Raw genomic sequence first — 224,014 nt, 5'->3', positions numbered from 1 at the left:
CGCAACGTGCGGCCCAACGTCGACGAGCTGCTCGACCGCGGCGCCCATGCCGGTGAGCTGGCCGGCCGGGTGATCGCCGGCTCCCGGGACGCGGCCCTGGCCGCTGCCGAGAACATCACCCGCGGCGACGGCGCTGACCAGGCTGCCGACGCGCTGCGGGCGCTACGGTCGGCCTCAGGTGCCTTGGACCCGGCCGAGCTGCCCATCGCCGGGTATGACGAATTGGCCGTCCCGGACGCCGTCGCTGCGATCAAGGAGCTCACCGAGCCGGGTGATATCCGCACGATCGTGGCCTGGGAGGAGGCCCACAAGAACCGGCAGCGGGTCGTGTCGGCTGCTCAGACCAGGCTTGCGGCGATCGCCCAAGAAGTCGTCGGGATCGGCTGATCGCAGCGACATGGCGAATGTCGACGTGTCGGTCTCGTCGGGCCTGACACCACAGCAAGCGTGGAAGCTGGCCTCGGATCTGCGGCGGTTCGACGAATGGCTGACCATCTTCGGCGGCTGGCGCGGGCAGCCGCCGGACGATATCGGTGCCGGCACTCGGGTGTCCTCGCTGATCAAGGTGAAGGGGTTCCGCAACACCATCGACTGGCAGGTCACCGATTACGAAGAGCCGCAACAGATCCGGCTCTCAGGCCGTGGTCGCGGCGGAGTGCGGATCGGTTTGACGATGACGGTGACCGCGGACGACCCTGGTTCGACGTTCCGGGTACTGGCCGACCTCTCCGGTGGCCTGCTCAGCGGGCCCGTCGGAGCACTGGTGGCCGCGGTACTCAAATCCGACGTGCGCCGATCGGTGCAGAATCTGGCTGCACTGCAGTAGGTTTCACGCCCACTGGTCCCACGGCACGCTCCAGTCACCGTTCTGCCAGAGCTGCAGCGGTTTCCCGCCGGTGTGGCGCACCTCCACCACGTCACCGGGCACGGAGAAGTTGTAGAACCATTGGGCGTTGTCGTGGTTGAGGTTCAGGCAGCCGTGGCTGGTGTCGGTCTTGCCCTGCGCCCACACCGTGGCGTCGAGTTCGTGCAGATACACCCCGTCGGTGCTGATGCGCACCGCGTAGGGAATGGACTCCTTATAGCCGAGGTGGGAGTTGATCGGCAGGCCGTAGGTGGAGGAGTCCATGATCACGGGGTTGCTCTTGTCCATCACCGTGTAGACGCCCGGCTGGGTCCAGAAGCTCAACGTTGTGTTGCCCACGGTTTCGGTGCCGCCGCGGCCCATCGAGGTCGGCATCGTCCGCACCAGGGTGCCGCCGTCGTACACGCTGACCTGCTTGGTGGTGTCATCGGCGATCGACACGTGGGACGCGCCGATGGAAAAGGTCACCGGGGCGTCCTGGCCGACGGTGACGACCGTGCCCGGGGCGTAGTACTGCGGCGGACGCCAGTGGGCTGTCTGATCGTTGACCCAGTGCCAGGCGCCGGCCACCGGCGGTTCGGTGGTCACCGAAAGTTGTTGTTCCGCCGCGCCGCGATCGGCCACGGGCGCGGCGAAATGCGCGACCACGACCATGCCGATGCCGTAAGTCCCGCCGTTCTGTACCGGTGCACCCGAGGTGGAGGTCAGCGAAACGGGCGGCACAAGCGGGTCATCGGCATGTGAGAGTCCCGCCGGTGCGCCGGCCACACCGGCCATCACCGTGGCCGCCACCGCGAGCAGCATCGCACCCCGCCGCACAATCGTCATTGGGCTTACTCCGTTTCACTGCGCCGAGGTTGTCGACCCCGGATCCTAGCCATCGTTGCTGTGACCGCCGCGGTGACGGTGCCGCCGAGATGTGGTGTGCTCGTCTGGTGGCGGGGGATATCTGGACGGTCGTACACGATGAGCGTGCGGCGCTGGCGCACGATCTTGGGGCACTGCGGCGCGAACAGTGGGATGCCGATTCGCTGTGTGCGGGGTGGGCTGTGCGCGATGTGGTGGCTCATCTGGCCGCGACGGCGATGCTGTCCAAATGCCGCTTCGTCGGCGAAATCGTGCTGGGTGGGTTCAGTCCCGACCGGATCGTGCGCCGCCAGGTCGCCGTCGGGCGCACGCGTGGCCCCGAGCAGCTGCTCGCTCAGTTCGCTGCGGCCGTGAGATCCACTGCTTCGCCGCCACTTCCGGTGATCTCCCGGATCGTCGAAATCGTGGTGCACGCCGAGGACATCCGGCGACCACTGGGGTTGGGACACGCCTACCGACGCGACCACATCGGAGCGGCCGTCGCCTACCTGGCCGCACATCGGTTCTCCGGTGGCAGGCGGCGGCTGGCCGGGCTGAGCTTGGTCGGCACCGATGCCGGCTTCACCGTCGGTGACGGGCTCACGGTCGAAGGCCCGGCGGTGTCGTTGCTGCTGGCCGCCAGCGGCCGCAGGGTCGCACTGGGCGAGTTGAACGGCCCCGGCGTGGCGGTGCTGGCCGCACGGTGACCCGTGGTCAGCCGGCCGGTTGGGCGGTGCCGCTGCGTCGCAGATCAGCCGGCGCCAGCACGAGATCGGTAGCGGCCGAACGGAGCTGAGTCTGCAGCAGATGGGCGATCCCGAGCCGCTGCAGCCACGGCACCAGGGTCAGCTTGACGTTGCGCCGCCACAGCGCCGCGCCGGTCCGGGAGACGACGGTCGAATCCGTGCGCAGTGCCAGACTTTGATTCTTCTCGACGTACCCGCGTAAGCGGTTTTCGTAGGCGGCGAATGCGTCCTGTGGGTCGGTGTGGCGAACCAGTTCGCCGGCAAGGATGTAGGCGCCGGCGATCGCGATGCTGGTGCCTTGGCCCGACAGCAGTGCCGGGGCGTAGGCGGCGTCGCCCACCAATCCGATCCTTCCCGAACTCCAGCGCGGCATGCGCACCTGGCTGACGGTGTCGAAATAGACGTCTTCGGCGTCCGGGAGGGTCGCGATGATCTCCTCGGTGCGCCAGCGGTCACCGCGAAACGTCTCTCGCAGGGTGGCGAGCACAGCTCGTTCGTCATGGCGGTCCACCGAGCCGGGATCGGGATGGACGAAGACCAGGAATGCCCGGGCGGGGCCGTCCTGGTGCCGCTCGACCATGACCGTTCTGCCAGGGTGTGAGTACATGAAACCGCTTCGCGGCGGGAACAAGTCCGCCGGCATGTCCCAGATGGCGGCGTAGGGGCCGAGGTGGCGTACGAACTGCGATTCGTCGCCGAACGTGAGGTCGCGGACGTTGGAGTGGATGCCGTCGGCGCCGATCACCACATCGAAAGTCTGGGCTTGTCGATGGGCGAAGGTGACCTCGACGCCGGTGTCGGTTTGGGTCAGGGCGGTGATCGTGTCGCCGAAGACGTAGTCGACGCGCCCGGCACTGGCCCGGTAGAGGATTTCGCTGAGCGCGCCGCGGGTGAGTTCGACATCGCCGCTGCCGGAGTCGGCCAGCAGTCCACCGTAGTCGAGGGTGCACAGCCGGCGCCCGCGTGGAGAGAGTACGGTCATCGGCTCATGGAGGTAGCGCTGTGCGCTGATCTCGTCATGTAGTTCCATCCGGTGCACGACTTCTGTTGCAGCGCCGCGGATGTCGATCGGATAGCCGCTGGTGCGCAGTCGCTCGGCACGCTCGACGACGGTGACATCCCAACCGGCCTCGGTAAGCCATAACGCGAGTGCCGGCCCGGCAATGCTGGCTCCGGAGATCAGGGCGCTGGCCTTCGACATCGAACCTCCAAACACATTCGGGGCAGGGCAGTTTCAAACGATAAGCGACATCAGTGTCGCTTATGTGGACCGACAGTAGTGCCGTGGGATAAGATACGCAAGTGTCCTCTAAGGAATCGTCCGTCCAACGACGCCGTGGCGCAGCACTGGAGTCCGCCATCCTCGACGCGGGTTGGGAGCAGCTCATCGAGGCCGGTTACGAGAGGTTCACCATCGAATCGGTCGCAGAACGAGCGGCCACCGCTCGGTCCGTGCTGTACCGGCGTTGGCCGTCGCGCCGGGATCTGCTGCAGGCGGTAATCCGCCGGAGGGGAGAGGTCGACGGGATCTCGACTCCCGACACCGGAAGCCTGCGAGCCGACATGCTGGCGTTACTCACCGAGCTGAGTGAGCGCCGGTCGCGCGTCTTCGGGCTGATCGCCGCCCGGCTCGGCGCCTATTACGACGGCGCGGAAGGATCGCCCAAGGAACTGCGCGCATGGTTCGTCTCCGAGGGGCCGTCCATCATGGATACCGTCATCGAACGAGCCGTGGAGCGTGGCGAACTAGCTGCGGTGCCGCCGGCCAGGATTGTGACGCTGCCGGTCGACCTCGTGCGGCACGAGATGTTCATGACCATGGCCGCCGTTCCGGCGCAGACCATCACCGAGATCGTCGACGACGTATTCCTGCCGCTGGCAACGAACTTCGGTCGCGACCAGCGGTAAGGTGGTGGCATGCGGTTTCGGGCTTACCTGTTCGATGTCCAGGGCACGTTGTTGGATTTCTTCGAACCGGTGACGGGTGCCGTCTCGAATTACCTTGACAATCAGCAGATTACGACGGTCGATCCCGGTGACTTCACCCGGTCATGGCGCGAGGACTATTTTCGGCGGCTGCGGAGCATTTCGCAGAGTGTCGATGATTGGCGCCGGGTGCAAGAACTGTACGCGGCCGGTTTCGCCGACGTCTGCGTCCGTTACGGCCTGGATCGGCCCACCGCGGCCGATACTCAGCTGGCCGCGGCGAGCTGGCAGCGGCTGCAACCGTGGCCCGACGTCCGGGCCGGATTGGCGCGACTGCGCAGTCAGGCGATCATCGCAACTCTGTCGAATACCGATATGAGCACCATGATCGCGCTGTTCAAGCGCCTCGCCATCGATATGGACGCCGTCTTCACCGCCGAGATGGTCGGCGCTTTCAAGCCCCATCCGAGAACATATCTGCGTGCGCTGCAGTATCTGGGCGTTGCGCCGCACGAGGCGGCAATGGTGGCCGCTCATCCGTATGACGTCGAAGCGGCGGGGGCACTGGGAATGGGCACCGTGTTCCTGCACCGCCCGTTCGAGTACGGTGACCCCGGGCTGGCCCACGACATGTCGCCCGCGCAGGTCGATCAATACGTCGGATCGGTCGCCGATATCCAATGACGCCAACACGTTTGCGTTGGCGGGGAACCCGGGTACCCGACTGGCCGGGATGCAGCCGGCAGATATGTTCGGCTGTCCCGCCGGACCGCCCAACACGCGCGGTCGGAATCAGACATCATCGATCGGCATCGAGGAGATTCCATGATGCGCAAGACTGCGTCCACGACCCTGCTGGTGGCGGCATGTGCCGCGGGGGCGGGCATCGCACTTGCCCCCGTCGCGTCGGCAGATCCCAACCCCTGCCAGAACGCCGGCACCGCGACCGTATGCCAGGCGCCCGGTAGCGCCAGTGAATCGGCCACCCCGCCCGTGCCAGGCAATGGCGCCCAGAACGGCCCCTACGGGCCGAACGGCGGCACGCCCCCCGTGGGCGGCAACAGCTAGCGACACCAGTGGCCCCGGACGGGATACCCGTCCGGGGCCACTTCGTGTAGTGCCGGTGACTACAGCCGGTGACTACAACCTGCTCGCGGCGAACTCCGCGGCCTGACTGACCAACCCGTCGGCGCCGTACGCGCCGTGCGCCCCGGTGGGGGGCCCGGGTGGCGCACCGTTGCATATGGTGTCGCCCGGTGCGCACAGGTCGATCGTCTTGGGCACGTAGAGCGGGCCGATCGTGATGAGCGGTGCACCGGCGTCGCCCAAGAATTGGTTCGAGGGCTTGCCGAACAGCACCACCGCGGCGACGTGGTCCGCGATCTCCGGGGGCATGGGTGCCGGCACAAATGCCGCCGGTACGCCGTCGGGAATCTCGGCCGAGGTGCTGAACGCCGCCACCGCCGCCCCTTGGGAGAAACCGCCGATCACCATCTTGGTGGCCGGGCAGTCGGCGGCCACGGCCTGGATATGGTTGGTGGCGTCCCTGATCCCGTCGACGACGGTGAGGGCGAACTGGAACCCATCGTTGAAATCGGCGCTGGCCTGATAGTTCACCGCATAGTCGGCCACCGATTTCCCACTCGCCTTCGCGCGCAGTGCGTCAATGAAAGCCTGCCCGATGCCGCCGGGGCCGGGTGGTTCCCCGGTGCCGCGGGCGAAGACCACCTCGGCGTCCGGGCAGGGGGCGGCGACGGCGGCCGGTGCCGCGATCGCGGCCCCTGCCAACACCGCCGCCGTCGCGGCCAGCACGATTCCCAACCGGCGCGTGGCGCTTCGCGCGGGAGACCCCGCAGCGTGCGCACCGGGCTCGTCGCGCATCGAAACCTCCATTGCTCTCGGTTACTCGATCAAGGCTTGGCGCACCCCATACGGGTTATCCACCCGTTCCCACGCACACCGGGCCCGCGCACGCCCCGGCACCGCCAGGACCGGCGCCGGCGCTCGCACCCGGCACCCCTGCGGTGGCACCACCAGGGCCCGCTCCAGCGCCGGCACCGGGCACCTCCGCCGTGGCGCCGCCGGGCCCGGCCCCGGCGCCGGGAGCGCCCGTTTCGGCCGGAGCGGGCGCCATGGTCGTCGTCTCCACGGTCGTCGTCTCTGTGGTGGTCGGCGTCGACTCCGTCGTAGAGGTCGTGGTGGTGGAATTGCCGCTACCACTGTCGGAACCGCATGCGGTCAGTCCACCGACCAGAACGGCACCCACCACGGCGGCGGTGACGGGTACTCCACGGATGATCCGAACAATCGACATGTGAGGCTCGTTTCTCTTCATTCGGCTGCCCACAGCTGAGCCGCTGCTTCGCAGATCGGACTCCGCGGTGTTACCCGGTTTTGAGTGTCGCTAAGCATCCTGGTTTGCTGGACTTGCTCAAAAGTCCCATGGGGCGGGTACGCAGCGGAAGGCGTCGCCTGCGGTGGCTACATGGCAGACGGACGGAAAGGGCAGGTGGGTGGCCACCAGGGCCTCGCCGGTCGCTGCCAGCTCCCGCAGCAACGCGATACGAACACGCGCCGCTTCCTCGGGATCGTGTTCGAAGCCGTTGTGCCACTCGGGGTTGTCGAACCCGGGTGCGAACACCGCATCCCCCGCGAAGGTCAACTGGTCCCCACCGGATGCCAGCCGGACGATGCTGTGGCCCGGGGTGTGTCCGCCGGTACGCGAGAGCAGCACACCCGGGGCGACTTCGTAGTCCTTCTCGAACGTCTGCAGGTGGCCGTGATACTCATCCAAGAATCGCGCGGCGATGGATCGGAGGGCAGCGGGTACCGGTGCCGGCATGGTGGTGTGCGAGAAATCGGGTGCAGTCCAGAACTCCGCTTCCCGGGTCGCGACATGGATTCGCAGGTCGGGACGGAGCCGGTCTTTCAGCCCCTCGGTCAGCAGACCACCCACATGGTCCATGTGCAGGTGGGTCAGCACCACATCGGTCACCGATCCCGGGTCGATCCCGGCGGCTTCCAGACGCTGGACCGTTTGACCGGCGCGCGGGAAGTCCGGGAACTCCACGCCCAGGCCCGCGTCGACCAGTATCGTCCTGCCGCCGGTACGTACCACCACCACGTTCAGTGGCCAGTCGATGACGTCGGGCGGCAGGAAATTGTCGCCGAGCCAGCCCGCCAGATCGGCGGGTGCGGCATTGGTGGCCAGCGTCGACGCGGTGATGGGGAGGACGCCGTCGCTGATCACCGTGACGTCGATATCGCCGACCTTGACGGCGTACCGGGACGGAACCGGCTCGTCCAGCCCGGCGGGCCGGGTGATGTTGTCCAGGGTCATGTTTCTACTCCTGCGTGCGCTCACGGAAGACTCGTCGATTGACGGGTCCTCCGCCAGATCGCCCGCCGTCGCCGTGATTCATCCCTCGACGACCCCGCGGGCACCCAGCTGGTCCGCTGGGCACTAGGACCGGCGGTGCGCCAGGAGGTGAACGCCGGGGAAGCGGTGGACGTCGTCGGGACGGTTGACCAGGCGCCAGTCTTCGTCGAATCCTGCTGAGCAAAGCACTCGACTCAGCTCATCGGCATGCCAGCGCCAGGCCGGCGCCACCGCATGGTCGAAAGGCGTTGCCGGGCCTGGCGTATCGGAGGACTGTACGGCGATCAGGACCGGTGTGTCGGGACGTAGCCGGGTCGCCCACGATCGCAGGACCGCATCGACGCGGTCGGGCGGAAGGTGAATAAGGCTGAAGCGGGCGATGATTGCGGCGATGGGATCGTCGATGTGGGTGAGTGCGGCGTCGTCGTCGATGAACCGCAGATGCGGGTGAGCGCTGCGCGCCAAGGTGAGCATGGCGGCACTGGGGTCGCATCCGAGGACGTCGAGTCCGCGACGGGCGAGGTCATGGGTGACATGGCCCAGGCCGCAGCCCACGTCGACAACGGTGCCGGGCAGCCGGATGACGTCCACGAAGGCTTCGACAGCGTGTCGTTCGAACGGGGTCTGGTAGGGCTCGGGGAACATGGCGGCGTACTGGTCGGCAAGCGCGTCGTATCCCGGTTGCGGCATGGGACACTATGGCAGGACGCTCACCTTGCCCGTCAACTAGCGTGAGATCCGTGGGCGATGGGGAACGCCGTGACGGTCTGCTCGACGTCGGCGACGGCAATCGTATCTTCTGGGAAGCCGTCGGGTGTCCGGGCGGACGCACCGTGTTGATCGTGCACGGCGGCCCGGGTGGTGGCCGCTCACGTAACGCGCCGAAGGCATTCGACCACAACGTTTTCCAGGTCGTCTCATTCGACCAGCGCGGGTGCGGTGACAGCCTGCCGAGTGCCGCGGATCCGGCAACACCGATGGGTTTCAATACCACCGAGCACCTACTCTCCGATATGGAGAAGCTACGACAGCACCTCGGGGTACAGCGGTGGCTGCTCTACGGCGGTTCATGGGCCTGCACGCTGATGCTGGCCTACGCGCAGCGGTATCCGGACCGCGTGGCGGGCATCATCGCCGTAGGGGTCACCTTGACGCGCGCCGATGACATCGACTGGCTGTACCACGGGCTGCGGCGGCTGCTGCCCGAGTAGTGGGAACGATTCCGCGCTGCCGTCCCGGAGCACTTGCGTGACGGCAACCTCGTCGAGGGCTACCGCCAACTGATGGAGCATCCCGACGTGGACGTGCGATTACCTGCGGCCCGCGCGTGGTGCCGCTGGGAGGACGCCGCCATCGCCCATGAGGTGCGGGGAAACCCGGGGCAGTACGGCGCCAAACCGGACGTCGCGAAGCTGGCCTTCGTGCGGATCTGCACGCATTATTTCGCTCACCACGGTTGGCTCGACGACGGGCAGTTGTTGCGCGATGCCGACAGACTTGCCGGCATTCCCGGTGTGCTCATCCACGGTCGATTGGACCTGTCGGCGCCGCTGTTGTCCGCCTGGGAACTCGCCCGTGCATGGCCGCAAGCCGAGCTCACGGTGATCGACGATTCCGGACACACGGGTACGCCAGCGATGGCAGCTGCTGTCCGGTGGGCGATTTCGCGATTCACCGATGGTGACCTGGCGTCCAGGTGAGGGAGGCACCGTTCTCGGGTCATGCGAGGATGACCGACATGGGTGATCGGTTACCCCGGTATCGGGTGCTGACGGGGCCGGACGACGCGGCGTTCTGTGTTCGCGTCAGCGAGGCGTTGGATCTGGGTTACCTGCTGCACGGTGGTCCCGCGGTGACGTTCGGCGATGGTCGCATGCTGGTGGCTCAGGCGGTGCTGTGGCCCGGTCCGGACCAGCCGCCGATGGCGCCGGTCGCCTGACATCGGTACCGGCAGATGACCCACATTCTCACTGCCGCTGGTGTCGCTCTGGCCGTCGCGCTGCTTCTGACGCCCGTGCTGATCGGGGTGTTTGTCCGCTTGGGTGTGGGCCAGCAGATCCGCGACGACGCCCCGCAGACCCATCAACGCAAGAGTGGCACACCCACGGTGGGCGGGATCGGCATCCTCGCCGCTATCTGGGCAAGTTATCTGAGTACGAACCTGATCGGTCTCGGTTTCGGAATGTCAGGCCCGTCGGCGTCCGGTCTGCTGGTCCTCGGGCTGGCCACCGCGCTCGGCGCGGTTGGATTCGGCGACGACTACGTCAAATTGCGCCGCGGCCGAAATCTGGGTTTGAACAAGAGGGCCAAGTCCGCGGGTCAGGTTGTGGCGGGAGCCCTGTTCGGTGTGCTCGCGTTGCACTTCCACAACTCCGACGGCCTCACCCCGGGCAGCACTCAGTTGTCCCATGTCCGCGAAATAGCCCAGTGGACAATGGGACCCGCCGCCTTTGTGCTCTTCTCCGTGTTCGTCGTCGCGGCGTGGTCGAACGCGGTCAACCTCACCGACGGCCTGGATGGTCTGGCTGCCGGTGCGATGGCGATGGTGAGTGCGACGTACGTGCTGATCACCTTCTGGCAGTTCCGAAACGCGTGCGCGGTCACCGCGGCGGCCGGCTGTTATCACGTCCGCGACCCGCGCGACTTGGCCATCATCGCCGCGGCGACCGCCGGCGCCTGCATCGGGTTCCTGTGGTGGAACGCCGCCCCGGCCAGGATCATCATGGGGGACACCGGTTCGCTCGCGCTGGGCGGAATCATCGCCGGGCTGTCGGTGACCAGTCGTACCGAGACTCTGGCCATCATCGTGGGTGCACTGTTCGTGGCCGAGGTGACCTCGGTCGTCATCCAGGTTGCAGCCTTCCGTACCACCGGACGTCGGGTCTTTCGCTTGACCCCGCTGCATCACCACTTCGAGCTGATGGGATGGCCGGAGACCACCCTGACCATCCGGCTCTGGCTGGTGACCGCGATCGCCTGCGGTCTCGGTATCGCGCTTTTCTACGGTGAATGGTGGGCCGCCGTCGGCGCCTGAGCGCCCCTGTTGGGCCACCAAGAATCCGCCAAGCCACCCGGCGCACGGTATCGGGGATCGGTACACCAGCGCCGCACCGCGGCGTCGTCGAAAGGGCGCCCATGAGTAGATCCTTTGCCGCCGCGGCCGCGGCCGCGACACTCCTGTCCGGCGGTCTCACCGCTGCGGCCGTCGGGCTGACGGCCAGTCCCGCCTACGCCGTCCCGCAGTGTTCACCGTCGAACGCGAACGTCCCACCGTGTATGCCGCCCGAGGGGCTGCCCGCGTGTAACGCCGACGGCGATTGCGGTCAGCTGTGGTGCCCCGGTTCGGGCATGAACGCCATCCCGGGCTGGGACATGAATGTCTGCCATACCTTCCATTTCGATCCGGCCGCCCCGCTGACCAAACCGGTCATGCTCAACGGCAACCCGCCCGGGCCGCCGCCGCCCCCGCCGCCGCCGTGCATCCTGTTCATCAACTGCCTGCCCGGGTTGACACACCCCTGATCACCGGCTGGTTGGGGCGGCCAGCGCCGCCAGGTAGCCACGCAGCGCGGTTTTGGCCTCCCGCAATAGGGCCGCGTCCCCCTCGGGATCGGCCCGGAAGGCCTCCTGTAGCAGGGTGTCGGCGATGAGGTGAGCAGCCCGGCAGACGTCGGGCAGGTGCGCACCGTCGATGACCAGCCGTTGGGCGAGCACCAGTTCCCTCAACATCGCCGCCATCCGTTTCTTGTGCTCGCGGTCGGCGGAGCGGGTGGCTTCGGTCAGGTGCCGGCCGAACCACAGCGCCCGAAACCCCGTCTCGGACCGGTACACCTGGGCGAACCCATCTACCAGAGCACCGACCGGATCTGCCCAGCGTTGCTCGGTGGCGGCCGCGACGAACGATGCCATGGTCACCTCGATGCGCGCCAGGTACGACGTCGCCAGCGCCTCGATGATCGCGTCCCGGTCGGGCAGGTACTGGTAGACCGCGCCCACCGACATCCCGGCCTCGGCGGCTACCCGCGTGGTTGTCAGCGCCTCCGGTCCTTCCATGGCCAACAGCTGATCCGCGGTGGTCAACACATGCGCCAAGCGTTCTCGGCTGCGGACCTGGCGCGGGATCCGTCGCAGCATCGCCTCGGGAATCTGCAAACCGTGCATCGTCACCTCGCCGCCATAAACGTGAATCTGATTCAGATTAGTACTACGCTGCCGATGTGGCCGCCGCGCAACTCGCAGTCGAACGCGCGGACATTGCGGTGGCATGCCATCAGCTGGCCACATCCGGTCTGGTGATCGGCAGTGCCGGCAATATCAGCGTGCGCGCCGGTGATCGGGTGGCGATCACCGCCTCCGGTGCCCGGCTGGCCGATATCACCGTCGAGCAGGTGATCGTTGTCGACCTCGACGGTTCCGTCGTCGATGGGGAACTGGTGCCCACCTCGGAACTGCAACTGCACCTTGACATCTACCGGCACCACCCGCAGACCGGCGCGGTGGTACACACCCACGCTCCGAAGTCCACCGCGGTGGCCTGCGTGCTCGACGAACTGCCGGTGCTGCACTACCAGCAACTCTTGCTCGGCGGCGCCACCAAGGTCGCACCGTTTCATCCGTTCGGTTCCCGCGAGCTTGCCGACGCCGTCTCGACCGCCCTCGCCGGACGAAACGCCGCGCTGATGGCCAACCACGGCGCGGTCACCCACGGTCCCACCCTGACGCAGGCCGTCGAACACACATTGCTGCTGGAGTGGGCCTGCGCGGTCTATCTCGACGCGCGTGCGCTCGGCACGCCGCGAATCCTTTCTGCAGACCAGCAATCCGCCGTCATCGACAGCGCCATACGACTGCACTACGGGCGGCCCCGATCCCTATCCGAGGAGCCATGATGAAGGTCGTCACGATGGGCGCGCACATCCTCGACGTGCTGGTGCGCCCCGTCGATGCCATCCCCGACGGACAGCAGACCGCGCTGGTGGAGGATATTCGCGTGACGGCGGCAGGCACCGCCGCCGGCACCGCGCTCACCCTGGCCAAGCTGGGCGCCACCGTGCGTACCGCGGGCGCGATCGGCACCGACGCCACCGGCGAGCTGCTGCTGACACTGCTCGGGCGCGCCGGCATCGACACCACCCTCGTCGTCCGCAAGCCCGATCTGCCCACCTCGATGTCGGTGCTGCCGATCGGGCGTAACGGTGAGCGACCGAGCCTGCACCTGCTCGGCGCCAATCCCGGCTACACCCTCGACGATGTCGAATGGGATGCTGTTGCCGATACCGATCACCTGCACTTGGGCGGCCCCGAGTTGATCGGCGCCGAGAGCGCCGCGCGAATCCTGGCGCACGCCAAGGGCAACGGCGCCACCACCTCCATCGACCTGATCGCGCCGGGTGCCCTTGGCGCCCTCGATGCGATCGCTGCGGCGCTGCCACACTGCGACTATCTCTTACCGAACGCCGAGCAGGTCATCGGCTTCACTGGCGGCGCCGACCTGGCCGAGGGCTGCCGCATTCTCCTCGACGCCGGTGTCGGCATGGTTGCCGCCACCGACGGCGCCGACGGGGCGGTGCTGTTCGACGGGCACACCAGCTGCCACATCCCGGCGCACGACGTGCCGGTCGTCGACACCACCGGCTGTGGTGACGCGTTCTCGGCGGGCTTCCTCTACGGCATCGGTGCGGGCCGGCCGCCGCTGGCGGCCGCGCGGCTGGGCAGCGCCGTGGCTGCGCTGGTGGCCCAGGGACTCGGCAGCGACCACGGTGATTTCACCCTGGACACGGCCGACGAGTTCGCCGCCGCTACGCCGACTCGACCGAGCGGATCATGACGCACGAAAACCGTTGCGCAGCAGTGCCGGCGGGCGTTGTCTGGCACGCGCCAGGGAGCGGCAACGCGACGTCTGTTTAACGCCGCCGGCTCCTGTCGAAACCGACCATAGTCGCCGGCACTCGTCATAGTGCCCCCTGTGCGACGTATTGACTCCAGGTGAGACCTGTGTCACTCTCTCTGTGCTTAATCGATTAAACAGGCGAGGTGCACATGGCGGTCAGGATGCAGGACGTCGCCGCACGGGCCGGCGTCACTGCGGCCACCGTGTCGCTGGCGCTGTCAGGCAGCACCCGCATCTCCGCCGCCACCCGGGAACGGGTCACCCGCATCGCCGAGGAGATGGGTTATCGGCCGCATGTCGGGGCCCAGGCGCTGCGCACCGACTCGACGCGCAGCATCGGGCTGATCGTCAGCGATGTCGCCAACCCGTTCTTCGCCGATCTGGCCGGCGAGATTCAGCGTGCCGCCGCACGTCACCGCTACTCGTTGGTGCTGTGCAACAGCGACGAGGATCCCGATCGTCAGGACGACTATCTGTCCGCGTTGCTCGCCGGTCGGCGGGTGGACGGGGTCATCGTCGTCCCCACTGCCGCCATGACACCCGGTCTTCGCCAGGCCGGAGCCACGCGCGCCCGGATCGTCCTGCTGGACCGGCCGGTGGCCCTGAACTCCCGCGACGCGGCGACCAAGCATCTGGCCCAGTCTCCGATCGTGCGCAGCGATGCGCGCGAAGCTCTCGACGAGGTCGCCGAGCTCCTGACCGGCCTCGGTCATCGGCGGATCGGGATCATCGCCCCTCCGCTGCAGACGCAAGTGGGCCAGGAAAGACGAGATCTCCTGATGGACGCCCTGGTGCGCAGGGGAGTGCCGCGCCGGTCGATCACCGTGGCCGAAGGCGACTTCCGGCAGGACAGCGGTGCCACGGCGACTGCACAATTGCTGGCCCGGAGACAGCCGCCGACCGCGATCTTCGCCGCCGACGGGTTGATGGCGGTCGGGGCTCTCAAGGGATTGCGGTCGGCGGGATTGCAGGTGCCCCGCGACGTGTCCCTGATCGGATTCGACGATGCCCCCTGGTTCGACCTCTTCGATCCCCCCTTGACGGCCATCGCTCAGCCCATCGTCGCGCTGGCGTGCGCCGCCGTCGACGCGATGCTGGCGCTGTTGGCGGGGGAGCCGGCGGTGGGCTCCCAGCCGGCGTGCCAGCTGGTGCGCCGCGGCTCCTGTGGTCCCGCATCCACCGGCGGAGCCGCCTGACCCCGTCTGTACAGAACCTCATCCGGCACCGGGTCTCCACCGGGGAGACCCGACGTTGAAAGGAAGCACAATGATCAATCCCTTCGGTGTGGCGCAACGTCGCGCCACCCTGGCCGCCGTGCTGTGCGGCGCCCTGGCGATCACCACTGTCGGTTGCAATCGCACGCCGAGCGAAAGCAATTCGAGCAGTGGCGCGCGTATCGCGATCGTCACGCGGGACTTCACCAACCCGTACTGGGCGGCGCTGCGCGACGGTGCCATCGCCGAGGGTAAGAAGCAGGGCGTGGAAGTCACCGTGCAGGCGGGCAGCTCCGAGACCGACTCGGCCGGTGAGAACACCAAGATCTCGACGATGGCCGCCCAGGACTTCAACTGCTTCGGAGTCGTCCCGGTCAACGCCACCAACGTCATCACACCGCTGGTACCGGTCGCCAAGAAGGGCATTCCGATCCTCAACCTGGACACGCAGATCGATGCGGAGGCATCCAAGGCAGCCGGGGTGTCGTACGCCTCGTTCATCGGTTCGGACAATCTCGCAGCCGGTAAGCAGGCCGGGGAGGCATTGATGGCCGATATGGGCGGACACGGTGACGTCGCGGTGCTGCAAGGGATTGCGGGGGAGCAGAACGGCATCAACCGTCTGAAGGGCTTCACCGAGGCCACCCAGGGCAAGCTGCAGATCGTTGCGACCCAACCAGCCGACTACGACCAGAACCTCGCGCTCACCGTCACCCAGGATCTGCTGCGCGCGCACCCGAGCATCACCGGCATCTTCGCCGCGAACGACACGATGGGGCTGGGCGCCGCCCAGGCGGTCAAGAACGCCGGCAAGTCCGGGCAGATCTCCATCATCTCCGTCGACGGCATCACCGCGGCGCTGCAAGCGGTCAAGGACGGCACGCTGTCCGGAACGATCAGCCAATATCCTTACGCAGAAGGACAATTGGCGGTACAGGCCTGCGTCAACCTGGTCGCCAAGAAGCCGGTTCCCGAACGCGTCGTCGCGCCGATCCAACTGATCGACAAGTCCAATGTGGACAAGGCGATGGCCGCTTTCCCGCAGCCGTTCCAGCCCTTCGACAATCCGATCACCGGCGGGAAGTGATGACCGCTGACACCCTGGCGCCGCCGCAGGCGGTGCGGCGGCGCAAACTCACGGTCGCGGGCGCGGCACGCTATGCCGCGCCCATCGGCCTGGCCGTCGTCTTCGTCGTATTCTTCATCGCCACACCCAACTTCTTGACCGTCGCCAATCTCACCGATTTGCTGGTCTCGGCGTCGATCCTGATGGTGCTGGCCATGGGCCAGCAGATGGTCATCGCCGTGGCCGGCATCGATTTGTCGGTCGGGTCGAACCTGCCGTGGACCGCCGCCATCCTCGGATTCGCCAGCACCCACGGTGTCAACCTCGGGCTGTCGATACTCCTGGCACTCGTGGCCGGAGTGGTGGTCGGTTTTCTCAACGGGGTGCTCGTGGCGCGGCTCAACATGACCGATTTCATCGTCACGCTGGGCACGCTGTCGGTGGTCAGCGGTGCGACGCTGCTGCTCACCGGGGGCAACACCGTGGCCGTGTCGTCACCGGTGCTGCAGAGCTTCGCGCTCGACGGCATCGGGCCGCTGCGGTGGTTCTGGCTGGTGGCCATCATGGTGGCCATCCTCACGGCGTTCCTGTTGTTCCAAACCAAGACCGGCACCCACCTGCTGGCCACCGGTGGCAACCGAGAGGCCGCCCGCGGCACGGGTATTCACGTCACGCGCACCCGGATGCTGGCCTACGTGCTGTCCGGGCTGGCCTGCGGTGTGGCCGGGGTGCTGCTGGTGGCCCGCACCGGCGGCGCGGACCCCAGCCTGCAGACCGATCTGCTGCTGTCGTCCATCGCCGCGGTGGTCCTGGGCGGCTCCAGCCTGTTCGGTGGCCGCGCGTCGGTGCTCGGTTCGGCGGTCGGGGCGATCCTGCTCACGAGCCTCATCAACGGGTTCACGCTCATCGGCATCTCGCAGAACTACCAGCCGGTGGCGGTCGGTGCGGTCGTCCTCGGCGCGGCGTTCATCTCCAGATTCCAGAAATGAGGACCTCTGTCATGAATGACGTCACCAAACGGCGTGGCGACGGACCGGCGTTGGTCGAGATCCGTGGACTGACAAAATCATTCGATGCCGTCCGCGCCCTGCAGGGCATCGACCTGACCATCACGCAGGGCACCGTCACGGCGCTGCTGGGCGACAACGGCGCCGGAAAGTCGACCCTGGTCCGGTGCCTGACCGGCGTGCACACCCCGGACGAGGGCGAGATCCGCTTCCGTGGCGAGCCCATCACGCTCGGGTCACCCGATGACGCGCGTCATCTCGGCATCGAGACGGTGTTCCAAGATCTGGGGTTGATCGAGGATCTCCAGGTGTGGCAGAACCTGTTCCTGAACCGGGAACTCACCCGTGGCGTGGTGCCACTGCGGGTGCTGGACAAGAAGCAGATGATCGCCAAGAGCGCGACCATCCTGGCCGATCTCGACGTCAACGTTCCCGACGTGCGGGCCACGGTGCGGCACATGTCGGGCGGACAACGGCAGAGCGTGGCCATCGCCAGGGCCGCCAACTGGGGCACGACACTTGTCATCATGGACGAGCCGACCGCGGCCCTCGGCGTACGCGAGACCGCGGCGGTCGAGAAGCTGATCGGGCGGCTGCGCTCGAACGGTGTCACCGTGCTGCTGGTCAGTCACGACATGGATCAGGTGATGCGCGTGGCTGATTCGGCGTGGATCCTGCGGCGGGGCCGCACCGCGGCGCACCGCGCCATGTCCGAGACCACCGGTGGGGAACTGGTCGGGCTCATCACGGGTGCCATCGCCGGCGATGCCGATGCCTGAGGCGGCGCCGATCGTCGTGGCGGGCTCGGTCAACGTCGACCATGTCGTCACCGCAACCCGATTTCCGGCACCGGGGGAGACCGTAACCGGCACGGCGATCGCGTCCGGGGTCGGCGGCAAGGGAGCCAACCAGGCCGTCGCCGCGGCCCTGGCCGGTGCATCGGTGGCGATGGTTGCGACCATCGGCGATGACAGGGACGGCGTCGACGCGAAGAAACACCTGACCGAGCACGGCGTGAATACGGCATACGTCGCGGTGGCACCGTCGACACCCACCGGTACGGCGTGGATCACCGTCGCCGAGGGTGACAACACCATCATCGTGGTGCCCGGGGCCAACGCGAGCTGGGCCGTCAACGCGCTGCCGGACCTCATCGGCGCAGCAGATATCGTGTTGTGTCAATTGGAAATTCCCCTCGAAGCGGTGGTCGCCGTCGCCGAGCGGACCTCTGGCAGGTTCGTCCTCAACGCCGCACCGGCGGCGGCGTTACCGGATCGGCTGTTGGCCCGCTGCGATGTGCTCGTGGTCAACGAGCACGAATTGGCCGTCGTGGCAGACATTTCGGTGGCCGTCGACGACGACGGCATCGTGGCCGCCCACGAGCTGCTGCGCGGACGCGGCGTCGGGGCGGTCGTGACGACGCGCGGCGCGGCGGGAGCCGTGGTCACCGACGCCGAAGGGCACACGACCTTCTTGCCGGCCCTGCCGTCGACGGTCGTCGATACCACCGGCGCCGGTGATGCGTTCGTCGGGGTCACCGTCGCCCGGCTGAGTCTGGGCGAGCCATTGGTCACCGCATGCCGATGGGGCATCGTGGCCGGCGCGCTGGCCGTGCGAGCGCTCGGCGCCCAAGAATCCTATGCCGACCTATCTACACTGAGCCGTGTCAGCCAGGAGTACCGATCATGAAGCGTACCGGCATCATCCACGCCGAGCTGGCCCGGCGGCTTGCCGGGCTGCGGCACACCGACACGTTCGTCATCTGCGATGCGGGGCTGCCGCTCGCGCCGGCGACCCCGTGTATCGATCTGGGCTACCGGTACGGGCAGGCCTCGTTCACCGACGTGACGACGGCGGTACTTTCCGAGGTGGTGGTCGAACACAGCTGGGTATCGCGGGACGTGCTCACCGTCAGCCCGCACGTGCACCGGCATCTGCAGGACCTGGGTCTGGCACCCGACCCGATCGAGCACGAGTTGTTCAAGGCGCAGGTGCTCGATGTGACGTTCGCGGTGCGCACCGGTGAGGACACCTTCTATGCCAACGTGTTGTGCCGGGCGGGTGTCGCCTTCGGGTGACCGTCTCGGTACATCGTCATGACGACTCGACCGATTCATCGCGATCGGCGATCACTGAGTTCGGAAATCACCCCTTTTTCGAGACGCGCCCGGGCTGCAAGGTGGAGCGAGTCACCGTCATGCAACGAAAGGCCACGATGTCCGTCTTCGGCACGCGCTACCACACCGCAAAGATCGACGGGCTCGACGTCTTCTACCGTGAAGCCGGCGACAGGTCCAAGCCCACACTACTTCTGTTGCACGGGTTTCCGTCGAGCTCGCACATGTTCCGGAACTTGATCACCTCACTCTCGGACAGCTTCCACCTGGTCGCACCCGACCACATCGGGTTCGGGCAGTCCTCGATGCCGTCGGTCAACCAATTCACCTACAGCTTCGATCGATTGACCGAGATCACCGAGAAGCTCATCACGCACCTGGGCCTGGACACGTTCGCGATCTACATCCACGACTACGGTGCACCGATCGGGTTGCGGATCGCCAGCACCCGCCCCGAACGGATCACCGCCATCATCACCCAGAGCGGCAATGCCTACATGGAGGGCTTCACCCCGTTCTGGGACATCTTGTTCGCCCACGCCAAGGACCGGGCCGCCAACGAAGACGCCGTCCGTGACTACTTCACCGCCGAGAAGACCCACTGGCAGTACACCCACGGTGTGCCCGCCGACCGCTTGGACCGCATCGCCCCCGAGACGTGGCTGCTCGACCAGGCCGGATTGGACCGCAAGGGCAACGATGCCATCCAACTCCAGTTGTTCTGGGACTACCAGTTCAACCTGGACGGCTACCCCAAGTTTCAGGAGTACTTCCGCACCCATCAGCCGCCGCTGCTGGTGACGTGGGGAAGGAACGACGAGATCTTCGGCGCCGCGGGCGCCGAGGCCTTCAAGCGTGACCTGCCCAATGGTGAGTTCCACCTGCTCGATGCGGGCCATTTCGCCCTGGAGACCCATGGCGAGGAAATCAGCGGCTACATTCGCGACTTCATGGGAAGGTTGTGATCCGTAACGTGAGTGGCCTGCAGCCACGCCAAGGAGTGGGTCATGAGCAAGCACTACCCGGCCATCGCGTTCACCGACGACGTCCAGCATGCTCAAAGTGAACACGGCAGCGACACCTTCTACCGGCGCAAGGCGGTCGCCGGCGGCGTGTCCGCCGGGTCGGATCCCCTGACCGATCACGAGCAGGAATTCCTGCGCGAGCGAGACAGCTTCTACCTGGCCACGGTCAGTCAAACCGGCTGGCCGTACGTGCAATTCCGCGGCGGCCCGAAAGGATTCGTGCGCGTCCTGGACGAGCACACGATCGCGTGGGCGGATTTCAGGGGCAACCTGCAGTACATCAGCACAGGCAATCTGAGCGGTGACGGCAGGGTGGCCGTCATCGCCGTGGACTATGCGCGGCGCACGCGTCTGAAGCTTTTCGGCCACGCGCACATCACCTCGGCGGAGGCCAACCCCGAGTTGGCCCGCTCGTTGGCCGATCCGGCCTACGACGCGGTCGTCGAACGCTCCGTTGTGGTGTCCGTCGACGCATTCGACTGGAACTGCCCGCAACACATCACCCCGCGCTTCAGCGTCGCCGAGCTCGAGCCCGCCCTCGCCGGGCTGCAGGACCGGATCGAAACGCTGGAAGCCGAGAACGCCGAGCTGCGTCGCCGCCTCACCGGTGCGCACTGAGCGGAGCCGACCGCTCATGGCCACCTGGCCTCCTTTCAACACGATTGTGCGGTTTCATCCGCGACGCGCGCGGCGAGGCGTATGAAATTGCACAATCGGGGAAGCACAAGCGAGGGGGTGCAGGTGGCCACACTGGTGTCGGTGAACGTCGGTATGCCCAAAGACGTTCCATGGAACGGACGCACCGTGCACACCGGGGCGTGGAAGGAGCCGGTCAGCGGTCCGCGCATGCTGCGTCGGCTCAACATCGACGGTGATGGCCAGGGCGACACGGCCGGCCACGGTGGTGAGAATCGCGCCGTTCTGGTGTACCAGGTGGCCTCATATCAGCATTGGGCGCGCGAGTTCGGACGAGACGATCTGGCCCCGGGCGTGCTCGGTGAGAATCTGACCGTGGACGGCATGTCCGACGATGAGGTGTGCATCGGTGATCGTTACCGCATCGGCGATGCCGTCGTCGAAGTCACCCAGCCCCGGGTGACGTGTTACCGCGCCGGTCTGCGTATCGGTGAGCCGAGGATGGCCGCGTTACTCGTGGCGCATCACCGCACCGGCTTCTATTGCCGGGTGCTCACCGAAGGCGAGATCGAGGCGGGACAGGAGATCGTCAAGGTCGGTGACGGGCCCGAAGGCGTCACCGTTGCCGCCATGGATGCGTTGTTGTACCTGCCGGGACATTCCCCTGACGATGTGCGGCGGGCCCTTCGGATCCCAGCGTTGAGCCCCGGTTGGCAGCAGTCCCTGCAGAGCCTGCTCGACCAGGCGACCGGGACGACGGAGGTGCTCGGCAACAGCGGGTTGACCGGAGTGCCGGTGCGTGCACCCGAGTGGCCTGGGTTCCGGCCGTTGCGCGTCGCCGCAACCCATGCCGAGAGCCGGCAGGTGCGTTCGCTGCTGTTGGTGGATCCCGACGGCACACCGCTACCCGAGTGGGCGGCGGGCCAATCCATCACGTTACGGCTGCCGGCCGGGGCGCACCGGACACCGCTGGTGCGCAACTACTCGCTGTCCAACGGCCCAGGGACGAGCGGTTACCGCATCGCCGTCAAGCGGGAATCCGCCGGCACGGTGAGCACCTACGTCCACGAGCATCTCGATGTGGGTGATGTCGTCGACGTCGCGGCCCCACGCGGCTCCTTCTGCCTGACGGCCGGTGCCGAACCGATCCTGCTGCTGTCTGCCGGCGTCGGGGTGACGCCGGTTCTCGCTATGCTGCATCGGCTTCGGGACACCGAGCCGACCCGGACCGTGTGGTGGCTGCACGGCGCCCGCAACGGCGATGAACATCCCTTTGCAGCGGAGACCAGAGCACTGCTCGATCAGCTGCCGAACAGTCGGGCACGGGTGTTCTACAGCCGCCCGCTGGCCACGGACCGCATCGGCATCGACTTCGACCAGCAAGGTCATCTCGACCCGGACGCCATGTCGGCGCTGCACCTGCCCCGCGATGCGTCGGCATTCATCTGTGGAACCGCGACCTTCATGGAACGGTTGGGCGCCGCGCTGAAGACCTACGGGCTGGACCCGGCGAAGATTCACGCCGAGACGTTCGGCGCCCGTTCGGCGATCACACCCGGTATCGCGGGAGACGGGGAGGTCAGGCCACCGCACCTACCCGACGGCCCGGCCGGGCCGGGACCGACCATCGCGTTCGCCAGAAGCGGCTTGTCCGCGCCGTGGGATCCTTCTTACGCCAGCATCCTGGAATTCGCCGAAGCGTGCGACGTACCGACCCGCTGGTCGTGCCGTACCGGGGTGTGCCACACGTGCGAGACGGGGCTGCTCGCCGGACAGGTCAGCTACGACCTGGACCCGCTGGAGCCGCCCGCGCCGGGAAATGTGTTGCTATGCATCGCGAAACCCGCCGAACCGATCGTGGTGGACCTCTGACCGTCCGAAAGGGCAAACCGGCTGCGGCAGAGGGGCGTCCGGGCACCCACCGCCAATCGTATGATCGGCCGGTGGAGTTTCGTCAGTTGGAGGCCTTCGTCGCCGTGGGGACCGAATTGCATTTCGGGCGCGCGGCGGAGAAGTTGCACATCGGCCAACCAACGCTCAGCGACTTGGTACGACGGCTGGAACGCGAGCTCGGCGCGACGCTGCTGACCAGAACCACACGACGGGTGGCGCTGACCCAAGCCGGCACCGAACTGCTGGGCCGCGCCAAGTTCATCATCGACTCGGTGGAGGGAGCAACCGCCGCGGTACGGCGGATCGCCGAGGGTGGCGCCGGACGTGTCCGGATCGGCATCACACCGCCGGTCGCACCCATCTTGGCGCCGCATCTCGCGGCGGCCTTCAAAGCGCTGGCTCCCGACGTCGACGTGACGGTTCGCCGGATGTGGTTACCGGACCTGGAACGGACCGTCGCCGATATCGATGGTGAACTGGACCTGGCGATCACCTGTGCAAAGGTTCCGGACCCGCCGGGGATCATCAGCGAAATCTTCTGCGCGGAACCACTGTTCGTGTCGTTGCGTCCCGACCATCGACTGGCCGCCCGACATCGGATCGACCTGACCGAGTTGGCGGGCGAAACCCTGGGGCTGCACAGTGCGGCACTGTTCCCGGCGTGGGCGTTGGCGCTACGCCAGGTGTTGGAGGCCGCTGGCGTGGCACCGCCGACGGCGGAGCTCGCCGACACCGACCTGTCCGCTTGCCGCTGGGCGGCCCAACACGAAGTCGACTGGATCCTCACGACGAAATCTGTTGCCGGAAACCATATGTCGACCCCGATGATTCCCGTCTCGCCGGAGCTGTACGTGCCCTACACCTTGCAGTGGTGTCCGATCCGGGCGGCGAGCGCGGCGGTGGGCCGCTTCGTCGACCTGGCCTTGTCGGTCGACGTGCCGCCGGGTTGGGTCACCCAACCGGACCATCTCCGCCACCACACGGCCTGATCATCCTCGCAGGATATCGGCGACGGAGGCGGTTCTGACGTGAGCAGCCGCGACCGCCGCCAGCTCCTCGTCGGCGGTCACCAACGCGTCGGCCTGCAGTTGGGTCAGCGCGACGTACTGGGCTTGGTGGACGTCGGGCCAGTTCAATTCTGTTGCCAGGCGCCATGCGTGGTCTTCCAGTGATCGGTCACCGAGAAACCGGATACCGAGTCGACGCACTCCCTCGAGCAGCCGACGGCCGGCCGCTTCGTCGATCTCTTGGCGGCGAACCGAGTCGTACACCAGGGCCAGTACCTGCGAGCGCAGCAGCGTCGGTGCGGTCAGGTTGCGTGTGGGCGCAATGGTCACGTCGTCAGCGGCAAGGGTGATGGCTACCGGTGCGTCGATGACGAAAGTGTTCAAGCGCTCTGCCGTCGGTTCACCGGTGTCCTGGTGGCCCACCGTCAGCCGTACTCGCACGTGATCGCCGTCGTCGACGCCTTCCGGGCGGCGTAGCGCGATCTTCAGCGGTACCAGATACCCGCCGTCCTTCGGGATCAGCGATGTGGTCACCTCGGTCTCTCCGATGCGCACGTGCGCCGGGATCACTCCCCAGCCGTAGGTCAGCTCGCCGTGATGGGCGTGCAAGAAATCATCGACATGGGCTGGGGTGGCGACGAAGAAGTACGGTGCGGGGCCACGCCACTGGAAGACCTCGGCCTCGAACTCCCACTCCACGGGTACACCCTAGGAAAAGATGTGGTCTGCGGGGAATCTTTCCGAGTGTGATCACAAGCGCGCTCAGAAAGCCTCCGGCTCGAGTTCCATGATGTCGGTGTTGACGGACTCGATCACCGAACGCACCGAGGCCAGCAACGGCAGCATGTTCTCGGCGAAGAACGTGGCGACCGCGACCTTGCCGGTGTAGAAGGGCCGGTCCCGTTCCGCGGGGCCCTTTTCGAGTGCCTGTAGTGCCTTGTCCGCCGACACCAACAACCGCCAGCCGATCAGCAGGTCCCCGACCGCCATCAGGAAGCGCACCGAGCTCAGGCCCACCTTGTACAGCTGCTCGGGGTTGTCCTGGGCCGCCATGAGATAGCCGGTCAGTGCGGCGGCCATGGCTTGCACATCGGCCATTGCCGCTGCCAGACGGTCGATCTGCGCAGCCAGTCGGGCGTCGGCCGTGTCGATCGTCGCCGAGATCTGCTGGGAGACGTGCGCCAGGGCCGACCCCTGGTCCTTGATGATCTTCCGGAAGAAGAAGTCCAGGGACTGGATGGCCGTCGTGCCCTCGTAGAGGGCGTCGATACGGGCGTCCCGGACGTACTGTTCGATCGGGTAGTCCTGCAGAAACCCGGAGCCGCCGAGCGTTTGCAGCGATTCGGAGAGCATCTCGTACGCCCGCTCGGAGCCCACCCCCTTGACGATGGGCAGCAACAGGTCCTCGACGCGGTGCGCCAGATCAGGGTCGGCTCCCGAAACCAGCTGCGCCACATCGGGATCCTGGTACGCGGCGGTGTAGAGGTACAGCGAGCGCAATCCCTCGGCGTAGGCCTTCTGCGTCATCAGGCTGCGCCGGACATCAGGATGTTCGATGATGGCGACCCGCGGTGCGGTCTTGTCGGCCATCTGGGTCAGGTCGGGTCCCTGGATACGCTCCTTGGCGTAGGCGAGCGCGTTGAGATATCCGGTCGACAGGGTTCCGGCCGCCTTCACCCCGACCGTCATCCGGGCGTTCTCGATGACCTTGAACATCTGGGCGATGCCGTTGTGCACGTCGCCGACCAGGTAGCCGACCGCGGGGGTGCCGTGCAGGCCGAAGCTGACCTCACATGTGGGTGAGGACTTGATCCCCATCTTGTGTTCCACGCCCGTCACGAACACACCGTTGCGCTCGCCCAGCTCGAGGGTGTCGGAGTCGAACAAGAAGTTGGGCACGAAGAACAGGCTCAAGCCCTTGGTGCCGGGTCCGGCGCCCTCCGGCCGCGCCAGGACCAGGTGGAACACGTTCTCGGCGGTCTCACCGACATCGCCGCCGGAGATGAACCGTTTGACGCCCTCGATATGCCACGTGCCGTCGTCCTGCGCGATCGCCTTGGTCCGGCCGGCCCCCACATCGGACCCGGCATCGGCTTCGGTCAGCACCATCGTCGCCGACCAACCCTTGTCCATCGCCGCGCGCGCCCAGTGCCGTTGCTCGTCGGTACCCACCTCGGCCAGCGTGTGCGCCATCGCCGGGCCCAGACCGTAGAAGAACATCGCCGACGGGTTGGCGCAGATGACCATCTCTTGGATCGCCCAGACCAGTGCCGCCGGTGCCGGAGTGCCCCCGGCGCGCTCGTCGAGCCCCACTCGCCACCACTGGGCGTCCTTCACGATCTGCACCGTCTTGGCCAGCGGGTCGGGGACGGTGATGCGGTGCTCGTCGGGCAGGAACACCGGGGGATGGCGATCGCCATCGACGAAGGAGTCGGCGATGACGTCTTCGGCCAGGCGCGCGACCTCGTCCAGCATCGCGCGCGTGGTGTCGACGTCGAGATCGCCATAACCGCCGGCGTCCAGGGCCTCGGCGATGGGCAGCAACTCGAACAGGTTGAAGGTCACGTCGCGAAGATTGGCGATGTAGTGGCTCACCCGCGACACGATTCGCTGCGCCGACGGGGGTACGCAACCGTAGGTCGGTCAACCTACGGTTACGGAACCGGAGGATTCCTGGTCGCCCGTTCTATGACTTTCGTCACTGCTGCCCTGCGCGACGCCATCGGCGATAAGCTCGCACCGCCGAGTGGCACCAACCAGGACAGAGAGTGGGTGCGCCATGTACACAGCGATCGCGCGGAGTGTTCGACGGTCTGCCGTGGCCGCCGCACTCGCCACCGGTTTGGCGGTCGTCGGCCTGCCGGCCGCCGTCGCCTACGCCGATGACCTGACCTGCTCCAACGGGGAAGTGGCGTTCGACGGAACGTGCGTGCCACCGACCGACAACACCTCGGCTGCGCTGGGCATCCCGCAGGGCACTATGGGTGACGTCGTTTCCTCGCTGAACAACCCCAGTCTGTTCGATCCGCCATATCAGTTGACCGAAGCAGAAGTCGCGTCGCCGGGGTACAACGCCGGAGCAGGCCATGCCGGTGGCGGTGGAGGCCACGGGCGCTGAGCCTGCCCGCCGGCGCGGTCCGATCGATGCCGGCAAGCCCATTCGCTCAGTCCCGCAAAGCATCCTCGATACGTTGCACCTTCGCCGTCAGCTGTCCACGGTGACCGGGCCGGATATCTGCCTTGAGTACCAGGCTCACCCTGGGCGCGACCGCGACCACGGCCTCCACGGCCTGCTTGACCACCGCCATCACCTCGTCCCACTCACCCTCGATGTTGGTGAACATGGCATTGGTTTCATTGGGCAGGCCCGATGCCCGGACCACCCTGACCGCTTCGGCGACGGCTGCGCCGACACTGCCGTCCTCGTCCCCGCCTGACGGGCTGACACTGAATGCCACCAGCATGGCGGCTACTGCTTGCTGAACGCGGTCGGGCGCACCACCAAGATCACCCGATCGGCCTTGTCGGCGGGTGGTTCGGTCAGCGGCCCGTCGTAGCGATCGTTGAGCTGTAGATAGAACGCCCCCGTCGGGTCGGGGACAATCTCCTCCACGACGCCACGGACCTCCAAGAAGCGGTACGGGTTGTCGGGATCGATCACCGACATCGCCACCGCGGGATTGGCGGTCACGTTGCGGTACTTCTGCCGCTTGGTGGTGTGCGTGAAGCGCAGCACCTCGCCATCCCAGGCGAACCACATCGCATTCACCTGCGGCGTGCCGTCGGGACGCACGGTGGCGAGATGCCCGTACAACGGGCGAACGAGCAGCGATTCATAACCCTCGGGGACGGTGGGCATGGTGATCCTCTCGGTGCGGTCGGTGCCATCTGTACGCATTTCTACCGCGCGTGTGCCCCAACGCGCATCGGCGCACCGTATCGGCAGCCGGACCTCGGGTCGCTCCGACGTCCGGCCGCGATACGTCACCACGCCACGCGCCGAGAACGACCGGATGGTCATTCAAAGCGCGTAAACGCAAGGGGCTGAACGCTTTGCGCGAATCGTTCAACGCCAGATCTGGTGTATCTTCGCCGTCATGGGGGTCACCACGGCCGAACTGAGTCCCGTCGAACGGACGGCGCTGCTCACCGTGTACGCCAGGGCGCTCGACAGTCGCTGGCAGCAACCGATCCTGGGGGACGCGCTCGCCGACGACGTGGTGGGCAAGATCGACTACGACTTTGCCGGTCTCGGCGTGCAGGCCGGCGTGGTCTGCCAAACGGCGCTGCGCGCCAAGATGCTCGACGACCGGATACGCCGATTCGTGCAACGACACCCAGGCGCCGTCGTCGTCGATCTGGGGGGGCCTCGACAGCCGTTTCTACCGGGTCGGCCCCCCGGAATCGGTGGACTGGTACAACGTGGACCTGCCGGCCATCCTTGCGGTGCGCGGCGAAGTTCTACCGGCCCATCCACACGTGCATTCGGTGCCCGTTTCCCTGGCCGACGAACGGTGGACACAAGGCATCCCGGGCGATCGCCCGACGATGCTGGTCGCTGACGGGCTGTTCGCATTCTTACCCGAACAGACGATCGTCAGGCCTTCCGTACCGGCGAACTGGCATTCAACGACTATGGCGGCATCGGTTGGGTCAGCCGTGTCGCGATGAAGATGGCCCCGCAGAAGATGTTCTCGGATGTCGGAAACCAGTGGGGTTATGCCGGTTTCAAAGATGCGCGTCATCCGCAGACCTGGAATCCGCGGATGACGTTGGTCGAGGAGGCGAGTCTGGCGCACCAGCCGGAAGTCGCCCTCTTTCCAGGGTGGATACGCAGCGCGACGAAGTTGATGGGGCGGACCAGGACGGGGGCGCGCAAGGCGCGGATTTTGCGCTACGCGTTCTGACCGGGTTGCACGTTGACAGACGTCTGTGGTCTGGGAAGGTAACCGCAGCCCTGGGCGTAATCGCGGAGCAGGCCACGCAATGCTCGGCGGCCGCGGTGGATTCGCGACATCACCGTGCCCAGGGGCATCCCGGTCATCTGGGCAATGGTCTTGTAGGGCAAGCCTTCTACGTCGGCAAGGTAGACAACGGTACGCTGTGCCTCGTCGATGTGGCGCAGTGCAGCCGTGACCTGATCGTGCGGTAGATGATCGAGCGCGTCGATCTCGGCTGATGCGCAGACCGCTGAGCCGCACGGCCAGTCGTGTGCCAGCTGATCGTCGCTGATGCGGCCGGTCAGGCTTTCCGTCGGACGGCAGAGGCGGGCACGGTGATTGCTGATCCACGTGTTGGTCTGGATGCGATAGAGCCAGGCGCGGACATTGCTGTCGGGACGCAGCCGTTCGAACCCGGCATAGGCCCGCAAGAGCGTCTCCTGGGTGAGGTCCTCGGCGTCGGCGTCATTGCGGGTCAGCTGGCGTGCTTTTCGAAGCAGGGCGTAGGCGTAAGGCAGTACCTCCCGTGCGAAGCGTTCCGTAGGGTTTGCCGCGGAGCCGTTCTCGGTGGTGATGGAGGGTGCAGCAGCCACTGGGTTCATGGGCATCGTCATTCCTTGTCCGGCTGCGGCATCGAAGCGCCGGCTCGATGCGGGTTGATTGATCGGTTATGGACGCCGGGAGTGCGTGCTCACCGTCGGCGCGTCACATGAGTGTCTCAAACGTAGGATGAATTCGGGGCGCTCCGTCGTGTGGTCTTGATTACCTTCACACCCCCATGAGCAGGTCGAACACGTTGTGCAACAGCACAATTGACCGAGAATGAACCGACTGAGCTGCCGGATGGCATGTGGCGGCCCCAGGCAAGGGGGCGATGACCGACCGACTATCGGTGCTGGAGCGACGGGCTAACCCGGTCAGCGGATGCCGCGCCCAACTGGGGCGTCGGCCGGGACCCGGGGGACTGGATGGCGCGCGGACGCGACCTATCCCTGCCGTTGCCGGGCGCGTTCGCGCAAGAGGTACTTCTGCGTCTTGCCGGTGGATGTCTTTGGTAGGTCACCGAAAATGACGTGCTTGGGCGCTTTGAAACGCGCGATGGTGGAACGCACGTGATCGATGATGTCATCGGCCGTCGCCGCACAGCCGGGCTTGAGTGCGACGTGGGCGGCCGGCACCTCGCCCCACTGAGCATCCGGCACGCCGATGACCGCAACGTCGAGGACGGCGGGGTGCTCCATGATCGCTTGCTCGACCTCCACCGAGGCGATGTTCTCTCCACCCGAGATGATCACGTCTTTGCTGCGATCGCGTAGTTCGATGTATCCGTCGGGATGGCGCACACCCAGGTCACCGGTTCTGAACCAGCCGTCTGGTGCCGCCGATTCGGTGGCTTCGGGGTCGTGCAAGTACCCGAGCATCACGTTGTTTCCGCGCAATGCGATCTCGCCAATGCTGATGCCGTCCGCCGGCACGTCGGTGCCGTCGTCGTCGAGAACGCGAATATCGCAGGAGATCATGTTCGCGACGCCCTGCCGGGCTTTCATCTTTGCGCGTGCGTCGACATCGAGCCCATCCCATTCGGGGCGCCAGTCACAGATAGCGGCAGGCCCATAGGTTTCCGTCAACCCGTAGAGATGTGTGATGTCGAAGCCGAGTGCCGTCATGCGTCGCAGGATCGCCGGCGAGGGCGGTGCGCCGCCGGTGGCAACCCGAACCGGCACGCCCTCGATGGTGTCGGCCTCGTCCGCGTACGCCAGCATGGACAGCAACGTCGGAGCGCCGTTGAGGTGAGTGACACCCCGCTCGCGGATCAATCGCCAGATCTCGGAGGCGTCGACCTTGCGCAAGCACACATGGGTGCCGGCCGCGGCTGTGACGGCCCATGGGAAGCACCATCCGTTGCAGTGAAACATCGGGAGTGTCCAGAGAAAGACCGAGGAGGGGGACAATCCGGTGTGACCGACCATGGCCAACGCCTGCAGATACGCGCCGCGATGGGAGTACATGACGCCCTTGGGTTTTCCCGTAGTCCCCGATGTGTAGTTGACGGACAGCAGCTCCATCTCGTCTCTCGGTGTGCGCCGTACCGGCGAGGCTGCTGTCAGCATCTGCTCGTAGTCACCGTGCTGGTCATCGTCGGCGCACACCAGGATGGGTGGAGTGCTCATCTGGGCGTGCACGCGTTCGATGACCTCTGCGTGAACCGGGTCGTAGACGAGTACGGATGTCTGAGAATGGTCGAGCATGTAGGCGATCTCGGTTGCCGAGAGCCGGGTGTTGAGTGCGATGAGTGGGGAACCGGACCATGGCACGCCGAAATGGGATTCCAGCAGAACATGTGAGTTCGGTGCCAACACTGCGACGGGCCGGCCCGCCGACAGCTTCGCCAGTGCCCCGGCGAGCTGTGCGGACCGTTGGTGGAGCTCGGCGTACGTCCATTGGTGTTCGCCGTCGACCACGGCGAGCCGGTCTCCATGACAGCTGGCCGCCCGGTCGAGGTATGCGGTGGGTGTCAACGGTTCGTAACTCATCGACGGAGGTTGCAGTAAGGGGCCACTGGTGTTCATCGCGGCGTCGCTCCTCGGGATCGATGGTGTCGGCACCGACCGGTGCAGGACCGGCTGGAGTGCAGCCGAGTGAACACCGTCGCACGTCTTCAGTCAACGGACGTCGGCGATCTCGTGCAATCTGCCCCCACCGCCGAGTGGCGGGCGTTCGTCGGTGGGCAGATCGATCAGCTTCTGGTTCGGTCGATGAGGTCGTCGAGCAGCGGGGTGATCCGGTAATCGACCAGTTTGCGCATCACCAGTGACGTGGTGGTCTGCTCGACGCCGTCGATGTCCAGGATCTGTCCGGCAATCCGGTAGAGATCATCGGCTTCCCGCGCCACCACATGGACCATCAAGTCGGTCACGCCGGCCAACCCGTGCACTTCGATCACCTCGGGGACCTGCTCGAGGGACGCGGCGATGCTGGCCAGTTTGCGCTGAGTCACCCGGGTCAGGATGAACGCGGTGAGCGGGTATCCGAGGGCGGCGGGATCGATCCGGCGTTCGAGCGACCGCAATACGCCTTGGCTTTCCAGCTTGCTCAGCCGGGCTTGCACGGTATTGCGGGACAGTCTGGTGACGTCGGCGAGGGCGATCACGGTGGCCCGCGGATCGTCGTTGAGCGCCTTGATGATCCTGGCATCGATCGCGTCGACACGCGCTTTGTTTGTCACAATGCCCATCCCGACGACACTCGAGTGCCGGCCGATGAGCAGATTGCATATCCGTCCCGGTGCTTATTGCGCATACGTGGCGCCGATGGTCCACTCAAGATGACTTTTTGCACGAGCGAACCGTACCTCGGCTGACGATTCGTCACCATGATGTCGGGTCCCTTATCCAGGGTTCCGGGACGAGCAGGTTCGCAGACTCACGACCTGAGTCCAGTGCAGCGACACCGTTTCCGCCCCTCGCTCACCGACAAGGATGCTCGATGCCCGGCCACGTCGCAGTGCACAACACCGCCCACCATGTCGACACAACCGCGACGCCGCTTCCCGAGATCGAACAGCGGGTGCTCTGGTTGTCGACCGCGATCATTCACCACGCCAACAGGATTCGACCCAACACCAGCGGCATGAAGGTGGGCGGGCACCAGGCGTCCAGCGCCTCCATGGTGTCGATCATGACGTCGCTGTGGTTCGAACAGCTGCAGCCCGGCGACCGGGTGTCGGTCAAACCGCACGCCTCGCCGGTTCTGCACGCGATCAACTACCTCATCGGTGAACTCGACGCCTCCTATCTGCCCAGGCTGCGCGAGTTCGGCGGTCTACAGTCCTACCCCAGCCGCACCAAAGATCCCGATCCGGTCGACTACTCGACCGGATCGGTGGGAATCGGTGCCACCGCGCCGATCTGGGGTGCGATCGCGCGCCGCTACGTCGACACCCAGATCGGTGCGGTCGGCAGGGGCAGGCAATACTCGCTGGTCGGCGACGCGGAGTTGGACGAAGGTGCGGTGTGGGAGGCGATCCTGGACCCGTCGGTCGCCGACTTGGGCGAGATCGTCTGGATCATCGACCTCAACCGGCAGTCGCTGGACCGGGTGGTGCCCAATATCGCCGCCGGACGGTTGGAAGCCATGTTCACCGCCGCGGGCTGGCAGGTCATCACGGTCAAGTTCGGCGCCCTGCTGGAATCACTGTTCGCCCGTCCGGGTGGTGCCGCGTTGCGCAACAGGATTCTGGACATGCCCAATCCGGAGTATCAGCGACTGTTGCGTTGCGGCGCAGACGAACTCCGTCAGCGCCTGCCGGGGTCGGGTACCGAGGCGCCGGCCATCACCGCTCTGGTGGCTGAGCTGGAGGATGCCGACTTGCTCCAGGCGATCCGTAACCTCGGTGGTCACGATCTTTCCGCGTTGCGCGCGGCGTACGGGCAGATCGACGACACGCGCCCGACGGCGATCATCGCCTACACGATCAAGGGCCGAGGGCTCCCGACTCAGGGCCATCCGCAGAACCACTCCTCGTTGCTCACCGCCGAACAGTACGAACAGCTGGCCACCGAACTCGGCGTCGATGTCGACGATCCCTGGCCACGTTTCGATCCCGACACCCCGGCGGGCCGGCTCTGCGTGCAGACGGGGTTGCGCCTCAAACGTGAACCGATACAGATGATGACCCCACCGCCGATACCCGGCGACCTGGGCCGCACTCCTTCGGGTACCGCGACCACTCAAGCCGCATTGGGGCGCGCACTGCTCGATTTGAGTCGGCAGGCGCCGGAGGCCGCCAAACGGGTGGTGACCGTCAGCCCCGATGTGAGCTCCACGACGAATCTGGCCGGTTGGCTGAACAAGGTCGGTGTCTGGTCTCCGAGCGAACGGCGTAACTGGTTCGACGACGATCCCGAAACCATCATGCACTGGCGCGAACGGCCGAGCGGTCAGCACATGGAACTGGGCATCGCCGAGACCAATTTGGTGGGGCTGATGGGGGAGCTCGGCGCCACCTGGAGCCGGTGGGGACAACCGTTGCTGCCCATCGGCGTGCTGTACGACCCGTTCGTCGAGCGTGCGTTGGAACCGTGGTCGTACGGGATTTATGCGGGCGGCCAGTCGATCCTGGTCGGCACCCCGTCCGGGGTGACGTTGGCCGCAGAAGGCGGCGCCCACCAGTCCATCAAGACGCCCTCCATCGGCTTGGAACAGCCCGGCTGCGTCAGCTACGAACCGGCGTTCGCCATCGACGTCGAATGGACGCTGCTGTCGTGCATAGGCCGCCTCGGCCGTCCCGACGGCACGTCGGCCTATATCCGCTTGTCGACCCGACCGGTGGATCAGTCACTGGCCGCGGTCCCGGAGGACGCGGCGGGGCGGGAACGCCGCCGCCGCCACGTCCTGGCTGGGGGATACGTGCTGCGCAGGGCCGCCCATCCGGCGCTGACGCTGGTCGGGATGGGCGCGTTGATGACCGAGACCCTGGCGGCTGCCGACCGGCTCGCCCAGCAGGGTGTCGGGGCCGACGTTGTCTGCGTCACCAGTCCCGGCTTGTTGTTCGAGGCGTTGCAGGCGCGACAGGGACGCGGTGACGGACCGACATGGATTCTTGATCAGCTGTTCCCGGCGGGCCGGGCCGCGCCGATGCTGACCGTGCTCGACGGCCACCCGCACACCCTGGCGTTTCTTCCCGCGGTCAACGGCGTCGCGGGAATTCAGCTGGGCGTGCGCAGATTCGGTCAGGTCGGCTCGTTGGAGGACGTGTATCGGTATCACGGCATCGACACCGACAGCATCGTCGGTGCGGCGCTCGATCTGGTGGGGACGGTGTGACATGAGCACAGCCGACAGTGAGATTGTGGTGCGGTTGCCCGGGCTGGGCGAAGGTGTCACGGAGGCGACCATCACCCGATGGCTCAAGGCCGTGGGTGATCCCGTAGAACCGGACGAGGCACTGCTCGAAGTGGCCACCGACAAGGTCGACACCGAGATTCCGGCTCCCGCAGCCGGGATCCTCATGCAGATCGTCGAATCCGAGGATGCCGTCGTGGCGGTGGGTGCCGTCGTCGCGAGGCTCGGTATCGCGGCGTCTGCAGACGAGACGCCGGAGGTGCCGGAGGTGCCGGTGCCGGTGCCGCCGCGACCGGTACCCGATTCCGCCTCGGCGCCGGCGCAAGCGGCAAGCCCCACACCTGAATGTCCGGCACAATCCGACGTTGGTGCCGGGGTCGACAGGGTGGAGAAGCTCCCGCGCATTCGCCGCACGATCGCGCGCCGGATGGTCGAATCTCTGCAGACCGCAGCACAACTGACCACGGTCGTCGAAGCCGACCTCACGCTGGTCGCGATTCGGCGCGCGGAGATGAAACAGCAGTTTCACGAGCGGACCGGTGCTCGGCTGTCCTATCTGCCCTTCATCGCCGCGGCCGCGGTCGATGCGCTGGCCGAGCACCCCGTCATCAACGCCACGGTGAACGCCGATTGTTCTGAGGTGACCTACCACGGTTCAGTGCATCTGGGCATGGCGGTGGACAGCCCGAAGGGCCTCATGGTGCCGGTCATCCGTGACGCGCAGCACCGGGGCGTCGTCCAGATGGCTACGGCCATCGCATCGGCGGCCGCCGCCGTGCGCGACGGATCGATCGCACCGGACGATCTGAGCGGTGGCACCTTCACCATCACCAATACGGGGAGTCGAGGGGCATTGTTCGACACTCCGATCATCAACCAGCCGCAATCCGCCATTCTGGGCGTCGGTGCTGTGACCGATCGGCTTGTGCCTGAACGGGACTCCGATGGTGCCCTGCTCATCCGTATCCGGCCCATGGCGTACCTGTCCCTGACCTATGACCACCGGCTGATCGACGGAGCCGACGCCGCGCGTTACCTGACCTCGGTCCGGACGCGATTGGAGTCGGAATCCACCACCGCCGCCCATCGCTGAAGGAGAACCCATGACCCGACCATCGTTCAACCTGTTCACTCTGCCGGCGGAACACCAGGAACTGCGTGCGGCAATCCGTGGGCTCGCCGAGAAGGAGATTGCGCCGCACGCAGCCGATGTCGACGCGAACTCGCGGTTTCCGCGGGAGGCGTTGGCGGCGCTGACTTCCGCACGTTTCAATGCGGTCCATGTCCCCGAAGAGTACGGCGGTCAGGGTGCCGATTCCGTGGCGACCTGCATCGTGATCGAAGAGGTGGCCCGGGTCGACGCAGCGGCGTCGCTGATCCCGGCCGTCAACAAGCTGGGCACCATGGGGTTGATCTTGCGCGGTTCGGAGGAACTGAAGAAGCGGGTACTCCCCGATCTCGTCGACGGGCGGCTGGCCTCGTACGCACTCTCCGAACGTGAGGCCGGAAGTGATGCGGCCGGGATGCGGACCCGCGCCAGGGCCGACGGTGACGACTGGATCCTCGACGGCACCAAGGCATGGATCACCAACGGGGGAGAATCGACGTGGTACACGGTGATGGCCGTGACCGACCCCGATAAGGGCGCTAATGGCATCTCTGCGTTCGCGGTCCATACTGAGGACGAGGGCTTCACCGTCGGTGCGAAAGAGCGCAAGCTCGGCATCAAGGGTTCACCGACCGTCGAGTTGTACTTCGAACACTGCCGCATTCCGGGGGACCGGATCATCGGAGAGCCGGGGGCCGGCTTCAAGATGGCGCTGGCGACTTTGGACCACACCCGTCCGACCATCGGAGCGCAGGCGGTCGGTATCGCTCAGGGTGCCTTGGATGCGGCGATCGAATACACCCAGGGCCGCAGACAGTTCGGGCGGCCCATCAGTGATTTTCAAGGCGTTCAGTTCATGCTCGCTGACATGGCGATGAAAGTTGAGGCAGCCCGCTTGATGGTGTACAACGCCGCGGCCCGCGCCGAGCGAGGTGAGCCCGGCCTCGGATTCATCTCGGCGGCATCGAAGTGCTTTGCTTCTGACATCGCGATGGAGGTCACCACCGATGCCGTCCAACTTTTCGGCGGAGCCGGCTACACCGTCGATTTTCCGGTCGAGCGAATGATGCGCGACGCCAAGATCACTCAGATCTACGAGGGTACGAACCAGATCCAGCGGGTGGTGATGAGCCGCGCCCTCCTCAATTAGTGGGTATCACTCGGGGGAGGAGATGATGCCGTCAGCGCGTGATAGGCGGCGGTGGACATGGTGGCGATGATCGTCTGCTGGTCGAGCCCCTTGTGCAGGGTTGCGGCTGCGTTGAGCATCGAGAAGACGGTCTGGGTCAGTAGCCGCACCGCTGGGTCCGACAAATCGGGGCGCAGCACCGACACGACCGAGATCCATTCTTCGGCATACAGATTCATCGCTCGACGGATTCGTCGTCGATCCGCCTCGGGGAAAGCGTATTCGTTCTTGAGAAAGATCAGCGGGGTCGGAGGTCCTTCCACGACGCTGCGGATATGGAACTCCACCATGGCCGTCAGCGCGGCGTGCGGATCATCCTGTTCTTCGGCAACCTTGCGGGCGAACTCGTGCAGCGTTCCGATGGGATTCTCCACGACGGCGATCAACAGGGCCTGCTTGTTCTGGAAGTGACGATAGAGACCTGGTGCCGAGATGCCCGCCTCCGCGCACACCATCCCGACGGTGACCGAATCATAGGGATGTTCCAGGAAGAGTTCGGCTGCGACCTTCAAGAGGAGCTCTCGCCGAGAACCTCTGGCGGATGGTCGGCCTTCAGTCATGCTCGTCACGATAACCCGCTCGCCCGCGCCGTTCGGTGGTGCGCGGGGTCGGCATCACTCGAACGGGCGTCATCGAAGTGTTCAGTTACCGGATATTAACATCGATGCGCGGAGGATCGTGGAATGAACGCGATCACGTGGCCAGCAGCCATCCGTTGACACCGCCCATGCAACGCGATTACGTTAATCGATATTCACTTCGTGGTGGTGCTGATGGTTCTCGGTGAATCGACTTCCGGCCATCGGTAGCCCTGTTCTTTCGGTGCCGACGCCATTGCGCGCGAGGCGCGCTATGCCGGGCCGAACCGGAAGCGGTAGCTCACCCGCCCTCAGGAAAAGATGCCGTGTGTGACGGGTGCCTGATCCAGAATGTGTTGGCTGATCAAGGGATTCAGCATGCCCAGCGATCCCCGTTTCAGGTCACCCAGACAGGTGACCACGTCGAGGAAGCGCTGCTGCTCGCGCCTGTCGATGACCCCTTCGGCAAGTTCAACGAACTTTGCGACGTAGTCGTTGCGCCGGAAAGGGTGCCTGCCCTGCGGGTGTGCGTCAGGCACGGCGAGCTCATCGGTGATCACCGCACCCGACTTCATCGTGATCGTCGCGCGTGCGCCTGCACCGGCCGGATTCTCGACGAGAGTGATCTGTCGGCGAAGCTCCACCGTGTCAGGCCGCTGTGCTCGCTCCGGTGAATAGGACTGGTCGTGATGCACGGCACCGTCCTGCAGCGCGACGGCGAACAGGTAGGCCACCGAGTGAGCGAGTACGTCCCGGGAGGCCAAGGGATCAGCCAGGCATGTATCCGTAGGGGCGGCCGTCACATCGGCGTCCCGTCCGGTATGCAGGACGACGGACTCGACAGCCGCGAATTGGCCGATCCGGTCGCGCATCTTCAAGGCCAGATCGATCCAAACCTGACCGTGGTAAGCGGCGGCATGCTCACGGGGGCAGCTGTCGAGAATGGCCGTCTTCGCTTCACCCGGCTCGGGTAGTCCGGCCCCACAGTCGTATTCGGTCAGCAGCGGGTCGTAGGCACCGTCGTCGTCGTATCCCCGGGGCGGGTCCGGATGGCGTTCGCCACGAATGGCGCGGTCGATGGCTTCGATCGCAATCTTGCCGGCGTAGGAAGCGGCGTAGCCTTTGCAGCCGGCGGCCGTCAGCTGCACCGTGCGGGTAAGGGCGGTGTAGATCGTCGCGGGGGACAGCCTGAGCATGGTGCCCAAGCCCGCCGTCACCGCTGCGCTCAGCGGATCGGGATGACCGGCCACCCGCTGGTGCGGATGAGTCCGCTGAGCCAGCGTGAGGTGCACCTCGTAGGTGGTCGCGATGCCGTTGATCAGATCGGCACCGCGTAGCCCCGCCTGCTGGGCGACGGCGGTCAGCGCCGGAATGGCGGCACCGGGCCACGCGTCGGCGGCGGCCGGAAACACGTCGTGCAGATCGAGGGCGTGGACCGCGACACCATTGGCGAGGGCGGCCCATTCGGCGGAGTAGGCGCCGTCGATACCGAAGATCGCGGCACCCGGCGTCCTCCGGTGCGCAAGGGCCTGGGCACGTGCCAGCGCGACAGGGTGCCGGCCTGCCGCGGCGGCGGCAACCGCCGCGTTGTCGATGATGCGGTTGATCACCATCGCCCTGACCTCGGCCGAAACCGCGGCAGGATCGGCGGCGACTTCGGCGATCTGCCAGGCTGGTCGGTTCGCGCGGGGCAGGTACTCCGCGGGCAATCGGACCTTACCCGCGGTGGTCATCGGTGAACATCGTTCGGAAGCGGCTGTCGTGGAAGATCAGCGGCGAAACGGTCTCATCCTCGGCGGCACTGATGACCTCCATGAGCACCACATCGTGATCGCCCGCGACGATCGACGTGCTGATCCGGCAGTCCAGCCAGGCCGCCGCATCGGCCAGGAAGACTGCAGAGGTATCGCCGGCGAACCACGTCAGCCCGGCGAATCGATCGGTGTTCTTGGCCGCCAACTGACGGGACAGTTGCGCGTGTCCCTCGGCGAGCACCGAGATCCCGACATGCTCTTCTCGTGCGAGCTGGGGCCAGGTCGTCGATGTGTGCTGGACGCAGATCGATACCAAGGCGGGTTCCATGGACACCGGGGTGAACGAGGTGGCCACGATACCCACCGGTTCACCATCCCGCAGGGCGCAGATGGCGGCCACGCCGGTCGGATAGCGGCCGTACAGCCTGCGAAGTCGCGACGTGTCGTGAGCGGCGTCACCGGACCTGATTTCGGTGAAAGCGTTCATGTTTCCTCTTCATCAGTGGACGTGAGGCGGTGTGCAGCAGGCGATCCGCTCGAAGGACGGACACGTGCTATCCGGCCGCGGACGAAGTCGGCGATCAACCCGGTGACCGCGTTCAGGCAGGCGTGGCCGATCTCGGGCACGGCTCCGATCGGATTGCCGAGGATGCCGTTGGGGGAGAGAGCTTTGAGACCTACGTCGAGCATGTGGGCGACAAACGCATCGTCGGTACTGACCTGGTATCCGGGGACCAGTCGATCGATGCGTACGCGTTCGGGATGTAACGCGAGCATGATCGAGGTTTCGGCGATATCGGCATGCCCACCAACACTGTCGCCGTACCCGGATGGCTGTGCCGCGGCACGCCACGCGTCGAGGATCGCCTGAGAACCGGTGAAGACGATCACCGTCAGCGGAGCCAGTTTGGCAGCGAGCCGGGCTTCGAATTCGCGCATCACCGGATAGTTCCCGATGTGCCCGGAGAACAGCACCAGGGTGGTGAAACCCGAGTCTGCCAAGTTTGCGCCGTAGTCGGCACAGATGGCTTCCAACGTCGAGGCGCGCAGCGACAGCGTCCCCGGGAAGCCGAGATGATGTGGCGAGTAGCCGACCCGTACCGTCGGCAATACCAGTGCATCCCCGAGCTCGCGGGCCACGCGGATCGCGAGCGCATCGGCATGATCTGCGTCCATCGACAACGGTAGGTGTGGACCGTGCTGCTCCACGGCGGCCAGGGGAAGGATCGCAGTGCGTGCTCCCTTTTCGATCGCGGCCGCCACCTCGCTGCTGGTCAGCCGCTCGATGCGCACTTCCCGGCCCGGGCCACCCGCGGACGCCGACTCACCCATTGTTTCGCCCCGTCAGGCGAGCCTGGCTCGAAATCCGATCCTGTTCGTGCGCGGCGTACATCTCGTCGACGAGGTCGGCGAACGAGGCGAGAACAACGCCGCGCCTGATGGTCGATTTCAACGTGAGCTCGCCGAGTTCGGCCGACAGGGCGCGCGGCAGCACGCGGAAGTCCTTGAGCTGCAACGGCCGGGCCAGTTCTGCGTTCACCTCTTGAAGCCATGCGTTCAGGGCTGACCGCTGCTCCGGCGCCGGCATCGACCTGGCCTCGTCGCTGATGCTGAGCAGGACCGTCAGGTACTTGCGGCCTTCACCCACCACGATCGCCTCATCGACCAAGGGACTGGCCTTCAGTCGCACCTCGATGGGTTGTGGGCTGACGGATTTTCCGCCGCTGGTCTTGAGCACATCCTTGATGCGGCCGATGATCGCCACCTCGCCGTCGGGACGGAACTCGACCAGATCCCCGGTGCCGTACCAACCGTCCCCCAGAGTCGATTCGGTGGCCGCCGGGTCCTGCCAGTAGCCGGTGAACAGGCAGGGGCCCTTGACCTGGAACTCGCCGTCGTCGCCGATCCGGACGGACCAGCGTGGATCGGGCAGCGATTTGCCGATGGTGCCCGGCGGGTAGAAGGACTTTTCCCACTGCACGAGCACCGGACCGCAGGTTTCGGTGGTTCCGTACATCTCGCGGAGGTCGACACCCCACATCTGCCACAACGCGGCGACTTCGGGTGTCATGGCTCCCGACGAGGTCCAGCTGACGGCAATTCGGTCCATACCGTACGTCGCGCGCAGCGGCCTGAACACCCTTCGCACACAGCGTCGGTAAAGCGCATCCAAACACCGGGGCAGCGGTTTTGCGGCCCAGCGCCGGGCACAGACGGCGCGCGCAACCGTCATGGCCGCAACATAGCGCGCGCGGAACAGCGGCCCCGACTCCTGGAGATGTTCCAGCAGTTCACCGGCGAGTTTCTCGTACATGCGAGGCGGCCAGACGATCGCGGTGGGCCGAACGGCGGTGAGCACCGCCAGGCGGTCTTCCATGGTGCAGTAGGTGACGACGAGCTTCGTCATGATCGGCACGAAGACGTTCACCAGCGCCGGCGCCACGTGTGAGAGCCCCAGGAACGCAACGGCGTCGTGCTGTACCCGGCCGATGTCCGGATAGGCCATCGCGAATGCCAACACCGAGTACTGCAGCGAACGGTGGGTGTGGATCACGCCCTTGGGGTCTCCGGTGGATCCCGACGTCCAGAACAGGACCGCGGGATGATCGATGTCACCGCCGGCGACGAGAACGCCGAACAAACCCGGTTCGGCGGCCGCGCGTGCCCAGCCCAGCTTCTGCAGCGCTTGCCAATCCGTTGCTTGCACGGTGGCCGGAAGTCCATTCGGGATCGATTCGATTCCGACCACGATGCGCAGATGCGGTGCATCCCGGGCCACCTCGGCAACCTTGCGCAGATCCGTCTCGGCCTCGGCGAAGATCGCCGTGGCCTCGCTGATCTGGAGGACCCGTGCCAGTTCGGGAACCGAACTGGTCGGGTAGACGCCCACGAGCACCGCGTCGAGGCTGTTGATGGCCAGCGCGGCGATGACCCATTCGCGTCGGGTGGCGGAGATGATCGCGACGCGGTCACCGGCCCGGACGCCGAGTTCGTAGAGACCGAGGGCAGTTTGTCGGACCTCGGTGAGGTACTCGCCCCACGTCGTTGGATGCGCGACACCGTGCTGCCATGAGGCAAACGCGACGGTATCGGGTTCGTGCGCAGCGCGATCGACCAGTAGCTGCCCGAATGTCCGGGGCGACGCCTCGAAGTTGTGCACACTGTGCAGGACAGGGATTGTGCCGGCGCTGTTGTCGTTCGGCGTGGCTGTCCGGAAAGCTCTCTCTGCGACCATGGTCTGCCTTCGTCCTTGGAGCTCGTTGGTGTTAGCGGTCTGTCGATCGACGGCTCGTGGACACCTTGTCCCGATTCCACCCGGCGCGTAGTCCTGCCGCGACCGGATCCTCGAAGTAGGTGTTCGCGGCAGTGATCGTGTTCGCCAACGACCGGTCGTCCCTGGCGTCGTCGGGGTCGTTGACGCTGCGCTTCAGTGCGCTGTAGAGGACCGGAGCCTTGGCGCCGGCGGCACGTGCCGCCTCGATGGCCGAAGCGAGCAGGGTGTCGGGCTCCGCGAGACGTTCCACCAATCCGATCCTGACGGCCTCCTCGGCCGAGAACAACTCCCCGGACAACACCATCGACCGGACGGCACGAGCGCCGATGATGCGCTGGGCTCGCTGGATGCCCTTGTCGGCGGGCAACAGCCCGTGGTTGATCTCCGGGAATCCGAATTTCGCGTTCGGGGTCGCCAAGACGGTATCGGCGAAAAGCGCGAGCTCCATGCCGCCCCCCACACAATGCCCGTTGATGGCCGCGACGAGTGGCCGGGGGAACCGATCCAGCGCAACGAGCAGGGCGTGGAAGTTGCGCATCCTTCCCTCGATCTCCGCCGGCCCCGTGCCCTCCAGCTCCTTGATGTCACCGCCGGCGGTGAAGAAGCGGGTACCTGCACCGGTGAGGACCACCGGTGCAGGTACGGCTTGGGAAGCCAACTCCGTGAAGAACGTGCATAGACTGGCGACCAGGCTGTGGTTCAACGCATTTGCGGGCGGTCGGTCCATGGTGACGACCAGCACCCCGGAGTGGTCGGCCCAGGTCAATCCGGGCAGCGCGGCGATGGCGATCTCGGTCATGTCTTGCTTACTGTCTCCCGTGACGGTGCAGCATCAACACCGTGTGCCGAGGGGAAGCGCGTCGGCCGCTTCTCGCGGAAGGCCTGCCGCGCCTCGAGATAATCGGCGCCGGCGAAATTCAGGGTTTCCAACGCGGCGGAGAGCTCCTGCTGCGGAAGCGCGTTGGTCAGCCAGCCGGTGTTCAGCGACCGCTTGGTCCACTGGATGGCGCGTTGCGATCCCAGCGCGAGATCGTCGGCGATCGCCAATGCCCGTTCGAGCACCTTCTCTCGGGGCTCCACCAGACTGACCAGTCCGATGCGTTCGGCCTCGATTCCCGTCATGCGTGCCGAGGTCAGCTGGTAGTACTTGGCCTTCGCCATGCCGACCAGCAGCGGCCAGATGAGCGATGAGTGGTCTCCCGCGACCACGCCGACGCGGGTGTGTCCGTCCATGAGTACAGCGTCCTCCGCCGCGATGCTGATGTCGGCCAGCAGCCCCAGCGACAGCCCCCAACCGACGGCCGGTCCGTTGATGGCCGAGATGACCGGCTTGTCCATGTTCAGCGTTATCATGATGCGCCTGCGCTCGGTCTCCATGAGCGCGATCGCGTCTTCCAGCGATGGATCGGGTTGCGCGACATCCATACCCGTACAAAAGCCGCGGCCGGCACCGGTGAAGACGGCCACCCGGGTCTGCGGGTCGCGGTCGATGTCGAGCAGCAGATCACCCATCATCTCGAACATCGGCATGGTCAGTGCGTTCAGGTGCTCTGGCCTGTTGAGGGTGACCAAGAGCACGCCGTTGGGCTTACGCTCGATGAGGAACTCCTCTGGATAGCGCGCGAAGATGTCGTTGCCGTTGCGGGTGCTCATCACGCCTCACCCGCGCCGACGCCAGTGACTGCTGGTTGCTTCTGCTTCATGTTGTCCTCAAAGGCTTCTCGTTCGGCATAGTGCGCGGGACGGGCGGCGCGAATGTCGGCCAGGATGGCCTCCGGAGTGCGTGCGACACCACGCGGATTCTTGAACTTCGGGATGACGTACTTCCCGAAGAGTTCGACTGATTTCATGAGTTCCTTGTGTGGCAAGCCGTCGATCCGCATCACCAGTGAATCGACGCCCAGATCGGCGAACCGCTGCACCTGGGCGATGCAGTCGTCAGGATCGCCGACGATGAATCCGGACGAGTCTTCGAACATGTACCGCTCGTCGTCGAAGTCCAGATGTTTCACCGCACCCATGTACTGGTAGTCGCTGGACAGCTTCGACAGTCGCTCGTAGGCGTCGGTGGACAGGCCAACCGTTTCCTTGAGGCCGCGCGCCCACGTGCGGGCCTCTTCGCGGGTTTCGGCGCAGTGCATGCCACCGCCGATCGCCACCAGGCGCTCGGCCTGCAGCGGATAGGTGTGGGTGGCCGAGGCCAGTGCATCGTCGTAAAGGCGGATCATGTTCTCGACGAAGTCGAACCCCAGGTAGAAGCCACCCACGATGGCACCGATGCCGAGTTCGGCGGCCGCTTTGACGGATTCGGGGCTGCCGGTCGCCATGTGGATCGGCGGGTAGGGCGTCTGGATACTTCGGGGCACCAGGCCGCGGGGCGGGATCTTGTAGTGCTCGCCGACGAAGGAGAACACGTCATTGTGCAGCGCGCGACGGATGACTTCGATCCCTTCGAGCTGCTGTGACTTGTTCTCCGAGGGGGATACCTCGAAAGCGCGTAACGAGAGCGTGGTGTTGCCCCGTCCGACGCCGAGTTCGACGCGGCCATGAGAGAGCACATCCTCGGTGGCCAGCCGTTCGGCCACGCGGATGGCGTGATTGATCCGGGTGGGGAGCAGGGTGACCAGGTGGACGAAGCGGATTCTGCTGGTCAGGGCCATCAGGTAGGGGTAGAGGACCTCGGGTGCGGAGGTGGTGGCGGTACCGATGGCCAGATGCTGCTCCGAGGTGCCGAACGCATCGAATCCCACCTCTTCGGCGAGGAGTACTTCGTCGATGAGCTCGCGATAGCGGTGCTCATACGAGGCGCCGGGGGCCGTCTCGCCCTCACTCATGAATATGAATCTCATGCTCTCTCCCTCTCCGTCGATGTGAATGAGCATTAACGTATGGGGATGGGGCTGTGCTGTCAAGAGGGCGCCGCGGACGGCAGTGAAATCAATTGTAGTGCAAGCAATTCAGCGCAACCGCTGCCTGGTATGACGCCGGCTGTCGGTGCGTCAAAATTGTTAACGGAAGTGGTGGCATCAGATGCCGAGTATGGTGGGCACCTATGGCATCGTCGGCGACGGCAAGAGTGGCGTCAGAGGGAACGGCCACCCGGAAGGGTGCATCGCAGACCCGCGGCTCGCGCCGGAAACTACTCCTCGATGCCGCGGCCGATCTGTTCCTGCACCACCCGTACGATTCGGTGACAGTCGGCATGGTGGCCACCACGGCAGGGATCTCCGGTCCGGGTCTTTACCGGCACTTCCAGAACAAGCAGACGCTGCTGATGGCGGTGGTCCAGGAGGGGCTACACCAGCTTCACCAGTTCGCTCGGGCCACTGTCGACGCCGAACCTGATGCCCGTCTCGCACTGGCGGCCATGGTCGAATTCCACGTCAGATCCGTGATCGCCGATCCGCCAAGGACTCTCATCTTCCTGAAGAACGAACACGCACTTCCCGAATCCGATCGACGACGGATTCGTCGCGAGATGAATCAGTATGCCCAGGAATGGGTTTCGGTCGTACTCCAACTCCGTCCCGATCTGTCCGAACCGCAGGCCCGCTTGTTGACACAGGCGGTGTTCTCGATGCTCAATTCAGTGGTTACCCTCAACAAGGGACTGGACCAAGACGAGATCGTCGCGACGATGTCTACTGCGGCGTTGCAAGCGTTGACCTGCCTCAGGCGCACAGGAGCCGCTGGCTGAGGTCCGACGAAGTGGAAAGCCGGCCTCTACCCACCGTAGGAGATATCGTGAGTGTTCTTGATTTGTTTCGGCTCGACGGCAAGGTCGTCATCGTCACCGGTGCGTCATCGGGTCTCGGGGTAGCCTTTGCACAGGCGTTCGCCGAAGCGGGGGCGGATGTCGCAATCGGTGCGCGTCGTACCGAAATGTTGGCGCAGACTGCAGAACTGGTGACCGCGGCCGGCCGCAGGGTGTTGCCCGTGCGTACCGACGTCGCCGACCCCGCTTCCTGCCAGAACCTGGTCGACGCAACTGTGGCCGAGTTCGGCAAAGTCGACGTGTTGATCAACAACGCCGGTGTGGGCACCGCGGTGCCGGCCACCCGTGAGACTCCCGACGAGTTCCGCCGGGTGGTCGACGTCAACCTGAACGGGTCTTACTGGATGGCGCAGGCGTGTGGTCGGATAATGCAGCCTGGTTCATCGGTGATCAACATCGCCAGCGTTCTCGGTATCACCACGGCAGGCCTGCCGCAGGCGGCCTATGCCGCCTCCAAGGCGGCTGTGATCGGCTTGACCCGAGACCTGGCTCAGCAGTGGGGATCCCGCAAGGGAATCCGGGTCAATTCATTGGCTCCGGGCTTCTTTCGATCGGAGATGACCGACGCCTACAAGCCTGGCTATCTCGACGCGCAGATGGCACGGGTTATCCTCGGCCGCACCGGCGAGCCGGTCGAGCTTGCCGCAACCGCGGTTTGGCTGGCCTCGGCTGCCGGTGCCTATTTTACTGGCCAGACGCTTGCGGTTGACGGCGGCCTGACCATAACCTGACCGAAAGCGCCTACTTTGCAGCAATTTTCGCGGGTCTGACAGCGAGCACGAGAGCCAGGGCGGCAACGGCGATCACGCCGGAGATTCCCCAGGAAACGGCGAATCCGCTCCACGGTGGTGGCGCCCCCGCATCGGCTGCGTCCACTGTGAGGGCAGCGCCGGACACCTGCGCGCCGACCGTTCCTGCTACCGCCTGGATCGCGAAGTTGAGGCCGTTGAACTCGGTCACCTTGTTCGCCGGCACACTGGACACCACGAGGTTCAATGATTGAGTCATGGACACCGTCAAACCGAAGGTGCAGAACAGCGTTGCCACGAAGACGATCACGATGCTGCCGCGTTGACCGGTAGTCAGCATCAGGACCGCGCCACTCAGAATGGAGATCGGCCCGATCGACGATGTCAGCCGGGAACCGATCACCCTGTCCAGTACCGAGATGAGCGGCGCCGTAAGCCCGATCAGGGTAGTGATCACAAGGATGACCGAGGTGACGGTCGCTGACTCACCCAGACCGTAGCCCGTGGAGGACGGCAGCTGCGTCTGAATGGGAACGTTGATGAGTGTCGAGTTGATGCAGTATCCCGCGAGGAACATCAGGCCTGACGCGGCGACGACGGCGAAACTGCGCATGAGCCGCAGGTCGATCAGCGGGTCGGCAACGGTGAGTTCGATGCGCGCGAAGAGTACGAGCGCCGTGAGTCCAGCTGCGAACAGCAGCAGCGATTCTGGTGACAGCCAGCCCCATCCGGGCGCAAATGTGAATGCCAGCAGGATGCATCCCAGCCCGATGGCGAGCAGAGCGCTGCCGGCGACGTCGATTCTCGGTCCGTCTGCCGTGCTGGTCAAGGACCGAGGAACGAAGGACCACACGGCTGCCATGCAGGCGACCAGTGCGATCACCGGGACCCAAAATAACCACCGGTAGGAGAGGTGGTCGGCGATGGGGCCCGCAATCATGGTTCCGGCCGCGGTGCTGCCGTAGATCGCCCCGACCAGTATGCCGTTCGCAGATATTGTGCGTGCTTCGCTCTGTGTGTCCCTGATGATGCCAATGGCCAGCGGCACGCTGCTCAGGCCGACACCTTGCAACAGTTGGCCGACGATCAGCATCTCGATGGACACCGATAATGCCGACATCAACGTCCCGATCGTCACGATGGCAAGCACGCCGAGGAGGGTCCGGCGTTTGTCCCACACTTCGCCCAGCCGGCTCACTATGGGCGTCGCGATGGTGCCGGTGAGTAGTACGCCGGTGAGGACCCAAGAGATCGTCGAGCCGGGCACGTGGAACTGTTCCTGCAAGATCGGTAGTGCCGGGGGCGTGACCGACTCGTTCAGGCCCTTGAATGCGGCGACGCAGGCGATCACCGAGGCAAGAATCGCACCTGCGCGTGCGCGTCGGTCGGTCGATGCCACCCTGCAGACACCGGAATCGCTTAGGGACATAGAGCTGTTCCTTCCTCAGTGCTGTACGAAGTGCTCTGCGAACAACCCGGGTCGAGCGATGCCGAAATCACCCGGTGCGACAAGGGGTCTGGCCCCGCGCGCGACTCCTTGCCGGGGCCCTCATCCAAGTGTGATTTGGCATTAACTTATGACCGCGGTGTGATGTTGTCAACAGTCCGTTGCCGACGGCAGAGACTGCTCAACACTTGCTATTTAACCCAGCTCGGAAGTCGAACCTGTTTCGAAAGCGTGAATCAGCATTAACTTTGTGACTGGCGCGGAACGGCTCGATCATCCGCCTGTCGCCACACCGTGCACGTCGCATCGATGACGGGGTTGACGCCCACCGAGTCCACCGGTTAGCGTGAGCGGGCATGCGATAACGCGTGCGGTGATGACAACCTCACAGGTCAGCGAAGAGATTCGTTGGCCTGTTTTCGTTTCTCTTCGGTGTCGGAATAGTCGATGAAGAGAGCGAGACCATGTCTGAGAAAACAGCCACAACGCAGTCGGCACTGACGGTGTTCATGCTGGTGAAGACCAACCCGGAGTGGTTGGCGCTGCCGGTGGAGCAGCGTTTCGCCGAGATGCTCACATATCTGCAGCCGGCACTCGACCGGCACCCGTCTGTTCAGCTTCGCTGGTATGACACCGAGTTCTACAGCGCGCGGGTGACCGATACGTGGATGTGGGAGACGTCCGATACTCACGACTACGAGCTCCTGGTGGAGGAACTCCGTGAAACACCGCTGTGGGACCGCTATTTCAGTATTGTCGAGATCCTGCCCGGCGTGCTCAACGCCTATGCCGACAATTACGGGAGAGACGCAATCGGGGACAGGTCGGCACGGTGATCACGACGACGCGGTAGCCGCTCTCAGCCGTTGTCCCGCCAGCTGAGCACCTGCTTGAGGGAGGTGAGGTCGTAACCGTTGTCCGCGGTCAGCTCGGTCTGGAACAGGGTGACTCCGGCCTCGCGGAAAGCGTCGGCGCTGTCCGCGTTCTCCCACAGGGTCGAACGTTCGATGTCGGCGCCGTCGCGGCCGAATGTCGTTGCCAGCTCGTCGACGCGATCACTGGACCTGCGGAAGGCATCGAGTTCCTGGAACGCGTGCCAGATGTCGGCGTGCCGGGCGACGGCCGGCAATGAGCGCTTCGGACCGGTGCCGCCGATGAGGATGGGCAGCTTGCGCACGGGCGGTGGGTTCAGTGCGGCGAGCCGGTTCTCGATACGGATCAAGCTGTCGTCGAAAAGGTCGAAACGCGAGGCAAAACTGCCGAAGTCGTAACCATAAGTGGTGTAATCCTTTTCGTACCACCCTGCTCCGAGGCCGAGAATGAGCCGGCCTCCGCTGATGTGGTCGACGGTGCGCGCCATGTCGGCGAGTAGATCAGGGTTGCGGTAGCCGACGCCGGTGACGAGCAGCCCGATCTCGGCGTGTGAGGTGATCTCACCCCACGACGCGAGTGCGGTCCAGCCCTCGAAGTTGGCCACATCGGGCTGCTCGTCGGACAGGATCGGCTTACCGTCGACGATGGCCTCCAGCGCCGGGCGGTGGAAGTGGTCGTATCCGAAGATCACGTCGACACCCAGGTCATCGGCGGCCAGGACGGCGTCGCGCCAGGTGCGGTAGTCGGGCGCACCGCCGGGTTGGATCTGCACGGCGACGCGGACGGGACGAGTCATGGGTGCTCCTGAGTCGGGGGAGGGCGACTCTTCGCGCAAGTTCGCCGGGCGCAGTTTTATTCCGGCCCGCGCTGGAATTGCTCGGTATCGGCCTTATCCCAGGATTGCCCGCGCTGCCCGCTCCGCCACGAGCATGACGGGGGCGTTGGTATTACCGGACGTGATGGTGGGCATCGCCGACGCGTCGACCACACGTAGACCGGCGACGCGATATACGCGGCAGTCGGTATCGAGCACCGTGGCAGGCGAGCTCGGAACGCCCTGAGTGTCAAAAGCACCCATGGCGCAGGTTCCCACCGGGTGGAATATCGTGGTGCCGAGTTCGCTGGCTGCCTGCTGAAGGTCGTCGTCGCTCACCAGTCGGGGGCCGGGGAGCAGCTCTTGGGGGCAGTACCGGGCCAGGGGAGCGGCCGCCATGATCTGCCGGGTCATCCGGAGACCCTGCACGGCGACGCGACGATCGGTGTCAGTGGACAGGTAATTGCAGGAGATTTTCGGGTAGATCAGCGGGTCTGCAGCGGCTATCCGTACGTGTCCGCGTGAGGTGGGGCGCAGATTGCACACCGAAGGCGTGATTGCGGCGAAAGGGTGCAGCGGGTCGCCGAACTTGGGCAGGGACAACGGCTGCACATGCCACTCCAGATCGGGACTCGCGAGTGTGGGATCACTCCTGGCGAAGGCTCCCAAGGTCGAGGGTGGCATGGTCAGTGGTCCGGAGCGGAGCATCGCGTATTGGAGCCCCATGCCACCACGGGTTATCCAGTTTCGATACAGCGTGTTGACGGTTCTGGCACCACGAATCCGGAACACCGTGCGCAGCTGTAGATGGTCCTGGAGGTTGTGACCGACTCCGGGTAGATCGACGGCAACCTGAACCTGATGTTGGGCGAGCAGTTCGGCCGGGCCGAGCCCCGAGACCTGCATGAGGTGTGGCGACCCGATCGCCCCGGCGCTGAGGATCACTTCGTGGCGGGCGCGAACGTCGAGCAGCCGGCCGTCCTTGAGCAGCCGTACACCGGTGGCCCGATGCGCCGCGGTGGTCCACGCACCGTGCCGCTGATGCCCCGGGACCTGGTCGTCGAGCAGCAGATGCAGCGCCTGGGCTCGGGTGTAGACGGTCAGGTTGGGTCGGTGGGCGATGGGGTGGAGGAAGGCGTCGGCCATCGACCAGCGCCGGCCACGCCGCTGGTTGACATGAAAATACGCGGAGCCGGAGTTGTCGCCCCTGTTGAACTCGTCGATCGGGGAAATGCCCACCTGTGCGGCGGCGGCCTGCCAGGCATCCAGGATCTTCCAGCGCACCCGCGGCCGCTCGACCCGGATCTCGCCACCGATCCCGTGCCACGGGTCGGCACCGCCGAAGTAGTCCTCCAGCTCCTTGTAGATGGCCAGTGTCTCGCCGGGCGCGTCCGATCCGCCCCACCGCCAGCGGTCGTCGCCGGTGGCCTTCGCCCACAGGTCGTAGTCGGAGGCCTGCCCGCGCATGTGGATCATCGCGTTGATCGAGGAGCAGCCGCCGATCACCTTGCCTCGCGCGTAGATGATGCTGCGGCCGGCCAGACCGGGGTCAGGCTCGGTCGTAAAGCACCAGTCGGTGCGGGGGTTGGCGATGGTGTAGAGATAGCCGACGGGCACCTTGATCCAGAACCAGTCGTCCTTGCCGCCGGCCTCGACCAGCAGGACGCGGTGAGCAGGGTTGGCGCTGAGCCGATTGGCGAGCAGGCAGCCCGCACTGCCTGCACCGATGATGACGAAATCGAATTCGGGGACAGGGCTCATCTCTGCGAACCGTTCTCCTGACCTTGGCTGCCGCATCTGCGTGCCGGTGGCCTTACAGCCATCAACCAGCCTTGAGCGGCACAATCGGCTCACCAGAGTACTTCCAGATCGGATCACGACACTATGGGACGCTCCCAGCTCATTCTCATCGACGGCGCCACCGCAGCAACGCTGGCTCAGGTCCTGCCTTTGCTCCTGCTGACACTCACCGTCGAGATGAGGCGAACGCAGGTACACCGACGTATATCGCGCTTGAAACTCGGCGCGTTCTTCCTGACCTTCGCCGCCGTCGAGACACTGCTCGTCTTATCGATCGACGGGGAGATCTACCCATTCCAATGGTTCGATCTTGTCTCGGCACTGACCATCTTCGGCCTGTTGTCGATGCTGTTCGCACTGTCGCTTCGCGACACCCGCAGGCACCACGACGACGGGATCGCAGGGCACGACGGTAGCGACGAGCTGTGACCCGTCCTCGGCTGGCGGGCAGTGGTATCCGAGCCGCCTTCTCGGGCGCTGTCCCTCAATTGCCCTGAACTACAGAGGATTCGGGGTTTCAAGCTGGTTGCCGGCTGCCTCGGCGTGTCACAACCTGGCCATCCCGTTGACCGGGCCGTGCCCGCGGCCCAGCGGATAGGCGGCACGGATGCAGTCGGTGACCCAGAGCTTCCCGAAGCGGACCGCTTCCGGAACGGAATAGCCGTGTGCCAGTGCGGCGGTGATCGCTGCGGCAAGGTTGTCGCCGGCGCCGTGATCGTGCGGGGTGTCGACGCGGGTGGCGGTGAACTCATGGAACTCGGATCCGTCGAAGAGCAGATCGCGACTGGTGCGTGACGCTCGCAGGTGGCCACCCTTGACGAGCACCCACCGCGGTCCCAACGCGTGTAGCGCCCGGGCCGCGGCGCGTTGGCTTTCGTCGTCGACGACGTCGATGCCGACAAGCAGGCGTACTTCGTCCAGGTTGGGTGTCACCAGCGTGGCCAAGGAGATCAGGTCGTCGCGGATGGCGTCGAGCGCACTGGGGTGCAGGAGTGGCTCACCGACGTTGGACGCGCAGACCGGATCGACGACCAACGGCACCGCTGTGTCGAGCCCTTCGGATCTCCAGGTCGTGACGATGGTCCCGATGATCTCGCTGGACGGCAGCATGCCCGTCTTGGCTGCCTCGATACCGATATCGGAGGCCACCGCGCTGATCTGCCCGGCGACGATATCGACGGGAATCTCGTGGAACTTCTTGACACCCAACGTGTTCTGCACCGTGACGGCTGTCACCGCCGCGCAACCATGCACGCCCAGCATCGCGAAGGCGCGCAGGTCGGCCTGCAGACCTGCGCTGCCGCCGGAATCGGACCCGGCGATCGTCATGACCCGGTGCGGTGTGTGTCCCGGTGGCGGCAGCGGAAGGGCGTGGGCGTCGGCCATGGCTCAGTGTATCGAGGGTTGTTCGATACCCGAGTGAGGTTGTTGCGTCATTCCGTGGCGGCCCACGAGCACAGCAACGACAGCGCCTCGGCGCTCGGGGAACCGGCATCGGCGTGGTAGACCACCAATTCCTGACCCGGGCTTGAGCGCACGTCGAAGGTCTGCATGGTCAGGGTCATCACTCCGACCTCGGGGTGACGAAATGTCTTTTGCTGTAGTGCTTTCCGTCGAGCATCGTGGCGATTCCACAACTGAGCGAAGGCCGGGCTGGCCGCCAGCAACTCGTCGCGTACCGTGCGAAGCCGGACGTCGTTGGGTGCCAGGCCGAAACCATGACGGAAACCGGCCACCGCGTCCTCGGCGACAACCGACCAGTTGCAGTAGAAGGTGTGCGCGTCGGGTTCGGTGAAGATCACGTGCATCAGGTTCTTGGAGTGCGTCCACTGCAGGAACATGGCATCGGCGATCCGGTTGCTGGCGAGGACGTCAAAGGCTCGGTTGTAGACGAAGGCGGGATTGAGCGGCCACATGTCGAGCAGGTCGAGTAGCGCTGGGTCGACGCGAGCGCTGACGTTGCCACGCTCCTGAGGGCTCAGACCCGCCAGTCGAAACAGATGTTCGCGAGCGTCGTCGGCGAGCTGCAGGACAACGGACAACGCGTCGACGACCTGGGGTGAGGGGTGACGTTCCCGGCCCTGCTCGAGCCGCATGTAGTAGTCGACGCTCATCCCGGCCAGTAGCGCCACTTCTTCTCGGCGCAGTCCACTGACCCGGCGCACGCCTGCGCTCGGAAGTCCGACATCGGCGGGGGACACCTCGGCGCGGCGCGCTCGCAAGTACTCGCCGAGACCGTCGCCGCCCATGTCGACAGTCTAAGCGCCGCGTCGTCAGCGAAAGGTGGGTGCATTGCAGCCACCCTGTTCTCGCCGTGCCTGACTAGCGTCGGTATGCGAACGACGAAGTGCGAGGAAGGATCACACTCAATGGTCAGTTACCGGCTTGTCGGACGGTCGGGGCTTCGCGTACACCCGCTATCGCTGGGGACGATGACCTTCGGTACGCGATGGGGGTGGGGTGCCGATCGCGACACCGCCACACAAATATTCGACGCCTACGTCGAGCGCGGCGGCAATCTGATCGACACCGCGGTCAACTACACCGATGGTGAATCCGAGCGCCTGGTCGGTGAACTCATCGCCCCTCGGCGCGATCAGCTCGTCCTGTCGACGAAGTACACCATGTCGCGCCGCCCCGATGACGCCAACTCCGGGGGAAACCACCGGCTGAACATGATCCGATCCGTCGAGACGAGTCTGCGCCAGTTGGACACCGATCGCATCGATCTGTTGTACGTGCACGCCTGGGACTTCACCACCTCGCCTGAGGAGATCATGCGCGGTCTCGACGACTTGGTCCGCACCGGCAAGGTGGTGTACGTCGGCATCTCCGACGCGCCGGCGTGGCGCATAGCTCAAATGCAGACCCTTGCCGATTTGCGCGGGTGGTCGCCGCTGATCGCGCTGCAGATCGAATACAGCCTCGTACAACGCACCGTCGAGCATGAATTGATCCCGATGGCAGCCGAACTGGGCCTGGGCGTGATGCCGTGGTCACCGCTCGGCGGGGGCGTGTTGACCGGCAAGTACACCGCGGAGCACCTCGAGCACCAAGCCACCGACTCGGCAGCGGGAACCCGGCCCGGCGTCATCGCCTCCAGCGGCAATATGACTCGACGCGCGCTGGAGATCGCCGATGTCGTCGGATCGATCGCTGCCGAGATCGACGCGACGCCGGCGCAGGTCGCATTGGCGTGGGTGTTGCAGCAGTCGGCCGTCACGTCACCGATCATCGGAGCGCGCACGGTGTCCCAAGCCGTGCAGAATCTCGATGCGCTCGACGTCACGCTCGGAGATGATCAGTTGGCTCGTCTCGACAAGGTCAGTGACCCCGGCGCGATCTTCCCCGGCAAGTTCCTGGCCAGACCCATGACGCGGAAATTGATCTTCGGTGAGACCACGATCGACTTCAGCCGCCCCGCTGCGCGTACCCCGCTCTAGTCACTCCGGGAACGGGTGCGCTGCACCCAATGTGTCCGCACATACGCCGATTATCTTCGACAACACAGTGATCAGCTCGGGAAAGGAACGACCATGCAGCGCAGCACTCTCGGTGGTCTCGACGTGTCAGCTCAGGGACTGGGCTGCATGGGAATGAGTGAGTATTACGGTGCCGCCGACTGGGACACCAGCATCGCCACCATCGGCCATGCCATCGACATCGGGATCACCTTGCTCGACACCGCCGACCAGTACGGTTCGGGCCACAACGAAGTGTTGGTGGGCCGCGGTATCGTCGGCCGCCGCGACGATGTCCAGATTGCCACGAAGTTCGGCATCGACCGCAGCGGCGGTGACGAGAACAGGGTCTATCGCGGTGATCCGCCGTACGTGAAGCGGTCCTGCGACGCCTCGCTGTTACGGCTGGGCGTCGACCACATCGACCTCTACTACCTGCACCGGCCCCCGCAGAACACCGAGATCGAGGAGACCGTCGGTGCGATGGCCGAACTGGTGCAGGCCGGCAAGGTCCGCTACTTGGGTCTGAGCGAGGTCAGTGCCGAGTTGTTGCGCCGGGCCCACGCGGTGCACCCGATCGCCGCCGTGCAGAGCGAGTATTCCTTGTGGACACGCGATGTCGAGCAGGTGACCCCGGTGATGGCCGAGCTGGGCATCGGGCTGGTGCCCTATGCGCCGCTGGGCCGGGGCTTCCTCACCGGGGCTGTGCAGACGACACAGTTGGATCCGAACGACTTTCGTGCGCGTAACCCGCGCTTCACCGGTGACGCGCGCCAGCAGAATCAGGTCATCGCCGACACCGTCCGCACGGTTGCCGAGCGGCTCGGCATGCTGCCGGCCGAGGTCGCCCTGGCCTGGGTATATGCGCAGGCGCAGCGGCTGGGCGTTTCGGTGGTGCCCATCCCTGGCACCCGGCACGCCAATCGGGTGGACGAGAATGCCGCCGCAGTGGATGTCGAGCTGGACGAGGACGCTTTGACTCAGCTGCAACCCCTCAGCGACAGGGTGGTGGGCGGCCGTTACGCCGACCATGGTGTGCGCTGAGACAACTTGGGCGCTCCGGCAGTGGGAAGCTCTTCGGGATCAAGACAATTCGGGCGCCGGCAGCGGTAGGTCGCTCGCCCCTTGCGGACGTAGTCCGTCGAAGATGATTGCCAGGTAGCGCCGCCACAGGTCGGGCGGCGGATCGGGCAGGCCGTCCATCACGTGCACGGGTGCGCACATCAGCAGGAAGACGTCGGTTCCGGTGACGTCGGACCGGATTGCCCCGGCGGCGCGGGCGTTGGCCACGAGCGTCTCCACCCCCGCATGCACCTCATCGCGGATCGCTATCACCCTGGCGTCGCCGGCGCTGTACGTCTGCAGATAGGTCAAATCATGCTGGCGTCGTTGGTCGGCGGCGATGGTGAGAAATTCCAGCAGGGCCGCACCGGGGTCGGGGGCATCTGCCAACCTGTGCACCGCGTCGGTGAGCGTGACCAGATGCTCGCAGACCAGGGAGGCGATCAGATCATCCTTGGAGGCGAAGTGCCGAAACACCGTGCCCTTGGCGACCCCGGCGCGGCGGGCGATGTCGGCAATCGACGCCTCGACGCCACGCTCGGCGAACACTTCCTCGGCGGCGGCCAGGAGTGATTCGCGGTTGCGCGCAGCATCGGCGCGTAGAGCACGAGCGGAGGGCGTCACCCCGGCATGGTACCAAGTTGACCGCTTGGTCATCTTCTGTCTAACCTGATCAACATGACCGATCGGTCATCTTTGGGTAGGCCTCGAAAATACTGCGGAGGACAGATGAAACTGGCAGGCGCCACAGCGTTGGTCACCGGCTCCAATCGCGGGATCGGCACGTCATTCGCCACCGGACTCCTGCGTCGTGGGGCCAAGGTGTATGCCACCGCACGGCGGCCCGAGCTCGTCGACATCCCGGGGGCCGAGGTGCTGCGCCTGGACATCCTTGACCCGGACTCGGTACGGGCTGCCGCCCAGATCGCCGGAGACGTCGACATTCTGATCAACAATGCGGCCGACACCGCAGGGGGCAACCTGGTGACCGGTGACATGGAGGCGATCAGGCGGGTGATGGAGTCGAATTACTTCGGCACCCTCAACGTCATCCGGGCCTTCGCGCCGGTTCTGGCACGCAACGGCGGCGGTGCGATCCTCAATGTGCTGTCGGCGGTCGCCTGGCTCGCGGTCGACGGCAATACCGCCTACGCGGCGGCCAAGTCGGCCGAGTGGGGGCTCACCAACGGCGTGCGCATCGAATTGGCCGGCCAGGGAACACAAGTCGTCGGTCTCATGCCCGGACTCATCGGCACCCAGACCCTGTACGACTTCGCCCAAGCGGCCGGAATCGAGTTCCCCGACGGCGCGGTCACCGAACCGGCCGCACTGGTCGAGCTGGCCCTCGACGGGCTGGAAGCCGGCGAGATCGAGATCGCCGATGCGATCGGACTTCAAGCCAAAGCCACACTGGCGGGGCCGCCGCAGGCCTTCTCGCTCTGAACGCGCGTCCCTCCCCGTTGCGGCGACCACCTCACGGAATCCGCCCGTCGTGTCCGTTCGGCATGCACTGGCTCCATAGCCTGACCTAAGGTGCTTGAAGGGCGAGCCCACGCCCAGGCAATCGGCAGAAAACGTCCAGGCGCATCTCACCGGCAGGATCGTTGGGGGCGGCTGAGGGCGAACGCAGAGGTGACCGCATGGCAGCCGTCAAACGCCACCACACCGCGCGGCGTGCCCTCGACCATGTCGCGTTGCCCCTGCGTGGCCGGTCCGACGAACTTGCGGTGGTCGACGAAGTTATCACGCAGGTGAAGAACGGGGGCGGTTCCTTCCTGATGCTGGAGGGGCCACCGGGGATCGGTAAGTCTCGCATCCTCTCGGAGATAGCGGTGAAGGCGTCCTCCGCCGAGGTTCGACCCCTTCTCGGCAAGGCGTTCGAAGATCAGCAGGCAGCGCCGTTCGCGCTGCTGTTTGCCACCTTTCTCGGAGCCGAACCGCCGATCGGCGACGTCGAGGCAATGCGAAGGCTCAGCGCCGATCCCGACCGCCACTACTGGCTCGTCAACGATATGCAGTCGGCCGTCGCAGCTGCGGCGGCGGAAACACCGCTGTTGGTGCTCGTCGACGACGTTCAGTGGGCTGATGCTGCCACCTTGATGGCCTTCCGCGCCCTCATGGCCGACCTGGCGTTCGCGCCCATCGCGTGGGTCCTGACCGCCAGGTCAGGAGAGAGGGCTCCGATGGTCCGAGACGCCACCGAGGCGATGCTGACGGGATGGGGGGCGGCTGCGCGGCGGCTTCGACTGGACGCTCTTGGTGCCGACGCTGCCGCGGGCATCGTGCGGGACATCCTGAATGCCGATCTCGACGAAAATCTGTTGGCGCTGACCGCTATGGCGCGGGGCAATCCCTTTCTGTTGTCGGAGTTGACGCAGGGCCTCGAGGAAGAGGGTCGCATTCGCGTGGACCACGGCGTGGCATCAACGGAGGGAAAACGCGTGCCCCGGCGGCTCTCCGACACCATGGAACAGCGACTTGATCGGCTCTCACCGGCCACGCGCCAGCTTGTTCACGTGGCGTCGATACTGCCGGATCACTTCTCGGCGAGCCTGTTGGCCCGGATGGTCAAGCGGCATCCCTCCAGTCTCATCGATTTCGTCGGCGAGGCGGTGCAGGCGGATCTTCTCGACGAGGTGGGGGATCGCTTGCGCTTCAAGCATGACCTGGTGCGTCATGCCGCTCGTGACGCGGTTCCCGTCGCGGTACGCCGTGTGCTCGAACGTGAGTCGGTCGACGTCCTGCTGGACGCCGGTGCCACGGCCGAAGAGGTCGCGCCGCAGCTCGCGCGTAGTGCCGACATAGGTGACGACAAAGCGGTCGCCACGCTGCTGACGGCGGTGGAGTCCTTGTCCCGGACTGATCCGTCACGGGCGGCGGACATGAGTTGCCAGGCGATGAAACTGTTGCGGCCCGGCGAGCCGCAACGGACTGATGTTGTCGCACAATCGATCTGGTTGTTGAACCGTGCGCAGCGTTACGCCGAGGCGTGGGAGCTCTTCCAAGAGTCCTTGGCGGCAGAGCTACCCGAGGAGGGTGAGGCTCGGATTCGCCTGAGCATGTCGAAGCTCTCGGATCGCGTGGCGGGAGAGCGTGCCGAAGAGAATGTGCGGTCCCTGGCTCTGACAGGAGTCACGCCGGAGACGCGCGCGCACCATCTCTGTTGGCTGGCCTACAACGTGATGATGGACGGTCAGACCGACCGCGCGAGGATCGCGGCCGCCGACGCCAAGGACGCGCCGTCGGCAGACACCAGTGTGCAGGTACTGGCCGGTCTGGCGCTGGCCAACGTCGAGTGTGCCGAAGGTTGCGGAACGCGAAGCCTGGCAGCCCTGGCTGAGGTGCGGCGTCGGATTCGAGCCGACGATATCGGCGCTGCTCTCACCCACCTGGCGAACTTCCATCACGCGAACGTCGCTCTGACGCTCGGTCGGTTCGACGAGGCGACGACGGCGATCTTCCGCGGAATTGACGCGGCTCGACGGGGTTATGACGGTGTGATTGCGCAGAACTTCATGCATCTGGCCGCGGTCCACGCGGCAGCCGAAGGAAAGCTCAACGAAGCCCGCACCATCGTGGAGTCGCTGCCAGGCGGTGCCCGATTCATGAACAACGGGGTGTCGGGCCTCATACAGGTGGTCCTGTTGGCCGAGTTGGCGGCCCGCACCGACGATCGAAACCTGGCCAGGATGACAGGTATCGCCGCTGACTACCTGATGGACCGCGGCCCGGCACGTCGCCGGGCGGCCTGCGGGGCGAAGGCGTTGATCGCGTGGTACCACGGTGACGCGGCACGTGCGGCAGATGCGCTCGAACAAGGCGGCGGACTTCTCGGGACACCGCTGCTTGCAATGGATCTCGACCGTATCGTTCTCGCAGCCCGGATCGTCGCAGGCGCGGACGAGAGACCACTGCACGAACTCGTGACGTCGGCGATCGACGCGTTGGAACGCGACCGTGCGGGGACACCGCTGTTCGCCGCGGTAGGACTGCACGCCCGAGGGTTGCTCGGCGGCGACACGGCCGGCCTCGGTGCCGCAGTGGCCGCCTACTCGCGATGTCAGCGGCCGCTGCTGTTCGCGGCCGCGTCCGAAGATCTCGGCGTGGTGCTCGCCGCCAACGGTGACACCGAACGGGCCCTGGTTCATCTGTCCGAGGCCTTCGACACGTTCAGCCGCGGGCAGAGCACGGCGGATGCTCGCCGTGTCGGGCGCGTCCTGGCGGATCTAGGTGTGCATCGTCGGATCGTCCGCGTGCGGCAGAGCGCGGGATGGGCAAGCCTGACCAGGATGGAGTGGCGTGTCGTGGAGCTCGTCGCGGACGGCGCCACCAACCGCGAGGTTGCCGAGTATCTGTCGCTGTCACCGCATACCGTGAACACCCATCTGCGTAATGTCTTCGCCAAGTTGAGCGTGCGCTCGCGCGAACAACTGGGCAGGATCTTCCGGGAGACGGCGGCCACGGGTCGAGATGGCGCGGATACCGCGCGGATCCGGTGACGCAGGTTGCAGGCGAGCTAAAGATTCGAGGTCTCGCGCCATAGGTCAATTCCGCCTTCCTGCGCATACTGATCGATATCGGTCAGTTCATCGGACGTGAACTCCAAGTGATCGAGGGACTCCAGCGAGTCGTCGAGTTGTTCGACTGTGCGCGCGCCGATCAGCGCAGAGGTGACGCCCGGGTCACGTAGCACCCAGGCGATGGCCATCTGTGCCAGTGATTGGTTGCGGCGTTTCGCAATCTTCGCCAACGCTCGTACCCGCCGAATATTGGCCTCGGACAGAACATCTGAGCTGAAGGTGCTCCGTTCGGAAGTGCGAGTCGTCGATGGTGCCCCGTCGGCGTATCTGTCGGTGAGCAATCCCTGGGCAAGTGCGGAGAATCCGATACAACCCACCCCCAGGTCACCGAGGGTATCGAGCAAGCCATTTTCGATGTGCCGGTTGAACATTGAGTACGAGGGCTGATGAATGAGCAGGCGCACCCCCTCGGCTTCGAGCAATTCGGCGGCGCGACGCGTACGTTCCGGGCTGAATGACGAGACGCCGACGTAGAGCGCCTTGCCTTGGCGGGCGATGTCGGCCATTGCGGCCATCGTCTCCTCCATCGGGTCGTCAGGCCAGGGGCGGTGTGCGTAGAAGATGTCGACGTAGTCGAGTCCGAGGCGGCGCAGGGATTGATCGATCGAGGCCATGAGGTGCTTGCGGGAGGCGCCGACCCCGTACGGTCCAGGCCACATCTCGTATCCGGCCTTCGAGGAGATGATCAACTCGTCGCGGTGCGCCCGGAAGTCCGCCCGGATGATCGTGCCGAGGTTGACCTCTGCGCTGCCGTTCGGCGGTCCGTACATGTTGGCACAGTCGAAATGGGTCACCCCACGATCGAATGCGTGTCGGAGTACGGCGCGCCCGTCCTCGAATGCGTCGACTCCGCCAAAGTTCTGCCACAGACCCAACGAGATCAGGGGGAGGCGCAGCCCGCTGTTCCCGCACCGGCGGAACCGGGTCTGGTCGTATCGATGTGGATCGGGACAGTAATGCATGATGGTGCCCTACCTGTCGACGGGCAGCGGGGCATCCAGGGATACCAGACCGCCGGCGCGGAGCTCATGCCAGAAATCGTCCGGCACATCGGTGGTCAGCGCCGCGTGGTCCTCCATGATGCGCTGCGGTCTGCTGGCACCTGGGATCACCGCGGCGACTGCGGGGTGGGCCATCGAGAATTGCAATGCGGCGGCCTTGATCGGGATGTCGAATGTGGCCGTGAGTTTTCGGATCTCGTCGACTCTCGCCACGATGTCAGCTGGGGCGCGCTGGTACTCGAAATGGTCACCGCCGGCGAGGATGCCTGAGCTGTAGGGGCCGCCGACCACGATGTCGACGCCTGCCTCTTGTGCCGCGGGCATCACCCGCTGAAGGGCGTGCTCATGATCGAGGAGCGTGTAGCGCCCGGCCAGCAGGCTCGCGTCGGGTTTCGCCTCGGATAGACCGAGCGCCAGTTCGATCGGCTCGGTGCGGTTGACACCGAGTCCCCACGCCTTGATGACGCCCTCGTCTCGCAATTCGGACAGGACGCGGAAGGCGCCCGTGCGAGCCGCTTCGAAGGCAGCCAACCACGAGTCACCATGAAAATCCTGGGCGACGTCGTGAACCCACACGAAGTCGAGTCGGTCGACGCCCAGCCTGGTCAGGCTGTCGGAGACCGATTTCAGGGTGCCGTCTCGCGAGTAATCGTAGACCCATGCGTTTGGCCGGCCGTGCGCGAAAATGCCGCCCTCGTCGTCGCGTGATGTGCCGGCGTCCGGCACGTCGAGAATGATCCGGCCGACCTTGGTGCTCAGGACGTAGTCGTCACGGCGCCGGTGGGCAAGTTCGCGTCCAAGGCGGATTTCGGCCAGTCCCGCACCGTAGAAAGGGGCGGTGTCGAAGTAGCGGGTCCCGGCCTGCCACGCCGCATCTACCGTCGCCGATGCCTCGTCGTCGGGGATGTCTCGGAACATGTTGCCCAGCGGTGCCGTGCCGAACCCGAGCGGCCCGTTCCTCAGATGATCTCGCACACTCATGGGCCGACCCACACTGTCTTGGCGGTCATGAACTCCTTCATGCCCACGTCGGACAACTCACGGCCGTAACCGCTGCGCTTGATGCCGCCGAAGGGAATCTCGGGATAGCTGGCCGTGTGGCCGTTGATGAACGCCATCCCTGACTGGATGTCACGGATGAACGACGTGCGCTCGGACTCATCCTCGCTCCACAGATTCGAGCCGAGACCGTAGGGATGTTCGTTGGCGAGATCCACTGCCTCGGTGAGTGAGGAAACCGGAAACACCTGCGCGACCGGACCGAACACCTCCTCCCCGAACATTCGCATCGTGCGGGTCACATCGGTGATCACGGTCGGCGGATAGAACCAACCTGGACGCTCGAGGCGTTTCCCACCCGTGAGCACGGTGGCGCCCTTGTCGACGGCATCGCACACGTAGGCCTCCACGTCGGCGCGACCCGCTTCTGTTGCCAGCGGCCCGATATCGGTTCCCTGCTGCCTGGGATCACCCACGACCAACGCCGCCATCTTCGCCACGAACGAGGAGAGGAAGACGTCATAGATGTCGGTGTGGACGAAGAAACGTTTGGCATTCACGCAGGATTGCCCGTTGTTCAGCGTCCGCGCTCGGACTGCGACGTCGGCGGCCCGCTCGATGTCGGCCGACGGCATCACGATGAACGGATCGGATCCGCCCAGTTCGAGTACCACCCGCTTGATTTCGTCGCCCGCGATGGCGGCCACCGACCGCCCGGCGGGTTCGCTGCCGGTCAGCGTGGCGGCTTTGACGCGCTCGTCGCGAAGCACCTGCTCCACTCGGCCCGAGGAGATGAGGAGCGTCTGGAACACGTCATCGGGGAAGCCTGCCTCGCGGAAGAGCTGTTCCATGTAGAGGGCGGTTTGCGGCACGTTGGAGGCGTGCTTGAGCACTCCGACGTTGCCCGCGGTGAGGGCGGGTGCGGCGAATCGCATCGCCTGCCACAGCGGGAAATTCCACGGCATGACCGCCAGCACCACACCGAGCGGCTGATAGGTGACATACGTTCGCTTGGCGCCGACCGCACTGGCGGCGCCGCTGACGTCAGACAGGTACTGCGCACCGCGCTCGGCATAAAAGCGCAATGCGGCAACACATTTGTCGACTTCCCCGCTGGCCGATCGCAGTGTCTTGCCGACTTCGAGGGTGATCAGTTCGCTGACGGTGCCGGCATCGCGCTCCAGTACGTCGGCTGCGGCGCTCAACCAGCCGGCGCGCTGGTCCATCGTCGTCCGACGGTAGGAGCAGGCCGCTGCGGCTGCTCGTGCGAGCTTGTCTTCGAGTTCGTGGGGCGAGAGTTCATCGAACGTCTTGAGTACCTCGCCGGTGGTGGGATTGGTCGTCGCAATGGCCATGGTCGGGCTCCTGGCTCAGTCGAACACGACGACCGCGCGACCGACGATGTCGCCACGGCCCAGTGCTTGCAGGGTGTCGTTGACGTCGTCGAGTTTCACGGTGTTGATGTGATGCTTGATCTGCCGATCACTCGCGAGCGCCAGGACTTCCTGCAAGTCATTGTGGTTGGCCCAGAACGATCCGAAGTACGACTTCTCGCCGCTGACGAACGGAAATATCGGGAGCTGGAGAGTATCGCCCATCAGGCCGACCTGTGCCAGTGCGCCTTCTGGGCCCAGGATGGCAGCGGCCAGACTCAGCGAATCGGGCGACCCGGCGCAGTCGAGAACGGCGTCCACGGTGCGCCGTCCGGTGGTGCGTTCGAGTGTGTTCTGGACATCGTCGACTGAGAGGTTTCGGACGTTGACCGTGTGATGGGCACCGTATTCGCTGGCAAGGTTCAGCTTCTCATCACTGCGCGCGAACGCCACCACCGTGGCGCCGGCACCGAGGAGCCGAGCGTATTGGACGGCGTACCCGCCGAGGCCGCCTATTCCGGTGACGACAACGGTGCGTCCGGCTCCTAGTTTTCCGGCATCACGCAGCTTCTTCATACCGCGGTAGGGCGTGGCACCGGCGTCGGTGAGCGGGGCGAGATACTGCGGTTGTTGGTCGGGCTGGCCGGCCATACGCAGGACGTGGTCATATGGGGCAACCATGTACTCGGCGAAACCTCCGTTGGGGCCGAATCCGACGAGTTGTCCGTTGCTGCAGAGCTGTTGGTTGCCCTCGTTGCACTGCCGGCAGACTCCGTCGCCCCAGTTCGGGTCGACGATCACCAGATCGTGTTCGGACAGGCCCGCTGATTGTGGGACATCGGCGCCGATATCGGTGATGGTGCCCGCCACCTCGTGGCCGGGGATGAAGGGGAAGTCGATGGGCAGGCCCGCGCGGAAGTAACCGTCCACCAGCTGGTAGTCACTGCGGCACATGCCGGTGGCGGCAACCTTGATCAGGACTTGGTTACGCCCGACCTCGGGCACATCGACCTCCTCGATCTCCAGCGGCTGGTGGTAACCGTGCATGCGCGCGGCTCGCATCTTCATGTTGTGCTCCCATCGATGTGCTGATTGATGTGTCGTCGAGGTCCGGCCGGCAGGCTGCTCGGGCGGCACCACCGGCACCAGCGGAGAGCCACCATGATGCGGCCGACCCGCAGCATCCAGGCATGACGCTGTCCTTGCGGGATCTGTCAGTCAGTTCCAAACCTGACAGCCATCACGGCGAACTTCCATCGCATGGCGCGCGATATTTAGCGGACTCTCACTCGGTTCCCCCCGCCACGCGCGCCTGGTGCTGGTCGTGAGCGGGCGGGCTCGACGTGGACGTCGGGAAGTTCGGCCCCGTGCTTTGAGGACCTGTGTCCCTAGTTCTTCGTGGGGCATCGGGGCGATGATCGCAGCATGACGACAGCTGACACCGATCTCACGCTTATCGAATCCGCCATGCCGGTGTTCGACGCCATGATCGCAGAGCACGTGGCGGTCGCTGCAGACCCTTCGAGCACGTTCCGCGCCGCGCGGGCGCTGGACCTGCTCACCGTGCGTACGCCGTTGTTGGCGGCCTCGATGTGGGTGCGCGGTTTGCCCGCCCGCTTGTCGGGTAAGACGGCGCCGCGGCTGCCCCGGCTCGTGATCGGCCAAGGAGTTGGGCTGCCTGGCTGGTTGGAGTTGGGAGAGGCGGAGGGCCGCGAGATCGCATTCGGCGCGGTGGGAAGCTTCTGGCGACCGGTCATCGAATGGCGTGACGTGGCGCCGGAGGATTTCAGCGCGTTCGCCGAACCCGGTTGGGGAAAGATCGCCGCCAATTTCTCGGTGCTGCGGTACGGGCAGCACAGCACTCTGCTGAGCTACCAATGTCGTACCGTGACGACGGATCCCGACTCGAGACGCAAATTCCTTCGCTACTGGTGGCTGATTCGCCCGTTCGTCGCCCACATCATGCGGGCGACGGTGAACAAGATCAAGGCCGACGCCGAGGCGGCACAAGTGGACGGAGAGCGGTTATGCGCGTTCTCGTTGCATACGGTTCCAAGCGTGGCGGCACCTCCGGGTTGGCCGACATGATCGGTGCCGCGTTGACAAAGGCGGGATGTGAAGCCGTGGTCACCTCAGCCGGTGACAACCCAGACGTAGCCGATGTCGACGCGGTGATCGTCGTCGGCGCCCTCTACGCCAACAGGTGGCACCCCGACGCTCGCCGCTTCGTTCGGCGGAATTCTGCAGCGCTGCACAAGTTCCCAGTGTGGCTCGTCAGTACTGGGCCCCTGGACGACTCGGCCGAACGTCACGTCATTCCGCCCACCAGGCAGGTAGCCAAGCTGGCCGCTCGGGTCGATGCCCGTGGCCATGTCACGTTCGGCGGTCGCCTCGCCCGGGACGCCAAAGGCTTCCCGGCCAGCGCGATGGCCAAGAAGGTCGCCGGTGATTGGCGGAGCCAGGCGCATGTCCAGCGCTGGGTCGAATCCGTGGTAAGCCAGCTCAACTCGGCGAAAGCGGGACACTAACCCGGCCCACGCGTGCGACCATCCGCCGATGACAATCGGCGGTACAACGATTCATGAGGTGAGGTCGATGACGATCTTGCCGATCGGCCCCCGGTCGAGGTGATCGAGTGCGGCTGGAAAGTCGGACATGGGGTAGCGGGTGTCGATCGCAGGTTTCATCTCTGCCCGATCGATTGCGGTGACGAGGCGTTCGAGCGAGCGGCGGTGACCGGGCGTACGCATCGTCGCCGCCTGGTCCACATCGGCACCGCCGGCTGGCGAAATCGACGCCGTCAGTGGCCGGGGTTGCTGTAAATCGAGAACCCGTACGTTGTCAGGGGCGCAAGGGCAGGGGAGACGCCCCAGCCGTTCTGGCTTGTCTGTTCTGATGCCTGGGTGGCGATGACGAGGAGTTCCCCGCGGTCGGCGGCAAATGCGTACCACTGGAAGTTGTTTCGCAAAAGGTCCTGCTGCATGGGTGTTTCGGAGGGGTATCGGGCAATGAGCAGGTGTGGGTCGCCGGATGCGCGGGTTCTGGCCCGGCACTGCGCGCTGAAGGTAGCGTACCGCAATAGCAGTCCGTGGGCGGTGAACAGATAGAGGTGCCCGAAGCCCTGAAAGCTCCCGCCGCCGAGACTGATTGATCGCAGCTGTGGTTCGCATACTCTCGAGATCCACTGGGCGGGCGTGCCCGATACGGCATCTACGTTCTCGAAGTTCGGATCCGTCCGAGGGCCCAGCATCGTCGGGGTTCCGGAGATGAGTTGGCGCGGGATCGCGACGGTGGTCACAAGCGGGGCCAGCAGAAGGCAGCACAACCAGATCAGTGCGGTCTTCGGCCGTGTTGCTGCCATGTCGAGATTATCGCTGCGGCAGCGCGCATTGAACAGGATCGATTTGCTCTTTCGGTGCGGGTCGGGAGAGCCGGCGGGTTATTCCTCGATGGCGGAGAGCAGAGCTATGACCTTCTCGAGTGCGGGATGGGCGGGTTCACGCCAGATCAATTCGACGGTGGCCAGCAGGGGAGGGGTCGGCGGGCACGTTCAGTGTCGACGCTCTGGTGAAGTCGGCATCGATCGACGACTACGACGCGTTGCTGCTTCCCGGCGGCACGGTGAACCCCGACCAGCTGCGAATGGATTCTTCAGCGGTGGGCTTCGTCCGTGATTTCATGAACGCCGGTAAGCCGGTCGCCTCCATCTGCCACGGTCCTTGGACCCTGGTCGAAGCGGGCGTCGCGAGCGGCCGGACGCTCACGTCCTACCCGAGCATCCGCACCGATCTACGCAATGCCGGTGCCAATGTCGTCGACGAGGAGGTGGCGCGAGACGGGAACCTGGTCACCAGCCGCTCGCCGGATGACCTCCCGGCGTTCTGTGCGGCGATCGTGGAGTTGTTCAGTCGCGCCGTACAGTCCGCCCGGGTCGGAGGCGACTCGTGAGCAATCCGATAAGCACAGTGACGCAGGTGGGTCTCAACGCCGCGGGCCAGTTGGCCCGCCAAGTGCAACGCAGGCTCGGTGGCGGAGCCCCACAAGCCGGGGACCCCGAGCCGCGCTCGCGGTGGCGCAGCGTGACGATCAACAAGACGGCGGAGGAGGTCATGCCGGGCGGTCGGGTGCCCGAGCCGCTCGCGCGGCTCGGCGACCGCATCGAGGTGCAGCTCCGCACGGCTGCTGGCGGTAAGGGCACCGAACTCGCCGCGCGGCTGCGCCAGCCGGAGCCGGGCGGGCTCGGCGCGGTCGCGAGCCGGGTGTCGGGCGATGACCCGCGCCAGCAGCTGCGAGCGGCCCTGCGCAAGGCGAAAGAACTGATCGAAGTGGGGGAGATTTTGCGGGTCGACCCCGCACCGCACGGTACCCGTAGCGCCACCCCGACCGGCAAGCTGGTCGAGCTGGCGACCCGTCGCTCAGGTGGGGAGGGAGTGCTGTGAAGGCCCTCTGTTGGACAGGAGTCAACGAGACCTCGGTGGAGACCGTCGACGACCCGAAAATTCTCAACGACGGCGACATCATCGTCAAGGTCAAATTGTCGACGACCTGCGGATCTGACCTGCACCTGCTCGGCGGCTACATCCCGACGATGCGGTCCGGCGACGTACTCGGCCATGAGTTGATGGGCGAAGTGGTCGACGTCGGCTCGGCTGTCCACAACCACCGGGTGGGTGATCGGGTTGTGGTCTGCTCGTTCATTGCCAGCGGACAGTGCTGGTACTGCCAGAACAAGCTGTTCTCGTTGTGCGACAACGGGAATCCCAACCCCGCGTTGACCGAAGGCATGTGGGGATCGGCGATCGGCGGATGTTTCGCCTATAGCCACGCGCTGGGTGGATACGCCGGTAGCCATGCCGAGTACATTCGCGTGCCCTACGCCGACCACGGCGCATTCCCTGTGCCGGAGGGGGTTTCGGACATGGCGACACTGTTCGTCTCCGACGCTGCCCCCACGGGATGGACCGGTGCCGACGGAGCCGGCATCACCCCGGGCGACATCGTCGCCGTGTGGGGTGCCGGCGGTGTCGGTCAAATGGCTGCCCGGGGTGCGATGCTCATGGGCGCCGAACAAGTCATCGTCATCGACCGGTTGCCCGAACGTCTTGCCCAGGTTCGCCAGCACGTCGGCGCCGAGACGTTGGACTACTCCCAAGACAGCGTCGTGGCCGAGCTGAAGGAGCGCACCGGCGGCCGGGGCCCGGACGTGGCGATCGAGGCCGTCGGCATGGAGGCGCACGGTACCGGGCCGGCGTACCTCTACGATCAGGTCAAGCAGCAGTTGCGACTGCAGAACGACCGTCCCACCGCACTCCGAGAGGCCGCCTATGCCTGCCGCAAGGGCGGCAGCCTGTTCGTCCTGGGTGTGTTCGGCGGGGTCGTCGACAAGTTCCCACTCGGCGCGATCATGAACAAGTCGATAACCCTGCGCGGGGCACAGCAGCATGGTCAGCGCTACATCCCCAGGATCCTGCAACATATCGCCGACGGGGAACTGAACACCGAACATCTCGCCACCCACGTCATGCCGTTGGATCAGGGCCCCCAGGGTTATCGGATGTTCAAGGAGAAGTCGGACGGCTGCGTGCGTGCCGTCTTCGATCTCGCGGGGGTTTCCTCCGGCGGTGAGAACCGTGTTCGGTAACCGCGGCGCCTGGACCAAGCTCGTCGTCGAGCCCGCAATGGCCGGCTGATCGGGCCGGGAACCAACCTAAGGAGGAGTCATGGTACGAGTTGGACTGTTGGTTCGAGTACACGCAAAACCGGGCAAAGAGGCAGACGTTGCACAGTTTCTGACAGACGCGCAGGCGATCGTCGAGCAGGAGCCCGACACGCGGGCCTGGTTCGCCATCCAATTCGACGCGTCCACGTTCGGCATCTTCGACGTGTTCCCCGACGACGCCGGGCGGCAAGCACACCTGGCCGGTGGCGTGGGCACCGCACTCGGGCAGCGTGCCGAGGAACTGTTCACCGCGTCACCTGCCGTCGAGAACGTCGAGGTTCTCGCATCCAAGCTTCCGGCATAACCCCCGGGACGCGCGCTGGAAAGCTCGGTGGAAGAGGGGAAGTCGGTCACGCTGGCGATCGATCGGGCGGCGGATTTCTTCTGTCGCACGGCCGCATCGAACTTGGCCCCTCAGTGATCGCTTAGGGCTGTACCGACGAAAGTCGATATCTGCTGCCTGGCTTCTTTCGATTCCGGTGCAGGCAACAGGATGAAACCGTGGAATCCGGCTGGGACTTCGACGAGCGTGACGTCGACGCCGGCAGCGCGCATGCGGGCCGTGGCACCACGGGAGTCGTCGAGTAGGCAGTCGTGGGTTCCGACGGCGATCAACGTACGAGGAAAGTCGGCGAATGAGCCGTAAAGCGGCGATAATTGGGGCGACGTGAGGTCATGATCACCGGCATAGGCGGCTGCACTACGTGACAGACCGTTGCGCGACAGCATATCCCGGTGTTCATTCCGCACGAAGCTGTCGGAACTGTTGGTGAGGTCGGCCCAGGGGACCATCGTCACCAGACCTTTCGGCGCGTCACCGCCCAGATCGAGCACACGTCGTACCAGAGACATGGCCAGTCCACCCCCTGCCGACTCCCCGACGATGACCGTCGGTCGGTGACGCGCCACCAACACCCGTCGGGCATCAAGCGGTGAGGCCGGCCGGCGTCCATGAAAGCCAAGCGGGGGAGCCGACCACTAACCCTGCTTCCATCTCTGTGATGACGCGGGGTGCCGCAAGCGGCACCGTTGTCGGACGGCTATGGGCGACCGCTGCCCGATGGGGGAGCAGCGGTGATCGTCGAGAGCTGCTGATCGTCAGAGTCTGCGACAGGACCATCGACCAGATCCAGCTCGTACTTCACCTCGTAGATGTATTTTCCGCCGACGAAGTCGGTCCGCTCCGATCCCTCGATCGTCCAGCCGGCTCGCGCATAGAAGCGTCGTGCCCGGCCGTTCGTCGCCAGAACCCACAGATAGGCGGTGCCATAGCCGGCCTGACGCAGCGCTCGGCAGGCAGCCGTCAGCAGTGTCCTTCCCACGCCCTGATCCCAGTGCGCGGGATCGACGTATAAGGACCACACCTCGCCGGCCTCGGGGTGGTTCCGGTCGCGGGATCGGCCGAGGGTGACATGCCCGCAGACCGCGTCCTGATTGATGGCGACGAGCGTGTACGGCCCGTTGGTGGTGTCCATGCGCTCGAAGTTGTATCTGCTGGCGCGTTCCTCCGCGCGGAGGGCGTCCAGGTACCCCTGTGCGATGAGGCCCGCGAACCCCACTTGCCAGGAACGAACATGGGTTTGTGCGACGGCCAGCGCATCACCCGGTACCGCATCTCGCACAGTGAACATGCGTTCAGTATGGGTTCATGTTCGTTCGAAGGCGACTTTTCGTGCTGGACAACCCAGGTGCGGTAGTGCCGGCCAGCCCACCGCATCGCAACGCAATTCGCTGGGGGAGGGGCTAGCGGCGATTCGGGCGTGCCGGGGGGCCCACTTGTTACCCCCATGCGCGTCGCCGCCGGGACGATACTGGCCGCCAACAGGCATACCGACAAAAGGCGAGAGAACATGACCACAGCACGCGATGTCGACGTCCACCACGGTCGGGCCTGGGTCGACCCGGAGAAAGCGGTTCGTATCGGCTATACGGTTGTCGCTCCGCCTGAACCCACCAAGACCGTCGTGCTTCTGCACGGCGCGCCGCAAACACGCTACGAGTGGCGCAAGGTCATGATGCCGCTAGCCGCCGCCGGTTATCGGGTAATCATGCCCGACTATCGCGGAGCCGGTGCGTCCGACAAACCCCGTGACGGGTACGACAAGTGGACCATGGCCGGTGATATCCACCGTCTTGTGCGCGAGACGCTAGGCGTGGCGGAGCCGATTTCGCTTGTCGGCCATGACCTCGGGTCGACACTGGCCCTGGGTTTCGCGCTGCGGTACCGCGATGAGGTCGTCAGCGCCACGTTCATGGAAGCACCGCTGCCAGGCACGGCCTATTACGAATGGCGGGTGGCACAGAAGTCGGCATGGCAGTTCTCCTTTCATGCCAATCCGGACATCGCGGTGTATCTCACGCACGGACGGGAACGGTGGTACATCAATCGCTTCTTCGACGAACTGACCCACCAACCGGATGCGATCTCCAATGCGGACCTTGATGTCTACGCCCGCGCGTACGAAGCGCCTGGAGCCATGCGCGCCATGTGTGAGATCTACCGGGAACTCGACCGCGACGCCGAGGACAATCGGACCGCGCTGCAACGGCACGGCAAGCTCACTGTCCCGGTGTTGGCTTCGGGCGGTGCGTCCGGACCCCTGGCTCGCAACTTCCGGCCGATGTGTGAGGAGGTTGCGGAGTCGGTGACCGAGCATCTTGTCCCAGACTGTGGGCATTGGGTAGCTGAGGAACAGCCGGCGTACTTCACCGCGACGTTCTGTGAATTCGATGCCGCGGCTCGCGCCGAGAACAGATAGCACTGTCGGTGCACCTGATCGCGGGCGGTGGGTCGGTCTATTCCCGGTCTGAGGGGGTGTATCACCACCCCCGCACGCCCACCGGATCGCGCCTAACGTGGTCGCAGTTGCGCCAGTCGGCCGCAACGAGGGGTCGAGAACCGCAATGGAAACGCAGTCAAATGGAGGTAACGACGATGGTCGACGCGAAGCCGCAGACGATCAGTATTGCTGGGAAGACGGTGTCGCGGTTGGGTTTCGGTTCCATGAGATTCACCGGCCGCGGAATCTGGGGCGAGCCCCAGGACCGGGACGAATGTATCGCCGTGGCCCGTCGGGCGGTCGACCTCGGCGTGCAGTTCATCGACACAGCAGACTCGTACGGCCCGCATGTGGCCGAGCAGATCTTGTATGAGGCGCTGCACCCATACCCCGATGACGTGGTCATCGCGACGAAGGCGGGCCTGACCCGTAACGGCCCCGATGTCGTCGACACCGATTCGGGACCGAAACGGCTCGGCCCGGCTGCATGGCCACCGGTCGGACGCCCCGAATACCTGCGCCAGCAAGTACTGATGAGCATGCGCCGCTTGGGGGTCGATCAGATCGATCTGTTGCAGTTGCACCGGGTGGATCCGAAAGTGCCGTTGGCAGAACAGATCGGTGAGCTCAAGGCGCTCCAGGATGAGGGCAAGATCCGCGAGATCGGCATGTCGCAATGCACGGTGGCGCAGCTCGAGGAGGCACGGCAGATCGCCGAAATCGTCAGTGTGCAAAGCCGGTTCAATGTGATCGACCGGAGCGCCAACGACATCCTTGAGGTGTGTGAACGCGATGGGCTCGCGTTCATTCCATGGGCGCCGGTGGCGCAAGGCGGTCTTGCTGCCGCGCACCAAGCCCTCGCCGACATCGCACAGGCACACCAGTGCACGGTGGGTCAGGTGGCGATCGCCTGGTTGTTGCACGTTTCACCGGCGATGCTGCCCATCCCCGGCACATCGCGCCGCACGCATCTGGAAGAGAACATGGCCGCGGCTGACGTGCAGTTGACACCGGAACAGATCGACGAGCTGAGTTCGGCTACCTCGTCGGGGTAGCTGTCGTCAGCGGTTCCAGCAATGCGACGGCGTCGGGTGACGACCCGTTCTCGAGTGGGCAGTAGACGAACAGCCGTTGGTCGGGCGCATCGGCCACCTCGAGTGCTTCGAAGTGTAGGTGCAGTTCGCCGACATGCGGATGATGGAACAGTTTGTCCTCACTGGTGCGTGGACGTACATCGTGGGTCGCCCACAGTCCGGCGAATACGGAACTGCGAGCGGAGATCTCATCGACCACCTCGGCGACGCGGTCGTCAGTCGGGAACCGGGTCAGTCCTGCGCGGAGGTTGCCCACGACCTGGGTGGCGACCTGGTGCCAATCGGCGTAGAAGTCTCTGGCGGCAGCGTCGAGAAACACCATGCGTGCCAGGTTGTCAGTGTCATGGAAACCGCTGTACATCGCACGACCGGCCGCGTTGATGGCCAGGATGTTGAGGCCAATATCGACGACGATTGCCGGTACTCGCAGGCCGGAATCAAGGAGAAGTCGGACGCCCGCCGAGGCTGAGGTCGCGCGAGCTGGCGTCGCGAGGGGGGCCGGATGAACAAGTGAGATGAGGTAAGCGGTCGCGTGCTCGTCGAGTTGCAGCGCACGTGCCAGCGCGCGAAGCACCTGTAGCGACGGACGGTGCTCCCGACCCTGTTCGAGCCGTCGGTAGTAGTCGGTGCTCAATCCGGCAAGGAGGGCCAGCTCTTCTCGGCGAAGGCCCTGCACTCGCCGCCCTTCGCCGGGTATGAGGCCGACGTCCTGTGGTGTCACCGCTTCACGCCTCGCTCGCAAGAACGAGCGCAGCTCAGCCGACCGATCCGTCATAGCCCCATCCTTGACGGACTCCCTGCGACTGGCAAGGCCACACGCTGCTCAGCGGGAAACCAGGGCGCATCAGGTGAGCGATCGTTTCCTCGCCGACGGCGACCGATTGCTGCACGGCACCGTAGCCATAAGGTCTTCACAGTCGAGACTGGTGGACCTCAGGGGACCGCCGGGAAGCATGCCTCATCTTCAGGCTTCTGAGACAACGATGGCTGCCGCCGGGCAACCGTGCGCGGCGGCCTGGATGGCATCGACGTCGTCGGGCTCCACCGACCGCTCGGTGCGCTCTGCGCGCCCGCCTGAGAATTGGAAATGATTCGGCGCCAGGACTATGCACAAACCCGCGCCGATACATCCGCGGGATACTTCCGCGTGCCACATTTGGTTGGATAACACGAGACTCCCATTCGTTCGATGAGGGCAGAACGGTAGACGTCACGGAAGGCACGAGGTCTGCGGATCGTCCCGGCGCCAATCAGGTGCCCATCCGGTATGTGGCCCGACGCAGGCTGAGCCCTAGGTGGCGGGTGGCGCCGGCCAGGTGACGCCGACACTCTTCATTCCTTGCATCACATCCATATCCGGGTTGGATAGCAGCACGTCCCGGAATCTCGGGCTTCCAACGACTACCGACTTGAACGACCGCAGGAACGCGTCGATCTCCTCTGCCTCCCGCTGGGGGATGGCAAACTCCTCGAACGCCGGGGTGACGATGTCGTTGAACAGGGCATCCCAATACTCCTCGGTGATGCCCATGCCGCGGTGGGAGGTGGCCATATCTGGGCCGTGGTAGGTGTGAGGACCGCCCCAGTGCATACCCAGGAACTCAACGAAACCGCTGATCTCCTGCTGGACTTCGGCCTCGGTCTTGTGATTCCAGATATGACCGATGGTGGGGTTCAGCATCGCGCGAGTCACCAATGTCCGCGCCAGGAATTGGACCGTTTCGAGTCCTCCCAGCCGGTCATAAAGGCTTGCTTGCTCAGTTTGTTGCTCGGTCATGACTCTCCTTGCTGTATCGGCGATCTGTGGACACATAATGACATATACGACAGCAGTGTGCCGTGGATTGGCTCAGTTCATTGACCGAATGCTCTGCGCGACATGGCCGGTCGATGGCTCGCGCTGTCGAACAGGGGCAATCGGGCCCGTACTATCGTGGCCGCAGGGAAATCCATAGCCATTCCTCATATCTCCCGGATGTGCTTGCCGCACTGCGTGCTCGGTGAAGTACCTGGCCCTGCAGGAGTCACGACGGCGGTCATGAGGCCTCGATGTCGGCGCAATTGGGTGTGGTGGGTACTCCGTTGAAGCGATCGGCGATCCACGCCATGCTTCGCTCACCGTCGACAAACGGGGGGAGCAGCGTGTTGATATCGAGCTTGTTGAATAGCGGTGGTTGTTCGTTGGTCCACAGGGTCACATCGCTGCCTTTGTGGCAGTAGTCCAGCGCCGTTTGGCGTGCGGACTGGTACGGGGCGAAGGGGTCCCAGCGGTTGTGGGTGATATAAACGGGCCCTGCAGGTTTGAGGTTACCGATTCGCTGCTGGGCCAAAATGCTCTTGAACGGATCCGTCGAGGCCATCTCGGTGAGGTCGCTCTTGAAGTACGGCTGCAGATGACGGAAGGCGTAGTCGACGGCGCCCTGAAGAAGGCACGTGTGCCCACTCCAGTCGAGCATCTGCACCCCTCGTGGGGTCAGTGAATCCCAGATGGGCTGTTCTGTCTCGGGGTAGGAGGCCATGATGCCACGCAGAACGTAGCCCAACGCCACGGCCAGAAAATTGCCGTCGATGCCGGGAATGGCTGCAGCGATGTCGGTGATCGGTCCGCCCGCATATGTGCCGACGACACGTAGCTCCGGCCCGTAGGTTGGGGCGAGTTCGGCGGCTGCGAGGGCTGCGGAGCCTCCTGAGGCCCATCCCCAGAACGCCACTGGTCCGCTGCTGTCCAGGGATGTACCGGGCAGCTTCTTGGCAGCTCGGGCGGCGTCGATCAGTGCGGTGCCTGACGCGACGCGGTTCATGAATTGCGGTGACTGCGGTCCGTGAATGCCCATACCCACACCGTCGGTGACAACAATGGCGTAGCCACGGGCCAGCAGAGTGGCGATGAAGCCCTCTTCATAGTTGAGCATCAGGTCGAATCCTTGGGAAAAATGGATTCCCTGGTTGAACATCCTCGAGGGCGCACATTGTTCACCCATCCCGTAGGGGCCGGTGGCGTACGCCAGCAGGGGACGGGGCCCGTTGCCGGGCCATGGCACGTCGGGCTCTATGTAGGTGCCGGTCACCGCGACCGGATTTCCACGAGCGTCGGTGCTGCGGTACATGATTCGTGTTCCGGTGCCCACAAATGAACCCAGCTGGCCGGACGGTTCGAGGACCAATCGAGAGGGCTCAGTGCGGATCAAGTCTCCTGGGCCACCTGCAGGCAGCGGGTCTGGCGGTGTGTAGAACGCTTCGTACAACTGGTCGTCAGCACGGACCGTCGCTGGAGTTATCAATGCGGATGTGACGGCCAGCATCGAGGTGACCGCGATGAGCACAACAACTTTCGCGCATGATCCGTTACTCTTGCACTGGCCGACGAAGCTCGGTCGCGGAATTCGGTCACGAATCCGCCTTCGGCGGGGAAGCGGCGTGTGTCCGGGGTGATCCATTGGTGACCTTCCTATGTGGTGGCGCGGCTGTAGGCGGGGCGTGGGGCTGACGCGGAGAAGTCGGGACACGGCCTGATAGGCGGCGTCCACCGAAATGAAAGTGGCGGCGCGACGAGAACACCGAGCATCCTGAGGGGGAGCGTCGACCCTGAGGGTCGTGCTTACGCTCGCACCATCGATGAGTTCCTCACCAGCGGTGAGGAATTAGTAAAGGCAGCCTTTGTCGATAGCGATAGGTTCGAGAATTGCCTTGTGATGGTCGCGGTTTGGCGGAGTTGCCAGTGCTTGTGCCGTGCGGGCGTCGATATCCTTGCGATCGAGCACGCTCCCGTCGGCCATGAGGCGTTCGAGAGCGGCAAGCCAGTGCTCGTAATACGACCATTGCGGTGCCGCAAGGTCACTCGCCGAACCCTCCCACATTGCAATGGATTCGATCAGTGCTTGCTGAAATGCGGTCCATTCGTAGGATCCGGCCTGGTGAAGGGCTACCGCCAGGGCAAATGCCCTTATCTCCCAGGGCTGTTCGAATGCCTTATCGCCGGTTCGTCCGCCTGGGAGGTCACAGACGAGGGCGTCGACGGCGACGCGGTGGTCCTCGGCGGCATCGTTCGCGGTCTTGCTCATCGAGCAGCTTTCGCTGGGCCGACACCGATCATCGAGTCCCGAGTGACGAGCTCGGCGAGCTGGTCCTCGCTCCACCCTTCGGTGCCGGCCGGACGCTGCGGCAGAACCCAGTAGCGCATTTCGGAGCTGGAGTCCCAAACCTGGATCTCTGTGGTCGCTGGGATGATGTAGCCGAAGTCTTCGGTGAGGACCGACCGTGGATCGCGCACGATGCGAGCGCGGTATTGGGGTTCTTTGTACCAATTCGGTGGTAGCCCCAAGACGGGCCATGGGTAGCACGAACAAAGGGTGCACACGATGACGTGGTGGGTTTTCTCGGTGTCTTCGAGAACGACCATGTCTTCACCCTGCAGGCCACCGATCTCCAGCTCGCGGCAGGCGCTGGTCGCATCCCGCAACAACCGAGTTCGGAATTCGGGGTCGGACCAGGCTTTCGCGACGACCTTCGCCCCGAGCTGCGGGCCGACTTCGTTCTCGTAGATGTCGACGATGCGGTCAACCATCGACGTGCTGATGACCCCCTTTTCGATCAGCAGCGACTCCAGCGCTTTGACACGCGCGGCAATCTCCGCCTGCGATGGCTTTTCGCCACTCATGCGCTGGCTCCTTCTCCGGCGGTAGTCGCCGGTTCGATATACGGTTCCCACACGTCGAAGCAGACCAAGGCATTCGGGTCACCGTAGTCGGCCCCCCACAGTTCCTTGCTCGAAAAGGCGATGGTGTAGACGTGTTCGGGTTCTTCGCCGAGACCGTTGCCCGCTGTGTCGGGGTAGATGAATGCACCGTGGTGGGCGATGATCTCACCGCTCCGGCCACGTACGTAGCGTGCTCGTCGAGTGTGTCCGAATGGGCTGCTCTCGATCACGTATGCCTGGTCACCGACCGAGAATCGTGGTGCCCTGTCGATCTTCCGGGCTGCACTCGCACCCATGGGGACGACAATGTCGACGAAGTCGACCAGTTCTCGAGGCTGCGGGTGCTCGGGTAGGGGAGCGTCTGGATTCTCCAGGTAGTACTGGGTCCGCCGGTCCAACTCTGTCGGATCCACCGCGCCTGCCGCGATTGCGTGGTTCTCGATCGAGTGCAGCCAGTGCTCGTAGTAGGGCGCCACCAAGTAAGTCGCCGGGTCCATCTTCTCAATCCCGTGTCTGAATGAGTCGACGCCGAAGTATCCAGCCCTGAAGCAGGCTGGAAACATCGTGAAGACGTGCTTCTCCCAGTCGGCGCGGAACAGCGGTTCGTCGTCGACCACGTTGACCGCACCCAGGCCGTCGGTTCCCCCTAGGTCGAAAACCCCATTCATCGGTGATCTCCTCAACTCGTCGGTATCAGGCGGGCAGTATGGCGTCTGATGCGTTCACGGCGTGCGGTGCGGGAAATCCGCCGCGGAGCATCTCGAAGGCGTGTCCCGCGCGGAGCACCGTTGCGTCGTCGAAGTGTCGCCCGACGATCATCATCCCCACCGGTAGTCCGTCATGCTGTCCCGCCGGAATCGACAGGGCGGGATGGCCGGTCACGTTGAACGGCGCCGTGTTAGCCAGCATGCCGAGCGCTTTGGCCAGGTAGGTGGGGCGATCGACGCCGGTTTCGGGCAGGGCGGTGGCGACGTAGGGAACGGTGGGCATTACGAGTACGTCGAAGTGTTCGAGTGCGGTGTCGTAGGCCGCCATGGCTTTGGGTACCAGGTTGCGGGCCTTGCCGTAGCTCGAGCCGCCCAGGGCGGTGACACCGTGGTGACCGCAGAGCGCCACGAGCTTCACCGACTCGGAGAGCTCATCGGCGTGCGTGACTCGGTGTTGAGCGAAGTACGCCATTTGTTCGGGATCGTAGAGACCGCTTGCGTTGAGTCCGTATCCGCTGCCGTCGAGCATCTGATAGGCACCACCATCGGTCGCGATGACGTTCCATACGTGGAACGCATTGAGGTGCCACGGGATACTGACCGACTCGACGGTCGCGCCGAGGTCAGCGAACTGCGTCGCTGCTGCTCTGACGATATCGTCGACCTCAACCTGGGATGCGGCATGGCCGAACCCTTCGGACAGCACGCCGATCCTGAGTCCGGCCACGCCGGCGCCGAGTCCGCTTACGTAGTCGTCGACCGTCAGCGTGTCGGGCTGCCTCGGATCGGCTCCGTCGCGCCCGGCGATCACCGACAACATGTGCGCTGCGTCCACCACGGTGCGGGTGATCGGACCGACGTGGTCAAGAGTCCGTTCGATAGGGAACGCTCCGGTGTATGGCACGAGTCCGAAGGTCGGTTTGTGGCCGACCACTCCGCAGAACGCCGCCGGGATTCGAACGGACCCACCCTGATCTCCTCCGAGGGCCAAGTCGACGTCCCCATTGGCAACCAGGGCCGCGCTGCCACTCGAGGATCCGCCGGCCTCTCGGTCATGGCGCCACGGGTTGCGTACCGGTCCGGTGGCCGACGTGAAGCTTGAGCCGGAAAAGCACAAGTCCTCACACACAGCTTTACCGGCCACCACCACACCCGCATCGAGCAGCCGAGACACCACGGTCGCATCACGGCTCGGCGTAAAGCCCTCCAGTGATCGCGAACCGTTCATCATCGGCACGCCCGCCACGGCGATGTTGTCCTTGACGGCCAAGCTCCGAGCGACGAGTGGGCCCGCCGATGTAGTGGTACCAGAGTTGATTCGCGTCGTGACATACCATGCGCCCAAGGGGTTTTCATACGCTTCGGGGAACTGATAACCGCGGTCGGCGCAATCCGCGGACCCGGTGCCATGCAATTCGTCGACGACGTCGTAGGAGGCGAGTGCGCCGTCGATGAGTTCGGCGAATTCTTTTCGGTCGGCTGCGTCCAGATGCAGGCCGAAATGTGCCGCGGCAAGAGCGATTGCGTCGTCATCGGGCCTATCGACCGGCATAGCCCACTTCTCCATTCGTCGTCCGGGGACATGGCAGTCCCACGCCTGCTCGAGATTCGGTTCGTATTCAGTTGGATCGTCGCCGGGAAGCCCGTCGCGCCGTCACCGCATTCACGGTGGAGCTTCCCGGCGACGATCGGTCAGGGGTCGGTGGACTGTCCGGATCCGGCAACTTGGACCGGAGTGGACGGATGTGTCACACCAACAATCGTCATGCCTGTACTGATGTCGCCATCCCGAGACGGCTTGAGTCTGGTGTTGCCCAAGCAACGGCGTGGTCAGTCATCGTTCTCGCCCTCACTGTCCGACTCTTCCGCGATCGTCTCGGATTCGCTACGCAGAGTTAAGTACGCCGTGGCCTTTATGTCAATCGGTAGCGACATATTGCCGCAATTTGCTTTCCGCTCGATCGGTGCACGTGAGGAGAGTGCAGCGCGGGTCGGGCGCTAGGCAGGTCGCCGGCTAGTGCGTCATTGTCCTTGTGCTAACGCCAGATGATCTGTAGGACAACAAAAGTCACCACAGATCAGTCACCGCGGACGTGGCCGCCCGCCGCGCCACTCGGTCAGCAGGATCGGACGGCGGACCGGAACCCGCCCGCATCGCTGCGATTCGGCATGCTCAAGCAGCTTCAGGTGGACGGCCTTCTTGTCATGGTCGGCGGCCTCCGCGACGGCCCGCGCATAGGCGATGATCGCTTCGTAGGTGGTTTCGGTAAGGGAGCTCAACGGCGGTGCATGCCCCGTGACCGCGGCTCGATATCTCGCCTCGACCTCACAGTGAGTGTCGAGGAGTCCTTCGAAGTAGCCGAATGCCGACCACACGCCGTCGACATCGGCGGCGCCGATCAACTGCTGGGTGGCCTCGTCGAGAACGAGGGCCAGGGTGCGGGTGCTGGAGCGCAAACCGTAATGGGCGCATTGGCGCTCGAAGGCCACTTCGTCACTGCCGACCAGCGAGGACAGGATCAGCTCGGCGCGTGAACGGTCGATGGCCTCCAGCGCTGCGGAGAAGTCGGTGGTGCCCATCGGACGGTAGGCCTCACCGACGACCGTGCCGCCGCACTCGCCTATCACCCGCCGGGCGGCCCAATGTGCGCCGTAGGACCACGAGTATTGATGGCCGACGAGGAACCAGCGCCGGGCGTTGGTCTCCTTCATGAGAGCGGGCACTGCTGCCTGCAGTTGTTCGGAGGGGCGCTCGCCGAGCCGGACGACGCCCGCACTCGCAAAGCCGCCTTCGTTCAGCACGGTGTGAATCAGGACGATGTTGGTGCGCCGAAGCGCTGATGCCACGGCGTTGAAGGTTGCTGACGTGACGCAGGCGAAGATCGCGCGGCAGCCGCTACGCATCAAGCGCAACGCAGCTGTCGTGCCCGCCATCGAATCCGATGCATCGTCGCCGACGAGAAGTTCCGCCGTCATCCCGACGATGCCCCCGTCGGCGTTGATCTCCTCAATTGCCAACGCCGCCATGGTTTCCGTCGCCTGAGCAAATACCGCCGCCGGGCCTGACTTGCTCACCAGCAACCCGACCCGATGACTATCAGGGTGCAGCGACTGTGGCGGTCCGTACCCGCGGATGTTCGCCAGCCACGCCACACCGTCTTGCTCCAGGCTCGATTCGAGGGCCAGCCGAGTGCCGGTCCCATCGGCGAAGAAACGTACCGTCAACCGACCGCGCCACGGCTGATGATGGACGATCACGACTGATCGCCCGGGCTTGATCGCAACGATATGGCCGAGCAGTGCGATAGGCACCGTCGCCGAGCCGGATACGCCGTCCATCGGCAGCGAGACCGCTATCGCCGAACCCGGGATGAAACGGTCACACTGAATGTCCAACAGCTGTCCAGCAGTGAACTTTGCATAGGCGACGGGAACTGGCTCAGGTGTCACGATCTGAGCGGTTACAGACAGAACCGGCACGCCCACACCGCCTCGGTCAGTTCTACGGCAGTCGGGGACTAGCCATGCTTACGCGTTCGGGAAACCGCGTCGGCATCGGGGTCGGTGATTTCGACACGCGATGCCGACTCCACACCCGCGGTCAACGCACGATCGAGAACGTCACGCAAGAACATCAGCGCGTCATTGGCCGGGCCAACAGGATCGATGGCAAACAGGCGGCTTCGGCCCTCGCGACGCTCTACGATCATGCCCGACAGCTTCAGCGCCTTGAGGTGCGCAGACACCGTGGTCCGGCCCACCGAGTGGATCTGATCACTGATGAACCCGGCGCTGCACTCGCCGTGTGAGGCAAGCGTGTCAAGGATTTGTCGCCTGACCTGGTCGGCCAACGCGGCGAAGACCAGCTCTTCGTTCCGCTGCGTAGACATCTCTTGGTTTGCACCGCCCCACAAATCACCAGCACAGACATGCGTCGAACCTCATCAACATATCGAATACGGCCGGGAATGGAAAGCGCGCGGTCATAACGATCCATGGCACTGACGTTCCGCAGCCGGGCCCGCTACTGCGCGAACGCAACCTCCGGACTATGGAGAAGCGATGTGACCACACCTGGCAATCACCCCAGTTCTCATGAGGTTCGTCTTGACACGCGCCAGCAGGCGCGCACACTTATGAAGGCGGTGACCTCGGCCTCAGCTCGACCGTCAGCAATCCGGAGGTAATGGCTTGCCATACTGGTCCACCACAGACCTCAGCGTGCAGGATCAGGCTGCGTACTGGGGTGATGTCGTGTGTGAGGCGTTTACACCGTTGTCTCCCAAACGCGGTCAGACGCAACTCAATCACAGCAGTTTCGGCGAGGGTTTCCCAGGCTGGGTGAGATCGGCACCACTGGCCGAGACGAACTGCGCCGAGATCGCGTCGTGCACGCAGCTGTTGACTCACGGCCCACGTGAGGTACGTCGGTCGCCCTCCGAGGCAGTGTTCGTCAACCTGCAACTGGACGGGACATGTTACGGCGAGCAAGACGACCGCCGGTGCATCGTGCCCGCCGGCAGCTTCGCCGTGTTCGACACGACGCGGCCGTATCGACTCGAATTCATTGAGCCGGTGGCCCAAAGCAGTTGGCGTGTACTGTCGTTTCGTATCCCTCGGGATCGCTGGCAGGCCAGCGTCGGCGACCTCGACTTCACCGCGACCACCATCGACACGGACGGCGGAGCTGGTGGCGTCGCCTCGGCGATGATGGCGTCGCTGTGGCAGAATCTGCAGACCCTGGACCAGGGCGCGGCGGCGAGGCTCGAGAGTTCGTTCACCGATGTCCTTGCTGCCGTGACCGCTGTCCATAGTCGCGCCGCTCTGGAGTCCGAATACGAACACCGTGACGCCGCGCTGAGAGTGTTGGTGCGCAGGCATATTCGGATGATGATCCCGCTGGGACGGGTCACTGCCGCCGACGCCGCTCGCGCGGTGTCGATCTCGGTCCGCTCGTTGCACCGACTGTTCGAGGCAGAGTCGAGCAGCTTCGCCACGTGCGTGCGTGAGGAGCGTTTGCGCGGCGTGATGCTTGAACTCGTCACGTCGCCCAATTCGTTGCCGCTCAACAAGATCGCGGCCCGATGGGGCTTCTATGACAACTCGCATCTCACCCGGGTCTTTCAGCGCCATCTCGGCTGCACGCCGACCGAATACCGTGCCTCCGGCGGGCGGGTCGGCCAGCTTTGTCACCCCTCAGCGACCCATGTACTCGACAGCATCGGGTCGTAGTCGTCGCGCCTCATGAGCGCGTGCAGTTGGCGACGGCGCACTCCCATGTTTCCGCCGTCATACAGGGGAAAACAGAGCACGTCCTGCATGATCCCGGCGATCGGGGTTTCGTCGCCGTAGGAGTTCACTCCGACGACACGCATGGCGTCGTACACGACCTGCACGGCCAGTTCAGAGGCGAAGATCTTCACCATGTGTCCGATTTCCTCGTCTCCACCACAGGTGTGGTCGTATAGATGGCATCCCTTCCAGGTCAGGTAGCGGGCAGCTTCGATTCGCGTCTTGATGTCGACGAGCATGTACCCGGCATTCTGGTGCTCGATGATCGGGACCGACCCGGAACGCTTGTCGGCCTTGGCAAAAGCGAGTGCGTAGTCAAATGCGGCTCGCATCCGGCCGACGCACGCGGCGCCGATGATCGATGATGTCCAATTGAACGTTCTGCGCACGATCTCGATACCGTCGCCCGGCTGCCCGATGAGATGATCGGCGGGCACCCGTACGTCGTTGAAGGTGATGCGTGGTGAGATGGTCGCGCGGTGACCGACTGTGTCGATATACGACTCGACGACGACTCCGGGACTATCGCCTGGTACGACGATCACAGCCATCGATTCCGCCGGACTCAGGCTCGGATCGGTACGGCACAGCACACTGATGAGCGCAGCACCTTCCCCGTCCCAGCCCGAGCCGTTCGTGGTGAAGTGCTTGCGGCCGTTGATCACCCACTCATCACCTTCGCGCCGCGCGAACGTTTGCACACCACCGAGCGGATCGGCGCTGTCGAAGTTGGCTCCGCCGGCCACTTCGGTGAATGCCCACGCAGCCAGCAGTGCCTCGCTGCCCGCGAACCGGGGCAGAAACTTGACCTTCTGCTCATCTGTGCCGAAGTGGATGATCGGTTGTAGGCCCAGGCCGGTTCCCAACAACGCGGTCGGCACGTTGATGTCGACCCGCGTCAGTTCCTCTGCCGCCAATGCAAAATCGAGGGAAGACATCGCGGTACCGCCACAGTGAACGGGTAGCAGCGCCTTGACGAAGCCCGCATCGGCCATCTCCTGATAGAACGGTCGGATCGCGGCAAACCTCGCTTCGGGTGTATGCAGGCCGGCAATCGCTTTGTCGACGAGGCTGAGCCTTTCGTCGGCGAAGGTGCGCGCGGCCGACCGCAATGCGAGCTGGTCCTGACTCATGGTGAAGTCGATGGTCATGAACACTTCCTCCTGATACACGGGAACTGCCGGGATTCGATGAGAGTCCCGCTACAGGAAGTACGATGCGTCGGCATTGTTGCAAAAGAGGACTTTTCCCTTGTACGGACGCGCCGGGTTCGTTGTACGACTGTGCCGCGATTCAGTCGACCACCACCGATCGGTGCGGATCGACTCTGCAAAGTTGGGACCGGTAGGCGCTTCGACGGTATTCACTTGACACCATGAAGAACATCATCACCGGCGCGATCGCGACCTGCTTCGCCGCGGCAAGCCTCGGCCTGGCGGCACAGGCCAACGCTGATCTCACTCCTGGCGACTACAACCATCACAGCATCATGGCCAACGGGATCGTCACCGATAACCTGTTGCGGGTGACCAGTTGCGGTCCCGGCTGCATCTCGATCTTCAACCTCACGTCGAATGCCGATCAGGGTCAGGCATACATCCAGGGCGACCACTACGTGCTCGACCAGTTCGTTCCCGGTGGCGCATTCTGCCCCGACGGGCGACCGGTCGACGTGATAGCCCGCTCCACCTTCAACCTCGACGGTACGAACGGGCTCTATACGCTCAACGGCCCCAATCCCTGCGGAACCAGCGGCCCGGTGGGTGAGACGCGGTTCACGCTCACTCCCGCGTGAGCATCGCATTCAGCTGACCTACTGTCGCGTCGCCTAGGAATCGGCGAACGCGATCAGGAGGCCGACGCCGAGGGCGAGTGCCGCGGTCAACGAACCCAGGGCAGTGACAGCGACCGGCGATGCCGCATCCGCGGACACGAAACGGCGGTTGATGACCAACACACCCAGCGCCGAAATCGCTGCGGCGGCGGCGACGAAAAGTCTTCCTGCGAGCGGCAATTCGCCGTGTCGCAGGAGAACCAGGGCGCCGATCGCAAGGAATCCCACCGAGGTTCGTTCCCAGGCAAGTTGAGTGCGTTCGGGTTGCAGGCCCGGATCGCTGCCGCTCGTCACCATCGCGGATCACCCGGTTTGGGGCGGTGCGGCGATCAACAGGACCAGGAGCAGTGCTGCGACAAGCACCATCGCTGCCACCAGAACCGCCGGCAGGCGACTGGGCGGCAACGCAGCACCGCGGCGCATGATCTCTTGGACGTGCCGCCACCGTCGGACCGCCGCGACAGCCAAGGCGGCGCCGCCGGCGACGAGCAATATGGCGAGCAGGTGGCGGACACCATGCACCCCAAACCGGGGGACCAGCTGCACGAGGGCCACGCCACCGGCGATCAGCGCCAAGGAGGTGCGTATCCAGGCCAGAAAGGTCCGTTCATTGGCCAGGGTGAACCGATAGTCGGGTTCTCGATCGACCGAGCCAACACGGACACCATCCTGGCCGTCGTCAGCAGACATGATCAGAGCGCAGCCGCGGTGGCCGGTTGGGCCACCATCGAAGGGTGCAGGAGGCCCGCCTCGTTGAGTTTGGTGTGCTCGGATTGGCTGCGTCCGGCGTCGTGGACTCGACGATGGCGCCACCGTCACTTTTTTCTGTCACACCAACTTCTTCTCTCGATCAACTCGGCCCACCGGCAATGATGCACCTGTGAGCCTGTGTCGACCTGGAAAACGCCCTCATCCAAACGGTTGTGGATCCGAAGCTGCCGACACGGCGCTGGTTGGCCAGTGTCGTATTCACGCCAATGTCGCCCCCGGCTCCACCTCGTAACGTTCGGCTCGATGGGGTAGTGGATCTTTGGGTACTGCTGATTGTTCGAGATCTATTCTTGGTCTGCGGAGGTGTGTTCCGTTCTACTGCAACGGCTCGGGCGTGAAGGTGGCGTCGATACCGCCCACCGTCATCGTCACTTGACCTTCCAAGACCATGACCTGCGCCGCGACGCGTCGATCGACAGTCTGCGCCAGCCGCTGCACCGGTGCGTGCGGTATCTGTACCACGGACAGATTTGGCAGCTTGGAGACTTTGGGGCCCACGGTGCTCCACCAGGTGGCCACGCTGGCGGCGAATGGGAACAGCAGCACCTGCTCGGCCCGACTGACCGCTTTGCCCAAGGCTCGTTCATCGGGCTGGCCGACGATGATCCACTCCAGGATGCGATCCGTGTAGTCCGCGAGCCGCAGGTCCGGCACACCAGGGGTGGACAGACCCGCGCCGAACGTCAACTCGCCGTCGACTTCACCGAGTCGGTGTGCGCGTAATCCAAACGCCAACAACCGCACCACCATCCGCTCATCGGTCTCGCTGGGATGACGGGCCACCGTCAGGGTGTGATCGGCGTAGTAACCGTGATCGACATCGGAGACGCCGAGCTCGACTTTGAACACCGTTGCAGAAAGGGCCACGTCTAAGTGTCCACCCGCGGTGCGGTTCCTTGACACTTGGTCCGCTCGAGCGGCCTTTGTCGACTCAGCCGCCGATCGGGCTGGCCGCGGCCGCCTGCCAGGTATCTTGGCGGCGGCGGGGGATTGGCGACCACCAGGGCGCGGACCGATTTGACTCACAGGAGGCTCACAGTGACTCTGGCTCAGGGTCTTTCGCTTGCCCTGTTGGTTGTGGTCCTCGTCCTGGCCATCTGGCGAAGAATGAATATCGGCGTCCTTGCCCTGGCGGCGGCGCTGCCTGTGCTGGTGATCTCGGGGCTGCCCGTCAAGACGATGTACACCGCATTTCCCGGTGACATCTTCGTGCTCATCGCCGGGGTATCGCTGTTGTTCGCACATCTGGAGCGAAGTGGTGCGCTCGCCTGGTTTGTCGAGCAGGTGTACCGCAGAATTGGGAACCGCCGGGCGATCCTGCCGTGGGCCGGCTTCCTCATTGCCGGCGCCCTGTCGACTGCGGGCGCCTTCTCGACGGCGGTCATCGCCTTCCTTGTGCCGATGGTCGCGCACGTCAGCCTCCGCTACCGCGGCACCTTCCTGATGTCAGAACTGGCCGTGATCATCGCGGCCAACTGCGCAGGTCTGTCCCCGCTGAACCCGACCGGTGCGGTGATCCGGGCGGCAGCCACCAAGCTCAACGTGACGTTTCCCGGCTGGGGTCTGTGGGCGGTGTCCATTGGTGTCGCAGCCGCGGTGGTCGCGGTGCTCCAGACACTTGAGGCTCTCGCTCGGCGGCGGGGCGTCAACTATGAAGTCGCGCCTGCCCCCGCCGCCACAGCCGAGGAGCAGTCGCGTCCTCACGTCGCCTACATGGCCTGCTCCGCGATCGGCCTGGTTGCCTTCCTGCTGCTGGTCGTGGTGGCCAAAACCGACGTTGGGGTGACGGCGATGTTCATGGCCGCAGTGCAGCAGATTGCCTTTCGGCCCGACGAACGCGCATTGCTGGCCCGGATTCCGTGGAACTCCATTCTGCTCTTGTGTGGGCTGCTGACGTATCTGGGGTTGACCCAGGCGATCGGGACCATGGACTCGATCGCTCACATCCTGCGACACCTCGGCACCGGTGCCCTGCTGATTTTGGTCATCGCGTACCTGACAGCCTTGTTGTGCAATATCGAGAGCTCGACCATCGGAGTGCTCGGCTTGATCACGCCCATCGCGTTCGGCGCCTTCGGTCACACCGATATCGTGTTCTGGGTCACCGCCGCCGTCTGCGTGCCCGCGGCCCTGATGGTGATGAACCCCATCCACGTCGCCGGTACCCTGATCATCGGCACCAGCGCGGTCGAACACCAAGACGCCCTGTTCCGCCGCCTCCTCGCCCTCGCCGGATCGCTGGCCTTGATCATCCCGGGTCTGCTTGCGCTGATACCGATCGCGGTGGCTTGACGAGCGCGCGGTCGGCGTCGTTGCGCTCAGTCAGCCCGCGCCGTCGAACCGGGCTTCGATGCCGACGGTCTTCCGTCGCGCCGAGGTGAGAAATCACGCTTCCCATGATTTTTCCGACTCAGAACGCGACATCTCTCCACAGGCCGCGTGTTGCCTGCTCTGGATCCGCGACCACGCTCGACGTCGCGTCGAAGCGCTTGGTCGTGCGGGCGGCAACGTCATAGGCCGCCCAGCCGGGATCGCCGGTGGTGGCGAACGCGGCCCAGGCGCCGTGCATGGCTTCGGCGAGCGAGGCGGGAGGATTGGTGCCGACGAAATCCTTCGCCTGGTCCGATGACAACGTGTCGAAGCTGAACGGCACGTCGACGAAATGCGCGGCACCGAGCCGGCCGCCGAAGGCCGGTGATCGCCAGGAAAAGTTGTAATGCCACGTCTGCCGATTGCTGCTGCGGAGCTCGGCGATCCTGAGCGCCGGCATTCGGAAGGTGTAATCAGATTGCAGCGCGGCGAAGAGATCACCGAGGGTGTCATTGGCCGGGTCGGCCCGGTAGATGTCGAGCGTATCCGCCGGAAGCATCAGGTCCTCGATGAATTGGTCGATCGCTTGCTGCGAAATGCGATCGATGGCACCGCCCGGGACCAGGTAGATGCGAGCTTCTTGGTCTGTGCTGCCGACGATGACCGGCACATCGGGTTTGGGTCCGCGCGCGAGCATGTCGATCGGTGCAGCATCGAGTACGTCGCCATCGATCACCGGCAGGAAGGCGGTGCCACCGAGTGACAGCTTTCCCCACGTGGCACGGTCCTTGATGACGGTCGCCAGATTGGTGCCCGCGTCGATCAGCCTGTCAAGAGGAACACCGGCGATCCCGTCGACAGTTGGCGCGACACCAAGCCCGTTGGCGAAAACGGCGGCCAGCCGGGTCGCATCGGCGCTGGTCATTGCCTGCATGGGTGGACTTTGCATGATGACGCGGGTGAACAGCCCCTCGGTCTTGGGGGAGGCGAGCAGGATCGCGGCGCTCTCCGCACCGGCTGACTGGCCGAACAGCGTGACATTGGTTGCATCACCGCCGAAGGCCGCGATGTTGTCGCGCACCCATTCGAGTGCCGCGATCTGGTCGAGGAGGCCACGGTTGGCCGGTACCCCTTCGATCGCCATGAAGCCGTCGACACCGACGCGATAATTCATCGTCACCACCACGATGCCGTTGGCGGCGAAATGCGTGCCGTCATAGGCCGACTCGCTGGCGTCGCCGCGGACGAAAGCACCACCAGGGATCCACACCATGACGGGCAGTGCGTTGTCGCTCAGATTCGGCGTCCAGATGTTGAGCGTCAGATCGTCGGGACCACCAAACAGCACCGGTTGTGGGTCACGACTGGGTTGCGGCGGCGGCGGTCCGGAAGTGGTGGCATCGCGGATACCCCTCCACTGGGCAACCGGTCGTGGGGCTTGGAAGCGATTGGCCGCCGTGAACGGATTGGCGGCGTAGGGAACACGTTTGAACGATGCCACGCCGTTGGTGTACCTACCGCGCACGCGGCCAGATCGCAGCGCAACGACGGGTTGGTCGTCGGCCTTTGCGGGGGTGGGGCGAAGGGGCACGGCGATCACCGAGGCGATGGTGGCGGCAAGCACGGCACGGCGAGATGGAAGGAAGGACATCGCGGTCTTCGAGTCTGCGGCTGGGGAGCCATTGGCCTGGGGTCAGTTCGTTCGATCCGCAAAACCAGCAGGTAGTTCGCTGGGTGCGGCGGCGATGGCCGTCTCGTTGTCGGGGCCTACGTTCTCGATGAAGGTGATGACGGCGAACTCGGGCACGACATAAATCGGGTAGGTCGGTCCGGCGTCCCGGTAAGCGCGCATCTGGTCAAGGTGATCGTTCTGGAAGAGAACGGTTTTCGAGCCGTCCAGTTCGATCCAATGCGGGAAGAAGATGGTGCCGTGCAGGCGGCGTGCGGCGGGCATGATGTTCAGTGCGACGCTGGTGCCCGTGGGCTCATTCCACGACAGCTTGTAGTTGTCCTCGGACAACTGGACGAGATCGACAGTCTGGTCCTTGACCCACCGTCCGCCCACCATGCCGGTGTGAATTCGGTAGTCGATGGTGGTCGCGTTCTTGACGTACAACTCGTACTGCCAGCTGTTGGCATAGGTGTAGATGAAGCGACGACCGATGATGTCAGCCAGGTCTTGCGGCGGAATGGGGCTTGAGTGCGTGGGGGAGATGCTCATGCCATCCACTATTGTCATAAAATAGTTTTGTGACAATAGTATGTAATGCTTCTCTCATGACGACCGTCGCCGCGGAGACCTTGAGTCAGCTGATCGGTCCGTTACGCCGCGCACTGCTCCGTGCCACCCTGCGGTTCGATGGATTGCCGGACATACCCGACGCTCAGGTGGAACTGTTGCGGGCGATGTCGGCGAAGCCGGCCGCCACGCCTGGGAAGCTTGCCGAGGAGCTGGGACTGGCCCGCTCCACCGTCAGCAATCTCATCAAAGCACTGACCGCGGCGGGCCTGGCCACCCGCACGCTCAGTCAAACCGACGCCCGCAATATCGAAGTCGAACCCACTGCACAGGCACGCAACCTGCTGAAGCGCTACGACCGAGCCAGCTCGGATATCCTCGACCGCGCCCTGCAGAGTCTGGGCGCCGAGGACCGGCGCCGCATCGACGCCGCGATGCCGGCCCTGGGCAGGTTGCGTCGGGCGCTGGAGGATTCCCCACTCCACTGACTGCTGAGTTGAGATGAGACCTGTGTTGTAACGGGCATGTGCGTCAGGCATATCGCCACTCTTGTGGCACCATCACCAGACCGATTGTCAGGCCAGCGGCTTGAATGCCTCCGCCAGGGCCCGATAGGCGTCCAGCCGCTCGGGTCCGCGAGGCATCCCGAAGTCGGGAACGATAACTTCGTCGACGCCCTCGTCGCGCCAGATCGCCACGGCCTCGGCGATGCGTGCTGCCGGCCCGTAGACCACCGGTTGCGGCGACGACTCCGCTATGGCCTTCGCCTTGGCCTCGGATTCGGGGGAGTCAGTGACCATCACCAGGGCCTGCGTGGAGCGCCACACCGTGGCAGGATCGCGGCCCTCTTTCTCGCACGCCGCGTCCAGGGCCGCCGATCGCTCGCCGAACCCGCCCGGTGCCGACCACTGATTCCATTCTTGGGCGTACCGTGCGATCAGGCGCAACATCCGTGAGCCTGTCCCGCCCACCAGCAGTGGCAGCGGCGACTGCACCGGCTTCGGCTCGCACAGCGCGTCGCTCAGGTGGTAGTACTGCCCGTCGAACGTCGTCGTCTCGTTCGTCAGCAGCCCTGAGATCACGGCGAGCCCCTCGGCGAAGCGGTCGACCCGCTCCTTGGGCGCACCCAACTCCAACCCGTACTGCTCGTGCTCGGTGTCCTGCCAGCCAGCCCCGAGCCCGAGTGTGAACCGCCCCTTGCTGATCCGGTCCACCGTCACCGCGAGGTTGGCGACCACTGCCGGGTGCCTGAACGTCATCGACAGCACCAGGTTGGCCAGCCGAATGTTCGACGTGACGGAGGCCAGTGCGGCCATCACGGCGGTGGCCTCCAACCAGTCGCTCGTCTGCCCTGGTTTGTCGCCCGGGGACATGAAGTGATCAGCAACGTAGAGCGAATGCCAGAACCCGTCGTCGGCGAACGTCGCCAGTTCGAGCACTTCGTCCCACGGCTGAGTTGTCGACGGCCACACGGAGAATCGCACACCGCCAGTCTAGGGACCGACGCCAGAGGTGGCAGAGGGCGCCCGGAACGCACCGCAATGACGCAACGTGCGTCTGGACTCCCGCGCCTGAGGTCGGGAATCGAGCCGGGGAACACGGGGTTGGTCAGATCATGTCGAAGATGACCCGCACGGAACGCGAGACCTACCTGGCCGATCTGCACGTTGGCGTCATCGGCGTCGAACGCCCTGGTCGAGCACCGCTGACCGTACCGATCTGGTACGCCTACGAGCCCGGCGGCGAGGTTCTCGTCTCCAGCTTGGCGGGGTCGCTCAAAGCTCGCCTCATCACCGCTGCGGGGCGCTTCTCCATCACTGCTCAGGACGAGGCCTATCCGTACCGCTACGTCACTGCCGAGGGGTCTGTGACCTCGATCGAGACGGCCGACGACGCCATGATGAGCGCGATCGCCGTTCGCTACCTCGGCGAGGAGGGAGGCCGAGCTTTCGTGGAGTCGTTCGCCAGGGACAATCCTGGCGCTGAATCGCTTTTGTTCCGGATGCGACCCGAACACTGGCTCAGCGTCGACTACTCCAAAGAGACCTGAGCCGGTGTGCGCGAAGCCCAAAAGCCAATAACCGCACCACCATCCGCTCATCGGTCTTACTGGGATGACGTGCCGCGGTCAGCGCGTGATCGGCGTAATAGCCGTGATCGACATCGGAGACGCCAAGTTCGACTTTGAACACTGGCGTGCTCCGGTGAGGAATTCATCCCTGCTGCAGCAGGTTGGTGCCGGTGTGAAGAATATCGGCTTCCTGTCGTTCGGGCACTGGTCGGATGGTCCGCACTCGCGGGTGCGGACCGCGACCGATGCCCTGCTGCAGTCGGTCGAACTCGCCGTCGCAGCGGAGGAGATCGGTGCTGACGGCGCCTACTTTCGCGTGCACCACTTCGCCCAGCAGCTCGGCTCGCCTTTCCCGTTGCTGTCCGCGGCAGCTGCCCGCACCCACCGCATCGAGCTCGGAACCGGCATCATCGACATGCGCTACGAGAACCCGCTCTACATGGCAGAAACCGCGGGTGCGGCGGACCTGATCTCGGGTGGCCGGCTGCAGCTGGGCATCAGCCGCGGATCGCCCGAGCAGGTGATTGCGGGATACCGATACTTCGGTTACGCGCCCAGCGCGGACGATCCCGACGGCGGGGCGATGGCACGCGAACACACCCGGCTGTTTCTGGATGTGCTGAAGGGGGAGGGCTTCGCGCAACCCAACCCGCGTCCGATGTTTCCCAACCCGCCCGGTTTGTTGAGGATCGAGCCGCATTCGCCGGGACTGCGCGAGAGAATCTGGTGGGGCGCGGGCAGCCGCGCCACAGCCGAGTGGGCGGCGCAGCAAGGCATGAACCTGATGAGTTCCACGTTGTTGGCCGAAGACACGGGCGTGCCTTTCCATCGACTGCAGGCCGAGCAGATCCAGCGCTTCCGCGACACCTGGACGGCCGCTGGTCACGAGCGCGCACCGCGAGTCTCGGTGAGCCGCAGCATCTTCCCGATCGTCAGCGACCTGGACAGGCAGCTGTTCTGGCACAACCGAAACAGCACCGACCAGGTCGGCTTTCTCGACAGCGGAACAGCTCGCTTCGGCAAGACCTATGCGGGGGAGCCTGACAAGCTCGTTGCGGAACTTGCGGAGGACGAAGCCATCGCCGGAGCCGACACCCTGCTGCTGACAGTCCCCAACCAGCTCGGTGTCGAGTACAACGCCCATGTGATCGAGAGCCTGCTGACGGATGTCGCGCCGGAGTTGGGTTGGCGGTGAGTGTGCTCAAGCCCCGCGCGCCGAGCTCTCGCAGGACGGCGCCGTCGAGGTCGCCTACGGTTGGGGGACCGACGACGGCGACATCGTCGCGCCGCGGCTGACCGTCGCGGAGAACTGATCGGGCGGACACCATGTGGCACCTGCGGCGGGACGATTTGGACACCCTTGCCGCCGGCGCTGCGCTGCTGGGTTCGGGCGGCGGCGGCCAGCCGTACTGGTTCCGGGCGTTGGCGACCCATGCCTTCGGTGAGCGCGACGAACTGCCGGTACACGACATCGACGACCTGCCTGCCGAAGCACTGGCCATCGCCACAGGCCTGGTCGGATCGCTGCTGTCATTCCACGAACGCTCACCTGAGGGCGCCGAGTTCACCCGGGCCGTCGACCGGGTCCGCCGCGAATTCCCGGATATACCAGCGTGTGTCACCAACTACGAGAGCGCGGGCGCCAACATCTTCGCCGCCCTGGTGGTCGCGGCGGCCGGCACCTTGCCGCTGGTCGACTGCGACGGCATGGGCCGTGCGCTGTCCTGGCTGGACCAGACGACCTATGACGTCGACGGCGTGTCCATCGCGCCGTTCGTGTGCACCGACAGCTACGGGCGCACCGTCCTCTACGAAGACGTCCACGGACGTACCGCCGAAGAGTTCATCCGCGCCGCAGCGGTGTCGATGGGCGGGTGGTGCGCGTTCGCGGGCTACCCGGCGACACTCGGACGGCTGCGCACCGCCGGCATCCCCGGCACCCTGCGCCGGGCACTGGCACTGGGCCGCACGGCCGCGGACGCCGAATCGCGCGTCGTCGTCGACGCCCTGATCGAGCAGCACGGCGCCCGCCGCGTCGCCACCGGTCGGGTTGCCGACGCCCGCTGGCGCCGGATCAGTGACGGCGGTATCGGCTCGGTGGTGATCCGGGGTTCCGGCGATGCCGCGGTGGTACGCGTGGAGGCGCGCAATGAGTTCCTGATCGTCGTGGTCGACGGCGAAATCGTCGCCAGCGCACCGGAGATCATCTGTCTGATGCGTACCAGGGACGGCCGTCCGCTGCAGGCCGAGACCGTGCTGGCCACCGGGACCGAGGTCGATGTCGTGGCGCTGCCCGCCCCGCCGCGCTGGCGGGAACCGCGGTTCCACCACAAGGTGACGCCGGCCGCCTTCGGGGTGATCGGTGTCTGACATCGCGACCGTGCGGGACGTGCTCGCCCTGGCCGACCTCGCCGGTGCCGAGGTACTGGGCGGGGCAGCCGGATTGGACCGGCCCGCGCACGATGCCCACATCGTCGCCCCACGCGCCGAGCGCACGGTGCCCGAGCACAGCGTCGCGTTCCTCACCTCCGCCGACAGCCTCGCCACCGAGCTGTCGCTGCCCGGCTTCGCCGAACGCCAGACGGCCGCCGTCATCGTCGACCACGACGTCCTGGTCTCCACCCGCTGGCTGGCCGACCGGTTCGGCTTACCGCTGGTGCGACTGCCGGCCGACCGCTGGGAAACCGCCCTGGCCGTTCGCGTCCACCTGCGCCGGCCGCTGGCCGAGCGGGGCCTCCAGTGTGCGGACGCAGCGGCGCGGTTGGCGCTGGCCGACACCCCGTCGAGTGTGGCGACGACATTGGCCGGCGTGCTCGGTCATCCGGTCAGCGTGCTGGGACCGTCGGGCGTCGTACTCGCTGGGCCGGGCGGTGAACCGAACGGCACCATCATCGCATCCACACCGCCGGGTCGCGAGGGCGGTTCGCGGCTCACCTGTGCGGTACACGCACCGAGTGGCCTGTCCGACAGCCACGTCGAGACCATCCGTGCGGTCGCAGGTCTCGGCCTGCTGCGGTTGTCGGCCTGGGCGGCCCGGTCGTCGTTGTCGGCGGCCTGGGACCAGGCGAGCCAGGGCGCGCTGCTCACCCACCTGCTCACCACCGGGGCCCTCGACGGCCCCCGCGCCGAGCAGGCGGTCGCACTGGGGTGGCAGCTGGAAGGGTTCCACACCGCGGTCATGGTGCGACCCGAGGACGCCAGGGTCGATCGCTCTCTGGTCTTGACCGCACTGCAGAACGCGCTCGTCGCCGCCGGTCTGACGGTGCCTGCGGTGCCGCTGGCCGAGGGCTGGGTCTGGTGGACCAGCACCCCGGCTCGGCCCACTGACGCGCAGCAGGCATTGCGGGCCAACGAGGTTCGCCAGATCGTCGCCGACCTGGCCGAGCACGACATCGCGGCGGGTGTGGCCGGCGCGGACTACGGCGTCGCCGGGCTGGTGCGCGCCATCGACGATGCGGCACGGCTATGCCGGATCGCCGGGCACGCCCCCGGGCGGCGTCCGGTCGAGACTGCCAGCGACGCGAACCCGCGCCAGTACCTGCTGACCGCGGTCACCGATGAACAGGCCCGGCACCGCGCGCAGTTGCTGCTGGAGCCGCTGCGGTCGGCGGCCGACGATGCCCTGCTCGACACGCTCAACGTGTACCTGTTGTCGGAATGCTCCACGGCGGCGGCGGCGCGACGGCTGGGTGTGCACCGCAACTCGGTGCTCAAGCGGCTCGACCGCATCCGGTCGCTGCTCGGCGTCGACCTCGACGACGACGACACCCGGCTGGCCCTGCGCATCGCCTGCCGGGCCTTGTGATTCGCCGCAACACCGACGTCACCGCCGGTAACGCACCACGTCCGACCCGCACTCAGAAGTGCACGCCAGGTGTGCACTGTGCCCACTGACGGCACCGCTGCGGCGTCGTAGCCTCAGCCGTCATGACCACCGAAAACGTCTCGGTCGTCGCACCCGTGTCGGAGCACGGTGACGACTATGCGCTCACCCGCGTGCCCGCCGAGGCGCGCCATCACTGGTTCAGCGTGTGCATCCAGCGCTTCGGGCAGCTGTCTTGCCTGTCGCAATTCATGCTCGGCGCCGCGCTCGGGTTCGGGATGACCTTCACCAACGCGATCCTGGCCGTGGTGCTCGGCGCGGTCATCCTCGAAGTCGTCGGCGTCTTCACCGGCATCATCGGGCAGCGCGAAGGCTTGTCGACATCGGTCATCGCCCGCTGGACGGGTTTCGGCCGGTGGGGGTCGGGGCTCATCGGTATTGTCATCGCGCTCAGCCTCACCGGCTGGTTCGGCGTGCAGACCGCGGTCTCGGCTGAAAGCCTCAAGACCATCATCCCGGTGGGACCGATCTGGCTGTGGTCGCTGTTGTTCGGGCTGGCGGTCACCGCCATCGTGGTCTACGGATTCAACTCGATGGCGTGGGTGGCGTACGTGACCGTGCCGGCGTTCATCCTGCTGGCCGGCTATCTGGTGATCGCGAAGCTCACCGAATACGACCTCCATTCGCTGATCTCGGGTCCGCCGGCAGGGCCGGTACTGTCGCTGGGCGCCGGTGCGACCCTGGTGGCCGGCGGCTTCATCGTCGGCATGGTCACCACCCCGGACATGACGCGGTTCAACCGCAGCGCCCGCGACGTGGTGAAGCAGACCCTGCTGGGTGTGACCCTGGGCGAGCTGGTCATGTGCCTGGCCGGGGTGCTGCTCGCACATGCGCTGCGCACCGACAGCGTGGTGGACATCGTCACCAGTAGTTCGGGTTTCGTCGGCACGCTGATCATCGTGTCCGGCACGCTCAAGATCAACGACTGGAATCTCTACTCGTCGACTCTCGGGATCGTCAACGCCCTGCAGACCTCCTTCGGCGTGGTGGTGAACCGTCGCATCGTCACGATCATCGTCGGGATCGCCGGATCCGTGCTCGCAGCGCTCGGTATCCTCGACCACTTCATCGACTTCCTCACCGTGCTCGGCGTGGTCATCCCGCCGATCGCCGGCATCATGGCCACCGAGTACTTCCTGGTGCGGACGTGGCGCGCCGAACTCGACCGCAGTGCCGCCGGCCTGCCCGCGCAGGAGCCGACCCTGATCATCGGGACGCTGGTGGTGTGGTTGGTTGCCGCCGCCGTGGGTTATTACGTCACCTGGGGTATCTCGTCGCTCAACTCGCTGGTCGTCGCGATGGTGGGCTACTTCCTGTTCGCCAAAGTCGGTCTGCTGAAACCCCTTTCGATTCAGCCGTCGCGATTCGGGGCCGCCGCGTGATCATCGGCATCGACGTCGGCGGCACCAACACCGACGCTGTCCTGCTCGACGACGGCGTCGTGATCGCCGGAACGAAGACCCCGACCACCGCCGATGTCACCTCGGGTATCACTGCCGCCGTAGGCCGGTTGCGGGAGCTCTCCGGTGCGGATGTCGGCACCGCCACCGCGGTGATGATCGGCACCACCCACTTCGTCAACGCGCTCGTCGAGGGTCAGCGGCTGAGTCCGACTGCGGTCATCCGGCTGGGGTTGCCAGCCGGCTCCGGTCTGCCGCCGCTGGTGGGCTGGCCGGCCCGGATGGTCGGGGCGATCGCCGGTCAGGCCTACATGGTGCACGGCGGCCATGAATTCGACGGCCGGGTGATCAGCGACCTGCGACCGAACGAACTGCTCGACGCGGTCGACAAAGCGTTGTCCAACGGCGCGCAGAGCATCGCGATTTCGTCGATCTACTCGCCGGTCAACGCGGAGTTCGAATTGCTCGCCGAGGATCTGATCGCTCAGAAACATCCCGGCGTGCCGGTCACCCTGTCCCATCAGATCGGCCGGCTGGGGCTGCTCGAACGGGAGAACGCCGCGGTAATCAACGCCGCGCTGCGCGGGCTGGCGCGCGACATCAGTGCGGCGTTGACGAAGGCCATGCGCGACCTGGGCATCGATGCACCACTGTTCGTCTCGCAGAACGACGGCACGGTCATGGACCTGGACTTCACCCGCCGCTATCCGGTGAACACGTTCGCCTCGGGGCCGACCAACTCGATGCGCGGTGCGGCGTTCCTGTCCGGACTCGCCGAATGCGTCGTCGTCGATGTCGGCGGCACCACCACCGACGTCGGGGTACTGCAAAACGGCTATCCGCGGGAAGCCGCCCTCGAGGTCGAGGTCGAGGGCATCCGCACGAATTTCCGGATGCCGGACGTACTTTCGGTCGGGCTGGGCGGCGGGTCGCGGGTACGCGAGGGCGGTCACGGTGGCCCTGACGGCATCACGGTGGGCCCCGATTCGGTCGGCTACCGCATCGGCTCCGAGGCGGTGGTGTTCGGCGGTTCGACGTTGACGGCCACCGACATCGTGGTCGCCGCCGGATTGGCCGACGTCGGTGACGCGACGCTGGTGGCCGGTATCGGTGACGCACAGATCGGGGCGGCACTGGCCGCCGTGCGGCGGATCCTGACCGACACCGTCGACCGGATGCGGACCTCCGCCGACCCGGTCGACGTGGTGGCTGTCGGCGGCGGCTCGATTCTCGTTCCGGCGCAACTGGATTGCGCACGCAGCGTGCACCGGCCGGAGAACTTCGCGGTCGCCAACGCCATCGGCGCGGCCATCGCGCAGGTCGGCGGCGAGGTCGACCGGATCTTCAGCGTGCCTGCCGGCCGACGCGAGGCGGTGCTCGACACCGCCAAACAGGAGGCAGTCGACCGGGCAATGGCGGCGGGCGCGGCCCCGACGTCCATTCAGATCGTGGAGGTGGACGAGGTGCCGTTGGCCTACTTGCCGGGCAACGCGGTGCGGATCCGAGTCAAGGCTGTCGGGGATCTGCCGATGGGAGCTCAGGCGTGAGCCGCAAGCTGACGCCGGAGATGTTGGCGGACATGGCGGCCGGCGCGGCGATCATGGCGACCGGCGGCGGGGGAGACCCCCTGGTGGGCCGGTTGTTGGTGCAGCAGGCCCTCGACGAGGGACTGACAGTCGAGATCGTCGACCCGGACGAGTTGGACGATGACGACTTCGTCATCTCGACCGCGATGATGGGCGCCCCCAGCGTGGTCGTCGAGAAGCTGTCGAACGGCAGCGAGGCGGTGACGTCGTTGCGGACGCTGGAGGCGCATCTCGGCCGGACCGCCGACGCGACGGTGCCGATGGAGTGCGGCGGGCTGAACTCGATGATCCCGCTGCTGGTGGCCGCCCGGGCCGGTATTCCAGTGGTCGACGCCGACGGGATGGGCCGGGCGTTCCCCGAACTGCAGATGGAGACGTTCGGCGTCTACGGCATCGCCGGGTCACCGCTGGTGATCGCCGACGAGAAAGGCGACACGGTCCTCGTCGACACCGGCGACGACAACGTCCGGATGGAGCGCTTGGCGCGGGTGGTCACCGTCGAGATGGGCGGCGCCTCGTTCATCGCCGAGTACCCGATGAGCGGTGCCGACCTCAAGCACACGGGCATCCCGCGCACGCTGTCGCTGGCAGCGCAGATCGGCCGCGCGATCCGAGAGGCACGGGCAGCGCACGCCGACCCGTTCGCGGCGCTGGTCGCCGCGGTCCGCGACTCGATCTACGGCTACGCGACGTCGCTGCTGGAAGGCAAGATCGTCGATGTCGAGCGGTCGGTGGTCGGGGGCTTCACCCAGGGCCGGGTCACGTTGGCCCCGTTCGACGGGGGTGAACTGCTCACCATCGACTTCCGCAACGAGAACGTCGTGGCGCGCCGCGGCGAGCGCGTCGTCGCGGTCGTCCCCGATCTGATCACGGTGCTCGACCTGGAGACCTGCACGGCGATCACCAGCGAAGCACTGCGATTCGGTCAGCGGGTACGCGTCGTCGGCATCGCCACCCCGCAGATCATGCGCACGCCGGAGGCGCTGGCGGTGTGGGGGCCGCACGCATTCGGCATTGACCACCCGTGGGTACCGCTGGAGGAGTTGACCGCCGACCAGACGCCACGCGACAGCCAGCTCATTTCGCTACCCGCGCCACCGTCGCAGTAAGCCTCGAGCGTTTTGTCTCACGCGTGGTGTGGCCGAGTGAGCAGTGCATCAGACGCTGTAGGTCAACATGATCATGCCGAGTAGAAGCGTCCAGCAGCCCACGATGAGCACCAGGGCCGTGGCAATTGGCCGCAGAGAACGGCTGCCACGCATGCCCACTAGCTGATAACGATGGGTGAGAACGGCTGCAGCAAGGCCGATCACCAGCACCGCCGGCACCGATATGTACCAAGTCTGCCAACACCACACCGGCGCCCAAAACGCGAGTAGCAGTGCGACCACACCGACTACTTCCGACACCGAAGACATTTCATCGGCGGTGATGACCGCGAAAACCGCGGTAAACACCAGCGTCATGGCACCGGCGGCACCCACAAGACACAACAGAACACGGACGATCGAGGGGCGACCTGACAACACGCGACCATGCACATTTCCGGAAGGCTCGGCCGTCACGCCGGGGCAAGCCCTAGCGTGCCCGATCGATACGAATGTGTCGATCCTCCCAGATGGCGCGAGGCACCGTGGATGACGCCGACCGTGCTGCGCGGCGGAGTAATGGGTGCGTGCCGGCCGCTCACCGAGCGCCCGGCGGCGGGAGTTGACCGTCGGTGCAGTCGGGCCCGACTGGATGCTCGATATGCGCCCGCGGCGCGTCGTAACCAACGATGAGGGAGTTCGGCGGCCGCCACGGTGTCGCCCCGCGACGGCGGCGACGAATGTAGTTGACGGTCACGACAACTAGGCTCAATCCGAGAAACAACAGCAACGCGGTCTTACCGATCAGAACCCAATCGATGGAGGACATCATTTGAGCGTAAGGCCTGCGCACAGGGCAAGGACGCACCAATTTGCGTGACCTCATCCGCGGTGACAGTCAGCGCGGCGGACTCCCGGGAGTTACGCCTCGACTCTCCGCAGAGGGGCTGTCACAACTAAGCGGTGGATGCCAACAGCAGATCAACCAAACCCGATGCGGCAGAGCGGCCTAATCCGCAGTGGTGCGCCGGCAGGCACGGATTCCCGCCCGGCGGGAAAACCAGGATAACGCGCCGAGGATCGGCAGGCACCACACGACCGCCAACCACACCGCTGACCGCCTCGGATGCCGCTTGACGATCATCGCCGTGGCGGTTCCGGCCAGGAGCAGCCACATCACCATCGCCGGAATGCTGAGCACGAAAAACGCCAACCCAGAGCCGTCACACCCCAGTGCCGCGGGGTAACGAGCGCACTCGCTGAGCCCAGACTCCACCGGAAACGGCACTGACACGACCACGCACACCATCGTCGCACCCGAGGCCGATCACACCGAGAGGGGCAACGGTGAACTCTTGGTACGCCGCTTTGGCGTCTCACCGGTGATACGCTAGCTAAGTGGATGCAGTCACGGTGCGAGAATTGCGCAACAGTGGAGGAGACGTTCTACGTCGTGTCGAGCATGGCGAGCGCATCGTCATTACTCGGGACGGGACACCTGTTGCCGAGCTACGACCGTTGCCTCGTTCGAGCGCAGGACCTGCAGAACTGATTCGTCGCCGCAAGAATCTCCCGCCGGTGGACCCGGATGCCCTTCGGCGCGATATCGACAATCTCATCGACCCGTCGCTGTGACGCAAACCCACAGCCGGGGGATGTTGGATACCTCGACGGTGATCCTTTTGGGACAGCTGTCTGACCCAGCCGAGCTTCCCGACGAATCGGTGATCAGCGCGATCACGCTGGCTGAGCTGTCCGTAGGTCCACACGTCGCCAACGACGATGCTGAGCGCGGTGCTCGGCAGCAGCACCTGCAGCAGGCCGAGGCGGATTTCGACGTCCTACCTTTCGATGGAGATTGCGCCCGGGCGTTTGGAGCCGTAGCGGCGGCACTGCGCGCGGCGGGTCGCAAGCCGGCCGCGCGCGCCTACGACGCGCTTATTGCGGCCAGTGCAATCGCACACGGAGTGCCGCTGTACACGTGCAACCCCGCCGACTTCACGGGGATCCCGCGACTGGAACTACGGTCAGTTACTCACCCGCATCAACGATAAAGAGGGAGGAACCCTCGAAAGTGTTGAGCAGCAACGGTTTATGAAGTAGTCAACCTGACATAATGTGGCTTATCGGTACAAATCTGCCGAGATCCGCACGAGGGTGAAACGGCCTGAGCGCGGTGCGGGCGGCGCCTTGCCGAGTGAGTGGCGCCGTTCTGCCCATACTGCCTATCTGGTCCGCCAGTTTCCACGTGCGTCGTGCTGCGCCCGGTTGCATGGAGCGTTCCGAATGGCTAGGTCGCCTGACGGACCTTGTAACGAGCCCCGGTGTAACCGCAGCCCTTTGCTCGACGTCCGACTCCTTTGCTCGACGTCCCAGCTGGCGACCTAAATACGTCACTGTGACGAATATTGTTGATCTGCAAGGTTATTGGTACTCGCACAGCGACAAACTTCGGTCCCGCTGGCGTCGACCGTCGACCGTCGACCGCCGGTCGGCTCGGCCCTGATGGCGCGAAGGTAATCGCGCACAGGATGGCGAGCTCACCACTTCCCGCGTTTGGTGCCCTCTGTCTTCGGCGTCGCAAAACGTCACTGTGACGAATTTCGATTCGCCGATGGCGCCCACGAAACCGGGCTCCACTTCTCTTCGTCGGGCCGATCTATTCTGAACGCTGCAACCTCACCGCTTGCACACCAGATCGACATGCATGGTCGTGTACTGCAGCACTTGTCCAGGCCCCACGAGGGTCCAACTGCCGGTCGGTGACAGCGGTTGCGGGCCCGTCACGGAGCGGCCCTGCCGGACTGCGCTGACCGAGCAATCGTCGATCGATCCGCTGCCCACGCGACTCACGATCACCCGATACCCCTCGCTCTCCAGTTGACGGATGGTGTCTTGTGCAGAGATCTCTGAAGACGGTGCGGCAGAGGCTGTTCCACTGACGGACAGCCCCAAGCCAAGCCCCGCGACGATCATGCCCGTACACACCAAAACGTTTCTCACAGAACAGGTCTCCTTTGCCGTTTGGTTCATCACCATTAACCCTATGGTCAGAATCAGCGAAATCGCCGAGACTCATAGAGAATCCACACCACCGGACTGGAGTGCCGGCTCACTCGGCGTGGCCGAACGCCGTGTCAGAATGTCCGCAAAGATCGAATACTTTTCTGTTCAAATAACTTTCGGTACTGCACCTGACATTGGCGCCGGCCCTGCATGCCTTAAACGCCTCGGAATGTCTCCCCAGGTGGCGGCCGGTTCGGTCGCGTCAGGAGTTGCCATGGCTGGTAGTCGTGACCTCACGGCGGATCCGCGCCCCGACGCTGCTCCTACCGACCGGGCCGCTGCAGGTCAGCGCCACGAAATGCGACTTCATCGGAAGGCAGAGACTGTGCCACACTGACGGGATGATGTCCCCCGATGGGCGCACTGACGCCTCGCTGCCGGCAACGGCCAACGAGGATGCCGCCGAGGCGGCCGACCTGGTGGTCGCCGCGGCAGTCGGCTTGGAGCAGATCAGCGCCACCGAACTTGGCCGGATGCTGCTGTCGGTCAACCGCAGCGTGGCCGACGAGGACGAGCTGCTGAGCCTGCTGCAGACCCTCGCTCAGATCGCGCAGGAGGCGATTGCGGGAGCCGACAGTACCGGTGTCACCATCGACCTGGGCGGACGCACCTACACGGCCGTGCACACCGACCAGCGCACCCTTCGGGTGGACACCGAGCAATACAACAGTGGTGAGGGCCCGTGCCTGGAAGCCTCGCGGACCCGGCAGATCATGCTGGTCGACGCCGAGGAGGCAGCGGCCACCTGGCCGCAATTCGCCGCCGCTGCCCGCGCCGAAGGCATCCGTAGCTTCCTCGCCGCGCCGTTGGTGACCACGGATCAGACCCTCGGATCGCTCAACCTCTACGGCCGATCCCGCTCGGCGTTCGACAGCTTCGATGCCGAGGTCTTGAGCCTGCTCACCGAATCGGTGTCCCGCGCCATCGGCGACTTCGCGCGGTACCGGTCGGCGCATGACGTGGCCACCGGGCTGCACCGGGCGCTGGAGACGCGGGCCCCGATCGAACAGGCCAAGGGCATGCTGATGGCCATCCACGGCATCAGCGCCGACGAGGCCTTCGATCGCCTTCGCCGCGAGAGCCAGGACACGAACGTCCCGCTGCGCGCGGTAGCAGTCGACCTGGTCGAGCGGCTCACATCGATCTCCGACAACGAAGCGGTCTGAGACCGGCCCGAAGCTGGGCTGACGACGTCGGCTGCACCCGGCACGGACGATCGCGGCCGCGTCACCGGATGCCAAGAATCCGTCAAGCGGGCCACGGCACCCTCGGGGCGAGCACACACATCGCACCGAGGAGCAGACCATGGACCGTACAGCGCGGTTGGGTATCCAGCTGAGTACTGCCGTCGCTGCGGTGATGGTGGTCGCCGGATGCTCGTCGTCGACGACATCGCCCATGGCTCGGCCGTTGGCCTCGGTTTCCTCGACCAGCATGTCGGCCCCGGCCCCGCCGGTCGCCCCGCCGGTCGCCGCGCAGGAGGCCGCCGGCGAGGTTCCCTGGAACACGGTCGGAGCCGGCTGGACGCTGGCCACCTGGAGCCCCGTCACCGCCCACCGCCCCGGTGAACAGCGTGAGCCCGGCGAGGCGGATCCCGAAACCGCGACAACCACGCTCTTTCTGGTCAACCCCGCAGGTATCCGCTACCGGATCACCACCTTGGCGGGGGCCGACGCCCGGCTCCGATTGACGGACTGGTCCGGTGCCGGCGGTACGGCACTGCTCACCTCCACCGAGTATCCCGGGCCGTCGAAGATCATCGCCGTCGACCTGCACACCGGCACCCAGACCGTCATCCCGGCCCAGGGCGATCCCAGCTTCACCCGGCCCACCGGGCAGGCACTGCTGGTCTCCACGCCGTTCATGGGAGCCACGCCGGGGACACTGACCCGCATCGCCCTGGACGGCACCGTGCAGCAGAACTACCCGACCGCCGATCTCGGCGGTGTCGGCCAGTTCAGTGGCCGCTACCTCGCCACCCCCGACGGGACACGACTCGTGCTCGCGACCGCCAACCTGGGCAATGACCTCGTTCCCCGCAGCGACGACAGCCTGGTCGTCGTCGGTAACGACGGCACGATCCTCCGGACGGTCCCGACACCGATGGCCAACGCCGACTGCGCGCCGGTGCGCTGGTGGGCAGCCGAGGTGGTGCTGGCCCGTTGCTCGGCCGAGCACGGCGCCGCCACCCAGTTGTGGCGGGTCCCCATCGACGGTGGAACCCCAACCCCGCTCACCGCCCTCAACTCCGGTCAAGGCGATGACCCCGGTTTCGGCGGGGACCTCGGCGACGGCAGCGCCTGGGAACTGCCCAGCGGAATGTTCCTACAATCCACCGGCGCCTGCGGCACCGCGTTCCTGTCTCGCCTGACAGCCGACGGCCACACTACCCGGGTGCACGTTCCCGGCATGTCCGACAGCGTCTTCGTGGTCGGGGCGACCGGCGACAAGCTGGTGTTGCAGGGCCACCTGGGGTGCGGCGGTGGGACGGCGCTGGTGAGCTACGACCCGGCCGTCAATTCCTCGACCGTACTGCTCGGCCCGTCGGTCAACGGCGGTAGCGTCACCGAGGCCCTCCCCTACCCGGGACAGTCCTGAAACACGCTGCCGGGAAAGCCATCCCGATCACCGTCGCCACCCGCATCGACAGCTGTCGGCTGCAGGCACACCCGGTGACGCCCCGTCCCTAACCTGGGGCGGGCCGCTGCTCCCCCGCCGAGCGGCGGGTGGCCAGCACCGAACCGACCAGGATGAGGGCCAGGCCGGCCACGTTGAACACCGTGAGGGGTTCGGCGAGGACGACCACGCCGGCCACCAGGGCCACCGCCGGATTCACATAGGTGAACACCAGGGCGCGCGTCGGGCCGACCTCACGGATCAAGGCGAAGAACACGATGAAGGCCAGCGCCGTGCAGACCACGGCGAGCAGGACGGTCGCCACGAGCACCCGCGTGCTCGGCATCTCGGTCGGCCACCGCAACGCCGCCGGCACGGCGTACACCAGTGCGGCCACGGCGAGACAGCTCGCGGTCAACGGCAGCGCAGGGACATCGGTGAGGTGCCGCGCGGCGATCAACGGGGCGATCGCATAACAGGTAGCCACCAGCAGAACCTGGGCGACGGGCCAGGCTGCCCCGCCGGACAGACCAGGCCCCGCCAGCACCGCCACGCCGACGATGCCGATCACCAGCCCGGCCAGTCGGTCGGCACCGAGACGGTGTGTACTTCCGGTGATCCGGTCCAGCACCGTGGCGATGATCGGTGACGCGGCGATGAGCAGGCCCGTCGTGGAACTGCTGAGGTGGTGTTCGGCGTTGGACAGCAGCAGCCACGCCGCGATGATCTCGAAGAAGGCGAAGGCCAGCAACGGTTTCCAGTGCGCGATGACGCTCGCGATGTTGGCCCGCGACACCGCAAGCGGCAGCAGCACCGCGGCGCCGATCAACGTGCGGGCCAGCACCAGCACGGGCACCGACAGCCCCTCCAGCGCGATCTTGATCAGAAGATACGGGATGCCCCAGATCACGCTCATCGCCGCGAACAGCAGCCAGCCGCGTGCGCTCACCCGCGGCCCGAAAAGCGAAACGTTGCAACGGTCACCAGATCACTAAATCACGCCCGTCATGCCGGTTGGCTCGGTGTTGGTGGCGCCGTGGCGGTCGCGGGGGTGCCGGGTAGCGCGACGCAGCGCCCGGGCCCGGCACGGGCCGAGTAACCTGCCTGCATGGCCGAGCCGCCCCCGTTCAGCCCGACGGTCGGGCTCCTCACCATCAGCCGCGTGTGGGATGCGGCGTTGACCGAGGCGCTCAAACCGCTCGGATTGACGATCCGCAAATACGGCCTACTGGGGCACATCCGCCGAGCGCCCGGAATCTCGTTCAGCGAGCTGGCCCGTCGGTCACGCATCACAGTCCAGAGCGCGCACGCTGCGGTCGCGGCCTTGGTCGAGGCTGGGTTGGTGGACGACGGGACGGCGCACGCCGGAGCGGCGTCCACCCTGCGGGCGACAGCTGAGGCCGAGTCGCTCTTGGCAAAGGTCGCAGACGTGGTCGGCCGGCTCGACGAGGAGTTCGCCGAGCAGCACCCGGAGCTGACCGGGGCGTTGCGCGCCACGCTTGCGCGGATGGTGACCCCGCCGGAATAGCCTCGCGCCCAACCTTCAGCTAAGCTGAAGGTTGTGAAATCCCTGTTGTTGTCGGTGCACGTGTTGGCCGGCATCCTGTTCGTGGGGCCAATAGCCGTATCCACCAGTCTTTTTCCCCGCTTCGCGCCGGTGGCGGGTGGGGGCGGCAACGCCGCTGTCGCCGCCATGCTGTACCGCATCACCCGGGTCTACGGGACCTTCGCGCTGATCGTGCCACTGGTCGGCGTACTACTCGCGATGGTGCAGGGCCGGGCCACCGAAATATGGATCATCGTCGCGATGGTGATGACGGCAGCGGCCGGCGGCTTGCTGGCACTGCAGATCACGCCTCGGCAACGGGAAGCACTGGACGCGCCGCCCGCCGCTACCGCACTGCGGCGGCTCGGGATGCTGTCCGGCATGTTCAACCTGCTGTGGGCGATCGTCGTCATCCTCATGGTGGTGCGGCCGGGAGCGCACATCGGATGAGCGTGTTGCTGCGCAGCCTCGGGATGCTCTCCATCCTCGAATTCGTCAGTGTGGTGGCCCTTTTGGTCAACCTCGGTACGGTGCACGACCGCGCTGTGGCGGCCGTCCTGGGGCCTGCGCACGGGACGCTCTATCTCGCGGTGGCGGTCACCGCGCTGCTGGGCCGCGGACTGGCCATGCGAACCCGCATCGGTGCGCTGATACCCGTGCTCAGTGGCCCGCTCACCATGGTGAACGTGCGGTGGGAGGCGGCAGGACGATGAGCCTTCGCCATTTCCTGAAGCGGCCGCCCGCGATCAGCGCATCGGAGGCGGTCCGGTTGGTGGCCGAGGGGGCGCTCGTGGTCGACGTCCGCCGCGATTTCGAATGGAATCGGGTCCACATTCCAGATGCCGTGCACATTCCCTTGGAAGTGCTGCCGCACCGCCTCCTCGGGTTACCAGAGGATCGGTTGCTCATCGCCTTCTGTACCGGCGGTATGCGCTCAGCGGGAGCAGCGAACCTGTTGGTGGAGAACGGCTTCGACGCCGTGAATATGAGCGGCGGCTTGATCCACTGGCGGGCGGCAGGCGGCGCGCTCACATCAGGACGGGTGTGAGGTAACCCACCGCCGCCGGGCGCCGGTCCAGGTTTGGCGCCGTCCGCACGAGGTACCAGGGGTGCTCGCCCGCCGGACATTCGGAGAAGGCGATTCCCGGCACAACACGTGCACACCCCTCGATCAGGAGCGTTCTGCCTTGCGATCTACCCACACCCCTGATGCCGTGGTCATCGGAACCGGAAGCAACGGCGTCACCGCCGCCGCCGTCCTGGTGGCCGCCGGTTGGGACGTCACCATGCTGGAAGCCGACGGCCGCGCCGCCGCGGTGACCGCCTCGGCGCGCCGGCCCAGTTCGCGACGGTCGGTGCCCGCCGCGCCGCATAAGCTGCGGTGCTGACCCACGCGTTTGACCGTCCCCCGACCGGGTAAGCACACCGCATGTCAGCCCGATCGTCTTCGCTGTGGACCACTGACCGTATCGAGGCCACGACACCGGCACAGACCGTGGCAAGCGCACCCGAGGCTGTGGACGTGGTGGTGGTCGGCGCAGGGCTGACCGGACTGACCACGGCCGTCTTGCTGGCCCGGGCAGGTAAGCGCGTGACCGTCGTCGAAGCCCGCCACATCGGTGCCGGTGCCACCGACAACACCACCGGGAAAACGACCCTGCTGCAGGGCAGCAAGCTCGCCAGGATCGCGGCCAAGCACTCAACCTCGGTGCTTCAGGCGTATGTGACGGGCAACCGGGAAGGCCGGGACTGGCTGTTGCGGCACTGCGCCGACCACGGCCTGACCGCGCAGCGCGAGGACGACCACGCGTATGCCCAGACCGGCGGGGGCTTGCGCATGGCGCGTGCAGTCCTGGACGCCTGCCACAGCGCCGGCTTGGACGCACAGTGGATCGACTCCGCCGACGTTCCGTTCCCCCTCGCCGGTGGTGTCCGACTGCGCGACCAGGCCCAGATCGACCCTATCCCCTTCCTGGACAGCCTGGTGGTGGAGCTCGAGACCCACGGCGGGACGGTGCTGCAGGGGGTGCGGACCACTGCGGTATCCGGCACCGGACCGTTGCGAGTGGATCTGCGGCTCACCCATGCCAGCGACGACACACGGGACGGGCAGTTCTCCGTCAAGGCCGACCGGTGCGTACTGGCCACCGGAACCCCCATTCTGGACCGGGGCGGTTTCTTCGCGCGCCTCAAAGCGCAGCGGTCCTACTGCATGGCTTTCGACGTACCCGGGGACATCACCCGCTCGATGTACATCTCGGTGGATTCACCGACCCGCTCCGTGCGGTATGCCCCGAGCGCCGAAGGCGACAAGCTGATCGTCGGCGGGGCCGGCCATCCGGTGGGTCGCGGTGGCGACGAGGCCGCCGCCCTCGACGAACTGGCCCGTTGGGCGGGGGTGCACTACCCCGGCGCGGTACAGACCCACCGCTGGTCGGCTCAGGACTACCACCCGTCCGCCGAACTCCCCTACGTCGGTCCGCTGCTACCGAGAACCGACCGGATCTTCGTCGCGACCGGATTCGACAAATGGGGTATGACCAACGGGGTGGCGGCGGCACTGGCCCTGTCCGCGCGCATGCTCGGCGGCCGGATGGACTGGGCGCAAGCCTTCGACAGTTGGAGCAGCCACGACCTGGCCGGGATCACCACCGCGGTCAAAGACAACGTGGAAGTCGGGATCAATCTGGCGAAAGGCTGGTTGGCTCCGGCTGTTTCGCGCTCGGCGGCACCACCCGACGGAGGTGGTGTCGTGAGCGGGCCACTCTGGAAGCCGCAGGCAAACTGTGTGGTCGACGGAACCCGGCACGCCGTGTCGGCCGTGTGCCCGCATCTGGGCGGCATCGTCAGCTGGAACAACGTCGACCGCGCGTGGGAGTGTCCCCTGCACGGCTCGCGGTTTGCGCCCGACGGATCACTCTTGGAAGGCCCTGCCACCAAAGGACTTTCACCCATCGACCAGGCGTCGAACGGCGCGGAAGGAGACACGGATGCGAGCGGTGAGCTGGCAAGGAAAACGGGACGTCCGGGTGGAGACCTTTCCTGACCCGGAGATCGAAGCGCCCACGGATGCGATCATCGAAGTCAGCTCCACCAACATCTGTGGTTCGGATCTGCACCTGTACGAGGTCCTCGGGGCTTTCATGCGCCCTGGCGACATCCTCGGTCACGAACCGATGGGCATTGTGCGTGAGGTGGGGGCCGAGGTGACCAACCTCGCGGTCGGCGACCGGGTGGTGATACCTTTCCAAATCTCCTGTGGCAGTTGCTTCATGTGTGATCGTCAGCTGTACACCCAGTGCGAAACCACCCAGGTGCGCGAACACGGCACCGGTGCCGCCCTGTTCGGTTATTCCGAACTCTACGGGTCGGTGCCCGGCGGCCAAGCCGAGTACCTGCGCGTGCCCCACGCAGATTTCACCCATGTCAAGGTGCCCGAAGGTCCGCCGGACAGTCGCTTCGTCTACCTGTCCGACGTGCTCCCGACCGCTTGGCAGGCGGTTGCCTACGCCGACATTCCCGACGGCGGAACCGTTGCCGTGCTGGGGCTCGGGCCGATCGGTGACATGTCGGCCCGGATCGCGACGCGGCTGGGCTACCGGGTGATCGGCGTCGACCTGGTTGCGGAGCGGCTGGCACGGGCGGCGGCGCGGGGCGTGGAGGTGATCGACGCCGGCGCGGCGGACGCGCCGATCGGCGAGGTCATCCGGGCCAGAACTGATGGGCGGGGGGCCGATTCGGTGATCGACGCGGTGGGCATGGAGGCTCATGGCTCGCCGATCGCAAAAGCCCTGCAGCAGATGACTGCACTGCTTCCCGATGCCGTGGCGAAACCCCTCATGCAGAAGGCCGGGATTGATCGGTTGGACGCGCTGTACACCGCCATCGACGCGGTACGCCGGGGCGGCACGATCTCCATCATCGGGGTCTACGGCGGCGCCGCCGATCCCCTCCCGCTATTGACCTTGTTCGACAAGCAGATTCAGTTGCGGATGGGGCAGGCGAACGTGAAGCGCTGGGTACCCGACATCATGCCGTTACTGGTCGACGACGACCCGTTGGGCGTCGACGATTTCGCCACGCATGTGCTCCCGCTGGAGAAGGCGCCATGGGCTTATGACGCGCTGCAGAAGAAGGCGGACGGCGCGGTGAAGGTCATCTTGCGGCCGTGACGCGTTGATATGAGGTCGCTTAGAGAACGCGGCCGGTTGCCGCAATCTGCGGCATCGTGGAAGTCATGATCGAGATGCTGACCGCGGGAGCGGCGAAATTCGTTGTCGGAGTGGGAACCATCCTTGGAGCGGACACACTGCCCCTGAACGACCCGAGCGCGCCACACGGGCCGGCCGTGGTATCGGATGCCGGGCCGGGTGGTGCGGTGGTGTTGCCACCGCATGTGCCGGCCGACCTGCAGCCGCAACCCGTGGCCGGCAGCCCGAACCAACACATCCCCACCATCGTGATCCCACGCGATCAGAGCGTGGGCGGCGCCAATCCGCATATTCCGTACGGGACCAATCCTCTTGTCCCGTACGGAACCTGGACTCCCTGAGCGTTACAGGCCCATGTTCTTCGCGATGATCATCTTCATCACCTCGCTGGTACCTCCGTAGATGCGGCTCACGCGGTTGTCGGCGTAGAGCCGAGCGATGGGGTACTCGTTGATGTACCCGTACCCGCCGTGTAGCTGAAGGCAGCGGTCGATGACCCGGGAGGCGACGTCGGTGCAGAACAGCTTGGCCGACGCGGCGTCGGCCGGGGTCAGCTCGTCGAGGTCGTGCGCCTCCATGGCCCGGTCGACGACGGCCTCCATGGCGTCGACGTCGGCCTGGCACGCCGCGAGCTCGAACTTGGTGTTCTGGAAGGACGCGACCGGCTTGCCGAACACCGTGCGGTCGCGGGTGTACTGCGCGGCGAACCGCACTGCGGCCTTGGCTTGTGCATAGGCGCCCACGGCGATACCGAGGCGTTCGCGCGGCAGGTTCTGCCCGAGGTAGGAGAATCCCATGTTGACCTCGCCGAGCACGTCCTCGGCGGGCACGACGACATCGGTGAAGTTCAGTTCGGCGGTGTCGGAGACCCGCAGGCCCAGCTTGTCGAGCTTGCGCCCCACCTGATATCCGGCGGACTTGGTGTCCACCACCAGCAGGGTGATACCGAACCGCCGATCGTCCTCGCGTGCCGGCGCGGTGCGAGCGCACACGATGACCCGGTCGGCGTGCACGCCGCCGGTGATGAATGTCTTGGACCCGTTCAGCACGTAATGCGTACCGTCGCCGGAAGGCTTCGCGGTGGTGCGCATTCCGGCCAGATCCGAGCCGGTTCCTGGCTCGGTCATCGCGATCGCGAACATCGTCTCGCCACTGAGCATGCCCGGGTACCAGCGCTGCTTCTGTTCTTCGGTGGCCAGCGCCTTCAGGTACGGCAGGCACAGGCCGATGTGCACGCTGGAGCCACCGAAGGACACGCCGGCGCGGGCGCACTCCTCGGTGATGATGGCCTGGAACTTGTACGAGTCCAGGCCGGCGCCACCGTACTCGGTGGGGATCTCGATCCCGAAGATGCCCAGCTCGCCGAGTTTGTAGTAGAAGTCGCGCGGTGCGATGCCTTCTTCGAACCATTTGTCGTACACCGGGACGACCTCGGATTCGATGAACGCCCGGATCATCGACCGGAAATCGTCGTGCTCTTCGGTGAAAACGGTCCTGCGCATCGGTGTCTCCTCTGACCTGGCGCCCAATAGCGAACAGTGTTAGCTTATGGTCACAGTTTAAGCTAACGGCGTTAGCCGAAGCAAGGTCGCCGGGAGGTGAGGCGTGTCATGGGACGGCCCCGCATACCCCTGCTCAGCCGCGAGCGCATCCGGGAAGCGGCACTGGAGATGATCGACCGGGATGGTCTGGACGGGCTGTCCATGCGCAAGCTGGCGAGCGTGTTGGGGGTGCAGGCCGCGTCGCTCTACAAGCACTACCCCACCAAGGACGACGTTCTCGACGATGTCGCCAGCCGGGTGGTCAGCGACGTCGAAACCGCCGCTTTCGACGACGGCGCGGATTGGCCCGCCGGGTTGGCCGGCTGGGCCCGCTCCTACCGCGCCGCCCTGGCTGCCCATCCCAACCTGGTGCCCTATCTGGCGGGTGGCATCGGCCGGCGCGATGCCAGCTTGCGGATCGCCGACGCCGTGCACGGTGGGCTGGTGGGTGCGGGCTGGCCGCCCAGGGAGGCCACGCTGATCGGCGCGGCCACCCGATCGCTGGTGTTGGGGTCCACGGTCGGGTCGTTCTCCCAAGGCTTTGCCGACGACGTCCAGGTCTACCGCGACCGCTATCCGCACATGCACCAGGCGCATCTGTTGCGCGGTAAGGCCGACGAAATCGATACGGCCAGCTTCGAACTGGCCCTCACCGCGTTCATCGACGGACTGAAGATGCGGTTCGAGGCGATCGGTGTACGCCGGCAGCGGCGCCGGAGCACAGTCCAACCGGCATCGGCACATTCCGCTCCGATCGGCTGAGGACATCCGGTCAGCGTGCTCGGCGAGGCGGTTTCCGGCTGTTCACGGGGCACCTGAACCGCAGGTGGGAGGTGTTATCAGCGGTATCGCGCGGCGCCGGTCAGGTCGAGTCGCTAAGCTGGCGCCTTCCCCTGCAGGGGTAGCCCGTGAGGAGAGGATCGCCGATGGCTGACACCGCCGCACCCAAGCCCGGGCACATCCGGCTGACGTCGCACAGCGGTGGTTCCGGTGCCCTGCCGATCCGGTGGGGCACCCGAACTGCCGCCGAACGCGGACCCGTGGTCGGCACCACCGGCACCCGCTCCCACCGCAACGTCATCGGCACCCACAGCGGCTCCTACAGCGTGTACCGCGCACTGGCGGTGGCCGCGGGCGCCTTGTCGCGGTCCCACCGGGCCGACCTGACCAACACCTCCCCCACCGACTCCATCGGCCCGTACGAACAGTGGGGCGACGCCGACAAGATCGTCAGCCTCGACCCCTGGGGCGCGGCCGTCGCCGACGTCTTCGACGCCGAATTGGCCGCCGGATACGACATCCGCCCCACCATCGCCGTCACCAAGGCGCACGTGATCCTGCCCGAAATCGCCGACGCCATCGCCAAGGGCAGGCTGCACCCGGACGGTCGGTACCTGCTGGACAGCGGCGCCGCGGTGGTGACCAAGGCGGCGCTGGAACCGGTGTGGTACCTGCCCGGCGTGGCAGCCCGATTCGGGTGCAGTGAGACCGAACTGCGGCGCGTGCTGTTCGAGGAAACCGGTGGGATGTACCCGGAACTTGTCACCCGCGGCGACCTGGAAGTGTTCCTGCCGCCCATCGGCGGGCAGACCCTGTACATCTTCGGTGCCGCACGGGATCTGGCCGACCCATCCGTCGAGCTGACCGCGCGGGTCCACGACGAGTGCAACGGCTCGGATGTGTTCGGGTCCGACATCTGCACGTGCCGGCCGTATCTCACCCATGCCATCGAGGAGTGCATTCAGGGTGCCCAGCGTGGTGGCGTCGGACTGGTCGCCTACTCGCGCAAGGAGGGCCGGGCACTTGGCGAGGTCACGAAATTCCTGGTGTACAACGCCCGTAAGCGTCAGGAGGGCGGTGACACCGCCGACCAGTACTTCGCCAGGACCGAATGCGTGGCCGGCGTGCAGGACATGCGCTTCCAGGAACTGATGCCGGATGTGCTGCACTGGTTGGGCATCCGCAAAATCCATCGCCTGGTGTCGATGAGCAACATGAAGTACGACGCCATCACCGGATCGGGCATCGAGGTCGGCGAGCGGGTCAACATCCCCGACGAACTGGTGCCCGCCGACGCCCGGGTGGAGATCGACGCCAAGATGGCCGCCGGCTACTTCACCCCCGGTGACATCCCCGACGCCGACGAACTGCGCAAGATCAAGGGTCGGGGGCTCGACGGGTGACCGACCCGATCGCCGAACTGCGCACCACCGCCGCCATTCGCGAGCGTGCCCGGTTTCTGCTGGCCCGGGCCCGCGCCGGCGAATCGGACTGGTTCACCGTCGACGATGACGCGTTACCGGCTACCGCAGCCGACGTCGCGACGGTCACCCGCAGCCGCTATCCCGACCTGAAGGTTCCCTTCCACAGCCGATGGCGCCATTTCGAAGCCGGCGGGGTGACCCGCGGGGCCGACCTCGACGCGGCCGCGATGATCGACCTGGCGGTGGTCAGCGTGCTGCTCGACGCCGGCGCCGGTCCACGGTGGCGCTACGACGAGCACGCCACCGGGCTGTCGCTCACCCGCTCCGAGGGGTTGGGTGTGGCCAGTTGGCACGCCTTCACCGACGGCTTGTTCTCCAGCCACCCCGACCAGCCGTTGCGCGCCGACGCCGATGGTTTGCGCGCCGTGACACCTGAGGCGCTCGCCGCTGCCTTCCAGGTTTCCGACGACAACCAACTGGTGGGGCTCGACGGCCGCACTCGGCTGCTGCGCCGACTCGGTGCGGCACTGGCCGCCAACCCCGCGGTGTACGGTCCGGACGGGCGCCCCGGAGCGATGTTCGATTCACTTGTCGGACCCGACAATGCGGTGTCCGCCCATGCCATCCTGTCGGTGTTGCTCTCGACATTGTCGGAAGTCTGGCCGTCCGGTAACGCGCTCGGGGACCAGCCGCTCGGCGACGTATGGCGCCACCCTGCGGTGCCGGGCCCAGGCGCGAGCGCGGGCTGGATGCCGTTCCACAAGCTGTCCCAGTGGCTGACCTACTCGCTGTTGGAGCCGTTCGGCTGGGCAGGTGTCCGGGTGACCGGCATCGACGAGCTGACCGGCCTGCCGGAGTACCGCAACGGCGGCCTGCTGATCGACACGGGCGTACTGCGCTTGCGGGATATGGCTGTCACCCAACGTGATTGGTCGGTCGGTGACGAGTTGGTGGTGGAGTGGCGAGCGCTCACCGTCGCGTTGCTGGACGAACTCGCGCCGCTGGTCCGCGCCGAACTGGGTGCCGATGTACCACTGGCATGCGTCCTGGAGGGCGGCACCTGGCAAGCCGGCCGCGCCACCGCACGCCGGCTGCGCGGCGGTCTCCCCCCTTTGACCATCATCAGTGACGGGACGGTGTTCTAGACACATGACGGACGTACACGTGATCGATCACCCACTGGTCCAGCACAAGCTGACCCTGTTGCGCAGAAAAGACGCTTCCACCACCAGTTTCCGCACTCTGCTGCACGAGATCGCGACCCTGATGACCTACGAGGTGCTGCGGGACATCCCCACCCAGGAAGTGCAGGTGCAGACCCCGCTGGAGGTGACGACCGGTCGCGTCATCGACGGCAAGAAGTTGGTTTTCGTGTCCATCCTGCGCGCCGGCAGCGGCATTCTCGACGGCATGCTCGATGTCGTACCGGGCGCCCGCGTGGGCCATATCGGCCTCTACCGCGACCCGAAAACCCATATCGCCGTGGAGTACTACTTCAAGATGCCCGGTGACCTGAACGAACGCGACATTGTGGTGGTGGATCCGATGTTGGCCACCGGGAACTCGGCCATCGCCGCGGTCGACCGGCTCAAGGAGTACTCCCCCCGGTCGATCAAATTCGTCTGCCTGTTGACCTGCCCCGAGGGGGTGACGGCGTTGCACGATGCCCATCCCGACGTGCCGATCTTCACCGCGGCCGTCGATCGTGCCCTCGACGAGCACGGCTATATCGTGCCGGGCGCCGGCGATGTCGGTGACCGCATCTTCGGCACCAAGTGACGTTCTGCTGAGGGCAGCCCCAAGCCGGCTGACTCGCACCGTCGCCGAATAGAGGTTCGGGTCGCGCCGGCGTCTGCGCTCACCATGAGCGCAAACCTGGTCCACCGCATCCCGGCCTGCCAGGCTCGATGTCCATGATCGAACTCACCGACGTCACCAAGGCCTACGGCCACGGTGCACAGCGCACGGTGGTGCTGGATCGGGTCAACTTCCGGGTGCAAGCCGGCGAGATTCTCGCCGTGGTGGGGCCCAGCGGAGCCGGCAAAAGCACCCTGGCGCAATGTATCAACCTGCTCACCCCACCCACCTCGGGCTCGGTGGTGGTCAACGGTGAAGACCTCACCACGCTCTCGGCGCGCAAACTGCGGGTCGCCCGCCGGCGGATCGGCACCGTGTTCCAGTCCGCAGGACTGCTGGAGCGGCGCACCGCCGCCGAAAACGTCGCGCTGCCAATGGAATACCTCGGGGTGACGGCCGCCGAAACCAGTAAGCGCGTCGCCGAACTCCTCGACCGGGTGGGGCTGTCCCAGCGTGCGCAGCACTACCCGTTCCAGCTGTCCGGCGGGCAACGCCAGCGCGTCGGTATCGCTCGGGCGCTGGCGCTACGGCCCTCGGTACTGCTCTCCGACGAGGCCACCGCCGGACTCGATCCCACCACCACCGCCTCGGTGGTGGAGCTGCTGCGCGAACTGCGCGACGACCTGGACCTGTCGATCGTGTTCATCACCCACGAAATGGACACCGTCCTCAAGATCGCCGACTCGGTGGCCCGCCTTGACCACGGCAGCATTGCCGAATCCGGTCGCCTCGTCGACCTGCTCACCGATCCACAATCGGCGCTGGGTTCCGAGCTGCGCCCGCAACGTATTGACGCCACACCCGCTGCGGGACAACAGGTCTGGAATGTCATCTACGACGCACCCGACGTTCCTGCCGATTGGATCGGACGGGCGTCGGCCGAGCTGGGTGCGCCGGTCGCCGTGCTCGGCGCCTCGGTGCAGGTGGTCGCCGGCGTGACGATCGGCGGGGCGACACTGGGCATTCCGGCCGATGTCGGGGCCCGGGTGCCGGGCGTGCTGGCCGGATTCGGGCTGTCGGCCAACACCAACGCGGCGATCGAGCCCGAGCTGGAAGTGGTGGCATGACCGAATCCGTATTGGCCAACGCCAAAGTCTCGTTCGACGAGCTGCCCGGTCTGCTCTTCCCGGCCTTGCTGGACACCCTGATCATGGTCGGCATCGTGATGACCATCGTGGTGCTGGTGGGTGTCCCGCTGGGTGCCCTGATCCACAACCTCGCCCCGGGCGGCCTGTTCGAGAACCCGGCCCTGCACACCAGCCTGAGCTGGGTGATCAGCATCGGGCGGTCGCTGCCGTTCCTCATCCTGATGGCGGCGATCATGCCGTTCACCCGGTTCATCACCGGCACCAACATCGGCATCGCCGCCGCGGTGGTGCCGATGTCGCTGGCCGGTATCGCGTTCTTCACCAGAATCGTGGAGAACTCGCTTCGTTCGGTGCCGCCGGCCGTGGTCCAGGTGGCCCGGGCCTCCGGTGGTTCCCGGCTACAGATCATCCGCACCGCGCAGCTCAGCGAGGCGGTGCCGTCGATCATCGGCGGCCTCACGATCAACACCATCGCGATGATCGAATACTCCGCCATCGCCGGAACCATCGGCGCCGGCGGAATCGGTTATGTGGCAGTCACCTACGGCTACCAACGCTTCGACCAGGGCGTGATGCTGGCCACCATCGTCATCCTCGTCATCACCGTCGCGCTGGTGCAGCTCGTCGGCGACGCGCTGGTCCGCTTCACCACTCCCCACCGCCGGGGCCACCGTGCCCTGGCCTTGCACCGAAAGGTCCCCGCATGACCACCACACCCACCTCCACCGCCCCCGATCAGGACGACCACGGCTTCGAACTCAAACGCAACGCCAAGTGGGCCTGGATCGCCGTCGCTCTGGCCGTCGTCATCGTCGGGGCGGTGGTGGTGCGGTACGCCTTTTTCGACGAGACCAAGTCGGCCAACGAGATTCCCGGCGCGACCCTCGTCGTCGCCACCAACGAGGGCAACGCCGCCGAACAGGCGCTGATCGAGTACATCGGCAAGGAGGTGGCACCCCGGCACGGGATCAAGGTCGCGTTCCGCGGATTGTCCGACAGCAACACCATCAACCGGGCGGTCAACGACGGCGAGGTGGCCGGCACCGTCTATCAGCACAAGCTGTGGCTGGGCCAGGTGCTGGAAGCCAACCCGGACTTCCGCGAGACCGCCGCAACGCCGGTGTTCCGCTGGGGCTTCGGGATCTGGTCGGACAAGTACACCGATGTGACGCAGCTGCCCGACGGCGCCAACGTCTCGCTGTACTCCGACCCGGCCAACGAGGCGCAGGGCTTGTGGCTGTTGGAACGCGCCGGGCTGATCACCTTGAAGCCGGGGGTCGACAAATGGCAGGCGACCCAGAAGGACATCGACACCAACCCCAAGCATCTGAAGTTCACCCTGCTCGACTTCGCCGCGCAGTCCCGCTCGCCGCCCGACCTGGACGCCGCCGTCGGCTACACCGAGTACTACCTGGCCGCCAAGGTGCCCCTCAAGCAGCAGATCTTCGCTCCCCCGGCTCCCGACGAGTTCGCCGGCCAGCTCACCATCGGTACCAAATGGGCCGACACGGACAACGTCAAGAAGCTGGTGGAGACCTTCAAAGACCCTGCCGTGCAACAGTTCCTGGCCACCGATCCACGCGTCAAGGACATCCTGTTGCCGCTGTAGGGGCGCCGAACCACCCCGCCAACCGATCCGCCAGGCCCGGCTGGTCGTCGCCGGTCCAGACGATGTGCCCGTCCGGGCGCAGCAAGACGGCGGCGACATCCAGCTCGGGACAGTCGGCGGTGACGTGGTCGACGCGGTCGGCCCAGCCCGTCACCGACAGCGCGCCGGTCTGGTCCAGCAGCAGTCCGCGTCCGCGGTGCATGAGGCCGTAAAGCCGTCCCGGCCCCACCGGCATATCGCGCAGCCGCCGACCCCACCGCCGGTCACCGACGTCGTAGCGGACGCCGATGGCAGTGATCTTCTCCACCAGGTAGCGGTTCACGTCGTCGAAATCCATCAGTTCGGTAACCAGCCGCCGCACCGCTTGCGGGCCGGCGGCGGTGGACATCAACTCCATCTGGGCACGTGAATTGTTCAGCACGTCGGCGGCCACCGGGTGCCGCTCGTCGTGATAGCTGTCCAGCAGGTGCTCCGGTGCCCAGCCCCTGATGTGCGCGGCCAGCTTCCACCCCAGGTTGAACGCGTCCTGAAGGCCGAGATTGAGTCCCTGTCCGCCGGCGGGTGGATGGATGTGCGCCGCATCGCCGGCCAGGAACACCCGCCCGACACGGTAGCGCTCGGCCTGTCGGGTGGCGTCCCCGAACCGTGACAACCAGCGCGTCGAGTGCGCCCCGAAGTCAGTACCGGCGACCGCCCGCAGTTGCCGACGGAACTCGTCGAGCGTGGGTGGCACGCCGCGGTCATCGGTCAGCCCGGCCGCCGGCACCACCACCCGATACACCCCATCGGTTCCGGCCAACAGTCCGGCCCCGAACCGCTTCTGCGTCGTCCTGATTCGCTCCACCGTGGCAGTGATGTCCTCGGGGTCGGCCGCCAGCTTCATCTCACCAAGCAGCGTTTCGGCGCTGGCCGGCTCGCCGGGGAACGCGATGCCGGCCAGGGTGCGCACCGTGCTGCGTCCGCCGTCGCAGCCGACCAGGAAGGCGGCGCGCTGGTTCGTGCCATCGGCCAGGTGCGCGGTCACCCCGTCGGAGTCCTGCGCCAGATCCACTAGTTCGACGCCCCGGTGCGGCGGTGCACCGAGCTGTTCTGCCCGTTCGGTCAGCAGCCGTTCGATGACCGGCTGCGGAATACCCAGGGTGTATGCATGCGCGGTGTCCAACCCGCTGGGCGCCGGTTTGTCGATGGCGGCAAAGAAACCGCCGACCGGGAACGTCCGGCCCTGCTCGAGGAAGCGCTCCAGCAGGCCGCGCTGGTCCATGATCTCGGTGCTGCGCACATGCAACCCCAGTGCCCGCACCACCGGCGTCGGTTCGGCCGCCTTGTCCAGCAGAAGCACCCGCACACCGTGCAGACGCAGTTCGGCGGCCAGCATCAACCCGGTGGGCCCCGAACCGCTGATGAGAACGTCAAACATGCAATCCCCCAATCCAATCGGCCTGTCGAACAGGCATGGAGGGACGATTGTGCGCCATCACCGGGGGCTTGCGGCAAGCCCCCGGGTCGGCTATATCTTGAAAGGGGCAGGGGGAATCGGTTTCCGGAAGTACACCCTGCGATAGCCGTACTCCGATCGGCGGTCAGTCTCCTGGTAGCCCTGCCGTGGGTAGTACGCGAGATTCTCCGACATGGCCTCATTGGTGTAGAGCCGCACCTCGGGCAGCCCGAGATCACCGGCTTGTGACTCCGCCCGGCGCAGCAGCCGCGCGCCGTAGCCACGGCCCTGCGCCGTGGGAAGAACGGCGACGGTATCGATCAGTACATGGTCCTCGTGGTATTCGAGCACCAACACCGCTTGCGGTGCGTCGCCGTCCACGATCACCCATACCCGTGAATCATCGAGTGCCGCAGTGAAATCGGCGTCCATGGGAGCGGGTCGGCGCCCGATCCGGTCGACGTACTTGTCGAACGCGGCCGCCACCACGCGGTGTACCGCGCCGTGATCGGCGCCGGTGGCCGGACGCAGCGGTGCAGCTTCCATCCGGCCACTTTACGTGGCTACCGTCCCCGCGTCGGTTGCGAGGCCACCGACGCCGACGACGACGGTCGTGTCGACGGACGCTCGATGATCGTCGAATTCCGTCCGCCGACACGGTAACTGGCCCCTCGATGATCCTCGGGCAGCCGGTCACCCTGACCGTTGAGCTTGTTCCTTAGCGTGCCGGGGGCGTACTCCTGTTGGTAGGCGCCGCGCTCGGTCAAGACCGGCACCGCATGCTCCACGAAATCGGCAAACGACCCCGGCGTGATCGCATACGCCAAGTTGAATCCGTCCACATCGGTCTCCTCGACCCATTCCTGCAACGTGTCGGCCACGCGGGCACCGGAGCCGACGATCCGCGGTCCTATCCCACCGATCTTGCCCCATTCGGCGATATCGCGGACGGCCCATTCACCGCCGTCCGGGTCGGCGGACTGGAAGGCCTTGACCGCCGAGAGGATGGCATTGGAGTCCACATTGCCCACCGGTTCGTCCAGCCCGTAGCGCGACAGGTCCACTCCCATCCAGCCGGACATGAAGGTCAGGGCACCCTCGGGGTCGCCGTAGGACAGGTACTCCGCGTGCTTGGCGTGCGCCTCTTCGTCGGTCGCGGCGGTGATCACGGTGGACAGGTTGAAGATCTTGGCCGAGTACGGATCACGCCCGGCCAACTCGAGCTCGGACCTGATGGTCGAAACAGTTTCACGCAGAATGGCTTTGGTAGGAGCTGCGGTGAAGATGGCTTCGGCGTTCTCGGCAGCGAACCGCACGCCCCGCGGTGAGGAGCCGGCCTGGTAGATGACCGGGGTGCGCTGCGGCGACGGCTCGCCCAGGTGCACTCCCGGGACGCTGAAGTGCGTGCCCTCGTGTCCGATGTGGTGCACCTTGTCGGGATCGGTGAACACCCCCCGGTCCCGGTCGCGGATCACCGCGCCGTCCTCCCAAGAACCCTCCCACAGCTTGTAGAGCACCTCCAGGTACTCGTCGGCATGGTCGTAGCGGGCGTCGTGGGCGGGTTGATCGGTCTGGCCCATGTTGCGGGCGGCGGCGGGCAGGTAACCGGTGACCACATTCCATCCGATCCGTCCGCCGGTCAGGTGATCCAGCGTCGAGATGCGCCGGGCGAACGGGTAGGGGTGTTCGAAACCCGTGCCGGTGGTGATACCGAAGCCCAGATGTTGGGTAACCAGCGCCATCGCCGAGACCAGCAGTAGCGGGTCGCCCACCGGGATCTGCGCGGCCTGCCGGATGGCGGCCTCATCGCTGGCGCCGTACACGTCGTAGGTGCCCAGCACATCGGCGATGAACAGGCCGTCGAACCTGCCGCGCTCCAACAGTTTCGCCAATTCGGTCCAGTACTGCAGATCCTTATAGCGCCAGGACTGGTCGTCCGGATGCCGCCACAGGCCGGGCGACTGGTGGGCGACACAGTTCATGTCGAAGGCGTTGAATCGAATTACGCGGGTCACGCCGGTAGCCTTCCCGCGATCCGGTGCGGGGTCACCGGTTGCATTCAGCGTGCGTTAATCGCGCGGTACCCCATCCCCTACGCTGTGCACATGGCACGCGGCACACACGCCATCGGCTGGTTCACCCTGACGGCGGTGTTCGCGGTGTCGGCATGCGCCACACCCACCGTCGTCAACACCGGCGAACCGCACACTCCCGTCCCCACCGCCGGGACACAACCGGGGTTGCCGCCCTATGCCACCAACGCCCATCTGGCCAACGCCGACGAGTTCTACGCGACCTCCGGTGACCAACGGGCGTACTACTTCTCCACCCCCAGCGGCCGGTGGCGCTGCGCGATCATCCCGCACGCGCAGGCCGGCTGCCAGGCGGCGGGTTCCACCGCGTTGTCGATCACCGGGGCGCCGACGGCGGTTCCGGCCACCGACGGCACCCAGGCGAAACCGACCGCGCTGGTGATCGACCGCGCCGATGATGCGCAATTCGTTGCGCTGGAGGGCAATCCGTTCAGCCTGCAACCCGGACCGGCGGCCACACTGCCGTTCGGCACGGTGCTGGCCGTCGCCGGGTTCCGGTGCAATGTGCAGGAGACATCCGGCGTGTCGTGTGGCAGCGAGTCCAGCGGCAAGGGCTTCACCTTCTCCGCCGACGGTTACCAGCCGGCCTACACCGACGTCCCGCAGGCCTGAGGACCGCATCGTCGCGCGCGGCGGGCCCAACCGACGCAGGTGTCCGTGCCACGATGAGCGGCGTGAGTGAGATCCTGCCTTTCCGTATCGCGGTGCCCGACGACGACCTCGCCGATCTTCGGCGGCGGCTTGCAGCCACCCGTTGGCCGGAGGCCGAATGCGTGAGCGACTGGAGTCAGGGCGTCCCATTGGCCTATACCCGGGAACTGGCCCGGTACTGGGCGCAAGACTACGACTGGCGTGCGCGCGAGACCGCACTCAACGGCTTCACGCAGTTCATCACCGAGATAGACGGTCTCGATATCCACTTCATCCACCAGCGCTCACCACACCCCGGCGCACTGCCGTTGCTCATGACGCACGGCTGGCCCGGGTCGGTGGTCGAATTCCACAAGGTGATCGGCCCACTGACCGATCCCACCGCGCACGGCGGCCGCCCCGAGGACGCCTTCCACGTGGTGTGCCCGTCACTGCCGGGCTACGGCTTCTCCGGTAAGCCGACCTCGACCGGCTGGGGCGTGCCGAAGATCGCCGAAACCTGGGACACGCTGATGCGCCGGCTGGGCTACGACCGCTACGGCGCGCAAGGCGGGGACTGGGGTGCGGCAGTGACCACGCAGATCGGGCGCAACATCGACAACGGGTGCATGGCCATCCACATCAACATGCCGATCGGGCGTCCGCCCGCGGCCAGCCTGGAATCGCCCACCGACGAGGACCTTGCCGCGTTCGCCGCGCTCAAGGAGCACCGCAGATGGGGCACCGGCTACTCCAAGCAACAGTCCACCCGTCCGCAGACGCTGGGCTACGGCCTGGTCGATTCACCGGTGGCCCAACTGGCGTGGATCATCGAGAAATTTTGGGCGTGGTCCGACTGCGACGGCCATCCCGAGAACGTCCTGACGCGTGACGAACTGCTCGACAACGTGATGCTCTACTGGATCACCGGCAGCGGCGCCTCGTCGGCGCGGCTGTACTGGGAGAGCTTCACCAGTTTCGGGGCAGGCGCGCGTGTCGAACGGCCCACCGGGATCGCGGCTTTCCCGAAGGAGATCACGCGCGCCCCACGCAGTTGGTGCGAGGACGGCTACAACATCACCCAGTGGACCACTATGCCGCGCGGTGGTCACTTCGCCGCGTTCGAACAGCCCGACCTGTTCGTCGCCGATGTCAGGAGCTTTTTCGCGACCGTCCGCTGACGACCGACCGATACCCGCCGTAGAGCAGCGCCGCGACAGCGAAATTCACGAAGTAGGCGATATCGGCACCGTGCCAGGCGAGGGCGATCGATCCCTGCAGCAGCGTGGTGTTCATGAACGGGACGGCCGCCGCATAGGAGACGACGAACACCACCAGCGCGGCCAGCGCGTCGCCGCGGCCGGTCGGCTCGGCGGTGACGTCGACCGCGGCGGTGGTGCGGCCCCTCGTGCGCAGCAGCCAGTCGATGACGACGATGGCCACGAACGCCGGGATCCAGTAACTGACCAGCAGCAGCACATTCTGGAATCGGGTGGCGGTATCGCCACCGTGCAGCCACAGGATGAGCGCGAATGCGACGCCGGTCACCAGCGCGGCCGAATACGGCCGGCGCATCCGCACCCCCATGGTCTGCAGGGCCAGCGACCCGCTGTAGTCGTTCATCACCCCTGATCCGATCGAGGCCAGCGCGATGATCAGCAATGCCAGCGCACCGAGGATCCCGCCGCCCATCACGTCGCGGACGCCGGCGGCGGTCTGGTCACCGATCACCCCGGCCGCCGCGATACCGATGGCCTGGACGAAGACGTAGGCGAGCACCACACCGGCGAAGGTGTAGCCGAACACCTTCGGTTGCGATGACTGCACGGGCAGGTAGCGGCTGAAGTCCGCGGCGTAGCTTGCCCACGAGATGGACAGGCTGAGTGCGATGGTCACCTCGAGGACGAAGGCGCCGACCAGATCGGGGCCGGTGGCCGTTGCCGCCGTCGCCACGTCGTGGCCGGCCACCAACTTGACGGCGAACACCACGAACGTCACCAACAGCACCACGGTGAGGACGGCCTGCAGACGGTGGATCAGTTCGTAGCCGAAGAATCCGACGGCGCCCTGGACGGCCAGCACGATCAGTACCGCGGCCCAGAACGGGATGCCCAGCAGTACGGACAACGCTTCGCCACCGAACAGCCCGACCAGGGCGTCCCAGGCGATCGACGAGAGCCATTGCAGGGCGGCGGGTAGGGCAACGCCGGGACCGAAGGCCAGCCGCGACGCCGGGAGCTGCGCGGTGCCGGTGCGTGGCCCCCAGGTCGAGAGGTAGCCGACCACCAACCCGCCGAGTACGGTGCCGATGATCATCGCGATCAAGCCGAGCCAGAAGCCCAGCCCGAGGGTGATGGCCAGGGTTCCGGTGAACACTCCGGTCATGTTGACCTGCGGTGCGAACCACACGGTGAACAACCGCGCCGGGGTGCCGTAGCGCCGGTCGGCCGGCACCGGGGCGATCCCGTGGGTCTCCACCGACAGATCGCCGGCGCCGTTGGGCGTGCGGCCGGTGAACGGTTCGGCATCGAGTCCCCGGAACGTGCCTGCGGTGCCACTTGTCATGCGACTATTCGATCACGGTCCAGACAGCGGCCTCGCGACTCACCACCGATGACGGAGTTTGAGCCCATCGGCGCGGCGGATTCTGCCGATATTTCGCGCCTTACCTATGGATTCCATTGTAGAAATGTAAATTCGTTGCGGAATCGCTTGCGAAGACCCCGGCGATGGGCCAAGGTTGGTGTCGCACCGACCACGACGCTGAGGGAGGACGGGCCCTGACCGGCACAGATATCACCGCCGCTGGAAACGCGACGGGCGAGGACGGAGCCGCCGTGACGAAGGCGGCCCCGGTCATCGAGATCGACCACGTGACGAAACGCTTCGACGACTATGTCGCGGTGGCCGACGCCGACTTCACCATCGGTTCCGGGGAGTTCTTCTCCATGCTGGGCCCGTCGGGCTGCGGTAAGACCACGACGTTGCGCATGATCGCGGGATTCGAGACACCCACCTCCGGGGCGATCCGCCTCGAAGGCGTCGACGTGTCCAAGGTCCCGCCGCACAAACGCAACGTGAACACCGTCTTCCAGCACTACGCGCTGTTCCCACACATGACGGTCTGGGACAACGTGGCCTACGGACCGCGCAGTCGCAAGAAGTCGGAGCGCAAGGACGCCGCCGAGATCAAGCGTTCGGTCGACGAGATCCTGGAGATCGTCCGGCTCACCGATTTCGCCAAGCGCAAGCCCGCTCAGCTGTCCGGCGGCCAGCAGCAACGCGTGGCGCTGGCCCGCGCCCTGGTCAACTACCCCAGCGCACTGCTGCTGGACGAACCGTTGGGCGCGCTCGACCTCAAGCTGCGTCATGCCATGCAGTTCGAACTCAAACGCATCCAGCGCGAGGTCGGTATCACCTTCATCTACGTGACCCACGACCAAGAGGAAGCACTGACGATGAGTGACCGCATTGCGGTCATGAACGCCGGCAACGTCGAGCAGATCGGCTCCCCCACCGAGATCTACGACCGGCCCTCGACGGTGTTCGTCGCCGGCTTCATCGGGCAGGCCAACCTCTGGGCCGGCCGCCAGACCGGGCGTGCCAACCGTGATTTCGTCGAGATCGAGGTGCTCGGGTCGACGCTGAAGTCGCGCCCCGGTGACACCACCATCGAGCCGGGCGGCCAGGCCACCCTGATGATCCGGCCCGAACGGGTCCGGGTGTCCACCGAAGCGCCCACCGGCGACGTCGTCTCGGTGCTCACCACGGTGCGCGATATGACCTTCCAGGGACCGGTGGTGCGGCTGGCCGTGGTGGCCCCCGACGAATCCGTGGTCGTCGCTCACGTCGGTCCCGAGCAGAATCTGCCGCTGCTGCGGCCGGGTGACCAGGTGTACGTCAGCTGGACGCCGGATTCCTCCCTGGTGTTGCCCGCCGCCGACATCCCGACCACCGAGGACCTCGAGGAGATGCTCGACGACTCCTAACCGGTCACGAGTGCTCCTGTCCCCCTAGTTGAATCAGATTTCACGAAAGGTCCCGCATGTCCAACGAGATCGACCCTCGCCTGTTCTCGCGTTTGGCCGCCAACCGGACCAGCCGGCGGCGCTTCATCGGTGGCGGTGCGGCGGCCGCCGCGGCGGCGATCCTGGGTCCGTCCTTCCTGGCGGCCTGCGGTTCGAACGGCGGCGGCAGCTCGGCGCCGAGCAGCACCACCCAGGACAGTGGTCCGGCCACGGGCACGCTGCGTATCTCCAACTGGCCGTTGTACATGGCCGACGGCTTCGTCGCCGCCTTCCAGAAAGCGACCGGTCTCACGGTCGACTACAAGGAGGATTTCAACGACAACGAGCAGTGGTTCGCCAAGGTCAAGGAGCCGCTGTCGCGTAAGCAGGACATCGGTGCCGACCTGGTGGTGCCCACCCAGTTCATGGCGCTGCGGCTCAAGGGTCTGAACTGGCTCAACGAGATCAGCGAGGCCGGCGTCCCCAACCGCAAGAACCTGCGTCCCGATCTGCTCAACGCCTCGGTCGATCCCGGCCGCAAGTACACCGCGCCGTACATGACCGGCATGGTCGGGCTGGCGTACAACAAGGCCGCCACCAAGCGCGACATCACCAAGATCGACGATCTGTGGGATCCCGCGTTCAAGGGCCGGGTCAGCCTGTTCTCCGACGTGCAGGACGCCCTCGGCATGATCATGCAGTCACAGGGCAACTCGCCGGAGAATCCGACCACCGAGACGGTGACCAAGGCCGTGGACCTGGTACGCGAACAGAAGGAGAAGGGCCAGATCCGGCGCTTCACCGGCAACGACTACTCCGACGATCTCGCGGCCGGCAATATCGCTGTCGCGCAGGCCTATTCGGGTGACGTGGTGCAGCTGCAGGCCGACAACCCCGACCTCAAGTTCGTGGTGCCGGAGTCCGGTGGTGACTGGTTCATCGACACCCAGGTGATCCCGTACACCACCCAGAACCAGAAGGCCGCCGAGGCCTGGATCAACTACGTGTACGACCGTGCGAACTACGCCAAGCTGGTTGCGTTCACGCAGTACGTGCCGGTGCTCTCGGATATGACCGACGAACTGAACAAGATCGATCCCAAGCTCAGCGCCAACCCCTTGATCAACCCGCCGGCCGACGTGCAGGCGCGGCTCAAGAGCTGGGCGGCGCTGACCGACGAGCAGACGCAGGAATACAACAACCTGTACGCCGCGGTCACCGGCGGCTGATCGGATGGTCTTGCAGAGGAGAGCAGCATAGATGGCTGGTGTTGCTACCAGTAGCAGGCAGCGCAGCAAGATCGCCCCGTACCTGATGATCTTGCCCGGGCTGGCCTATCTCGCGGTGTTCTTTGTGGTGCCGCTGTTTTCGCTGGCGCGGACATCGCTGTCCAGTTCGGGTGGGTCGGTGTATCTACCGACACTGACCTTCGACTGGAACTTCGGCAACTTCGGCAAGGCGTTCGAGCTGTATCAGGATCAGATCCTGCGCTCGTTCGGCTATGCCGCCGTCGCGACGGTGGTCTGTCTGCTGCTGGCGTTCCCGTTGGCGTATGTGATCGCTTTCAAGGCAGGCAGATTCAAGAATCTGATCCTCGGACTGGTGATCCTGCCGTTCTTCGTGACCTTCCTGATCCGGACCCTGGCCTGGAAGACCATCCTGGCCGACGACGGCTGGGTGGTCTCGTTTCTCAACACGATCGGCCTGTTACCCAGTGAGGGACGACTGCTCTCGACCAGCTGGGCGGTGATCGGCGGTCTGATCTACAACTGGATCATCTTCATGATCCTGCCGTTGTACGTCAGCCTGGAGAAGATCGATCCGCGGCTGCTGGAAGCATCCCGCGACCTGTACTCGACGGGAACCCGCAGCTTCGGCAAGGTCATCCTGCCGTTGTCGCTGCCCGGAGTGCTGGCCGGCAGCATGCTCGTGTTCATCCCGGCCGTCGGTGATTTCATCAACGCCGACTACCTGGGCAGCACCCAGACCACGATGATCGGCAACGTCATCCAGAAGCAGTTCCTGGTGGTCAAGGACTACCCCGTCGCCGCCGCGCTGAGCCTCGGACTGATGGTGTTGATCCTCATCGGGGTGCTGCTCTACACCCGGGCGCTGGGAACGGAGGACCTGGTATGACGGCCACCCTCGAGCCGTCGGTGGCCAAACCCGTTCGGGCCCGCCCGAAGTGGGGCGATCTGGCGCTGCGCATCGTCGCGGGGCTGGTGCTGTTGTACCTGTTCCTGCCGATTTTCGTGATCGTGCTGTTCTCGTTCAACCACCCGGCGGGCAAGTTCAACTACAGCTGGCAGGGGTTCACCCTGGACAACTGGCTGCACCCGTTCAAATACCCCGCCCTGGTGGACGCGCTCAAGCTCAGCCTCAACGTGGCGTTCGTGTCGACGCTGATCGCTCTGGTCCTCGGCACGCTGATTGCGATCGCCCTGGTACGCCAGCGATTCCGCGGCAGCAAGACGGTGGACACCTTCATGGTGCTGCCGCTCACCGCCCCCGAGGTGGTGATGGGTGCCTCGCTGCTGACCCTCTTCCTGGACCTGCACTGGGCGGCGGGCTACACCACCATCGTGATCGCGCACGTGGCGTTCGAGGTCAGTTTCATCGCCATGACGGTCCGGGCCCGGGTCCGCGGTTTCGACTGGACCCTGGAAGACGCGTCGATGGATTTGGGCGCCAACCCCACGCGGACCTTCTTCAAGGTGACGCTGCCGCTGATCGTCCCCGGCATCATCGCGGCGGGCATGCTGTCGTTCGCGCTGTCGCTCGACGACTTCATCATCACCTACTTCGTCAGCGGCTCCACCGTGACCTACCCGCTGTACGTCAACGCCGCCGTGAAAGCGGCGGTTCCCCCTCAGATCAACGTGCTGGCGACCGCCATTCTGCTGATCAGCCTCATCCTGCTCGGGATCGGAACGCTCTACCGGCGCAAGCGGATCGACGCCTGACTTTCCTTCCGCGAGCGTGCGCGTTTGTACACTGACACGCCGTCACATGTGTCCAAATGGGGACGCTCGCGGCAGCAGTCAGCTCAACGTCGCCGTTACCGAGACAGCACCCGTGGCATCCCGGGTCGCCACGGCGTGCGCGGGACGGTCGGCCCCGTCGAGCCCGAGGAACACCAACGGCGCGCCCTCGTCGGTGAAATTGCGCCACCAGTTCTTCTTGTCCGGCAGGGCGACCGCGATGGTGATGGTGTCACCGGAGCGTCGATAACCGACCGGCAGCTCGAAGGTCTGGCCGGACTTGCGTCCCTGATAGCGGATGACGACGGTGCCGCGGCGCAACAGGCTGCCGATCAGCGGGGCGTGCATCAATGCGACGAAACCGGTGTTGATCGCGCGGACGAATGACGAAGCGAAGAAACCCTGAGCCATTCCACCGAGGGTATCGGGGCGGTACGCGGTCGGCGAGCGGCCCCGTTTGCACGGCGGAGACGGCGTGTCGCTGTGCAAACACGGCCGCTCGCCTGACAAACCGCCACGTCAGGTCAGGGCTTCGGCGGGGACAGGCGGTGTCGACCGCGCACCGGTGCGGGCGGCGCCGACTCCGGCCGTGACGACGGCGACGATACCCAGCACGGCGGGCGGCGCCGGCACCTGGCGCAGGATGAGCAGGCCCATCAACATGGCGAAAGCCGGCTCCAGGCTCATCAGCGTGCCGAACGACGCCGCGGTGAGCCGGCGCAGCGCGAGCAACTCCAGGGCGAACGGGATGACCGGGAGCAGGATGGCCAACCCGAGACCGATCAGCAGGATCTGCGGGGTGACCCGGCCGAATGTTGCGGGACCGGCCACCGCGGTCGCCACCAGACCTGCCACCGGCATCGACACGGCCAGGCCGGTGATCCCGGCAACCGCGTCCCCCACCCGTTGGGTCAACAGGATGTACAGCCCCCAGCACACCGCCGAACCCAGCGCATACAGCACGCCCACCGGGTCGACCGAACCGGTCCACGGCTCGGTCAGCAGTACTACTCCGACAACCGCCAGTCCTGGCCACAGCAGCCGGCGCCGGCCCGAGCCCTTGGCCACCGCGACGCCGAGCGGTCCGAGAAATTCCAGAGCACTGGCGATGCCCAACGGGATGCGGGCCACGGCCATCATGAACAGCAGCGTGATGCCGGCGGTCACCACGCCGAGCACGACACAGGTGCCGAACGCCGATCGGCTGAACGCCGAAGGCCGAGGCCGCACCAGGATCAGCATCAACACCCCGGCCCATGACAGACGCAACCATGCGGTGCCCTCGGCGCCGAGATCGTCGATGAGCCCCACGGCTATCGCGGCACCGAGCTGCACCGAGCACATAGCGGCGATGGCCATCAGGGCGCCGTCACGCGCGGTCGAGGTGGTCATTCCTGCATTGAACGGCAGCCGGAATGTTCATGTCCACGTGATATTCCCGGACATATCGTTCGGCGAATCTGAACGATGGGGTTATGCGTAGATTGACGCCATGACCACTGGTGATTTCGGACCGCAGCCATGGCGGCCGCCCACGCCCAAACCGGCCGTGGCCGGTAATCTCGGCAGGCGCTTCTTCGCGCGCGTCATCGACGGTGTCATCGTCAACCTGGCCAGCGTCTCGGCCGTCGTGGCGCTGCACGGATTATCGAATATCCTTGTCACAGGTCTATTTTCGGGTCTGCTGACGTTCGTGTACTTCGTCGCCTTCGAGGTGTCGGTCGGCTGGACGCCCGGAAAGAAGGTCTTGGGACTCGAGGTCCGTGGGCCGCACGGGCGCCCGCATCCCGACCTGAAACAGTCGGCGATCCGCAATTCGTTCACCCTGCTGGCGATGATCCCGTACCTCGGCTGGCTGCTGGCCGTCACCGCCTACATCTTCATCGCGCTGTCGATCAAGAACAGTCCGTGGCGCCAAGGCGCGCACGACGACCTGGCCGGGGGCACGCAGGTCGTCAAAACCTGATACCGGCTCCGTCGGTCACCCGGACCTGGGTGACCGACGGAACCGGGCATCATCAGCCGGCCATGAATTCGCTGTACGCCGAAGCCAATTCGGGCGAGAGCACCTGGGTGTTGCACGCACGCTGCTTGTCGCCGATCGGCGCCAGAATGCCGCGCAGGTCGAAGTACTCCTGCGGGTTGGCGTTGAAGTAGGACCGGATGTTCGCCGCAGCCACGTCACGGGGTTGCGTGTAGATGGCCGAGACGGCCTGGTTGGCGCCCGGGTGGGCGTTGAGGTAGCCCTGCGCCGCACCCGTGGTCTGCTGCACCGTGGCGTCCAGCGCCTGTCGGCTGCAGTCCGCCGGTGCGGCCGAGGCCGTCGGAGCCAGGGTGGCGGCACCCGCGCTGAGCAGGCCACCGGCAACCAGCGCCACGATGGTCATTCGAGTATTCGACATGGATTTCATGATCAGTGGGATTCCTTCGAGTCGTTCAGATGTGGTTACCCGACCCGGATTCCACCGTACGGGACCATCGAAACCGGGCGCGCACCCGCGAACTCGCCTGTCTGCCATGGATTCCGGTGTTACTGCCGGCGGGCGTGAGATGGCTCGCACTTTCGCCGATACTGCTGAGGGGTCCCACAGGCGGGAGCCGGATTCCTGAACCCCCCTCAAGGTTTGCCCGGTTTCCTTAAGTGATCGTGATGTACGGCGTGATCCAATCGTTATCCGGGTACCCCGCCCTGGTGAGTGATTGCGCCCTCCTGGTGGTCGACATGTTCAACGACTATCGGCACGAAGACGCCGACGCGCTGGCCGCGAATGTCGCGCCCATCGTGGAACCGCTGGCGGCCCTGGTCGACAACGCCCGCGATCGCGAGGATGTGGATCTGGTGTACGTCAACGACAACCGCGGCGATTTCACCGCGAGCACAGACGACCTGGTGCGCGATGCGGCGGACGGCCTGCGCCCGGAACTGGTGAAACCGCTGATTCCGGCGCCCGACGCGTTGTTCCTGACCAAGGTCCGACACAGCGTCTTCTACGCCACGCCCCTGGATTACCTGCTGCAACGACTCGGCACCACAACCGTCATCCTCACCGGACAGGTCACCGAGCAGTGCATCCTGTACAGCGCCCTGGATGCCTACGTACGGCACTTCGACATCGTGATACCGGCCGAGGCGGTGGCCCATATCGACGAGGACTTGGGCCGTGCGGCGCTGACCATGATGGAACGCAATATGCGGGCCACCGTCACCGATTGTGCGAACTGCCTACCGAATTGAGATCAAGCTGAGGTTTACCCCACGCTCGCAAGGGTATTCCAGCCGGACGTCGAGGTGGGAGAAGGTTCACAGGTGGCGTCAGTGCAGAGCGGGATCCGGATACATACGTCCAGGAGTCCGCAATCGGTCGCGCTCGGCGCATGGTGCCGCGTCTTCGTCAAGAATGCCGTGCGACTCTGGGCGCTGCAGCCCGACCTTGGCTGGCCTATGGCTTCCATCGACCGGATCGCAGGTCTGGTTCCACAGTCGATATCAGCTGTGACGCAACGGATTATGCTGCCGAACTGCCGGGCTGAGCTGATCGGTCCCGGTGCCGACACTCGACGTGCCATCCTCTATCTGCACGGCGGGGCGTTCCTGACGTGCGGGCTGAACACCCACCGCGCACTGGTGGCCCGGCTGGCCAAGGCCGCCGATGCCGAGGTGCTCAACGTCGCCTACCGGATGTTGCCGTCGCACGGGTTGGCATCGGCGGTCGACGACGCGCTGGACGGCCTGGACTGGCTGCGTCGCCGCGGCTACCGGCCCGAGGAGATCGTCATCGCCGGTGACTCTGCGGGTGGCTACCTGGCACTTGCCACCACACTGGAGCTGATCCGCCGTGGCGAGGCCCGACCTGCCGGGGTGGCCGCCATCTCGCCGTTGACCGACCTGGACCCCGAACGCAAGCTGGCGCGCCGTGGTGCCGCCAGTTGCGCCATGTTCCCGCTGCGGGCGCTGTCGATGTTCGCCAGGGCAGTGCGCCGCGGCGGAATGACGCTGCCCGCCGAGGACGGCAGGGAGGTGCTCTCCCCCGCCGATGCAGATCTGACGGACATGCCACCGGTGGCCATCCACGCGAGCACGAGCGAAATCCTCCTGCCCGATGCGGAATTGATGTTCCGTAGGCTCGTGGACGCGGGCACGCCATGCGATCTGCACTTGTGGCACGGGCAGATTCACGATTTTCCCCTCGCCGCCGATGTCCTACCGGAAGGCCGGCGCGCCCTTGCTCATCTCGGCGAGTTCGCCAAGATGGTGACGCAGCCTCAACGGGTGCGGTCGGGGAATGGGTCGTTGGCGAAGTCGATCTGCGCGCCCGGATTGGCGACGGCGGTCACCATGCCGGTACCCACCGGGCCGGCACTGTCGAAGAGGGTCGACGTCCCCACCGAAATACCGTCGGCGGTCCAGTGCGAGTCGGCCTGAACGGCCACCCACTCATCGCGGGGTAACCGCGACAGCGCCACGGTCAGGTCACCGTTGATGTACCCGACGCCCGCCGTGCCAAGGTTGGTGACCAGGCTGGTGCCCTCAGCGACCATGGCGGCACGGACGAACGGTGAATTGTGGTCGCCCTCGACGACGTCGATGGTCCGGTTGACGAAACGCTTGCGTGAGGTGTTCTGGTGATCGGCGATGGCGCTCGTCCAGCCGACCTCATCGCTGCCCATGTCGACGCCCCCGTCGTCGTCCCGGGCTGCCGGGCCGGCAAAGCTCGCCGACGGTACCCATTCCCGCCCGCGCGGCGGCTCGGAGAGTCGGTACTGGACCATGACCGCGCGGACAATCGGCACGCCGTCCTGAATCAGCTCGCATTCGGCATTACGGACCCGGCGACCGTCGCGGAGCAGGGCAAGTTTGACGGTGGTCGGCACGCCCCGTGCGGCCTTGAACAGGTCCACCGTCAGCCTGGCCGGGAGGAACTCGGGGCGGCCGAACTCCTGCTCCAGCGTGCGCGCCACCAGACCGACAAGGGCCGGCCCGTTGAGGTGGTCGGCACCCCAATGGCTTTGCGCGTACTCGGTGGGCACGAAGGTGCCCTGCTCGATCTGGCTGAAGTGAAATGGACGTGCCATCGGCGCATCGTCGCACAGGCCTGATTGCGCGGTCGCTCAACCCCTGCCGATCCGGCGCCGCACAATGGGCGGATGGATCCCCGCCGGCTGCAGCTGTTGCTCACGTTGTCACGGCTCGGTTCGATGCGCGCGGTCGCCGACGCGCACCACCTCACCACCTCGACGGTCTCGCAGCAGCTGGCCGCGCTGGCCAAGGAGACCGGTGCCACGCTCATCGAACCCGACGGCCGGCGGGTCCGGCTCACCCCGGCCGGCCGGCGCCTGGCCGATCACGCCGTGACGATCCTGGCCGCCCTGGACGCGGCCCGGCTGGATCTCGATCCGCACGCCGAACCCGCGGGCACCTTGCGGGTCGGCGGCTTTGCGACCGGGATCCGGGTCTCGCTGCTACCGATCGTGCCCGAGCTGACCGCCCGTTATCCCGGGATCGACGTGGTGATCAGTGAGTACGAGCCGATCGAGGCGTTCCGTCTGCTCACCGATGACGATCTGGACCTGGCGCTCACCTACGACTACAACCTCGCACCGGCTGCCCCGAGCCCGGTACTGGAGACGGTGCCGCTGTGGTCCATCCCGTGGGGGCTGGGCGTGCCCGAGCACACCGGACACCCCGATGTGCCGGTGGATATCACCGCCTACGCCGACCGCGCGTGGATCGTGAACTCGCGCAACACCGCCGACGAGGTGGCGCTGCGCGCACTGGGCGCCTTGGCCGGGTTCACCCCGCGCATCGCCCACCAGATCGACAGTCTGGACTTGGTGGAGGACCTGATCATCGGCGGCTACGGTGTCGGGCTGCTGCCGGTGGGCCGTCCCACCATGCCCGGGGTCACGGTCATGCAGTTGGCCGACCCCAGCGTGGTGCTGACCACGTACGCGGTCACCCGGCGCGGACGGGCCGACTGGCCGCCACTGCGTGCCGTGCTGGATCGACTACGCCCACCCCCGGGCCCGTTGCCGGCGCGTGACTGGCCGCGGCCGGCGCCGGACCCGAAATCCGCGTGACATCGAGCGTATTCTCAGGATATGTACAGCGTGTTGCGCTGGGCGGCCGCCGGCCTGCTCGCCGGCGGGGTGATCGCCCCGCTCGCCGGCCCGGTCCTGGTGTCCGGGCCTGCCGCGGTGCTGGCAACATGCCCCAATCAGGGGGTGCTGGTCGGCAAGCAGCAGGTCGGCGCCTACACCACCAACTGCGATCTGGTGGTCACCCCGCCGCCGGCGATCGGGGCCGCCCCCAGCGCCGGCGCCATCATCGCCTGCCGTGGTTTGCCAGGGTGCCTCGCCGACTTCGTGAACAACCCGGGCTGGGTGAAGGTGCCGCAGGTCGACACCCGTCCCCGGCAGAGCCCCTAGATTCACCCAGCGCTAGACGAAGATATCCAGGATCAGCACGACCGCAAGGCCGCTCACCGACAGCACCGTCTCCATGACGGACCAGGTCTTGATGGTCTGACCGACGGTAAGACGGAAGTACTGGTTGACCAACCAGAATCCGGCGTCGTTGACGTGCGAGAAGAACAGCGATCCCGCGCCGACGGCCAACACCACCAGTGACACCTGGCCGCTGCTCATACCCTCGACCAGGCCCAGGATCAACGACGACGCGGTGATGGTGGCCACCGTGGCCGAACCCGTCGCCAACCGGATCAGCACGGCCAGCACCCAGGCCAGCACCAGCACCGAGATGTGCACGCCCTCGGCCCACCGGGCCAGCATGGTGCCGATGCCGCTGTCGACCAGGACCTGTTTGAAGCCGCCGCCCGCGGCGACGATCAGGATGATGCCCGCCACCGGGGGCAGGCTCGATTCGATGCAATCGGTGATCGCCGACCGACTCATCCCGGCGCCCTTCCCGAGGGTGAAGATCCCGACGACGACGGCGAGCAGCAGCGCGATCAGCGGGGTGCCCAGTGCGTCGAGAATCTGGCGCAGCCAATGCTTTTCGTCATCGATAAAGATGTCGGCGAGCGCCTTGCCGAGCATCAGGGCGACCGGCAGCAGCACCGAGAACAGCGTGATGCCGAACGACGGATGCCGTTGCTCGTCCCGGTCGGCCCGCGGGTCGGCGTCGAAGGTGTCGGGTGCGCCCACGACCACCCACTTGCCGGCCAGCCGGCCGAACAACGGACCTGCCACGATGATCGTCGGGATGGCCACCAACACCCCCAGCCCCAGGGTGATGCCCAGGTCGGCATTGAGCAGGCCGACCGCGGTCAGCGGACCGGGATGTGGCGGCACGAAACCGTGCATGGCCGACAAGCCGGCCAGGGCCGGGATGCCGATGGTGATCAGCGACTGCTGCGATCGCCGGGATACCAGGTAGATGACCGGCATCAGCAGGACCAAACCGATCTCGAAGAACATCGGCAGACCGATGATCGCGCCCACCAATGCCATGGCCCACGGCAGCATGCGCGGTGAGGCGGCACCCACGATGGTGTCGACGATCTCGTCGGCGCCGCCGGAATCGGCGAGCAGTTTGGCGAACATCGCGCCGAGCGCGATGAGGATGCCCACGCTGGCCGCCGTCGATCCGAAACCGTCGGTGAACGATTTGAGCACCTTGGTGAGGTTCTCGCCGGCCACCAATCCCACGGTCAGCCCACCGAAGATGAGCGCCAGGAACGGGTGCAGCTTGACCAGGGTGATCAGCACGACGATGACACCGATGCCGACCAGGAAGGCCAGGATCAGCTGCGGTGCTGCGGCGACCGGCTCGACGAGCTTGGGAGCGTCGGCCAGCAAGGTGACGGTGTCGATCATCGGGGCTCGCCTCCGGTGAGTGAGATGTAGGTGTCGACGATGGAATCGATGCTGCGGCCGACGTCGATGACGACACCTGCCTCGTCCTGCTCGAGTGGTTCCAGGGTGTCGAACTGGGACGCCAGCAGTGAGGCCGGCATGAAATGTCCCGGCCGGCTGGCCTGACGCGCACCGATGACCTCGGGCGTGCCGCTCAGGTGCAGGAACTCGGTGCCGGCGCAGTGCTCACGCAGCTGATCGCGGTAGCGGCGTTTGAGCGCCGAGCAGCTCATCACCCCGCCGTCGCCGCAGTGCTCCCCCAGCCACTGGCCGATGGCTTCCAACCAGGGACGACGATCGGCGTCATCGAGGGGATGGCCCGCCTTCATCTTCTCGATGTTGGCTGCGGGGTGAAAGTCATCCGCGTCGGCGAACGGGACCCGCAGCCGCTGCGCGAGTGCCGCGCCGACGGTCGATTTGCCCGATCCCGAGACGCCCATGACGACGATGGGTGACGCCATTCCTACCTGCCCTTGCTGTGGTTGACCTCACACAGCTTGCCTCAAAGATCTGACTATTGCAAGAAGATCACGGATAGATCTGCTTTAAGTCTCATTCGACGGAGGTATGACACGATGTAACCGTGGGTGCCCTTCCAAACGTCAGCGCGCTGCACGACAACGTGCTGACCGCGCTGGGTGCCGCCGTGGTGTCGGGTAAGTACCCCCCCGGCGCGGTGATCACACTCGAAGGGGTGAGCGCCGAGCACGGCGTGTCGCGCAGCGTTGCCCGCGAAGCGATCCGCGTGCTCGAATCGATGGGGTTGGTGGCTTCTCGCCGCCGGGTGGGCATCACCATCCAGCCCGCCGCGAACTGGAACGTCTTCGATCCCATGGTGATTCGCTGGCGACTCGAATCCGGGGACCGGGCCGCCCAACTGGTCTCGCTGTCGGAGTTGCGCCGCGGGTTCGAGCCGGCGGCCGCGGCGCTGGCAGCGCGGCGGGCCAACCCGCATCAGTGCCGGATCATGGCAGCCGCGGTGTCCGACATGGTGGTCCACGGCCGCTCCGGGGACCTGGTGTCATATCTACAGGCGGACAAGATCTTTCACCAAACCCTGCTGGAAGCCAGCGGCAATGAGATGTTCCGCGCCCTCAACGCCGTCGTCGCCGAGGTGCTCACCGGGCGGACACACCACGGCATGATGCCGGAGCTGCCCAACCCGGCGGCCATCGAACTGCACGACGAGGTGGCCCGCGCCGTTCGGTTGCGCGACGAGGCGGCCGCAGAAAGCGCGATGCGGGCGATCATCGACGAGGCGGCCCACGCGGTCGCCGAGGACGCCTGACGCCGAATCAGTCCTCGGCCGTCTCCGGGGCGGGACGAAGCTGACCGTGGCGGATCAGGTTGGTGGTGGCCATGTCCCAGCGCAGCGTCTGTGCCGGGCTGTACAGCGGTCCGGGGATGTGCCGTTCGACGTGCCGGCGTAACACGCTCGCCCCGATACGCAGCAGCACCGGATTGAGCACCGACCACACCGGATCGAGATCGCTCCTGGTCATCCCGCGAGCGGCGAACGTCTCACCCTGCATCGCGCTGATCTTGACCAGCCCGTCGAAGATGGTGGCACCGGTCGGCCCCTCCTCGGTGAGCACCCGGGCCACGTAGTCCACCACGTCCGGATGCTCGATGAACAACCGTGCCGTCCCGCCGCGAAAGGGCATCGGATCGTCCTGCGGCACCGACTCGGGCTCCTCGAGTAACAGGCCGAACACCTCAAGCACATGCTCGTCGATGGCCGCGATCAGTCGGGCCTTGCTGCCGAAGTAGTGCTGGATGAGCCCCACGCTCACCTCGGCGGTGTCGGCGATGGTGCGCAGCGACGTACCCGCTACGCCCCGCGCGGCGAAGCAGGCCATCGCTGTGTCGCGGATCCGCTCCAGCATCGTCGAATCGGCCTGCGGGGACGAACCGGATCCCGCCGCGTCGTGCATGGTCGAAACCCTACCGGGGCGGCCGACCGCTACCGCGGATTCGGTGATGCTTGACTGACACGATGACCCGACCGATTTCTGTCGCCCGGCGGTTGTTCGACCGGTTGGAACCCGTCCACGCGGTCACCTACTTCGCGCCGGAGTCGCGCGCCGCGCTGTCCGGCCTGGGCTATCCCGGGTTCTGGATGGGCTACTTCGCCGCCCGTTCCGCTCCCTTGGGTCAGGTGGCCCCCGAGGTGGTCACCGCGCTGTTCTACAACTTCTCGCCGCGCCAGGTGCACAATGCGCTACCCGCGGCGTGGGATATCGCCTCACCGACCGCCGCACTGGCCGCCCGCGCCGAGGCGGCGGTGGCGACGCTGCGCCGCTACGGCATCACCGACGACGCGCCCGTGCGCACCGCGGCCGGCCTGTTGCAGATCGCCGCCCGTTACGCCCCGGCCGACGGGCGCGCCTTGTTCGCCGCCAACGCCGCGCTGCCCTGGCCGGAAGAGCCGATGGCCAAACTCTGGCACGCCACCACCCTGCTGCGTGAGCACCGCGGGGACGGACACAACGCGGTGTTGGCCGCGCACGGCATCAGTGGCAGAGAATGCAATGTCCTGCACGTCGCGGCCGGCCGGGTCCCGCGCGAAATGATCGGCCGCGCCAGGGATTACGACGATGACAGCTGGCAGGAGCAGGTGGACCGGCTGGCCGCCCGGGGGCTGCTCGACAGGGCGGGGGCGCTGACGGCGGCCGGAACCGAACTCAAGGCGCGGATCGAGGAGCGTACCGACCGGCTGGCCCTGTCGGCATTCGACGTCCTCGACGATGAGCAGTTGGCCACCCTGTTCTCGGTGCTGACGCCGCTGACCCGGCTGGTGGTGGCCGGCGGCGACCTGCCTGCCGCCACCCCGATGGGTCTGCGCCGCGACGAATTGGACGACGACGCGCTCTAACGTGGGGCATACATGCTCTAACGTGGGGCGTACATGATGAGCCCGACCCCGGCCAGGCAGATCAGCGCCCCGGTGACGTCCCAGCGGTCCGGCCGGAATCCGTCGGCCAGCATTCCCCATACCAGCGAGCCGGCCACGAATACGCCACCGTAGGCGGCCAGCACCCGGCCGAAATGTGCGTCGGGCTGAAAGGACGCGACGAAACCGTAAGCGCCGAGCGCCATCACCCCGAAACCGGCCCACCACCAACCGCGGTGTTCCCGCACGCCCTGCCACACCAGCCAGGCGCCGCCGATCTCGAGTACCGCGGCGAGCACGAACAGGGCGATGGACTTCACGGCGAGCATCAGCTCAGTTTGCCCGGTCAGAGGTTGCGGTTCCACTCCACCCAGCCGGTCCCCGCGCGCCCGTCGGCGGTGGTGACCGTCGTCCAGGCGCGGGGAAACTGGCTGACCCTGCCGTCGGAGGCGACCAGCAACACCGGCGCGTGGCCCCGCACGTGAACCTGCACCTCGAGGTCTCCCGGTGCCAATGTCAGCGTCGTGGTCAGCGGTAAACCGTTGTCGGCGAACGTCTTATCCGCGCGCACCGACTGCAGCTCGACGAGTTCACCGGCATGTTGCCGATAGCCGATGCCGACCGGGGGCACACCGGGAATGCGGATGTCGACGCCGTGCAGATGGGTGCCGTCTTCGAGGTGCAGGGCGCTCCAGACCCAGTCCATGCTCCACCAATCCCGCACCCCCCAGGAGTGGTCCCGTTGCCCCGGACCGTCGGTCAGCCGGTATTGCGTGCCGCCCACGGTCACCGTTCCGCTGACCGTGCAGGGAATCTCGTACCGCGGGGTGATCCGGTACTGATAGGGCGTTCCGGCCGTACTGAACTCGAGTGCCAAGGTGAGCTCGGCGGGCCGGCCCGCCGAGCCGCGCAGCAGATTGGCGGGGTCGTCGAAGGACTCGGCTCGCCCCTGGATGTCCACCCGGAAGAGGCGGAGCGGATCGGTGGGGATCAGCTTCAGCTCGAACCCGGTGGTGCCGACATGGCCGGGGTCGGCCGGCAGGGCGACCTCGAAATCGTTGATGGCCACCGTCGGTATATCCGGTCCGCATACCAGTGCGTTGACCCATGCGGTGCGTTGGTGGGGCATCAGGCCCAGCCGCACCCACCCGCCGATGCCTTGGGATGCGTCGACGAAGTCGAAGTACCAGCTTTCGCTCCACAGCGGTTCATCCGTCGGCTGGTGCGGCAGCTCATCCCCGGGGTTGGGTGTAAGCGGTTGCGGTGCAGCACTGTCCGGCAGCGTTGCCAGCGCGTCGGTGTCCAGCACATGCTCACAGTGCCGGTGCAGCATCGTCATGAACATCTCGTCGCCCCGGTCGGTTCGTTCCACCAGCATCGAGGAGACGATCGCCATCATCACCCCGAAGAAGCTCTGCCTGCGCACGCCATCACGCACCTCGTCGAGGCCGAGCACACCGGGGCCGAGTGCGCCGTGGTAGGTCGCCAGCAGATCGTCGTAGTGCGCGCGCCGTACCTCCGGCGCCAGGGCGCAGCCGAGGAAATAGGCAACATCGGTCAACGCCGGGCCCCAGGTCACCGTCTGCCAGTCCACCACTGTCAGCGGTCGCTGCGCTCCTGCTGCGCCGAAAAGCAGGTTGTCCAACCGGTAGTCGCCGTGCACCAGGCCCTTCGTCGCCGAGGATTCCTGGTCGAGGTAGCCGTCAAAGGCCGCCACCAGCTGCTCGCACACCTGTCGGTGCCGCGGGTCGATGCGCTCGCCGTACCGTTCGGTGAAACCGGCGTACAGCCCGGCGAGCAGCGTCTGGTTCAGCGGAGCGTCGCGGTTCAACCAGCCGGCACCGGCCAGGTCTGGATCACCGACCAGGGGGCCGTGCACCAGCCCGAGCTGGTGCAGGGCCAGCGCCGCCTGCTCGGCGGTGGCACCACGGATCTCGTCGCCCACGGTGGCCGGCGCGGCGTCACCGAGCAACAGGTCGAAGGCCCCGGAGTCGGCGTCGTAGGCGTGGTGGAAACACGGCGCGAACGGGCTGGCCGGTCCCCCGCCCAACTTCGGCGCGATCTCGGCGTAGAACCGAACCTCGCGCTCGTAGAGGCCCATCGCCAATCCGGTGGCGCGGCTGTTCGGGTCGGCGGCCGCGACTTTCAGCACCACCGAGGCCGGCCCGCCGGATTCTTCGGCGTACCGCAGCCGCAGCCGGTAGCACTCGCTCATCTGGCCGGTGCCGATCCGCTCGGCATCGTGGCCGACGATCCGGCCGGCGCCCACCACGTCGGTGAGCCAGGCGTCGGTCAGATCGGTGGGGCGTTCGATGATGCGACTGTGCACGCATCAGAACCTAGCAGTGGCGCCGGTCACATGTGACAGGTGTCAAGTCAACCGGCGGCCAGGGTGAAACCCGCCCATGCTCGCCGCCGTTCGGCGGCCGGATCGTATTCGAGGTGGGTGTTGCGATCGAACACCAGCACGGCCCGCATGTGCTCGTCGTACCGGGGCCAGCCTTCGCCGGGGTTACCGGTACGGCTGAAGCTGCCCCAGCGCAGCTGAACCTCACGGGTCACCCGGCGGGCCGATGCGCCGTCGGCTGCCGCGGTGAGCAGTCCGCCCAATCGGGTGCCGTACACGCCGAACACCGCGAGCAGCTCCGTGGCGTGGGTGGCACCCAACCCCGACCAGTTCAGGATTCGCGGTGCGTAGTCGTAGCGGTAGACGTAGGTCGGCCGATGTCGGCTGTGCGCCTCCGCGATCTCCCAGCCGGCGGTACCGAAGGCGAAGTCGCCGCCCAGCCGGATACACGCGGCCCGGCCCGGATAATCCGGATACGCGGCGATGACCCGGTCGCGCGTTTCGGTGCCGGTGGTCGCCAACAGCATCTCGATGCTCTGCTCGGTGGTCGGCAACAGCTGCATGAATCGGGTGAACAGCCGACCCTCGTCGGCATTGCTGCCCACGATGAGCGGGATCGGGTGCGCCCGGCCGGCACGCATGGCCCGCACCGGGTCCTCGGGCAGCAGCTCGGTGCCTGAGGTCGGCCCGACCGGGAAGGCGCCCGGTAGCTCCTTGCCGGACCGGGCGATCAGGGTCTCCAGTGCTGTCAGCAACTCGGCGGGCCGAGCCGCCATCACGGTGGCCGCACCGTCTTCCCGTGCGGCGCCCAGCAAGCCGGCGAACTGCTCGGCGAACATGGCCGCTTGCTCCGGGCTGCGCACCATGCCGCTGGCCGCGCTCTGCGAAATGGCTTGTGCGAAAAGCCCTTCAGCCTCGGGCACCGCCATCAGGGTGGCCACCGCGTGGGCGCCGGCGCTCTCCCCGAAGATCGTCACGTTGTCCGGGTCGCCACCGAAGACCGCGATGTTCTCCCGTACCCACCTCAGCGCCAGGATCAAGTCACGCAGGTACAGGTTGTCCTCGATCGGATACTCGGCAGTGGACAGCGCCGACAGGTCCAGACACCCCAGCGCACCCAGCCGGTAATTCACCGAGACATACACACAACCGCGGCGGGCCAGCGCGACACCGTCGTAGAGCGGGGTGGCCGAGCTGCCCATGATGTAACCGCCGCCGTGGATGTAGAACATCACCGGCAGCCGGTCCCCCGAGGGCTCGCCGCCGGGGTGTTCGGGGGCGACCACGTTGAGCGTCAAACAGTCCTCGCTCATCGGCTGGTATTTGCCGATGCCGAGCATGGTGTACCGGCGCTGCTGCGGGGCACAATTGCCGAGCCCGTGGCAATACCGCACCCCCCGCCAGGGCTCCGCCGGCTGCGGTGAGCGGTACCGCAGTGCCCCGACCGGCGCTTTCGCGTACGGAATGGCGCGCCAGCGGTGCACGCCGTCCCGAGTGAAACCCTCGATCGTCCCGGTGCTGATCTTCGCGCGGACGGTGTGTTCGTGCATGGCCCGACGGTAGCGAACGACTACCCTGGCCGCATGCGGATGGCAGTGCTGGTGATGGCGTCCGCGCTGGTCGCGGGATGCTCGCAGGATATGAAGGGGGCCGCGGTATCGGCCCCACCGCCGCTGACGGCCACGACTCCTGGCAGTTCTCGGCCGGCGCCGACCAGTGCCCCGGCGTCACCGTCGGCGGTGCCGCACGCCCCGGCCGCCGGTGCACCCATCGCCGAGGTGACCAAGTGGGTGGATGCGGGCACGGCGGTGCCGGCCGCGAAATTCGGCTCCACGACGCGTGACGGTGTCAGCACCGACGTACACGGTGTCGCCTTCACCACCGAGACGGTCAGCTGTATCAGCAGCGCCCAGTACAACGACGGTGCGCTGGCTTGCCTGGTCAAACTGACCAACCCGCCACCGAAACCCCTAGACGCCTACACGATGTGGAAGGGCAACTGGGTCGACTTCGACGGAACCAGCGTGAATATCGGCTCGCTGCATGGTGATCCGGGGCCGTTCGGCAACGGCAGTGGGCCCCAGTTGGGTGGCGGGGAGGCCGTCAAGTTCGGCGACTTCGGCTGCCGCGCCGACGGTGACTCGGTGGTCTGTGTGAACTATGCCCACCACACCGCGGCCAGGATGCGCCCCGCCGGTGTCGATGGGTTCGGCTGCCTGTCCCCGGCGCAGGCCCCGCCGGATATCGGGATCAGGCTGTCCTGCTGACCTCGCCGAGATCGACGTAATGCCGGATCGCTCTCGGGCGGATTCATACGGTCAAGGCAACATTTCCTGGTTTTGGAGGTTGCTGTGCCGAGAGGGATCCCTGCGTCGCGGGCATTGAAGCGGGAGCTTCTTGATCGGGTGTGTCGGGGGCAGTCGGTGACGGCTGCTGAAATAGCGATGGGCGTGTCGCACGGGTTGGGTCATCAGTGGTGGCATAAGGCTGGTGGGATGACGCTTACGACGGGTCGGCGCGGCGGTGTCGCCGATGTGATCGAGCAGGATCGGCCGGGTGGGCCTGGGCATCGGATCAGCCTGGCTGAGCGTGTAGAGATCATGCGTGGGCTCGACGATGAGTTGAGCTATGCCGAGATCGGGCGCCGGATCGGGCGCGACCGGTCGGTCGTGTGGAAAGAGATCCGCCGTAACCGAGGTGATGACGGGGACTATCACGCGTTGATGGCTCATGCTCGATCTGAGGATAAAGCCAAGCGGCCCAAGGCATTCAGGCTCGATGATCCGAAGCTGTGCGCGGCGGTCGAAGCGTGGATGGACGACGGGTGGAGCCCGCGGTTGATTGCGCAGGTGTTGGCCCAAGATTATCCCGCTGACAAGCTGATGCAGGTGAGCCACGAAACGATCTACCAGAGTCTGTACGTCCAGACCCGTGGCAGTCTTCGTGCCGATCTGCACAAGAGTCTGTCGACCAAACGGGCGGCCCGAAAAACGCGTGGCCAGGTCAGTGGTCCCCGCGGGGTCTACGCCAGCGGCGAGGAATTCCGCATCAGCGATCGACCCGCCGAGGCTGCTGACCGGGCAGTACCTGGACACTGGGAAGGCGATCTGATCATGGGGGCCGGCAATACCAGCGCGATCGGCACCTTGGTCGAGCGCAGCACCCGGTTCACGATCTTGCTGCATCTGCCGGTCGATCACACTGCTGAGGCCGTTGCCGCCGCGATGATCGCGGCGATGGGCGAGCTACCCGAGCATCTACGCCGTTCGATCACTTGGGACCGTGGCTCTGAGATGGCTCAATGGCGTCACATCCACCTGCAGCTCAAGGCGCCGGTCTACTTCTGCAATCCGCATTCGCCCTGGCAGCGCGGCACCAATGAGAACACCAACCGACTCTTGCGGCATTGGTTCGAAAAGGGCACCGACCTAGCCGGTTACACCAGAGCTGACCTCAAACGTGTTCAAGACAAACTCAATACACGGCCCAGGCCCACCCTGGACCTCGATACCCCAGCCCAACGTCTTGCCGCCCTCATTAGCCAAACAGCCTGAATGTTTCCCCAACCACTTGACATTGCCTCGCACAAACTCGCCCAAACGTACATATGGGCGGTGTCAGCGCCAGCCGTCGGCGGCCTTGGCGGCCTCGACCAGTACGTCGCACAACGCGCGGAGTTCGGAGCCCTGTGCTCCCTCGGCGACGGCGGTGGCGATGTCCTCGGCCGCACAGCGAACCTGGTACACCCGATCGGCCAGGTCGGCGGCCTCCTCGGCGGTCAGCACCACCGCGTCGGGCGCCACCGAGGTGCCCTTGACCTGTGCGCGTTGTTCGTAGGCGCGCTGCCGGCAGGACTGCCGGCAGTATTGCCGCCGCCGCCCCATCCCGGCCTCGGCAACTTCGCGGCCACACCAGCGGCAGGGCTGCGGGCGGGTCCGGCGGCGCGGCGGGGAGGGCACGGCTGCGGTCACGAAACACGACTGTAGACCTGCGCAGGCGGCGTGCCCGGTAGCGGCGCGGGGCAGGCGGTATCCTGGTTGGTCGAGTCGGGAACTTCGCGGGCCGTATCCGCGTTGAAGCTCCGGACGAAATTCAGCCGGTAAGAGGAGTGTGGACGATGGCCGACCGTGTCCTGCGAGGCAGTCGCCTCGGAGCAGTGAGCTACGAGACCGATCGTAACCACGACCTGGCGCCCCGTCAGGTTGCGCGTTACCGCACCGAGAACGGCGAGGAATTCGACGTTCCGTTCGCCGACGACGCCGAGATCCCCGGCACCTGGCTGTGCCGTAACGGCTTGGAGGGCACCCTCATCGAGGGTGACGTGCCGGAGCCCAAGAAGGTGAAGCCGCCCCGGACGCACTGGGACATGCTGTTGGAGCGCCGCTCGGTCGAGGAACTCGACGAACTGCTCAAGGAGCGCCTGGAGATCATCAAGACTCGCCGCCGCGGGTCCTGAGCGAAGGCGTGACGTGCCCGTCCCGGATCGGGGCGGGCACGATCTCCCCGTCGATCAGCGCGTGATGCCGCGGGCCCGGTCCAGCCGGCCCCGGATGCCCCATTCGGCGACTTTCGACATTGCTTCGCGGATGTTCGATCCGCTCATCTTGGATACGCCCAGTTCGCGTTCGGTAAAGGTGATGGGCACCTCCACGACGGTGAACCCGGCGTTGATCGCGCGCCAGGTCAGGTCGATCTGGAAGCAGTACCCCTTCGAATCCACCGCGCTGAGGTCGATCTTCTCCAACACCTCGCGGCGGTAAGCCCGATAGCCGGCGGTGATGTCGTTGATGTCCACCCCGAGCAGCACCCGTGAATAGGTATTGGCGGTCCGGGACAGCGCCAGCCGGCGCCACGGCCAGTTACGCACCGTCCCGCCCGGCACGTACCGCGAACCGATCGCCAGGTCGGCGCCGGCGTCGACCGCCTCGAGCAGGCGGCTGAGCTCCTCGGGGGCGTGGCTGCCGTCGGCGTCCATCTCGACCAGGACCGAGTACTCCCGGGCCAGACCCCAGGCGAACCCGGCGAGGTACGCCGCACCGAGTCCGTCCTTGCTGATCCGGTGCATCACGTGCACCCGGTCGGGATCGGCGAGCGCCAGCTCGTCGGCGAGCTGGCCGGTGCCATCCGGGCTTCCGTCGTCGACTACCAGCACATGGACGTCGGGCCGGGCGGCGTGTACGCGGCGCACGATCAGTGGGAGGTTCTCCCGCTCGTTGTACGTCGGGATGATCACCAGCGTGCGCCGGCTCGGCGACGCCGGATTACCCGGTCGGTCCGCTCCTGTCTCAGGAGTGGTCATGTGCTTCCCTTGTCCTCACTGCCCGCATCGGGCTTTTCTGCACTGCCCGCATCGGGCTGTTCTGCACTGCCCGCGTCGGGCTTTTCTGCACTGCCCGGGTCGGGCTCGTCTGTACTGCCCGGGTCGGGCCCGTCTGTACTGCCCGCGTCGGGCTGCACATCCGAGTCGGCGGAGACGGCCGTCCGGCGCCTTCGCACAAATCTGCTCTCGTGCCGTCGCACGAAGAAGCCCCTATTGTGCAGCATGGCCGCGATCACAGCGGCAACGCCGATCACGATGAGTCCGATCTGGATGGCCGGGCCCCAGACGGTAGCGACGGTCAGACCGGATTTCAGCCGCACGGCGGTATCCAGATAGGCCGGCTCGAAGAACTTGGTCCGGGCCAGCTCACGACCGTCCGGCGCGATCACGGCGCTGATCCCGGTGGTTCCGGCCACCACGACGTAGCGATCGTGCTCGACGGCGCGCAGCCGGGCGAAGGCCAGTTGCTGGGCGCTCATCGCCTCGTCGAACGTGGCGTTGTTGGTCGGCACGGTCAGCAGTTGCGCGCCGTTGAGGACGGCTTCGCGCGCGGCGCGGTCGAAGATCACCTCCCAACAGGTGGTGACGCCGATCGGAACGCCGGCTGCCTGCACCACCCCGTCCCCGGTGCCGGGCACGAAGAACCCGGCACGGTCGGCGTAGGACGAGATATGCCGGAAGAAACTGCGCCAGGGCAGGTACTCGCCGAACGGTTGGACGATCTTCTTGTCATGCCGTTGACCGGGGCCGGTCACGTCATCCCAGACCATCACGGTATTGGTCGCCGCCGGATTCTCGGGGGTGTAGCCGGGGGCGCGCAGGACGGTGCCCACCAGGATCGGTGCATGTACCGCGCGCGCGGCCTGGGCGATTTCTGCGCCGGCGTCGGCGTTGATCAGCGGGTCGATATCCGAGGAGTTCTCCGGCCAGATCACCACCATGGGTTGCGGTGCGCGGCCGGCCTGGACATCGGCGGCCAGCCGCAGTGTCTCGGAGACGTGGTTGTCGAGCACCGCGCGGCGCTGCGCGTTGAAATCCAGCCCCAACCGCGGCACATTGCCCTGCACCGCCGCGACGGTGACCGAGGGCTGCGCGCCCGCGCCGACCCCGGCCTGGCGGACGGCCGGCCACACCAGCGCGGTGCCCAGCAGAACGACGCAGATGCACACCCCGGGTAACACGACCTCCGGTCGCGCGGCGTCGGTGGTGGCCGCTTGATCAGGGTGACTGTGTCGCCACCACATCACGATCTCCAGGCCGATGGCGGTCAGGCTGAAGCCGACCAGCGCCACGGCGACCGAGACCAGCGGTGCGCCGCCGACGTGGGCCAGTGGCAGCAGCGGGCCCCCGGCTTGGCTGAAACCGACGACGCCCCAGGGGAAACCGCCGAACGGCACCACCGATTTGAGCCACTCGGCCAGCGCCCACTCGGCGGCGAACCACACCGGCCAACCGGGCAGTCCCCGGACCAGGACGGCCAGTAGCCCGAACAGCGCAGGGAAGAGTGCCTGCAGCAATGCCAAGGCCAGCCAGGGCACGGTGCCGACCAGGCTGCCGATCCACGGCAGCAGCGGCACGTAGAAGGCCAACCCGAACACCAAGCCATAGCCGAAACCACCGGCCCGAGTGGTCTGCGCGCGGGTCAGCACCCAACCCAGTGCCGCCAGCGACAGGAAAGCGCAGTACCACCAGCCCCACGGCGGGAAGCTCACGCACATCAACGCGCCGGCGAGCACCGACACCACCAGGCGTGCCAGCCGCGGCAGCAGCGCCCGACGGAGCCGGCCGCCGAGCCGGGCCAACCGACCGGGCCCGGCCGGCTCCGGCTCGAGGCTGGCTTCGGGCACGATGTCCGTTTCCGGCGCGGTGTCCGTCTCGGGTGCGGTATCGGTGTCGGGTTCGGCGTCAGCCATACAGCACCACGCCGCGGTGGACGGTGCGCAGGCAGCGCGGCGACCGGTCCGGGGACAGCCGCGGCAGCGCAGGCACCCGGGACCGTGGATCGGTGGACCAGCGCTGCACGGCCTCGGTCGCCGGAGCGCTGACCTCGAGATCACCGGCGTCCCAGATCGCGTAAGAGGCCGGCGCACCGGGAACCAAGGTGCCGGTCACCCCGTCGCGGGCCCCTGCCGCCCGCCACGCACCCCGCGTGGCGGCGGCGAACGCCGCGCGGGCCGACACCGCGCTGCCCGGGGTGTGATGTTCCGACGCGGCCCGCACGGATTGCCACGGGTCCAACCCGGTGACCGGGCTGTCGGATCCGAAGGCGAGCGGCACGCCTTGGGATGCTAACAGCGCAAAGGGGTTGAGTTTGCCGGCTCGGTCAACCCCGAGACGCTGCGCATACATACCCGCCGGCCCGCCCCACAGGTCGTCGAAGTTGGGTTGCATGCTCGCGATGACGCCCCAGCTGCCGAGCCGCTCGGCCTGGCCGGGATCGACCATCTCCAGGTGTTCCAGCCGGTGCCCGCAGCGCGCCACCGCCGGGCCGCCGAATCGGTCGGCCGCCACTTGCAGCGCGTCGGTGACCGTCGCGACGGCGGCGTCCCCGATGACGTGGAACCCGGCGGTGATCCCGGCCTCGGTACAGGCCAGCAGGTGCGCTGTCACCGCGTCGGCGTCCAGATAGCTGTTACCGCAGGTGTGCGGGGCGTCGGCATAGGGCTCGTGCAGCCAGGCGGTCCGCGAGCCGAGCGCGCCGTCGACGAACAGGTCACCGGCCAGCCCGCGGGCGCCGGTGCGCTCGACGAGATCGCGGGCCTCCGCTACCGACCGCACGGCCTGCCCCCAGTACCCGACGACCTCGACACCGTGGTCCAGGGCGCGCAGCGCCTGCCAGTCATCCAGCCCGCCGATGTCGGGCCCGGCGCATTCGTGCACCGCGACGATCCCGAGGGCGGCCGCGGCGTCTAACGCGGCACGTTGCGCGGCGCGGCGCTGTGTGGGTGTCAGCAGGTCGCGGGCGGCCGCCCGGACGGCGTGGTGGGCATCGGCGGTCAGCGGCCGCTGCGGATGGAATCCGGCGACGGCCGCCAGGTCACCGACGGTGCCGCGCAGCCCCGTCGAGGCGACCGCGGAGTGCACGTCGACCCGGCTCAGGTAGGCAGGCCGCTGCCCCAGGGCGGTGTCGAGGTCGTCCGTGGTCGGCGGCTCCGGCTCGGGCCAGCCGGTCTCGTCCCAGCCGTGGCCCCAGACGATGCCGTCCGGCTGCGTCGCGGCGTAGTCGGCGACCAGCTGCAGGCAGTGCTCGCGCGAGCGCGCCGCGCGCAGGTCCAGACCGGCCAGGGCCAGCCCGGTGGCGGTGACGTGGACGTGGCTGTCGACGAACGCCGGTGCGACGAAGGCCCCGCCCAGATCGGCCGTGTCGGCGTCTGGGAATTCGCTACGGGCGGCGTCGTCGGAGCCGAGCCACACCACCAGTCCGTCGCGCACGGCCATGGCCGTCGCCTCGGGGGCGGCCGGGCTGTACACCCGCCCGTTGAGCAGAAGTGTGGTCACGAGGGACAAACAGTAGTCGGCGCTCAGTCCTGCCGGGGCGGCAGCGGCGCCGGGATGACCACCTCGTCCACCACGTCGATGACCTCACCGTCGACGTAGTCACCGCGCGGGCCGGTGGTGGTCGTGGTGCTGCTGAACACCATGACCGGAACGGCGCGATTGAGCTGCCGGTTGACCAAACGGGTGGCCAGCGGCCGAGCCGCCACGCGGGTCGGCGGGAGCAGCAGCAGCGCACCGACGAGGGTGCTGGCCAGACCCGGTATGACGACCAGGACCGTACCGAGGGCGACGAGCAGGCTGTCGGTGGCCAGCGACGGATCGCCGGCGCGGCTGGTCATGGCGCCACGCAGCCGGGCCAGCTGGCGGGTCAACTGGGCGCCGGCCAGCGCCAGGCCGATGCCGAACGCGGCCACCAGCGCCAAGACCGTCCAGCCGAACCCGATGGTGGAGATCAGGCCCACGACGACCGCCAGTTCGACGAGGACGTAGACGAGGAACAGTCGTGATGCCATACCGGGTCAACGACTGGGGCGGCGATCGGGTTCCTGGGTTCCTAGGGGGCCTCGTGCGCGGAGTCGAGGGGCCGGACCTCGATGGCGGCGTGCACCTTGTCCACCCCGCCGCGCAGGATCGCCTGCGGGATCCACCACCAGGCGTGCCACCAATAGCGCCTGGTCACCAAGTCGAACACCCGCCTGGTCTCGGACTTCGGCAGGTTGCGCGCGATGGCTTCGACGGGTTCGCCCTTGACCTTGCCGAGCGCCCCGCACTTCTGGATGGTCACGCGCGGGGTGTTGTTGATCCGCCTGGTCTTCCAGGAGCCGTCGTCGGTGCTGATCAGCAGTGTGCCCTCGTGCGGTACACCCCACACCGGCGTGGGCTTGGGCCTACCGTCCTTCGTGAAGGTGGTCAGCAGCAGGTACTTCTCGCGATAGATGTCGTCGAAAGTCGGAGCCATCGGGCCCTCCACCCTTATGCGGATCGGTACGGATGCGGATCGGTACGGGTCAGAAGATCACGGTTTCGTTGTCGTGGCGCAGGATGCGGTCCTGACAGTGCCACAGCACCGCCCGCGACAGCACCGCCCGTTCGACATCCGCGCCGAGGCGGACCAGGTCTTCGACGGTGTGGGTGTGGTCCACCCGCACCACGTCCTGCTCGATGATCGGGCCCTCGTCGAGGTCGGCGGTCACGTAATGGGCGGTCGCTCCGACCAGTTTGACGCCGCGTTCCCTAGCGCGCCGGTAGGTGTTGGCGCCGACGAACGCCGGAAGGAACGAGTGGTGGATGTTGATCAGCGGGCAGCCGATGGCGTCCAGGAACTCCGGGGTGACGATCTGCATGTAGCGCGCCAGCACCACCAGGTCGACGTTGCCCTTGAGCAGTTCCAGTTGCCGTTGTTCGGCCTCGGCCCGGGTGTCGCGGGTGGCCGGGATGTAGACGAACGGCACGTTGAAGGCGCGCACGTGCTCGGCCAGTTCGGGGTGGTTGGCGATCACCATCACCACGGTCATGTCGAGTTCGCCGCGGCGGTTGCGCCACAGCAGGTCGAGCAGGCAATGGTCGGCCGTCGAGGCCATGATGGCCACCCGCTTGGGCTTGGCCGCCTCGGTGAACCGGTAGTCGATGTCGAATTCGGCTGCCAGCGCCCCGAATTCGCGTTCCAGCTGCGGCGCCGCCGCGGTCAGTCCGGTCAGGTGAAAGACGGTGCGCTGCAGGAACGTTCCGCCCTCGGGCTGGGTGGAATGCTGGTCCAGCGAAATGATGTTGGCGCCCGCCCGGGTCAGGAACGTCGACACCGCCGCGACGATGCCCGACCGGTCCGGACAGGTCAGCAACAGCCGGCCGATATCGGCCTGCCGGGCCGGGGCGGGTTCAGCCGGCTGCACGGAGCTCCAAGCCGACGTTGTTCTTCATGCCGCCGCGCAGCTTGGAGAACAGGTTGAAGGTTTTGCCCAGCAGCCCGTAGCGCGCGCCGATGGCGTCGTACACCCGGCCCACCTCGGACTGGTCCAGGATGGCGGCGGTGGCCGCCACGGGCTCACTCTTGGGATTGCCTCGGCGATCGCACACCGCCACGGTGACCCGCGGGGTGTTGCGAATCCGCTTGACCTTCCAGGACTTTGCCTGGGTGATGACCAGCAGCCGGTCCCCGTCCGGGGCGGCCCAGATGGCGGTCGGCTTGGGCCTGCCGTCCTTGGTGAATGTGGTCAGCAGGATGTACTCGGCCTTGGCGACATCGGCGAACGTGAGAGCCATGATGTGAATCTAGCCTTCCAGATCGCCTTCGGTTTCCAGCAGTACCTGCCGCAGGCCGTCCAGGGTCTCGGCGTCGGGCTGGGACCACATTCCCCGCCCGGCGGCTTCGAGCAGCCGCTCGGCCATCCCGTGCAGAGCCCACGGATTGGACTCCGTCATGAACTTGCGGTTCTCCGGATCGAGCACGTAGGAGGCCGAGAGTTGTTCGTACATCCAGTCGGACATGACGTGCGCGGTGGCGTCATAACCGAACAGGTAGTCGACGGTGGCCGCCATCTCGAAGGCGCCCTTGTAGCCGTGCCTGCGCATGGCGTTGATCCAGCGCGGGTTGACCACGCGGGCCCGGAACACCCGGGTGGTCTCCTCACTCAAGGTGCGGGTGCGCACCGCGTCGGGGCGGGTGTTGTCGCCGATGTAGGCGGCCGGGTCCGCGCCCGTGAGGGCACGGACGGTGGCGATCATGCCGCCGTGGTACTGGAAGTAGTCGTCCGAGTCGGCGATGTCGTGCTCGCGGGTGTCGGTGTTCTTGGCTGCCACCGCGATCCGCCGATACGCGGTGTTCATGTCCTCGGCCGCCGGCGCTCCGTCCAGGTCGCGACCGTACGCGAATCCGCCCCAGGCCGTGTACACCTGGGCCAGGTCGTTGTCGTCACGCCAGTTGCGGCTGTCGATCAGCTGCAGCAGGCCCGCGCCGTAGGTGCCCGGTTTGGAGCCGAAAATCCTTGTGGTGGCGCGCCGTTCGTCGCGGTGTTCGGCGAGGTCGGCTTGGCTGTGCGCCCGCACGTAGTTGTCCTCGGGGGCCTCGTCCAGGCCGGCGACCAGCCGGACCGCGTCGTCGAGCATGGTGACCACGTGCGGGAAGGCGTCCCGGAAGAACCCGGAGATGCGCACGGTCACGTCGATTCGGGGCCGGCCCAGCTCGGCAAGCGAGATCGGTTCCAGGCTCACCACCCGGCGCGATGCGTCATCCCACACCGGCCGAACGCCGAGCAGCGCAAGCACTTCGGCGATATCGTCACCGGAGGTCCGCATGGCGGAGGTGCCCCACACCGACAGCCCGACCGACGCCGGCCAGCGGCCATAGTCGGTGCGGTAGCGCTCCAGCAGTGAATCGGCCATGGCGACACCGGTTTCCCAGGCCAGCCGGGACGGCACGGCCTTGGGATCCACCGAGTAGAAGTTGCGCCCGGTGGGCAGCACATTGACCAAGCCGCGCAACGGCGAGCCCGACGGACCGGCCGCGATGTAGTGCCCGTCCAGCGCCCGCAGCACCGCGTCGATCTCGCCGTCGGTGCCGCGCAGCCGCGGTACCACCTCGTCGGCGGCGAACCGCAGGATATCCGCGACGACCGGGTCGTCGGTCAGCCCGTCGACGGCGGCGCTGTTCCACCCACTGTCCTGCAGACCGGCGACCAGCTCGCGGGCCGTGGCCTCGACCGCGTCCACGCGGGACAACGCCTCGCTGCCGTCCTCGGCCAGCCCCAGCGCCTGGCGCAGGCCCGGAACGGTCTGCTCGCCCCCGAACAGCTGCCGGGCCCGCAGGACGGCCAGCACCAGATCGAGTTCGGCCTCGCCGGTGGGCGCCTGGCCGAGGATGTGCAGGCCGTCGCGGATCTGCACATCCTTGATCTCGCACAGCCAGCCGTCGACGTGCAGCAGCATGTCGTCGAAGGAGTCCTCGTCCGGGCGATCCTCCAGGCCCAGATCGTGGTCCATCTTCGCGGCGCGCATCAGCGTCCAGATCTGCTGGCGGATGGCCGGCAGCTTCGCGGGGTCCAGGGCGGACACGGTGGAATGCTCGTCCAGCAGCTGTTCCAGCCGGGCGATATCGCCGTAGGTCTCGGCGCGGGCCATCGGCGGGATGAGGTGGTCGACCAGGGTGGCGTGGGCGCGGCGTTTGGCCTGGGTGCCCTCCCCCGGATCGTTGACCAGGAACGGGTAGATCAGCGGCAGGTCCCCTAGGGCGGCATCGGGACCGCACCCGGCGGACAGGCCGAGTGTCTTGCCGGGCAACCATTCCAAGTTGCCGTGCTTGCCCAGGTGCACCACGGCATCGGCACCGAAATGGGTGTCGATCCAGCGGTAGGCCGCCAGGTAGTGATGGCTGGGCGGCAGGTCCGGGTCGTGGTAGATCGCCACCGGGTTCTCGCCGAACCCGCGGGGCGGTTGCACCAGCAGCACGGTGTTTCCCGATTGCATGGCGGCGATGACGATTTCGCCCTCCGGGTCGCGGCTGCGATCGACGAACAGCTCGCCCGGCGGCGGGCCCCAGTGCCGCACGATCGCGGCGGCGAAGTCGTCGGGCAGGGTGGCGAACCACTCCGCATAATCGGCGGCGGAGACGCGGATCGGGTTGGCCTCCAGGGCCTCCGGGGTCAGCCAGTCGGGATCCTGTCCCCCGCGTTCGATGAGCGCGTGCACCAGCGCGTCACCGTCCTGCGCATCCACCCCGGGGACCTCGCCGATGTCGTAGCCCTTCTCCCGCATGGCGCGCAGCAGGGCGACCGCACTGGCCGGGGTGTCCAGTCCGACGGCGTTGCCGATGCGGGCGTGTTTGGTCGGGTACGCCGAGAACACCAGCGCCACCCGTTTGTCGGCGGGGGCGATGTGGCGCAGCCGGGCATGCCGGACCGCCAACCCGGCGACGCGTGCGCACCGTTCCGGATCGGCGGCGTAGGTGATCAGGCCCTCGTCGTCGATCTCCTTGAAGGAGAACGGGACCGTGATGATGCGGCCGTCGAACTCCGGCACCGCCACCTGAGTTGCGACATCCAGGGGTGAGAGGCCGTCGTCATTGTCCGACCAGCGCGACCGGGAACTGGTCAGGCATAGCCCCTGCAGGATCGGGATGTCGAGGGCGGCAAGATGGGCGACGTTCCAGCTGTCGTCGGATCCGCCCGCTGCCGCCGCCGCGGGCGTGGCGCCGCCGGCGGCCAGCACCGTGGTGACGAGGGCGTCTGCGGTGCCGAGCAGCTGCAGTAGTTCGGGTTCGGCCGTGCGCAGCGAGGCGCAGTACACCGGCAGGGCCCTACCCCCGGCGGCGTCGATCGCGTCGCACAGCGCCTCGACGTATCCGGTGTTGCCCGCCAGGTGCTGCGCCCGGTAGTAGAGCACCGCCACGGTCGAGCGCTCGGGCGAAGGGTGTGTTGCTGCATCCGATGCGTCGGTGGACCGTTCGAGTACGCCCCAGGTAGGCACGGTGATCGGTGGTTCGAAACCGAATCCGGTCATCAAGAGCGTGTCGGACAGGAAGGCGTGCAGTCCGCGCAAGTTCGCCGTGCCGCCCTGGGCCAGGTAGATGTGTGCCTGCACGGCAACCCCGGCGGGCACGGTGGAATGCCGCATCAACTCGGCATCCGGGGTCTGCTCGCCGGACAGCACGACGGTAGGCACACCGGTGGCGACGACGGCGTCGATGCCGCGCTGCCAGCTGCGGTAGCCGCCGAGGATGCGCACGACGGCGATGTCGATCCCGTCGAGCAGAGCTGCCAACTCCCGCTCGAGCTCGTCGTCGAGCAGCCGCGACGGGTTGGCCCATCGATAATCCGCCCCTGACGCGCGGGCGGTGATCAGATCGGTGTCGGATGTCGACAGCAGCAGTACGGAGGGCACCGTCTATTCGTACCCCACGCACCGTGTGCTCAGGTGAGCAACGTGAGCGCAGATCAGCGGTCCGAACGGCTCCAGCGGCCGTACCACGAGTCCCGGTACGGTGTGACGAGGGCGCCGACCACCAAGGCGACGCCGATTCCGATGGCAATGAGTGACGCCATTGTTCACTCCTTTCGTGTGGCTGAAATGTACGTCTCGCGGCGCCGTGTGCTCGCTTTCTGTGCGCGACGAGACACCCTCTCGATGCGAGTGATGCAGTTCACACCTGCCTGCGGTGCGTGCCGCTGAACTGCTGTTCGGTACCGATCGTCGTTAGGATCGCGCGAAGCCAAACCGTTTACCCGCGTGCCGCGCACTGGCGCAATAAAGGCATGAGTCCCCGCAATTCGATCACCGTCACGAAATTGGGCGCCCATATCGGTGCGCGTGTGGAGGGCGTCCGGTTGTCCGCCGATCTGGACGCCGACACCGTCGCGCTGATCAACGACGCCTTGCTGACCCACAAGGTGATCTTCTTCCGCGACCAGGCCCACCTCGACGACGCCGGCCAGCTCGCATTCGCCGGCTTGCTCGGCACCCCGACCGGTGCGCATCCGACCGTCACCTCCCGCGGCGCGCACATCCTGCCGATCGACTCGCGTTACGACAAGGCGAACAGTTGGCACACCGACGTCACGTTCGTCGACCGGATCCCCAAGGCATCGCTGCTGCGCGCGGTGACCCTGCCCGAGTACGGCGGCACCACCGTCTGGGCGAACACCCAGGCGGCCTACGAACAGTTGCCGGCCCCGCTGCGGGCGCTGGCGGACAACCTGTGGGCGGTGCACACCAACCAGCACGACTACGCCTCTGATGTCGCGGCCGATCTGGAGCAGTTGTCGGACAACACCCGCGAGTACCGAGCGGAATTTGTCTCCGACTACTTCGAGACCGAGCATCCCGTGGTCCGGGTGCATCCGGAGACCGGTGCGCGGGTGTTGCTGCTCGGACACTTCGTCAAGCGGTTCCTCGAGCTGGGCACCACCGAGTCGGCAACCCTGTTCAGGCTGCTGCAGGCGCGAGTCACCAAGCTGGAGAACACCGTTCGGTGGACCTGGGCGCCGGGCGACCTGGCCATCTGGGACAACCGGGCGACCCAGCACTACGCCGTCGCCGATTACGACGATCAGTTCCGCTATTTGAGCAGGGTGACGCTGGCCGGCGATGTCCCGATCGACGTGCACGGACGGCCCAGTCGGGTGGTGGCCGGGGACGCGTCGCGGTACTCCGCGGTGGTGACGCCGATCCCGCTGGCCGGCTGAGGCTGTTCTCCCGCGCCGGCACTTGCGTGCGGGCCGTACGGTAGGGACATGAGCAGGGTCCGTGACGACGACGCGTGCCCCGGCGCGCTACAAGTGCACCGGGCCGCCGACGGTGCGCTGATCCGCGTCCGGTTGCCCGGCGGGGTGATCACCGCGGCGCAGCTCACCGCGCTGGCGCAGACCGCCGATCAGTTTGCCTCGCCGGCAATGGAACTCACGTCACGCGGCAATCTGCAGATCCGCGCCATCACCGATACCGACGCGGTGGCGCGGGCCGTCGCCGCAGCCGGGTTGCTGCCCTCGCCCACCCATGAGCGGGTCCGCAACATCGTGGCCTCACCGCTGTCCGGCCGAACTGGGGGCCGCGCCGACATCCGGTCGCTGGTTGCCGAATTGGATGCGGCGCTCTGCGGCTCGCCCGAATTGGCCGCATTGCCGGGCCGCTTCCTGTTCGCCCTCGACGACGGTCGTGGCGATGTGGCCGGGCTGGGCCCCGACGTCGGTGTGCACGCTGTCGGGGCCGACGACTTCGCGGTGATCCTGGCCGGTCGGGACAGCGGGGTACGCATCACGCCTGCCGCGACGGTGGGGACGCTGCTCTCGGTGGCCCGCCGGTTCGTCCAGATCAGGGGCACCGCGTGGCGGGTGAGCGAACTGCCCGACCCCACCGTGCTGCTCGACGGCGCCGCGGCGGGACCGCTGTACCCGGCTGCTTCGATCCCGCCGGTCGGCTGGATCACCCAGGACGACGGGGAAATCAGCCTCGGTGCCGTGGTGCCGCTCGGCGTGCTGGGGGCCAGGGTGGCCGAGTATCTGGCCGCCATCGAGGCGCCGCTGCTCATCACGCCGTGGCGGTCGGTGCTGGTCTGCGATCTCGACGAAGGCGTGGCCGACACGGCGCTGCGGGTGCTGGCTCCGCTGGGTCTGGTGTTCGACGAGAACTCGCCGTGGCTGCGGGTCAGTGCCTGCACCGGCCGGCCGGGATGTGACAAATCTCTCGCCGATGTCCGGTTGGACGCCGCGGCGGCGCTGCACGACGGGGCGCCCGGAGTCCATCGGCATTTCGTTGGCTGCCCACGGGCTTGCGGCAGCCCGGCGGGCGCCGAGGTGCTGGTGGCCACCGGGAACGGCTACCAGGCCCGCCACCCGTAGGGTGATCTGGTGCTCGACTATGTCCGCGACGCAGCGGAGATCTACCGGCAATCCTTCGCGACCATCCGCGCCGAAGCCGACCTCACCCGGTTCCCCTCGGACGTCGCCCGCGTGGTTGTCCGCCTGATCCACACCTGCGGCCAGGTCGATCTCGGTGAGCATGTGGCCTTCAGCCCGGATGTCGTGTCCCGCGCCCACGCTGCGCTGGCCTCCGGTGCGCCCATCCTGTGCGACTCCTCGATGGTGGCCGCGGGGATCACCCGGTCCCGGCTGCCCGCCGACAACGAGGTGGTGTCGCTGGTCGCGGACCCGCGCGCGCCGGAACTTGCCGCCACCCTGGGCAGCACCCGGTCCGCGGCCGCCGTCGACCTGTGGGCCGACCGCCTCGACGGCGCCGTTCTGGCGATCGGCAACGCGCCGACGGCGCTGTTCCGACTGCTCGAGCTCATCGACGAGGGCGCCCCGGTGCCTGCGGCGGTGCTCGGCGGACCGGTCGGGTTCGTCGGCTCTGCGCAGTCCAAGGACGAGCTGATCGCCCGCCCGCGCGGGATGTCCTATCTGGTGGTGACGGGCCGCCGGGGCGGTAGCGCCATGGCCGCCGCGGCGGTGAATGCGATTGCGAGTGAACACGAATGAGCACCGGCAAAGGAACTCTGTACGGCGTGGGCCTGGGCCCCGGCGACCCGGAACTGGTCACCGTCAAGGCGGCGCGGCTGATCGCGGCTGCCGACGTGGTGGCCTATCACAGTGCCCGGCACGGCCGCAGCATCGCGCGCCGCATCGCCGCGCCGTACCTGCGTGAGGGCCAGCTGGAGGAACATCTCGTCTACCCGGTTACTACCGAGACCACCGAACATCCGGGCGGCTATGTCGGGGCGATGGAGGATTTCTACACCGAGGCGGCCGACCGGATCGCCGTCCACCTGGATGCCGGGCGCGACGTCGCCCTGCTCGCCGAGGGCGATCCGCTGTTCTACAGCTCCTATATGCACATGCACAACCGGCTCACCGAGCGGTTCGACGCCGTGATCGTGCCCGGCGTGACATCGGTGAGCGCGGCGTCGGCGGCCACCGGCACCCCGCTGGTGCAGGGCGACGAGGTGCTGACCATCCTGCCCGGAACCTTGCCGGCCGCCGAACTGACCCGGCGGCTGGCCGACACCGACGCCGCCGTGATCATGAAGTTGGGCAAGTCGTACCCCGAAGTGCGCCAAGCGCTTTCGGACACCAATAGCCTTGATCGGGCCTTCTACGTGGAACGTGCCAGCACCGACCAGCAGCGGGTGCTCGGTGCCGGTGAGGTCGACGACGCCTCGGTGCCGTACTTCTCCATCGTCATGCTGCCCGGGGAAGCGGCCCAGCCGCGGCACGGTGGTTCTTCGCTCGCCCCGGGTCAATCCCCCGTCGCTTCGCTCGCCCCGAAAGGCAGCGTCGCGGTGGTCGGGCTCGGCCCCGGCGACCTCGACTGGATCACCCCCCAGACTCGCCGCGAACTGGCCAAGGCCACCGATCTCATCGGGTATTTCCCGTATCTGGACCGAGTCGGCGTGCGCACCGGACAGACCCGCCATCCCAGCGACAACACCGACGAACCGGCCCGGGCCCGACTCGCCTGCGAGCTGGCCCAGCAGGGCAAGTCCGTGGTGGTGGTCTCCTCCGGTGACCCCGGCGTCTTCGCCATGGCCACCGCCGTGTTGGAGGAAGCCAAGGCGTGGCCCGACGTACCGGTACGGGTCATCCCGGCGATGACGGCCGCGCAGGCGGTCGCCAGCCGGGTCGGCGCGCCGCTGGGACACGACTACGCGGTGATCTCGCTGTCGGATCGGCTCAAGCCGTGGGACATCATCGCCAAGCGGATCAGCGCGGCCGCGGCGGCCGACATGGCCATTGCCGTGTACAACCCGGCGTCCAAGACGCGCACCTGGCAGGTCGGTGCGATGAAGGAGCTGCTGCTCGAACACCGCGATCCGGCGACGCCGGTGGTGATCGGCCGGGATGTCGCCGGTCCGCAGGAGAACGTGCGGGTGGTGACGCTGGGGCAACTCGATCCCGCCGAGATCGACATGCGCTGCATGTTGATCATCGGCTCGTCGCAGACGCAGTGGCACGGTGACCGGGTGTTCACGCCGCGCTACTACCCCGGCTGACGCTCGTCGACAATCGTTGACACGCGTCAGTAGCCCGTTTAGGGTCCGCGCATGATCCCGCGGACACCCGGCGACGTGACGGCGGACTGGCTGACCAGTGTCCTGGGAGCCGAAGTCCGGGCGGTGCGGGTGACGCCGATCGGGACCGGTCAAACCGGTGCGACCTATCGGTTGACCGTCGAGTACACCGACGAGCCAGGATTGCCTGCCAGCTTCGCGGTCAAGCTGCCGTCCCAGGACGACACCGTGCGCGACCGCGTGGCGATCGGCTATCGGTCCGAACACGCCTTCTACAACGACATCGCCGACCTGGTCTCGGTGCCGGTGCCGCAGAGTTACTGCTGCGAGATCGAAGACGACGGCGCCGAATTCGTGCTGCTGCTGGCCGATTTGGCGCCGGCGCAACAGGGCGACCAGATCGCGGGATGCACGGCCGGGGACGCACTGCTGGCCGCGCGGGCGCTCGCCGGGCTGCACGCACCCGGCTGGTGCGACCCGAAATGGACGGACTTCCCCGGCATCGCGATGCCCCGACCGGACAGCGCGACGGCCGCCGGGATGGGTGAGGTCGCCAAGATGGCCAGCGGGATCACCATGGAGAAGCTGGGCCCGCGGATGAGCGACCTCGACCGGGAGACGATGGAGGCGGCGCTGAGCGTGGTGACGCCGTGGCTGCTGGCCGAGCCCGAACGGTTCGCGCTGTTGCACGGCGACTACCGGCTGGACAACATGCTGTTCGATCCCGATCACACCGCGGTCACCATCGTGGACTGGCAGACGCTGGGGTCGGGTCTGCCCGCCAGGGACCTGGCCTACTTCGCCGCCACCAGTCTGGACCCCGACGTGCGCGCACAGGCCGAGGCGCAGCTGGTGGACGCCTACCATGCCGAGCTGGTGACCCTCGGCGTCGGCGGATACGACCGCGACACCTGTTGGCGCGATTACCGTTTGGGCATGCTGCAGGCTCCGCTGATCATCGCCTTCGGCACCGCGTTCGCCGCCGCGACCGACCGCGGCGACGAGATGATGCTCACGATGGCCAAGCGCTCCTGCGCGGCCATCCGCGAGCTCGACACTCTAGCGTTGATCTAGGCCGACAGCCCCGCCAGCCAGGCCACCGCCTCGTCGACGGCGGCTACGGTCTGCACCCCGGCGGGCAGGGCGGGCCGGTCCACCATGACGATCGCGATATCCGCGGACTCGGCTGCTCGGATCTTGGCCTCGGTCATGGCACCACCACTGTTCTTGGTGACCAATGCATCGATCCGGTAATCGCGCAGCAACGCGAGCTCGCCGTCATAGTCGTAGGGTCCGCGGGACAGCAGCAGCCGATGCTCGGGCGGCAGCGTCGCGGGCTCCGGTGCGGTGACGGCCCGGATCAGGAACCACGCGTTCACCCCGGCGAATGCCGCGGTGCCGGATCGCCCCGTCGTCAGGAACACCCTCGAAAAGCCTCGTTGGGTAACCGTTCTCGCGGCATCGGCGTCCGAACCGACCACGATGGCTCCCCCGGTCGGCCACGCCGGACGGGCCAGCACCAGGTGCGGCACACCGATCTCGGCGCACGCCTGCGCACCGTGCGCGGTGATGGTCGCGGCGAAGGGATGGGTGGCGTCGACCACGGCGTCGACGCGATGCTCGGCCAGCCAACCCACCAGCCCGGCGGTGCCGCCGAAGCCGCCGATCCGCACCTCGCCCACCGGCAGCGCCGGATCCGGGACTCGACCGGCCAGCGAACTGATCACCTGCACGCGCGGGTGCAGCGCGGCGGCCAACGCCCGGGCCTCCCCGGTGCCGCCCAGGATGAGCACCCGCACTAGTGCCGGCTCCCGCGCCGACGTCCCGCCGAATACAGGTAACTGTCGGCGAACCCCTCCGCGGCCAACACGTCGCCGACGAAAATGACCGCGGTCTTGGTGATCCCCGCGTCGCGCAGGTGTCCGGCGATCTCCCCCAGCGTGCTGCGCAGCACCTGCTGGGTCGGCCAGCTGGCGTATGCCACCACCGCACACGGAGTGTCGGCGGTATACCCGCCCGCGGTGAGGTCGGCGACGACGGTGTCGATCTGCGCCGCCGCCAGATGCAGCGCCAGCGTGGCCCCGGGTGCCGAGAGCGTGCGCAGGTCCTCGCCCGGCGGCATCGCCGTCGACAGCGTCGCCACCCGCGTCAGAGTGACCGTCTGCGACACGCCCGGGACGGTCAGCTCACGCCCCAGCGCCGCCGCCGCGGCCGCGAAAGCCGGTACACCGGGCACGATTTCGTACTCGACACCCTGGGAGTCCAGATGCCGGCACTGCTCGGCGAGCGCACTGTAGATCGACGGATCGCCCGAATGCAGACGCGCGACATCCAGTCCTGCGCGGTCGGCAGCCACCAATTCGTCGATGATCTGGGCCAGCGTCAGCGGGCCGGTATCGACGATCCGGGTGCCCGGCGCACAGTATTCGAGTAGATCGGTCGGCATGATCGAGCCGGCGTACAGACACACCGGGCAGTTCTGCAGCAGGCGTTGGCCGCGCACGGTGATCAGATCGGCCGCACCGGGGCCGGCGCCGATGAAGTAGACCGTCACGGCTTGCTCACCGACCACTGGGTGACCGGGTAGGCCGGTCGGAATCCGGTGAACCCGCCCACGGGCTCACCGCGGTAGTGCTGGAACCGGTGCAACTGTCCGCCTAACGTCGAATACCACTGGATGACAACGGCTTCTGATTCCGCCGTGACCACGTTGGCCACCAGGCGACCACCCGGTGCCAAATGTTGGAAGCACCGGTCGAGCAGGTGCGGGGTGGTGATACCGCCGCCGACGAAAACCGCCGACGGGGCCGGTGCGCCGTCGAACTCGTCCGGCGCCGCACCGCGGACGTCGAGGTCGACGCCGAAGGCGCGTGCGTTGGCGGCGATGCGGTCCCGGCGCTGCGGGTCCCGCTCGAACGCCACCGCCCGCAGGCCGGGCCCGCTGCGGCACCACTCCACCGCGATGCTGCCCGAGCCGGAGCCGACATCCCACAACAGCTCGCCCGGCCGCGGGCCGAGCGCGGCCAGCGTGACCGCGCGGATGCCCTGCTTGGTGATCTGCCCGTCGTGCGCCAGCTGACTGTCCGGAAGGGTGTGAAAGCGCCGGTCGTCGGGCAGGTAGCGCACCGCGATCACGTTGAGATCGTCGACGGTGTCCTGGAACTGCTCGGCCAGACCGTGCCGTACCCGCTCATGCGGGCCGCCGAGCTGTTCCAGTACCGTGAATTCCGATGCGCCGCGGCCCGTTTCGGTGAGCAGGCGGGCCAGCGTCGCGGGCGTGGCACCGTCGCGGCTGAGCACCACCGCCCGCCCGCCCCGGCGCACCGCGGTGGCGGGGTCGGCCGTGACCAGGCTGATCACCTCGGTGTCCTGCACGGACCAGCCCAGCCGCGCACACGCCAGCGTCACCGAGGACACATGTGGCAGCACCCGGACCGCGGCAGCACCGAACACCCGGATCAGGGTGGCGCCGATCCCGTGCAGCATCGGGTCCCCGGAGGCCACCACGTGCACGGTGTCGAGTCCGTCGAACAGGGTCGGCAGCGCGGGCAGCATCGGCGACGGCCACTCCCGGCGTTGTGCGGTGATGCTGTCGTCCAGCAACCTTAACTGCCGCGGTGCACCGTAAATGACGGTAGCCCTTCGTAATTCGGCGGCGGATGCCGGAGGCAGGCCGGCCATCCCGTCGGCGCCGATGCCGACGACAACAACCTTCATCTGTACCCTCTGCTCTTCGCGCGGGCGCTCATCGGTGTCCTCTGCTCTTCGCGCGGGCGCTCATCGGTGTCCTCTGCTCTTCGCTCGAGCGCTCATCGGTGTCCTCTGCTCTTCGCGCGGGCGCTCATCGCCGCAACCTCCGCCAGATCGCCCGCGGTACCAGCCGGGTCGCCACGATCAACAGCCGGATCGCCCCCGGCACCCACACCGCGTCCTTACCTCGAGCCAACGCCCGCGCGGTCGCCTCGGCGACCTGCCCGGGCGTGCTTGCCAGGGGCGCAGGCTCCATGCCCGCGGTCATCTGACCGATCACGAATCCGGGACGCACGATGAGCACGTGGACGCCGGTGCCGTGCAACGCGTCAGCCAGGCCGCTGGCGAACCCATCCAGCCCGGCCTTGGCCGAGCCGTAGACGTAGTTGGCGCGGCGCACCCTGGCCCCGGCGATCGACGAGAACACCACCAGCCGTCCACTCCCGCGGGCCCGCATCGTCGAAGCCAGCACGGTCAAGAGGCTGACCTGGGCCACGTAATCGGTGTGCACGACGGCCACCGCGTGCGCCGGATCTGCCTCGGCGCGCTGCTGGTCTCCGAGCACACCGAACGCCAACACGGCCGTGCCGATCGGACCGACCTCGGCCTCGATCGCCGCGACCAACGCCGGATGCGCGGCGGTGTCGTCGGCATCGAACTCGTGAACCGACACGGCGGTGGCGCCGGCCGCTTTCACCGCGGCGACCTGGTCGCCGAGGTCGTCGGCGCGCCGCGCGGCCAGCACCACGGGGTTCCCGGAAGCCAGCCGCTTGGCCAGCTCCAGGCCGATCTCGCTGCGGCCGCCGAAGATCACGACGGGACCCGAGGTGATCTCCTTCGCTTCGCTGTCCCCCGCCGGTGTGTCCTTCATGGCAGCGATTATGGCCTGCGCTAGCGTGGACCCCGATGGCTACTTCCGGTCGCAAGGCGACGACGCGACTGACCAACGATGCGCTGGCGTTTCTGACCGAGCGGCATCTGGCCATGCTGACCACCCTGCGGGGCGACAATTCACCGCACGTCGTGGCCGTCGGCTTCACGTTCGATCCCAAGACCCATATCGCGCGCGTCATCACCACGGGCGGCTCACAGAAGGCCGTCAACGCCGCCGAGCGCGGTGTCGCCGTGCTCAGCCAGGTCGACGGTGCCCGCTGGTTGTCCCTGGAGGGCACCTCCACCGTCAGCGCCGATCCCGACGATGTCCGCGACGCCGAGCTGCGCTACGCACAGCGCTACCGCACCCCGCGGGTGAATCCGCGCCGGGTGGTCATCGAGGTGCGGGTGCAACGCGTGCTGGGATCCTCGAGTCTGCTGGACCGCGGCGACACCGACACCGACACCGACTAGATCATCGGCGGCCGGCGCCCGTGACGTCGATCAGACGGGCACCACGATCAGCTCGTGCGGGCGGTTGTTCACCGACTCGGCCCCGTGGTCGGTGACCACCACGATGTCCTCGATGCGGGCACCCCAATGGCCCGGGAAGTAGATTCCGGGCTCCACCGAAAAGGCCATTCCGGGTTCCAACGTCAGGTCGTTACCCGCGACGATGTAGGGCTCCTCGTGCACCGACAGGCCGATGCCGTGCCCGGTGCGATGGACGAACACCTCGGCCAGCCCCTCGCCGGCCAGCACGTCGCGCGCCACCGCATCGACGGCCGCCGCGGTCATCCCGGGCCGGATCGCCGCGACGGCCTCGGCCTGTGCCCGCTGGAGCACCGCGTACTGCCGGGCCACTTCCGGCTCCGGATCGCCGAGGCTGTAGGTGCGAGTCGAATCGGAGTTGTAGCCGGGCTCGTACGGGCCGCCGATGTCCACGACGACGATGTCGCCCGCGCGCAGCTCTCGGTTGGAGCACTCATGGTGCGGATCCGCACCGTTGGGACCGGACCCCACGATGATGAATGCCGCCTCCGAATGACCTTCGGCGACAATGGCTTCGGCGATGTCGGCGGCGACGTCGGCCTCGGTGCGGCCCGGCACCAGGAACTCCGGAACCCGGGCGTGCACCCGGTCGATGGCCGCGCCGGCCTTGCGCAGCGCGTCGATCTCGGCCTCGTCCTTGATCATCCGCTGTCGGCGCAGCACATCGGTTGCCAGCACGGGCACGGTGCCCAGCAGGTCGGCCAGCGGCAGCAGGTGCAGGGCGGGCATGGAGTCGGTGACGGCGGCGAGCCGCCCATCCGGCACGGCGGCGAGCCGCCCATCCTGCACGGCGGCGAGCCGCCCATCCGGCAACGCGTCGGCCACCAGCTGGTACGGGTTGTCCCCGTCGACCCAATCCCGCACCGTCACACCCAGATCCGGCACGGCCGAATCCTTGAGCGACGCCAGTTCCAGGCGCGGCACCACGATCGTCGGCACCGACCCATCGGCGGGCAGCACCAGCGCGGTGAGCCGCTCGAACGTCTGCGCGCGCGAGCCGACCAGATACCGCAGGTCATAGCCGGGGGTGATGACCAGCCCGGCCAGGCCGGCGTCGGCGGCACCGGCCGCGGCGGTCCGAAGCCGTTGGGCGTACACGTCGGTGCTGAAGCGGCTGGAGTGCATGCCGTCGAGGTTAGTGGGCGACCCGATAGGTGGCGACCTCGACCAGGTTGCCCTCCGGGTCGCGGCAGTAGTGTGACGTCATCAGCCCGAGCGCGCCGGTCTTGGCGACCGGTCCGGCGGTGATCTCGACGCCGCAGGAGCGCAGGTGCGCACCGATCTCGGCGGCGTCGGCGTCGGCGATGAAACAGAGGTCCAGCGAGCCGGGCACATCGGCGTCCGCGGTCGCCCAGTTGGGCGAACCGGTGGGGCGCACGTTGAGCTTCTGCCCACCGAACAGCAGCGCGATCCGGCCGTCGCCGAACTCCTCCCGGCGCATGCCCAGCACCCGGACGTACCAGTCGACGGTGGTGGCGGCGTCGTGGCAATTGAGCACGACGTGGTCGATGCGATCGACGGTGAAGGTCATGCCTCACGCTACTGTCAGGCCGTGCTGCACGACGAGAATCCCGGCCCGGTCCTGCTGCTCGACGGCGCCAGCATGTGGTTCCGTTCGTTCTTCGGGGTGCCGTCCTCGATCACCGCACCGGATGGCCGGCCGGTGAACGCTTTGCGCGGCTTCATCGACAACATCGCCGCCCTGGTCACCGCGCACCGGCCGCGGCGCCTGGTGGTGTGCCGTGACGACGATTGGCGGCCGCAGTGGCGGGTCGAGCTGATTCCGTCGTACAAGGCGCACCGGGTCGCGCAGGAGGCGCCGACGGGCACCCCGGATATCGAGGAGGTGCCCGACGAACTCACGCCGCAGGTCGACATGATCATGGCGATGCTGGACGCCTTCGGGATCGCCACCGCGGGCGCCGCCGGGTACGAGGCAGATGACGTGCTGGGCACGCTGGCCGCGCGGGAACGGCGCGACCCGGTGATCGTGGTCAGCGGTGATCGCGACCTGTTGCAACTGGTCGGCGACGATCCGGTCCCGGTGCGGGTGTTCTACATCGGACGCGGGCTTGCCAAGGCCACCCTGTTCGGACCGACCGAGGTCGCCGACACCTACGGTGTGCCGATCGACCGGGCCGGACCGGCATATGCCGAGCTGGCGCTGCTGCGTGGCGACGCCTCCGACGGGTTGCCCGGGGTGGCCGGCATCGGGGAGAAGACCGCCGCGACCCTGTTGGCGCAATACGGCTCGCTGACAGCGATCCTGGATGCTGCGACCGATCCGCGCTCGCCGCTGCCGGCGGCCGCGCGCAAGAAGCTGCTGGCGGCCGCGGACTACATCGCGGCGGCCGAGCCCGTGGTGCGGGTCGCCACCGACGCGGCGGTGACGATGTCGACCCCGACCGACACGCTGCCGCTCGCGGCGGCCGACCCGGCCCGGGTGGCCGAGCTGGCCGGCGAGTTCGGGGTGACATCGTCGATCGGACGGCTGCAGAAGGCGCTGGACAGGTTGTAACCCCCGAACAGACACAAACTCCCGCATTCCACGGCGGAAATGCGGGAGTCTGCGACGGTTCGCGGGCGGTGCGGGCCTACTTGGGCCTGCCGACCTCGTAGGTGCCCTTGTCGTCCTGGAAGGTCACCGTGACCTGACGCTTGGTGCCGTCGATGCTGACGACGCATTCGAAGCTCTCGCCCTTCTTGACCGTCGGGCTGTTGCCGTCATTGCAGGTGACGTCCTTGACGTTCTTGGCCCCGTACCCATTGGCCTCGTCGGTCAGGATCTGCTGCACACCGGTCTGGGCCGCATTGACGTCGAGCTTGGTGGTGACGAACCAGCCCGGCTTCCAGAAGCCGAGGACCAGCACCGCCGCGACGATGATCGCGGCGAGCAGACCGACGACCCCACCGATCACCGCGAGGGACTTCTTGGAGCCCTCCTCGGCCGGGACCGGGCCGCCGTACGGCGAGTACTGCTGGTCGTACGGACCGGGCTGACCGTACTGCTGGGGCTGCCCGTACTGCTGCGCCGCCGGGTCATACTGCTGCGGCTGTCCGGGGGGCGGGCCGTACTGCGGGTAGCCCTGCGGGGCGTAGGCCGTGGGCTGTCCGTACTGGTCGGGCTGCGGCGGATACTGCTGCGGGTTGTATTGCGGCGGGACCGGCTGCTGGTACTGGGGGTACTGCGGGGTCTGATAGGCCGGCGGTTGCCAGGCCGGTGCCTCGGTGGTGGGCTGCTGCTCGGGCGTGGACGGCGGCTGCCAAGCTTGTTGCTCGCTCGGCGGCTGTGCTCCGCCGGACTGCGGCGGCTGACCCGGCCACGCCTGCGTGGGGTCAGATCCCTGCGGTCCGCTCATGTCTCTCCTTGGTTGAGGTCCGTTGGCAACACAGTACCGTTTCGGGTCGGTGAGCAGGCGGAACCGTTATGTCGCCGCTATGCGGTGTCGATGTCCACCACACCGCGGCGAATCGCGGTGATCGCACGCTTGGCGGTGCCGCGCAGGGTGGCATCGGGCGCGGCGTTGCGGACCTGGTCGAGAAGGTCGAGCACTTGCCGGCACCACCGCACGAAATCGCCTGCGGACAGCGGTGATCCGTTGCCGTTGACATCGGAAGCCAGCAGTGCGGCGGTCAGGTCGCCGGTGGTGGCCCACCGGTAGATGGCGGTGACGAAACCGTCGTCGGTGTCCCGGCTGGGGGCGATGCGGTGGCGGGTCTCGTCGGCGCGCAGCTCCGAGGAGATGCGCCGGGTGCTGGTCAAGGCGCGGCGCAGGGCCGCCGTCGGGACGTCGAACCCCTGCGGCGACGGGCCGTCACCGCGGGTCTCGAACAGCACCGACGAGAGCACCGCGGCCAGTTCGGCGGCATCCAGCCCGTTCCAGGTGCCCGTGCGCAGGCATTCGGCCACCAAAAGGTCGCTCTCGCTGTAGATCCGGGCCAGCAATCGGCCGTCGTCGGTGACCGTGGTCGCCGCTCCGCGGCCCTCGATGAATCCGCGCTCGGTGAGCAGTACCAGGATGCGGTCGAAGGTACGGGCCAAGGAGTTCGTCGCCGCCGACACCTTCTGTTGCAGCGCAGCGTTGTCGCGTTCGATGCGCAGGTATCGTTCGGCCACCCGCACCCGCTCTTCGCGATCCGGCGCCGCATGGACCGGGTGGCGGCGCAGTTGGTCACGCAGGGCAGCCAATTCGGGATCGACATCGCGGTCACCGGCCGGGCCGCGCTTGCTCGACGGCACGCGCAGCCCGGCCGCTGCCGACCGCAGTGCCGACGCCAGATCGCGCCGCACCCGGGGCTGGCGGTGTTCGACGCGTTTGGGCAGGCTCATCGATCCCAGCGGCGCCGAGGCTCCCGAGTAGTCGGCCGACGAGATCCGGCCCGCCCAACGGTGTTCGGTGAGGATGAGCGGTCGCGGGTCGTCGGCGTCCTGGGCAGGCTCGAGCACGACGGCCAGGCCACCGCGGCGGCCCTGGCTGATGGTGATGATGTCGCCGCGGCGCAATTCGGCCAGCGCGTCGTCGGCCGCCTTGCGGCGTTGCAGCCGCGACGCCCTGGACTGGGCGCGCTCCCTGGCCGAGATGTCGGCCCGCAGCCGGGCGTACTCCAGCACCTCGTCGTCGCCCAATTCCTTGGCGATATCGGCCATCATCTTCTCGCCGCGGGCGATACCGCGGACCAGCCCGACCACCGAGCGGTCGGCCTGGTACTGCGCGAAGGAACGTTCCAGCAACGCACGCCCCTGCACCGGGCCGAGCTGGCTCACCAGGTTGATCGTCATGTTGTACGACGGGGTGAACGAGCTCTTGAGCGGGAATGTGCGGGTCGACGCCAAGCCGGCGACCTCGGCGGGTTCGGCGGCACTGTCGCGCGGATCCCACAGCACCACGGCGTGGCCCTCGACGTCGATCCCCCGGCGCCCGGCCCGCCCGGTCAGCTGCGTGTACTCCCCCGGTGTCAGCGGCGCGTGCTGCTCACCGTTGTACTTCACCAGGCGTTCCAGCACCACCGTGCGAGCCGGCATGTTGATACCCAAAGCCAGTGTCTCGGTAGCGAACACCGCTTTGATCAAACCCGCGGTGAACAACTCCTCGACGGTGTGCCGGAACACCGGCAGCATGCCGGCATGGTGGGCGGCCAAACCCCGCAGCAGCCCCTCGCGCCACTCGTGATAGCCCAACACCACCAGATCGGATTCGGCCAGGTCGGCGCACCGGCGGTCGACGACCGCGGCGATCCGGGCCCGCTGCCCCTCGTCGGTGAGGCGCAGCGAGGAACGCAGGCACTGCTTCACCGCGGCGTCGCAGCCGGCCCGGGAGAAGACGAACGTGATCGCCGGGAGCAGGCCTTCGGCGTCCAGGGTGCCGATCACCTCCGGGCGGGTCGGCATCCGGCTGAGGCTCGGCCGGGTGTTCTGTCGTCCGCGGCCCCGCGGCTGCCAGTCGGTCAGCCGGTCGGCCTCGCGTCGGTGGGCGATATGCCGGAGCAGTTCCGGCGCCACCAGCGTGTGGTCGGTGCCCTCGAAGAGGTCGAACAAGCGTTTACCGACCATCATGTGCTGCGACAGCGGTACCGGGCGGTGCTCGTCGACCACGACGGTGGTGTCACCGCGGACGGTCTGGATCCAACCGCCGAACTCCTCGGCATTGCTCACCGTTGCCGACAGGCTGACCAGCCGGACCTCCTCGGGCAGGTGCAGGATCACCTCCTCCCACACCGCGCCGCGCATCCGGTCGGCCAGGAAATGCACCTCGTCCATCACCACATGGGAAAGGCCATGCAGGGCAGCCGAATCGGCGTAGAGCATGTTGCGCAGCACCTCGGTGGTCATCACCACCACCGGTGCGTCACCGTTGATCGCCTGGTCACCGGTGAGCAAGCCGATGCGCTCGGCTCCGTAACGCTGCACCAGATCGGCGTGCTTCTGGTTGCTCAGCGCCTTGATCGGCGTGGTGTAGAAGCACTTGCGCCCGGCGGCCAGCGCGAGGTGCACCGCGAACTCGCCCACCACGGTCTTACCCGCACCGGTCGGCGCGCACACCAGCACACCGTGCCCGGCCGCCAGGGCGGTACACGCCTTGATCTGGAAGCCGTCCAGCCCGAAGGGCAGTAGTGCGGTGAACGCACCAAGCTCAGGTGGCGTCGTCATCAACCGGTGAGGATGCCGATGACACTGCGGTCGGCCGTTCGATGGGTTCGGCCGCACCGATCGGGGCGGCCTCGTCGTCGGGAACCTCCTGCAGTGCCGCGCGGCGCGCCTTCTGCCGATCGTGCAGGCGGGCGATCTGGATGGCGAATTCCAGCAACACCGTCAGGGCGCAGGACAGCGCCAGCATGGAGAACGGATCCGAACCCGGCGTGGCGAAGGCCGCGAAGACGAACAAGCCGAAGATCAGTCCGCGCCGCCACGCCTTGAGCTTGTCGTAGCTGAGCACCCCGATCATGTTGAGCATGATGATCAGCAGCGGAAATTCGAAGCTGATGCCGAAGACCAGCAGCAGGTTGATCAGGAAGCCGAAGTACTGGTCGCCGTTGAGCGCGGTCACCTGTACGTCGCTGCCGACGGTCAAGAGGAAGTCCAGGGCCTTGGCCAGCACCACATAGGCCAGCACCGCGCCGGTCACGAACAGGGCGGCGCCGAACCCGACGAACAACATCGCGAAGCGACGTTCCTTCTTGTACAGGCCGGGGGTGATGAACGCCCAGATCTGGTACAGCCACACCGGGCAGGCCAGCACCACGCCTGCGGTCAGCGCGACCTTGAGGCGCAACATGAACTGGTCGAACGGTGCGGTGGCCAACAGCCGGCACGCGCCGTCGGCCGAGATCGAGGCCCGCGCCGACGGCGGCAGCGCACAGTAGGGGCCGCGCAGCCACTCGCCGAGGCTGTGGAAGCCGAAGAACCCGTGCGAGTACCAGAAGAACCCGACGGTGGTGGTGACGATGACGGCAGCCATCGCGATCAGCAGCCGGTTGCGCAGTTCGGCCAGATGGTCGACGAGCGACATCGTGCCGTCGGGGTTGACCCGGGCCCGGCGCTGCCGCGGGTCGAGCTTCTTGAAGAGTCCGGGCTTCGGTGACATATCTGGACACGCCTAAAGCCGCGGCATCAGGCCGCGGCGGACAGGTGCGGTGGCGTCAGGCCGGCCGTTTGTCGGAGGTCTGCTCGGGCGCGGGAGTGTCGACACGCTCCGAGGTGATCGGCTTGGCCGGTTCGGTGGAATCGGAATGCGACTCCGCCTGCATCTCTTTGATCTCCGACTTGAAGATCCGCATCGACTTACCCAGCGACCGCGCCGCGTCCGGCAGTTTCTTGGCGCCGAACAGCAGGACGAACACCGCGATGACGATCAACCAATGCCAGGGTTGAAGACCGCCCATTCAGTCACCTCCAGAAGATTGAATCCGAGTCTACCCGTCTTCGTAGGCGCGCAGTGCTGCCGCGGCCGACTCACGTACCCGGGCCGCCAGTTCCTCGGGCGCCAGCACCCGCACCGCCGAGCCGAAGCCCAGCACGAAGCGGGCCATCCACGCGTCCGAGGCGTAGGTCATGGCCGCCTCGAACGACCCACCCGGCAGCTCCCGCAGCACGCGGAGCGGGTAGTAGTCGAACATCCAGGCGGCCGAGCGGTCGATCAGCAGTGTCGCCGACGGCAGCGCCGGATCGGCGTCGAACAGTGAGGTGTCGGGCTCGGCCGCGACCGCCGGCTCGGGTGCCGCGGCCGTTTCGTCCAGCACGTCGGCGCGCACGATCCGGTCGAACCGGAAAAGGCGGACCCCTTCGGCGGACCGGCACCAGGCCTCGAGATAGCTGTTGTCGCCGACCAGCACCACCCGGATGGGGTCGACGGTGCGCACCGACACCGCATCGTGGGAGGCCGAGTGGTACTCGATCGACAAGGCCCGCCCGCTGCGCACCGCGGCGCGCACCGCCGCCGCGGCGGCGCTCTCCACCGGCGTGGGGTCATGGTGCTCCCCGGGGACCGATGACTGTTCCCCGGCCGCCGATTCGATCTTGGCGATCGCGCTGCGCGCGGCCTCCGGATCGACCATGCCGGGGACATCGAGCAGCGAGCGCAGCGCCACCAGGATGCCGGTGGCCTCGGGTGAGGTCAGCCGCAGCGGCCGGTCCACCCCGGCGGAGAAGGTCACCTCGACGGTGTCGTCGGTGAAGTCGAAGTCGATGAGATCGCCCGGGCTGTAGCCGGGCAGACCGCACATCCACAGCTGCGCGATATCCGCGTCGAGCTGCTTGCGCGACACACCGAGGGCCGCCGCGGCCTCCGACCGGGTGACCTTCGGATTGGCCGTGAAGTACGGCACCATGTTCAGCAGCCGGACCAGCCGCTCGGACACTTGGCTCATGCGCGATCCGCCTCCGGCTTCTCGCTGGGCGTCATGGCGCGATCCGCCTCCGGCTTCTCGCTGGGCGTCATCTTCGTGTCAACCCCCGCCTGCGCACGCAACCGCCCCACCACATCCTCACGCAGCGCCTGCGGCTCCAACACCAGCGCGTCGCAGCCGTAGCCGGCGATCTCCCTGGCCAGCCGGTCGGACATGCCGATATCGACGGTGATCACTTCACCGGGACGACCGCCGAAGCTCTGCGGCCGGGTGTCGGTGGCCTGCCGGCGCAGCGCCGTGGCCCGCCCGTCGGCGATCCAAATCCGGGCCTGCTCCCCCGTCGGAACCTCCGACACCACCCGCGACACCAACTCGCGCAGGTTCACCCCGGCCGGCTTGTGCACCGCGCCCGGCGGGCCGACCGGCACCGGCACGCTGCCGATCCGGGACAGCCGGAAGGTCCTGGTGTTGTCGCGGTCGCGGTCGTGCCCGACCAGATACCAGCGCCCCCGGTGGGTCACCACACCCCATGGCTCGACGGTGCGGGTCCGGAACGGCTCGCTGCGCGCCGGCCGATGGTCGAACTGGACTGCGTGTCCGGTGTCGATGGCGGACAACAGAACTCGCAGCACCTCCTCGGAGCCGCGCAGGCCAGGCAGGTTCGCCGTCGAGGTGATCGCCACATCGGCGTCGGCGTCGACATCCACCCCGGCGGCCCGCAGTTTGAGCACCGCGCTCTGCGTCGCGGTGACCAGTTCCGGCGACTGCCACAGCTGGGTGGCCACCGCCACCGCGGCGGCCTCGTCGGTGGTCAGCTGGACGGCAGGAAGCGCGTACGCGTCGCGGTTGATGCGGTAGCCCTCGGTGGGGTCGAAGGCGGACACCCGGCCGGTCTCCAGCGGGATGCCCAGATCCCGCAACTCGTTCTTGTCCCGCTCGAACATCCGGGAGAACGCTTCATCGCTGGGGCTGTCCGCGTAGCCGGCGACCGAGCTGCGGATCTTCTCCGCGGTCAGGTAGTTACGGGTGGCCAGCAGCGCGATGACCAGGTTCATCAGCCGCTCGACCTTGGATGTCGCCACTGAGCGAGCTTAAGCCGTGCGCCCACCCGAACCCGACACCGCCGGGCCCGCGCGTTACTTCTTGCTGGGGATCACAATCACCACGATCAGGGTCAGGATCGAGAAGAACAGCCCGAGGATGCCCCAACCGATCGCGCTGCGCCCCTTCGTTCCTGCGATCACGGCGCAGACGATGGCGGCGATGACGCTGCCGATCAAGACGAAGATCCCTTTGATGCCGCGCACGATGAAACCCGCAGCCATCGGCACATCACCACTGGCCAGGATCACTGAGTGCAGCATGTCCGGCTCCTCTCCCTCGATTGACCCAAGGGATGTACCCGCGACTGGCAGCCGCTAACGCCGGCCCGCACGATTCACAGGCAATCGGCAGAGCTCACATGCTCGCGATCAGGCGCTTGACCCGCTCATCGACCGACCGGAACGGGTCCTTGCACAACACGGTGCGCTGCGCCTGGTCGTTGAGCTTGAGGTGAACCCAGTCGACGGTGAAATCCCGTCCGGCTTCCTGTGCGGCACTGATGAACTCGCCGCGCAGCTTGGCCCGGGTGGTCTGCGGCGGGGTGTTCACCGCGGCCTCGATCTCCTCGTCGGTGGTGACGCGGGCGGCCAGACCCTTGCGCTGCAACAGGTCGAACACCCCGCGGCCGCGTTTGATGTCGTGATAGGCGAGGTCGAGCTGGGCGATCTTCGGGTCGGACAGCTCCATGCCGTAGCGGTCCTGGTAGCGCTGGAACAGCTTGCGTTTGATCACCCAGTCGATTTCGGTGTCCACCTTGGCGAAATCCTGGCTCTCCACCGCGTCGAGCTGACGCCCCCACAGGTCGACGACCTGCTCGATCTGCGGGTTGGACTCCCGGGTCTGCAGATACTCCACGGCGCGGCCGTAGTACTCGCGCTGGATGTCCAGGGCGCTGGCCTGCCGGCCGCCGGCCAGCCGGACCGGCCGACGCCCGGTCAAGTCGTGGCTGACCTCACGGATGGCCCGGATCGGGTTGTCCAGTGAGAAGTCCCGGAAGGCGACACCGGCCTCGATCATCTCCAGCACCAGCGAGGCCGTGCCCACCTTGATCATGGTGGTGGTCTCGCTCATGTTCGAGTCGCCGACGATGACGTGCAGGCGGCGGTACTTCTCGGCGTCGGCATGCGGCTCGTCGCGGGTATTGATGATGGGCCGGGACCGGGTCGTCGCGCTGGAGACGCCTTCCCAGATGTGCTCGGCGCGCTGACTCAGGCAGAACGTCGCCGCCTTCGGAGTCTGCAACACCTTGCCCGCGCCGCAGATCAGCTGGCGGGTGACCAGGAAGGGCAGCAGCACATCGGAGATCCGGGAGAACTCCCCCGCCCGCACGATCAGGTAGTTCTCGTGGCAGCCGTAGGAGTTGCCCGCCGAATCGGTGTTGTTCTTGAACAGGTAGATATCGCCGCCGATACCCTCGTCGGCCAGCCGTTGCTCGGCGTCGATCAGCAGATCCTCGAGCACCCGCTCCCCCGCACGGTCGTGGGTGACCAGCTGAGCGAGGTTGTCGCATTCCGCGGTGGCGTACTCCGGGTGCGAGCCCACATCGAGGTACAACCGGGCCCCGTTGCGGAGAAAGACGTTGGAGCTGCGGCCCCAGGACACCACCCGCCGGAACAGATAGCGGGCAACCTCGTCCGGGCTGAGCCGACGATGACCGTGAAAAGTGCAGGTCACGCCAAATTCGGTCTCGATACCCATGATCCGTCGCTGCACACAATCGAGCTTACGGGGTGGGTGTGAGTAAAGGTGGGCAACACAGCCCAAGTCATGTGTCCCGTCTAGCGGTGCGCACCACCGAGATGGTGACGATTGCGGTCGGCGTCAACCGAAACATGCTGCGGCGCAGCCGTCATGACGCCGGTCCGATCGGGAGTACGGCCACCGTGATGTTGTCGGCGCCGCCCGCATCCAAGGCATGGTCGGTCAGTGCCCGGGCCGCCGATACCGCGTCGGTGCCGGTGCAGTACGCACGCAGCGCGTCGGGCTCGGGCAAGTAGTTCCACAATCCGTCACTGCAGACCACCAACGCGCCGGGGCCGGTCAGGGTGAGGGTCTGCACGCTGTGCTCGGTCCACGGCGTGGGCTCGGCGTCGGCACCCAGCCAGTGCGTCAGCGTGTGGGCGCCGCGAAGTACCGCTTCGGACTGCGGCGCGGCACCCGCGGCGATCAGCTCCTGGGCCAGCGAGTCGTCCACCGTGAGCTGCCGCGCCACCGCGGGCGGATCCGGTAGCCAGTAGGACCGGCTGTCACCGACATTGCCCACTGTCACCTCGGCACTGTCCTGGCCGGGCAGCACGATCACCGCGGTGAACGTGCACGAACCGGGGATCCCGGGGCCGGCCATCGGGGCGGCAGCGGCACCGGCCAGCCCGGCATACATGGCGGTCACCGCGTCCTGCGAACCGGACAGTGCGTCCAGCATCGCCGTCACCCCTGCTCGGGCAGCAGCGCCGGACGCCAGCTGGGGGTTGATCGACGTCGAGACGCCGTCGCAGATGACCACCGCGATCGCCTGCGGTCGTCGCGCATCGGTGGGAGCCAGAATCCCGACCGCGCCGGCGTCCTCGTTGCGGGCGTGCTCCACACCGCGGTCGGTGACCATCGCGACACCGCCGAGGCTTGCCTCGTCGCGGTCCGGTTCGGCGCGCGACTGCCCACACGTCGGGCAGTAGCCGTCGGCGCTCATCACCGCCCCGCAGTTGGTGCACGGCCCGTCGGCGCGGCCGCGGCGCGGGATGACGACGATCATCGCCGGTCACCGAGACTGAGCACGACGGGGTCGGCGCCGAAGAACCGTCGCAGCCACACCGAGGTTCGGGTACGCGGAGTACTCATCTCGGTGGCGCTTCCCTCCAACGGCGACGGTTGCAGTGATTATCACCGCAACACCGGCCGCCTGCCGGTGATATGACCGGTGTGGATGCCCGAACTACTCGGCGGTGCTTGCCGCCGGAAGCAACGCCTCCAGCGCCGCACCGGTGATCCGTCGGAACGCGCGGCGGGGCCGATTGGCGTCCAGGATGGCCACCTCGAGCGTGGCCGGCCCGAGAACCCGTTGCTCGGTACCGTTTCCGCCGGCGTGTAACGCGTCGACTGCGATCTTCACGGCGTCGGCCAACGTGGCGTTCTCGGTGTACGACTCGTTGAGTGCCGTCGCGATCGGTTCGGTGGTGCCGCCCATGACCACGAAATGCGGTTCGTCGGCGATGGACCCGTCGTAGGTGATCCGGTACAGCTCGGGCGCCTTGCTCTCGCCGTAATGCGCGACCTCGGCGACGCACAGCTCCACCTCGAACGGCTTCGCCTGTTCGGTGAAGATGGTGCCGAGCGCCTGCGCGTACACGTTGGCCAGCTGCCGTCCGGTCACATCACGCCGGTCGTAGGCGTAGCCCCGGGTGTCGGCGTACTGGATTCCGGCCACACGCAGCTTGTCGAACTCGTTGAAGCGGCCCACCGCGGCGAAGCCGACCCGGTCGTAGAGCTCGCTGACCTTCTGCAGCGAACGCGACGGGTTCTCGGCGACGAACAGCACGCCGCTGTCGTAGGCAAGCACCACCACACTGCGGCCCCGCGAAATACCCTTGCGGGCAAGCTCGGAACGCTCACGCATGGCCTGTTCGGGCGAGATGAAATACGGGAAGCTCATCAGGCGTTGCCTCCGGCCCGGGTCCGGCCGGCGATGACCTCACGGGCCAGCTCGGCGATCCGCTCTTCGGCGACCTCGACGGCGCCCTCAGCGCCGATCAGCACCGCGGTCGGATAGATGCCGCGCACCAGATCCGGTCCGCCGGTGGCCGAATCGTCGTCGGCGGCGTCATAGAGCGCCTCGATGGCCACCTTCAATGCCGAATCACCGTCGCTCACTTGCGAATACAACTTCTTGATGGAGGATTTGGCGAACAGTGAGCCGGAACCGACGGACTGATACCCCTCCTCCTCGAGATTCCAGCCGCCCGCCGCGTCGAACGACACGATGCGGCCCGCGTTCGACGGATCCGGATCGTCGACGTCGAAGCCGACCAGCAGCGGCAGCGCCACGAAACCCTGAAGGGCCGCACCGAGATTGCCCCGCACCATGATGGCCAGCCGGTTCACCTTGCCGCGGAACGTCAGCGGTACGCCTTCGACCTTCTCGTAGTGCTCGAGCTCCACGGCGTACAACCGGGCGAATTCGACGGCGATGGCCGCGGTGCCCGCGATGCCGGTAGCGGTGTAATCGTCGGCGATGTGCACCTTCTCGACATCGCGGCTGGCGATCATGTTGCCCTGGGTGGCCCGCCGGTCACCCGCGATGAGCACTCCGCCCGGATATTTCAGCGCCACGATGGTGGTGCCGTGCGGCAGGTCAGCTCCCCCAGTGCTGCGCACATCCGACACTGTCGGCAGCAGGTGCGGAGCCTGGCGGCTCAGGAACTCGCTGAACGACGACAGATTGAGATGGGGTGAGGAAAGGTCCAGACGGTCGAATCGGGCCGTCACTGGCCGCCCTTTTGGACGTAGGCGCGCACGAAGTCCTCCGCGTTCTCTTCCAGCACGTCGTCGATCTCGTCGAGCAGGTCGTCGGTCTCTTCGGTCAGCTTCTCGCGACGCTCTTGGCCGGCGGCCGTCGTACCGGTGAGATCGTCGTCGTCACCGCTACCACCGCCGCGCTTGGTCTGTTCCTGAGCCATCGCCGCCTCCTGATTGCTCGATCGGTTCTTTCACCCTACCGGTCAGCGCGCTTCCTGCCCGGCATAGCAAGTACTTACGTGGTGAGCTGTTCCACCAATTCGGCCGCACTGTCCACCGAATCCAGCAACGCACCGACATGTGCCTTGCTGCCGCGCAGCGGCTCCAGCGTGGGGATCCGGACCAGCGAGTCACCGCCCAGGTCGAAGATCACCGAGTCCCAGCTGGCCGCGGCGATATCGGCACCGAACCGGCGCAGGCATTCACCCCGGAAGTAGGCCCGGGTGTCGGTCGGCGGATTGTCGACGGCGTCGAGCACTTGCTGCTCGGTGACCAGGCGTTTCATCGATCCGCGGGCCACCAAGCGGTTGTACAGGCCCTTGTCCAGGCGCACATCGGAGTACTGCAGGTCCACCAGGTGCAGCCGGGGTGCGGACCAGGCCAGGTTCTCCCGATGGCGGAAACCGTCGAGCAGCCGCAGCTTGGCCGGCCAGTCCAGGATCTCGGCGCATTCCATCGGGTCGCGCTCCAGCAGGTCCAGCACCTCGGCCCAGGTCTGCACGACGTGCTGGGCGCGCGGATCCGGATCCCGGCTGTCCAGCAGTTTGGCCACCCGGTCCAGGTAGATACGTTGCAGGGCAAGTCCGGTCAGTTCGCGGCCGTCGGCCAGCGCCACGGTGGCGCGCAGCGAGGGGTCCCGGCTGATCACGTGCACGGCGTGGACCGGGCGGGCCAGCGCCAGATCCGACAGGTCGGCGCCGGATTCGATCAGGTCGAGCACCAGTGAGGTGGTGCCCACCTTGAGGTAGGTGGACGTCTCGGCGAGGTTGGCGTCACCGATGATGACGTGCAGCCTGCGGTATTTGTCTGCGTCGGCGTGCGGCTCGTCGCGGGTGTTGATGATGCCGCGCTTGAGGGTGGTCTCCAGGCCGACCTCGACCTCGATGTAGTCGGCGCGCTGAGACAACTGGAATCCCGGTTCGTCACCGGACGGCCCGATGCCGACGCGTCCCGACCCCGTGATCACCTGGCGGGAGACGAAAAACGGTGTGAGCCCGGCGATCACCGCGGAAAACGGTGTGTGGCGGCTCATCAGGTAGTTCTCGTGCGAACCGTAGGAGGCGCCCTTGCCGTCCACGTTGTTCTTGTACAGCTGCAGCTTGACCGCCCCTGGCACGCTGGCGACGTGCCGGGCCGCGGCCTCCATCACCCGCTCACCGGCCTTGTCCCAGATCACCGCGTCCATCGGGTCGGTGCACTCGGGTGCCGAATACTCGGGGTGGGCGTGGTCGACGTAGAGCCGCGCACCGTTGGTCAGGATCATGTTGGCCGCCCCGACTTCGTCGGCGTCGATGATCGGCGGCGGCCCCGACGAACGGGACAGGTCGAACCCGCGGGCATCCCGCAACGGCGACTCCACCTCGTAATCCCACCGGGTGCGCTTGGCCCGCTGCAGACCGGCGGCCGCGGCGTAGGCCAGTACCGCTTGGGTGGAGGTGAGAATCGGATTGGCAGTCGGATCCGACGGCGATGAGATGCCGTATTCCACCTCGGTTCCGATAATCCGTTGCATAAGTTGCAACCCTAGCGACGGGTGCCCCGCCGAGGACAGGTAGGGCCCGGCGAGGGCCGGATTGCGTGCTCGGATGATGGAGGCGAATTGGACCTGGTCGAGGCGCACGCCTGGTTTCTCCGGCGCGGGCTGCCCACGGTGTTGCGCCCCGGCGTGCTGGCCCGCCATCTCTGGCAGCGCAGCGCCCCGGCGCTGGCGGTGCTGGCGGTGTTCCTGGCCAACTCGGTGGCGGTGGTCGCCATCACCGGTAAGCACACCATCGACATCAACGGCTCGCCCACCCGCAACGAGTGGTTCATCCTCGTGCTGCTGGTCCTGGTGCTGCCGGTGGCCGCAGCGGTCGGCTGGGCGGTGGCGCGGATCGAGGGCCTGCGCGGGCGCGCAGTCGCGGCCGCCGCCTCGGTGCTGGTATGCGTGCTCGGCGCGATTTTCGGCGGACCGTCGGCATATGTGCTGGTCGATCTGTTGCTGGCGGCCGGGTTGATCGCGGTCATCGTCGCGCTGACCGCGTGCGGCATCGGGTCGATCCTCGGGCTGGCGCTGCGCTCGATGCTGCACAACCTGTCGCTGGTCGGGGGTTTGCTGGCGCGGGCACTGCCGGTGATCCTGCTGACCGTCCTGGTGTTCTTCAACACCTATGTGTGGTTGATGGCGGCCTATGTCCCCCGGTGGCGGTTGTGGTTGGCGCTGCTGTTCCTGGGTGCGATCGCGGTCGCCTTCGTCACGTCGGCGACCGTGGACCGGGTGCGCCCCACCCTGACGTCGTCGACGCGGCCGCCGAAGGTGGACGGCGCGCTGCTGGGCACCCCGTTCCACGGCCTGCCCGCGCCGGCGCAGCGGACGCGGTTGTCCCGGCTGGAGCGGGTCAACGTGGTGTTCGTGCTGGTGTTGTCGCAGGTACTGCAGGTACTGGCGGTCGCCGTGGTGACCATGCTGATCTTCGGGGTGCTCGGGTTGATCCTGCTCACCCCTCGGCTGCTGGCCGAGTGGACCCGCAACGGCGCCAGCGACGGGGTGATCCTCGGGATGACGCTGCCCATCCCGCAGGCGCTCATCCAGACCGCCATGTTCCTCGGCGCGATGACGTTCATGTACATCAGTGCCCGAGCCGCCGGCGATTCCGACTACCGGACCCGGTTCCTCGATCCGCTGATCGAGGACCTCACGCTCACCCTCGACGCCCGCGACCGGTACCGGCTGTACACCCGGCCCGACGCCGGACGGTAGACATGAAAGCGTCATGAAACTTTTGATCGTCGAGGACGAATCGCGGCTCCGCTCGACCCTGGCCGTCGGGCTGCGCGCCGAAGGCTTCGAGGTGACCGAGGCGGGCGACGGTATCGAGGGCCTGCGTCAGGCCACCGAGAATTCCTTCGACGTCATCGTGCTGGACATCATGGTGCCCGGGCTCAGCGGATACGAGGTGCTGCGCCGGATGCGTGCACGTGAGGTGTGGACACCGGTGCTGATGCTCACGGCCAAGGACGGCGACTACGACCAGGCCGACGCGTTCGAGCTGGGTGCCGACGACTATCTCACCAAACCGTTCTCGTTCATCGTGCTGGTGGCGCGGCTGCGCGCCCTGGTGCGTCGCAGCACCGCGCAACGGCCGGCCGTGATCACGGCGGGCACCCTCAGCTTGGACCCGACCCACCGGGTGGTCTCGCGCGCGGACACCCTCATCTCGCTGACCCCGCGCGAGTACGGCGTCCTGGAGTACCTGATGCGCAACAAGGACACCGCCGTCACCAAAGCCGAACTGCTGCAGAATGTCTGGGATACCCACTACGACGGGCCGGACAATGTCGTCGAGGTGTATGTCGGCTATCTCCGGCGCAAGATCGATGCGCCGTTCGGTACCAACACCATCGAAACGGTCCGCGGCGTCGGCTACCGGCTGACCACCGCCTGATCGCGTTCGGCAGCGCCGCCGGGCAACGTGACCACCACCTGCGCCCCGCCGCCGGGCCGGTCCGCCAGCCAGACCCGACCGTGATGGGCGGCAACGATTTCGGCGACGATGGCCAGCCCGAGGCCGGTGCCGCCGGCACTGCGGGACCGGTCGCCGTCCAACCGCACGAAGCGGTCGAAGACCCGCAGCCGATCCGCCGCCGGCACCCCGGGACCGTCATCGCCGACCGTCAGGACCGCATGCCCGTCGTCGTCGGTGCCGACGGTGATCTCGATCAGTGCGACCGCATGCCGGGCCGCATTGTCGAGCAGATTGCGCAGCACCCTGGTCAGCGCCGCCGCATCGCCGGTCACCCGGGTGGGCTGCACCTCGCAGCGCACCTGCAGGGCCGTGGTGTGCCGCAGGGCCTCGGCCGCCCCGGTGACCAGGTCGTCGAGGTCGACATCGGCGCTGCGCGTGGTCAGCCCCCGCTCGTCGGCCCTGGCCAGCAGCAGCAGGTCGTCGATCAGCGAGGCCATCCGGTGGGCTTCGGGTAACAGGGTGTGCTCGGTCAGCTCGGCGTCGAGCAGCTCGGGGTGGGCCTGGGCGACCTCCAGCGCGGAGATGATGGTGGCCAGTGGGCTGCGCAATTCGTGGGAGGCATCGCCGACGAAACGCTGCTGGGCGGCGTGCCCGGCCTCGACGCGCGCCAGCATCTCGTTCATCGTGACCGCGAGCGCGGCGATCTCGTCGCGGCTGTCGGGCACCGGGACCCGGCCGGTGAGATCGGAGGTGGTGATCGCGTCGACGTGCGCGCGGATCTCGTCCACCGATCGCAACGATCGCCGGACCAACAGATAGGTGGCCGCCGCCGACACGGCGATCACCACCGGTGCCGCGACGGCCAGGGCCACGACCACCGTACTCACGGTGGCGGTCACCACCCGGTCGCCCTCGCCCACCAGCACCGTGTAGTTCTGGCCCGCCGGATCGTCCACCGATTGGGCGCTGAACCGGATGTGGCCGTACTGCGCGGCGACGTCGGGCAGCCCGATCCGGGTGCCGGTACCCAGTCGGCCGACCGGGATGAGCGGGGTGTCGGGCGCCGACGCGGAGCGCAGCACCACCCGGCCGCCGTCGGGTCCGTCGTGCGCGATGACCTGCACCGCGACGATGCGCTCGTCGGTGGCCAGCAGCTCGTCGTCCAACGCAGCCGGTCCGGCGTGCGCGATGCCCTCGGCGACCTCGGCGACCCGGGCCGCGGCCGCGTTGTCGACCCCGCTGAGCATCGATCGGTACAGCACCGCCGAGAGCACCATCCCGGCGATGCCGAGCGCGACGAACACCACACTGGCCGCCACGAAAGCCGACCGGGCCGATATTCCCCACGTTGCGGGTCGCAGCAGTTCTCGTCGCATCTCCCCCAGATTGCACCAGATCGTCGACAATATGGCGGTGTCCCAGGTGGTGATTGCCGACGTAGCGGCCGTGCACGAGTGGTTCCTGCATCGCGGCCTGCCGTTGGTGCTGACCCGGCGGGTGCGGTCCCGGGCGCTGGTGGAACGGTCCGCACCGATGATCTCGGCCGTCGGGGCACTGACCGCGGTCACCATGTTGCTCGCCGAGGTCACCGGCGAACGGCCCGATTACGGCTATGCGGTGCGGCTGGGGGTGATCGCGGCGGTGCTGCTCGGGGCGCCGTTCGCACTGACCTTGCTGCATCGGCTGAACAGCCGCCTCGGTGAGACGGGCCGACGTTCCGGTGCCTGGGTGGTGATGGCGATCTTCGTGGTGGTGATGCCGGTGACGGTCAGCGGCTGGACGGGGGCCGCAGCTGCCGAAGTGCCGCTGTTCGCGCTGATTTCGCTGCTGGCGATCTGGTTGACGTATCTGGGCTTCGGGTCCATCGCGGCGTGGGCCTTCCGCTTCGCCTGGGTGCAGTTGGGCGCCTTGGGGACCCTGATGAGCCGCGCGTTACCGCTGCTGATGCTGACCGTGGTCGTGTACTTCACCGGGGAGCTATGGCAGCTGGCGGCCCGGATGACGCGGCAAAGGCTATGGCAGACAATCGGTTTCCTGGCCCTGGTGGCGCTGGTCTTCGTGGTCGCCACCATCCGGGACGAAGTGCAGGCGCTGCGCGACGGCCGTGCCGAACAGACCGATCCGGCCCGGTTGCTGGCCGGCACCCCCCTGCAGCCCGCGCCGGGGCGGCAACCGGCCCGTACGCCTCTCTCGCGGGCCGAGAACGTCAACGTGGTGGCGATCATGGTGGTGTCACAGGCGATTCAGGTGGTCCTGTTCACCGCCGGATTGTTCGCGTTCTTCCTGGCGCTGGGCGTCATCGCGATTCCCGACGATGTCACGGTGTTGTGGTCGGCGGAGAGCCAGTGTTCCGTCCCCGGGGGCGAGCCGCCCTGCGCCGGAACGTGGTTCGGGGTGCACATCCCGATACCGCAGACGCTGGTGCACACCTCGCTGTTCGTCGCGGTGCTGTCGGGCCTCTATTTCACCGTCAGCACGAGCGTCGACCCGCTGTATCGGCAACGCTTCTTCGACCCGCTCATCGCCGACGTCGCGGTCAGTCTCGCCGGCCGCGACGCCTACTTGGACCTGGAAGCGGGTGAGAAGTGCACGACCCCAGCAGGTTCCGGCCAGCAGCAGGGCGGCGCCGGCCCCGCCCACGATGGTCAGCCGGTCTCCGGCCAAGCCGAGCCCGACGAGCACGGCCCATAACGGCTCGGTCCCCAGTAGTAAGCTCACCCGCGCCGGCGAGGCCCTGCGCAACGCCCACATCTGCACGCCGAACGCGAAGACGGTGCAGACCAGTGCCAGGTAGATCGTGAGCGCCCAACCGGTTCCCGACATCCGTGCGGCCGAACCCCATTGTCCACCGATGCCCGCCGCCACCGCCGCCAGTGCGGCGACGGTCGCCAACTGCACCAACGTCGTTGCCGCCGGGTCGGTCTCGCGCCGCGCCGCGGTCCGGTCGATGACCGTGACGTGCACCGCCCGCAACACAGCCGCCCCCGCCACCAGCACATCGCCGGTTCCGGGCGCGGCGAAGCCGCCCGCCTGAGTCAACAGGACGCAGCCCAGTACCGCCGTGCCGGCCGCCGGGTAGAAGGCCGGCGGCACCGCGTCGCGTTGCAGCATCGGGGTGATGACGATGGCCAGGGCGATGATTAGACCGGCGTTGGAGGCCGATGTCTTGGTGACGCCGTAGGTTTCACACACCAGTACGGCGGCCAGGATCGCGCCCACCGGCACACCGGAACGTATCTCGGCCCGGCCGATCCGGCGCAACCGCGTCGCCATCAGCAGGGCCAGGGCGAGCGCAGCGATGCCGAAACGCACAGCCAGGAAGCCGAACACCGCATCGGTGGTGACGGTCTGCTTGGCCGCGAGATAGCTGGAACCCCATGCCACGGCCACGATCAGCAGGGCGGAGTCGACGAGGCGCATGCACCCAGCCTGGCCAGACACAACAGTGTAGTCAATCTACTCTTTCTACGCTATCAACGTAGATTTCCTACATGGACGTGCACCGCCTTCGCATGCTGCGTGAACTCGCCGATCAGGGCACGGTGGCCGGTGTCGCCGACGTGCTGGCGATGACACCGTCGGCGGTGAGCCAACAGCTCAAGATCCTGGCGCGGGAAGCGGGCGTACCGCTGCTCGAGCCGGTGGGACGCCGGCTGCGGCTCACCGACGCCGGCCGTGTCTTGGTCGACCACGCCGACGTCGTGCTGGCCGCCCTGGACCGGGCGGCCGCCGAGATGGCCGCCTACCGCAGCACCGAACGCGGACAGGTGAGCGTGTCCTTCTTTCCCTCCGGGGCGGCAATGCTGTTGGCGCCGTTGATCACCCGGGCCCGCTCACGCGGCGTGGACGTGATCGGCCGCGATATCGACGTGCCCGCATCCCGGGCGGCCCAGCAACTGGCCGAGTTCGACATCGTCGTCGTCCACCGCGACGACCGCGACGGCGCGGAGTGGGGTCCACGATTCGCGGCGACGCATCTGCTGCGGGAACCGCTCGATGTGGTGATGTCCGCCGGTCATCGCCTGGCCGGCCGTGATCGGGTCCGGCTGGCTGAACTGGCCGAGGACCGGTGGATCGGTGTCCAGGGCGGTCTCATGGTCGACGACGTGCTCAGCTCGCTGGCACTGCTGACCGGCGTGCAGCCCCGGATTACGCAGCGAGTCAACGACTTCCGCGTCGTCGAAGAACTGGTGCACGCCGGCTTGGGGATTGCGCTGATGCCGCGGTTCGTGCTGCTGAACCGCCCGCTGGTGCGGTTACCGATCAGCGATATCACGCTGGCACGCCGTGTCGAGGCGGTCACCCGCGCCGGCGCCGCGGCGCGGCCGGCCGTCGGCGCGGTGCTCGACGAACTGTGCACCATCGCCGCCGGGATCGCTCATCCGATCAGCGAGTAGGTGTTCGCGAGGTCGTCCTGGGTGACGGTTGCGTCGCGATCCCGGGTGTCGACGACGATCGTCTGCTCCGGGGTGTGGGCCCGGTACTGCCATCCCGGCGGCAGCGACAACCGCGTGGCCAGGCCGGGCAGGTCGGCCAGGTCCAGGTGCTTGTCGACGGTTTGGCTGTAGGTCTGCATGATCCAGCGCCGCCCATCGGGGTCGACGAGTTCATACACTTCCCGTCCGGCGTCGAAGATGAACGCCGCCTGCCGGTCGACCGTGTTGACGCCGTAGGGGGCCGGGTTCATCGACGACAGCCGCACCGTCGCTTGCTTGAACATCTCCAGGCCACCGAAGGACGCGCGCGGCAGCTCCGCACCGGAGGATTTCTCGATACGAGTCATCAACCAGTATCGGGGCCCGTTCAGCAGCGCGGCCAGCGCACCGTTGCGCTCGGCGATGTCCGCGGCATCCAGCCGGTCCCACAATTCGGCCGGACACTCGTTGAGCGGAAACGTGTTGTACACCGTCGCTTCCGGGCCCGCCTCGCCGTTGGTGACCAGCAGGATCTCGCCGTAGCGCTTACCGAAAACCTCGTCGGCCATCGGGGCTAGAGGTACTGGCCCAGGTTGGACTCGGTGTCGATGGCCCTGCTGGCCGACGAACTCTTACCGGTGACCAGCGTGCGGATGTAGACGATCCGCTCGCCCTTCTTGCCCGAGATCCTGGCCCAGTCATCCGGGTTGGTGGTGTTGGGCAGGTCCTCGTTCTCGGCGAACTCGTCGACGATGGAGTCCAGCAGGTGCTGGATGCGCAGGCCCCGCTGCCCGGTTTCCAGCACCGACTTGATCGCGTACTTCTTGGCCCGGTCCACGACGTTCTGGATCATCGCGCCGGAGTTGAAGTCCTTGAAGTACATGACCTCCTTGTCCCCGTTGGCGTAGGTCACCTCCAGGAACCGGTTGTCGTCGATCTCGGCGTACATCCTGTCGACGACCTTCTCGATCATCGTCTTGATGGTGAGCGCCCGGTCGCCGCCGAACTCGGCAAGATCGTCGGCGTGCACCGGCAGGTCCTCGGTGAGGTACTTGCTGAAGATATCTTGTGCCGCTTCGGCATCCGGCCGCTCGATCTTGATCTTGACGTCGAGGCGGCCCGGCCGCAGGATCGCCGGGTCGATCATGTCTTCCCGGTTGGACGCACCGATCACGATGACGTTCTCCAGGCCTTCGACACCGTCGATCTCCGACAGCAGCTGGGGCACCACCGTGGTCTCCACATCGGAGCTCACACCCGTGCCGCGGGTGCGGAAGATCGAGTCCATCTCGTCGAAGAACACGATCACCGGAGTGCCCTCCGACGCCTTCTCCCGCGCCCGCTGGAAGATCAGCCGGATATGCCGCTCGGTCTCGCCGACGAACTTGTTCAGCAGCTCCGGGCCCTTGATGTTCAGGAAGTAGCTCTTCGCCTCGCGCGACTCCTCGCCGCGGAGCTCGGCCATCTTCTTGGCCAGCGAGTTCGCCACCGCCTTGGCGATCAGCGTCTTACCGCATCCGGGCGGGCCGTAGAGCAACACGCCCTTGGGCGGGCGCAGGGCGTACTCCCGGTAGAGATCCTTGTGCAGGAACGGCAGTTCCACCGCGTCCCGGATCTGCTCGATCTGGCGGGTCAAGCCGCCGATATCGCTGTAGGCCACATCCGGCACCTCTTCCAGCACCAGATCCTCGACCTCGGCCTTCGGAATGCGCTCGAAGGCATAACCGGCCTTGGTGTCCACCAGCAGCGAGTCACCGGGGCGCAGCTTGCGGGGCTGGTCGTCCAGTCCGTTGAGCTCGTCGGCCACGGCGACGTCGACACCCTCGGGCAGGAACTCGGCGGCAACCAATGGTTCGGCCAGCCACACGATGCGTTCCTCGTCGGCGTGCCCGACCACCAGCGCACGATGTCCGTCGGACAGGATCTCGCGCAGGGTGCTGATCTCACCGACGGCCTCGAACGTGCCGGCCTCGACGACCGTGAGGGCCTCGTTGAGGCGCACGGTCTGACCCTGCTTCAGGGTGCTGGTGTCGATGTTGGGCGAGCAGGTGAGTCGCATCTTGCGGCCGGAGGTGAACACGTCGACGGTGTCGTCGTCATGGGTCGCCAGCAGCACGCCGTAACCGCTGGGCGGCTGGCCCAGCCGGTCGACCTCCTCGCGCAGGGCGAGCAGCTGCTGGCGCGCCTCCTTGAGGGTGTCCATCAACTTGGCGTTGCGCGACGCCAGGGAGTCGATGCGGGCCTCCAGCTGATGGACATCGCGGGCGGTTCGCAATCCGCTGGATGCTCCAACGGCGTTTTCGAGCTGCTCGCGCAGGGCCGCCGTCTCCTGGCGCAGCCGCTCCAATTCGGCGGCGTCCTCAGCCGAAAGTGGTGTGCTCAGATCCTCGCGAAAATTCTCTGAACGCTCTGACTCGCTCATGTTGCGCTCCCTCCCGCACCGAATGTTGGCGCAGTAACAACTTCAACGCTACCGGCGATTCAGGCTTTGTGTGCGGTCTAGGAATTCGACACACCAGCAACGCTTGTTAACCTCTTGATGAGCTGGCCCAATGAAAGGACCACTGTGATCCAGAAATCCCTCATTACCGGTGTGGCCGCTGCCGCGGTGGTGGCCGCCGCCGCGACGGGGACGCTGACATCGGTTGCCGGGGGCGGCGCGCCCGCCATCACGCCGGCGGCGTGGGGCGCCCCGCTGCCGCAGACTCCGGCGCCGCAGCTGGAGGCGCCGTTGGTGCAGACGCTCAACAGCCTCGCCGGCCCCGGATCGTTCTCCGGCAAGGCCGCATACATCCAGGGTGGCCTCGGCCGCTTCGAGACCATCGCCGCAGATCGCGCGTACCGCAATGCTGCCGCCAAGGGCCAGTTCCCGCTCACCTTCGCGCTGTCGGCCATCGACGAGGGTGAGGGCTTCGCCACCGCCGACGTGACGGCCACGGCCGCCACCGGCGCGTCGGCCGCGCAGACTGTGACGTTCGTCGCAGGCCCGAGCCCCACCGGCTGGCAGATCTCGAAGGACTCGGCGCTGGCGCTGCTGTCGGCGGTCTGATCCGGCCGGTGTACCGCCATTCGGCAGCAGTCCGCGGCGCCGCCATCGCGATGGCGGCGCTCGGACTGTCCGGATGCAGCCCCGACCCCGTGCCGCCGGCGCCCACCGCCACCATCAGTTCGGTGGCGGCTCCGCCGGGCCAGGCGCAGCTACCTGCGCCCGAGGCGCTCACCGACGTCATGACGCGGCTCGCGGATGTCTCGGTTCCCGGTGCGCAAAAGGTGGCGCTGGTGCAGTACGCCACACCCGACGAGGCCGCGGCACTGGACCGGTTCGCTCACGCGCTGGCCGACAACCGACTGCCGCCGCTGGATATCCGGGCGACCGACCTGGCTTGGGCCGCCGGCCAGCCGGGCGACGTGGTGGCCACGATCAGCATCGCCTCGGCCGCTCCCGATGCGAAACCGTTCGTCTATCCCATGCAATTCACCCCCGCCGGTAGCGGCTGGCAGCTCACCAGGGCCACCGCCGACCAGCTGCTGGACATGGGGCAGGACACGTCCACGCCGGTCCCGCCGCGATGAGGCTCAGACCTGCTGTTTGCGGCGCTTGAGCGGTGTCGGGGTGATGGTTCCGGGCGCCAGCCGGCGCGCGGAGACCAGAAACGCGGTATGTCCGCGCATGTTGTGCTGCGGTCGGACGGCCAGACCCACGACGTTCCAGCCGCGCTGCAGCGTCTCCCATGACCGCGGTTCGGTCCAGCATTGCTGCTCGCGCAGCGCTTCGACGGTCTTGGACAGCTGGGTCACGGTTGCGACGTAGACCATCAACACGCCGCCGGGGATCAGCGCCTCCGACACCGCGTGCAGCACCTCCCACGGGGCGAGCATGTCGAGCACGACGCGGTCGACCTGCGGGCCGGTGTACTCGGCCAGGTCGGCGATCACCAGCTCCCAGTTGGCCGGGCGTTCCCCGAAGAACGTCTCCACGTTGCGGACGGCGTGCACCGCGTGGTCGTCTCGCACCTCGTAGGAGATCACCTGTCCCTGCGGGCCGACGGCGCGCAGCAGCGAGCAGGTCAGGGCGCCGGAACCGGCGCCCGCTTCCAGCACCCGCGCGCCGGGAAAGATGTCACCTTCGTGCACGATCTGGGCGGCGTCCTTGGGGTAGATCACCTGCGCGCCGCGCGGCATCGACAGCACATAGTCGATCAGCAGCGGGCGCAGCACCAGGAATTGGTCGCCGTTGGCCGACTTCACCACGCTGCCCTCGGGCTGCCCGAGCACATCGTCGTGGGCCAGCGCACCGCGGTGGGTGTGGAACTCCGCGCCGGGTTCGAGCACCATCGTGTAGTGCCGCCCCTTGGCGTCGGTGAGCTGAACGCGATCGCCGACGACGAACGGACCGGTAGTAGACACGGAAGGTCAGCCTGCCAGAAACGCCGTGGCGGCTGCCAACCGCTGTCGGTACCGGAACCTAGGCTGAGCGTCATGAGCGTGCCCCTGACAGTGCGGCGGCCGGCGCTGTCGCCATCGCGTGCCGCCGATTTCAAGCAGTGTCCGCTGCTCTACCGGTTCCGCGCCATCGACCGGCTGCCGGAGCCGACGTCCCTCCCCCAGGTGCGCGGGTCGGTGGTGCACGCCGCCCTGGAGCAGCTCTATGGGCTGCCCGCCGCGCAGCGCGGTCAGGACACCGCCCTGGAGCTGGTCGGTCCGGCATGGGAGCGGGTGCTTGCGGAGTCGCCCGAACTCGGTGAGCTCGAGCCGGCGCTGCGTGACGGCCTGCTCGGCGAGGCGCGCAAGCTCTTGACGGGGTATTACCGGCTGGAGGATCCGACCCGGTTCGACCCGCAGAGTTGCGAACAGCGGGTGGAGGTCGAGCTGGCCGACGGCACGCTGTTGCGTGGTTTCGTCGACCGCATCGACGTCGCGCCCACCGGGGAACTGCGGGTGGTCGACTACAAGACCGGGCGGGTGCCGTTCGCGGAAGCCAAGGCGCTGTTCCAGATGAAGTTCTATGCGGTGGCGCTGTTGCGTTCCCGGGGCGTGCTGGCCACCCGGCTGCGGCTGCTGTATCTGGCCGACGGTGAGGTACTGGACTACACCCCCGAGCATGCGGAGCTCGAGCGGTTCGAACGTACCCTGATGGCGATCTGGCGGGCCATCCAATCCGCTGGCGTCACAGGCGATTTCCGGGCTCAGCCGTCGCGGCTCTGCGACTGGTGCAGCCACCGCGAGCGCTGTCCGGAGTTCGGCGGCACTCCCCCGCCGTATCCCGGCTGGCCCACGTCCACCGAACCGGCGGAGCCCCCTGCATGATCGACTGCTACTACCGCCGGACGGGCTCCGACGGTGATTTCGGGGTGTTCGAGTCCACCGTCGGCACCGCGAGCAACTGGGGTCCGGCGATCCAGCACGGTTCGCCGCCGTTGGCGTTGATGGCCAAGGCCATCGAAGAGCTGTGCGCCGATCGGCCCGACCTTCGCGTCGGCCGGCTGGTGCTGGACATTCTCGGCGCCATCCCGGTGGCCCCGGTGAAGGTGCGCGCCCGGGTGACGCGTCCCGGCGCCCGCATCGCGAAGGTGGAGGCCGAAATGCTGGCCACCCGTCCGGACGGGACCGATCGCGCGGTGGCCACGGTCAGCGCCTGGCTGCTGGCCACCAGCGACACCCACGACGCGGTGACCGACCGCTACCCACCACTGACCGAGGGACCCGCCCGGGACAACCCACACGGTTGGATCGGCGCCCCGGGATACCTGGAGACGGTCAGCTGGCGCACCCAGCACACCGAGCCGGGCCAGGCGGCGGTCACCTGGATGAGCCCGCTGGTGCCGCTCGTCGATGCCGAACCGATGACGGATCTGCAGCGGCTGGCATTGGTGGTCGATTCGGCCAACGGTGTGGGTGCGGTGCTCGATCCCGACGAGTTCGTGTTCATGAACACCGACACCGCCGTGCATCTGCACCGCGCGCCGATCGGTGCCGATTTCGCGCTGCGCTCGCGTGCCTCGATCGGCCCGGACGGAATCGGCGTCACCAGCGCCGAGATCTTCGATCGGCACGGCTTCATCGGTACCTCGGCGCAGACGCTGTTGGTGCAGCGCCGATGACCGTTCTATATTCGCTTGCATCTATATAGATCGGTTGCAATACTCGAACCATGGATGTGTTCGAGGCCGTCGCTGAACCGAATCGGCGCACCCTGCTCGACGCGCTGCGCACCGGCGAACGCACCGCCGGTCAGCTCGTCGCCGCCCTGCCCGGGCTGACCCAGCCGACGGTGTCCCGGCACCTGCGCGTGCTGCGCGAGGTCGGGCTCGTGGAGGTCCGTGCCGATGCCCAGCGCCGGGTGTACGCCCTGCGCGCCGACGGCCTGGTCGAGCTGGACCGCTGGATCGAGCAGTACCGGCAGTTCTGGTCGGCACACCTCGACGCACTCGAGGCGCACCTGGACGCCCGGGCGAGCGAACCGACGGGAGCAGGGGCGGGCGCGAAATGACCTGCCACGAAGGCGAACTCACGGTCCAGGGCGACCTGGCCGCGCTGCGTTTCGAACGCCGGCTGGCGCACCCGATCGAGGCGGTGTGGTCGGCCATCACCGACCCTGCCGAGCGCGGCCGGTGGATGGGGGCGACCACCATCGATGCCCGTCCCGGTGGATTGGTCGAGATGACACCGAACGGCCCGCCGTATCCGCCCGAGCGCACCCGGGTGTCGGGCCGCATCCTGGTCTGGGATCCGCCGCACGTATTCGAGCATGAGTGGCATCAGAAGATTTTGGGCGCCAAGGGCGGCGTGGTGCGCTACGAGCTGAGTCGCGACGGCGACGGCACCCTGCTGCGCTTCACGCACCGAGGTCTGTCGGTTCCCGGCGCCAGGGGCTTCCATCCCGGTACCCATGCCTTCCTCGACCGGCTCACCGCGCACCTGGGCGGGCAGCCGCTGCCGGACTGGCAGCGGCGCTACCGCGAAATCGCCGACGCCCTGACAAAATGAAGGAGATGTGTTGTCCCCCAACGATTCCCCCCACGTGGTCATCGCTTATCATTCCGGTTTCGGACACACCGCCGCCCTGGCCGACGCCGTTGCCGCGGGTGCTCGACGCGGCGGGGCGCAGGTCCAGTTGCTTTCCGTCGAGGCGCTGGGCGCCGCCGACTGGGATGCCATCGACGCCGCCGACGCGCTCATCTTCGGGACGCCCACCTACATGGGAAACGTGTCGGCCGGATTCCAGGCTTTTGCCGAGCAGACCGGCCGGCGGTGTATGGAGGGTGCCTGGCGGGACAAGATCGCGGCGGGATTCACCAACTCCGGCGCCAAGAGCGGTGACAAGATGACCGCCCTGATCTCGTTGTCGGTCTTCGCCGCCCAGCACCACATGCATTGGGTCAGTTTGGGTTTGGGGGCAGGCTGGAACAGCGCCGGCGGCAGTGAACACGACCTCAACCGGCTCGGTTTCTGGCTGGGCGCGGGCAGCCAGACCGATGTCGACGCCAACCCCGACCAACTACATCCCGCCGACGTCGCCACCTGCGAGCATCTGGGCCACCGGGTCGCGGTGGTCACCGGCCAGTTCAAGGCGGGCCGGGCCGCTACTGCAGCGGCGTGAGCTCCTGCAGCAGCGTGGGCACCAACTCGCTGACCGTGGGATGGATGTGCATGGTGCGCGAGATGGCGGTGTAGGGCAGTTTGGCGGTCATCACGTCGAGAATCAGGTGCACCACTTCGTCACCGCCCACCCCGAGAATCGCGGCGCCCAGGATCTCCTCGGTTTCGGCGTCGACGACCACCTTCATGAAGCCCTGGGTTTCGCCTTTCTCCACCGCGCGGCCCACCCGGGTCATGGGGCGCGTGGCCACCAAGGCCTTTCTGCCGGAACGACGGACCTGCTCGACGGTCATGCCGGCGCGGCCCAGCGGCGGGTCGATGAACAGCCCGTAGGTGGTGATGCGATCACTGACCCGGCGCGGATCGTCGTCGAGGAGATTGGCCGCCACGATCTCGTAGTCGTTCCACGACGTGTGCGTGAACGCGCCCTTGCCGTTACAGTCCCCCATCGCCCAGATGTGCTCGGCGCTGGTGCGCAACTGGTCGTCGACGACGACGAAGCCGCGAGCATCGGTCTGCACCCCGGCGTGCTCGAGTCCCAGATCGTCGGTGTTGGGCCGGCGACCGACGGCCATCAGCACATGGCTGCCGACGACGGGTGCGGCACCGGCGTTCGTGGTGACCGCAATCCCGTTGTCCCGCTTGTCGAACCGGATGTCCGAAGCATCGGTGTGCACCGTGATGCCCTCGTTCTCCAGGATGTCGCGGATGGCGGCCGATACGTCCTCGTCCTCCCGGGAGGCCAGCCGCGGACCGCGCTCGATCACCGTGACGTCGGCGCCGAACCGCCGGTACATCTGCGCGAATTCCAGGCCGATATAGCTGCCGCCGATGATCACCAGATGCTCGGGCACCGCGTCCATTTGCAGGATCGAGACATTGGTCAGGTAGTCGACACCGTCCAGCCCGGGGAAATCGGGCACCACCGCACGGCCGCCGACGTTGAGGAAGAACCGGTCGGCGTGCAGCCGGGCGCCGTCGACGTCGATGGTGTGCGGGTCGACGAAGCGGGCGTGGCCGCGGATCAGCGCCGCACCGTCCATCCCCTCGATCCAACTCTCGACGCCCGCGCGGTCGTCGAGCACGATCTTGTCCTTGCGCGCCTTCACCTTTGCCATGTCGACACTGATGTCACCGGTACCGATCCCGTATTCGGCGCCGCGCCGGGCCACATGCGCGGCGTACGCACTGGCCACCAGCGTCTTGGTGGGGATGCACCCGTTGTTCACGCAGGTGCCGCCGACCAGGTGACGTTCGATCACGGCCACCCGCTGCCCCGCAGCGGTCAGCCGGGCCGCCAGCGGCGGGCCGGCCTGGCCCGCACCGATGATGATGGCATCGAAAGACGTTGTGCCGCTTGTCATGATCACAGCAGCGAGGCCGAGGCCGCGACGGCGAACCCACCGGCGATGGCGATGACGTCCTCGGCCAGCGCGATCGGCAGGTCGCGTCCACCGGTGCGGGCCACCAAACGGTTACGCGCCTCGGCCCCACCGAGGGTGCCCAGGACGGCGCCGACGATGCCGGCACCGACACCGGAGACGATGGTTCCGGTCTTGGCCTGATAGATCGCTCCGGTCACCAGCACGGCCGCGGCGAAGGCGCCGGTCAGTAACCGAGCCCCGAACTGCGGCGGCACTTTTCGACTCGGGGTGGACGGCAGCTGGTCGGTGACCAGTTCGACCACGAGCAGGATGGTGAGCACGGTGACGGTGATGGGATGGCTCAGCCACTGAACCCAGGTGCCGTCCAGATTGATCCAGCCCAGCAGCCCGGCCCAGGCCACCACGGCCGGTGGCGTCAGCGCCCGCAGGCCGGCCACCACACCGATCAACAACGCGAGCAGCAGCACTACCACCACGGTCATACTCGGGACGCTAACACGCCCGCGCCGCTGGTGGCGGGCCGAATCAGAATCGGCAGAACCGGATATCGGAGGCCAGGATCGCCTTGGCCCCGATGGCCGCCAGCCGGTCCATGATCGCGTTCACCTCGCGGCGCGGCACCAGCGCCCGCACCGCCACCCAGTCCGGGTCGGCCAGCGGGGCGATCGTCGGCGACTCCAGTCCCGGCGTCACCGCGGTGGCCTGGTCCAGCACACTGCGCGGGCAGTCGTAGTCCAACATCAGGTACTGCTGCCCGAACACCACGCCCTGCACCCTGGCGGCCAGCTGATCGCGCGCCGGATCGGGCGCGCTGTCCGCGCGTTCGATCAGGATCGCCTCGGAATCACACAGCGACGCCCCGAACGCGGCCAGGTTGTGCAGCCCTAGGGTGCGACCGGAGCCGACAATATCGGCGATCACGTCGGCCACCCCGAGTTGGATGGAGATCTCCACCGCGCCGTCGAGCCGGATGACCGTCGCCTCGATTCCCTTGGCGAGGAGATCTTTGCGGACCAGGTTCGGGTAGGCGGTGGCGATCCGCTTACCGGCCAGATCACCCTCGGTCCAGGACTCGCCCTTGGGGGCGGCGTAGCGGAAGGTCGACGAGCCGAAGCCCAGCGCCAGCCGCTCACGCACCGGGGCGTCGGATTCGGCGGCCAGGTCACGGCCGGTGATGCCGAGGTCGAGCTGGCCGGAGCCGACGTAGATGGCAATATCCTTGGGCCGCAAGAAGAAGAACTCGACATTGTTCGCCGGGTCGACGACGGTGAGGTCCTTGGGATCGGTGCGGCGCCGGTAACCCGCCTCGGAGAGGATCTCGGCAGCCGATTCGCTGAGCGCGCCCTTGTTGGGTACGGCGATGCGCAGCATCATCACAACTTCCGGTACACGTCGTCGGGGGTGAGGCCACGGGCCAGCATCAGCACCTGCGTCCAGTACAGCAGTTGGCTGATCTCCTCGGCGAGCGCGTCGTCACCCTCGTGCTCGGCGGCCAGCCACACCTCGCCGGCCTCTTCGAGGATCTTCTTGCCCAGCCCATGCACCCCGGCATCCAACGCGGCCACGGTTCCGCTGCCCGCTGGGCGGGTCTGCGCTTTCTCACTGAGCTCGGCGAACAGGCCGTCGAAGGTCTTCACGACCTGCGATTCTTTCATGCGTGTGCCATCCGATGTGCACGGGTGGTCATGACGGGCAGTCATGATGGGCACGTGAAACAGATCATCGTGATGCGCACCGATCTGAACATGCGTAAGGGCAAGATGGTCGCCCAGGGCGCGCATGCGGCCGTCGCCGCCGTCGTGGAGAACCTCACCGACCCACGTGTCGTGGAATGGCTGAACGGTCACTTCACCAAGATCTGCGTCGGCGTGGACAGCGAGCAGGAGCTGTCCGAGATCGTCGCCAAGGCGCAGGCCGCGGGATTGATCGCGCGCGGCATCGTGGATTCGGGCCGCACCGAGTTCGGCGGGGTGCCCACGCCGACGTGCGCGGCGATCGGGCCCGATACCGCCGAGAACCTCGACCCGGTCACCGGCGAGCTGCGCCTGCTCTGACTGCGTGTGCTCTAACCCTTGCCGTCGTGCAGCAGCTCGGCGTGCATGTCCTCCAGCGAGACGCCCTTGGTCTCCCGCACCCACCGCAGCACGAACACGAACGACAGCACCGCACACAGTCCGTAGAAGCCGTAGGCCACGCCCAGGTGATCGCTGAGTTTGGGGAACGACACGGTGATCAGCCAGTTGGCCGCCCATTGCCCGGCGGCGGCCAAGCCGAGAGCCGCCGCACGGATGCGGTTGGGGAACATCTCGCCGAGCAACACCCACACCACCGGACCCCAGGACATGCCGAACGCGATGACGAACACGTTGGCGGCGATCAACGCCACCGGTCCGGCCACGTCGCCCAGGAACGGCTTGCCCGCGGCGTCCAGCGACGCGGTACCGAAGATCACCGCCATCGTGATCAACGAGACCGCCATCCCGGTCGAACCGATCAGCAGCAGCGGTTTGCGTCCGATCTTGTCGACCAGGGCAATGGCGATGAGGGTGGTGACGATGTTCACCACCGAGGTGATCACCGTGATGAGGAACGAGTCGCCCTCGGAGAAGCCGACCGCTTCCCAGAGCAGATTGGAGTAGTAGAAGATCACGTTGATGCCGACGAACTGCTGGAAGATCGACAGGCCCAGGCCCACCCAGACGATGCCGTAGAAGCCGAGGAAGCCGGCACCGGGTTTACGTAGGTCGCGCCAGGACGGCTTGTCCTCGCGTTCCAGCGTCTCCTTGATCCGCTCGATGGTGATCTCGAGGTTCTTCTCGCCCAGCAGCATGCTCAAGACCTTGCGGGCTTCGGGAACCTTATGGCTGGCAACGAGATAGCGCGGTGACTCGGGAATGGTGAACGTCAGCGCCCCGTATACGACGGCGGGCACCATCATGACCAGGAACATCCAACGCCAGGCGTCGAGCCCGAGCCACAGGGGTTCGTTGGCGCCCCCGGCGAGTTGGGCCAGGACGTAGTCGATGGCCAGCGACAGGAAGATGCCGGACACGATCGCGAGTTGCTGCAATGACCCCAGCCTGCCGCGGATCCGCGGCGGCGATGTCTCGGCGATGTAGGCCGGCGCGATGACCGATGCGATACCGACCGCGACGCCGCCGACGATACGGAACACGACCAGTACCCAGACGTTCGGCGCCAGCCCGGTGCCGATGGCGCTGATGAAGAACAGCACCGCCGCGATCTTCATCACCGTGATCCGGCCGATCCGGTCGGCGATCCGGCCTGCGGTCATGGCGCCCACCGCGGCGCCGAGCAGCGCCGAGGCGACCGCGTTGCCCAGCGTGAGGCCTTCGACGCCGAAGTCCTGGGAGATGGAGGCCACGGCGCCGTTGATGACGGCGCTGTCGTAACCGAACAGCAGACCACCCAGGGCCGCCACCGACGCAATGCGCACCGCGCTGGTGCCCGACGTGTGCTTGTCGTCGCCGAAGACGGACGGACCGTCACCGGCTATCGGACCATGAGACATGAAAAGTCCTTCCCCCCAGCAATCGGTGATGGGTACACCCTCACCATTGCACAGACGCGACCGGTGTCAGGCCACTTCGGTGGCGAGTCCGGCATGGATATCGCGCAACACGGCGACGTCGACGTCCTCGAGGGACGAGACGAGGTGCCGGCGCGGGCCCGCGGGTACCGCAATATCGTTGGGCACCACCACCACCGGGCAACCGGCCGCCTCGGCGGCGGCGGTTCCGGTGATCGAATCCTCGATGGCCAGACACTGTGCCGGAGGCAGGCCCAGCAACCGCGCGGCGTGCCGGTACGGATCCGGGGCGGGTTTACCGCGCGGCACCTCGTCGGCGCATACGGTCACCGAAAAGTAGTGTCGGCCAATGCTTTCGAGTGCCTTTTCGGTGAGCCCACGGCGGGTGTTGGTCACCAGCGCCATCGGGACGTCGTCGGCCAGCAGCGCGTCCAGCAGTTCGCGGGCGCCGGCGCACCACGGCAGCCCGCCCTCGAAGAGCTCCCCCACATACACGTGCAACCAGTCGATGGAAGCGGCCATCGCCGCCGGATCCGGCTCGCGGCCCAGATCCCGGTAGGTGTGCACCATCACGCTCTCGGCCGAGCCGCCGACGGTCGCCGCCCGGGACTCCTCGGACATCACCCCGCCCATGTCGGCATACAGGGCGTGCATGCCGACATCCCACAACTTCTCGCTGTCGACCAGGGTGCCGTCCATGTCGAACAGGACGGCACGCAGCGACGAATGCATATCTTCAGTCCTCCGGGTTGTAGCCGAGGTTGGGCGCCAGCCAGCGCTCGGCTTCCTTGAGCGTCCATCCCTTGCGCTTGGCGTAGTCGGCGACCTGGTCCTGGGCCAGTCGGCCGACCACGAAGTACTGCGACTGCGGATGCGAGAAGTACCAGCCGCTGACGGCGGCACCCGGCCACATCGCCATCGACTCGGTGAGTTCGATGCCGGTGCGCTCGGTGGCGTCCAGCAAGGAGAACAGCGTCACCTTTTCGGTGTGCTCCGGGCAGGCCGGGTACCCGGGCGCCGGGCGGATGCCGGTGTACTTCTCGGCGATGAGCGCCTCGTTGTCCAGCTGTTCGTCGGGCTGGTAGCCCCAGAACTCCTTGCGGACCCGTTCGTGCATCCGCTCGGCGAACGCCTCGGCCAGCCGGTCGGCCAGGGACTCCAGCAGGATGGCGCTGTAGTCGTCGTGATCGGCCTTGAACTCGGCGATCTTGTCCGCGCTACCCAAACCAGCGGTGACGGCGAACGCACCGACGTAATCCCGGAGCCCGGTTTCTCGGGGGGCGATGAAATCGCCCAGCGACCGATTCGGGATGCCGTCGCGGTGCTCGCCCTGCTGGCGCAGGTTGTGCAGCGTGGCCAGCACCTCGGTGCGGGTCTGGTCGGTGTAGACCTCAATATCGTCACCGACCGCGTTTGCGGGGAAGAAGCCGATCACGCCATTGGCCGTCAGCCACTTCTCCTTGATCAGGGTGTCGAGCATCTCCTGGGCGTCGTCGTACAGCTTGCGGGCGGCCTCCCCCGACGCCGGGTTGTTCAGGATGTCGGGGAAGCGGCCCTTCATCTCCCAGGCGTTGAAGAACGGTTGCCAGTCGATGTATTCGCGCAACTCGGCGAGGTCGTAGTCAGAAAAATCCCGCACCCCCACGCCCTGCGCGGGCACCGGCGGAGTGTAGCCCGCCCAGTCGACCGGCGTCCGGTTGGCCCGGGCCTTCTCCAGCGTGAGCGTCGGACGCTCGTTCTTCTGGGCGTGCCGCTCCCGCAACGACGCGTAATCCTTCTCGGTGGCCTCCAGCAGGGCCGGCCGCTGCTTGTCGTCCAGCAGCGCCGCCGCGACAGGCACCGAACGGGACGCGTCCTTGACCCACACCACCGGCCCGGACCGGCGCGGCGAGATCTTCACCGCGGTGTGCGCGCGTGAGGTGGTCGCGCCGCCGATCAGCAGCGGGATCTGCAGGCCTTCGCGTTCCATCTCGACGGCGAAGTTGGCCATCTCGTCCAGGGACGGGGTGATCAGCCCGGACAGCCCGATGATATCGGCGTCGTGCTCCTTGGCCGCGTCCAGGATCTTGCTGGCGGGCACCATCACACCGAGGTCGATCACCTCGAAGTTGTTGCACTGCAGGACAACCCCGACGATGTTCTTACCGATGTCGTGGACGTCGCCCTTGACGGTGGCCATGATGATGGTGCCGTTGGTGTCCTTGGCACTGGAAGTACCCGAGTCCGCTTTTTCCGCCTCGATGAACGGCAGCAGGTAGGCCACGGCCTTCTTCATCACCCGCGCCGACTTCACCACCTGCGGAAGGAACATCTTGCCCGAGCCGAACAGGTCGCCGACGACGTTCATCCCGTCCATCAGCGGGCCCTCGATCACCTCGATCGGGCGCCCGCCCGCGGCGGCGATCTCGGCCCGCAGTTCCTCGGTGTCGTCGTCGACATGCGCGTCGATGCCCTTCACCAGGGCATGGGTGATCCGCTCCCGGACCGGCAGCGAGCGCCACTGCGCCGCCCCAGCCTCTTCGGTCTTGTCCGATTTGTTGAACCGCTCGGCGATTTCCAGCAGCCGCTCGGCGGCGTCCTCACGGCGGTTGAGCACGACGTCCTCGATGCGCTCCCGCAGCTCGGGATCGATGGAGTCATACGGCACCAGCGCACCGGCGTTCACGATGCCCATGTCCAGGCCGGCCTTGATCGCGTGGAACAGGAACACCGCGTGGATCGCCTCGCGCACCGGGTTGTTCCCGCGGAACGAGAACGACACGTTGGAGATGCCACCGGAGATGTGCACCCCGGGCAGGTTCTCCTTGATCCACGCGCAGGAGTCGATGAAGTCGATGCCGTAGGTCGCGTGCTCCTCGATGCCTGTGGCCAGCGCGAAGCAGTTGGGGTCGAAGATGATGTCTTCGGGCGGGAAGCCGACCTCGTCGGTCAGGATGCGGTAGGCGCGACCACAGATCTGCTTGCGGCGCTCCAAGTTGTCGGCCTGCCCCTGCTCGTCGAAGGCCATCACCACGACGGCGGCGCCGTACTTGCGGCACAGCCGGGCCTCGCGGACGAACTTCTCCTCGCCCTCCTTCAGGGAGATCGAGTTGACGATCGGCTTGCCCTGCACGTTTTTCAGGCCCGTCTCGATGACCTCGAACTTGGAGGAGTCGATCATCACTGGGACACGGCTGATGTCGGGTTCGGCCGCGATCAGCTTGGTGAACCGGTCCATCGCGGCGACGCCGTCGATCATGCCTTCGTCCATGTTGATGTCGATCACCTGCGCACCGACCTCGACCTGCTGCAGCGCCACCGACAACGCGGTGTCGTAGTCCTCGGCCTTGATCAGGTTGCGGAACCGGGCCGATCCGGTGATGTTCGTGCGCTCCCCGATGTTGACGAACAGCGATTCGTCGGTGATGTTGAGCGGCTCCAGGCCGGCGAGCCGGGTGGCCACCTCGATCGTCGGCACCGCGCGTGGCGTCTTACCGTCGACGACCTTGGCGATATCGGCGATATGCGCCGGCGTGGTGCCGCAGCACCCGCCGACCAGATTGACCAGTCCCGCGTCGGCGAATTCGGCGACATAGCCGGCCTGCCGCGTCGGGGTCTCGTCGTACTCACCGAAGGCGTTGGGCAGACCGGCATTCGGGTAGCACGAGACGAACGTGTCGGCGATGCGCGATATCTCGGCCAGGTAGGGCCGCATCTCCGGGGCCCCCAGGGCGCAGTTCAACCCGACCGCCAGCGGCTTGGCGTGCCGGATCGAGTTCCAGAAAGCCTCGGTGGTCTGACCCGACAGCGTCCGTCCGGACGCGTCGGTGATGGTGCCCGAGATGATCACCGGCCAGCGGCGACCACGTTCCTCGAACAGCCGCTCGATGGCGAAGATCGCGGCCTTGGCGTTCAGCGTGTCGAAGATCGTCTCGACGATGAGCAGGTCGGCTCCGCCGTCGACGAGGCCGCTGGCGGCGTCGGAGTAGGCGGCCACCAGTTGGTCGTAGGACACGTTGCGGGCGCCCGGGTCGTTGACATCGGGTGAGATCGACGCCGTCCGGGTCGTCGGGCCCAATGCCCCGGCGACATAACGCGGCTTGTCCGGGGTGCTGAACTCGTCGCAGGCAGTACGCGCCAGCGCAGCGCCTGCGTAGTTGAGCTCGTAGCCGAGTTCCTCCAAGCCGTAGTCCGCCAGCGACACCGCATTGGCGTTGAACGTGTTGGTCTCGATGATGTCGGCGCCGGCCTCCAGGTACTCGCGGTGGATGCCGGAGATGATGTGCGGCTGGGTGAGGGTGAGCAGGTCGTTGTTGCCCACCAGATCGCTGGGCCAGTCGGCGAACCGCTCGCCGCGGTAGCCGGCCTCGTCGGGCCGGTCGCGCTGGATCGCCGTGCCCATCGCACCATCGATCACCACGATGCGCCGGCGTAGCGTGGCGGCCAGCTCGTCGGTGCAGTCGGGGCGGATATGGGGTTCGAAGTTCGAGGCGGTCACGTCAGCGCTCACGTGCATTCCTTCCATAGCGGAAGGCGTCCTTGACTTCGCCGAGCGTGGCGGCCCGGAAGGAACCCGGTGATCCCCTCCAGAAACCGTTGCAACGCCTCTCGGCGGTGAAAAGTCTACGTCGTTACCCGATCGACGTCTGGACGCCCACGTCACCGTCGTGGCCGCCGGTTCGCGGTCCCATCGGCGATGTCGTAGTTAACAAGACTAACCAGATTGCAGCCGAACCTATTTCGCCTCGACCGCGCACCTGGCCGGCATTCGGGTGCCCGGCACCGCCAGGCCTGCCATGGCGCGCTGGGAAAGCACGTCCAACCGGTCGGTGTCATCGGGCCGTGAGGTACGGGCGGTCACACGAACAGAGTAGTCCGTCTTGCCGAACTCACTGGCGGGGCGATGCCGCTCCTGCACCCGGTACAGGGCTTACGCTGAACGTGTGACCCCGTCGGATGGCCTGCCCGATCTGCGCAACACCATCATCGTCGCGGCCTTCGAAGGCTGGAACGATGCGGGTGATGCCGCCAGTGACGCACTGGAACACCTGGACGCGATGTGGGAAGCCGAGACGATCGTCGAGATCGACGACGAGGCGTACTACGACTACCAGGTCAATCGTCCGGTGATCCGCCAGGTCGACGGTGTCACCCGGGAACTGGTCTGGCCGTCGATGCGGATTTCGCACTGCCGCCCACCGGGCAGTGACCGCGATATCGTGCTGATGCACGGGGTGGAACCCAATATGCGCTGGCGCACCTTCTGCGCGGAGCTGCTGGCGATCGCCGACAAACTCAACGTCGACACGGTGGTGATCCTCGGTGCGTTGCTGGCCGACACGCCGCACACCCGGCCGGTACCGGTGTCCGGGGCGGCCTACTCCGCCGATTCGGCGAAGTTCTTCGGCCTGGAAGAAACCCGGTACGAGGGACCCACCGGCATCGCCGGAGTGTTCCAGGACGCCTGCGTGCAGGCCGGTATCCCGGCGGTGACCTTCTGGGCCGCGGTGCCGCATTACGTCTCGCAACCGCCCAACCCGAAGGCCACCGTCGCGCTGCTGCGTCGCGTCGAGGATGTGCTCGATATCGAGGTGCCGCTGGGTGATCTGGTGACGCAGGCCGAGGAGTGGGAGCAGGCGGTCACCGAGATGACGGCCGAGGACGACGAGATCGCCGAATACGTGCAGTCCCTGGAGGAACGCGGGGATGCCGAGGTCGATATGAACGAGGCGCTCGGCAAGATCGACGGCGACGCGCTGGCCGCGGAGTTCGAGCGCTACCTGCGCAGACGCGGCCGCTGAGCGGCCACATCAAGCACGGCCGCTGAGCGGCCACATCAGGCACGGCCGCTGAGCGGCCACATCAAGCACGGCCGTCAGTTCTTCTCCAGCGCCTCAGTGCGCGCGCTCAGCGACCGGCCCAGCGCGGCGACCTCCGCGTCCAGCTTGGGCAACAGCTGCGGGGTGATCTTGCGGATATCGCGTTCGGCCACCTCCGTGGGCACCACCGGTCGGATCCAGCGGAACGCGCCGACCCAGCCCGGGCAGTAGATGCGCTTGCGGCGACCCTCGATGCCCTTGACGAACGCCGCCCCGCAGGCCGCCACGGTGGTCGTGCGATTCAGCGGCGTCGGCAGCTTGGACAACATCTCCCGAAACGCCGACAGGTCGGCCTTGGCGTCCTGCACCAGCGGGGTGTCGATCCAGCTCATGTGCGCCGACCCGACGTCCACTCCGAGGTGGGCGACCTCGAGGCGCAGGGTGTTCGCGAAGTACTCGGCGCCGGCCTTGGAGGCGTGATAGGCCGACAGCCCCGGTGACGAGGTGAATGCCGCCAGCGAGGACACCACCAGGACATAACCGCGGCGGGCGATCACCGTAGGCAGCGTGGCCCGCACGGTGTTGAACACCCCGACCACGTTGACGTCGATGACACGTTTGAACGCCTCGGGGTCGACCTGGAGCACCGACCCGAAGCTGGCGATGCCGGCGTTGGCCAGCACGATGTCGATACCGCCGAACCGTTGCACGGCCGCGTCCGCGGCTCGTTGCATGGCCGGTAGGTCCCGCACGTCGGCCAGCGCGGTGAGCACATGGTCGGCCCCGCCGAGCTCGGCCGCCAGCTCGGCCAGCGGGGCCTCGTCGAGGTCGGTGAGCACCAGCCGGGCACCCTTGGCGCGCAACCGGCGAGCGACCTCGGCGCCGACGCCGCGGGCGCCCCCGGTGATGAACACGACCTTGCCGTCGACGGCATACGTTGCGGACATGCCGTCCAAGGTACCCGGTACCTCCGGTCACGGGAACGGGTTAGAGGGCAACTCCGAGCAAGGCATCGGCGATATCGGCCACCAGTCGGGGTGCGCTCGGGTCGGCGCCGCCGTAGGTCAACGCGTCGGTAGCCCAACCATCCAGGGCGGCAAGGGCTTTCGGAGTGTCGAGGTCATCGGCCAGGTAGCGCCTGACTCGGCTGAGCACATCGGTGGCATCCGGACCCGCGGGCAGTGCCGTGGCGTGGCGCCACCGGGCCAGCCGGGACTGCGCCTCGTCGAGGACATCGGTGCTCCAGAACCGGTCCGCCCGATAGTGCCCGGCGAACAGCCCCAGCCGCACTGCCGCCGGGTCGACCCCGTCGGCACGCAGCCGCGACACCAGCACCAGGTTGCCGCGGCTCTTGCTCATCTTGTGCCCGTCCCAGCCGATCATGCCGCTGTGCACGTAGTGCCTGGCGAATCTGCGTTCGCCGGTGACGGATTCGGCGTGCGCGGCGGAGAACTCGTGGTGCGGGAAGATCAGGTCCGACCCGCCGCCCTGGACATCGAACCCACTGCCGATGCGGTTCAGCGCGATCGCCGCGCACTCGATATGCCAGCCGGGCCGGCCCGGACCGAACGAGGCCGGCCAACTCGGTTCGTCGGGGCGCTGGGCCCGCCACAGCAGGGCATCCAGCGGATCGACCTTGCCGGACCGGTCCGGGTCGCCGCCGCGTTCAGCGAAGAAGCGCAGCATGGTGTGCCGGTCGTACCCGGATTCATAGCCGAACTGTTCGGTGGCGTCGGCACGGAAATAGATGTCGCGGTACTCGGCGTCGTCCACGACGTAGGCCGCGCCCGAGGCCAGCAGTTTCTCCACCAGTTCGACGACCTCGCCGACGGTGTCGGTCGCGGCGACGTAATCCCGCGGTGGCAGCACCCGTAACGCGGTCATGTCTTCGCGGAACAGCTGCGTCTCACGGTCCCCCAGTTCGCGCCAACCGATGCCGTCGCGGGCGGCCCGTTCGAACAGCGGGTCGTCGACGTCGGTGACGTTCTGCACGTAGTGCACGCCGAGGCCGGTGTCCAGCCACAACCGGTAGACCAGGTCGAAGGTCAGATAGGTGGCCGCATGCCCGAGATGTGTTGCGTCATACGGGGTGATCCCACAGACATACATGGTGGCGGTCTCCCCCGCCGACACCGGACGCACCTGGCGATCGGCGGTGTCGAAGAGCCGCAATGGCACGCCCGTACCGGGCAACTTGGGAACGGTCGGCGCCGGCCACGACTGCATGGCGTCGACTCTAAGGTGTGCGGTCAGCGTGCTCTCCCGTCGGCCCGTACTCACCGAGTAGCGACAACGTGGGTGAGCATTTGATTCCCGAATCAGTGTGCGGATCTGATGGTGTCCAGCAGGATCCCGGCCAGTTCCGGCCGGCACATCAGCAGATCGGGCAGGTACGGGTCGCGGCGGTTGTACACCAGCGGGTCCCCCGCCAGCCTGGTGGCGTGCAGGCCGGCGGCTTGGACGACGCCGGCCGGTGCGGCCGAATCCCACTCCCACTGCCCGCCGGCATGGATATAGGCGTCCACGTCACCGCGCACCACCGCCATCGCCTTGGCGCCGGCCGAGCCGATCCGCACCAGTTCGATGTCGAGATGATCGCGCAGCCACCACAGCACCGCCGGGGGTCGGTACGTGCTGGCCGTGACGCGAATCGGTCCGTCGGCGCGTGGGGGCGGCGGGGTGACGGTGTCGGTGCGGTAGACCTGCCCGATGGCCGGCAGGGCCACCGCCGCGTCGGTGATGGCACCGGCGGAGCCGGTGCCGGTTGCCGCAGTTCCGGCTGCGGTCTTGTCGCGCTGCCACAGGGCGATGTGCACCGCCCAGTCCACCCGCCCCGGCAGGGAGAATTCGCGGGTGCCGTCCACCGGGTCGACGATCCACACCCGGTCGGCATGCACCCGCGACAGGTCGTCGGCGGCCTCCTCGGAGAGCACCGGATCGTGCGGGCGCAGTTCCCGCAGCCGGCGCAGGATCAGCGCATTGGCCCGACGGTCCCCGGCATCACCGAGGTCGTACGGATCGTAGAAGCCGACCTCGTCGCGCACCGCGAGCAGCAGCCGGCCGGCATCGGCCGCTACGGTGGCGGCGACGTCGGCATCGGTGAGCTCGGTGGACCCCACTAGAACGCCGGCCACGGGATGGGCCGATGCCGATCGGGCGTCGGCATCACCGGATTATCAAGCAGCGCAACGATTCTCGACCGCAACGCGGCGACTTCGCGACCGGTGATGTGCTCACACAGTTGTGCACCCAACTCGGCGTCGAGCTGTTCCCGCAACCGTGCGATGGCGGCCAGGTTGCCGTCCTCGACCGGCTTGCCCGCCCAGCCCCACAACACGGTGCGCAACTTGTCCTCGGCGTGCAGGCTCACCCCGTGGTCCACGCCGTACACACCGCCGTCCACGCCGGCCAGGATGTGGCCACCCTTGCGGTCGGCATTGTTGATCACCACGTCGAAGACCGCCATCCGGCGCAGCCGTTCGTCATCGGCGTGCACCAGGGTGACCTCGTCGCCGGCGTAGTCGTAGGCCTGCAGGATCGGCAGATACCCCTGCGGCGGCTGCCCGGCGGGCACCAGGTCGACCAAATCCGGTCCGGTGGGCTCGGGATCGGCGGGGTCCTGCTCCGATAACGCGTCACCGGGTTGGTCCACCCAGCGTTGCACCATGCCGGGGCCGGCCGGCCCGTCACGAACGATGGTGTAGGGCACCACATTCCAGCCCAGGGCGGCGGATACCAGGTATGCGGCGTATTCGCGTCCGGCCAGGGTGCCGTCGGGGAAGTCCCAGAGCGGCGCCTCCCCGGCCACCGGTTTGTACACGCAGTGTTCCTGGCGGTCCTCGAGTCCGTCCTTGAGCCGAGCCTCGCACAGGAACGTCGCGTTGCTGGCCGAGCGGATCCGTCCGATGACGGTCAGGTCGCCGTGTGCGAGAACCCGGTGCACCCGCTCCCGCTCAGGATTCGATGTCATCATCGGCTCCGCCGAACGCCCCGCGCCGGTAGCCGTTGGTGCGAACACAGATGTGGCCTTCCGGGTCGAGCGGTTCATCGCACAGCGGGCACGGCGGCCGGCCCGCGGAGATGACCCGGTTGGACCGGTTGGCGAATTCGCGCGCCGACTCCGGCGTCAGGAACACCCGCACCGCGTCGGGCCCCTCTTCGGCATCGTCGAGCACCACCGACGCGTCGAACTCGGTCTCGGACACCGCGAGCAACTCGACCACCACGGTCTGCGCCTCGGAATCCCACCCGAGGCCCATGGTGCCCACCTTGAACTCCACGTCCACGGGGGTGACCAGCGGGTTGAGGTCGTCCACTTCGCCGGTGTCGGGCGGGATCGGGGTACCGAAACGGCGGTTGATCTCGACCAGCAGCGCCGAGATGCGCTCGGCGAGCACGGCCACCTGTTGCTTTTCCAGCATCACCGAGATCACCCGCTTGTCATGCACCGCCTGCAGGTAGAACGTGCGGTTCCCGGGCTGCCCGACGGTCCCGGCCACGAAGCGGTCGGGTGTGCGGAAGACGTGAATTGCGCGTGCCATGGCACCTCTCAAAATACCGGTACGGGCCAGGCGTCAGTCGGTGGAGCCGCCGACAACCGCATCCGTGGCGGGCGCGGCGGCCTCGGCGCCGGGCTCGCCCGCGGGTTTGGGGGTCAGCGCGGCGGTCAGGCCGTTGCCGGTGTGATTGACGTGCAGCACGAACGGCCGGGTGTCGGTGTAGCGGATCACGCTCATCGACGCGGGGTCGGCGGTGATGCGCTGAAAGCTGTCCAGGTGCGTGCCCAGCGCGTCGGCCAGGACCGCCTTGATCACATCGCCGTGCGTGCAGGCCACCCACAGCACATCGCCTTCGTGCTCGGCGGCCAGCCGGCGGTCGTGCTCCCGGACGGCGGCGACGGCCCTGGCTTGGACCTGGGCCAGCCCCTCGCCGTCGGGGAACACCGCCGCACTGGGCTGCTGCTGCACCACCGTCCACAACGGTTCCTTGACCAGGTCGGCGATCTTGCGGCCGGTCCAGGCACCGTAGTCGACCTCGGAGATGCGCTCGTCGACGGTCGGCTCCATCTGCAGGGCAGCGGCCAGGGGCGCGACGGTGGTGGCGCAGCGCAGCAGTGGTGAGCGCACGATGGCCTTCACCGGCAGGGCGCCGATCCGGTCCACCACCGCGGCGGCCTGTTCGCGGCCCTTCTCGTCGAGGTCGACGCCCTCCGAGCGGCCGGCCAGCGTGTGTGCGGTGTTGGACGTCGACCGACCGTGTCGCAGCAGGATGACGGTCATTGGGCCCCGATCACGCCGGTGCCGAGCAGGATCAGCACCGTCACGCCGACGATGACGCGGTAGCCGACGAACCAGTACATGCTGTGCCGGACCAGGAATTTCAGGAACCAGGCGATGGCCGCGTAGCCGACCACGAACGCGATCACCGTGCCCACCAGGAGCTGCAGCCCGGTTGCGCTCTGCCCGGCGCCCTCGGGGTGGAAGGCGTCGGGCAGCGAGAACAGGCCCGACGCCAGCACCGCCGGGATGGCGAGTAGAAAGCCGAACCGGGCGGCGGCCTCGCGCTTCTGCCCGAGGAACAGGCCCGCGCTGATGGTGACACCGGACCGGGAGACGCCGGGGATCAGGGCCAGCGCCTGCGAGGTGCCGACGATGAGGCTGTCGCGCCAGGTGAACTGGGTGATCTCGCGGGTCTGCCTGCCGAAGTACTCTGCGGCGGCGATCACCGCGGAGAACACCACCAGCGCGGTGGCGATGATCCACAGGTTGCGGATGTCGTCGCGGATGTAGTGCTTGAACACCAGCCCGGCGATACCGATCGGGATGGTGCCCAGGATCACCCACCAGCCCAGCCAGTAGTCGGCGGTCCGGCGGCCGGCGTCGAACAGTCCGCCGAACCATGCGGTGAGGATGCGGCCGATATCGCGCGCGAAGTAGATGAGCACCGCGATCTCGGTGCCGATCTGGATGACGGCCGTGAACGACGCGCCCGCGTCCTGGCCGAAGAACGCCTCGGACACGATGGCGAGATGCCCGGACGACGACACCGGTAGGAACTCGGTCAGGCCTTGGACTATCGACAAGACGATCACTTGCAGCCACGACACGTCAGTCACGCGGACGACCGTACCGTGGGCCAGTGGTCAGCGTGCGCCGCGCTGCACCGGCTCGGCGGTCGCCACGGCGTCGCGGACGGCGGCGGCCAGGCTGCGTTCGTCGAAGAGGTCGACATCGGCGAGGCTGTGGGTGGCCACCGCCACGATGTCCTCGTCGACCGGGACCAGCCCGCTCAAGGCCGGCCGGTAGACCTCGACCACCAACGACTGACGGTCCTGCACATGAAAGGAAAAACTGCGGCCACCTGCGAGCATGCCGAAACCACTTGCGTGCACGCCGGTCGAGATGTCCTCGATGGCAAACTCATGGTCAATCAGAAAGTCCGGCACGAGAGCCATAGCGGCACCCTACCGCCAAATTGACGACCTCGTTCGGCCTTACCGATGTTTGCCCGAAAATTGAATTCGAAACATTCTTCATCACGCAAAGAGGAGCCGAACGGGGCTTTGCACACGAAATCCGCTGCGCTTTCCGTCTTGAGTTGCGCATTAGCCCTGGTTGTGACGTTCTCTGCGGGTTGCTCAAAGAACCCGGCGGATTCGCCACCGCCCACCATCACGCCGGCCTCCGCCGCGGTTTCACCGCCGGCGACCGGCGCCGTCCCTGGCGTCGTCCGGCCGCTGCCGGCGCCCGGCCTGGCCGCGGTGTTCGACCCGCAGACCGCCGCTCTGAGCGTGCTCGGACCGGCCGACCGGCTCACCGTGTTCGGCGCGCAGCCCCGGACCGTGACGCTGCCGTCACCGGCCCGCGCGCTGGCCGGTGACGGTGCGGGGCGGGCCTATCTGGCCACCCGCGGTGGGTATCTGCGGGTGGAGCTGGCCACCGGCGCGGCCACCCGGGTGGACGTCAGCGGCGAGGCTGACACCGACTTCACCGCGATCGCCGTGCGGGCCGACGGCCGCCTGGTGCTCGGCAGCGCCGACGGCGCCGTGCTGACCCTGGCGGCAGGTGATTCCCCCAGCGCCGTCAGCGCGCGGCTGAAGAGCTTCGCCCATGTCGACGGCCTTGCGGCGCAGGGTAATTCGGTGGTGGTGTTGGACCGCGGTCAAACCTCGGTGACGGAGGTGGACGAGGACGGCACCAAGGCCGAGCAGGCGTTGCGCGCGGGTGAAGGGGCGACCACCATCGCCGCCGACCGGGCCGGGCGGGTGCTGGTCGCCGACACCCGCGGTGGCGCGCTGCTGGTGTACGGCACCGGGCCGCTGATCCTGCGGCAGGCCTACCCGGTGCCCGACGCGCCGTACGGCCTGGCCGGGTCCACCGGCCTGGCCTGGGTGTCACAGACGGCCACCAACACCGTCGTTGGTTACGATCTGAGCACCGGAATACCCGTAGAGAAGGTGCGTTATAGGACCGTGCAGCAACCCGACACCCTGGCCTTCGACGACGCGTCGGGCACCCTGTACGTGGTGTCCGGGTCCGGAGGTGGGGTGCAGGTGATCGAGAAGGCTGCCCGATGAGCGTGCAACGGGGCCGGATGCCGGCCGGCTGGGCCGGTGAGCTGTCCGACGAATACGAGTGGGTACCACTACGACTGCCCCCGGACGTCACCCGGCTCTCGGCATCCATCCGGCTGTCGATCGAGGCCGAGTACCGCGGTTGGGAGCTGACCCGGGTGCGGCTGTACACCGACGGCAGCCGCCGAGTGCTGCTGCGCCGCAAGAAGACCGCACTCGGGGATCAGCCGGCGCTGTGATCTACCACCTGTTGCGCCGGATGTTCTTTCTCGTCGATCCGGAACGCATTCACACGTATGTGTTCGCAGCCCTGCGGGCGGCGGCCGCGATCGGCATCAGCCGGAAGGCGCTGCGCCGGCTGCTCGCCCCGACCGATCCGATCCTGGCCAGCACGGTGTTCGGCGTGCACTTCCCCGCGCCGCTGGGCCTGGCCGCCGGCTTCGACAAGGACGGTCGCGGCATGGCGGTCTGGGGAGCGCTGGGCTTCGGCTATGCCGAGGTCGGCACGGTGACCGCGCAGCCGCAGCCGGGCAATCCGACGCCCCGGCTGTTCCGCCTCGCCGAGGACCGGGCGCTGCTCAACCGAATGGGCTTCAACAACCACGGCGCCGCCGCGCTGGCGCGCCGGCTGGCCCAGCACACCCCCGACGTGCCGATCGCGGTGAACATCGGCAAAACCAAGGTGACCCCGGCCGAGCAGGCCGTCGACGACTACGCCGAAAGCGCCCGGCTGGTGGGCCCGCAGGCCGCGTTCTTGGTGGTCAATGTCAGCTCGCCGAATACCCCCGGGCTGCGCGACCTGCAGGCGGTGTCCTCGCTGCGGCCGATCCTGACGGCGGTGCGCGCCGCCACGGACACACCGGTCCTGGTGAAGATCGCGCCTGACCTGTCCGATGCCGATATCGACGAGATCGCGGATCTGGCGGTCGAATTGGGACTGGCCGGCATCGTCGCCACCAACACGACGATTTCCCGGGCCGGCCTGCGCACCCCGGGAGTGGCCGACCTGGGGCCCGGCGGCGTGTCCGGCGCGCCGGTGAAGGCGCGCTCGCTGGAGGTGCTGCGCCGGCTGTACGCCCGGGTGGGCGATCGTCTGGTGCTGATCAGTGTCGGCGGTATCGAGACCGCCGAGGATGCCTGGGAGCGCATCGTGTCCGGTGCGTCGCTGCTGCAGGGCTACACCGGGTTCATCTACGGCGGTGGGCTGTGGGCCAAGCACATCCACGACGGCATCGCCGACCGCCTGCGGTCCGGGGGGTTCGGATCCGTGGCCGAGGCGGTCGGGTCGGCCGCGCGGTAGCGCTACTTCTGCTCGTATGTGCCGTGGATGACGGCGCGGGCGATGGCCTGGCCGAACAGGTTGAAGCCGAGATAGGCCGGGGTGGCGCCGTCTGGCAGCCCCAGAGATTCCACGGGCAGCGCATGCACGGCGATGTAGTAGCGGTGCGGGCCGTGACCGGCCGGCGGGGCCGCACCGATGTAGCGCTTGAGGCTGGCGTCGTTGGCCAGGGTCACCGCGCCGCCGGGCAGCGGGTCACCGTTGCCGGCATCGGCGGGCAGCGACGTGACCTCGGCAGGCAGATCGGCCACCGCCCAATGCCAGAACCCGGAGGCGGTGGGCGCGTCGGGGTCATAGACCGTCACTGCGAAGCTGCGGGTCTCCTCCGGGAAACCGGACCAGCTCAGCTGCGGTGACACATCGGAGCCACCGGCCCCCATGATCCCGCTGACCTGATCGTTGCCCAGCGGTTGACCGTCGGTCACCGACTCGGACGTCAGCGTGAACGTCGGAAGCTGCGGCAGGTTGTCGTACGGTGACGTGCTCATCGCGCCCCTTTCAGCAGTTTGTCAGGCTTCAGCATGTGGTAAGAAAGTTGTGCAGGACTTTCGCCCCGAACTGTAGTGCGTCCACGGGTACCCGTTCGTCGACACCGTGGAACAACGCCGCGAAGTCCAGATCTGGCGGCAGCCGCAGCGGCGCGAAGCCGAAACAACGAATTCCCAAGCGGGAGAAAGCTTTCGCATCGGTCCCGCCGGACATCATGTAGGGCACCGTGCGTGCCCCTGGGTCGGCGGCCAGCAGCGCGGCGTTCATCGCGTCCACCAGGTCGCCGTCGAACGTGGTCTCTACCGACGGCAGATCCCGTTCCCAGGTGCGGGTGACGTTGGGCCCGATCAGCTCGTCGACCTCGCGCTCGAAGGCCTCCTTGCGGCCCGGCAGCACCCGGCAGTCCACCATGGCCTCCGCCGTGGCGGGGATGACGTTGGCCTTGTAGCCGGCCTTGAGCATGGTGGGGTTGGCGGTATCGCGCAGCGTCGCGCCGACGATGCGGGCGATGCCGCCGAGCTTGGCGATGGTGCCGTCCAGGTCCGGTGATTCGAGATCGAACTCGTAGCCCGTCTCCTCTGCCACCGCGGTGAGGAATTCGGCGACCGAAGGCGTCAGCACGATCGGGAACTGGTGCTTGCCCAACCGGGCCACGGCCTCGGCGATGGTGGTGACGGCGTTGTCGTCGTGCACCATCGAGCCGTGGCCGGCCCGTCCGCGGGCTTCCAGACGCATCCAGGACAGCCCCTTCTCGGCTGTCTCGATGAGGTAGAGCCGCTTCTCGCCGCCGTCGCGGGTGGGCACCGTCAACGAAAACCCGCCGACCTCGCCGATCGCCTCAGTGATGCCCTCGAACAGGTCGGGCCGGTGGTCGACGAGCCACTGGCAGCCGTAGGTGCCGCCGTGTTCCTCGTCGGAGACGAACGCGAACACCAGGTCCCGTGGCGGGACGATGCCTGCGCGCTTGAGATACCGGGCGACCGCGAGGGTCATGCCGACCATGTCCTTCATGTCGACCGCGCCGCGACCCCAGACGTAACCGTCCTCGACGGCCCCGGAGAACGGATGCACGCTCCAGTCGGCCGGTTCGGCGGGCACCACGTCGAGGTGGCCGTGGATCAGCAGGGCGCCGCGAGTGGGGTCGGCGCCTTTCAGCCGGGCGAAGACATTGCCTCGGCCGGGGGCGCCCGCCTCGATGTACTCGGTTTCGTACCCCACCTCTTCGAGTTGGGCAGCCACCCAATGGGCGCATTCCGCCTCGCCTTTGGTGGTTTCGGGATCACCGGTGTTGGAGGTGTCGAAGCGGATGAGGCTGCTGACGAGCTCGACGACTTCGTCTTCTGGTCGAATTCCGTCGCTTCGCGCGCCTTGGGGCAATGTCACGTCCCTTTCCTACCACCTGCCGGCACGACGATCCGGGCCTCGGTTTTGTCGCGGTCGATGGCATCCGTTAGCCTTAAGCGCCCCACCCGATGGATGTGGGCTGGTCCGAGTGGCGGAATGGCAGACGCGCTAGCTTGAGGTGCTAGTGCCCTATTAACGGGCGTGGGGGTTCAAGTCCCCCCTCGGACACCCGACTGAGGTGAGTGGAAAAACGCCCCGCGTTTTTCCCGAGCCGATGGAGTGTGGTGAGCCGCGAGGCGGCGAGCACACCCGACTGAGGCGAGCGAAAAGAACGCCCCGCGTTCTTTTCCGAGCCGATATGACAGAGGTACCCGACCGGCGCCATTGCCGATCAGGTACCTCTCTCGCCTTCTGGTGCTAGCCGACGTCTCCGCGGTGCACGTTCACGCACGCGCGCTTCTTGCCCCAGATCGTGCGCACGGTGAAGCACACCCGCTTGGGCCTGCCGAACACCGTGGTGCTTTCGACGGTGCCTTCGGTTCCTTCGGGCACTGCCGGGACATCCATCTCTTCGATCTGCCGGCAGGCGGTGACCACGTCGCCTCGTTGCCAACTCATCGGTATCTCTCCCCTTCCCCGATCCGCCCTCGCGGTCCGGGCATAGTTCAGTGTTACGTCGAAGTAACAATCAGGGCGAGCGATTTATTCTGCAGGTGCGCGTCAGTAGACGTCACGCACGTAACGTTTTTCGGCGACCAATTCGCGCTTGTAATCGTGTGCTTGCTCGTCAGACAGGCCGCCGTGCTTGCGGATGACGGCGGTCAGGGTGCTGTCGACATCCTTGGCCATGTGGGCAGCATCACCGCACACGTAGAAATGCGCGCCGTCCTCCAACCACCGCCAGAGCTCGGCGCCGGCGTCGAGCATCTTGTGCTGGACGTAGACCCGCTTGGCCTGGTCGCGGGAGAAGGCCAGGTCCAGATGGTTGAGCAGCCCGTCGGCGACCATGTGCTCCAAATCTTCGCGGTAGTAGAAGTTTTCGGAGCGATGCTGATCGCCGAAGAACAGCCAGTTACGGCCCGTGTGACCGAGCGCACGCCGCTCCTGCAAGAAGGCGCGAAACGGTGCGATCCCGGTGCCCGGCCCCACCATGATCATCGGCGTCTGCGACTCGGCGGGCGGCCGGAAGTTCGGTGAGCGTTGGATGAACACCGGTGCGGCATGTGCGCGGTCGGCCAGGAAGGTTGAGGCCACCCCGTGCCGCAACGCGCCGCGGGCACTGCGGTAGCGCACCACCGACACCGTCAGTTGCACCTCGGTGGGGCTCACCAGCGGGCTGGAGCTGATGGAGTACTGCCGCGGGGTCAACCGCACCAGCGCGTCCTGCCACTCCTGCGGCGCGGCCCGCACCTCGAACTCCTCGATGATGTCGAGTGCGTTGCGCCCGTCCAGCCAGCTGTCCAACTCGGCCCTCGGGCCACGCAGCCGCTTGGCGGCCTTGGGTCGGTGGTCGGCCACGAAGCGCAGCAGGTTCGGCGTGATTCGGCAGATGTCGTAACTCGAGGTCAGGGCGCTGCGCAGGTCGGTGTCCACACCGTCGACCTCGATGATCTCGTTGCCCGTCAACCCGGTGCAGGCCAGCCAGGTGGTCACCGCCTCGTCGGAGTTGGTGACGAACACGCCGAGCGAGTCACCGGCAGCATAGCTCGCGCCGTGTTCGGCGACGTGCTCGGAGATGTCAAAGCCGAACTGGCGCACCTCTTTTCGCGCCGATTCCGGCGTGAGCCGGATATTGCGGCTCAGGGGGGCCAGCAGCGGCGCGGTCCGGGTCAGTGGCTGCGCGGTGACGGTCCCCCTCGGCGCACTGACGGTGTCGGCCGTGGGGCCGACGAGGTCGGCCACCTGGCTTGCCCACGCCGACATCGGTTCGTCGTCGTACGCCTCGCACTCGACCCGGTCCAGCAGCCGGGTCGCGCCGAGCGCGGCCAGCCGGGCGTCCAGCGCCTTGGCGTGCCCGCAGAAGTTGTCGTAGGACCGGTCGCCGATCCCCAGGACCGCGTACCGCAGACCGGGCAGCGCCGGAGCATCGGCGGACGCCAGCCGCTGCCAGAAGTCCGCACCGTTGTCCGGTGGGCCACCGTCACCGAACGTGCTTGTCACCAAAACGATTTCGGTGGCCGACGCCAGCTCGGTGAGCGTCACCTCGTTCATCGTCACCAGGCGTGCACCGGACAGCCGGCCGGCCACCGCGGCCGCGAACTCCTCGGCGGTGCCGGTCTGGGACGCCCACAGCACCAACGGGCCGGGTGCGGCCGGCTCCAGCACCGCCGTCGCTCCCCCGGCGCGCGAGTACATGCCGCCCAACAGTCCGTCGATCCACAACCGGGCCTGCGGCCGGACCGGCGCGCTGCCGGGCAACACCGGAACACCATGCGGGCCGTCACCGAGTGCGGCCAGAAACCCTGCGACATAAATCTTTTCGTCGTTCGTCAGGTCCATGGTGACACCGGGCAATCCGAGCGTCTCGGCGAGCGGGTGAGCGGCCGCGGTGGGTAACGCCGGCGCGATGGGTCGCAGCGCGACCGCACAGACCTTCAGTTCGGGTTGCAGCGATTCGGCGTCGACGGCGTCGTTGGTGAGCGCGTTGACGGTCAGGTGCTCACCGTGTTCGTCGTTCCAGTGGAAGGGCACCCATACATTGCCCGGCTGCAC

At 66.8% G+C, this 224,014-nt stretch carries 234 protein-coding genes, 1 tRNA gene and 6 pseudogenes (2 of these 241 cut by a window edge); 115 read left to right on the top strand and 126 right to left on the bottom strand.

Annotated features, from left to right (window positions below; translation table 11 throughout):
• Together SBI67_RS12935 and SBI67_RS12930 are read left to right on the top strand one after the other, a co-directional pair.
• A protein-coding gene (locus tag SBI67_RS12935; protein WP_318980937.1) for a ferritin-like domain-containing protein crosses the window boundary here: on the top strand, window positions 1-387 show its 3' portion. The gene continues 603 nt to the left of window position 1, outside the view; the window shows 387 of its 990 coding nt (coding positions 604-990); its start codon lies beyond the left edge, outside the window; its stop codon occupies window positions 385-387.
• 10 nt (window positions 388-397) lie between these two features.
• A complete protein-coding gene (locus SBI67_RS12930) occupies window positions 398-826 on the top strand; it encodes a type II toxin-antitoxin system Rv0910 family toxin (protein WP_318980936.1) in 429 nt (142 codons plus the stop codon).
• A gap of 3 nt (window positions 827-829) precedes the next feature.
• Here SBI67_RS12930 and SBI67_RS12925 read toward each other — a convergent pair.
• Window positions 830-1,636, bottom strand: a pseudogene (locus SBI67_RS12925) (L,D-transpeptidase); the annotation flags it as partial.
• Window positions 1,637-1,800: 164 nt separating this feature from the next.
• On the opposite strand from SBI67_RS12925, the gene SBI67_RS12920 reads away from it, so the two are divergent.
• Window positions 1,801-2,418, top strand: a complete 618-nt coding sequence (locus SBI67_RS12920; protein WP_318980935.1) for a maleylpyruvate isomerase family mycothiol-dependent enzyme — start codon at window positions 1,801-1,803, stop codon at window positions 2,416-2,418.
• A gap of 7 nt (window positions 2,419-2,425) precedes the next feature.
• On the opposite strand, the gene SBI67_RS12915 is transcribed toward SBI67_RS12920, so the two are convergent.
• Window positions 2,426-3,658 (bottom strand): FAD-dependent monooxygenase, encoded by a 1,233-nt coding sequence (locus SBI67_RS12915; RefSeq protein ID WP_318980934.1) that lies wholly within the window; start codon window positions 3,656-3,658, stop codon window positions 2,426-2,428.
• A 101-nt stretch (window positions 3,659-3,759) separates the two neighbouring features.
• On the opposite strand from SBI67_RS12915, the gene SBI67_RS12910 reads away from it, so the two are divergent.
• From SBI67_RS12910 to SBI67_RS12900, 3 genes are all read left to right on the top strand, one after another.
• The gene (locus SBI67_RS12910; RefSeq protein WP_318980933.1) at window positions 3,760-4,365 is read left to right on the top strand and encodes a TetR/AcrR family transcriptional regulator; all 606 of its coding nucleotides are present in this window, start codon (window positions 3,760-3,762) and stop codon (window positions 4,363-4,365) included.
• A gap of 9 nt (window positions 4,366-4,374) precedes the next feature.
• The gene (locus SBI67_RS12905) at window positions 4,375-5,067 is read left to right on the top strand and encodes a haloacid dehalogenase type II (RefSeq protein WP_318980932.1); all 693 of its coding nucleotides are present in this window, start codon (window positions 4,375-4,377) and stop codon (window positions 5,065-5,067) included.
• A 141-nt stretch (window positions 5,068-5,208) separates the two neighbouring features.
• On the top strand, window positions 5,209-5,451 hold the full coding sequence (locus tag SBI67_RS12900; RefSeq protein WP_318980931.1) for a hypothetical protein: 243 nt from the start codon (window positions 5,209-5,211) through the stop codon (window positions 5,449-5,451).
• Window positions 5,452-5,523: 72 nt separating this feature from the next.
• Here the strand turns inward: SBI67_RS12900 and SBI67_RS12895 are convergent, their stop codons facing one another.
• The 4 genes from SBI67_RS12895 to SBI67_RS12880 all read right to left on the bottom strand — a co-directional run bounded on the left by SBI67_RS12895 (window position 5,524) and on the right by SBI67_RS12880 (window position 8,452).
• Entirely contained in the window at window positions 5,524-6,264 is a 741-nt protein-coding gene (locus tag SBI67_RS12895; protein ID WP_318980930.1) for a cutinase family protein, read from the bottom strand.
• Window positions 6,265-6,319: 55 nt separating this feature from the next.
• Entirely contained in the window at window positions 6,320-6,697 is a 378-nt protein-coding gene (locus tag SBI67_RS12890) for a hypothetical protein (protein WP_318980929.1), read from the bottom strand.
• A gap of 117 nt (window positions 6,698-6,814) precedes the next feature.
• On the bottom strand, window positions 6,815-7,723 hold the full coding sequence (locus SBI67_RS12885) for an MBL fold metallo-hydrolase (protein WP_318980928.1): 909 nt from the start codon (window positions 7,721-7,723) through the stop codon (window positions 6,815-6,817).
• 123 nt (window positions 7,724-7,846) lie between these two features.
• Window positions 7,847-8,452 (bottom strand): class I SAM-dependent methyltransferase, encoded by a 606-nt coding sequence (locus SBI67_RS12880; RefSeq protein ID WP_318980927.1) that lies wholly within the window; start codon window positions 8,450-8,452, stop codon window positions 7,847-7,849.
• Window positions 8,453-8,502: 50 nt separating this feature from the next.
• Between SBI67_RS12880 and SBI67_RS29210 the strand changes: the two genes are divergently transcribed.
• The 5 genes from SBI67_RS29210 to SBI67_RS12860 all read left to right on the top strand — a co-directional run bounded on the left by SBI67_RS29210 (window position 8,503) and on the right by SBI67_RS12860 (window position 11,284).
• Window positions 8,503-8,973, top strand: a complete 471-nt coding sequence (locus SBI67_RS29210; RefSeq protein ID WP_489685557.1) for an alpha/beta fold hydrolase — start codon at window positions 8,503-8,505, stop codon at window positions 8,971-8,973.
• Window positions 8,974-9,006: 33 nt separating this feature from the next.
• Window positions 9,007-9,462 (top strand): alpha/beta hydrolase family protein, encoded by a 456-nt coding sequence (locus SBI67_RS29205; protein ID WP_489685556.1) that lies wholly within the window; start codon window positions 9,007-9,009, stop codon window positions 9,460-9,462.
• A 38-nt stretch (window positions 9,463-9,500) separates the two neighbouring features.
• Window positions 9,501-9,701, top strand: a complete 201-nt coding sequence (locus tag SBI67_RS12870; protein WP_318980926.1) for a DUF1737 domain-containing protein — start codon at window positions 9,501-9,503, stop codon at window positions 9,699-9,701.
• 15 nt (window positions 9,702-9,716) lie between these two features.
• A complete protein-coding gene (gene mraY / locus SBI67_RS12865; protein ID WP_318980925.1) occupies window positions 9,717-10,796 on the top strand; it encodes a phospho-N-acetylmuramoyl-pentapeptide-transferase in 1,080 nt (359 codons plus the stop codon).
• Between the two features lie 101 nt (window positions 10,797-10,897).
• On the top strand, window positions 10,898-11,284 hold the full coding sequence (locus SBI67_RS12860; RefSeq protein WP_318980924.1) for a hypothetical protein: 387 nt from the start codon (window positions 10,898-10,900) through the stop codon (window positions 11,282-11,284).
• Here SBI67_RS12860 and SBI67_RS12855 read toward each other — a convergent pair whose 3' ends face one another.
• The gene (locus SBI67_RS12855) at window positions 11,285-11,923 is read right to left on the bottom strand and encodes a TetR/AcrR family transcriptional regulator (RefSeq protein WP_318981324.1); all 639 of its coding nucleotides are present in this window, start codon (window positions 11,921-11,923) and stop codon (window positions 11,285-11,287) included.
• 56 nt (window positions 11,924-11,979) lie between these two features.
• Between SBI67_RS12855 and SBI67_RS12850 the strand changes: the two genes are divergently transcribed.
• The 12 genes from SBI67_RS12850 (at window position 11,980) to SBI67_RS12795 (ending at window position 23,599) form a co-directional block, all read left to right on the top strand.
• Complete coding sequence (locus SBI67_RS12850) at window positions 11,980-12,651, top strand: class II aldolase/adducin family protein (RefSeq protein ID WP_318980923.1); 672 nt, start codon at window positions 11,980-11,982, stop codon at window positions 12,649-12,651.
• Window positions 12,648-13,589 carry a carbohydrate kinase family protein gene (locus SBI67_RS12845; protein ID WP_318980922.1) on the top strand — a complete coding sequence of 314 codons (942 nt, stop codon included), beginning with the start codon at window positions 12,648-12,650 and terminating at the stop codon, window positions 13,587-13,589. The genes SBI67_RS12850 and SBI67_RS12845 overlap by 4 nt, the downstream gene beginning before the upstream one ends.
• Window positions 13,590-13,801: 212 nt before the next feature.
• Complete coding sequence (locus SBI67_RS12840) at window positions 13,802-14,848, top strand: LacI family DNA-binding transcriptional regulator (protein WP_318980921.1); 1,047 nt, start codon at window positions 13,802-13,804, stop codon at window positions 14,846-14,848.
• A gap of 70 nt (window positions 14,849-14,918) precedes the next feature.
• Window positions 14,919-15,953: a sugar ABC transporter substrate-binding protein gene (locus SBI67_RS12835; protein ID WP_024454462.1), complete on the top strand. Its 1,035-nt coding sequence runs from the start codon at window positions 14,919-14,921 to the stop codon at window positions 15,951-15,953.
• Window positions 15,953-16,921, top strand: coding sequence for an ABC transporter permease (locus tag SBI67_RS12830; RefSeq protein WP_318980920.1), 969 nt, complete (start codon window positions 15,953-15,955; stop codon window positions 16,919-16,921). The genes SBI67_RS12835 and SBI67_RS12830 overlap by 1 nt, the downstream gene beginning before the upstream one ends.
• 11 nt (window positions 16,922-16,932) lie before the next feature.
• Entirely contained in the window at window positions 16,933-17,718 is a 786-nt protein-coding gene (locus SBI67_RS12825; protein WP_318980919.1) for an ATP-binding cassette domain-containing protein, read from the top strand.
• Window positions 17,705-18,628, top strand: coding sequence for a ribokinase (locus SBI67_RS12820; protein ID WP_318980918.1), 924 nt, complete (start codon window positions 17,705-17,707; stop codon window positions 18,626-18,628). The genes SBI67_RS12825 and SBI67_RS12820 overlap by 14 nt, the downstream gene beginning before the upstream one ends.
• The gene (gene rbsD, locus SBI67_RS12815) at window positions 18,625-19,017 is read left to right on the top strand and encodes a D-ribose pyranase (RefSeq protein WP_318980917.1); all 393 of its coding nucleotides are present in this window, start codon (window positions 18,625-18,627) and stop codon (window positions 19,015-19,017) included. Before SBI67_RS12820 ends, rbsD begins: the two co-directional genes overlap by 4 nt.
• A 137-nt stretch (window positions 19,018-19,154) precedes the next feature.
• Window positions 19,155-20,021, top strand: coding sequence for an alpha/beta fold hydrolase (locus SBI67_RS12810; protein WP_413232484.1), 867 nt, complete (start codon window positions 19,155-19,157; stop codon window positions 20,019-20,021).
• A gap of 42 nt (window positions 20,022-20,063) precedes the next feature.
• Window positions 20,064-20,699: a pyridoxamine 5'-phosphate oxidase family protein gene (locus SBI67_RS12805; RefSeq protein ID WP_318980915.1), complete on the top strand. Its 636-nt coding sequence runs from the start codon at window positions 20,064-20,066 to the stop codon at window positions 20,697-20,699.
• Window positions 20,700-20,822: 123 nt separating this feature from the next.
• A complete protein-coding gene (locus SBI67_RS12800; RefSeq protein ID WP_318980914.1) occupies window positions 20,823-22,589 on the top strand; it encodes an MOSC domain-containing protein in 1,767 nt (588 codons plus the stop codon).
• A 71-nt stretch (window positions 22,590-22,660) separates the two neighbouring features.
• Complete coding sequence (locus SBI67_RS12795) at window positions 22,661-23,599, top strand: LysR family transcriptional regulator (RefSeq protein ID WP_318980913.1); 939 nt, start codon at window positions 22,661-22,663, stop codon at window positions 23,597-23,599.
• Here SBI67_RS12795 and SBI67_RS12790 read toward each other — a convergent pair whose 3' ends face one another.
• Window positions 23,600-24,316: a type II toxin-antitoxin system VapC family toxin gene (locus tag SBI67_RS12790; RefSeq protein WP_318980912.1), complete on the bottom strand. Its 717-nt coding sequence runs from the start codon at window positions 24,314-24,316 to the stop codon at window positions 23,600-23,602.
• A 63-nt stretch (window positions 24,317-24,379) separates the two neighbouring features.
• Complete coding sequence (locus SBI67_RS12785; protein ID WP_318980911.1) at window positions 24,380-26,212, bottom strand: acyl-CoA dehydrogenase; 1,833 nt, start codon at window positions 26,210-26,212, stop codon at window positions 24,380-24,382.
• Between the two features lie 223 nt (window positions 26,213-26,435).
• On the opposite strand from SBI67_RS12785, the gene SBI67_RS12780 reads away from it, so the two are divergent.
• On the top strand, window positions 26,436-26,735 hold the full coding sequence (locus SBI67_RS12780) for a hypothetical protein (RefSeq protein WP_318980910.1): 300 nt from the start codon (window positions 26,436-26,438) through the stop codon (window positions 26,733-26,735).
• Between the two features lie 46 nt (window positions 26,736-26,781).
• On the opposite strand, the gene SBI67_RS12775 is transcribed toward SBI67_RS12780, so the two are convergent.
• Both SBI67_RS12775 and SBI67_RS12770 read right to left on the bottom strand, forming a co-directional pair.
• Window positions 26,782-27,081, bottom strand: a complete 300-nt coding sequence (locus SBI67_RS12775; RefSeq protein WP_318980909.1) for a thiamine-binding protein — start codon at window positions 27,079-27,081, stop codon at window positions 26,782-26,784.
• Between the two features lie 5 nt (window positions 27,082-27,086).
• Window positions 27,087-27,476 carry a PPOX class F420-dependent oxidoreductase gene (locus SBI67_RS12770; RefSeq protein WP_318980908.1) on the bottom strand — a complete coding sequence of 130 codons (390 nt, stop codon included), beginning with the start codon at window positions 27,474-27,476 and terminating at the stop codon, window positions 27,087-27,089.
• Between the two features lie 238 nt (window positions 27,477-27,714).
• On the opposite strand from SBI67_RS12770, the pseudogene SBI67_RS12765 reads away from it, so the two are divergent.
• Window positions 27,715-28,524, top strand: a pseudogene (locus tag SBI67_RS12765) (class I SAM-dependent methyltransferase).
• Here the strand turns inward: SBI67_RS12765 and SBI67_RS12760 are convergent.
• The 3 genes from SBI67_RS12760 to SBI67_RS12750 all read right to left on the bottom strand — a co-directional run bounded on the left by SBI67_RS12760 (window position 28,512) and on the right by SBI67_RS12750 (window position 31,792).
• The gene (locus SBI67_RS12760; RefSeq protein WP_318980907.1) at window positions 28,512-29,171 is read right to left on the bottom strand and encodes a sigma-70 family RNA polymerase sigma factor; all 660 of its coding nucleotides are present in this window, start codon (window positions 29,169-29,171) and stop codon (window positions 28,512-28,514) included. The pseudogene SBI67_RS12765 and the gene SBI67_RS12760 sit on opposite strands and share 13 nt — an antisense overlap.
• Before the next feature lie 372 nt (window positions 29,172-29,543).
• Entirely contained in the window at window positions 29,544-31,091 is a 1,548-nt protein-coding gene (locus SBI67_RS12755; RefSeq protein WP_318980906.1) for an AMP-binding protein, read from the bottom strand.
• A gap of 203 nt (window positions 31,092-31,294) precedes the next feature.
• Entirely contained in the window at window positions 31,295-31,792 is a 498-nt protein-coding gene (locus tag SBI67_RS12750) for an Lrp/AsnC family transcriptional regulator (RefSeq protein WP_318980905.1), read from the bottom strand.
• A gap of 251 nt (window positions 31,793-32,043) precedes the next feature.
• On the opposite strand from SBI67_RS12750, the gene SBI67_RS12745 reads away from it, so the two are divergent.
• From SBI67_RS12745 to SBI67_RS12735, 3 genes are read left to right on the top strand one after another with little or no spacing between them, the layout of a single operon-like run.
• Window positions 32,044-34,383: a thiamine pyrophosphate-binding protein gene (locus SBI67_RS12745; RefSeq protein WP_318980904.1), complete on the top strand. Its 2,340-nt coding sequence runs from the start codon at window positions 32,044-32,046 to the stop codon at window positions 34,381-34,383.
• A gap of 1 nt (window position 34,384) precedes the next feature.
• The gene (locus SBI67_RS12740) at window positions 34,385-35,494 is read left to right on the top strand and encodes a 2-oxo acid dehydrogenase subunit E2 (protein WP_318980903.1); all 1,110 of its coding nucleotides are present in this window, start codon (window positions 34,385-34,387) and stop codon (window positions 35,492-35,494) included.
• A 10-nt stretch (window positions 35,495-35,504) separates the two neighbouring features.
• Window positions 35,505-36,659 (top strand): acyl-CoA dehydrogenase, encoded by a 1,155-nt coding sequence (locus SBI67_RS12735; RefSeq protein WP_318980902.1) that lies wholly within the window; start codon window positions 35,505-35,507, stop codon window positions 36,657-36,659.
• Here SBI67_RS12735 and SBI67_RS12730 read toward each other — a convergent pair.
• The 8 genes from SBI67_RS12730 to SBI67_RS12695 form a co-directional block, all read right to left on the bottom strand.
• Entirely contained in the window at window positions 36,656-37,258 is a 603-nt protein-coding gene (locus tag SBI67_RS12730; RefSeq protein WP_318980901.1) for a TetR/AcrR family transcriptional regulator, read from the bottom strand. The genes SBI67_RS12735 and SBI67_RS12730 overlap by 4 nt on opposite strands.
• Window positions 37,259-37,587: 329 nt before the next feature.
• A complete protein-coding gene (locus tag SBI67_RS12725; protein WP_318980900.1) occupies window positions 37,588-39,009 on the bottom strand; it encodes an MmgE/PrpD family protein in 1,422 nt (473 codons plus the stop codon).
• Complete coding sequence (locus tag SBI67_RS12720) at window positions 38,993-39,517, bottom strand: flavin reductase family protein (protein ID WP_318980899.1); 525 nt, start codon at window positions 39,515-39,517, stop codon at window positions 38,993-38,995. The genes SBI67_RS12725 and SBI67_RS12720 overlap by 17 nt, the downstream gene beginning before the upstream one ends.
• Window positions 39,514-40,362 (bottom strand): creatininase family protein, encoded by an 849-nt coding sequence (locus SBI67_RS12715; RefSeq protein WP_318980898.1) that lies wholly within the window; start codon window positions 40,360-40,362, stop codon window positions 39,514-39,516. The genes SBI67_RS12720 and SBI67_RS12715 overlap by 4 nt, the downstream gene beginning before the upstream one ends.
• Window positions 40,355-42,265 carry an AMP-dependent synthetase/ligase gene (locus tag SBI67_RS12710; RefSeq protein WP_318980897.1) on the bottom strand — a complete coding sequence of 637 codons (1,911 nt, stop codon included), beginning with the start codon at window positions 42,263-42,265 and terminating at the stop codon, window positions 40,355-40,357. Before SBI67_RS12710 ends, SBI67_RS12715 begins: the two co-directional genes overlap by 8 nt.
• 31 nt (window positions 42,266-42,296) lie before the next feature.
• Window positions 42,297-43,103 carry an enoyl-CoA hydratase/isomerase family protein gene (locus SBI67_RS12705; RefSeq protein ID WP_318980896.1) on the bottom strand — a complete coding sequence of 269 codons (807 nt, stop codon included), beginning with the start codon at window positions 43,101-43,103 and terminating at the stop codon, window positions 42,297-42,299.
• Complete coding sequence (locus SBI67_RS12700; protein ID WP_318980895.1) at window positions 43,100-43,957, bottom strand: enoyl-CoA hydratase-related protein; 858 nt, start codon at window positions 43,955-43,957, stop codon at window positions 43,100-43,102. The genes SBI67_RS12705 and SBI67_RS12700 overlap by 4 nt, the downstream gene beginning before the upstream one ends.
• Window positions 43,957-45,153, bottom strand: coding sequence for an LLM class flavin-dependent oxidoreductase (locus SBI67_RS12695; protein WP_318980894.1), 1,197 nt, complete (start codon window positions 45,151-45,153; stop codon window positions 43,957-43,959). The genes SBI67_RS12700 and SBI67_RS12695 overlap by 1 nt, the downstream gene beginning before the upstream one ends.
• 203 nt (window positions 45,154-45,356) lie before the next feature.
• On the opposite strand from SBI67_RS12695, the gene SBI67_RS12690 reads away from it, so the two are divergent.
• On the top strand, window positions 45,357-46,001 hold the full coding sequence (locus tag SBI67_RS12690) for a TetR/AcrR family transcriptional regulator (RefSeq protein ID WP_318980893.1): 645 nt from the start codon (window positions 45,357-45,359) through the stop codon (window positions 45,999-46,001).
• 47 nt (window positions 46,002-46,048) lie between these two features.
• A complete protein-coding gene (locus SBI67_RS12685; protein ID WP_318981323.1) occupies window positions 46,049-46,810 on the top strand; it encodes an SDR family NAD(P)-dependent oxidoreductase in 762 nt (253 codons plus the stop codon).
• Between the two features lie 10 nt (window positions 46,811-46,820).
• On the opposite strand, the gene SBI67_RS12680 is transcribed toward SBI67_RS12685, so the two are convergent.
• Complete coding sequence (locus SBI67_RS12680; protein WP_318980892.1) at window positions 46,821-48,227, bottom strand: MFS transporter; 1,407 nt, start codon at window positions 48,225-48,227, stop codon at window positions 46,821-46,823.
• A gap of 512 nt (window positions 48,228-48,739) precedes the next feature.
• Here SBI67_RS12680 and SBI67_RS12675 point away from each other — a divergent pair.
• Entirely contained in the window at window positions 48,740-49,111 is a 372-nt protein-coding gene (locus SBI67_RS12675) for a darcynin family protein (protein WP_318980891.1), read from the top strand.
• 23 nt (window positions 49,112-49,134) lie between these two features.
• On the opposite strand, the gene SBI67_RS12670 is transcribed toward SBI67_RS12675, so the two are convergent.
• Together SBI67_RS12670 and SBI67_RS12665 are read right to left on the bottom strand one after the other, a co-directional pair.
• Window positions 49,135-49,944 (bottom strand): LLM class F420-dependent oxidoreductase, encoded by an 810-nt coding sequence (locus SBI67_RS12670; protein ID WP_318980890.1) that lies wholly within the window; start codon window positions 49,942-49,944, stop codon window positions 49,135-49,137.
• Between the two features lie 93 nt (window positions 49,945-50,037).
• On the bottom strand, window positions 50,038-51,723 hold the full coding sequence (locus tag SBI67_RS12665; protein ID WP_318980889.1) for a GMC family oxidoreductase: 1,686 nt from the start codon (window positions 51,721-51,723) through the stop codon (window positions 50,038-50,040).
• A 123-nt stretch (window positions 51,724-51,846) separates the two neighbouring features.
• Between SBI67_RS12665 and SBI67_RS12660 the strand changes: the two genes are divergently transcribed.
• Window positions 51,847-52,191 (top strand): hypothetical protein, encoded by a 345-nt coding sequence (locus tag SBI67_RS12660; protein WP_318980888.1) that lies wholly within the window; start codon window positions 51,847-51,849, stop codon window positions 52,189-52,191.
• Window positions 52,192-52,308: 117 nt separating this feature from the next.
• Here SBI67_RS12660 and thiD read toward each other — a convergent pair whose 3' ends face one another.
• Window positions 52,309-53,148: a bifunctional hydroxymethylpyrimidine kinase/phosphomethylpyrimidine kinase gene (gene thiD, locus SBI67_RS12655; RefSeq protein WP_318980887.1), complete on the bottom strand. Its 840-nt coding sequence runs from the start codon at window positions 53,146-53,148 to the stop codon at window positions 52,309-52,311.
• 47 nt (window positions 53,149-53,195) lie between these two features.
• Window positions 53,196-54,011: a helix-turn-helix transcriptional regulator gene (locus tag SBI67_RS12650; RefSeq protein ID WP_318980886.1), complete on the bottom strand. Its 816-nt coding sequence runs from the start codon at window positions 54,009-54,011 to the stop codon at window positions 53,196-53,198.
• Window positions 54,012-54,095: 84 nt separating this feature from the next.
• Between SBI67_RS12650 and SBI67_RS12645 the strand changes: the two genes are divergently transcribed.
• Window positions 54,096-55,205: an aldo/keto reductase gene (locus tag SBI67_RS12645; RefSeq protein WP_318980885.1), complete on the top strand. Its 1,110-nt coding sequence runs from the start codon at window positions 54,096-54,098 to the stop codon at window positions 55,203-55,205.
• A 93-nt stretch (window positions 55,206-55,298) separates the two neighbouring features.
• Window positions 55,299-56,267: an aldo/keto reductase gene (locus tag SBI67_RS12640; RefSeq protein ID WP_318980884.1), complete on the top strand. Its 969-nt coding sequence runs from the start codon at window positions 55,299-55,301 to the stop codon at window positions 56,265-56,267.
• Between the two features lie 39 nt (window positions 56,268-56,306).
• Here SBI67_RS12640 and SBI67_RS12635 read toward each other — a convergent pair whose 3' ends face one another.
• On the bottom strand, window positions 56,307-56,909 hold the full coding sequence (locus SBI67_RS12635; RefSeq protein ID WP_318980883.1) for a TetR/AcrR family transcriptional regulator: 603 nt from the start codon (window positions 56,907-56,909) through the stop codon (window positions 56,307-56,309).
• A gap of 105 nt (window positions 56,910-57,014) precedes the next feature.
• On the opposite strand from SBI67_RS12635, the gene SBI67_RS12630 reads away from it, so the two are divergent.
• Window positions 57,015-57,728 carry an SDR family NAD(P)-dependent oxidoreductase gene (locus SBI67_RS12630; RefSeq protein ID WP_318980882.1) on the top strand — a complete coding sequence of 238 codons (714 nt, stop codon included), beginning with the start codon at window positions 57,015-57,017 and terminating at the stop codon, window positions 57,726-57,728.
• 197 nt (window positions 57,729-57,925) lie between these two features.
• Complete coding sequence (locus SBI67_RS12625; RefSeq protein WP_318980881.1) at window positions 57,926-60,784, top strand: helix-turn-helix transcriptional regulator; 2,859 nt, start codon at window positions 57,926-57,928, stop codon at window positions 60,782-60,784.
• A 17-nt stretch (window positions 60,785-60,801) separates the two neighbouring features.
• Here SBI67_RS12625 and SBI67_RS12620 read toward each other — a convergent pair whose 3' ends face one another.
• The 4 genes from SBI67_RS12620 to SBI67_RS12605 are packed head-to-tail and all read right to left on the bottom strand — an operon-like array spanning window position 60,802 to window position 65,306.
• Window positions 60,802-61,827: an aldo/keto reductase gene (locus tag SBI67_RS12620; RefSeq protein ID WP_318980880.1), complete on the bottom strand. Its 1,026-nt coding sequence runs from the start codon at window positions 61,825-61,827 to the stop codon at window positions 60,802-60,804.
• A 9-nt stretch (window positions 61,828-61,836) separates the two neighbouring features.
• On the bottom strand, window positions 61,837-62,847 hold the full coding sequence (locus SBI67_RS12615; protein WP_318980879.1) for an aldo/keto reductase: 1,011 nt from the start codon (window positions 62,845-62,847) through the stop codon (window positions 61,837-61,839).
• Window positions 62,844-64,220: an NADP-dependent succinic semialdehyde dehydrogenase gene (locus SBI67_RS12610; RefSeq protein ID WP_318980878.1), complete on the bottom strand. Its 1,377-nt coding sequence runs from the start codon at window positions 64,218-64,220 to the stop codon at window positions 62,844-62,846. The genes SBI67_RS12615 and SBI67_RS12610 overlap by 4 nt, the downstream gene beginning before the upstream one ends.
• 15 nt (window positions 64,221-64,235) lie before the next feature.
• Window positions 64,236-65,306, bottom strand: a complete 1,071-nt coding sequence (locus SBI67_RS12605; RefSeq protein ID WP_318980877.1) for an NAD(P)-dependent alcohol dehydrogenase — start codon at window positions 65,304-65,306, stop codon at window positions 64,236-64,238.
• Window positions 65,307-65,705: 399 nt separating this feature from the next.
• Between SBI67_RS12605 and SBI67_RS12600 the strand changes: the two genes are divergently transcribed.
• Both SBI67_RS12600 and SBI67_RS12595 read left to right on the top strand, forming a co-directional pair.
• Entirely contained in the window at window positions 65,706-66,326 is a 621-nt protein-coding gene (locus tag SBI67_RS12600) for a hypothetical protein (protein WP_318980876.1), read from the top strand.
• Window positions 66,266-66,766: a flavodoxin domain-containing protein gene (locus SBI67_RS12595; RefSeq protein WP_318980875.1), complete on the top strand. Its 501-nt coding sequence runs from the start codon at window positions 66,266-66,268 to the stop codon at window positions 66,764-66,766. Before SBI67_RS12600 ends, SBI67_RS12595 begins: the two co-directional genes overlap by 61 nt.
• Window positions 66,767-66,817: 51 nt before the next feature.
• Here SBI67_RS12595 and SBI67_RS12590 read toward each other — a convergent pair whose 3' ends face one another.
• The gene (locus tag SBI67_RS12590; protein WP_318980874.1) at window positions 66,818-67,006 is read right to left on the bottom strand and encodes a zinc-binding dehydrogenase; all 189 of its coding nucleotides are present in this window, start codon (window positions 67,004-67,006) and stop codon (window positions 66,818-66,820) included.
• A 32-nt stretch (window positions 67,007-67,038) separates the two neighbouring features.
• Window positions 67,039-67,599, bottom strand: a complete 561-nt coding sequence (locus SBI67_RS12585; protein WP_318980873.1) for a hypothetical protein — start codon at window positions 67,597-67,599, stop codon at window positions 67,039-67,041.
• A 119-nt stretch (window positions 67,600-67,718) separates the two neighbouring features.
• Here SBI67_RS12585 and SBI67_RS12580 point away from each other — a divergent pair.
• From SBI67_RS12580 to SBI67_RS12565, 4 genes and pseudogenes are all read left to right on the top strand, one after another.
• A pseudogene (locus SBI67_RS12580) lies at window positions 67,719-68,186 on the top strand (type 1 glutamine amidotransferase domain-containing protein); the annotation flags it as partial.
• Entirely contained in the window at window positions 68,183-68,677 is a 495-nt protein-coding gene (locus SBI67_RS12575; protein ID WP_318980872.1) for an SRPBCC family protein, read from the top strand. The pseudogene SBI67_RS12580 and the gene SBI67_RS12575, both read left to right, overlap by 4 nt.
• Window positions 68,674-69,879 (top strand): zinc-dependent alcohol dehydrogenase, encoded by a 1,206-nt coding sequence (locus SBI67_RS12570; RefSeq protein ID WP_318980871.1) that lies wholly within the window; start codon window positions 68,674-68,676, stop codon window positions 69,877-69,879. The genes SBI67_RS12575 and SBI67_RS12570 overlap by 4 nt, the downstream gene beginning before the upstream one ends.
• Window positions 69,880-69,958: 79 nt before the next feature.
• Window positions 69,959-70,261 carry a putative quinol monooxygenase gene (locus SBI67_RS12565; RefSeq protein WP_318980870.1) on the top strand — a complete coding sequence of 101 codons (303 nt, stop codon included), beginning with the start codon at window positions 69,959-69,961 and terminating at the stop codon, window positions 70,259-70,261.
• A gap of 110 nt (window positions 70,262-70,371) precedes the next feature.
• Here SBI67_RS12565 and SBI67_RS12560 read toward each other — a convergent pair whose 3' ends face one another.
• A complete protein-coding gene (locus SBI67_RS12560) occupies window positions 70,372-70,866 on the bottom strand; it encodes an alpha/beta hydrolase fold domain-containing protein (RefSeq protein WP_318980869.1) in 495 nt (164 codons plus the stop codon).
• A gap of 131 nt (window positions 70,867-70,997) precedes the next feature.
• Window positions 70,998-71,588 carry a GNAT family N-acetyltransferase gene (locus SBI67_RS12555; RefSeq protein ID WP_318980868.1) on the bottom strand — a complete coding sequence of 197 codons (591 nt, stop codon included), beginning with the start codon at window positions 71,586-71,588 and terminating at the stop codon, window positions 70,998-71,000.
• Between the two features lie 156 nt (window positions 71,589-71,744).
• Between SBI67_RS12555 and SBI67_RS12550 the strand changes: the two genes are divergently transcribed.
• Together SBI67_RS12550 and SBI67_RS12545 are read left to right on the top strand one after the other, a co-directional pair.
• Window positions 71,745-72,716, top strand: coding sequence for an alpha/beta hydrolase (locus SBI67_RS12550; protein WP_318980867.1), 972 nt, complete (start codon window positions 71,745-71,747; stop codon window positions 72,714-72,716).
• Between the two features lie 176 nt (window positions 72,717-72,892).
• Window positions 72,893-73,792 (top strand): aldo/keto reductase, encoded by a 900-nt coding sequence (locus tag SBI67_RS12545; protein WP_318980866.1) that lies wholly within the window; start codon window positions 72,893-72,895, stop codon window positions 73,790-73,792.
• Here SBI67_RS12545 and SBI67_RS12540 read toward each other — a convergent pair.
• The 10 genes from SBI67_RS12540 to SBI67_RS12500 all read right to left on the bottom strand — a co-directional run bounded on the left by SBI67_RS12540 (window position 73,776) and on the right by SBI67_RS12500 (window position 83,124).
• A complete protein-coding gene (locus SBI67_RS12540) occupies window positions 73,776-74,606 on the bottom strand; it encodes a helix-turn-helix domain-containing protein (protein ID WP_318980865.1) in 831 nt (276 codons plus the stop codon). The genes SBI67_RS12545 and SBI67_RS12540 overlap by 17 nt on opposite strands.
• 189 nt (window positions 74,607-74,795) lie before the next feature.
• Window positions 74,796-74,987: a ferredoxin gene (locus tag SBI67_RS29100; RefSeq protein WP_413232483.1), complete on the bottom strand. Its 192-nt coding sequence runs from the start codon at window positions 74,985-74,987 to the stop codon at window positions 74,796-74,798.
• A 135-nt stretch (window positions 74,988-75,122) separates the two neighbouring features.
• Window positions 75,123-75,608, bottom strand: a complete 486-nt coding sequence (locus SBI67_RS12535) for a group I truncated hemoglobin (RefSeq protein WP_318980864.1) — start codon at window positions 75,606-75,608, stop codon at window positions 75,123-75,125.
• A 259-nt stretch (window positions 75,609-75,867) separates the two neighbouring features.
• A complete protein-coding gene (locus SBI67_RS12530) occupies window positions 75,868-77,133 on the bottom strand; it encodes a lipase family protein (protein ID WP_318981322.1) in 1,266 nt (421 codons plus the stop codon).
• Between the two features lie 339 nt (window positions 77,134-77,472).
• Window positions 77,473-77,892 (bottom strand): nitrile hydratase accessory protein, encoded by a 420-nt coding sequence (locus SBI67_RS12525; protein ID WP_318980863.1) that lies wholly within the window; start codon window positions 77,890-77,892, stop codon window positions 77,473-77,475.
• Window positions 77,889-78,488, bottom strand: coding sequence for a nitrile hydratase subunit alpha (nthA, locus tag SBI67_RS12520; RefSeq protein ID WP_318980862.1), 600 nt, complete (start codon window positions 78,486-78,488; stop codon window positions 77,889-77,891). Before nthA ends, SBI67_RS12525 begins: the two co-directional genes overlap by 4 nt.
• Window positions 78,485-79,195: a nitrile hydratase subunit beta gene (gene nthB, locus SBI67_RS12515; protein ID WP_318981321.1), complete on the bottom strand. Its 711-nt coding sequence runs from the start codon at window positions 79,193-79,195 to the stop codon at window positions 78,485-78,487. Before nthB ends, nthA begins: the two co-directional genes overlap by 4 nt.
• Window positions 79,196-79,220: 25 nt before the next feature.
• Entirely contained in the window at window positions 79,221-80,786 is a 1,566-nt protein-coding gene (locus SBI67_RS12510) for an amidase (RefSeq protein WP_318980861.1), read from the bottom strand.
• Window positions 80,787-81,316: 530 nt separating this feature from the next.
• Complete coding sequence (locus tag SBI67_RS12505) at window positions 81,317-82,720, bottom strand: ABC transporter substrate-binding protein (protein ID WP_318980860.1); 1,404 nt, start codon at window positions 82,718-82,720, stop codon at window positions 81,317-81,319.
• 32 nt (window positions 82,721-82,752) lie between these two features.
• Window positions 82,753-83,124, bottom strand: a complete 372-nt coding sequence (locus SBI67_RS12500; protein WP_318980859.1) for an ArsR/SmtB family transcription factor — start codon at window positions 83,122-83,124, stop codon at window positions 82,753-82,755.
• Window positions 83,125-83,455: 331 nt separating this feature from the next.
• Between SBI67_RS12500 and SBI67_RS12495 the strand changes: the two genes are divergently transcribed.
• Entirely contained in the window at window positions 83,456-84,466 is a 1,011-nt protein-coding gene (locus SBI67_RS12495) for an AraC-like ligand-binding domain-containing protein (protein WP_318980858.1), read from the top strand.
• Here SBI67_RS12495 and SBI67_RS12490 read toward each other — a convergent pair.
• Window positions 84,424-85,677, bottom strand: a complete 1,254-nt coding sequence (locus SBI67_RS12490) for an acyl-CoA dehydrogenase family protein (protein ID WP_318980857.1) — start codon at window positions 85,675-85,677, stop codon at window positions 84,424-84,426. The two genes, SBI67_RS12495 and SBI67_RS12490, sit on opposite strands and share 43 nt — an antisense overlap.
• A gap of 224 nt (window positions 85,678-85,901) precedes the next feature.
• On the opposite strand from SBI67_RS12490, the gene SBI67_RS12485 reads away from it, so the two are divergent.
• Window positions 85,902-86,321: a hypothetical protein gene (locus tag SBI67_RS12485; RefSeq protein WP_318980856.1), complete on the top strand. Its 420-nt coding sequence runs from the start codon at window positions 85,902-85,904 to the stop codon at window positions 86,319-86,321.
• Between the two features lie 33 nt (window positions 86,322-86,354).
• Here SBI67_RS12485 and SBI67_RS12480 read toward each other — a convergent pair whose 3' ends face one another.
• From SBI67_RS12480 to SBI67_RS12470, 3 genes are all read right to left on the bottom strand, one after another.
• Window positions 86,355-86,657, bottom strand: coding sequence for a DUF202 domain-containing protein (locus SBI67_RS12480; protein WP_318980855.1), 303 nt, complete (start codon window positions 86,655-86,657; stop codon window positions 86,355-86,357).
• A 6-nt stretch (window positions 86,658-86,663) separates the two neighbouring features.
• Window positions 86,664-87,050, bottom strand: a complete 387-nt coding sequence (locus SBI67_RS12475; RefSeq protein ID WP_318980854.1) for a YidH family protein — start codon at window positions 87,048-87,050, stop codon at window positions 86,664-86,666.
• Window positions 87,051-87,446: 396 nt separating this feature from the next.
• Complete coding sequence (locus SBI67_RS12470; protein WP_318980853.1) at window positions 87,447-87,998, bottom strand: YaeQ family protein; 552 nt, start codon at window positions 87,996-87,998, stop codon at window positions 87,447-87,449.
• Window positions 87,999-88,169: 171 nt separating this feature from the next.
• Here SBI67_RS12470 and SBI67_RS12465 point away from each other — a divergent pair, with 171 nt between their 5' ends.
• Window positions 88,170-89,423: an SLC13 family permease gene (locus tag SBI67_RS12465; protein ID WP_318980852.1), complete on the top strand. Its 1,254-nt coding sequence runs from the start codon at window positions 88,170-88,172 to the stop codon at window positions 89,421-89,423.
• A gap of 118 nt (window positions 89,424-89,541) precedes the next feature.
• On the opposite strand, the gene SBI67_RS12460 is transcribed toward SBI67_RS12465, so the two are convergent.
• Both SBI67_RS12460 and SBI67_RS12455 read right to left on the bottom strand, forming a co-directional pair.
• On the bottom strand, window positions 89,542-91,041 hold the full coding sequence (locus tag SBI67_RS12460) for a carboxylesterase/lipase family protein (protein WP_318980851.1): 1,500 nt from the start codon (window positions 91,039-91,041) through the stop codon (window positions 89,542-89,544).
• Window positions 91,042-91,134: 93 nt separating this feature from the next.
• Window positions 91,135-91,662, bottom strand: coding sequence for a phenolic acid decarboxylase (locus SBI67_RS12455; protein WP_318981320.1), 528 nt, complete (start codon window positions 91,660-91,662; stop codon window positions 91,135-91,137).
• A 56-nt stretch (window positions 91,663-91,718) separates the two neighbouring features.
• On the opposite strand from SBI67_RS12455, the gene SBI67_RS12450 reads away from it, so the two are divergent.
• Window positions 91,719-92,168 (top strand): MarR family winged helix-turn-helix transcriptional regulator, encoded by a 450-nt coding sequence (locus tag SBI67_RS12450; RefSeq protein WP_318980850.1) that lies wholly within the window; start codon window positions 91,719-91,721, stop codon window positions 92,166-92,168.
• An 87-nt stretch (window positions 92,169-92,255) separates the two neighbouring features.
• On the opposite strand, the gene SBI67_RS12445 is transcribed toward SBI67_RS12450, so the two are convergent.
• Complete coding sequence (locus SBI67_RS12445; RefSeq protein WP_318980849.1) at window positions 92,256-93,164, bottom strand: LLM class flavin-dependent oxidoreductase; 909 nt, start codon at window positions 93,162-93,164, stop codon at window positions 92,256-92,258.
• A 131-nt stretch (window positions 93,165-93,295) separates the two neighbouring features.
• Between SBI67_RS12445 and SBI67_RS12440 the strand changes: the two genes are divergently transcribed.
• Window positions 93,296-93,730, top strand: a complete 435-nt coding sequence (locus SBI67_RS12440; protein WP_318980848.1) for a pyridoxamine 5'-phosphate oxidase family protein — start codon at window positions 93,296-93,298, stop codon at window positions 93,728-93,730.
• On the opposite strand, the pseudogene SBI67_RS12435 reads toward SBI67_RS12440, so the two are convergent.
• Window positions 93,729-93,893 (bottom strand): annotated as a pseudogene (locus SBI67_RS12435) (YaeQ family protein); the annotation flags it as partial. The gene SBI67_RS12440 and the pseudogene SBI67_RS12435 overlap by 2 nt on opposite strands.
• Window positions 93,894-93,923: 30 nt before the next feature.
• On the opposite strand from SBI67_RS12435, the gene SBI67_RS12430 reads away from it, so the two are divergent.
• The 7 genes from SBI67_RS12430 to SBI67_RS12400 all read left to right on the top strand — a co-directional run bounded on the left by SBI67_RS12430 (window position 93,924) and on the right by SBI67_RS12400 (window position 101,729).
• Complete coding sequence (locus SBI67_RS12430) at window positions 93,924-94,946, top strand: LLM class flavin-dependent oxidoreductase (protein ID WP_318981319.1); 1,023 nt, start codon at window positions 93,924-93,926, stop codon at window positions 94,944-94,946.
• A complete protein-coding gene (locus tag SBI67_RS12425; RefSeq protein WP_318980847.1) occupies window positions 94,918-95,064 on the top strand; it encodes a hypothetical protein in 147 nt (48 codons plus the stop codon). The genes SBI67_RS12430 and SBI67_RS12425 overlap by 29 nt, the downstream gene beginning before the upstream one ends.
• 13 nt (window positions 95,065-95,077) lie before the next feature.
• Window positions 95,078-96,121, top strand: a complete 1,044-nt coding sequence (locus SBI67_RS12420) for an S-methyl thiohydantoin desulfurase family protein (protein WP_318980846.1) — start codon at window positions 95,078-95,080, stop codon at window positions 96,119-96,121.
• The gene (locus tag SBI67_RS12415; protein WP_318980845.1) at window positions 96,114-97,556 is read left to right on the top strand and encodes a helix-turn-helix domain-containing protein; all 1,443 of its coding nucleotides are present in this window, start codon (window positions 96,114-96,116) and stop codon (window positions 97,554-97,556) included. The genes SBI67_RS12420 and SBI67_RS12415 overlap by 8 nt, the downstream gene beginning before the upstream one ends.
• A gap of 122 nt (window positions 97,557-97,678) precedes the next feature.
• Window positions 97,679-99,016 (top strand): purine-cytosine permease family protein, encoded by a 1,338-nt coding sequence (locus tag SBI67_RS12410; RefSeq protein ID WP_318980844.1) that lies wholly within the window; start codon window positions 97,679-97,681, stop codon window positions 99,014-99,016.
• Entirely contained in the window at window positions 99,013-100,581 is a 1,569-nt protein-coding gene (locus SBI67_RS12405; RefSeq protein ID WP_318980843.1) for a hydantoinase/oxoprolinase N-terminal domain-containing protein, read from the top strand. Before SBI67_RS12410 ends, SBI67_RS12405 begins: the two co-directional genes overlap by 4 nt.
• Window positions 100,578-101,729, top strand: a complete 1,152-nt coding sequence (locus SBI67_RS12400; protein WP_318980842.1) for an S-methyl thiohydantoin desulfurase family protein — start codon at window positions 100,578-100,580, stop codon at window positions 101,727-101,729. Before SBI67_RS12405 ends, SBI67_RS12400 begins: the two co-directional genes overlap by 4 nt.
• 48 nt (window positions 101,730-101,777) lie before the next feature.
• Here the strand turns inward: SBI67_RS12400 and SBI67_RS12395 are convergent, their stop codons facing one another.
• Both SBI67_RS12395 and SBI67_RS12390 read right to left on the bottom strand, forming a co-directional pair.
• Complete coding sequence (locus SBI67_RS12395) at window positions 101,778-102,185, bottom strand: hypothetical protein (protein ID WP_318980841.1); 408 nt, start codon at window positions 102,183-102,185, stop codon at window positions 101,778-101,780.
• A 532-nt stretch (window positions 102,186-102,717) separates the two neighbouring features.
• On the bottom strand, window positions 102,718-102,891 hold the full coding sequence (locus SBI67_RS12390) for a PLDc N-terminal domain-containing protein (RefSeq protein ID WP_318980840.1): 174 nt from the start codon (window positions 102,889-102,891) through the stop codon (window positions 102,718-102,720).
• Between the two features lie 215 nt (window positions 102,892-103,106).
• Here SBI67_RS12390 and SBI67_RS12385 point away from each other — a divergent pair, with 215 nt between their 5' ends.
• Together SBI67_RS12385 and SBI67_RS12380 are read left to right on the top strand one after the other, a co-directional pair.
• Window positions 103,107-103,343, top strand: coding sequence for a type II toxin-antitoxin system Phd/YefM family antitoxin (locus SBI67_RS12385; protein WP_173839648.1), 237 nt, complete (start codon window positions 103,107-103,109; stop codon window positions 103,341-103,343).
• A 20-nt stretch (window positions 103,344-103,363) separates the two neighbouring features.
• Window positions 103,364-103,762: a type II toxin-antitoxin system VapC family toxin gene (locus SBI67_RS12380; RefSeq protein WP_318980839.1), complete on the top strand. Its 399-nt coding sequence runs from the start codon at window positions 103,364-103,366 to the stop codon at window positions 103,760-103,762.
• A 625-nt stretch (window positions 103,763-104,387) separates the two neighbouring features.
• Here the strand turns inward: SBI67_RS12380 and SBI67_RS12375 are convergent.
• On the bottom strand, window positions 104,388-104,747 hold the full coding sequence (locus SBI67_RS12375; RefSeq protein WP_318980838.1) for a hypothetical protein: 360 nt from the start codon (window positions 104,745-104,747) through the stop codon (window positions 104,388-104,390).
• A 368-nt stretch (window positions 104,748-105,115) separates the two neighbouring features.
• On the opposite strand from SBI67_RS12375, the gene SBI67_RS12370 reads away from it, so the two are divergent.
• Window positions 105,116-105,940, top strand: coding sequence for an ANTAR domain-containing protein (locus tag SBI67_RS12370; RefSeq protein ID WP_318980837.1), 825 nt, complete (start codon window positions 105,116-105,118; stop codon window positions 105,938-105,940).
• A gap of 139 nt (window positions 105,941-106,079) precedes the next feature.
• Window positions 106,080-107,372 carry a hypothetical protein gene (locus tag SBI67_RS12365; RefSeq protein ID WP_318980836.1) on the top strand — a complete coding sequence of 431 codons (1,293 nt, stop codon included), beginning with the start codon at window positions 106,080-106,082 and terminating at the stop codon, window positions 107,370-107,372.
• Window positions 107,373-107,460: 88 nt separating this feature from the next.
• Here the strand turns inward: SBI67_RS12365 and SBI67_RS12360 are convergent, their stop codons facing one another.
• Window positions 107,461-108,339: a DMT family transporter gene (locus SBI67_RS12360; RefSeq protein ID WP_318980835.1), complete on the bottom strand. Its 879-nt coding sequence runs from the start codon at window positions 108,337-108,339 to the stop codon at window positions 107,461-107,463.
• A 159-nt stretch (window positions 108,340-108,498) separates the two neighbouring features.
• On the opposite strand from SBI67_RS12360, the gene SBI67_RS12355 reads away from it, so the two are divergent.
• The 8 genes from SBI67_RS12355 to SBI67_RS12320 all read left to right on the top strand — a co-directional run bounded on the left by SBI67_RS12355 (window position 108,499) and on the right by SBI67_RS12320 (window position 113,488).
• Window positions 108,499-108,918, top strand: coding sequence for a MarR family winged helix-turn-helix transcriptional regulator (locus SBI67_RS12355; protein WP_318980834.1), 420 nt, complete (start codon window positions 108,499-108,501; stop codon window positions 108,916-108,918).
• A 33-nt stretch (window positions 108,919-108,951) separates the two neighbouring features.
• Window positions 108,952-109,386: a hypothetical protein gene (locus tag SBI67_RS12350; RefSeq protein ID WP_318980833.1), complete on the top strand. Its 435-nt coding sequence runs from the start codon at window positions 108,952-108,954 to the stop codon at window positions 109,384-109,386.
• Entirely contained in the window at window positions 109,383-109,649 is a 267-nt protein-coding gene (locus SBI67_RS12345; protein ID WP_318980832.1) for a hypothetical protein, read from the top strand. Before SBI67_RS12350 ends, SBI67_RS12345 begins: the two co-directional genes overlap by 4 nt.
• The gene (locus SBI67_RS12340) at window positions 109,646-109,984 is read left to right on the top strand and encodes a rhodanese-like domain-containing protein (protein ID WP_318981318.1); all 339 of its coding nucleotides are present in this window, start codon (window positions 109,646-109,648) and stop codon (window positions 109,982-109,984) included. Before SBI67_RS12345 ends, SBI67_RS12340 begins: the two co-directional genes overlap by 4 nt.
• Window positions 109,985-110,123: 139 nt before the next feature.
• A complete protein-coding gene (locus tag SBI67_RS12335; RefSeq protein WP_318981350.1) occupies window positions 110,124-110,324 on the top strand; it encodes an NAD(P)-binding protein in 201 nt (66 codons plus the stop codon).
• A 41-nt stretch (window positions 110,325-110,365) separates the two neighbouring features.
• Window positions 110,366-111,982, top strand: a complete 1,617-nt coding sequence (locus tag SBI67_RS12330; protein ID WP_318980831.1) for an FAD-dependent oxidoreductase — start codon at window positions 110,366-110,368, stop codon at window positions 111,980-111,982.
• Window positions 111,927-113,108 carry a zinc-dependent alcohol dehydrogenase gene (locus tag SBI67_RS12325; RefSeq protein WP_318980830.1) on the top strand — a complete coding sequence of 394 codons (1,182 nt, stop codon included), beginning with the start codon at window positions 111,927-111,929 and terminating at the stop codon, window positions 113,106-113,108. The genes SBI67_RS12330 and SBI67_RS12325 overlap by 56 nt, the downstream gene beginning before the upstream one ends.
• Before the next feature lie 65 nt (window positions 113,109-113,173).
• Window positions 113,174-113,488 (top strand): hypothetical protein, encoded by a 315-nt coding sequence (locus SBI67_RS12320; protein WP_318980829.1) that lies wholly within the window; start codon window positions 113,174-113,176, stop codon window positions 113,486-113,488.
• 3 nt (window positions 113,489-113,491) lie between these two features.
• Here SBI67_RS12320 and SBI67_RS12315 read toward each other — a convergent pair whose 3' ends face one another.
• Complete coding sequence (locus SBI67_RS12315; protein WP_318980828.1) at window positions 113,492-114,649, bottom strand: acyl-CoA dehydrogenase family protein; 1,158 nt, start codon at window positions 114,647-114,649, stop codon at window positions 113,492-113,494.
• A gap of 108 nt (window positions 114,650-114,757) precedes the next feature.
• On the opposite strand from SBI67_RS12315, the gene SBI67_RS12310 reads away from it, so the two are divergent.
• The 7 genes from SBI67_RS12310 (at window position 114,758) to SBI67_RS12280 (ending at window position 121,446) form a co-directional block, all read left to right on the top strand.
• Entirely contained in the window at window positions 114,758-115,450 is a 693-nt protein-coding gene (locus SBI67_RS12310) for a TetR/AcrR family transcriptional regulator (protein WP_318980827.1), read from the top strand.
• Window positions 115,451-115,614: 164 nt separating this feature from the next.
• On the top strand, window positions 115,615-116,871 hold the full coding sequence (locus tag SBI67_RS12305) for a GTP cyclohydrolase II (protein ID WP_318980826.1): 1,257 nt from the start codon (window positions 115,615-115,617) through the stop codon (window positions 116,869-116,871).
• Window positions 116,868-118,037: a URC4/urg3 family protein gene (locus SBI67_RS12300; RefSeq protein ID WP_318980825.1), complete on the top strand. Its 1,170-nt coding sequence runs from the start codon at window positions 116,868-116,870 to the stop codon at window positions 118,035-118,037. Before SBI67_RS12305 ends, SBI67_RS12300 begins: the two co-directional genes overlap by 4 nt.
• Window positions 118,038-118,041: 4 nt before the next feature.
• Complete coding sequence (gene upp / locus SBI67_RS12295; protein WP_266049102.1) at window positions 118,042-118,671, top strand: uracil phosphoribosyltransferase; 630 nt, start codon at window positions 118,042-118,044, stop codon at window positions 118,669-118,671.
• A 134-nt stretch (window positions 118,672-118,805) separates the two neighbouring features.
• Complete coding sequence (locus SBI67_RS12290; protein ID WP_318980824.1) at window positions 118,806-119,816, top strand: methionine ABC transporter ATP-binding protein; 1,011 nt, start codon at window positions 118,806-118,808, stop codon at window positions 119,814-119,816.
• Window positions 119,813-120,544: a methionine ABC transporter permease gene (locus tag SBI67_RS12285; protein WP_318980823.1), complete on the top strand. Its 732-nt coding sequence runs from the start codon at window positions 119,813-119,815 to the stop codon at window positions 120,542-120,544. Before SBI67_RS12290 ends, SBI67_RS12285 begins: the two co-directional genes overlap by 4 nt.
• On the top strand, window positions 120,541-121,446 hold the full coding sequence (locus SBI67_RS12280; RefSeq protein ID WP_318980822.1) for a MetQ/NlpA family ABC transporter substrate-binding protein: 906 nt from the start codon (window positions 120,541-120,543) through the stop codon (window positions 121,444-121,446). The genes SBI67_RS12285 and SBI67_RS12280 overlap by 4 nt, the downstream gene beginning before the upstream one ends.
• On the opposite strand, the gene rox is transcribed toward SBI67_RS12280, so the two are convergent.
• The 3 genes from rox to SBI67_RS12265 all read right to left on the bottom strand — a co-directional run bounded on the left by rox (window position 121,421) and on the right by SBI67_RS12265 (window position 124,896).
• Entirely contained in the window at window positions 121,421-122,863 is a 1,443-nt protein-coding gene (gene rox / locus SBI67_RS12275; protein WP_318980821.1) for a rifampin monooxygenase, read from the bottom strand. The two genes, SBI67_RS12280 and rox, sit on opposite strands and share 26 nt — an antisense overlap.
• Before the next feature lie 90 nt (window positions 122,864-122,953).
• On the bottom strand, window positions 122,954-123,427 hold the full coding sequence (locus SBI67_RS12270) for a GNAT family N-acetyltransferase (RefSeq protein ID WP_318980820.1): 474 nt from the start codon (window positions 123,425-123,427) through the stop codon (window positions 122,954-122,956).
• A gap of 17 nt (window positions 123,428-123,444) precedes the next feature.
• Window positions 123,445-124,896, bottom strand: coding sequence for an LLM class flavin-dependent oxidoreductase (locus tag SBI67_RS12265; RefSeq protein ID WP_318980819.1), 1,452 nt, complete (start codon window positions 124,894-124,896; stop codon window positions 123,445-123,447).
• Between the two features lie 90 nt (window positions 124,897-124,986).
• Between SBI67_RS12265 and SBI67_RS12260 the strand changes: the two genes are divergently transcribed.
• Together SBI67_RS12260 and SBI67_RS12255 are read left to right on the top strand one after the other, a co-directional pair.
• Window positions 124,987-125,586, top strand: a complete 600-nt coding sequence (locus SBI67_RS12260; RefSeq protein WP_318980818.1) for a hypothetical protein — start codon at window positions 124,987-124,989, stop codon at window positions 125,584-125,586.
• 71 nt (window positions 125,587-125,657) lie between these two features.
• Complete coding sequence (locus SBI67_RS12255; protein ID WP_318981317.1) at window positions 125,658-126,785, top strand: epoxide hydrolase family protein; 1,128 nt, start codon at window positions 125,658-125,660, stop codon at window positions 126,783-126,785.
• Here the strand turns inward: SBI67_RS12255 and SBI67_RS12250 are convergent.
• Entirely contained in the window at window positions 126,757-128,169 is a 1,413-nt protein-coding gene (locus tag SBI67_RS12250; RefSeq protein WP_318980817.1) for a purine-cytosine permease family protein, read from the bottom strand. The genes SBI67_RS12255 and SBI67_RS12250 overlap by 29 nt on opposite strands.
• Window positions 128,170-128,552: 383 nt before the next feature.
• Here SBI67_RS12250 and SBI67_RS12245 point away from each other — a divergent pair, with 383 nt between their 5' ends.
• From SBI67_RS12245 to SBI67_RS12230, 4 genes are read left to right on the top strand one after another with little or no spacing between them, the layout of a single operon-like run.
• A complete protein-coding gene (locus SBI67_RS12245) occupies window positions 128,553-129,593 on the top strand; it encodes an ABC transporter ATP-binding protein (protein ID WP_318981316.1) in 1,041 nt (346 codons plus the stop codon).
• Between the two features lie 56 nt (window positions 129,594-129,649).
• Complete coding sequence (locus SBI67_RS12240) at window positions 129,650-130,840, top strand: polyamine ABC transporter substrate-binding protein (protein ID WP_318980816.1); 1,191 nt, start codon at window positions 129,650-129,652, stop codon at window positions 130,838-130,840.
• A 31-nt stretch (window positions 130,841-130,871) separates the two neighbouring features.
• Window positions 130,872-131,747, top strand: coding sequence for an ABC transporter permease (locus SBI67_RS12235; RefSeq protein ID WP_266049091.1), 876 nt, complete (start codon window positions 130,872-130,874; stop codon window positions 131,745-131,747).
• The gene (locus tag SBI67_RS12230; RefSeq protein WP_318980815.1) at window positions 131,744-132,574 is read left to right on the top strand and encodes an ABC transporter permease; all 831 of its coding nucleotides are present in this window, start codon (window positions 131,744-131,746) and stop codon (window positions 132,572-132,574) included. The genes SBI67_RS12235 and SBI67_RS12230 overlap by 4 nt, the downstream gene beginning before the upstream one ends.
• 78 nt (window positions 132,575-132,652) lie before the next feature.
• Here SBI67_RS12230 and SBI67_RS12225 read toward each other — a convergent pair whose 3' ends face one another.
• Window positions 132,653-133,003: a hypothetical protein gene (locus SBI67_RS12225; protein ID WP_318980814.1), complete on the bottom strand. Its 351-nt coding sequence runs from the start codon at window positions 133,001-133,003 to the stop codon at window positions 132,653-132,655.
• A gap of 108 nt (window positions 133,004-133,111) precedes the next feature.
• The gene (locus tag SBI67_RS12220; protein ID WP_318980813.1) at window positions 133,112-133,984 is read right to left on the bottom strand and encodes an EamA family transporter; all 873 of its coding nucleotides are present in this window, start codon (window positions 133,982-133,984) and stop codon (window positions 133,112-133,114) included.
• A gap of 100 nt (window positions 133,985-134,084) precedes the next feature.
• Here SBI67_RS12220 and SBI67_RS12215 point away from each other — a divergent pair, with 100 nt between their 5' ends.
• A complete protein-coding gene (locus tag SBI67_RS12215; protein ID WP_318980812.1) occupies window positions 134,085-134,558 on the top strand; it encodes an RDD family protein in 474 nt (157 codons plus the stop codon).
• 52 nt (window positions 134,559-134,610) lie between these two features.
• Here SBI67_RS12215 and SBI67_RS12210 read toward each other — a convergent pair whose 3' ends face one another.
• Complete coding sequence (locus SBI67_RS12210; protein ID WP_413232462.1) at window positions 134,611-134,994, bottom strand: hemophore-related protein; 384 nt, start codon at window positions 134,992-134,994, stop codon at window positions 134,611-134,613.
• A gap of 290 nt (window positions 134,995-135,284) precedes the next feature.
• On the opposite strand from SBI67_RS12210, the gene SBI67_RS12205 reads away from it, so the two are divergent.
• Together SBI67_RS12205 and SBI67_RS12200 are read left to right on the top strand one after the other, a co-directional pair.
• Window positions 135,285-135,827: a cysteine hydrolase family protein gene (locus SBI67_RS12205; protein WP_318980811.1), complete on the top strand. Its 543-nt coding sequence runs from the start codon at window positions 135,285-135,287 to the stop codon at window positions 135,825-135,827.
• A 207-nt stretch (window positions 135,828-136,034) separates the two neighbouring features.
• Window positions 136,035-136,766 (top strand): annotated as a pseudogene (locus SBI67_RS12200) (alpha/beta hydrolase); the annotation flags it as partial.
• Between the two features lie 89 nt (window positions 136,767-136,855).
• Here the strand turns inward: SBI67_RS12200 and SBI67_RS12195 are convergent.
• Window positions 136,856-137,665, bottom strand: a complete 810-nt coding sequence (locus SBI67_RS12195) for an acyl-CoA thioesterase domain-containing protein (protein ID WP_318980810.1) — start codon at window positions 137,663-137,665, stop codon at window positions 136,856-136,858.
• 72 nt (window positions 137,666-137,737) lie between these two features.
• Here SBI67_RS12195 and SBI67_RS12190 point away from each other — a divergent pair, with 72 nt between their 5' ends.
• Both SBI67_RS12190 and SBI67_RS12185 read left to right on the top strand, forming a co-directional pair.
• A complete protein-coding gene (locus tag SBI67_RS12190; RefSeq protein WP_318980809.1) occupies window positions 137,738-138,670 on the top strand; it encodes a LysR family transcriptional regulator in 933 nt (310 codons plus the stop codon).
• Window positions 138,671-138,691: 21 nt separating this feature from the next.
• Entirely contained in the window at window positions 138,692-139,018 is a 327-nt protein-coding gene (locus SBI67_RS12185; protein WP_318980808.1) for a hypothetical protein, read from the top strand.
• A gap of 12 nt (window positions 139,019-139,030) precedes the next feature.
• Here the strand turns inward: SBI67_RS12185 and SBI67_RS12180 are convergent, their stop codons facing one another.
• Both SBI67_RS12180 and SBI67_RS12175 read right to left on the bottom strand, forming a co-directional pair.
• Window positions 139,031-140,428, bottom strand: coding sequence for a GntP family permease (locus SBI67_RS12180; RefSeq protein WP_318980807.1), 1,398 nt, complete (start codon window positions 140,426-140,428; stop codon window positions 139,031-139,033).
• Entirely contained in the window at window positions 140,425-140,928 is a 504-nt protein-coding gene (locus SBI67_RS12175; protein WP_318980806.1) for a gluconokinase, read from the bottom strand. Before SBI67_RS12175 ends, SBI67_RS12180 begins: the two co-directional genes overlap by 4 nt.
• Window positions 140,929-141,050: 122 nt before the next feature.
• Here SBI67_RS12175 and SBI67_RS12170 point away from each other — a divergent pair, with 122 nt between their 5' ends.
• Window positions 141,051-141,755, top strand: a complete 705-nt coding sequence (locus tag SBI67_RS12170; protein ID WP_318980805.1) for a FadR/GntR family transcriptional regulator — start codon at window positions 141,051-141,053, stop codon at window positions 141,753-141,755.
• A 7-nt stretch (window positions 141,756-141,762) separates the two neighbouring features.
• Here the strand turns inward: SBI67_RS12170 and SBI67_RS12165 are convergent, their stop codons facing one another.
• Window positions 141,763-142,401, bottom strand: a complete 639-nt coding sequence (locus SBI67_RS12165) for a TetR/AcrR family transcriptional regulator (RefSeq protein ID WP_318980804.1) — start codon at window positions 142,399-142,401, stop codon at window positions 141,763-141,765.
• 62 nt (window positions 142,402-142,463) lie between these two features.
• Here SBI67_RS12165 and SBI67_RS12160 point away from each other — a divergent pair, with 62 nt between their 5' ends.
• Window positions 142,464-143,342, top strand: a complete 879-nt coding sequence (locus tag SBI67_RS12160; protein ID WP_318980803.1) for an SCO6745 family protein — start codon at window positions 142,464-142,466, stop codon at window positions 143,340-143,342.
• 17 nt (window positions 143,343-143,359) lie between these two features.
• Here the strand turns inward: SBI67_RS12160 and SBI67_RS12155 are convergent, their stop codons facing one another.
• The 3 genes from SBI67_RS12155 to SBI67_RS12145 are packed head-to-tail and all read right to left on the bottom strand — an operon-like array spanning window position 143,360 to window position 147,257.
• Complete coding sequence (locus SBI67_RS12155) at window positions 143,360-143,689, bottom strand: YnfA family protein (protein ID WP_318980802.1); 330 nt, start codon at window positions 143,687-143,689, stop codon at window positions 143,360-143,362.
• A 17-nt stretch (window positions 143,690-143,706) separates the two neighbouring features.
• A complete protein-coding gene (locus SBI67_RS12150; protein WP_318980801.1) occupies window positions 143,707-145,689 on the bottom strand; it encodes a DUF7064 domain-containing protein in 1,983 nt (660 codons plus the stop codon).
• Window positions 145,690-145,736: 47 nt separating this feature from the next.
• The gene (locus SBI67_RS12145) at window positions 145,737-147,257 is read right to left on the bottom strand and encodes a carboxylesterase/lipase family protein (protein ID WP_318980800.1); all 1,521 of its coding nucleotides are present in this window, start codon (window positions 147,255-147,257) and stop codon (window positions 145,737-145,739) included.
• A gap of 33 nt (window positions 147,258-147,290) precedes the next feature.
• Here SBI67_RS12145 and SBI67_RS12140 point away from each other — a divergent pair, with 33 nt between their 5' ends.
• Entirely contained in the window at window positions 147,291-147,974 is a 684-nt protein-coding gene (locus tag SBI67_RS12140; protein WP_318980799.1) for a hypothetical protein, read from the top strand.
• An 84-nt stretch (window positions 147,975-148,058) separates the two neighbouring features.
• Window positions 148,059-149,261 (top strand): IS30 family transposase, encoded by a 1,203-nt coding sequence (locus SBI67_RS12135; RefSeq protein WP_413232461.1) that lies wholly within the window; start codon window positions 148,059-148,061, stop codon window positions 149,259-149,261.
• 63 nt (window positions 149,262-149,324) lie between these two features.
• On the opposite strand, the gene SBI67_RS12130 is transcribed toward SBI67_RS12135, so the two are convergent.
• Entirely contained in the window at window positions 149,325-149,678 is a 354-nt protein-coding gene (locus SBI67_RS12130; RefSeq protein WP_318980797.1) for a hypothetical protein, read from the bottom strand.
• 146 nt (window positions 149,679-149,824) lie between these two features.
• Between SBI67_RS12130 and SBI67_RS12125 the strand changes: the two genes are divergently transcribed.
• Entirely contained in the window at window positions 149,825-150,163 is a 339-nt protein-coding gene (locus tag SBI67_RS12125) for an RNA polymerase-binding protein RbpA (protein WP_024454873.1), read from the top strand.
• Between the two features lie 54 nt (window positions 150,164-150,217).
• Here SBI67_RS12125 and SBI67_RS12120 read toward each other — a convergent pair whose 3' ends face one another.
• The 8 genes from SBI67_RS12120 to cobN are packed head-to-tail and all read right to left on the bottom strand — an operon-like array spanning window position 150,218 to window position 160,396.
• Window positions 150,218-151,006, bottom strand: coding sequence for a polyprenol monophosphomannose synthase (locus tag SBI67_RS12120; protein WP_318980796.1), 789 nt, complete (start codon window positions 151,004-151,006; stop codon window positions 150,218-150,220).
• On the bottom strand, window positions 151,003-152,940 hold the full coding sequence (lnt, locus tag SBI67_RS12115; protein WP_318980795.1) for an apolipoprotein N-acyltransferase: 1,938 nt from the start codon (window positions 152,938-152,940) through the stop codon (window positions 151,003-151,005). Before lnt ends, SBI67_RS12120 begins: the two co-directional genes overlap by 4 nt.
• Window positions 152,933-154,525 (bottom strand): amidohydrolase, encoded by a 1,593-nt coding sequence (locus tag SBI67_RS12110; RefSeq protein WP_318980794.1) that lies wholly within the window; start codon window positions 154,523-154,525, stop codon window positions 152,933-152,935. The genes lnt and SBI67_RS12110 overlap by 8 nt, the downstream gene beginning before the upstream one ends.
• Before the next feature lie 23 nt (window positions 154,526-154,548).
• Window positions 154,549-155,037, bottom strand: a complete 489-nt coding sequence (locus SBI67_RS12105) for an FxsA family protein (protein ID WP_318980793.1) — start codon at window positions 155,035-155,037, stop codon at window positions 154,549-154,551.
• Window positions 155,038-155,078: 41 nt separating this feature from the next.
• Window positions 155,079-155,483 carry a PPOX class F420-dependent oxidoreductase gene (locus SBI67_RS12100; protein WP_318980792.1) on the bottom strand — a complete coding sequence of 135 codons (405 nt, stop codon included), beginning with the start codon at window positions 155,481-155,483 and terminating at the stop codon, window positions 155,079-155,081.
• Window positions 155,484-155,532: 49 nt separating this feature from the next.
• Window positions 155,533-156,414 carry a formyltetrahydrofolate deformylase gene (gene purU, locus SBI67_RS12095; protein ID WP_318980791.1) on the bottom strand — a complete coding sequence of 294 codons (882 nt, stop codon included), beginning with the start codon at window positions 156,412-156,414 and terminating at the stop codon, window positions 155,533-155,535.
• Window positions 156,401-156,784: a PPOX class F420-dependent oxidoreductase gene (locus tag SBI67_RS12090; RefSeq protein WP_266049066.1), complete on the bottom strand. Its 384-nt coding sequence runs from the start codon at window positions 156,782-156,784 to the stop codon at window positions 156,401-156,403. Before SBI67_RS12090 ends, purU begins: the two co-directional genes overlap by 14 nt.
• 9 nt (window positions 156,785-156,793) lie before the next feature.
• On the bottom strand, window positions 156,794-160,396 hold the full coding sequence (gene cobN / locus SBI67_RS12085; RefSeq protein WP_318980790.1) for a cobaltochelatase subunit CobN: 3,603 nt from the start codon (window positions 160,394-160,396) through the stop codon (window positions 156,794-156,796).
• Window positions 160,397-160,767: 371 nt separating this feature from the next.
• Between cobN and SBI67_RS12080 the strand changes: the two genes are divergently transcribed.
• From SBI67_RS12080 to SBI67_RS12060, 5 genes are read left to right on the top strand one after another with little or no spacing between them, the layout of a single operon-like run.
• The gene (locus tag SBI67_RS12080) at window positions 160,768-161,697 is read left to right on the top strand and encodes a TauD/TfdA dioxygenase family protein (protein WP_318980789.1); all 930 of its coding nucleotides are present in this window, start codon (window positions 160,768-160,770) and stop codon (window positions 161,695-161,697) included.
• Window positions 161,698-161,745: 48 nt separating this feature from the next.
• Window positions 161,746-162,849 carry a precorrin-3B synthase gene (gene cobG, locus SBI67_RS12075; protein ID WP_318980788.1) on the top strand — a complete coding sequence of 368 codons (1,104 nt, stop codon included), beginning with the start codon at window positions 161,746-161,748 and terminating at the stop codon, window positions 162,847-162,849.
• A gap of 9 nt (window positions 162,850-162,858) precedes the next feature.
• The gene (locus SBI67_RS12070) at window positions 162,859-163,485 is read left to right on the top strand and encodes a precorrin-8X methylmutase (protein WP_318980787.1); all 627 of its coding nucleotides are present in this window, start codon (window positions 162,859-162,861) and stop codon (window positions 163,483-163,485) included.
• Complete coding sequence (locus SBI67_RS12065) at window positions 163,482-164,996, top strand: precorrin-2 C(20)-methyltransferase (RefSeq protein WP_318980786.1); 1,515 nt, start codon at window positions 163,482-163,484, stop codon at window positions 164,994-164,996. The genes SBI67_RS12070 and SBI67_RS12065 overlap by 4 nt, the downstream gene beginning before the upstream one ends.
• A 51-nt stretch (window positions 164,997-165,047) precedes the next feature.
• Window positions 165,048-166,088 (top strand): phosphotransferase family protein, encoded by a 1,041-nt coding sequence (locus tag SBI67_RS12060; RefSeq protein WP_318980785.1) that lies wholly within the window; start codon window positions 165,048-165,050, stop codon window positions 166,086-166,088.
• Here the strand turns inward: SBI67_RS12060 and SBI67_RS12055 are convergent.
• From SBI67_RS12055 to dprE2, 4 genes are all read right to left on the bottom strand, one after another.
• On the bottom strand, window positions 166,085-166,813 hold the full coding sequence (locus tag SBI67_RS12055; RefSeq protein WP_318980784.1) for a cobalt-precorrin-6A reductase: 729 nt from the start codon (window positions 166,811-166,813) through the stop codon (window positions 166,085-166,087). The two genes, SBI67_RS12060 and SBI67_RS12055, sit on opposite strands and share 4 nt — an antisense overlap.
• Complete coding sequence (gene cobM / locus SBI67_RS12050) at window positions 166,813-167,568, bottom strand: precorrin-4 C(11)-methyltransferase (RefSeq protein ID WP_318980783.1); 756 nt, start codon at window positions 167,566-167,568, stop codon at window positions 166,813-166,815. The genes SBI67_RS12055 and cobM overlap by 1 nt, the downstream gene beginning before the upstream one ends.
• Window positions 167,565-168,731, bottom strand: a complete 1,167-nt coding sequence (cbiE, locus tag SBI67_RS12045) for a precorrin-6y C5,15-methyltransferase (decarboxylating) subunit CbiE (RefSeq protein WP_318980782.1) — start codon at window positions 168,729-168,731, stop codon at window positions 167,565-167,567. Before cbiE ends, cobM begins: the two co-directional genes overlap by 4 nt.
• A gap of 124 nt (window positions 168,732-168,855) precedes the next feature.
• The gene (gene dprE2, locus SBI67_RS12040; protein ID WP_318980781.1) at window positions 168,856-169,635 is read right to left on the bottom strand and encodes a decaprenylphospho-beta-D-erythro-pentofuranosid-2-ulose 2-reductase; all 780 of its coding nucleotides are present in this window, start codon (window positions 169,633-169,635) and stop codon (window positions 168,856-168,858) included.
• Window positions 169,636-169,670: 35 nt separating this feature from the next.
• Here dprE2 and SBI67_RS12035 point away from each other — a divergent pair, with 35 nt between their 5' ends.
• Window positions 169,671-170,111, top strand: a complete 441-nt coding sequence (locus SBI67_RS12035) for a F420-dependent biliverdin reductase (protein WP_318980780.1) — start codon at window positions 169,671-169,673, stop codon at window positions 170,109-170,111.
• 30 nt (window positions 170,112-170,141) lie between these two features.
• Here SBI67_RS12035 and SBI67_RS12030 read toward each other — a convergent pair whose 3' ends face one another.
• Window positions 170,142-171,314: a M24 family metallopeptidase gene (locus tag SBI67_RS12030; protein WP_318980779.1), complete on the bottom strand. Its 1,173-nt coding sequence runs from the start codon at window positions 171,312-171,314 to the stop codon at window positions 170,142-170,144.
• Between the two features lie 10 nt (window positions 171,315-171,324).
• A complete protein-coding gene (locus SBI67_RS12025; RefSeq protein WP_318980778.1) occupies window positions 171,325-171,720 on the bottom strand; it encodes a VOC family protein in 396 nt (131 codons plus the stop codon).
• A gap of 21 nt (window positions 171,721-171,741) precedes the next feature.
• Here SBI67_RS12025 and SBI67_RS12020 point away from each other — a divergent pair, with 21 nt between their 5' ends.
• Entirely contained in the window at window positions 171,742-172,707 is a 966-nt protein-coding gene (locus tag SBI67_RS12020; protein WP_318980777.1) for a 5'-3' exonuclease, read from the top strand.
• A 76-nt stretch (window positions 172,708-172,783) separates the two neighbouring features.
• Here SBI67_RS12020 and SBI67_RS12015 read toward each other — a convergent pair whose 3' ends face one another.
• The 13 genes from SBI67_RS12015 to dop form a co-directional block, all read right to left on the bottom strand.
• Window positions 172,784-173,548, bottom strand: coding sequence for a DUF4333 domain-containing protein (locus tag SBI67_RS12015; RefSeq protein ID WP_266049048.1), 765 nt, complete (start codon window positions 173,546-173,548; stop codon window positions 172,784-172,786).
• 77 nt (window positions 173,549-173,625) lie between these two features.
• Complete coding sequence (locus SBI67_RS12010; protein WP_318980776.1) at window positions 173,626-176,337, bottom strand: DEAD/DEAH box helicase; 2,712 nt, start codon at window positions 176,335-176,337, stop codon at window positions 173,626-173,628.
• The gene (gene tatC, locus SBI67_RS12005; protein WP_318980775.1) at window positions 176,321-177,271 is read right to left on the bottom strand and encodes a twin-arginine translocase subunit TatC; all 951 of its coding nucleotides are present in this window, start codon (window positions 177,269-177,271) and stop codon (window positions 176,321-176,323) included. The genes SBI67_RS12010 and tatC overlap by 17 nt, the downstream gene beginning before the upstream one ends.
• Window positions 177,272-177,326: 55 nt before the next feature.
• Window positions 177,327-177,569, bottom strand: coding sequence for a Sec-independent protein translocase subunit TatA (gene tatA / locus SBI67_RS12000; RefSeq protein WP_024453512.1), 243 nt, complete (start codon window positions 177,567-177,569; stop codon window positions 177,327-177,329).
• A gap of 30 nt (window positions 177,570-177,599) precedes the next feature.
• A complete protein-coding gene (locus tag SBI67_RS11995) occupies window positions 177,600-178,553 on the bottom strand; it encodes a helix-turn-helix transcriptional regulator (protein WP_318980774.1) in 954 nt (317 codons plus the stop codon).
• Complete coding sequence (locus SBI67_RS11990) at window positions 178,550-179,614, bottom strand: helix-turn-helix transcriptional regulator (RefSeq protein WP_318980773.1); 1,065 nt, start codon at window positions 179,612-179,614, stop codon at window positions 178,550-178,552. Before SBI67_RS11990 ends, SBI67_RS11995 begins: the two co-directional genes overlap by 4 nt.
• 54 nt (window positions 179,615-179,668) lie before the next feature.
• Window positions 179,669-179,896, bottom strand: coding sequence for a deoxyribodipyrimidine photolyase (locus tag SBI67_RS11985; RefSeq protein ID WP_318980772.1), 228 nt, complete (start codon window positions 179,894-179,896; stop codon window positions 179,669-179,671).
• A 94-nt stretch (window positions 179,897-179,990) separates the two neighbouring features.
• A complete protein-coding gene (gene pafA, locus SBI67_RS11980; protein WP_318980771.1) occupies window positions 179,991-181,349 on the bottom strand; it encodes a Pup--protein ligase in 1,359 nt (452 codons plus the stop codon).
• Window positions 181,350-181,485: 136 nt separating this feature from the next.
• On the bottom strand, window positions 181,486-182,385 hold the full coding sequence (locus SBI67_RS11975; RefSeq protein WP_318980770.1) for a PP2C family protein-serine/threonine phosphatase: 900 nt from the start codon (window positions 182,383-182,385) through the stop codon (window positions 181,486-181,488).
• 180 nt (window positions 182,386-182,565) lie between these two features.
• The gene (gene prcA, locus SBI67_RS11970; RefSeq protein ID WP_318980769.1) at window positions 182,566-183,282 is read right to left on the bottom strand and encodes a proteasome subunit alpha; all 717 of its coding nucleotides are present in this window, start codon (window positions 183,280-183,282) and stop codon (window positions 182,566-182,568) included.
• Window positions 183,282-184,115, bottom strand: coding sequence for a proteasome subunit beta (gene prcB, locus SBI67_RS11965; RefSeq protein ID WP_318980768.1), 834 nt, complete (start codon window positions 184,113-184,115; stop codon window positions 183,282-183,284). Before prcB ends, prcA begins: the two co-directional genes overlap by 1 nt.
• A complete protein-coding gene (locus tag SBI67_RS11960) occupies window positions 184,112-184,306 on the bottom strand; it encodes a ubiquitin-like protein Pup (RefSeq protein WP_266049037.1) in 195 nt (64 codons plus the stop codon). Before SBI67_RS11960 ends, prcB begins: the two co-directional genes overlap by 4 nt.
• Before the next feature lie 74 nt (window positions 184,307-184,380).
• On the bottom strand, window positions 184,381-185,877 hold the full coding sequence (gene dop, locus SBI67_RS11955; protein ID WP_318980767.1) for a depupylase/deamidase Dop: 1,497 nt from the start codon (window positions 185,875-185,877) through the stop codon (window positions 184,381-184,383).
• Window positions 185,878-185,964: 87 nt separating this feature from the next.
• On the opposite strand from dop, the gene SBI67_RS11950 reads away from it, so the two are divergent.
• Both SBI67_RS11950 and SBI67_RS11945 read left to right on the top strand, forming a co-directional pair.
• Window positions 185,965-187,104 carry a hypothetical protein gene (locus tag SBI67_RS11950; RefSeq protein ID WP_318980766.1) on the top strand — a complete coding sequence of 380 codons (1,140 nt, stop codon included), beginning with the start codon at window positions 185,965-185,967 and terminating at the stop codon, window positions 187,102-187,104.
• A gap of 13 nt (window positions 187,105-187,117) precedes the next feature.
• Window positions 187,118-187,789, top strand: a complete 672-nt coding sequence (locus tag SBI67_RS11945; protein WP_318980765.1) for a response regulator transcription factor — start codon at window positions 187,118-187,120, stop codon at window positions 187,787-187,789.
• On the opposite strand, the gene SBI67_RS11940 is transcribed toward SBI67_RS11945, so the two are convergent.
• Window positions 187,768-189,186, bottom strand: a complete 1,419-nt coding sequence (locus tag SBI67_RS11940) for a sensor histidine kinase (RefSeq protein ID WP_318980764.1) — start codon at window positions 189,184-189,186, stop codon at window positions 187,768-187,770. The genes SBI67_RS11945 and SBI67_RS11940 overlap by 22 nt on opposite strands.
• 31 nt (window positions 189,187-189,217) lie before the next feature.
• Between SBI67_RS11940 and SBI67_RS11935 the strand changes: the two genes are divergently transcribed.
• On the top strand, window positions 189,218-190,501 hold the full coding sequence (locus SBI67_RS11935) for a hypothetical protein (RefSeq protein ID WP_318980763.1): 1,284 nt from the start codon (window positions 189,218-189,220) through the stop codon (window positions 190,499-190,501).
• On the opposite strand, the pseudogene SBI67_RS11930 reads toward SBI67_RS11935, so the two are convergent.
• Window positions 190,469-191,230 (bottom strand): annotated as a pseudogene (locus SBI67_RS11930) (DMT family transporter); the annotation flags it as partial. The gene SBI67_RS11935 and the pseudogene SBI67_RS11930 overlap by 33 nt on opposite strands.
• Window positions 191,231-191,301: 71 nt before the next feature.
• Between SBI67_RS11930 and SBI67_RS11925 the strand changes: the two are divergent.
• Window positions 191,302-192,207: a LysR family transcriptional regulator gene (locus SBI67_RS11925; protein WP_318980762.1), complete on the top strand. Its 906-nt coding sequence runs from the start codon at window positions 191,302-191,304 to the stop codon at window positions 192,205-192,207.
• On the opposite strand, the gene SBI67_RS11920 is transcribed toward SBI67_RS11925, so the two are convergent.
• Both SBI67_RS11920 and arc read right to left on the bottom strand, forming a co-directional pair.
• Window positions 192,189-192,794 (bottom strand): hypothetical protein, encoded by a 606-nt coding sequence (locus SBI67_RS11920; protein ID WP_318980761.1) that lies wholly within the window; start codon window positions 192,792-192,794, stop codon window positions 192,189-192,191. The genes SBI67_RS11925 and SBI67_RS11920 overlap by 19 nt on opposite strands.
• A gap of 5 nt (window positions 192,795-192,799) precedes the next feature.
• On the bottom strand, window positions 192,800-194,647 hold the full coding sequence (gene arc, locus SBI67_RS11915; protein ID WP_318980760.1) for a proteasome ATPase: 1,848 nt from the start codon (window positions 194,645-194,647) through the stop codon (window positions 192,800-192,802).
• 144 nt (window positions 194,648-194,791) lie between these two features.
• On the opposite strand from arc, the gene SBI67_RS11910 reads away from it, so the two are divergent.
• Entirely contained in the window at window positions 194,792-195,274 is a 483-nt protein-coding gene (locus SBI67_RS11910; protein WP_318980759.1) for an MTB12 family secreted protein, read from the top strand.
• Window positions 195,275-195,282: 8 nt separating this feature from the next.
• Window positions 195,283-195,798, top strand: coding sequence for a lipoprotein LppK (lppK, locus tag SBI67_RS11905; protein ID WP_318980758.1), 516 nt, complete (start codon window positions 195,283-195,285; stop codon window positions 195,796-195,798).
• A 3-nt stretch (window positions 195,799-195,801) separates the two neighbouring features.
• Here lppK and SBI67_RS11900 read toward each other — a convergent pair whose 3' ends face one another.
• Window positions 195,802-196,632, bottom strand: a complete 831-nt coding sequence (locus SBI67_RS11900; protein WP_318980757.1) for a tRNA (adenine-N1)-methyltransferase — start codon at window positions 196,630-196,632, stop codon at window positions 195,802-195,804.
• A gap of 72 nt (window positions 196,633-196,704) precedes the next feature.
• Here SBI67_RS11900 and SBI67_RS11895 point away from each other — a divergent pair, with 72 nt between their 5' ends.
• From SBI67_RS11895 to SBI67_RS11875, 5 genes are read left to right on the top strand one after another with little or no spacing between them, the layout of a single operon-like run.
• Window positions 196,705-197,532, top strand: a complete 828-nt coding sequence (locus tag SBI67_RS11895) for a RecB family exonuclease (RefSeq protein WP_318980756.1) — start codon at window positions 196,705-196,707, stop codon at window positions 197,530-197,532.
• A complete protein-coding gene (locus SBI67_RS11890) occupies window positions 197,529-198,326 on the top strand; it encodes a thioesterase family protein (protein ID WP_318980755.1) in 798 nt (265 codons plus the stop codon). Before SBI67_RS11895 ends, SBI67_RS11890 begins: the two co-directional genes overlap by 4 nt.
• Before the next feature lie 50 nt (window positions 198,327-198,376).
• Window positions 198,377-198,715, top strand: a complete 339-nt coding sequence (locus SBI67_RS11885) for an ArsR/SmtB family transcription factor (RefSeq protein ID WP_318980754.1) — start codon at window positions 198,377-198,379, stop codon at window positions 198,713-198,715.
• Window positions 198,712-199,212, top strand: a complete 501-nt coding sequence (locus tag SBI67_RS11880; RefSeq protein ID WP_318980753.1) for an SRPBCC family protein — start codon at window positions 198,712-198,714, stop codon at window positions 199,210-199,212. The genes SBI67_RS11885 and SBI67_RS11880 overlap by 4 nt, the downstream gene beginning before the upstream one ends.
• 10 nt (window positions 199,213-199,222) lie before the next feature.
• A complete protein-coding gene (locus SBI67_RS11875) occupies window positions 199,223-199,825 on the top strand; it encodes a flavodoxin family protein (RefSeq protein ID WP_318980752.1) in 603 nt (200 codons plus the stop codon).
• Here the strand turns inward: SBI67_RS11875 and SBI67_RS11870 are convergent.
• From SBI67_RS11870 to SBI67_RS11855, 4 genes are read right to left on the bottom strand one after another with little or no spacing between them, the layout of a single operon-like run.
• A complete protein-coding gene (locus tag SBI67_RS11870) occupies window positions 199,809-201,188 on the bottom strand; it encodes an FAD-containing oxidoreductase (protein ID WP_318980751.1) in 1,380 nt (459 codons plus the stop codon). The two genes, SBI67_RS11875 and SBI67_RS11870, sit on opposite strands and share 17 nt — an antisense overlap.
• A 2-nt stretch (window positions 201,189-201,190) precedes the next feature.
• The gene (locus SBI67_RS11865) at window positions 201,191-201,691 is read right to left on the bottom strand and encodes a DUF4126 family protein (protein WP_318980750.1); all 501 of its coding nucleotides are present in this window, start codon (window positions 201,689-201,691) and stop codon (window positions 201,191-201,193) included.
• Window positions 201,692-201,734: 43 nt separating this feature from the next.
• Window positions 201,735-202,580 carry an ATP phosphoribosyltransferase gene (hisG, locus tag SBI67_RS11860; RefSeq protein WP_318981314.1) on the bottom strand — a complete coding sequence of 282 codons (846 nt, stop codon included), beginning with the start codon at window positions 202,578-202,580 and terminating at the stop codon, window positions 201,735-201,737.
• 2 nt (window positions 202,581-202,582) lie between these two features.
• Window positions 202,583-202,864 carry a phosphoribosyl-ATP diphosphatase gene (locus tag SBI67_RS11855; protein WP_318980749.1) on the bottom strand — a complete coding sequence of 94 codons (282 nt, stop codon included), beginning with the start codon at window positions 202,862-202,864 and terminating at the stop codon, window positions 202,583-202,585.
• Window positions 202,865-202,918: 54 nt separating this feature from the next.
• On the opposite strand from SBI67_RS11855, the gene pth2 reads away from it, so the two are divergent.
• Window positions 202,919-203,263, top strand: coding sequence for an aminoacyl-tRNA hydrolase (gene pth2, locus SBI67_RS11850; protein ID WP_318980748.1), 345 nt, complete (start codon window positions 202,919-202,921; stop codon window positions 203,261-203,263).
• Between the two features lie 11 nt (window positions 203,264-203,274).
• Here the strand turns inward: pth2 and SBI67_RS11845 are convergent, their stop codons facing one another.
• From SBI67_RS11845 to SBI67_RS11830, 4 genes are all read right to left on the bottom strand, one after another.
• Window positions 203,275-204,741 carry a sugar porter family MFS transporter gene (locus SBI67_RS11845; protein WP_318980747.1) on the bottom strand — a complete coding sequence of 489 codons (1,467 nt, stop codon included), beginning with the start codon at window positions 204,739-204,741 and terminating at the stop codon, window positions 203,275-203,277.
• Window positions 204,742-204,807: 66 nt separating this feature from the next.
• Window positions 204,808-205,479, bottom strand: coding sequence for an HAD family hydrolase (locus SBI67_RS11840; RefSeq protein WP_318981313.1), 672 nt, complete (start codon window positions 205,477-205,479; stop codon window positions 204,808-204,810).
• A gap of 16 nt (window positions 205,480-205,495) precedes the next feature.
• Entirely contained in the window at window positions 205,496-209,263 is a 3,768-nt protein-coding gene (gene metH, locus SBI67_RS11835) for a methionine synthase (RefSeq protein ID WP_318980746.1), read from the bottom strand.
• A 210-nt stretch (window positions 209,264-209,473) separates the two neighbouring features.
• On the bottom strand, window positions 209,474-209,599 hold the full coding sequence (locus SBI67_RS11830) for a hypothetical protein (RefSeq protein WP_318980745.1): 126 nt from the start codon (window positions 209,597-209,599) through the stop codon (window positions 209,474-209,476).
• 82 nt (window positions 209,600-209,681) lie between these two features.
• Between SBI67_RS11830 and SBI67_RS11825 the strand changes: the two genes are divergently transcribed.
• A complete protein-coding gene (locus SBI67_RS11825) occupies window positions 209,682-210,539 on the top strand; it encodes a PAC2 family protein (RefSeq protein ID WP_024453555.1) in 858 nt (285 codons plus the stop codon).
• A gap of 74 nt (window positions 210,540-210,613) precedes the next feature.
• On the opposite strand, the gene SBI67_RS11820 is transcribed toward SBI67_RS11825, so the two are convergent.
• From SBI67_RS11820 to SBI67_RS11785, 8 genes are all read right to left on the bottom strand, one after another.
• A complete protein-coding gene (locus SBI67_RS11820) occupies window positions 210,614-211,504 on the bottom strand; it encodes an SDR family oxidoreductase (RefSeq protein ID WP_318980744.1) in 891 nt (296 codons plus the stop codon).
• Between the two features lie 40 nt (window positions 211,505-211,544).
• Window positions 211,545-212,783, bottom strand: coding sequence for a cysteine--1-D-myo-inosityl 2-amino-2-deoxy-alpha-D-glucopyranoside ligase (gene mshC / locus SBI67_RS11815; protein WP_318980743.1), 1,239 nt, complete (start codon window positions 212,781-212,783; stop codon window positions 211,545-211,547).
• Between the two features lie 92 nt (window positions 212,784-212,875).
• Window positions 212,876-213,691 (bottom strand): 3'(2'),5'-bisphosphate nucleotidase CysQ, encoded by an 816-nt coding sequence (locus tag SBI67_RS11810; RefSeq protein WP_318980742.1) that lies wholly within the window; start codon window positions 213,689-213,691, stop codon window positions 212,876-212,878.
• Entirely contained in the window at window positions 213,676-214,527 is an 852-nt protein-coding gene (locus tag SBI67_RS11805) for an Rv2133c family protein (protein WP_318980741.1), read from the bottom strand. Before SBI67_RS11805 ends, SBI67_RS11810 begins: the two co-directional genes overlap by 16 nt.
• Entirely contained in the window at window positions 214,511-215,098 is a 588-nt protein-coding gene (locus SBI67_RS11800; RefSeq protein ID WP_318980740.1) for an Rv2134c family protein, read from the bottom strand. The genes SBI67_RS11805 and SBI67_RS11800 overlap by 17 nt, the downstream gene beginning before the upstream one ends.
• Window positions 215,099-215,131: 33 nt before the next feature.
• Entirely contained in the window at window positions 215,132-215,836 is a 705-nt protein-coding gene (locus SBI67_RS11795) for a histidine phosphatase family protein (protein ID WP_266049005.1), read from the bottom strand.
• The gene (locus SBI67_RS11790; RefSeq protein WP_266049058.1) at window positions 215,833-216,663 is read right to left on the bottom strand and encodes an undecaprenyl-diphosphate phosphatase; all 831 of its coding nucleotides are present in this window, start codon (window positions 216,661-216,663) and stop codon (window positions 215,833-215,835) included. The genes SBI67_RS11795 and SBI67_RS11790 overlap by 4 nt, the downstream gene beginning before the upstream one ends.
• Before the next feature lie 36 nt (window positions 216,664-216,699).
• On the bottom strand, window positions 216,700-217,011 hold the full coding sequence (locus tag SBI67_RS11785; protein ID WP_266049004.1) for a hypothetical protein: 312 nt from the start codon (window positions 217,009-217,011) through the stop codon (window positions 216,700-216,702).
• Window positions 217,012-217,173: 162 nt separating this feature from the next.
• Between SBI67_RS11785 and SBI67_RS11780 the strand changes: the two genes are divergently transcribed.
• Genes SBI67_RS11780 through SBI67_RS11770 form a run of 3 tightly spaced genes read left to right on the top strand, consistent with a single transcriptional unit; the run spans window position 217,174 to window position 219,430 of the window.
• Window positions 217,174-218,133: an NHL repeat-containing protein gene (locus SBI67_RS11780; protein ID WP_318980739.1), complete on the top strand. Its 960-nt coding sequence runs from the start codon at window positions 217,174-217,176 to the stop codon at window positions 218,131-218,133.
• Entirely contained in the window at window positions 218,130-218,369 is a 240-nt protein-coding gene (locus SBI67_RS11775; protein ID WP_024453565.1) for a DUF5703 family protein, read from the top strand. Before SBI67_RS11780 ends, SBI67_RS11775 begins: the two co-directional genes overlap by 4 nt.
• Entirely contained in the window at window positions 218,366-219,430 is a 1,065-nt protein-coding gene (locus tag SBI67_RS11770) for a quinone-dependent dihydroorotate dehydrogenase (RefSeq protein ID WP_318980738.1), read from the top strand. The genes SBI67_RS11775 and SBI67_RS11770 overlap by 4 nt, the downstream gene beginning before the upstream one ends.
• Before the next feature lie 2 nt (window positions 219,431-219,432).
• On the opposite strand, the gene SBI67_RS11765 is transcribed toward SBI67_RS11770, so the two are convergent.
• Together SBI67_RS11765 and SBI67_RS11760 are read right to left on the bottom strand one after the other, a co-directional pair.
• On the bottom strand, window positions 219,433-219,957 hold the full coding sequence (locus SBI67_RS11765) for a YbhB/YbcL family Raf kinase inhibitor-like protein (protein WP_318980737.1): 525 nt from the start codon (window positions 219,955-219,957) through the stop codon (window positions 219,433-219,435).
• Window positions 219,958-219,985: 28 nt separating this feature from the next.
• Window positions 219,986-221,341 carry a M20/M25/M40 family metallo-hydrolase gene (locus tag SBI67_RS11760; RefSeq protein WP_318980736.1) on the bottom strand — a complete coding sequence of 452 codons (1,356 nt, stop codon included), beginning with the start codon at window positions 221,339-221,341 and terminating at the stop codon, window positions 219,986-219,988.
• Window positions 221,342-221,444: 103 nt separating this feature from the next.
• On the opposite strand from SBI67_RS11760, the gene SBI67_RS11755 reads away from it, so the two are divergent.
• Window positions 221,445-221,530: transfer RNA gene (locus tag SBI67_RS11755), tRNA-Leu, on the top strand.
• A 189-nt stretch (window positions 221,531-221,719) separates the two neighbouring features.
• Here SBI67_RS11755 and SBI67_RS11750 read toward each other — a convergent pair.
• Together SBI67_RS11750 and SBI67_RS11745 are read right to left on the bottom strand one after the other, a co-directional pair.
• Window positions 221,720-221,920, bottom strand: a complete 201-nt coding sequence (locus SBI67_RS11750) for a hypothetical protein (RefSeq protein WP_024452627.1) — start codon at window positions 221,918-221,920, stop codon at window positions 221,720-221,722.
• A 102-nt stretch (window positions 221,921-222,022) separates the two neighbouring features.
• Window positions 222,023-224,014, bottom strand: partial view of a bifunctional nitrate reductase/sulfite reductase flavoprotein subunit alpha gene (locus SBI67_RS11745; protein ID WP_318980735.1) — the end only. It continues 2,019 nt past the right edge of the window; the window shows 1,992 of its 4,011 coding nt (coding positions 2,020-4,011); the start codon falls outside the window, past its right edge; the stop codon is at window positions 222,023-222,025.

Origin of the sequence: Mycolicibacterium chengduense (genome assembly GCF_033741155.1) — a bacterium.
GTDB lineage: Bacteria > Actinomycetota > Actinomycetes > Mycobacteriales > Mycobacteriaceae > Mycobacterium.
This window is presented reverse-complemented; position numbering and strand designations above follow the sequence as displayed.

Bases quoted from the DNA above. Each gene is read 5' to 3' on its own strand.
- SBI67_RS12930 (WP_318980936.1), top strand. From the start codon at position 398: ATGGCGAATGTCGACGTGTCGGTCTCGTCGGGCCTGACACCACAGCAA.
- SBI67_RS12915 (WP_318980934.1), bottom strand. From the start codon at position 3,658: ATGTCGAAGGCCAGCGCCCTGATCTCCGGAGCCAGCATTGCCGGGCCG.
- SBI67_RS12905 (WP_318980932.1), top strand. From the start codon at position 4,375: ATGCGGTTTCGGGCTTACCTGTTCGATGTCCAGGGCACGTTGTTGGAT.
- SBI67_RS12900 (WP_318980931.1), top strand. From the start codon at position 5,209: ATGATGCGCAAGACTGCGTCCACGACCCTGCTGGTGGCGGCATGTGCC.
- SBI67_RS12895 (WP_318980930.1), bottom strand. From the start codon at position 6,264: ATGCGCGACGAGCCCGGTGCGCACGCTGCGGGGTCTCCCGCGCGAAGC.
- SBI67_RS12890 (WP_318980929.1), bottom strand. From the start codon at position 6,697: ATGTCGATTGTTCGGATCATCCGTGGAGTACCCGTCACCGCCGCCGTG.
- SBI67_RS12885 (WP_318980928.1), bottom strand. From the start codon at position 7,723: ATGACCCTGGACAACATCACCCGGCCCGCCGGGCTGGACGAGCCGGTT.
- SBI67_RS12880 (WP_318980927.1), bottom strand. From the start codon at position 8,452: ATGCCGCAACCGGGATACGACGCGCTTGCCGACCAGTACGCCGCCATG.
- SBI67_RS12870 (WP_318980926.1), top strand. From the start codon at position 9,501: ATGGGTGATCGGTTACCCCGGTATCGGGTGCTGACGGGGCCGGACGAC.
- mraY (WP_318980925.1), top strand. From the start codon at position 9,717: ATGACCCACATTCTCACTGCCGCTGGTGTCGCTCTGGCCGTCGCGCTG.
- SBI67_RS12860 (WP_318980924.1), top strand. From the start codon at position 10,898: ATGAGTAGATCCTTTGCCGCCGCGGCCGCGGCCGCGACACTCCTGTCC.
- SBI67_RS12855 (WP_318981324.1), bottom strand. From the start codon at position 11,923: ATGCACGGTTTGCAGATTCCCGAGGCGATGCTGCGACGGATCCCGCGC.
- SBI67_RS12845 (WP_318980922.1), top strand. From the start codon at position 12,648: ATGATGAAGGTCGTCACGATGGGCGCGCACATCCTCGACGTGCTGGTG.
- SBI67_RS12840 (WP_318980921.1), top strand. From the start codon at position 13,802: ATGGCGGTCAGGATGCAGGACGTCGCCGCACGGGCCGGCGTCACTGCG.
- SBI67_RS12835 (WP_024454462.1), top strand. From the start codon at position 14,919: ATGATCAATCCCTTCGGTGTGGCGCAACGTCGCGCCACCCTGGCCGCC.
- SBI67_RS12830 (WP_318980920.1), top strand. From the start codon at position 15,953: ATGACCGCTGACACCCTGGCGCCGCCGCAGGCGGTGCGGCGGCGCAAA.
- SBI67_RS12825 (WP_318980919.1), top strand. From the start codon at position 16,933: ATGAATGACGTCACCAAACGGCGTGGCGACGGACCGGCGTTGGTCGAG.
- SBI67_RS12820 (WP_318980918.1), top strand. From the start codon at position 17,705: ATGCCGATGCCTGAGGCGGCGCCGATCGTCGTGGCGGGCTCGGTCAAC.
- rbsD (WP_318980917.1), top strand. From the start codon at position 18,625: ATGAAGCGTACCGGCATCATCCACGCCGAGCTGGCCCGGCGGCTTGCC.
- SBI67_RS12810 (WP_413232484.1), top strand. From the start codon at position 19,155: ATGTCCGTCTTCGGCACGCGCTACCACACCGCAAAGATCGACGGGCTC.
- SBI67_RS12805 (WP_318980915.1), top strand. From the start codon at position 20,064: ATGAGCAAGCACTACCCGGCCATCGCGTTCACCGACGACGTCCAGCAT.
- SBI67_RS12775 (WP_318980909.1), bottom strand. From the start codon at position 27,081: ATGCTGGTGGCATTCAGTGTCAGCCCGTCAGGCGGGGACGAGGACGGC.
- SBI67_RS12770 (WP_318980908.1), bottom strand. From the start codon at position 27,476: ATGCCCACCGTCCCCGAGGGTTATGAATCGCTGCTCGTTCGCCCGTTG.
- SBI67_RS12760 (WP_318980907.1), bottom strand. From the start codon at position 29,171: ATGACGATGCCCATGAACCCAGTGGCTGCTGCACCCTCCATCACCACC.
- SBI67_RS12755 (WP_318980906.1), bottom strand. From the start codon at position 31,091: ATGAGTTACGAACCGTTGACACCCACCGCATACCTCGACCGGGCGGCC.
- SBI67_RS12750 (WP_318980905.1), bottom strand. From the start codon at position 31,792: ATGGGCATTGTGACAAACAAAGCGCGTGTCGACGCGATCGATGCCAGG.
- SBI67_RS12745 (WP_318980904.1), top strand. From the start codon at position 32,044: ATGCCCGGCCACGTCGCAGTGCACAACACCGCCCACCATGTCGACACA.
- SBI67_RS12740 (WP_318980903.1), top strand. From the start codon at position 34,385: ATGAGCACAGCCGACAGTGAGATTGTGGTGCGGTTGCCCGGGCTGGGC.
- SBI67_RS12735 (WP_318980902.1), top strand. From the start codon at position 35,505: ATGACCCGACCATCGTTCAACCTGTTCACTCTGCCGGCGGAACACCAG.
- SBI67_RS12730 (WP_318980901.1), bottom strand. From the start codon at position 37,258: ATGACTGAAGGCCGACCATCCGCCAGAGGTTCTCGGCGAGAGCTCCTC.
- SBI67_RS12725 (WP_318980900.1), bottom strand. From the start codon at position 39,009: ATGACCACCGCGGGTAAGGTCCGATTGCCCGCGGAGTACCTGCCCCGC.
- SBI67_RS12720 (WP_318980899.1), bottom strand. From the start codon at position 39,517: ATGAACGCTTTCACCGAAATCAGGTCCGGTGACGCCGCTCACGACACG.
- SBI67_RS12715 (WP_318980898.1), bottom strand. From the start codon at position 40,362: ATGGGTGAGTCGGCGTCCGCGGGTGGCCCGGGCCGGGAAGTGCGCATC.
- SBI67_RS12710 (WP_318980897.1), bottom strand. From the start codon at position 42,265: ATGGTCGCAGAGAGAGCTTTCCGGACAGCCACGCCGAACGACAACAGC.
- SBI67_RS12705 (WP_318980896.1), bottom strand. From the start codon at position 43,103: ATGACCGAGATCGCCATCGCCGCGCTGCCCGGATTGACCTGGGCCGAC.
- SBI67_RS12700 (WP_318980895.1), bottom strand. From the start codon at position 43,957: ATGAGCACCCGCAACGGCAACGACATCTTCGCGCGCTATCCAGAGGAG.
- SBI67_RS12695 (WP_318980894.1), bottom strand. From the start codon at position 45,153: ATGAGATTCATATTCATGAGTGAGGGCGAGACGGCCCCCGGCGCCTCG.
- SBI67_RS12690 (WP_318980893.1), top strand. From the start codon at position 45,357: ATGGCATCGTCGGCGACGGCAAGAGTGGCGTCAGAGGGAACGGCCACC.
- SBI67_RS12675 (WP_318980891.1), top strand. From the start codon at position 48,740: ATGTCTGAGAAAACAGCCACAACGCAGTCGGCACTGACGGTGTTCATG.
- SBI67_RS12670 (WP_318980890.1), bottom strand. From the start codon at position 49,944: ATGACTCGTCCCGTCCGCGTCGCCGTGCAGATCCAACCCGGCGGTGCG.
- SBI67_RS12665 (WP_318980889.1), bottom strand. From the start codon at position 51,723: ATGAGCCCTGTCCCCGAATTCGATTTCGTCATCATCGGTGCAGGCAGT.
- SBI67_RS12660 (WP_318980888.1), top strand. From the start codon at position 51,847: ATGGGACGCTCCCAGCTCATTCTCATCGACGGCGCCACCGCAGCAACG.
- thiD (WP_318980887.1), bottom strand. From the start codon at position 53,148: ATGGCCGACGCCCACGCCCTTCCGCTGCCGCCACCGGGACACACACCG.
- SBI67_RS12650 (WP_318980886.1), bottom strand. From the start codon at position 54,011: ATGGGCGGCGACGGTCTCGGCGAGTACTTGCGAGCGCGCCGCGCCGAG.
- SBI67_RS12645 (WP_318980885.1), top strand. From the start codon at position 54,096: ATGCGAACGACGAAGTGCGAGGAAGGATCACACTCAATGGTCAGTTAC.
- SBI67_RS12640 (WP_318980884.1), top strand. From the start codon at position 55,299: ATGCAGCGCAGCACTCTCGGTGGTCTCGACGTGTCAGCTCAGGGACTG.
- SBI67_RS12630 (WP_318980882.1), top strand. From the start codon at position 57,015: ATGAAACTGGCAGGCGCCACAGCGTTGGTCACCGGCTCCAATCGCGGG.
- SBI67_RS12625 (WP_318980881.1), top strand. From the start codon at position 57,926: ATGGCAGCCGTCAAACGCCACCACACCGCGCGGCGTGCCCTCGACCAT.
- SBI67_RS12620 (WP_318980880.1), bottom strand. From the start codon at position 61,827: ATGCATTACTGTCCCGATCCACATCGATACGACCAGACCCGGTTCCGC.
- SBI67_RS12615 (WP_318980879.1), bottom strand. From the start codon at position 62,847: ATGAGTGTGCGAGATCATCTGAGGAACGGGCCGCTCGGGTTCGGCACG.
- SBI67_RS12610 (WP_318980878.1), bottom strand. From the start codon at position 64,220: ATGGCCATTGCGACGACCAATCCCACCACCGGCGAGGTACTCAAGACG.
- SBI67_RS12605 (WP_318980877.1), bottom strand. From the start codon at position 65,306: ATGAAGATGCGAGCCGCGCGCATGCACGGTTACCACCAGCCGCTGGAG.
- SBI67_RS12600 (WP_318980876.1), top strand. From the start codon at position 65,706: ATGCCGGTGTTCGACGCCATGATCGCAGAGCACGTGGCGGTCGCTGCA.
- SBI67_RS12595 (WP_318980875.1), top strand. From the start codon at position 66,266: ATGCGCGTTCTCGTTGCATACGGTTCCAAGCGTGGCGGCACCTCCGGG.
- SBI67_RS12585 (WP_318980873.1), bottom strand. From the start codon at position 67,599: ATGGCAGCAACACGGCCGAAGACCGCACTGATCTGGTTGTGCTGCCTT.
- SBI67_RS12565 (WP_318980870.1), top strand. From the start codon at position 69,959: ATGGTACGAGTTGGACTGTTGGTTCGAGTACACGCAAAACCGGGCAAA.
- SBI67_RS12555 (WP_318980868.1), bottom strand. From the start codon at position 71,588: ATGTTCACTGTGCGAGATGCGGTACCGGGTGATGCGCTGGCCGTCGCA.
- SBI67_RS12550 (WP_318980867.1), top strand. From the start codon at position 71,745: ATGCGCGTCGCCGCCGGGACGATACTGGCCGCCAACAGGCATACCGAC.
- SBI67_RS12545 (WP_318980866.1), top strand. From the start codon at position 72,893: ATGGTCGACGCGAAGCCGCAGACGATCAGTATTGCTGGGAAGACGGTG.
- SBI67_RS12540 (WP_318980865.1), bottom strand. From the start codon at position 74,606: ATGACGGATCGGTCGGCTGAGCTGCGCTCGTTCTTGCGAGCGAGGCGT.
- SBI67_RS29100 (WP_413232483.1), bottom strand. From the start codon at position 74,987: ATGTGGCACGCGGAAGTATCCCGCGGATGTATCGGCGCGGGTTTGTGC.
- SBI67_RS12535 (WP_318980864.1), bottom strand. From the start codon at position 75,608: ATGACCGAGCAACAAACTGAGCAAGCAAGCCTTTATGACCGGCTGGGA.
- SBI67_RS12530 (WP_318981322.1), bottom strand. From the start codon at position 77,133: ATGCTGGCCGTCACATCCGCATTGATAACTCCAGCGACGGTCCGTGCT.
- SBI67_RS12525 (WP_318980863.1), bottom strand. From the start codon at position 77,892: ATGAGCAAGACCGCGAACGATGCCGCCGAGGACCACCGCGTCGCCGTC.
- nthA (WP_318980862.1), bottom strand. From the start codon at position 78,488: ATGAGTGGCGAAAAGCCATCGCAGGCGGAGATTGCCGCGCGTGTCAAA.
- nthB (WP_318981321.1), bottom strand. From the start codon at position 79,195: ATGAATGGGGTTTTCGACCTAGGGGGAACCGACGGCCTGGGTGCGGTC.
- SBI67_RS12510 (WP_318980861.1), bottom strand. From the start codon at position 80,786: ATGCCGGTCGATAGGCCCGATGACGACGCAATCGCTCTTGCCGCGGCA.
- SBI67_RS12500 (WP_318980859.1), bottom strand. From the start codon at position 83,124: ATGTCTACGCAGCGGAACGAAGAGCTGGTCTTCGCCGCGTTGGCCGAC.
- SBI67_RS12490 (WP_318980857.1), bottom strand. From the start codon at position 85,677: ATGACCATCGACTTCACCATGAGTCAGGACCAGCTCGCATTGCGGTCG.
- SBI67_RS12485 (WP_318980856.1), top strand. From the start codon at position 85,902: ATGAAGAACATCATCACCGGCGCGATCGCGACCTGCTTCGCCGCGGCA.
- SBI67_RS12480 (WP_318980855.1), bottom strand. From the start codon at position 86,657: ATGGTGACGAGCGGCAGCGATCCGGGCCTGCAACCCGAACGCACTCAA.
- SBI67_RS12475 (WP_318980854.1), bottom strand. From the start codon at position 87,050: ATGTCTGCTGACGACGGCCAGGATGGTGTCCGTGTTGGCTCGGTCGAT.
- SBI67_RS12455 (WP_318981320.1), bottom strand. From the start codon at position 91,662: ATGAGCATCTCCCCCACGCACTCAAGCCCCATTCCGCCGCAAGACCTG.
- SBI67_RS12450 (WP_318980850.1), top strand. From the start codon at position 91,719: ATGACGACCGTCGCCGCGGAGACCTTGAGTCAGCTGATCGGTCCGTTA.
- SBI67_RS12440 (WP_318980848.1), top strand. From the start codon at position 93,296: ATGTCGAAGATGACCCGCACGGAACGCGAGACCTACCTGGCCGATCTG.
- SBI67_RS12425 (WP_318980847.1), top strand. From the start codon at position 94,918: ATGTCGCGCCGGAGTTGGGTTGGCGGTGAGTGTGCTCAAGCCCCGCGC.
- SBI67_RS12420 (WP_318980846.1), top strand. From the start codon at position 95,078: ATGTGGCACCTGCGGCGGGACGATTTGGACACCCTTGCCGCCGGCGCT.
- SBI67_RS12410 (WP_318980844.1), top strand. From the start codon at position 97,679: ATGACCACCGAAAACGTCTCGGTCGTCGCACCCGTGTCGGAGCACGGT.
- SBI67_RS12390 (WP_318980840.1), bottom strand. From the start codon at position 102,891: ATGGTGATGTGGCTGCTCCTGGCCGGAACCGCCACGGCGATGATCGTC.
- SBI67_RS12380 (WP_318980839.1), top strand. From the start codon at position 103,364: ATGTTGGATACCTCGACGGTGATCCTTTTGGGACAGCTGTCTGACCCA.
- SBI67_RS12375 (WP_318980838.1), bottom strand. From the start codon at position 104,747: ATGGTGATGAACCAAACGGCAAAGGAGACCTGTTCTGTGAGAAACGTT.
- SBI67_RS12370 (WP_318980837.1), top strand. From the start codon at position 105,116: ATGATGTCCCCCGATGGGCGCACTGACGCCTCGCTGCCGGCAACGGCC.
- SBI67_RS12365 (WP_318980836.1), top strand. From the start codon at position 106,080: ATGGACCGTACAGCGCGGTTGGGTATCCAGCTGAGTACTGCCGTCGCT.
- SBI67_RS12355 (WP_318980834.1), top strand. From the start codon at position 108,499: ATGGCCGAGCCGCCCCCGTTCAGCCCGACGGTCGGGCTCCTCACCATC.
- SBI67_RS12345 (WP_318980832.1), top strand. From the start codon at position 109,383: ATGAGCGTGTTGCTGCGCAGCCTCGGGATGCTCTCCATCCTCGAATTC.
- SBI67_RS12340 (WP_318981318.1), top strand. From the start codon at position 109,646: ATGAGCCTTCGCCATTTCCTGAAGCGGCCGCCCGCGATCAGCGCATCG.
- SBI67_RS12330 (WP_318980831.1), top strand. From the start codon at position 110,366: ATGTCAGCCCGATCGTCTTCGCTGTGGACCACTGACCGTATCGAGGCC.
- SBI67_RS12325 (WP_318980830.1), top strand. From the start codon at position 111,927: ATGCGAGCGGTGAGCTGGCAAGGAAAACGGGACGTCCGGGTGGAGACC.
- SBI67_RS12320 (WP_318980829.1), top strand. From the start codon at position 113,174: ATGATCGAGATGCTGACCGCGGGAGCGGCGAAATTCGTTGTCGGAGTG.
- SBI67_RS12315 (WP_318980828.1), bottom strand. From the start codon at position 114,649: ATGCGCAGGACCGTTTTCACCGAAGAGCACGACGATTTCCGGTCGATG.
- SBI67_RS12310 (WP_318980827.1), top strand. From the start codon at position 114,758: ATGGGACGGCCCCGCATACCCCTGCTCAGCCGCGAGCGCATCCGGGAA.
- SBI67_RS12305 (WP_318980826.1), top strand. From the start codon at position 115,615: ATGGCTGACACCGCCGCACCCAAGCCCGGGCACATCCGGCTGACGTCG.
- upp (WP_266049102.1), top strand. From the start codon at position 118,042: ATGACGGACGTACACGTGATCGATCACCCACTGGTCCAGCACAAGCTG.
- SBI67_RS12290 (WP_318980824.1), top strand. From the start codon at position 118,806: ATGATCGAACTCACCGACGTCACCAAGGCCTACGGCCACGGTGCACAG.
- SBI67_RS12285 (WP_318980823.1), top strand. From the start codon at position 119,813: ATGACCGAATCCGTATTGGCCAACGCCAAAGTCTCGTTCGACGAGCTG.
- SBI67_RS12280 (WP_318980822.1), top strand. From the start codon at position 120,541: ATGACCACCACACCCACCTCCACCGCCCCCGATCAGGACGACCACGGC.
- rox (WP_318980821.1), bottom strand. From the start codon at position 122,863: ATGTTTGACGTTCTCATCAGCGGTTCGGGGCCCACCGGGTTGATGCTG.
- SBI67_RS12270 (WP_318980820.1), bottom strand. From the start codon at position 123,427: ATGGAAGCTGCACCGCTGCGTCCGGCCACCGGCGCCGATCACGGCGCG.
- SBI67_RS12260 (WP_318980818.1), top strand. From the start codon at position 124,987: ATGGCACGCGGCACACACGCCATCGGCTGGTTCACCCTGACGGCGGTG.
- SBI67_RS12250 (WP_318980817.1), bottom strand. From the start codon at position 128,169: ATGACAAGTGGCACCGCAGGCACGTTCCGGGGACTCGATGCCGAACCG.
- SBI67_RS12245 (WP_318981316.1), top strand. From the start codon at position 128,553: ATGCTGGGCCCGTCGGGCTGCGGTAAGACCACGACGTTGCGCATGATC.
- SBI67_RS12240 (WP_318980816.1), top strand. From the start codon at position 129,650: ATGTCCAACGAGATCGACCCTCGCCTGTTCTCGCGTTTGGCCGCCAAC.
- SBI67_RS12235 (WP_266049091.1), top strand. From the start codon at position 130,872: ATGGCTGGTGTTGCTACCAGTAGCAGGCAGCGCAGCAAGATCGCCCCG.
- SBI67_RS12230 (WP_318980815.1), top strand. From the start codon at position 131,744: ATGACGGCCACCCTCGAGCCGTCGGTGGCCAAACCCGTTCGGGCCCGC.
- SBI67_RS12225 (WP_318980814.1), bottom strand. From the start codon at position 133,003: ATGGCTCAGGGTTTCTTCGCTTCGTCATTCGTCCGCGCGATCAACACC.
- SBI67_RS12220 (WP_318980813.1), bottom strand. From the start codon at position 133,984: ATGACCACCTCGACCGCGCGTGACGGCGCCCTGATGGCCATCGCCGCT.
- SBI67_RS12215 (WP_318980812.1), top strand. From the start codon at position 134,085: ATGACCACTGGTGATTTCGGACCGCAGCCATGGCGGCCGCCCACGCCC.
- SBI67_RS12210 (WP_413232462.1), bottom strand. From the start codon at position 134,994: ATGTCGAATACTCGAATGACCATCGTGGCGCTGGTTGCCGGTGGCCTG.
- SBI67_RS12195 (WP_318980810.1), bottom strand. From the start codon at position 137,665: ATGGCACGTCCATTTCACTTCAGCCAGATCGAGCAGGGCACCTTCGTG.
- SBI67_RS12190 (WP_318980809.1), top strand. From the start codon at position 137,738: ATGGATCCCCGCCGGCTGCAGCTGTTGCTCACGTTGTCACGGCTCGGT.
- SBI67_RS12185 (WP_318980808.1), top strand. From the start codon at position 138,692: ATGTACAGCGTGTTGCGCTGGGCGGCCGCCGGCCTGCTCGCCGGCGGG.
- SBI67_RS12180 (WP_318980807.1), bottom strand. From the start codon at position 140,428: ATGATCGACACCGTCACCTTGCTGGCCGACGCTCCCAAGCTCGTCGAG.
- SBI67_RS12175 (WP_318980806.1), bottom strand. From the start codon at position 140,928: ATGGCGTCACCCATCGTCGTCATGGGCGTCTCGGGATCGGGCAAATCG.
- SBI67_RS12165 (WP_318980804.1), bottom strand. From the start codon at position 142,401: ATGCACGACGCGGCGGGATCCGGTTCGTCCCCGCAGGCCGATTCGACG.
- SBI67_RS12160 (WP_318980803.1), top strand. From the start codon at position 142,464: ATGACCCGACCGATTTCTGTCGCCCGGCGGTTGTTCGACCGGTTGGAA.
- SBI67_RS12155 (WP_318980802.1), bottom strand. From the start codon at position 143,689: ATGCTCGCCGTGAAGTCCATCGCCCTGTTCGTGCTCGCCGCGGTACTC.
- SBI67_RS12145 (WP_318980800.1), bottom strand. From the start codon at position 147,257: ATGCACGAACACACCGTCCGCGCGAAGATCAGCACCGGGACGATCGAG.
- SBI67_RS12140 (WP_318980799.1), top strand. From the start codon at position 147,291: ATGCGGATGGCAGTGCTGGTGATGGCGTCCGCGCTGGTCGCGGGATGC.
- SBI67_RS12125 (WP_024454873.1), top strand. From the start codon at position 149,825: ATGGCCGACCGTGTCCTGCGAGGCAGTCGCCTCGGAGCAGTGAGCTAC.
- SBI67_RS12120 (WP_318980796.1), bottom strand. From the start codon at position 151,006: ATGACCACTCCTGAGACAGGAGCGGACCGACCGGGTAATCCGGCGTCG.
- lnt (WP_318980795.1), bottom strand. From the start codon at position 152,940: ATGGCTGACGCCGAACCCGACACCGATACCGCACCCGAGACGGACACC.
- SBI67_RS12105 (WP_318980793.1), bottom strand. From the start codon at position 155,037: ATGGCATCACGACTGTTCCTCGTCTACGTCCTCGTCGAACTGGCGGTC.
- SBI67_RS12100 (WP_318980792.1), bottom strand. From the start codon at position 155,483: ATGGCTCCGACTTTCGACGACATCTATCGCGAGAAGTACCTGCTGCTG.
- SBI67_RS12090 (WP_266049066.1), bottom strand. From the start codon at position 156,784: ATGGCTCTCACGTTCGCCGATGTCGCCAAGGCCGAGTACATCCTGCTG.
- SBI67_RS12080 (WP_318980789.1), top strand. From the start codon at position 160,768: ATGAGTCCCCGCAATTCGATCACCGTCACGAAATTGGGCGCCCATATC.
- cobG (WP_318980788.1), top strand. From the start codon at position 161,746: ATGAGCAGGGTCCGTGACGACGACGCGTGCCCCGGCGCGCTACAAGTG.
- SBI67_RS12065 (WP_318980786.1), top strand. From the start codon at position 163,482: ATGAGCACCGGCAAAGGAACTCTGTACGGCGTGGGCCTGGGCCCCGGC.
- SBI67_RS12060 (WP_318980785.1), top strand. From the start codon at position 165,048: ATGATCCCGCGGACACCCGGCGACGTGACGGCGGACTGGCTGACCAGT.
- cbiE (WP_318980782.1), bottom strand. From the start codon at position 168,731: ATGAAGGTTGTTGTCGTCGGCATCGGCGCCGACGGGATGGCCGGCCTG.
- dprE2 (WP_318980781.1), bottom strand. From the start codon at position 169,635: ATGAAGGACACACCGGCGGGGGACAGCGAAGCGAAGGAGATCACCTCG.
- SBI67_RS12035 (WP_318980780.1), top strand. From the start codon at position 169,671: ATGGCTACTTCCGGTCGCAAGGCGACGACGCGACTGACCAACGATGCG.
- SBI67_RS12030 (WP_318980779.1), bottom strand. From the start codon at position 171,314: ATGCACTCCAGCCGCTTCAGCACCGACGTGTACGCCCAACGGCTTCGG.
- SBI67_RS12025 (WP_318980778.1), bottom strand. From the start codon at position 171,720: ATGACCTTCACCGTCGATCGCATCGACCACGTCGTGCTCAATTGCCAC.
- SBI67_RS12015 (WP_266049048.1), bottom strand. From the start codon at position 173,548: ATGAGCGGACCGCAGGGATCTGACCCCACGCAGGCGTGGCCGGGTCAG.
- SBI67_RS12010 (WP_318980776.1), bottom strand. From the start codon at position 176,337: ATGACGACGCCACCTGAGCTTGGTGCGTTCACCGCACTACTGCCCTTC.
- tatC (WP_318980775.1), bottom strand. From the start codon at position 177,271: ATGTCACCGAAGCCCGGACTCTTCAAGAAGCTCGACCCGCGGCAGCGC.
- tatA (WP_024453512.1), bottom strand. From the start codon at position 177,569: ATGGGCGGTCTTCAACCCTGGCATTGGTTGATCGTCATCGCGGTGTTC.
- SBI67_RS11995 (WP_318980774.1), bottom strand. From the start codon at position 178,553: ATGAGCCAAGTGTCCGAGCGGCTGGTCCGGCTGCTGAACATGGTGCCG.
- SBI67_RS11985 (WP_318980772.1), bottom strand. From the start codon at position 179,896: ATGCTGCACTCAGTGATCCTGGCCAGTGGTGATGTGCCGATGGCTGCG.
- SBI67_RS11975 (WP_318980770.1), bottom strand. From the start codon at position 182,385: ATGATCGTCGTCATCCCGCGCCGCGGCCGCGCCGACGGGCCGTGCACC.
- prcA (WP_318980769.1), bottom strand. From the start codon at position 183,282: ATGAGCTTCCCGTATTTCATCTCGCCCGAACAGGCCATGCGTGAGCGT.
- SBI67_RS11960 (WP_266049037.1), bottom strand. From the start codon at position 184,306: ATGGCTCAGGAACAGACCAAGCGCGGCGGTGGTAGCGGTGACGACGAC.
- dop (WP_318980767.1), bottom strand. From the start codon at position 185,877: ATGCAACGGATTATCGGAACCGAGGTGGAATACGGCATCTCATCGCCG.
- SBI67_RS11945 (WP_318980765.1), top strand. From the start codon at position 187,118: ATGAAACTTTTGATCGTCGAGGACGAATCGCGGCTCCGCTCGACCCTG.
- SBI67_RS11940 (WP_318980764.1), bottom strand. From the start codon at position 189,186: ATGCGACGAGAACTGCTGCGACCCGCAACGTGGGGAATATCGGCCCGG.
- SBI67_RS11935 (WP_318980763.1), top strand. From the start codon at position 189,218: ATGGCGGTGTCCCAGGTGGTGATTGCCGACGTAGCGGCCGTGCACGAG.
- SBI67_RS11925 (WP_318980762.1), top strand. From the start codon at position 191,302: ATGGACGTGCACCGCCTTCGCATGCTGCGTGAACTCGCCGATCAGGGC.
- SBI67_RS11920 (WP_318980761.1), bottom strand. From the start codon at position 192,794: ATGGCCGACGAGGTTTTCGGTAAGCGCTACGGCGAGATCCTGCTGGTC.
- arc (WP_318980760.1), bottom strand. From the start codon at position 194,647: ATGAGCGAGTCAGAGCGTTCAGAGAATTTTCGCGAGGATCTGAGCACA.
- SBI67_RS11895 (WP_318980756.1), top strand. From the start codon at position 196,705: ATGAGCGTGCCCCTGACAGTGCGGCGGCCGGCGCTGTCGCCATCGCGT.
- SBI67_RS11890 (WP_318980755.1), top strand. From the start codon at position 197,529: ATGATCGACTGCTACTACCGCCGGACGGGCTCCGACGGTGATTTCGGG.
- SBI67_RS11885 (WP_318980754.1), top strand. From the start codon at position 198,377: ATGGATGTGTTCGAGGCCGTCGCTGAACCGAATCGGCGCACCCTGCTC.
- SBI67_RS11880 (WP_318980753.1), top strand. From the start codon at position 198,712: ATGACCTGCCACGAAGGCGAACTCACGGTCCAGGGCGACCTGGCCGCG.
- SBI67_RS11870 (WP_318980751.1), bottom strand. From the start codon at position 201,188: ATGACAAGCGGCACAACGTCTTTCGATGCCATCATCATCGGTGCGGGC.
- SBI67_RS11865 (WP_318980750.1), bottom strand. From the start codon at position 201,691: ATGACCGTGGTGGTAGTGCTGCTGCTCGCGTTGTTGATCGGTGTGGTG.
- hisG (WP_318981314.1), bottom strand. From the start codon at position 202,580: ATGCTGCGCATCGCCGTACCCAACAAGGGCGCGCTCAGCGAATCGGCT.
- SBI67_RS11855 (WP_318980749.1), bottom strand. From the start codon at position 202,864: ATGAAAGAATCGCAGGTCGTGAAGACCTTCGACGGCCTGTTCGCCGAG.
- SBI67_RS11845 (WP_318980747.1), bottom strand. From the start codon at position 204,741: ATGTCTCATGGTCCGATAGCCGGTGACGGTCCGTCCGTCTTCGGCGAC.
- metH (WP_318980746.1), bottom strand. From the start codon at position 209,263: ATGGAAGGAATGCACGTGAGCGCTGACGTGACCGCCTCGAACTTCGAA.
- SBI67_RS11820 (WP_318980744.1), bottom strand. From the start codon at position 211,504: ATGTCCGCAACGTATGCCGTCGACGGCAAGGTCGTGTTCATCACCGGG.
- mshC (WP_318980743.1), bottom strand. From the start codon at position 212,783: ATGCAGTCGTGGCCGGCGCCGACCGTTCCCAAGTTGCCCGGTACGGGC.
- SBI67_RS11805 (WP_318980741.1), bottom strand. From the start codon at position 214,527: ATGACATCGAATCCTGAGCGGGAGCGGGTGCACCGGGTTCTCGCACAC.
- SBI67_RS11800 (WP_318980740.1), bottom strand. From the start codon at position 215,098: ATGGCACGCGCAATTCACGTCTTCCGCACACCCGACCGCTTCGTGGCC.
- SBI67_RS11795 (WP_266049005.1), bottom strand. From the start codon at position 215,836: ATGACCGTCATCCTGCTGCGACACGGTCGGTCGACGTCCAACACCGCA.
- SBI67_RS11785 (WP_266049004.1), bottom strand. From the start codon at position 217,011: ATGGCTCTCGTGCCGGACTTTCTGATTGACCATGAGTTTGCCATCGAG.
- SBI67_RS11775 (WP_024453565.1), top strand. From the start codon at position 218,130: ATGAGCGTGCAACGGGGCCGGATGCCGGCCGGCTGGGCCGGTGAGCTG.
- SBI67_RS11765 (WP_318980737.1), bottom strand. From the start codon at position 219,957: ATGAGCACGTCACCGTACGACAACCTGCCGCAGCTTCCGACGTTCACG.
- SBI67_RS11750 (WP_024452627.1), bottom strand. From the start codon at position 221,920: ATGAGTTGGCAACGAGGCGACGTGGTCACCGCCTGCCGGCAGATCGAA.